This window comes from Tenacibaculum retecalamus, assembly GCF_027941755.1.
Lineage (GTDB): Bacteria > Bacteroidota > Bacteroidia > Flavobacteriales > Flavobacteriaceae > Polaribacter > Polaribacter haliotis_B.
In genome coordinates, this window is the sequence record NZ_CP115916.1 from 1,247,331 (window position 1) to 1,478,016 (window position 230,686).

The window sequence follows — 230,686 nt, forward strand, 5'->3', positions numbered from 1 at the left end:
CAATTTTTATAGAAACATCTTTAATTGCTTTACCAACAGTGCCTATTTTAAATCCTTTATTTCGCATGTCGGTTACAGAAACGGCAGGAGAGGTTTCTGTCATTCCGTAGCCTTCAAAAACAGGAATTCCGGCTGCTGTAAAAATTTTAATTAGCCGAGGTTGCATAGGAGCGCTTCCTGCCAACATAAAATCTAATTTACCACCTAAAGCTTCTTTCCATTTAGAAAAAACGAGTTTTCGAGCTATTTTTAATTGAAATTCGTACCACCAACCATTTTCTTTATATGGTTTGTACTGTTCGGCTAACTGTAATGACCAGAAAAATAATCGTTTTTTTATGCCAGTTAAATCACTGCCTTTATCAACAATTTTATCAAAAACCTTTTCTAATAATCGAGGTACTATCGCCATGAAGTTTGGGCGTATTTCACGAAGATTATCTCCGATTTTATCTATGCTTTCTGCAAAGTGAATTTCAAAGCCCATATATTGACAATAGTAGGAAGCGGCTCTTTCGAAAATATGCGAAACGGGTAGGTAACTAATGGCCTTTTTTTTATGGTGATGTAAATCTAAAGAAGTACTAATAGCAAAAATATTATCCACAATGTTCTTATGAGAAAGCATTACTCCTTTTGGCGTTCCGGTTGTACCAGAAGTGTAAATAATAGTGGCTAAATCTGATGGGTTTACTAATGCTTTATTTTTTTCAACAAGAGATTGAGTTTCGGTATTATTTCCTAAAGATAAAAAAGAACTCCAGCTATAATCTGTTGCTATATCTTCAAATGTAAATACTTTTTTTAGTTGCGTTTGATGCTGAACAGTAAGCACTTTCTCATATAAATCATTGTCAGAAACAAAGCAATAAATACTGTCAGAATGATTTAAAACATATGCATAATCTTTTTCTGAAAAAGTAGGGTATAAAGGAACATTTATAGCACCTGTTTGTAGTACACCAATATCTAAAACATGCCATTTTGGTTGATTTGTAGAGGTAATAACTGCTATTTTGTCTCCAGGTTTTATACCAAGATTTAATAAGGCTCTACTTACAGTATTCGCATCATTAATATATGTTTGTGTTGATACATTAACCCAAGTATTCTTTTCTTTTGATACAAAGCATTTTTCTTGTGGATACTGGCTAAGTTGATAATAAGGAAAATCGAAAAGACGTGTAACTTGTGTTGATTTATGCATATTAGTTCGTTTGGCATAAATCTATTAAAAAAATAATAATTACAAGAATAAAATAAATTTAGTGATTAAAAAGTTCACTTACTCGACTCTTATAAGTTTGTCCAATAGGAACTTTGTGTTCTTTTATTAAAATACGATTGCCTTCAATAAATTTGATTTTATCAATAGCTACAATAAACGATTTATGAACTCGTAAAAAATTGCCATCTGTTAAAATAGTCTCATAATGTGATATCTTTTCATGACTAACAATCATTTCATCAATTAAGAATAGTTTAGTATAATTTCCGTAGGCTTCGATATATAATAAATCATTTAAGTCAATTTGATGATGTTTTTTATCACCTTTTACAAAAAAACGAGTTGTTGATGAAGTGTTATTAGTAACTTCTTTAATAACTGTTTTTGTTGATTGGTTTTCTGAAACTTTATTAACGGCCTTAACCAAACGATCAAAACTAAAAGGTTTTAAAATATAATCAACAACATTTAATTCAAAGCCTTCTAAAGCATGTTCTTTATACGCTGTAGTAATAATCGTTTTAGGAGGTTTTGTTAATGTTTTTAGAAAATCTAATCCTCTTAATTTAGGCATATTAATGTCTAAAAACATAAAATCAATTGTGTTTTCATTTAAAAACTGCATTGCTTCCATTGCGTTGTAACAATTCTTTTCTAATTGTACATGTGGCAACATACTACAAAATTCTTCAATAATTTCGTGTGCTAAAGGTTCGTCGTCTATGATGATATATTTAAGCATGTTTCGCAATTTTTAAAGTAGTTTTATAAATGTTGTTTTGATTATTTACTTGTAATTCATGATTGTTTTTATAGACTAAAGATAATCTTTTCTTCAAGTTTTTTAATCCGATGCCACTAGATTGGGTTTTTTCTTTAGAATCAAAATTGTTTTCTAATTCAAAATAAATAGCATGTTTATCTTCATATAAATTGATATGAATAAATGCGTTTTCAGCAAGACTTTCTACACCATGTTTAAATGCGTTTTCTAAAAGAATGATGTAGAGCAAAGGCGAAATTGTTAAACTTGTGTTTATTGTATGGGTAAAAGTGATTTCTACCGTTTTTTTATAGCGAATTTTATGTAATTGTATATAATTTTCTAGGTATTCAATTTCATCAGCAAGTTCTACTTTCTCTTTTTCTCCTTCATAAATGGTATAACGCATCATGTCAGATAATTTTAGAATAACTTCTGGCGCTTGTTTCGAATTCTTAATTGTTAAAGCGTATAAATTATTTAATGTGTTAAAGAAAAAATGAGGGTTTATTTGCGCTCTTAACAAAGATAGTTCAGTATTCGATTTTTCGGCTTTTAAGTTCTGTAGCCATTTCCATTGCTCAAAAATCCATAATGAAAATAATATAGGGATTGGTATGAAAAATACTGTAAAAGGAAACTCTTTTTTAATTTCTAAATACGTTTCTAATCCGCCAGTAAACAATCTCAAATACATGAAATATAGAAATATTGGAACATAAAAGAAAGCAATTAATTTCCAATATTTTTTAAAAAAACTAGGTGCTAATAAATAAGCGGTTCCAATCCAAAAACCTATTAATAAAATAAATGTAATTGGATTGTCTGGTAGTTGCATAAAAGTATCAATCGCTAATGCTACAAAAAATAAAACAAACAAAACAAGTACACTTAACGCAGTTTTCTTATTTCTTTTTAAATACTTATAATTATGCATTGGCAAAGCAATTACCAATCCCCAGATAAATGCGAAAATAAAGATCTGATAAGTTTTATCCTCAGGAAGAATAATTAAACCTAAATAGTCTAATAAATAGAAAATTGGAATTATAACCGTAAACCCAAAAATAAAGGCTTTGTACTTTTTAAAAAATTGAATCATACTTCAAAATTACTATTGTTATAGCGTCTTTGCAACAATATTGATATACACTGTTCATTTTATGTTCAACAAGACATTTTTTTAGACAAACACTTTTCAGCTAGTTTCTTGTTAAATATAACACAATAAAAAAGCAGTTTGTCATTTTAGTTTTAAAACTCTTTTTACCTGTAATATTTTTGCCCCAAGTTAATCTTAAATCGATAAAAATGAAAAATTTAAAAATATTACTACTTAGTTTATTAAGTATTTTTTGTGTGAGTGCACAAGAAAATAGTGAGCAACAAACAAAAATAGATGCCATTTTCTCTAAATGGAATAATCCAAATTCTCCTGGTGGAGCTGTAGGAGTTATTAAAGAAGGAAAATTAATTTTTGCAAAAGGATATGGAATGGCAAACTTAGATTACAACATTCCTAATGGCTAGAAACTGTATTTAAAATAGCTTCTACTTCTAAACAATTTACTGCAGCGAGTATTATTTTGTTATCACAACGAGGAAAACTTTCTTTAGATGATAAGTTGAGTACATTTTTTCCTAAATTTCCTTCGTATGCTAATGATATTACTATTCGACATTTATTAAATCATACAAGTGGTATTAGAGATTATATAATTCTTGCTAGACTTTCTGGCTTAGGCGTAAATGATTACTATACAGATAAAACGGTTGGTAAGCTATTAATGAGTCAACAAGAATTAAACTTTAACCCTGGAGAAGAATTTGTATATAGTAATTCGGGTTATTGGTTGTTGGGTCAAATTGTCGAAAAAGTTAGTGGTGAAAGTTTGGCCGTTTTTGCAAAGAAAAATATTTTTGATCCTTTGAAAATGAAAAACTCTCGTTTTCATGATAATTTTGTTGAGATTGTAAAAAACAGAGCAACTGGCTATAGATCAAATAGAAAAAATGGGTTTAACCAATACATGACCACACTTAATATGATTGGTGATGGTGGATTATTAACGACTATTAATGATCTTGCTAAATGGGACGCCTCATTTTATGATACTTCAGTTTTTAATAAAGATTTTTGGAACCAAATGTTACAATTAGGAACTTTAAATAATGGTAAAAAAACACCCTATGCTTCTGGTTTAGCATTTAGGAATTATAAAGGATTAGAAGTAATTCATCATAGTGGTTCTTTTGTAGGATATAGAACGCAGTTTATTCGTTTTCCAAAAGCAAAGTTTTCTGTTATTGCTTTAGCTAACAGAACTGATACTGATCCGTCAAAATTGGCTTATAAAATTGCTGATTTGTTTTTAAAGGATCAGTACAAATCAAATAATACGATTAAAACAGAAAAACCTGCATCAAAAAAGAGTAGCGAAAAAGCAGTATTTGTTACGTTATCAGAGAAAGAATTGAAGGTTTTTGAGGGAGACTATTGGGATAATAAAAGTAAATCTAGTCGTAAACTTGTTGTACGTGATGGTATGTTAAATTATGTAAGAAGCAATGGAAGAGCTACTAAAATGCGACCAATAGCAAAAAATAAATTCCAAATGATTGGACCACGTGTTCCAGTAATACTAACCGTTAATTCAAAAGCTAATAATTTTAGTATTAAACTTCCAAATGCAGCGCCAACATTTTTTGTTGCTTATCAACCAGAAACCACTTATAGTCAAGAAGATTTAAAGGAATATGCTGGCGAATATTATAGTGTTGAATTAGATGTTGTTTATTCCTTAAAAATGAAAAAAAATAGTATTGTTCTTTTTGTAAAAGGTGATTCAGTTGGAGAAGTAACACCAATTAAGAAGAATTTACTAAACATTAATGGAAGACAAATGTTTGAGTTTAATAAAGCAAGAAATGTATTTAGATTATCTATGCTAGGAAGGGTTAAAAATATAAAATTTGTTAAGAAATAGAAATTTTAAAATACAATCTAATCACTCAAAAGTCCCTTAATTGGGACTTTTGTTCTTTTATAAACATATTTAAAATAACGACATCATCTTTTAAAGGTTAAAACTATTCAAACAATACTAAATTTTATACAAACAACACGTTTTTTTAGTTGAACTTAAGATAGCTTAAAATTCAAGTTATCTGAATTGAAAAAAGCCTTGTTTATCATCTTTAATTTAAGGAGGAGTTAAAATATTTCATATTTGTGTATAATTTAAAACATCAGAAAATGAATACTTTAAAAATAAAAAACTTAACAAAAATATATCCAAACGGTGTAAAAGCATTAAACGGAATTAGCTTAGAAGTTACCAACGGAATGTTTGGTTTATTAGGTGCAAATGGAGCAGGAAAATCTTCTTTAATGCGAACGATTGCTACTTTGCAAGAACCCACTTCTGGAAGTGTTTCGTTTAATAATGTTGACATTATTGAAAAGCCAAATAACTTAAGAAAACATTTAGGGTACTTGCCACAAGAATTTGGTGTATATCCAAAAATATCAGCAGAAAAATTGCTAGATCATTTAGCTGTTTTAAAAGGAGTTTTAAATAAAAAAGAGCGTAAAGAACAAGTTACAGCTTTATTACAGCAAGTAAATTTATATCAGCATCGAAAAAAATCGGTATTTACTTTTTCTGGCGGAATGCGTCAACGTTTTGGTATTGCACAAGCATTATTAGGCGATCCACAAATTATAATAGTTGATGAACCTACTGCAGGTTTAGATCCAGAAGAAAGCAATCGTTTTTTAAATTTATTAAGTGAAATTGGTGAAAATGTAATTGTTATTCTTTCAACTCATATTGTTGAGGATGTTAAAAATTTATGTCCAAAAATGGCAATTATGTCTAATGGTGAAATTATATCACAAGGAAATCCAAAAGAATTAGTGGCAAGTATTGAAGGGAAGATTTGGTCAAAGATTATTCCCAAAGCAGATATTGCTATTTACAAAAAGACATTTCAAGTAATTTCTACAAAATTGGTTGCCGGTGAAACTCAAATTAGAGTTTTATCTGATGATAAACCCGAAAGTGGTTTTGAAATGATTACTCCAAACTTAGAAGACTTTTACTTCGCAACATTGTTTAATCAAACTTTAAAAGCCTAAATTATGTTTAAAAAATTAATCCAATTCGAAGTTTTTTATCAATTAAAACAAAGAGCATTTCCAATATTTGTAATTTTATTTTTAGCATTAGGTGTATTTATTGGAAGACAAGGTTTTGCACCTACAGGTGTTAATTTTAATGCTGTATATCAAGTTTATTTTTACACCAATATTATTACTTTAGGAAGTGTATTTATAACTATGTTTTTTGCAATAAGTGCTATGCTAAGAGATAAACAGCATAATATGGAAAGTTTAATTTACAGTTCTTCAATAACCAAAGCACAGTATTTTTGGAGTCGTTTTTTAGGAACTTTTATTTTTAGTGTGTTGGCTTTTTCTCCTTTTCTTTTAGGATATTTCTTAGGAGTAAACCTCTCAGATTTAGACCCCGAGCGTATCAGTGAATTTCATATAATGACTTATCTACAGCCGTTATTATATATGGTAATTCCGAATATTTTCATTTGTTCTACAATTATTTTTTCTGTAAGTACAATCACAAAAAATAGTACAGCAACCTATGTAAGTGCCGTATTTATTTACATGCTGTATTTTGTGAGTTCTATTTTTTTAAACTCACCGTTAATGGCGCAATCTGTACCTGCATCATCAGAAAGTATGGCGATGGCAGCGATTGCAGATCCATTTGGAATTGCAGCTTTTTTTGAGCAAACACAGTATTGGACACCTTTTCAGAAAAACACACAGTTACTTTCGTTATCAGGATTGTTTTTAAAGAACAGAATTTTTTGGGTTCTTGTTTCTCTTGGTTTTCTGTTGGCTACTTATAAAATGTTTTCTTTCAGAAAAATCACTAAAAAAGTAAAAAAAGAACCAAAAGTTAAAAATGTGAAACAAGAGTTATTGGCTTATAAACCAATAAAAGGATTGCATAATTTTAAAGCACAAAGACTAGCCTTTTTTGCATTGTTAAAAATAGAATTGAAAAGTGTTTTTAGGAGTTTACCTTTTATAGCAGTCTTATTGATGTGGATGTTTATAGTATTCTCAGAGTTATATTCGTCTGTTATTGGAGGTGGAGAATATGGCGTAAGTGTATATCCTTTTACCAATAAATTAACCGAATTAATTGTAGATCCGTTAACTATCTTTAGTTTGATATTGATCATTTTTTATAGCTCAGAAATTGTTTGGAAAGAACGAAGCCTACATTTTAATTTGATAATTGATGCGACACCTGTAAAAAACAGTACATTCTTTTTTTCAAAGTTTAGTGCTTTGATATTACTTCCAATAATTTTGATAACTGTTGGAGTAGTTCTTTGTATTGCATTTCAAATGGCTTTAGGATATTCTAATTTTGAATTCGGTTTATATGCTTCATTATATTACTATTACGGATTGCAATTAGTCGTTTTCTGTATGATTGCTTTATTTGTTAATAGTTTGGCAAAAACTAAATATATGGGAATGGGAATTTTTGGATTGATTGTATTATTAACACTTAAATCTGAAATGTTAGGATTAGAACATCCACTTACAAGTCTTGGTTTTTTACCTAGATTGGAATCTAATAATATGGATGGTTTCAACGGTGTTTCAAATTTATATAATCATTTAGCAATGTATTGGTTGGCTTTTGGATTGTTGTTAATTGTACTTTCTTTCAAAATTTGGAATCGTGGAATTATAGCTAGTTTTTCAGTAAAAGTGAAGCAGTTTTTTACAAATTGGATCAAGATTCAGAAATTGAGTTTCTCATTTTTAACGTTTATGTTTATTGGTTTTGGAAGCTTGGTTTTTTACAATATAAATATCGTTTCTGAGTATAATACTTCTAATGACAGATTAGATTTTAGCGAAAACTACGAAAGAAAATTCAAAAAATATCAAAAAGTAAAAAGATTGTATCCAACTTCAAAAAAGACAAAAGTTGATATTTATCCTAAAGAAAGAAGTTACTTGTTAACTGCAAATTATATGATGATGAATCGTAGCGAAAAACCTATGTCACATGTATTTGTTACTGAAAGAATGGCATTAGAATCTTTGCAAATAGAAGACGCTATATTAATAGAACACGATTCTGATTTTGGCACTTATCTTTTCGAATTTAATAGCGCATTGCAACCAAATGATTCTGTTGTATGCAACTTTAAATTAATAAATAAAGTAAAAGGTTATGAAAATAACAATTCTATTGTAAACAATGGAACTTATATCAATCGTTTTAGGAATTTTGAACCAATTTTGGGGTATACAACTAGTTTTGAAATCTCTAACACAAGGGAACGTCAAAAAAGGGGTTTGCCAAAACGTATAGAAGAAAATAATAATTCGGATGCACATATTGTAATGGAAGATGTTAAATATGAGAAAATAAATTTCGAAACTATTATTTCTACATCAAGTAACCAAACAGCCATTAGTTCTGGTCGATTGTTAAAAGAATGGACGGAAAATAATCGAAACTATTTTCATTATAAGTCTAGTAGAAAAATTTCACCAGAAGTAGGGTATTTTTCAGCAAAATATAAAACTAAGAAAACAAATTATAAAGGTGTTGCTATTGAACAATACTATGATCAAAACCACGATTTTAATATTGATGATATTGAAAAGAGCATCCAAGAGACGTTAGATTACTGTCAAGAAAATTTTGGTGCATATCAATTTGATCACATAAGAATTGCAGAAGTACCTGCACATTGGCCTTTTGGTGGATTTGCACATCCAGGAGTTATTAGTATGGTTGAAGATAGATTATATTTATCTGATGTTAGTAACGAAGATACTTTTAATGTAGTTGCAAAAAGAACCATTCACGAAGTTGCGCATCAATGGTGGGGACACACATTATCTTCTAAACCAGTTGCAGGAGGATCTTTTCTTGTTGAAGGACTTGCAAAATATACAGAAGCTGTTGTAATGGAAAAAATGTATGGAAAAAACGCTTTGTACACATTAGCGGAAGACACAAGAAGCAGGTATTTTTCTGGAAGATCTTTTGCTTCTGAAATAGAGCCGCCAGTTTATAAAGTAGACGGACAAAGTTTTATTTCTTACGGAAAAGCATTAAATGTACTATTAGCTTTGAGAGATTTAGTAGGCGAAAAACAAGTAAATTTAGTTTTAAAAGCGTTGACTGATACTTATAGAAATAGTAATAAGTTAGAAGTAACTACTTTAGATTTTTTAACTGAAGTTTATAACGTAACACCAACAGAACAACATGATTTAATTAATGATTGGTTTAAAAAAGTAATTACTTATGATTTAGGAATTGAAAATGCTACAACAAAAGCATTAGCAAACGGAACATTTGAAGTATCGATAAAAGTAAAAGCAAAACGTTTAGAAACTTTAAATTCTGGAGAAGTAAAAGAAATAGCAATAGACGAACCTATTAAAATTGGGTTGTTCTCTAAGCACCCATCAAATGTGAAAGATGATAACTCGATTTTATACTATGAGTCTAATCAAATCAACAAAGAAATAACTGAGATTAAAATCATCGTAAATGAAAAGCCAAGTTATATTGCAATTGATCCTTATGGAACAAGATCTGATGAGAACTTAGTAGATAATGTTTTTCAATTATAAGAATTAACTTTTCTTTATTATTTTATTAGTAGTTATTCCAAATAACTATTTACAGTTTTATTCTTGATTAATAAAAAGGGTTAGAAGAGTATGTAAAATATTCTATTCTAATCCTTTTTTTATGTACTTGTAGACGTTTAATGCCTATTTGTCTAAATTTTTAAAAGCAAATACAATTATTTAGTAATATTGAAACTTACAGAAATCATTTAAAATGAAAAAAAACATTTAATTCTAAGTTTATTTTTTTTAATTTTCTTAGTATCAATTAATGCACAAGTAAAAGAAATAGGAGATATTACTTTAGGGAAAAAATTTGCAGTAACATCTAAAGTATTAAATCAAACTAGAGAGATTCAAGTTTATTTACCAAAGAGATACAAAGATTCAATAAAAAAGAACTATCCAGTTATATATGTTTTAGATAGTCAAGATTATTTTAATTCGGTTGTTTCTTTTCAAGAAATGTTGATAAAGAGAGGGATATTTCCTGAATTTATAATGGTAGGTATAAAAACAGATATTGTTAAAAGAAGAATTTTATTTGATGAACATAAAGGAGCAACTAGCTTTATAAGTTTTTTAGAGCATGAATTGATTCCGTTTATAGATAGCAGTTATAGAACAAATAAAGAAAAAGAACGAATATTTTTTGGCTGGGAAATGGCAGGCGGAATTGGTGTTGAAATTATTGCTAAAAAACCAAATTTATTTAGTGGTTATATCATAGCAAGTGCTACTAATGTAAGAGGAACAAGAGTAAATTCATTAGAAAGATATCTTAAAGAATTTAAAAAACATGAAGCTCCATTTTTATTGATGACGGCAGCACCAGATGAAAGTTGGCTGAATAAAAATGAAAAATTACGTTCATTTTTTGATAAAAATAAATATGATGATTTGAATTGGAGGTATTCGATTTTTAATAGAGAGCAGCATCATACAACACCATTTAGAGCAATTAATGAAGGTATTATAGATTATTTTTTTAATTACAATCCAGTTACTTTTAGAACTCTAAAAGAGTATGAAGATTTTGGAGGATTAGATGGCTTAACATCATTCTATAAAAAAAGAGCAGAACGCTTTGGAGTATCGGCAACAATTGATGACAGTACTAAAATGTTTATTTTATACAATGCTGTTGTAGAAAATAATTACGAAAGATTTGTTTATTATGAAAATGCTTTCGAAGGACACCTTGAAAGTAATTCTGGAGCTAATTGGTTTCATAGATATGGCAGTTTCTATTTAAAGCATAGAAACTTAAAAGACGCTCTATATGTCTATAATTATGGACTAAAAAAATTGGGTGATTCTAAATTATTATATAGAGGTTTGGGTGATGTTTATTCTAAAATGAATAAAAAAAACAAAGCAAAAAAAGCATATAAAAAAGCTTTAAAAATTGACCCTGAATATAAACAAGCTTTAGAAGGTTTAAATAAAATTTAATATCATAAAATAATGAAAAATCAAGCATTTATAAGCTTATTCTTTTTAAGTTTTTTAGTTTCAGTAAACGCGCAAGTAAAAGAAATTGGAAATATTACTTTAGGTAAAAAGTTTGCAATAGCATCTAAAGTATTAAACCAAACTAATGAAATTCAGGTTTATTTGCCAAAGAGCTACAAAGACTCAATAAGACAAGAATATCCAGTTTTGTATCTTTTAGATGGTCAACGTTTTTTTACAAATGGTGTTGCTATTCAAAAATCTTTGAGAAGCCCAATAGCACTTCCAGAAATGATAGTTGTTGGTATTAACAGCAGTCAATCTACAAGACGTCCTTTATTTGGAGATGGAGACAAGTATACCTCTTTTTTGAAAGAGGATGTAATTCAGTTTATTGATTCTAGTTTTAGAACAAACAAAGAGCGTATAATTTTTGGTTGGGAAGCAGCTGCTTATTATATCAGTGAAATGATATTAAAAGAAAAAGGATTGTTTTCTGGAGTTATAGTTTCGGATGGAGGATTGGCTTCTGAGGAAACAATATCTGCGTTTAATTCTGATAAAGAGGTTTATCTATACATAGCAAATTCTAAGAAAGATATTTATTATGTGAAATCTACTGAAAGGTTTAACGAAAGGCTTAAAAAATATAATCCCAAAAATTTACGTTGGAAATACGAATTGTTTAACGAAGAAGTTCATCAATCATTACCTCAATTATCTCTTTATAAAGGACTTCAATATTACTACCACAATTATGATGCGTTGGTTTTTGAAAGTATTCCAGCTTATATTAAAGCTGGCGGGATTCCATATTTAAAATCTTTTTATAAAGAAAGAGCAAAGCGTTTTGGTGGTGACGGAAAAATTAATGATAGCACAAAGAATTCACTGATATGGTTAGCTAGAGATCACGATGATTTTAAATATTATAGCTTTTTTATGGAAGAGTTTAAGGATGTTTTAAAAACCAAAAGATATGATTCTGCATATTGGAAGCATAGATTAGCGCAATTTTATTTAAAACATAAAGACTATAAGAATGCCATAAAGTTTTTTGAATTAGGAATTAAAAAATACCCAAATTCACAGTTTGATGAAAGAATGAAGAAAGGTTTGAAAGCAGCAAATGAGGAAAAGAATTAATAAAACTAGTAAAAGAACTTGACACTAACGATGCTAAAAAATATAAAAAAATTTCATAATGCTGCAATGATTTTTCAACACGAAAAAGATTGATACATTAAAAATTTCTGATGCTGAGCCAATAGAATGTGGAGTAGAAACTCTGGCTGAATAAAGAGAAAGAATAAGAAAGAATGATTTTTTTTTAAAATTAAGAGTTAAAAGAGATTGATTAAATTTAAACAAAAAGAGAACTCGAATTTTATGTTTTAGGAATTGGGTTTAATACTTTTACGAACAACTGACTACTTTAATATTTTATTAAGATTGGCTTTATATAATTTACCAATCGGAATTATATGTTCATCAATATAAACTCGATTGCCTTCAATTTTTTTAATATACTTTGTTGCTATGGCAAAAGATTTGTGAACCTGTATAAAATCATTGCCTGGTAATGATTCTAATATATCAGATACTTTTTCTCGTATGGTAATAGTTTCTTCTTTAGTTACTACTTTTGTGTAATTTCCGGAAGCTTCAATAATTAAAATAACATCAATTTCTACTTGTAAATACGATTTATTCTGACGCAAAAAGATACGTTTTGGTGATAAATCTGTTTCTTTTAAAGTTGGTTTTTGTATAACATTTGTTGTGCTTTTAACTTTATTTACAGCTTTTAAAAAACGTTCAAAACTAAACGGTTTTAATAAATAATCAGAAACACTTAGTTCAAAACCTTCAAGAGCAAACTCACTATAAGCTGTAGTAACTATTACTTTTGGCGGAGACGATAAGGTTTTTAAAAAATCGAAGCCTTTAAGTTTTGGCATGTTTAAATCTAAAAAAATTAAATCTACCGTGTGCATATTCAAATATTCAAGAGCCTCTAAAGCATTGTAACAGTTTTTTTGTAACTTTAAATGAGGAAGCATTTCACAATATTCCATTATAATTTTGTGAGCTATATGTTCATCATCAATAATTAAATATCGCATTATTTTAACTTTATAGATAGTTTAACTTTATATATATTGGTGTCAACATCAAAAGAAAGTGTATGTTTTTTAGGATATACCAATGCCAATCTTCTTTTTAAATTTACCAAACCAATACCTTCATGATTGGAGTTTTGTACTGTTTCAAAATTATTTTCAATTTCAAAATTAACTTCGTGTTTACTTTCAGTTAAGTTCATGTGAATATAAGCGTTTTCTGCTAAATTCTCTAAACCGTGTTTATAAGCATTTTCTAAAAGAATTATAAAAAGTAAAGGCATAATTTTGGCTTGCGGATTGTTAATTTGATGGCTAAATTGAACATCCGATTTTTTATGATAACGAATTTCTTGCAACTCAATATAGTTTTGCAAATAATTCAATTCATCTTTTAAACTTACCCAATCTTTTTGACCTTCATAAATACTATAACGCATCATATCAGAAAGTTTTAAAACCATCTGCCGTTCTTTAGAATCTTTCTCCATCAATCCATATAAATTGTTTAAAGTATTAAAAAAAAAATGCGGATTTACCTGACTTTTTAAATGCAGTAATTCTGTTTTCGCTTTTTCATTCTTTAATCTGATGATCGACCTTATTTGTTTGAATAACCAGTATAAGATTGTGATAAATATAACAATAAAATAAAATGCAAGAAATTCTGTAAACCCTTCTAATTTACCAAAAACATCATTAAAAAAAACGATGATTACACCAATAAAAATAAGCACTATTTTATAAATACGCTTTATTATTTTCTTCTTTTTGTCAGATATTTTTAACTTCATAGGTCAATATTAATTAAATAAATTCCTTCTTGCAAATTAGTTGATAAACAATGTTCTGTTAGGGACAAAACCTTTTTGAAGAGGGATAAAGTGCGTTAATATCACTTAATAATATTTGTGAAGCGTTTACATTGCTGTACATCCCTATTTCTTTTTCATAAGAAGATTACCTTATAAGTTTGCTTTAAATTAATCATACTGAAATCAAATTCAGCACAAGAAAAACAAATAATATGGAACTCATTATTGACAATTTATCAAAAACCTATGCTAATGGTGTAAAAGCACTTCAAAATATTTCTTTAGAAATCCCTACTGGAATGTTTGGCTTATTAGGGCCAAATGGTGCTGGAAAATCTACTTTAATGAGAACTATTGCAACTTTACAAGAAGCAGATTCCGGATCTATTACTCTTGGCGATATTGATGTGTTAAAGCAAAAAAACGAATTAAGACAAGTGTTAGGGTATTTACCACAACAGTTTGGATTGTATCCAAAAATATCTGCAGAGTTTTTATTAAATCATTTTGCAGTATTAAAAGGTATTACTCATAAAGGAGAGCGAAACGATTTAGTAAATGCACTTTTACATAAAACCAATTTATATGAGGTAAGAAAGCAAAATTTAAAAGGTTTTTCTGGCGGAATGAAACAACGTTTTGGTATTGCTCAAGCTTTGCTTAGTAATCCTAAATTATTAATTGTAGATGAACCAACTGCTGGGTTAGACCCTTTAGAGCGCAACCGTTTTTACAACGTGTTAAGTGAGTTAGGAGAAAAAACTGTAGTTATTTTATCTACACATATTGTAGATGATGTTAAAGAGCTTTGTACAAATATGGCAATTATTAATAAAGGAGAAGTTTGTTTAAAAGGAAATCCGAAGAAAATACTTGAGGATATGAAAGGTAAAGTTTATAAAAAAACAATTAACAAGCAAGAGTTAAATAACTACAAACAAAATTACCAAGTAATTAGCGAAAAATTATTTTTAGGTAAACCAACCATTCATATTTTAAGTGATGTGAATCCTGGTGCCGGGTTTACGCTAATTAGTGCAGAATTAGAAGATGTGTATTTCTCTGAAATTTTTAATAATACAAACGCTAAATCTAATTAATTATGTGGTACGAAATTTTTAAATTCGAAATACAATATCGAATAAAACGACCAGACACGTATGTGTTTTTTCTATTTCTTTTTCTATTTTCTATTGTAGGCGTAGATTTTATTTTTCAAGATTTCGATTTTGGAATTATTAAAAAAAATTCACCATTTGTAATAGCAAAAACAATGGGAGCAATTACTGGTTTATTTATGATTTTAGCTTCTATGATTATGGGAGTTTCAGTTTTAAGAGATTTTGAATACAATATAGAATCTTTGATGTTTTCTACCCCAATCAGTAAAAAAGATTATTTATTAGGTCGGTTTTTAGGAGCTTTTACGGTATTATTATTTGCTTTTTCAGGGATTTTATTTGGTATGATGGTGGGCGAATTTATGCCTTGGCACAATCCTGATGATTTATTAGCTTTTAATGCATTTGTATATGTAAAAACTTTTTTAATGATCACCTTACCAACCTTATTTTTTGGAGCAGCTTTATTTTTTGTTACTGGTGCTTTAACTAGAAACCTAGTAGTTGTGTACACTCAGGGTATTTTTGTATTTGTTGTTTTTATGCTAACCAAAGCAATTACTAATGATTTTTGGCAAGCCATTTTAGATCCATTTTCGCTAACAACAACTAGTTTAGCTACAGCAACTTGGTCTATTATAGAAAAAAGCACACAAGCCATTCCTTTCTTTGGAATTGTTATGTATAATAAACTCTTTTGGGGTATTTTAGGAATTTTAGCACTTATTTATGGTTATAAAAAATTCAATTTTAATATTGTTAAAGAAAAAAAAGCTAAGAAAAATCAAAAATTGGTTATTAAAAAGACTAATAAAGTGATTGATGTTGTAATTCCTGAAGCTAAAAAAGAGTATGGTTTACTATCAAAATGGAATCAATTAAAACAGTTTTCTTGGTTTTATTTTGTAAGTATTTGCAAGCAATCATCCTTTTGGGGAATTGTAATTTGTGGCATGATTATCATCTTAATTAATTCTGTAAACCTAGGAACCGTATATGATGTAGATAGTTATCCTGCAACGTATTTTATTGTTGAAGAACTAAAAGAAACCTCTATGTTTTTCTTTATTGCCATTTTAGTTTTTTATTCAGGAGAATTGGTTTGGAAAGAACGTGGCGCAAAACTAGATTTAATTTATGACGCAACACCAATGTCTAGTTTTATAAAATTATTAGGTAAGTATATTGGATTGAACTTAATTTACACAGTGTTGATGTTTGCATTAATAATATCAGGAATTATATTTCAAACATTTAGCGGTTATTATAAATACGAGTTCCAGGTATATTTTTCTGGGTTCTTTCTTGAAATTTTACCATTTTTAGCTTTGTATACTTGTATTGCCTTTTTTATACAATCGGTTGTAAATAATAAGTTTGTAGGTATTATGCTGGTTATTGTATACTTTATTGCCAATATAGCAATGGGTTTATTGGGATATAACCACGATTTATATTTCTTTGGAGGTAGCTCTTTAGGAACGTATTCAGACATGAATGGTTATGGTCATTTATTAAAACCCTATTTATTTGTGAAATCATATTGGTTTCTTTTTGCAATATTATTATTAATCATTGGCTCTTTAGTAATTGTAAGAGGTACAGAAACTAATTTAATAAAACGAATAAAAACTAGTAAACAAAGACTAAGTAAACCACTTTTTAAATTAGCGAGTATCGTTTTAATTGCATTTTTAACTATTGGAAGTTTTATATTTTACAACACGAATATTTTAAATAAATACTGGACAAACACTGAAAAGGCTATATTTAAAGTTGACTATGAGAAAACATTAAAAAAGTTTGAATATGTACCACAGCCAAAAATAACAGCTGTTAATTTAAAAGTAGAGTTATATCCATCAACTAGAGATTATACTGCTGAAGGTTTTTATATACTTAAAAACACGTTTGATACTCCTATAAAAGAAATTCATGTTCAAAAAAGGTTAGAAGAGAATATAACGCTTGAGGCTGTTACTTTTGAAGGTGGAGCAACGGTTGATAATCAATATGAAAAATTTGATTATCATAAATACACATTAAAAAAACCTTTACAAGCTGGAGATTCTATAAAAATGAGTTTTAAACAAGCCTTTACAACGAAGGGCTTTAAAGAAGGAGGATCTAATTCTAGTATTGTTTATAATGGTACCTTTTTTAACGAAAAAGCATTTCCATCCTTAGGATATAATAGACGATACGAACTTAGAGATGATGATGAACGAGCAAATTTTGATTTATCAATTAGACAACCTAAGGCTAAAATAGAAGATTCTAAAGAGTTGTTTTACACTAGAGATGGAGGCGATTCTGCAGGTATTCAGTTCGAAATGGTCATTGGTACAAATAAGAATCAGACTGCTGTTGCTCCTGGGAATCTATTAAAAAGTTGGAAAAAAAACAACCGTAATTATTTTCATTATAAAATGGATACCCAAATGAATAACTTTTATTCTATAGTATCAGCAGAATATGAAGTTAAAAAGGATACTTGGTTTCAAACATCAGGAACAGATAAAACACCTGTAGATTTAGAGATTTATTATCATAAGGAACATGATTATAATCTAGACAGAATGATGAAATCGATGAAGGCTTCGTTTGATTATTACAGTACAAATTTTAGTCCTTATCAATTTAAACAAATGCGCATTCTAGAGTTTCCGCGTTATGTAGAATTTGCGCAATCATTCCCTGGAACGGTTCCTTTTTCTGAAGCTATTGGGTTTGTGTTAGCTATTGATGATGAAAAAGATGTAGATATGGCATTTTATGTTACTGCACACGAATTGGCACATCAATGGTTTTTAATGCAAGTAGAAGCCGCGAATGTTCAAGGGCAACATTTAATCTTAGAAACCTTATCGCAATATGCTGCAATAATGGTTTTAAAACAGCATTATTCTGATGAAAAAGTGCAACAGTTTTTAGATACTCAAAAAGATAGATATTTAGAAGGTAAAAATAGAGAGAGTGGAAAAGAACCATCTTTAGCTTTAGTTGAAAATCAAAAATATATCTATTATTCAAAAGGAGTAATTAATATGTATGAATTTCAGAAACAGATTGGTGAAGCAAATGTGAACCTTGCTATAAAACGCTTTATTAATGATTGGAATACTCAAGATGGTAAGCTAAAATTGCAAACAGATAGATATGCAACTTCTCAAGACTTATTAGGTTATTTTAGAGAAGTTACGCCAAACTCACTTCAGTATTTAATAACTGACTTGTTTGAAAAAGTAGAGCCTTTAGAATAAAAATCAACAAAAATGAAAACAATAAAAAATGCTTTTCTCACTCCAAACTTTACCTTATGGAAGAGCGTATTGGCGGTAGTCGATTCAATATGACCACATATATTACATTGTCTAGAAAAATCCCTTCGAACTTGGCTAGCAGTATGATTACACTTCAAACATGAATAACTGAATTTTGACTTCACTGAAGCTAAGTATTCCTTGCAATCTTCATCGGTTTTGAACCGATCAGAGAATTCTAGAAGATTTCGACCCTTAAAAATATCCATAAAACTATCATTTTGTTGATTTAAAGTTACGTATTTAAATACTGACCTCTATAATTCTAAAATAAGATATTTGTACTATAATGCTTTGCGTTATGTAACTTGAGCTTTGGCTAAAAGCGAAAGTTGTTATTACAGTTTCTTTTAAAAAAAAAATATTATAAAAGTTTCTTTTAATGTAATACTTTTTATGAGACGACGTAGGAGGGAAGTATAATGTGTGTTGAATGGAAATGGTTATAACTATTTAATAATTTTTATAAATAACATTTAAACCTCATATCTTACGTTCCTGTATTTTTGTTTTTTGATTTAAAAAGTATTTTGTTGCTTTGTTAAAATTATGAAAGCTAAAACAACTACATTTAATAAGAAACAGAATATAACTCTATATTGGAAATGTCAGCTCATTGGTTGGAGTTTGGTTTCTACATATTGGGCATATACTGTGTATACTAGAGATGATTATGGTGTTTTGTATACTTTTTTAAATTATGTTTTAGATGCCTCAATAGGAATATTTATAACTCATTTTTATAGAAAAATTTCCTTAAAAGAGAAGTGGAAGGAGTTATCAATAAAAAAACTCTTAATAAGGGTAATACCTTCAATACTTTTATTAGCCATAATTTACGTGTTAATAAACAACTTTAAGTGGTATGTATTCTGGACGTATTTAATTAAAAATGAAGTTGATTTTTTAACATCATTAGTTTATTGGGATCCAATATTCATTACAGGTTTACGATTAATGTCTATTTGGATATTGGCATATCACCTATACCATTATTATCAAAAAGAAGTAGTTACAGCAAAAGAAAACGCACAATTGTCTATCGTCGTAAAACAAGCGCAATTAGACAATTTATCAGCACAATTAAATCCACACTTTTTATTTAACTCCTTAAACTCTATTAAATCTTTAGTAATTGAAAACCCTGATACAGCAAGGAGATCGATTGATTTATTGTCTGATTTATTACGTTCATCATTGTATGAAAAAGACAAAGACTTAATTTCAATTAAAGAAGAACTATCTTTAGTAAAAGATTACATCGAGTTAGAAAAAATGCGTTTTGAAGAGCGTTTGCAATTAGAAATAACAATTGATAAAACATTGAATACATTTAAAATTCCTACGTTGAGTATTCAACTACTAATAGAGAATGCCATTAAACACGGAATCGATTTAATTGTTAAAGGAGGGATTATTAATCTTACGATACAAAAGCAACAAAATTTTGTTGAAATTATTGTTGTAAACCCAGGAAAAATAAATAATAAAAAAAGTACTGGATTAGGGCTAAAAAATTTGCAAAAACGACTAGAAATTCAATATAAAAACAAAGCAATTTTTAGTTTAGTAGCACTGAATACAAATGAAGTTGAAGCTAAAATAACCATACCAATTATTTCAGATGAAAATATTTAAAACTATAATTATTGATGATGAACGCTTGGCAAGAGAAGAAGTTAAGCGTGCGCTAAAAAGTTATCCTGAATTTGAAATTGTTGGAGAGGCAAATAATGTAGATGCAGCTTTAATTATTATAGAGCAGGAACAGCCAGATATTCTTTTTTTAGACATTCATATGCCAGAAAAATCTGGATTTGATTTGTTAGATGAACTTACAACTGTACCCGAAGTGGTGTTTACAACAGCTTACGATCAATATGCTGTAAAAGCTTTTGAGTTAAATGCTTTAGATTACTTAGTAAAACCTTTAAGAGAGGAACGTTTTTCTAAAACTATAGAAAAAGTAAAAGAAGAATTATCAAAAAAAGAAGAGTTAAAGACAGGTGTTTTACCAATGAATCGTAAAATATTTATTAAAGATGGCGAAAAATGCTTTTTTATTCCTTTATCAGAAATCTATTTTATAGAATCTATAGGCAACTATGTTCGTTTGTATTTTGGTGATCAAAAAGCAATGATAAAACGGTCTTTAAAATTATTAGAAGAAAAATTAGATGCCACTGTTTTTTTTAGAATAAACAGAAGTCAAATTATAAATACTCACTTTATTAAAGAAATTCACCCATATTTTAATAACAAACTTCAAATTAAATTAATAACAGGCGAAACTCTAGAAGCTTCAAGTAGACAGTCTATAAAGTTTAAAAATTGGAATAGCCTTTAAATTCAAAAAGATGACTAAAAAAAATTATGTAACAAAAATGCTTATTGTGTTTTTGATGTTCTTGCAATACACAGTAGTTTCACAAAATGCAACTTCTTATTCAATAGGAAAAACTTATAAAATTAAGTCTAAAGTTTTAAATGAAGAACGTACTTATATTCTTGAATTACCTAGTTCTTATAAAACAGGTGAAACAAAGTATCCTATTTTAGTTTTATTAGATGGTGAAATGAGCTATCACTCTCATTCGGGAATACTAAACCATATGACACAAGGACGTCAAATTCCTGAAATGATTATTGTTGCCATTACAAACGTAGATAGAAACAGAGATTATACACCAACAAAATATTTAACCAATTTAAATGGATCTAGTGCTGTAGAAAACCATAAAACGACAGGAGGAAGCGCATTTTTTTTACAATTTATTGAACAAGAATTATTACCTAAAGTTGAAAAAAAATATAGAACTAACGGATTTAAAACCTTAGTTGGTATTTCTCATGGCGGTTTGTTAGTAGGATCTGCTTTTTTATCAAAAGAAACAACATTTAATGGTTTTGTTTCAATGGATCCAAGTTTTTGGTGGGACAATCAACAAGTAGTGAAACAATTAGAGAAAACTGATTTAAATCAAATAAAAAACAAAAGGTTTTATTTATCTACTGCAGATAAATTTGAAAACTTTGATAGAATTCCGCATGTATTTACTGCCAACATAAACAGTCACGAAAACTTTAATACAACTTTAAAAAACAAGGGTTTTTCACCATCAAATATTGCTCTAGAATATTTTAAAGAAGAAAACCATTGGACAGTTGCACTAATGAGTTTGTATCATGGAATGCAATTTATTTACAAAGGTTTGAAAATGAAAAATATGAATAGTAGTTCTATTGATGAAATTGAACTTTATTATAAAAACAATTATAATGGAAGTTTTTTACCTCCAGAAAGTGATATAAATTCTTTAGGGTATAGCTTTTTAATTAATAAACCTAAGAAAGCATTAACGTACTTTAAATTAAATGCAAAGAATTATCCAAAATCATCTAATGCTTTTGATAGTTTAGGAGAAGTGTATTTTAATATAGGTGACAAGGTAAATGCTTTAAAGAATTATAAAAAGTCATTTGATTTAGATCCGGATAATAAAAACGCCTTAAAAATGATAAAGCAACTTAATTAGTTGTTTGTTTAAAAATAGAACTAAATATTTTAACGTTTGTAAGCGTATTTCTACGTTGCTGTACTTTCTTTTTTAAGCTATTCATATTAATTGGTTTTTTGTAGCAGAAATAAATAATCAAAGTAAAAAACATATTTAGAGGTTATTATGCAAGAAGCGATGAAGTTTGGCTATATACTCCAAAAGTTAAAACCCTTATTATATTTTTTATAGTAAATAACATTACTTCTTTTGGGCAAGAATTATGTCTTTATAAAAAAACAGATATCATGAAAAATATTTTTACTCTTTTACTTTTAATGATTACTGGAAATGCATTTTCTCAAATGCCAAACACTTTATCTAAATCAGAAAAAGTATATGGACTATCTAAGTTTTGGCAAGAAGTCAATTACAATTTTGTTTACTTGTATAAAGTTGATGAAGAAAAATGGAAAAATAAATACAAAAGTTTAATCGCTGAAGTTCAAGAAACAAAAAATGATTACGAATATTATCGTTTACTTCAAAAGTTTTGCGCTTCACTAAAAGACGGACACACCAACATCTTTATTCCAGAAGATATTAAAAGTAATCTACAAAATACAAATTTTGGTAATTACAGATTGTTTTTAACAAATGTTGATAATAAAGCGATTGTTACAAGAACTAATCTTAGTAAAAAAGACGAAATTCCTATTGGCTCAGAAATTATAAAAGTAAATGGAATGGACACAAAGAACTACTTAGAAAAAGAAGTTCTTCCATTCACATCTTCCTCAACAAATTATGTGCTTATGGATAGAGCTATTTGGAAAATGTTCGAAGCTCCTATAGGAACTAGTTTTGATGTAACTTTTAAATTGCCTAATGGAAAAATTAAAGAATTGAAATTAACACATAGTGTAACTACTGAACAAGAAGTTTATCCAAAGTTTGAAAACAGGCAATTATTTGAGTTCAGATGGATAGATAAAAATATTGCATACATTGCTCTAAACTCTTTCGAAGATTCGGAAATAAATAACTTGTTTATTAAAAAAATTCCTGAACTATACAAAGCTAAAAAACTTATAGTTGATCTTCGAAATAATGGAGGAGGAAGTGAAGGCATTGGTTTGAAAATTCTGCAATATTTTATAAAAGATTCCGTTGTATATGGTTCTAAATCTCAAAGTAGATTACATATTCCTACTTACAAAGCTTGGGGGAAATTTATCACAGCAAAAGATACTTTGTCTGATAAACCAGAATGGAATATGACAAAAGATGAGTTAGCAAAAAGCTTTTTAATAGCAAAAGGTGCTTTTACTTATAAATTTTCAATTGAACCAGATTTCATTGTATTAAATAAAAAGCGAATAATTATACCAACAGCTGTTTTAATTGGACATAATACTGCATCTGCAGCAGAAGATTTTTTAATTTATGCAGATGACCAAAAACATTTTAAAAAAATTGGCGAACCAACATTTGGAAGTACAGGACAACCATTATATTTTGAATTACCTGGTAGTGGTTCTGCAAGAATTTGTACCAAGAAAGATACCTATCCAAATGGAAAAGAATTTGTAGGATACGGGATTCAACCAGACATTGAAGTTAAAAAAAGTTGAAAGATTACTTAGAGGGTAAAGATCCTATATTAATGAAAGCAATTGAATATTTAAATGGAAAATAACAAGGCATAATACCGTATAAAATTAATTGCTGATTTTAGTCAATTTACGAAAATCCTCGCAGCCTACTACTTCTATCTATGTTTATTAGCGTTCATGTACTTTCTCTTTTAATCTCTTTATACAATTCATTTCTTTGTACCGTAAATGAATAAAACAAAATATTATGAAATATTATAAAAGTAAATTTCAATCTTCAAAATTATTATTTATCATCACAATAGTAATGATAAGTTCTTGTTTTAAACAGTATGAAAAGGTTACTAATCAACCTGAATTAAAGGATTACACAATTGGCGAAAGCTGGGTTTGGAAATATAAAGGTGTTACAGACAAAGGTGAAGTACGTTCTGATGGAGAAGATGCTAGAAGTATAGTTAGTATTGATGATGATTTATCAATCTTAATAGGAAAAGACACTGTTTCTGTTTCTGATTTAGTAAAACCAGAACTAAGTGAAACACCTAGATATAAATGGCCTTTAGAAGTTGGAAAAAAATGGAAGTATGAAAAAAACTGGACAAGTCAAGACGGAACAACAGGAAAACAAAGTCAAGATGCAGAAGTTTTATCTTATAAAGAGGAAAAAGTAGGAGCAGGAACATTTATGGCTTATACAATTCAATACAAAGGAAGAACTACAAACTCTCGAGGTTATGATGCAAGAACTGATGAAGTTTGGTTGTATGCTCCAAAAGTTAAAAACTTTATTAAAATGACTCAAAGTCAAGATGACTTTTTGTACACTGAAGAGTTAATCAAATACTCAAACCTCAATAAAAAGTAATAAAAATTGAAATAAATTCTTAAACAAAAAACAATGAAAAAATCACTTTTGTTATTATTTCTTATCGCAATTAATATTACTTTTTTCGCACAAGAAATACCCTTTAAAAAGGTTAAACTATCAAATTCAGTAGTACTTGCTAATCAAATGAAGCAGTTCGCTAGTATAATTGAAATTCAAAATTTATCTGAATTAGACTTATTTAAGTTTCAGTTAATTAAAGGTAATTATACCGATGCATTAGTAATTTTTCAAAAAAAAATTCAAGAAACACCTAAAGATCAAAGACAGTATTTAGATATATATATGCATTATCTAAAAGCAAAAACTTCTTTAAACTTTAAAGAGGCTTTTAAAAATTCTTATAGAAAATACCTAGATAATTCTGATGACATAGAGGTTATTAATTTAGATAAAGCATTAATTATTAGAGATCCTACAGATTATTATGTAAGTAATTTTAAAAATACATATAATGCTATTAAATCAGAAAAAATATCTCAATTAACAGCTAAAGATTTGGTAAAAAAATACTTTTTAAACATTGTATTTTCATCAACAAGAGCAATTTATTTTAAAGAAATAAAAGAAGATCATAAACGTAGATATGCTGTAAATGATAGTATTGTAATTCCGATGAAAGATGGCGCAGAAGTTTCAATTGTAATTGTAAAACGAAAAGGAAATTCTACAACTAAAAAATCTGCAATATTAGTTTCTTCTATATATACAGGAACGAATGTAGCTTCAGCAATGTTAACAGCTTCTAAAGGATATGTTGGCGTAATTGCAAATACAAGAGGTAAGCGATTAAGTAAAAGTGAAGTTAAACCGCTGGAATATGAGCAAACAGACGTGTATGAAGTAATTGATTGGATAAGTAAACAAACCTGGTCTAATAAAAAAGTTGCCATGTTTGGTGGTAGCTATAATGGGTTTACACAATGGGCTTCCATGAAACACAAAGTACATCCTGTATTAAAAACAATTGTTCCAATGGTAGCGATTGCTCCAGGAATTGATTACCCAATGGAAAATAACATTCTACATAATTATTCGTATTCTTGGAATTTTTATGTAACCAATAACAAATTTTTAGATTTTGAAGCTTCAAATGATTTTAATCGTTGGAATAACTTAAAAAATACTTGGTACAAAACCGGAGTTGCATTTAACAAGTTAGATAGTTTAGATGGACAGGTAAATAAATTATGGAATACCTATATGCAACATCCTAGTTATGATAATTTTTGGAAGAAAATGATTCCGTATAAACAAGAATTTGCAAAAATTGACATTCCAATTTTAACAATTACGGGGTATTATGATGATTCACAAAGAGGCGCAATGTATTATTACAATAAACACCATAAATATGCTAAAAACCCAAATCATTATTTATTGGTTGTAGCCTTATGATCATTGGACTGCGCAAACAAAACCACAAGGAAATTTAAGAAATTACAAGTTAGACAAAACGGCTTTAATAAATATTGATGAAGATCTTATTTTTCAATGGTTTGATTACGTTTTAAACGGAAAAGAAAAGCCAAGTATTTTAAAAGATAAAGTGAATTTTCAGGTTATGGATACTGACACTTGGATGCATAAACCGAGTTTAAGCGCCATGACAAATGACACATTGAAATTTCATTTAAGTGCTAAGAAAATTGGCGATTTTTATAAATTAAAATCGAAAACAAACAATTCTAAAGTTGATATGACTGTTGATTTTAAAGACAGAAACAGTATGAATAATACAGATTACTATCCTTGGCCTTTAGAAAAAGAAAACATCAACTTAAAAGATGGTTTAATTTTTAAATCTAATGTTTTAAAAGAAGATGTAATTATGAATGGTTCTTTTTTAGGGAATCTTGAATTTACAATCAATAAAAAAGATGTTGATTATTCAGTAGTTGTATATCAATTAACTCCAGAAAATAAGTACTTCCACTTAAGCTACTATATTGGTAGAGCAAGTTTTGCTAAAGATAGAGAACGTAGAAGTTTATTAAAACCAAATGAATTCACAAAAATTCCTTTTAATAATTCTAAATTAATCAGTAAAAAACTTAAAAAAGGAAGTCGAATTGTAGTTGTATTAAATGTAAATAAAAACAATACCGCGCAGTTAAATTACGGAACAGGGAAAGATGTAAATATTGAAAATATTAAAGATGCTAAATCGCCTTTAAAAATAACTTTTACAGGGAATAGTAGTATTTCGTTACCTATTTGGAATTCTAGAAAATAAAAGAAAGTAAGCTCCTATTTTAAAAATTTAATGAACAGTTGTGTGTCATTAACCCAAAACTTAAGTTAATAAAAAAATATACTTCAAATTGGGTTACAGATTTTATGCATCTGAAGCATGAAAATTGGTTTAACTGATCTTAAATGTAAGGCATAAGGTGTTGGAAATCATCTCATGATATTTTAGACACAATTCCGCATCATTTGTATGTTTGTATTAAAAATAGCGAACATACAAATGATGCGGAATTTTTTACGTAAAAATGATTGAGCTAGATTAAAATATCAAGAAAATAAATATGAATTAATTAAAAAAGCAAATCAGGATAAAAAATTATATGCTGAATTGATAGAATTAAATATCAATCATATAAGATAAAGCATAAAAGGAAAATATCGTTGGTAAACTGCTGTTAGTGTTCTATTTTTTTTGCAATAGGTTCATTAATAAATAATCTTTTTAGCAGAGAAGTAAAACAGTTAAATATAGCTTACATGAAAAATAAAAGAGAACTTAAAATGTAGGGAAAGTTTGAAAATTATCTAGTTTCTCTTTATCAAAATCTTGATAAAAAAGAAACAGTTATTGATTTATAATTCTCAATATTTCATGAAATTAAGCTTAAAATCATCTGTTTTTATTAGGATTACCTCAGATGTCATAATAATGTCATAAGCTTGGCGTAAGTGTCACTGTATATTGTATTTAATTTTGCATAGCAAATTTTAAACACAAATAAATGAAAAACTATTTTACATCAATTACTTTCTTTTTGATTACATTTTTAAGTTTTAGTCAAAACTATGAATCAAAAATTGACTCAATAATTTCTTTAAATTATAATGATAATGAACCTGGAATTTCTTTTTTGGTAGCTAAAGATGGAAAAACGATTTATCACAAAGCTTTAGGAAAAGCTAACTTAGAGCTAAATACTTCTTTACAAACGAAAAGTATTTTTCAAATAGGTTCAATTACTAAACAATTTACTGCGATTTCTATTTTATTACTAGCAGAGCAAGGTAAACTTAATTTAAAAGATAAAATTGAAAGATACATTCCACAGTATGCTGGTATTGGGCAAGGTATTACCATACATCATTTATTAAATCACACTTCAGGAATAAAAAATAAAACCCTTTTAAGTGATAAAAATTTTATTTCTAGAACTGATGTGTCTCCAACAGAACTCATAGCGTATTTTAAAAACGAACCCCTAGAATTTTTTCCTGGAGAGCAATTTAAATATAGTAATGCTGGCTATATTTTATTAGGAAAGATTATAGAAATAGTTTCTAAGAAATCGTATGGTGAATTTATAAAAGAGCATATTTTTGATAAAGTAGACATGAATTCTTCTTCCTATGGAAAAAAGAATCAAATTATACAAAAAAGTGTTTTAGGCTATAAGGTTGAAAGAAATAAAATCATAAAAGTAGATGATATGAACTTGTCGTTAGCGTATTCTGCAGGTGGAATTTTATCAACTACTAGCGATCTTTTGAAATGGCAAAACGCCTTGTTTTCTAACACTCTTTTAAAAGCGTCTAGTATAAAAAAAGCGATGACACCAACTCTTTTAAATAATGGTAAAAAAATACCTTACGGATACGGATTTAGATTTTCAAAATTAGGTAAATCTCCAGTAATTGCACATACAGGAAGCACAAAAGGATTTACATCTCTTTCTGTATTTTTACCGAAAGAAAAGGTATATATTACGGCTTTATCTAATTGTAATTGTAAAAAAATCAGTTCTTTAGCTAAAGAAGTAGCAAGCCAGTTTATTTTTATTCCAAAAGTAGATAAAAAGATTACCTCAGAAAGAAAATCAATTAAAGTCGATCTTAAAAAACTAAGAGAATATGTGGGTTCTTATGAAGTAAGATCAAATGTTTCTCTTACAATTGGTATTGATGAAACAAATCATTTGTATTTACTAGCACCGGGTCAAACAAAAAGAATTCCGTTATTTGCAGCAAAAGAAAATCACTTTTTTGTAAAAGAATTAAAAGTTGAAGTTATATTTAATAAAGAGGATAATCAGATGATAAGTTTAACCATGAATCAATCTGGTCGTAAAATTACAGCTAAAAAAAGATAATTATATGGTACATAATAAAAAAATAATATTACAACAAGCTGTTGATTATGCTAAAATTCCAATTATTATTTCATTATTTCTAACACCAGTTAGATATTGTTTGGAGTTGATTGGCTTACCAGAATATGCTATTTTTTTAATCGGATTACTTTGGTTAACCTTAGGTTTTGCAATCTATTTAGGGATGAAAGTTTATAAAGAGAAAAAGGCAATTGGAATTTTGTTGCTAAGTTTAGTTGTGTTCTCCCCATTTTCTAGAATTCCTGTTGCAATTCTTTGGTGGGTAGATACAAAATGGGAAATAGGTACTCATTATGGATTATACTATAATAGTTTTGAACAAGCTTTATTAAATCATGTAGTATATGGTTCTTTGGTTCAAATTATACCTGCTTTTATTTTAGGAATAATAACTATTACAATTATGAGACAAAAAAATGAATTAAAAATAAAAACACAATAAAATGGATAAAAACCATTTAGCAATTAGAGTTAAAGAATTAAGAAATCAAAAAGGAATATCTCAAGAATTTCTTGCTGAAGAATCAGGATTAAGTTTACGTACAATTCAGAGAATTGAAAAAGGGGAGTCTAACCCTACTGGTGAATCATTAAAACGTTTAGCAAATGCTTTAAATGTAAGTCCAGACGAATTGATTGATTGGTCAATAAAAGAAGATAAAAAATATTTGATATATCTTAATCTTTCTGCATTAACCTTTCTATTTTTTCCATTATTAGGAATATTAATTCCATTTATAATTTGGACTTCCAAAAAAGGGAAAATTAAGAAGATCAATAAACTTGGAGGAGATTTAATCAATTTTGAAATAACATGGACAATTATGTTATTTTTCATCCCAATATTAATGTTTTTTTTATCAAAAATTGGGCTTATAAAGAATATGAATTTAAATATATTTTTTATTGTTATAGGCATTTTATATTTCATCAATTTCATTTCAATATTGATAAATACATTACGAATTAGTAATGAAAGTGAGGTGTTTTATTTCCCAGGAATAAAGTTTTTAAAATAACCTAATAAAATTCGTTGTGCTTTATTCATAAATAATAAGTTAATTATAAAATAAACAGCTAATTGGATTACAAATTTTAATTTTATAAAAAGTGAATATTAAAATGATCTTAAATGTAAGGCATAAGATGTTGAAAGTAATCTATACCTAATTAAAATTTTAACCGATTATAGACATTACTATTATTTATAAAAATGAATCAGAATTTGAAAAATTAAATATAGTTTAATTAAAATAAAGCATCACTATGATGGTAATCAGGGAATTAATAAAAACGGGAGACTTTAAAAAAAAACAGTAGTTATTCCATTGTTTTTTAGACACAATTGCAGATTACTTACATCTAAAAATAATGAACCTTTGAATTGGAGTATTTAGATGAGATTTTTTTAAATAAATAATGATTGGGTAAGATTGAAATATCAAGTTTACTTTTATCAAGAATCAAAATATTTTAAGGACAGATTTAAGTTGTGTTAATAGGTAAAAGTAGTATTTCTTTACCTATTTGAAGAGATTGAGATTAAGGGCAGTTGTGTAAAATGAATAATTTGTAACTCCTTAATTTTAGTAAACCTAAATAGGATTTAAAAATATACTACTATTTAGACAGTAAAAAATATTTAAAAACCACCTTCAAAAACATTTTGCTTTTGGAGGTGGGTTTTTTAAGCATTCAAAAAAGATTTTAAATCATTATAAGAGCTAATTTTTATAGATTTTTTTTCTTTATCAATAACAGATTTAATCTGTTTAGGAATTGCAATTTTAACATTTAATGAATTTTCTACCACCTCTAAAAACTTAACAGGATGCGCGGTTTCTAAAAAGATACATACATCATTTGGATTTTCTTTTTGATACTCTTTAGCACCTAAGTACCCAACAGCACCGTGAGGATCAGCAATATAGTTGCTTTTTTTATAAATAATTTTCATCGCTTCTTGTGTTTCATCATCAGAAAAAGAATAAGATGAAAAAGTGTTTTTTAATGCCTTAATATCATTTTTAAATAATTCTTGAATACGGATAAAATTACTAGGGTTTCCTACATCCATCGCATTAGAAATTGTTGCTTTTGATGGTTTTGGTTTGTAAATTCCATTTGCCAAATAATTAGGCACGGTATCGTTTATGTTGGTTGCAGCAACAAAATGTTTAATAGGTAATCCTAATTTCTGAGCCATAATACCAGCACAAATATTCCCGAAATTACCACTTGGCACTGAAAAAACAATGTCTTTTTGTTGTTTGTAAACTTGTTTGTAAGCTAAGAAAAAGTAAAACATTTGCGGTAACCATCGAGCAACGTTAATTGAATTTGCTGAAGTTAATACACGGTTAATTTTAGCATCTAAAAAAGCAGTTTTAACCATATCCTGACAATCATCAAAAACACCATCAACCTCTAAAGCAGTAATGTTTTTACCTAAAGTAGTTAATTGTTTTTCTTGAATGTCACTTACTTTTCCGCTAGGATATAAAATAACAACATCTACACCTTTTACATCTAAAAATCCATCCGCAACTGCTCCGCCAGTATCCCCTGAAGTAGCAACCAGTACCGTAACTTTATTGTTATTATTTCTGTTAAAATACCCTAAACAACGTGCCATAAAACGAGCACCAACATCTTTAAAAGCCATGGTAGGACCATTAAAAAGCTCTAAAGTACTTGTGTTTTCATCTATTGGAATTACTGGAAAATCAAAAGATAAAGTTTCACTAATAATCTGTTTTAGTGTTTCAGTTGGAATTTCATCTCCTACAAACTGTTTAATAACTTCGTAAGCTATTTCGTTGTTAGAATAGGTATCAATATTTTTAATAAACTCTTTTGATAAAGGTGTAATGTTTTTAGGAAAATACAAACCTCTATCTGATGCTAATCCGTTTACTACAGCATCTTTAAAGTTAACGTTAGGTGATTTTTTATTAAGACTATAATAGTTCATTTTTGTGTTGTTTGTGTTGTTGCATTTAGCAGTAATTTATGAGTAAAAGTTGTTATTATTCTGATTCTAAAACCCGAATACCTTCTGTGTTTATTTTTGATGAAAAAAGTGTAAAATTAATGTTTTTATCTGCATAAGAGTTTTGGATAGCTTCTTGTACTTTTTTAGCAATTTCTTTGCCTTTACACAATGCAAAAATGGTAGAGCCAGATCCTGAAATTCCTGCACCAAGAGCACCTGCTTTGATAGCTTCACTTTTAACTAAATCGAAATGCGGAATTAAATGTTTACGAGCAGGTTCAACAATAACATCGATTAACGAATTGCTAATTAATTGATAATCGTTGGTGTATAAACCGCTTACTAATCCTCCAACATTTGCCCATTGGGTAATAGCACTTTTTAAAGGAACGTTTTTAGGTAAAACGTCTCGAGCATCTTTTGTTTTTACTTCTATTTGTGGATGTATTGCTACCAATTGTAATTCATTAGGAACCGGTAGTTTTATAATATCTAAAGGATCATAACTTCTAATAAGCACAAAACCTCCGTAAACAGCAGCAGCAACATTATCGGCAATTGGAGTGCCGCAAGCAGCTTCTTCTCCTAACATAGAGAATTTTGTTAATTCTAGGGCAGAAAAAGGTTTGTTTAATAATTCGTTTACACCAAAGGCAGCGCCAGCAGCACTAGCGGCACTACTGCCCAAACCGCTTCCTGGAGAAAAACCTTTGTGCATGGTTATTTCAATACCAAAATTAACAGGATGCTTTGCTAACATTGCTAAAGCAACGACTCCTGCTGCATTTTCTGTTGGATTAAAACTTAAGCCATCAGTACCTGTAATTTTTGATATTCGGACTCCTTTTTCTGTTGTTTTTCTAAAAGTCATTTCATCACCCATGGTGTCTACAGCAAATCCCATAGAATCGAATCCGCAAGAAACATTGGCAACGGTGGCTGGGGCAAATATTTTTATATATTTCATTTTTTATGTAATTAATAGCAAGTTGATAGCTGTATTTACAGTTTCTTCTTGATATATTTTTAACTCAAAATTTAATTATTTCCTACTCTAATAATATCGGCAAAAATTCCTGAAGCGGTAACATCTGCACCAGCACCAGCACCTTTTATTTGTAGTGGATTTATAGGATATCTATCAGTAAAAAATAACACGATGTTATCACTTCCTTCTAAGTTGTAAAAAGGATGGTTAGCCGGAATATGTTGTAGCCCAACTTTTGCTTTACCATCAGAAAATTCAGCAACATATTTTAAGCGACAATTTTTATCATTTGCTTCTTTAAAAATTTGTTGAAAATCCGCTTCAAATTCGGTTAAACTAGCATAAAAATCATCATTATTAGCGGTTTTTAAGCTTTTTTCTGATAAAAACGAGTTATTTTCAATGTCAGATAACTCTAAATTATATCCGCTTTCACGAGCAAGAATTAATATTTTTCTGGCAACATCAACACCACTTAAATCAATTTTAGGATCTGGTTCTGTATAACCTTCTTTTTGAGCTTCGGTAACAACATCATGAAATGTATTGGCAGCATTAAAATTATTAAAAACAAAATTTAAACTACCCGATAAAACGGCTTGTATTTTATGAACTCTATCACCTGAAGCAACTAAATTTTTTAACGTGTCGATAATAGGTAAACCTGCACCAACATTGGTTTCGAATAAAAAAGGTGCTTTGTATGTTTTTGATACTGTTTTTAATGTTTTGTAGTTGTTTAAATCAGAAGCACAGGCTATTTTATTACAAGTAACTACGGCAATATTATTGCGTAAGTATTTTTCGTAAATTTCTGAAACTTTTTGATTCGCAGTATTGTCTACAAAAACAGCATTACGAAGGTTGTAGCTTTTTGTTTTGGCAAAAAAATCATCAAGAGTTGCAGGTGTTCCGTTTGTTAATAATTCTTTCCAATTATTTAAATTGATACCATTTTCATCAAAAGCCATTTTTTTAGAATTGGCAATTCCAACAACTCTAAGGTTCAATTTTAAATGTTCCTTTAAATACTTTTCTTGTTGTTGTATTTGCGCTAATAAACGCTCACCAACATTACCAACACCTGTAACAAACAAGTTTAATTGTTTTATTTTTTCTTCAAAAAACTGTTCATGTAATATGTTTAATCCTTTTTTAGCATCTTTACTATCAATAACTGCGGATATGTTTTTTTGTGAAGCGCCTTGAGCAATGGCTCTAATATTTACATTGTTTTTACCCAAAGTACCAAACATTTGTCCGCTTAAACCTTGATGATTTTTCATGTTGTCACCTACTAAAGCTAAAATAGCTAAGCCTTGTTCTACAATCACAGGTTTTATTTTATGACGTTCTATCTCTATCTCAAAAGCATCGTTAATTGCTTTGGCTGCTTTTTGGGTATCCTCATCATAAATACCTACACAAATAGAATGTTCAGAAGAGGCTTGTGTAATTAAAACAACATTAACATCTTGAATAGAAAGCGTTTCAAATAATCGTTTAGATATACCTGATACTCCAACCATTCCACTACCTTCTAGTGTTAACAGCGTGATGTTTTCTATATGAGTAATTCCTTTTACAAGGTTTTTACTTTTAGCTTCTTTGCTAATTAACGTACCCACATTATCTGGTTCGAAAGTGTTTTTGATAACAATCGGAATTTCTTTTTCTAATACTGGCTGTATAGTAGGAGGGTAGATTACTTTTGCTCCAAAATGAGACAACTCCATCGCTTCTTGATATGAAATTTTCGATATAGGAAAAGCTTGTTTAACCACACTAGGATTTGCAGTAAACATTCCACTTACATCTGTCCATATTTGTAGTTCACTTACATTTAATGCAGCAGCGTAAATTGCTGCAGTATAATCAGAACCACCTCTTCCTAAAGTTGTTGTTAAACCACTTTCTGATTTTGCAATAAATCCCGGTAAAACTGTAACTTGGTGTGCGTTGTTATTAAAAAAATCTTGACAATTTTTATTTGTAACAATAAAATTTACCTGAGCTTTATCAAAAAAATTAGAAGTACTAATAAGTTCTCTACTATCTTTATAAGTAGCATTTAAGGTGTTTTTAGCAGCTTCAGAAATGATATATGAAGATAATAATTCGCCAAAACTACTAATAGTTGCCATTGTTTTTGGGGTTACTTCTTTTAAAAGAAAACAACCTTCTAGTAACGTTTGTAATTGGTTAAATAATGTACTAACTTTTTGCTGTACTTTATCTTGTGCAGTATTGTTTACTAAATCTGCAATAACTTGTACGTGTAGTTTTTTTACTTCATCAAAAAGTATGGTGTACGAAGCATTATTATTGGCAGCATTATTTGCAGCTGCAATTAATTTATTGGTAGTTTTACCAAATGCAGATACGACCACTGCAATTTTTTCTTTTGAAGCAGTATTTGTTACTATTTGAAGTACTTTATTAATGTTTTGACTATTGGCTACTGATGAACCTCCGAATTTTAAAACTTTCATTTTAAAAGATATAAATGTAATTAATGATGTATTTTTTTGATGCTATTTATCTGTTTTCAATTTTTTGAAAAAATAAATATATACAGGATGATATGTAGTAAATAAACCCTTAAAGGGTAATAATAATTGTAGTAGAAATAATGGTAGAGCCAACAAAAGAAGTCGTAAAGTTTACGATCTCTGAAAAATTGATATTTCTTTTGTTGTTTAACATTGGGTCAAATGTACTCTTTTTTTAAATAATTTTTATTTTTATTGCGTTTTTATCATTGAAATAACAAAAAGACTAATTATTGTGTAATTTTGCACATGGGTTAATTCGCTTTAAAATATACCCAATGTTTATTTTCTTTACAAAAAGAAGAGTTTTCATGAATTAGGTCAATAGCTCCGTTTTCTATAAAATAAGCTTTAAATTCAACGGTTCCGGTTATATCTGTAAATGTTCCTTTAGTTGTATTTGTAACTTCTAACTTTACCCATTCTACAGATTTTGTCCAACTTAAAATCTCTTTATTTTCTTTTTGTGTAGGTCGAGTAGTGGAGTGGTGGCTTTCGTGCAAGTAACTAATATTTGCCAATACAAATGCACTATATCGCGATCGCATTAATTGTTCCGCAGTTAAAACTGTTTCAATATTTTGATGCGCTTTTTGGCAACAAGCACTATATTTTTTTGATGGATTACAAGGACATTGCATAAAAAAAGCTAATTTAAAAGTTCGTTTTCTTTTATTCTAAAACAACGCTCTTCACCTAAGTATAACGGGTTTCCGTGTTTTTCAGACCAAAAACCATCTAAAATATCTTTAGAAATACATTGATAAACAACCACTCCTTTATAAATGTTTTTATCGGCGCCTTTGTAGTTAAAATTGATGACTAAAATATTATTTTTAAAAAAACCAGTACCAATTTGTTCTTGTTCATTATTAATAAGCCATGTAGCATTAATTCGCTTATTAGCATCTAAAACTAAAGAAAGCACACCTTTATAAGTGTGCTTTTCTGCATCTTGGTTATTACCAATAATGTTATATTTTCCTACTAAATCTTCAACTGTCATTTTGTAAATAAAAAGGTAAAACTACCATAAATTATAGCAATAACAAAAGAGTAGAGAAGTGTTGCCTTATTTTTTCTTGTACCTCAACTTACCAATTTCAATTTGAATTGCCGTTCTTGCCAATACCGTAAAAATAAGTGCGCCCATTGCCCAAATACCTAAAGTAACACCAATTTCAATTCCTGTAGGCGTATATTCAGCTATTTTTCCGTAAGGTCCAGGAATAAATCCAGGAACGATTAAACCGAAGCCTTTTTCAATCCAAATTGCAATAAATAAAATTGTACAGGCAAAAAATAATACTTTAAAATTATTACGAAGTTTATGAAACGTTAATAATACGGTTGCGATTACATTTAAGGTAATGGCTGTCCAAATCCAAGGCAACAACGCTGTTTTACCGTGCAATCCAAAAAATAAATAATAAGCACTTTCACTATGGTGTGTAGGCGCATAAAATTCTTTAAATAACTCAGAGATTAACATAATTAAGTTAATTTGAGCCGCAACAGTAACTACTAAAGCTAATTTTTTAATGGTTTTATTTTCTATTTTAAACTCGGTATAGGTTCTAATAATAGCCAATACCAAAATAATTAAAGCAGGACCCGCTGCAAAAGCCGAAGCTAAAAAACGAGGACCTAACAATGCTGTATTCCAAAAAGGTTTTGCTTGTAAACCTTGGTATAAAAAAGCGGTTACTAAGTGAATACCAACTGCCCAAAACACTGAAAGTATAGCTCCTGGTAAATACACATTTTTCTTAGATTCTTTACCTTGGTAATGTCTAAATAATATATAAAACGGAATACTAATATTAATAAACAGGTAACCGTTTAAAGCAATCACATCCCAAGTTAACATCGAATTAGGGAAATTAAAAACTCCTATAATAGGCATCATATGCCATAAAACCGATGATCCACCCATATCGGCAACCACAAAAGCTAAACACATTATTAATGCTGCAACAGCCAAACCTTCACCAATTAATACCGCTTGTTTAAAATCTACATCTTTTAAAACATAGGTTGGCATCACTAACATAACTGCTGCGGCAGCTACACCAACTAAAAAAGTAAAATTAGAAATATACAATCCCCAACTAACACGATCTGTCATTCCCGTAACACTCAATCCGTGTTCTAACTGAATGGAATAACAATACATACCAATTAGCATTATTAAAGTTAAAAAACCCATCCACAAATGATATCTTTTAGATCCTCGGGTAATAACATCTAAACTGTCTTTTATTAAACTTCCAAAAACTTTAAGTCTTCTCATTTTATTTTTTATTATAACTCTTAGTATTTTTTTAGGGCGTTCCCTAACGGTCGGGCTTTCCGTTAAATCTTTTATTTGACAACTTTTCCGCTCCGCTCAAAGAGTCAAATAAAAGGATATCACTGCAATCCCTAACGCAGTAGTAATTAATCCATAAAGTACCAGAACTTAGGCTCTGTACCCAAATCTTCTTTTAATCTAAATACTTTTTTATTTTCCAATACCCAACGAATCGTGCTTTCAGGATCTAGTAAATTACCGAAAATACGTGCACCGGTAGGACAAGCCTCAACACAAGCTGGATTTTTACCGGCTCTAGAACGTTGCACACAAAAAGTACATTTTTCCATCACGCCTTTTTTACGCATTCTATTTCCTAAATAATGCTGGTTTTTGTTTACTTCCTCTTCAGGAACTTCGGGTTTACTCCAGTTAAAACGACGTCCATCATAAGGACAAGCTGCCATACAATATCTACAACCTACACACCAATCGTAATCAACCACTACAATTCCGTCTTCTTCTCGCCAAGTAGCTTGTACTGGACAAACTTCTACACATGGCGGATTATCACAATGAAAACACTGAGTTCCCATATAAAAATGCCCTTCAGCAGGTACTTCGTGATAATAATTATCATCAGCTTCATTAAAATTAAAACCTTTTCCGTCTTTCATTTCATGAATACGGATATATTCCATTTGCGAGTTTCTATCTTGATTATTTTCTTCAACACAGGCACTCACACAATCCATATATCCCTGACATTTAGAGATGTTAAAAGCATAACCGAACAACACATCTTCTTCAGCATTTTTAGAAGACATACTTACATTTTTACCAGTACGTAATTGGTACGAACGCACTAATCGATCAACAGTTGCGTTTTTCTCTTTGTCGTCCATCAATTTATAGTTTCCTTTAAATTGCTCTTCCCAGTCTATTTGTGCTTTTTCTTTTGATTCTTTGCTCGAGGTAATACTTGTACACGAAGAAGCTGCACCTGCACCAATTAGTAAACTTGCAGTTAATTTTTTAAAGGCAGATCTACGATCCATTTTTACATCAAAAACCTGATCAAAACCATCTTTATGTCTTTCATCACCAATAGCAGCATCAACTGCGGCTTCAAAAAATTCTTCGTTACTTAATTCTTCTTTAGGTTTATGAGAATCACATCCGTTAGAAGTGCTACCACAACCACATCCTCCAGAAGATTCTTGCTTGGTGGTGCTATTTAAATTCAACCTAAAATATTTTCCAATTCCACTCATATATTATACTTTCTATAAAATTGTTAGCATCAAAAAATGATGTTAAACAAATGTTAGGTTTATTGTCGTTGTTTTTCTTTTTTTGTATTAAATCGCTCAGGCCATTTGGTGTCAAAACCTGGCGAATGCGGATTATGACAGTTTACACAAGTCATCGATGCTCTTGGAGGAGCCCAACTAGCTATCTTTTTTCCGTGTACGCCACCTGTCCAATCTTTATATTGTTTTTGATGACATTGACTACATAATTTATAACTATTATTAAAGTCGATTTTATGACCTGTTATACTTCTTAAATCATCCATATTACTTCCGTTATGGCAAGTAGTACAACTCATGGTATTGGCATCAGCATGATTTAATTTGATATTCCAATGTGCTTTTTTTAATCCTTTACGTTGCATTTGCTGTAAAGGTTTGCTATGACATTCGGTACAAGCGTATGATTTTATTTCGCCTTTTCGTTCGGGAATAGAAAAAGTAATACCATTTTCGGTTACTTCTACTAATTTTAGATTTCCAATATATTTTTCTGATGAAATAGAAGTGCCGTTATAATGTTTACTTTTCGCTTCAATTTTATCGGTAACACTATGATATTCATCTTCTTTATGTTTACAAGAAGTATTTATCAACAAAAAAGTGATACTTAAAATCCAAAAATGTTTTATGTAGTTTATATTTATCATTGTTTTCTTATAAAATCTTTAATGGCTGTAAGTTCTTTGGTATTTGGTACGTGACATTGCCTACAATTAACTCGCTCTGGATGTGAAACACGAATTTCTTTAGGAGCACTTGGTCCTGCATGACACGCCAAACAGTTTTCGCGTAATTGTGTTTGATGTGGTATTACGGGCGGACTTGTAACTAAAGCATTATTGTTACCAACTTTAGGAGCGTGTACCTTTGCAAAATTACCCGATTTAAATAGCGATTTTGATTTTTGAGGTACATGACATTGTTTACAATTTACCAATTCTGGATGCGGAGTTACAGGTGTATAAGCGTTAAACTTAGCTACAAAACCACCGTTTTCATGACATTTTAAACAAGTATTATCACCTATATTCTGGCGTTCTTCTATTGCATGCGGAATACTTGGCGGAGCACCATGATAGGCTCTATTATCATAATAATTATCTAAACTCCTTTGATGCTCAAAATCAACAGGCATATTGGTATAATCTAAAGCATGTTCGGCTCGTTTAAAAACACCAGCTTCGGTAGGAATTATAGGTGCTGTTTCGTTTTCTTTTACTGGGATATAAGCTTCTTCTTGCCCTTGGTAATAACTATAATTCCAAATAGTTATAAAAGCGATAAACAATACTACAAATAGCGATATGATACCTAATCGTTTTTTCATAATCTATGCTTTTTCTATTTTAACAGCACACTTTTTGTAATCAGGTTCTTTAGAAATCGGACAAAAAGCATCTAAAGTAACATCATTAATCATCATGTTTTCATCAAAAAACGGTACAAAAACCTGTCCTTTGGTAGGTAATCCTCTTTCGTTGATAGATGCAGGTAAAATACAAGAGCCTCTTCTTGAGGTTACTTTTATGTTTTCCCCATTTCTAATTTGCATTTTTTTAGCATCTTCTGGGTGTAATTCTACATAAGCATTTGGTACAGCTTTATGTAAAACGGGTATTCTTCGGGTCATAGAACCGGTATGCCAATGTTCAATAACACGACCTGTGTTTAACCAAAACGGATAAGCTTCGTCTGGCATTTCAGGAGCAGGTTCGTAAGGACGTTGCCAAATAACTGCTTTACCATCAGGTTTTCCATAAAAATGAAAATCTTCTCCGTTAGTACAAGCAGGATCGTATTTTGAATTGAACCTCCATTGGGTAGATTTTCCTTCAACATAAGGCCAAATTGCTCCTGATTCTTTCTTTAAAACCTCTAAAGGTGCCATTCCGTGTTTTGCGCCTTCATGGAACTGACGGTATTCGTTGTATATTTCTTCTACGTGATTTTCTTTACTGTACGGAAATAAATCTCCATACCCCATTCGTTTAGCTACTTCAATAAACATCCAAGCATCTGGAGTTGCATCACCTGGTGCTTCTACCATTTTATCCCAATGTTGAGTTCTTCTCTCAGAGTTACCGTACAATCCAGATTTTTCGATATGCCAACTTGCAGGTAAAATAACATCAGCAACATCCGAAGTAGGAGTAGGGAATACATCAGAAACCACTACAAAACAAGATTCTTTTTCCATCGCAGGGCGATAACGACTTGTTTTTGGTAAGGAAACTAATGGGTTCGTAGCTTGTGTCCAAATAAATTTAATTTCACCTCTATCTACAGCTCTAAACATTTCTGTTGCGTGATAGGTAGGTTTAGCGGGAATTCTATCTACAGGAACTTTCCAAATTCTTGCCGCCATTTCTCTATCTTTTTTATTCATTACAACTCCATGTGGTAACTTATGTGTAAAAGTTCCTACTTCACGAGCGGTACCACATGCAGACGGTTGTCCTGTTAAAGAGAAAGATCCGTTACCAGGTTGTGAAATTTTACCTGTTAATAAGTGAATGTTATATACTAAGTTATTCATCCAAGTTCCTCTGGTGTGTTGGTTCATTCCCATACACCAATAAGAAACTACTTTACTATTTGGGTTTCCATAAATAGCAGCTAAATATTTAATGTCTTTAACTGATACTTTAGAGTATTTTGCTACTTTTTCAGGTGTGTAATCTTCTAAAAAAGCTTTGTATTCTTCAAAGTTTATTTTTTCAGGCTTGTCTTTAAATTTAAAATTATCTTCTAAACCATAGCCTATATTTGTAGTTCCTTTATTAAAACTACAATGTTTTTCTACAAACGATTTATTTACCCATCCATTATGTATTATTTCATAACAAATTGCATTGGCAACCGCTAAATCTGTTTGAGGTTCAAATAAAATTGATTTATCAGAAGCCATGCTAGAACGGGTTGTTCGTGTAGCAAAATCGATAATTTTAGCACCTCTACTATTTTTTTGAGATAACATTCGTGAAAACAATACTGGGTGCATTTCTGCCATGTTATTTCCCCAAGTAATAAAGTAATCAGCATGGTCTATATCATCATAACAACCCATAGGTTCATCGGCACCAAAAGTGGTTAAAAATCCGGTAACAGCACTTGCCATACATAAACGAGCGTTACAATCTAAATTATTAGTACCAATAGCTCCTTTCATCAATTTAGAAGCGATATAACCTTCGGGAATTGTGGATTGTCCTGAAGTATACATTGCAACTGAATCTTTACCATGTTTGTCTATGGTAGTTTTCATTTTATCAGCCACAATATCTAAAGCATCGCTAATAGGCGTTTTTACGTACTTACCATTCTTTTTTACTAAAGCATGTGTTAGTCTGTCGCTAGATTGAATACACATGGTTTGGTGGTATCCTTTAACACATAAAAGACCTTTATTTACTGTGGAATTAGGGTCACCTTTTACAGCAACGGCTTTTCCGTTTTCTACACCAACTAAAATACCACAACCTACACCGCAAAAACGACAAGGCCTTTTTTCCAATCTAAACTTCCTTCAGGTATTCCTGCTAATTGCTCACTAGCAAAAACGATTCCAGGAAACATGGTTGCTGCAGCTGTCATTGCTGCTGTAGCAGCCATTTTTTTAATAAAACTTCGTCTACTTGATAAAGAGGCGCTCATATCTTACGTTATTTTTGTGGTGTATTAAATCCAGAAACCAAGGCTAGTAATTTTAAGCTTTTTATGGTTTCGATACTTTCTTTTAAACTTTTATCTTCTGCATCATCTTTTGTCTCTGTAATAACTACTAAAACATTCTCGTTTTCTGCAGGAATTATTTCACATCCTTTTAATAATGAAATAGCTTGTTGAAGCTCTTCTTTTTTACCTTCTAGTGGATGGGCTAGATAACTTTTTATGGGCATGAATTTATCAGTTTAATTATTTAACAAATTACGAAATAAAAGAATAGCATAAACATGATATTTGTCATAATCAACAATTAGTCAGGTCGTTATGTATTTGAAGATATAACGAAACCAGTGTAGTTACTTAGATGTAAGGGATTTGGTATTTTGTTGTGTGAGAGATGTTATATCTAATTTATTTTCATTTTAAATAAAAGTACTGTAAACGTGATATATATCATAGTTAAGGTATTTTAATGACTCTATTTTTGTACATATAATTTATTTATAATATATGAAGTACAAGATTAAAAGTAGAATTTGGATTGAGGTAGATGATAAAGTTTTTTTAGGTGAAGGTAGAGTTCAGTTATTAAAATCTTTGAATAGAACAGGGTCTTTATTAAAATCTGCTAAAGAACTTTCTATATCTTATAAAAAAGCTTGGAATTTAGTAGATTCTGTTAATAAGAATGCTCAGAACCCTTTAGTAATAAAGAGTGTGGGAGGAGCAAGCGGTGGTGGAACGAAACTGACACCTTATGGAATTAAAATGATTGAAGTATTTGATTCTATTAATTATAGTTGTTGGAAACATTTAGATAAACAACTTTGTAAACTTCTGTAAGTTTATCTCAATAAAAGACAAAAAAGTCTTTTAATATGATATTAATCATATTTTTAAATTACTAACTGCTTTAATTTTGTATAAAATAAAAAAAGCTACTAGATAATATACAGAAGGAAAGTAGCTGAGGTACATAAAAATCATTTAAAATGAAAAAACTACAAAAGGGATTCTTATTTATATTAGTGTCTATATTTATTAGTTGTGGAGGAAAAGAGAAAACAGCACCTTCATATAATTCATCAAAAGAAAAAAAAGAAGTTATTAAAACTGTACCAATTAAAACAATTGAAAAGAAAATTGAACAAACGGGTACGATAGATTTAAATAACAAGGGTATTGATCCTATTAAATCTATTACAATAACCACAAAAATTGATGAGATGATGGCTGATAAAGGAAAACTTTTGTTCAAAAAAATGCTCTTCTTGCCATAGAACAAACAGAAAGTTTATTGGACCAAATCCTACAGGTGTTTTAAAAAGACGTTCTCCAGAATGGGTAATGAATATGATTATGAATCCTGAAGAAATGGTTAAAAAAGATCCAATAGCTAAAGAATTATTAGTCAAATTTAAAGGTTCTCCAATGGCAAATCAAAATTTATCGAAAGAGGAAGCTAGACAGATTTTAGAATTCTTTAGAACATTATAACAACAATTAATTATGTTTTTATACTTAATGTTTTGAGAGTAGAAAATTAAAAAAATATCGAAATTGTAGAATTAAAAGAATTATAACAAAAATAGTATGATGAAATATTTAAAATTAAGCGCATTATTTTTCACGGTAACATTATTAGTTACAAGTTGTAGTAATGACAAGAAAGAAGGTAAGGATTCAGCAATGAAAAACGCTGCTGAAATAGTTGTTAAAGGTACTATAGAAGCTGAATTAACAGCACCACCGCATGTACCTGCTCCTGTAGGAAATAGAAGAGCGAAAAAATTATTGGTCAATATGGAAATTCTTGAAAAAGAAGGAACCATGACTGATGGAGTTAAGTACATGTATTGGACTTTTGGAGGTTCTGTACCTGGGAGTTTTATTAGAACAAGAGTTGGTGATGAGGTAGAATTTACCTTATCAAATCATCCAGATAATAAATTGCCGCATAATATAGATTTACATGCGGTTACCGATCCAGGAGGTGGAGCAACATCATCATTTGTAGCACCAGGTCATGAAAAAACATTCTCTTTTAAAACCTTAAACCCAGGTTTGTATGTATATCACTGTGCAACAGCTCCTGTAGGAATGCATATTGCTAACGGAATGTATGGTTTAATTTTAGTTGAACCAGAAGGAGGTTTACCTAAAGTTGATAAAGAATACTATATTATGCAAGGAGATTTTTATACCAAAGGAGAAAATGGAGCACCAGGCTTACAAGCTTTTGATATGAGAAAGGCGGTAGAAGAAGATGCAGATTATGTAGTGTTTAATGGTAAAGTTGGTGCGTTAACAGGTGATAATGCCATTACGGCAAATGTAGGTGAAACAGTACGTTTGTATGTGGGTAATGGAGGATCAAATTTAACGTCTTCATTTCACGTAATTGGTGAAATTTTTGACAGTGTTCATGTTGAAGGGGGAGATTTAATTAATACTAATGTGCAAACAACATCAATTCCGGCAGGTGGAGCAGCAATTGTAGATTTTAAAGTAGATGTTCCAGGTACTTTTATACTAGTAGATCATGCAATTTTTAGAGCTTTTAATAAAGGAGCCTTAGGGATGTTAAAAGTAAAAGGTGAAGAAAGTAAAAAATTGTATTCTGGTGTAAAACAAGAAGGAATATACAATCCAGAAGGAGGTACATTACAAGAAATGCCAGATGTTACTAAAAAAGAAGTTGCTAAAAGAAGTTCTGAAAAATCTTTAGCAGAAAAAATAGCTTCAGGTAAACAAATTTACACTAAAACATGTTTTGCATGTCACCAAGCAAGTGGAGAAGGGATTCCGAATGCATTTCCTCCTTTAGCAAAATCAGATTATTTAAATGCAGATGTAAAAAGAGCTATAGGTATTGTACTGCATGGTAAAACAGGTGAAATTACGGTAAATGGTAAAAAATACAATAGTGTTATGACTAAGCAAACATTAGCTGATGATGAAGTTGCAGATGTGTTAACGTATATTTATAACTCTTGGGATAATAATAAAACAAACGTAAAAGTAATTGATGTACAAGAAGTAAAAAGTACTCACTAAATTTTAAATTAATGAAAACTGTTTTAAGATTGATAATTTATTTGTTTCCTTTTTTTACAATTCAAATGAGTTGTCAATCTAAAATGGTTAATATAAAAGGGAGTACTTACATTCCTTTATACGGAAGAGATTCCATGAAAGTTACTATTTCAGGTTTTCTGATGGATGTTTATCCAGTTACAAATCAAGAATATGTAAAGTTTGTAAAAGAAAATCCAAAATGGAAAAGATCAAAAGTAAAAAAACTATTTGCAGATGGTGGTTATCTTAGAAATTGGAAATCAGATTCAGAATTTGGTAATAAGCAATCAGCTAAAGCACCAATAACAAGCATTAGTTGGTTTGCAGCAAATGCATATTGTGAATGTCAAGGAAAACGTTTGCCAACAATTGATGAATGGGAATATGTAGCAATGGCGAATAAAAAAATACCTGATGCTAGAAAGTTAAAAAATTACAATGCTTATATTTTAAGCTGGTACGAAAAGCCTAAAAGCTTTAATAATGATGTCGGGTCAACTTTTAAAAATTATTGGAAAGTGTATGATTTACACGGTTTAGTTTGGGAGTGGACAGCTGATTTTAATTCGGTTTTAGTATCTGGTGAATCTCGAAAAGATGTTGACAATGATAGTAATTTATTCTGTGGAAGTGCAGCTATTGGAGCAACAGATTTAATGAATTATGCTGCGTTTATGCGATATGCTATTAGAGGAAGTTTAAAAGCAAAATACACCATGAAAAATTTAGGATTTAGGTGCGTAAAAGATGTTAAAAAATGAAAAAATATAAAAGAATTGTAGTTGTATTAATGTTGTTAATAGCTTTTGTATCATGTAAAAAAGAAGTAACTACATCAACAAATAAAAACAACGTGGCATATCAATGTCCGATGAAATGCGAAGGAGAAAAAACATTTATAACTCAAGGTAGTTGCGTTGTTTGTAAAATGGATTTAAAACCATTGGCTAGCATTTCAAAAAAAGAAATCACTGATAAAATATCAGAGGAATCTATTTTTAATTTAGATTCAAAATGGAATACAGAAGAAGGAAATACCATTGAATTAAAAGATTTAAGAGGAAAAACGCTGGTAATGGTTATGATTTACACAACCTGTAAAGCAGCTTGCCCAAGGTTGGTTGCAGACATGCGAAATATAGAAAATCAGATTCCTAAAAAATGCAATAATAATTTAAGCTATGTATTGGTAAGCATAGACCCTGAAACAGATACGCCAACACGATTAAAAGCATTTGCAAAAGAAAACCTTATGGATGATGAGCATTGGATCTTTTTACAAGGAACAAAAACATCTGTTAGAGAGTTTGCTAATGTTTTGGCGGTAAAATATAAAGAAATTTCTCCGTTAGATTTTTCGCATTCAAATATTATAAGTGTTTTTAATCCAGCAGGAGAATTAGTACATCAACAAGAAGGGTTGGGAGTAGATAATAAGGAAACAATTTCAAAAATTATTGAAACAGTAAATAAATAGTACATGAACTTAGTTAAGACACTGTTTTATAAAATATGTAATAAGTTGTCTTAACTTAAAGTTTTACTTGACGCATTATTGTGTGAGGTACTTTAAAATTTAATTTTCAATTCTTGTTAGCTTTGTTTAGCATTAATTACCTAGCCATTTTTTTTGATAACCAGTTTGTAGAATAAAAAAGACACATTCTTTTAGGAAAGGTTGTGTTTTTTATTTCATTTTATAACCGTATTATTAATAATGGTTTAAGCATGATATTTATCATATAATAAAAAGTTGAGTACTAATAACTTGCTTGTTTAATTATTACAATAATAAATTATGTTAAAAACACATTCATTTCATATTCCTGTAATGGGAATAGGGTTTACAATAGATTCTCCTTTAAAAGTTTCGAGGTTCGGAATAGATTCTGTTATATCATTAGTAGATGATATTTTGTTAGAAAAGATAAGAAAAATGTATTCTTTAAAATTTAGAATTCCATATAATGAGATTACTGAAAAAATGGAAGATTTTAGAGCGAAAAGAATTACTTCGTATTTGAATTTAATGAAAACACTTTCTGAAGACAAATTTGAAGAATTTAAAAAGAATATCACCAAAACAAAAAAAGATATTTATGAGTTCTTTGAAACGCTTCCAGATACCTCTTCTTTAAAACAAGAGTTTAAAAAATTAACAGCAAACAGTTTCAATCTAACAACAATTGCAACGTGGTTAAAAGAAAATTTATCAATGGGTAAAATTGATGTAAATATCATGACCAAACTTGATAAAGAAAGTTACCACAAAGATGAGAAATTACCTATTGAATATAATGATGCACATGCTGCATTAAGAGGCTTTGCTAATAGTGATGTTAATTCGTCTGTAGTATTTTCTGCAGGAATGAATCCAAGATTGTATACGTATTTAGAACAGTTTAAAGGGTTTTATCCTGATAAAAAAGGACATATTAAAAAGAAAATCATTTTAAAAGTAAGCGATTATCGTTCTGCTTTAATCCAAGGTAAATTTTTAGCAAAAAAAGGAATTTGGGTTTCAGAATACAGAATAGAATCTGGCTTAAATTGTGGAGGGCATGCCTTTGCAACTGATGGTTATTTACTAGGACCTGTATTAGAAGAATTTAAAATTAAAAGAGAAGAATTACAACAATCAATACAAGAATTACTTTTTAATGCTTTAAAACAAAAAGGATATCCAATTCCGAAAACAAATTTGCAATTTAAAATTTCGGCTCAAGGAGGCGTTGGTACTGCTGATGAACATCAATTTTTATTAGATCATTATAAAATTGATTCTATTGGTTGGGGAACTCCTTTTTTACTGGTTCCAGAGGCGACAACGGTTGATAAAGAAACTTTAAATAAATTAATTGAAGCCAAAGAAGAAGATATTTATTTAAGTGACATTTCCCCTTTAGGTATTCCGTTTAATAACTTAAGAGGCAATACAAAAGATCTAGAAAAGTCATCAAACATAGATAAAGGAAGACCAGGAAGTGCCTGTCCTAAAAAATTTATAGCTTTAAATAAAGAATTTACTGAAAAAGGAATTTGTACAGCATCAAGGCAGTTTCAACATTTAAAAATAAAAGCATTAGATAATGAAAAGCTTACTAAAAATGAATATGAAATAGCGTATCATAAAATAACTGAAAAAACATGTACTTGTGTTGGTTTAGGAACTTCAGCTTTATTGGCATATGACTTAGATACAAAGATAGAAGGAAAAGGCGTTTCTGTGTGTCCGGGCCAAATATTGCTTACTTTTCTAAAATGATGAGTTTAAAAGAAATTACCGCAGTTATTTATGGGAAATCATTAAATAATACGAGTAACAATAGGCCAAATTTATTTGTTAAAGAGCTAAATATTTATGTTGATTTTTTAAAAAATAAATTAGAAAAAAACGTACTAAAAAACAGCACTAAAGAGCTTAAATACTTTAAAAATTTTGTTAGTAATTTAAAAGATGGTTTAGATTATTATAACCAACTTTTTCGTGAAGAATATTATAAAGCTATAGAAATTACGCCTTCAATTCTAGCTGATTTAAACTTAAGTAAAAATACTATAAGCACATTAAGTTTAGAAATAGAGGCATTAAAATAAGTATAATGCAAAACTTTCAATATTTAATTAAACTTCAAAGTCTTTTAAAGAAATATGGCTTCCTTTTAGTTTAATTTTTTCAGCAAACTCATGAATGTTTTTATCTTTAAAATCGTTCATGAGTTTCTTTTTAAAAGGAGCAACAGTAAAATGTATAGGGCAAGGATTTAAATCACTACAAGATGATAAACCCATAAAACAGTTATCAAACTTTGTAGTTCCGTCAATACATTTTATAATATCCCAAACGGTGTTTTTTAAGTTTTTTTTACTCAAATAAAACCCTCCAGTAGATCCTTTAGAAGAAGAAACTAATTTGTTTTTTGTAAGTTGCTGTAATAGTTTCGCTAAAAAAGGTTGCGGAACTTCTAATTCTTCTGCAATTTTTTTAACTCCTACTTTTTTATTGTCGTCAATTATTACCGACAAATAAAGTACAGAACGAATAGCGTATTTACAAGCGTTAGATAGCATCTCTATTTTTATATAAAAGTACTAAAAAAAGATGTTTAAGTCTTTAATTATTTTTTTTAAACTGATTCCGTAAAATCATAGATATTGCTAATAAAAATATGCAACTAGCCATCACCAAATACATAAAATAATTCTCAATTAAAATAAGATTACACCAAACAACAAGCCCTTTATAAAAAATGAAAATTTCAGTTAAAATAAAACCTATCAAGTAAAATAAGATGCTTTTTTTAGATAAACGAATCAAATTAAATTGATATAAAAAAAGTAGAAGAGAAATGCTTACAACCCCAAGAAAAATCCAATGTAAATAACCAATTATTAAATCTACATTTGAAGAGATTATAGTTGCAAAATATGGAGTTGATCCTATGAACTGAAATATCAATTTAAATAAAAAAAGCAAGGAAACTAATTTTAATAATTGAAGAAATAGGGTAGAGAATGTATTTCTAAAATTTTCTTGAAAAGAGAATAATTTCTTTGCTAAAATATAAAAAGAAATTAATTGTATTAAAGCGCCTAAACTCGAAAATAGATAACTTAAGATGTTTGGTTTCATCCATAATAAAGAAATTCCGAAGGTTAAAACCACTCCGATATTTAACAGCCAAAAGAAGAATTGAAATGTTTTTTTCGGAAGTAGAATTTTATGTTGTTCTAAAACATAAAAGAAAACACCGAAAAGAGCCAAAATAAACCATCCATTATATTGAAAATGAAGGTAAAAGTAGATTGCATTTCTGTATAAATCAGAGCTACTACCTGTAGTTTTTATAATAATTCCTAATGCCCAAGGCCCCATACTAGAAATAATCATGTACCACAACGCAATACGAATACATTTATAAGAATATGTTTTTTTTTGTAGTGTTGAAGTATATTTAAAAACTAAAAAAGTGAATACATAAGAGGTTATTAAAAAGAGGCTAGAAAATAAAATAGAAAAAAAAGCATACCCTGTAAAAGGAAACGTTATTAACATGCCTATAACGATAATTTGTGTGCACCAAAATAGTAGTTTATACTTAAATGTAATAGCAGCTTTACTTAGGTACATTTTAAAAATAAGCGTAGTTAAACCAGTATAAATCCATCCTAAAAAAGCAACATGTGAATGTGAATGTACAGTAAAACGATAATTTATAGGTAAATCTATTATCGAAAATAGCCGAAGTAAAACTCCGAGAAAAGCAATTAAAACAAAATATCCTAAAGCTATGTTACTGTGTTTTTGTAAGAGATTGAATGAAGAAATCATATTTGTAAAAATACAGGATAAAACGATTATTACTTATACCCTTAGGGCTTACTTTCTATTGATATAAACAAGGAGTATTCAATTGAATACTCCTTGTTTAAGTGTAAATAATAAAAATGAATTATAGTAATTGTTTTTCTAAGGCAATAGCTTTCGGATGTAGAATATTGTTTTCGAGATGTATATGTTGGTGCAAATCTTGCTCAAATTCGTTTAATTTAGCATACAATGCTTTAAAAGTATTACAAGCTTCTGCAGGAGGCGTATAATTATTAGTTAACAATGCTATTTCTTTAAAAATATCACCAGCACTTTCGTGCTCTTGCTCCATCATTCTAATAGGATTATTTACAGTTCCAAATGGAGCAGTAACGGCTTTATTTCCTGTCTTTTTTGTATTAACCAATTGTTTAATATAAGGAAATAAGACTTGTTCTTCTTTTTGCATGTGTGATAGTAACTCGTTGGCTACCTCATGAAAAAGTTGATTAATTTTTACAACTTCGGTATAATGATGCCCGTGAACTTTCGCTACTTTATTTGCGTATTCAGAAATTAAAGGCAAACTTTCTTTTACATAACCATGGTGTACGTTCTCAATATAAATCATTAAAAAATCTAACTCCCATTTATTATAATCTTCAATAACATCTTTTACTGCATCTACAGCTTCAAGTTCTTTTTCAAGTATTGCTACATCAACATTTTTTTTAGCACAAGCTTCGGCAACTGTAATGTTACCTCCACAGCAAAAATCGATTCCGTGTTTTTTAAAAACGTGTGCAGTTTTAATATTTTCAGCTACATAATTTGCTACTGTTTTTTCGTTTTCTAATACCATAATTTTATTTTTTAGAGGTAAATAAAGTAGGGTTAATGGTAACCATTACCCAGCCCCAGTTGTTTGTGTTATTGTCAGATATTCCTTTTAAAGCTTCCATTCCTTCTGAAGCAAACATTTGCGAATATCCTGCTTTAAAGCCTATGTTTTTGGTGTAATTGTATGCGTAAACTAAATCTAACTCAGTACCTAATTGTTTAGATACGGTTGCGTTTATATCTGCAGCAGCAGAAAAACTATGTACAAAAGCTGTTAAACTAGATTTTGTATTTAATTTAAAATTTGCTTTTGCATATATATCTAGTAAACCAACATTATTACCGTGATTACCTACGTAGAAATAATCCATAAAACCATTAAATTTGTGATTTGTTCCATAAAAAGGAGTAAAAGCATTGTTTTTTCCTGTAGTACTATTATAATCGTTACCACTTTGTAATTCTGTACCTAAACCAACTTTTGTTTTATCAGTTACCTTGTAATTTACTTCTAAACCTACTAAATAAGCACTTAAATCATTATTAGCAACATCGTTTCCAAATTGATAATATAAGTTTGCTACTAATTGTAAATTATTTTGTTTTGCTTTTAAATGCGTACCAATTGTTTGGCTGTATTTAAGTCCATCAGTAGATTGTAAACCGTTGTTTAAGAATAAAAAACTACCAGAAAAATTACTCCATTCATTATGAAGCCAAATATATTGTAAAGCTTTGTAAGTGTTTGGAGTTGTTAAATTTGTTCCTGTTAAGTTTTCTTTAGATTGATTAAAAGCTAATCCTAAATCGGCTTTAAAACTTCCTTTTTTGTACCTAAATAATGCCAAGTCATGGCTGCGAGCTTGTTGAGCCCAACCTACATTACCAAATATTCTACTATCATCATAAATAATTTCTTGACGCCCTAGTTTTAAAGAATAATTTGCATCTAAAAGTATTTCTGCCCAAGCTTGATGCAAACTTAATCCGTTATTATCTGCGCTATTTAATTGCGGAACATCTCCCCAAATTCTAACATCCTGAATACTCACATAAAAATTGAGTTTCTCAATTGATTGTGAGAAGTTTAAACGAGTTCTTTGTGAGGTAAATAAAGCGGCATTAGCATTGTTAGGAAACAATGTTTTATAACCATGCCTATATTCTACACGTGGGCGAATTTCTGCATCTATTTTTAACTGTGAGTATGTTAGTGTTGTTGTTATAATTAATATGAAACTAAGAAATTTGTTTGTTATCATAATCTTTTATTTTAGATTGTCTGAACAAATTTCAGTAGAAAGAGTGGTATAAAAAATGATAAAGATCATGTTCTATAAATCGATGTAATAAATAAGAAAGAGAGAAGGATTAAAATCCTTCTCTCTAAAAAAATCAACCGTTATTTAATATTATTTTAGTTAGTGATACCTATATTATAAGTATCCATACACTTACCATTAACAATCCGATTAGCTCTTAATTTACTATTGAGTAATTAAATTTATTATTATAATGAGTACCTAAAATTTTAGGTTAGAAAAAAACTTATTTTGAGTGCTTTGTAGAATTTGAAATAGATTAAATGAAAGGTAAAGTTAATCTACTTTCCGATACAATATGTGATTTTTCCATATTCTATTGGGCTTGTAGCAATTTAGGTGTACTAAAGCTGTACACTTTACTTTTCTTTTAGCTATTGTTTAGTGGATAAATTTACAACTATTTTTTTAGTTTTAATTTGTAACTCTATTTTTTTAATATATTTTCTGCTAAATAATTACATTTAAAGATGTATTAATGAAGGTGTTTCTTTTAAACCATAGTTAAGGATTATTCTTTCTTTTGTTTGATTTTTATTAAATATTTTATCAGATAAAAAAAATATTAAAAAAAAGTTTACATTTGAAATACTTATGAGTAGGTTAAATGTTAAGTTTTACTTATTTCGTTTCCAACTTTTTATGGAAGTTTAAAAGTTGTGAAGTGCTTCAGAAGCACAACGAAAAAATTACGATTACTTCCTTTTTGTTAAATACATTACAAAATCTTCGATTAAGGGGAGTTTACCTAGAATTACGAGTTTAGCTCATTATTTCTTTAGGATTATAAAAACCTAGCTATTAGATAGCGGACAGGTTTAAGTTTATAATTTTTATTGAAATAAAATGAATACTAAATACAAAGATTTAATAGAACAAACCTTTGATTTTCCTCAGGAGGAATTTCAGACTAAAGAGAACAACCTATTGTTTCATGATATAGACTTGATACAATTGGTTGAAAAATACGGTACACCCTTAAAATTTACTTATTTACCCAAAATTTCAGAAAATATTAATCGAGCTAAAGGTTGGTTTAATAAAGCTATTTCGAAATTCAATTATGAAGGAACATATCATTATTCATACTGTACAAAAAGCTCTCATTTTAAATATGTGCTTGAAGAAGCATTAAGAAATGATGTGCACATTGAAACTTCATCTGCATTTGATATTGATATTGTAAAATCATTAAAAAAAGAAGGTAAATTAAGTAATGAATCTTACGTGCTATGTAATGGCTTTAAACGAGACCAGTATATAGCAAATATTGTAAGTTTAATTGATGGAGGGCATACAAATTGCATTCCTATCATAGATAATTATGAGGAGCTTGATTTGATTTTAAGTGAGACTAAAAGTAAATTTAAAGTAGGAATACGGATAGCATCAGAAGAAGAACCAAAATTCGAGTTTTACACGAGTAGATTAGGTATTGGCTACAAAAACATCGTTTCTTTTTATGAACGTGAAATAGCAAACAATCCTCAGGTTGAACTTAAGATGTTACATTTTTTTATCAATACAGGTATTAAAGACAATGCTTATTATTGGAATGAACTTTTAAAATGTATAAGCGTATATATCAAATTAAAAAAGATATGCCCAATATTAGATAGCTTAAACATTGGAGGAGGTTTTCCAATTAAAAATTCATTAGCATTTGATTATGACTATAATTATATGGTTGAAGAAATAATCAGTCAAATAAAAACAGCATGCGATGAAGCAGAAGTAAATGTACCAAATATTTTTACAGAATTTGGGTCTTTTACTGTAGGTGAAGCGGGTGGGGCTATTTATGAGATTTTATATCAAAAAAAACAAAATGACCGTGAAAAATGGAATATGATAAATTCGTCTTTCATTACTACGCTTCCAGATTCTTGGGCTATTAATAAGCGATTTATAATGCTTCCCATTAATAAATGGGATAATGAGTATGAGAGGGTATTATTAGGTGGTTTAACTTGTGATAGTGATGATTATTATAATTCAGAACAGCATACTAACGCAATTTATTTACCCATATACGAAAAAGAAAAACCCTTATATGTTGGTTTTTTTAATACAGGAGCATATCAAGAAACTATAGGTGGGTTTGGAGGTTTACAGCATTGCCTCATACCAACACCCAAACATATTTTAATTGATAGAGACGATAATTGGGAAATAACAACACAATTATTTAAAGAACAACAAAAAAGCGAAGAATTACTTTCAATTTTAGGATATGAATAATAAAAGAACATACGCAGGAATCCCGGAACAATACGCAAAATTAGAAACTGCTAAAGTGGTATTAATTCCTGTGCCTTATGATGGTACGAGTACATGGCAAAAAGGTGCAGATAAAGGACCTAAAGCTTTTTTAGATGCTTCAGAAAATATGGAACTATATGATATAGAAACTGAAAGTGAAGTGTATAAAGAGGGGATTTATTTAGCTGATGCTGTTACAGAAAACACTTCTCCAGAAGCAATGGTTGATGCTGTGCATTCAATTACCAAAAAATATATCAATAAAAATAAGTTTGTAACACTTTTTGGAGGTGAGCACTCAATTTCTATAGGAACTATTAGAGCATTTGATGAATGCTTTAACAACTTAACTGTTTTACATATTGATGCACATGCAGATTTACGTAAAGAATATGAGGGTTCTATCTACAACCATGCTTGTGCCGTTTATGAAGCCAATGAAAACACCAATTTAGTACAAGTAGGTATTCGTAGTATGGATATTTCTGAAACTCGTGTAATGAATAAAGATAAAGTCTTTTTTGCGCACGATATGGCTGTAAATGAATACTGGATGGATGATGTGATTGATCAACTTACAGGTAATGTTTTTATAACTTTTGATTTAGATGCAATTGATCCGTCATTATTACCATCTACAGGTACACCAGAACCAGGAGGTTTGTTTTATTATGAAACGTTAGAATTCTTGAAAAAAGTATTTACAGAACGTAATGTTGTTGGTTTTGATATAGTTGAGTTGTGCCCAAATCCACAAGAAAAATCATCAGACTTTTTAGCAGCAAAACTGTATTACAAAATGTTAGGTTATAAATTTTCTTCTAAAATGGAAGATGAGGAAGACTATTCTGAGGATAAAAAATCACCGTTAAATAAGCTTTCAAAATTTAAAGAAAGCGATGATGATTATTAAGAAATGAATTTATTAGCAAAAGCATATCATCTTGAAATTAGAATTTTACTTAGTGAAATCCGAAAAGATTTTGAAAAGTATAAATTAATAAAAAGAGAACATTCTTTTTTATTATATAAAGTTAATGAACAATCATACATATATGTTAAAGAATATGGTAGTGTTGTTTTTATCAATGTAAATGAAAAACTAATTAATAGTACACTTAGTTTATTTTTAAATGAAAAAAAAGCGATTTCAAGCTTACCGTCTGAAGAGTATACTATAACATTTTTAAATGAAATAGAAGTTGATTTCGGAACTATTCAATTAAAAGAATTAAACGATGATGTAGCTCATATTATTATGCTAAATCTAGCACAGTCTGTGGCTTTAATGAATTATGTAAATAAAGTCTCTGAGTTGCATGATAAAACTATGGTGTATTCAAAACAACTAGAAAAAACAGGGAATTTTAAGCTGTCAAAAGTTCAAATGAGAAAATTTATTGGTAAAACAATGAACTTTAAAAACAATATAGCAGAGAACCTTTTTGTTTTTGATACGCCTGATGTAGCGTGGAATAATAAAGACTTGTCAGCACTAGATTATAAGTTAAAAGATGAATTAGATATTATAAAACGTCATCAAGGAATAGAAAATAGTTTAAATGTAATAAAAGAAAATTTAGATTTATTTAATGATATACTGCAACATAGGTATAGTAGTATGCTTGAATGGATTATAATAATATTAATCCTTTTTGAAATAATACAAGTTATAGTTGAAAAATTTATTTAAGAACAAAAATGATGAACACAAATAGAAAACCAATTTCTGAATTTATAGAAAAGTATTTTTTACACTTTAATGCAGCTTCATTAGTAGATGCAGCAAAAGGGTATGAAACGCAATTAGAACAAGGGGCTAAAATGTTAGTTTCATTAGCAGGAGCAATGAGTACGGCAGAAATAGGAAAGATTTTTGCAGGAATTATTCGTCAAGATAAAGTACATATTATATCATGTACAGGCGCAAATCTTGAAGAAGATATTATGAATTTAGTAGCGCATTCCCATTACAAACGTGTGCCAAACTACAGAGATTTAACCCCGCAAGACGAATGGGATTTATTGTTAAAAGGATTGAATCGTGTTACAGATACTTGTATTCCAGAAGAGGAAGCATTTAGGCGTCTTCAAAAACATATTTATAGAATATGGAAAGACGCAGAAGATGATGGAGAAAGATATTTTCCGCATGAATTTATGTATAAATTATTATTATCAGGAGTATTAGAAGAATATTATGAAATAGACATAAAAGATTCTTGGATGTATGCAGCTGCTGAAAAAAACTTACCAATGGTTGTTCCAGGATGGGAAGATAGTACAATGGGAAATATTTTCGCTTCCTATGTTTTGAAAGGAGATTTAAAAGCTTCAACAATGAAATCAGGAATAGAATACATGACTTTTCTAGCTGATTGGTATACAGATAATTCTGAAGATGGAATTGGTTTCTTTCAAATAGGTGGTGGGATTGCTGGCGATTTTCCAATATGTGTAGTGCCAATGCTATATCAAGATATGGAAAGAACAGATACTCCGTTTTGGAGTTATTTCTGTCAAATTTCAGACTCTACAACCAGTTATGGTTCTTATTCAGGAGCAGTTCCAAATGAAAAAATAACATGGGGGAAATTAGATATTGACACCCCAAAATATATTATAGAAAGTGATGCTACTATAGTTGTACCACTAATATTCGCTTATCTTTTAAACATGTAAATTATGAAAAGAGTAATTGTAGATTACAACAAGTTGACTACTGATATCTTGGATTTATTAGTAGAAAAGTTTCCTGACGGTTATGAATATGATGATATTGTTTCTTTCCAAAACTCAAATGGCAATAGTGTTAGTGCTGTTGAAGTAAGAACAGAAGACACTATTTATTTAGTTAAAATTAGTTTTAAACTAGAAAGAACAATGGAAGATTATTTTTTAGATGATGAAGATACTCTTGACATGATAAATGATTAAAAATAAATGGATAGGACATTTCATATTTCTTTGCCTTGTAAAAACTTGGAGAAAACAGTTTCTTATTATAAAAATGAATTAGGCTTAACTATTGGACGAAATACAGCTAATTGGGCAGATATAAATTTGTTTGGTAATCAAATCACTTTTGTTGTTGTAAACGAGTTTAAGTTTGATTTTCCAACCTATTTTTTAGAAAAAGAAAGTTTACCGTCATTTCACTTTGGTATTGTACTTAACAGTGATGAATGGGATGAAGTTTATGATAAAATTAATAAATGGTCTATAGAAACAGTTATCAAAAGAGTTTTTTTTAAAGATAAAAATGGAGAGCAGCACTCTTTTTTTGTCAAAGACCCTAATGGGTATTACATAGAGTTTAAAACCTTTAAAGAGCATGATGAAATTTTCATGTAGTTATTAATAAAAAAAATAGGATTATGAATTATTATAGTACTAAGCAGAACATTACTATTATTGGAACTTTTCTAGGTTTCATAAACGGTACATATACTTTTCATTTAGAAAATAATGATATTATTGATTTTGACGAAATCAACATGAAAATTTTTGAAGAATTCGATTTAAAGTCTGCATCATTAAAAAACAAAATTTTTGAAATTACTTATTCAGAAAATTTTGATGATATAGATGATGAGGATATTGTAGTATTAAAATTAGAGCAACTTAAATTCGTGTAATTATGATAACTAAATTTCATTTATCCCTTCCTTGTAAAGATATTGAAGTAACTAAGAAATTTTACTTAGAAGTTTTAGAAGCAAAATTAGGAAGGAATACCAATAATTGGATTGATATTAACTTATTTGAAAATCAAATAACATTTACCCAATCTGGAGAATTTAAGTTCGAGTTCAATAATTATAGATTAGGAGAGAGTATATTACCTTCTTTTCACTTTGGAGTTATTGTTAGTATTGAGCATTTTGGTGAATTATATAGTAGGTTATTAAAATTAAATATAGGCACTACAATTAAAACTACATTTATGAAAGATAAAATTGGAGAGCACTTGTCTTTTTTTGTCAAAGACCCGAATAACTATATGATAGAGTTTAAATGTTTTAAAGAAGTTAACGAGACCTTTAAGGATATAGAAAAATAACAGATAGGTAATTTTTATTAAAAAAATCATTTGAAATTAAACCCAATTATTTTGATTGGGTTTAATTATTTTAAAAATAGAAATACTTCTTCCTTTACTTGCCTTTTCTAGGCTAAAAGCAAACAAAGTACTATCAAAGGAAGCTAAAAGCAAACAAAATCTATTTGCCGATACAAAAGTTTCCAAAAATATGCCCAAGTATATCTTTATCTACATCATATTCACCTGTAATATTTCCTAGATGACGTAAACATTCTCGAATATCAATTGAAAATAAATCGGTAGAAATTTCTAAATCGATTCCTTGTTGCACAGAAGTGATAGCAGTTAAAGCATTATTTAAAGCCTCGAAATGACGAGAGTTGGTTACAATCGTTTCATTATTACTCAAAGCTCCTGTATTTACTAAAGAAGTTAGCTCGGTTTTTAACTCGTCGATTCCCGTTTTTTGTTTTGCAGAAAGTAAAATTAAATGATCAATTTCTGATTGTAAAATAGCAGAATCATGACAAGATAAGGTGTCAATTTTATTAGCAATAACTAATAAACGTTTGTTAGGAAAACGAGTTTGTATCGTTTTTATTTCTCGTAAAAATTCTTCACTAGAATGAGAAAATTTATTAGAATCGATTAAAAAAATAATCAATTGTGCATTTTCTGCTTTTTCATAGGCTTTTTTAATTCCGATATTCTCAACAACATCCTCAGTTTCTCTAATTCCTGCAGTATCTATAAAACGAAAAGCAACTCCGTCTATAATTAATTCGTCTTCAATAGCATCACGGGTAGTACCAGCAATATCCGATACAATTGCTTTTTCTTCGTTTAGAAGAGTGTTTAATAAAGTTGATTTTCCAACATTTGGTTCCCCAATAATGGCAACAGGAATTCCGTTTTTCATGGCATTTCCAAAAGCAAAAGAATCAATTAATCGCTTTAAAACAAAAGTGATTTTTGCAACTAATTCTTTAAACTTGGTTCTATCAGCAAACTCAACATCTTCACCAGAAAAATCTAATTCTAGTTCAATTAAAGCAGCAAAGTCTAATAGTTGAGTACGTAATTCTTTTAACTCGTTGGTAATTCCGCCACGCATTTGTTGAATAGCCATTTGATGACTTGCAGCAGAATTAGATGCAATTACATCGGCCACAGCTTCCGCTTGCGATAAATCCATTTTTCCGTTTAAAAAAGCACGCATGGTAAACTCACCATTATCAGCCATTCTACAGCCATTTTTTAAAAATAACTGAATGATTTCTTGTTGAATAAAAACAGAACCATGACACGAAATTTCTACCACATTTTCGCCAGTATAAGAACGTGGATTTTTAAAAACAGAGACTAAAACTTCATCTAAAATAGTTGTATTATCAACAATATGCCCTAAATGAATGGTGTGTGTGTTTTGATTCAATAATGATTTTTTATTGGTTACAGATTTAAAAAAACTATCGACAATAGTAATAGCATTTTCTCCTGAAAGTCTAATAACAGCAATAGCTCCAACACCAGATGGAGTTGCCATAGCAATAATTGTATCGTTTTGAATCATGCTACAAAATTACCGATAAACAATTAAAATATATCATTTTGATTACAGTTATTTTTTTCCTGTAAACCTTAGGGGAAAATACCCTTTTCTTTAAATCTTGTTTTTTAGAACTAAAAATATATCCTACATTTGATATATCCGTTTTAAAGATCTTAAAAATGGTAACCTCTTATAATTAATACTTCAACCCAATTAGTATTAATTTTTATCCTCCTTAAAATTAAAAAAAGAATACCCTAAGTGTTATATCATATTTTTTATGATACAAATAGTTTACCCTTACAACTATATTTCCCTTTTATCCCTGTTATTGATCCCTGCTTTATAGCTAAAGTTATAAAGGTTTACATCTTAAATAAATAAAATGCGTAAATATGGAACAGAAAATTACTCTAGCAATCAGTTTTCTTTTTTTTAATGTTTTTTTAATGAGTTCTCAGAGTCAAGTAGAAATTTCATTATTAAAATATAGTGAAGCACCGAATTCAAAAAAAGAACAAATACACAAAATTCAAATTAAGAATACCAGTAATGAAACAGCTTTATACAATATAGTTGTTTCTAATTCTTTGTGTAAAAATCAAAAAAACATAGAAACAGCATTAGAATATTCGCTATTTGATGAGAACATGCTATCTATTAAAAACGTTATTAGTATAGCCTCAAATAGTAAAAAAACACTTCACATAAAAATAACGAAACCTTATAACGCTAAATTAGATAGTTGGAATTGCTCTCAAATTGAGGTTTATAAAAACCAATCATCTTCCTTTAAAAATAGCTCAGCCAAGACTTCTTCTTCAGTTAAGTTAACTCTAAAAACATTTATACCAAATACCAAGAACTATAACTAAGCAATTACAAATGCTTATTAAACTCTTTTAATTATGAAAAAAATTACTCACTTAATTTTATTTTCTGTAGGCTTGGTGTTTCTTTTTAATATTGGAAATATTAGTGCTCAGGAAAAAGCAACTTTTAAACCTCGTTTTTCAGAAGCCGTAAACGGTAATGTAACGATGATTGCAAATAATGTACTATCAAGGCATAAATCAGATAGTTATAATGGATCAGCAGGAAATCACGATTTTACGAATAATGTTTTTGTTGATATTGATAATGAAAATACATTTAATTCTAGTAATGCAGAATTTATAAATCCAGAACCATCATTAGCTTGTTTAGGTATTAAAAAAGCCTATTTATATTGGGCTGCTGCTGATATGGAAGAAACGGATGTAAATGATGAACCAAATTGGAATTATAATCAAGTTAAAATAAAACTTCCAGGCGAAGTAAGTTATCAAACGATTACTGCGGATCAAGTTATTTACAGAGGAAGAACCGAACATTTTGTAAACGATCCTTATGTTTGTTTTAAAGATATAACGAATCAGGTAAGTTCATTAAATTCAGCATACGGAATCTATCAAGTAGCAAATGTTAAAGCTAAAAAAGGCGGTTTAACATCTCATGGAGGGGGTAATACAGGAACTTCAGGAGGATGGCAAATTGTTTTTATATATGAAAGCCCAGTGCTACCAGCTAAGAATATTTCATTATTTGATGGTTATGGTCATATGACAAAAGCCTTAGGTGAATTAACAATATCATTTACGGGTTTTACAACCTTACCAGGAAACCAACAAGTAAATGCAGATATTGTAATTGGGGCTTTAGAAGGTGATAGAGATTTGTCTGGTGATAAATTACAAATTCAAAAAGTTAATAACAGTTGGGAAAATTTATCTTATACTAATAGTTCAAACCAAGTAATAAGAAGTGTTGACAATTTTTTTAATAGTAAGATAACGAAAAACGGAAATAATTTTACAAACAGATATCCATCAAGTGAAAATACATTAGGTTTTGATGCTGATGTATTTCCTTTAAGTAACCCTAATAATAGTGTTATAGGTAACAATCAACAATCTGCTAAAATAAAACTAATATCAAATCAAGAAACTTATGGGTTATTTTTAATAGGACTTTCTGTTGATGTTTGGAAACCAGATTTAGCACCTTTAGTTTTATCAAGTACTCCTGCTAATGGAGCTTCTGTTAATGTAGGTAGTTTGGTAAACATGTCTTTTCAAATTAAAAATAATGGAAATGATAACGTTAAAGATTTAGTTACAACTGTTGATATTCCTGAAGAAGTAGATTTAATGGAACCTATAATAAATTTACCATCGGATGTTTCTTATAATTATAATTCAACAACAAGAAAATTAACGTTTACTTCTTTGAACGGAATTACAGATGTAGGAGATCAAGCATATACTATAAATTATCAAGTAAAAGTAAAAGAACAATGTTATTTTTTAGAAGCCAAATGTTCTGAGGAGTTTCAGTTGCAAATGCTAGCAACTTATAAGGGAATAAAGAATACAAATACACAAACAACAAAAAGTTCAAGCACTACGATTAACTGTGGAATTGGAGATGAAAAACCTGTAACTATTAAAATTAACCGTCCAGCAGAAGCAAATTGGGTTACAGTAGTAAATTCATTAGATAGAAAAATATCATGTGATGATACAGGCGAATTAGAAGCGGCTCAATTATTAAAACCAACGTTAAGTTGTGATTTAATAATGACTAAAGTCTCAGGAGACTTTATTGAATCTAATAATTGTCCTACTATTGGAACTTATACTAATACTTGGGTATTTACAGATATTTGTGGACGAAAAAGCAATGAGTTTGTTCAAGTGATTACCATTGAAGACAAGAAAGTACCAACAATTACTTGTCCTATAGTATCAACTAATTATAATGTAGATGAAAACTCATGTGCTTATGAAGGTACATTTATTGCGGCAGCGACTGATACTTGTAGTGAAGCAACAATAGTATATAAAGTTAATGGAGTCCCAATTAGTTTTCCATATAGTTTTCCAGTAGGAACAACAATTGTTACAGCAATAGCTAAAGATGATTGTAATAACACATCAGAAGCATGTAGTTTCGAAGTAGTTGTAATTGATAATATCAAACCAGAAATAACGTGTCCAACAGTAGCATTGAGTTATAATGTAGATGTAAACGAATGTGATTACACAGCAACTTTTGAAGCCACAGCGACAGATAATTGTACGACCATTTCAAGTTATGTATATAGTATTGATGGGAATGAGATTAGTTTTCCATATGATTTTCCAGTAGGAACAACAACAGTAAGTGTTGTGGCGATGGATAATAACAATAACACATCAGAAGCATGTAGTTTCGAAGTAGTTGTAATTGATAATATCAAACCAGAAATAACGTGTCCAATAGTAGCATCGAGTTATAATGTAGATGTAAACGAATGTGATTACACAGCAACTTTTGAAGCCACAGCGACAGATAACTGTACGACCATTTCAAGTTATGTATATAGTATTGATGGGAATGAGATTGGTTTTCCATATGATTTTCCAGTAGGAACAACAACAGTAAGTGTTGTAGCGATGGATAATAACAACAACACATCAGAAGCATGTAGTTTCGAAGTAGTTGTGATTGATAATATCAAACCAGAAATAACGTGTCCAACAGTAGCATCGAGTTATAATGTAGATGTAAACGAATGTGATTACACAGCAACTTTTGAAACCACAGCGACAGATAATTGTACGACCATTACAAGTTATGTATATAGTATTGATGGGAATGAGATTGGTTTTCCATATGATTTTCCAGTAGGAACAACAACAGTAGGTGTTGTAGCGATGGATAATAACAACAACACATCAGAAGCATGTAGTTTCGAAGTAGTTGTGATTGATAATGCACCTCCGGTAATAGATGAAACCACTAAAGAAAATTTAGATATTGAATGTGGAGTAGGAAATACTGTATTGACATTAGAAGCATGGTTAACAAATAATGCTGGTGCTACCGCCACAGACAATTGTGGATTGGTAACATGGGATAATAACTACGGAGAAGATACCTCAGTTAAATGTGATGGTAATTATATTATTGTAAGTTTTACAGCAACTGATATTAATGGATTAAGTTCAACAATAACAGCAGGTTATTTAATTAAAGATGAAACTGGATCAACAATAACAAATCAACCAATAAATGAAACAGTTGAATGTGATGGAGCAGGTAATATTGATGCATTAAATGCGTGGTTAGATAATAATGGAGGGGCAACAGCAACTGATGACTGTAGTGTTGTAACATGGAGTAATGACTATACTGAGTTAATTTATAGCTGTAGTTTTATAGGGGAAGTAGAAGTGATTTTTACAGCTACAGATGCTTGTGGAAATGAAACAGCTACTGAAGCAAGGAAATTTATAATAAAAGATACTGCAGCACCGGTTTTTGTAGGTACTTTACCAACAAACACTACCGTAAGCTGTGATGCGATTCCAGAAGCAGTTATTTTAACGGCAACGAATAATTGCAGTATTTCATCAGATTTAGAAGTAAACTATACAGAAGAAATCACAGGACAAGACGACGAATGTGTATCAGAATATATGATTACACGAACTTGGTCGGTATCAGATTGTGCAGGAAATAATGAAAGTTATGTTCAGCAAATTACTGTGGAAGATACCGCAGCACCGGTTTTCGTTGAGAGTTTACCAACAAATATTACCGTAAGCTGTGACGCGATACCAGAAGCAGTTATTTTAACGGCAACGAATAATTGCAGTATTTCATCAGATTTAGAAGTAAACTATACAGAAGAAATCACAGGACAAGACGACGAATGTGTATCAGAATATATGATTACACGAACTTGGTCGGTATCAGATTGTGCAGGAAATAATGAAAGTTATGTTCAGCAAATTACTGTGGAAGATAACGAGGCACCGGTTTTCGTTGAGAGCTTACCAATAAACACTACCGTAAGCTGTGACGCGATTCCAGAAGCAGTTATTTTAACGGCAACGGATAATTGCAGTATTTCATCAGATTTAGAAGTAAACTATACAGAAGAAATCACAGGACAAGACGACGAATGTGCATCAGAATATATGATTACACGAACTTGGTCGGTATCAGATTGTGCAGGAAATAATGAAAGTTATGTTCAGCAAATTACTGTGGAAGATAACGAGGCACCGGTTTTCGTTGAGAGCTTACCAATAAACACTACCGTAAGCTGTGACGCGATTCCAGAAGCAGTTATTTTAACGGCAACGGATAATTGCAGTATTTCATCAGATTTAGAAATAAATTATACGGAAGAAATTACAGGACAAGATGATGAATGTGCATCAGAATATATGATTACACGAACTTGGTCAGTATCAGATTGTGCAGGAAACAATGAAAGTTATGTTCAACAAATTACTGTGGAAGATAACGAGGCACCTGAGTTAGTTTCAGAATTAGAAGATATTGATATTGAATGTGACGCGATTCCTGAAATTCCAACTTTAGAGTTTACAGATAATTGCTCAACTACTGTAACACAAATAAATTTTGAAGAAGAAAATACTTTTGATGGAACAGATAATGATTATCAAATTATAAGAATATGGACAGTTAGTGATGATTGTGGAAATGTTGCTGATTTTACTCAAACTATAAGTGTAACAATAAAAACAAACGTAACTGAAGTTGCTGATTCAAAATGTATTGATGATGGTGAGGTTGATTTAAATGATTATTTAACTGATAATACTGAAGATGATGGTGTGTGGGAAGTTACTACAGGAAATGTATCCTTATCAACAGATGCCACATTCGATCCATCAAATATTGCCTTAGGTGATTATGTATTTACATATACTGTTTCTAGCCAAGGTTGTTTATCAGCAATAAAAGTAACGATAAACATTAACGATGATTGTATCGTTTTACCTTGTGGTTTAGAAGATGTTAAAATATCAAAAGCAGTAACACCAAACGGAGATTCATGGAACGAGTTTTTTGAAGTAACAGGAGTTGAATCTTGTGGATTTATAACAAATGTAAAAATATTTAACCGTTGGGGAGCCAGAGTTTTCAAGTCGAATAACTATGCTAATAATTGGAGTGGTATTTCAGATGGGTCAACATTTGGAGGCGCAAAAAGATTACCAGCAGGAACTTACTATTACATTGTAATATTAGAAAATAGTGGTTTAAAACCATTTACAGGAGCAATTTATTTAGGAACCAAATAATATATAAGCTATGAAACATAATTACAAACTGTATACAATTATTGTATTGTTTTTTATCTCGGTATTTAATGTTGAAGGACAACAATTACCTCAGTTTACTCAATATATGTATAATACAATTTCAGTAAACCCAGCGTATGCAGGAAGCAGACAAGTACTAAGTATGGTTGGAATACATAGAAGTCAATGGGCAGGTTTTGGAAAAGGTCCCGAAACACAAACATTATCCATTCATACCCCACTTAGAAATGATAAAATGGGGATAGGATTATCGTTTATAAATGATCAGCTAGGATATGAAAAATTCACTTATTTATATGGAGATTTTTCTTATACAATTCAACTTAATGATGAAATAAAATTAGCTTTTGGATTAAAGGCAGGTTTTACGCAATATAACTTAGACGATGAATTATTAGCAGCTGAAGGTTCTGATCCCGGAATTAGCGGAATTAAAAAGAGGTGGGAACCAAACATAGGTGCCGGAATGTTTTTACATACTGATAAATGGTATGTAGGGTTATCAGCACCAAGATTATTAAATATTGATCATAACGATTTATCCATAGGAGGAGTTGATTATGGTGTTATTGATAAAGTAAGTTACTATTTAACAGGAGGATATGTTTTTGATTTAAGTGATACGGTAAAATTTAAACCCGCAACTTTAATTAAAGGTACAAATGGAGCGCCTTTATCGTATGATATTACAGCAAATTTTCTTTTTAATGAAAAATTTTGGGTTGGTGGATCTTATAGAGTTAATGAATATACATCAGCTTTAGGAGCTTTGGTAGATTTTCAAGTTTCTAAACAGTTTCGTATCGGGTATGCTTATGAATATCCTTTATCGGATATTAATCAATTTTCTAGTGGAACCCATGAAATTTTATTAATGTATGAATTGATTAAAGCAAATAGAGTAAAATCTCCTAGATACTTTTAAAAACTATAGATATGAAGACAAAAATTACATTTTTAATATTAGTTTTTTCATTTTTTTACTCTTTCTCACAAAAAAGAGTTGCCGACAAATTCTTTAAAAAATATGCTTATGTAAAAGCAGCTGAATTTTATGAAACAGCAGTAAAAAAAGGAGATAGTACTACGTACACTTTAACACGACTGGCAGATTGTTATTATAATAATTCTAATTCAGATAAAGCAATTAAATGGTATAGTTTAGCAGCCAAAAGCAATGAAGGTTTAAGTAACGAAAGCATTTATAAATATGCCCAATCTTTACGAAGTTCAGAAGAATATGAAAAAGCAGATGAATGGTTAAGTAAGTTAACTAATAAAAGCAGGGCAATAAATGTTGATTATGAAAAATTAAAAACATTAAATAAAGACTCTATAAAAATAACAAATTTAAAAATTAATACTAAAAACTCTGATTTTGGATCTTATGTACATAATCAAAAATTTGTATTCGCTTCGGCGAAAAATAAAAAAGGGAAAATTTATGAATGGAACAACGAACCTTACCTAGATTTATATGAAGCAACAATTATAGATTATGGAGAGTCTAAAGAAATTGAAAACGTTATTCCACTAAGTTCATCAAAAATAAATACTAGTTTTCATGAATCAAGTATCGCAATTACTAATGATGGAAAAACAATGTACTTTACTCGAAATAATTTAAATAAAAGAGAAAAGTTAGATTACGATAGGGAGGGAACTTCTCATTTAAAAATATTTAAGGCAACTTTAGTTAATAATGAATGGAGCAATATTAAAGAACTTCCATTTAATGATGAGATTTATTCAAATGGTCATCCGGCTTTAAGTCCAGATAATAAAATATTATATTTTACATCTAATAGACCAGATGGTTATGGTTTAACTGATATTTATAAAGTAGCAATTCTATCCAATGAATCTTATGGAGAACCTATAAATATGGGAGAAAAGATTAATTCAGAAGGAAGGGAAATGTTTCCGTTTGTGTCAAAAGATTATACATTTTATTTTTCATCAGACGGACATGAAAATTTAGGGTTATTAGATATTTTTAAATCAGATTTATTAAAAAATAACTCATCAGAAGTAATAAATATGGGGGCTCCTTTTAATAGCGGTTATGATGACTTTTCTTTTTTTATGAATAAAGATACAAAAACAGGTTATTTTTCTTCAAATAGACCAGGAGGTAAAGGACATGATGATATTTATGGTTTTGAGGCTTATAAATGTAAACAATTTATAAAAGGTAAAACTTTTGATGCAAAAACCAATCAAATTTTAGTAACTACCTTAGTAGAGTTAATAAATGAAGAAGGAAAAGTTATAGAAACTAGTATTACCGAAACAGATGGAACGTATATTTTTGAAGTTGAATGTGATAAAAAGTATACGGTAAGAGGTTCTAAAAAAGATTATAAGGATGATTTTAAAGAAATAGAAACCACTAGTGTTAGAAAAAAGGAAATTGAACAAGATTTATATTTAACACCATTAATTATTGATAATGAAATAGTAATTAGCCCAATATTTTTTGATTTTGATAAATCTAATATAAGAATAGATGCTGCATTTGAATTAGAAAACATTGTTAGTGTGCTTAGAAATCACCCTAAAATGGAAATTAAAATTGAAGCCCATACAGATAGTAGAGGTGTAGATGCTTACAATGAAATTTTATCAGATAAGAGAGCGAAATCAACAAGAGATTATATTTTATCTAGAAATATTGATGCCTCAAGAATACAAAGTGCTATTGGTTTTGGAGAAAAGCAATTAGTTAATAAATGTACAAACGATATTCCTTGTACAGAAAAAGAACATCAAGAAAACAGACGATCAAAATTTATTATACTAAATGATTATAAATAAAAAAAGAGCGTGGAATTAACCTCGCTCTTTAATTTCTTCATACTATACTTCCCCCAAAGTCTAGCATAAAGCCAATATATAAATATTTTATAACTTAAAATTGTAAATAATCGTAATTTTTATTTATTCAAATATTCTTCTAAAAGAGGATAATCTTCTTTGAAGAATTTTTTAGGAGTTTGATTCATGAAAAATTTAAAGTCTTTAATGAAATGAGATTTATCATAATAATTAAACATATAAATAAGGTCTGTTAAGCCAATTTTTTTTGATTGATATTTTTGCATTAAATTCATAAAACGATATTGTCTTATAAATTTACCAGGAGTTAAACCTATAATTTTTTTAAATTTAATTTCTAATGATTTCTGACTAAAAGGTAAAGTATTAAGTAAATCAGTTACTTGTATTAAACCGTCTTTTTTAAATATTAAATCAATAGCTTTATCTATTTCCGTAACATCGTCATTGATTGTTATTTTTAAGGTATCAAAGAAATTTATTATTTTTTCTTCAAAAACAGGTAGGTCATTTTTATATTTCAAAAAGATAGCTTCTAATTCATTTGCTATTTCTGAATTAATGTTTTTCATTAAAAAATGCTCATTGGTTAATAAAGATATATCAATATTAAAAATTTTATATAAAGATGTTGGATGTAAAACAATGCCAATATTATGAGCTTTATCATTTGAAAAAAAATTATAAGTACCATAGTATTGAGCAGTAATTACAAGACCTCTAATAGGTGTTTTTTTGTTTTTAAATGTTATTTCTTGCGTTTTGCTAAGAATATTTGTGAATGCAGGAAAACCAAGAGGAAGAATAATAGATTCAAAAGGTAAAATATTTTCTGAAAGTTTCAAACTATATAGATGTGCTATTAAACCTCTATGATCTTTTTTATCGATAAAATTATAATCCATTTTCTTAGTTTAATTAATTTAATTGGAGATATCTTAGTTCTCTTTTTTGGAGGAAAGGTAAATTTTTAATTTAATATTTTTTTTCTAAAAGCTCTTTAATCAAGTTTTTTTCAAATATTATGGATGTTCCTGAGCATGATATTATATCTTAACCCAACAACAAATGATTTTATATAAAAGGGGTGGTAAATACAAGAGTTTTTAGTGTTTATGATGTCTTAGGAAGAATAATATTAGAAAACCAAAAAGTAAATACGAATCAATTTATGTAAGTAGTTAGTAGGTGTTTATTTTGTAAAATTTAATGTAAATAACGGTTCAAATATTAAAAAATTAGTAATTAAGTAACTATTATTTTTAATAAAAAAACCTCGTTTTAAATATTTAAAACGAGGCTTTTTTTATTATACATTCTTAACTATTTATTCTCAATCCAAAGTTTAGCATTAACAAAAGCTTCTAACCAAGGTGAAACTTCATCTTTTCTATTTGATGGATAATTAGCCCAATTCCACTGAAAAGTAGAACGCTCAATATGTGGCATAGTAACTAAATGTCTTCCTGATTTATCAGATAACATTGCTGTGTTAAAATCAGAACCATTTGGGTTATTAGGATATCCGTCATAACCATATTTGGCTACAATATTGTAATTTTCTTCAGATTCTGGTAAGTTGAACTTTCCTTCTCCATGAGAAATCCAAACACCCAATTCTGTTCCTGCTAAAGATGCTAGCATAACCGAATTGTTTTCTTGAATTTTAACTGATGTAAAAGAACTTTCGTGCTTTTTAGAATCGTTATGCACTAATTTACCGTGTACTTTATGATCTGGATTTATTAAATCTAATTCCATCCATAATTGTGCTCCATTACAAATTCCTACCGATAAAGTATCTTTACGTTTAAAGAAATTCTTTAAAGCAGTATTTGCTTTTTCGTTGTATTTAAAAGCTCCAGCCCAACCTTTAGCAGAACCTAAAACATCAGAATTAGAAAAACCACCAACGGCTCCAATAAACTGAATATCTTCCAACGTTTCACGACCTGAAATTAAATCGGTCATATGAACATCTTTCACATCAAAACCAGCTAAATACATGGCGTTTGCCATTTCGCGTTCAGAATTAGACCCTTTTTCACGGATAATAGCTGCTTTTGGACGAGAAGATTGCTTCGTTTTACAAGCAATGACATCTGCTAGTTTACCTGTAAAATGAGTAGGGAAGGAGTATTGTAAAGGTTGCTTTTTGTAGTTGTCAAAACGGTTTTTCGCTAAACCATTTGCAGTTTGTCTTTGATCTAATAAATAAGATGTTTTATACCAAACATCTCTCATTTTAGTAACATCAAAAGAGAAGTTGTCTTCATTATTTTTAATAGTTACTTTTCCTGAATTATTAGCAGTACCAATAGTAAAGAACTCAATGTTATTTTCTGATAAAATAGGTTCTACTGAAACATCAGCTTGAAAAATAATTCCGCTATTTTCAGAGAACAATACTTTAATAGAATCTTCTTCATTTAAAGCAGAAATATTAAAATCGGCACCCAAATTAACATCAGCAAAACACATTTCTAATAAAGTAGTAATCAATCCACCAGAAGCAACATCGTGACCTGCAGAAATTTTATCAGCTTTAATTAAATCTTGAATCGTATTAAAAGTATTTTTTACAAAAGCTGAATTTTTAACATCCGGAGCTTCATTACCAATCGTATTTAAAACTTGGTTGAAAGAGCTTCCTCCTAATTTAAATTTATCTTGAGAAATATTGATATAATAGATATTTTCTCCATTTTGTTGTAAAACAGGCTCAACAACTTTAGTTATTTCACTACAGTTACCGGCAGCAGAAATAATAACAGTTCCGGGAGAAATTACTTCTCCGTCTTTATACTTCTGTTTCATTGATAAAGAATCTTTTCCTGTAGGAACATTGATTCCTAAATCAATAGAAAACTCTGAAATTGCTTTAACGGCTTTATATAATCGTGCATCTTCACCTTCATTTTTACAAGGCCACATCCAATTTGCTGATAAAGAAACCGAAGCTAAATTATCTTTTAAAGGTGCCCAAATCAGATTGGTTAAAGATTCGGTAATAGAGTTTCTACTTCCTGCTTCTGGGTGAATTAAACCCGAAATAGGCGAGTGGCCAATAGAAGTTGCAACGCCTTCTTTTCCTTTATAATCTAGTGCCATAACACCTACATTATTTAACGGAATTTGTAACGGACCAACACATTGTTGTTTGGCTACTTTACCACCAACACAACGATCTACTTTGTTGGTTAGCCAATCTTTACAAGCTACGGCCTCAAGCTGTAAAACTTGTTCTAAATAGATTTGTAAATTTTTAGTTTTATATCTTGAATTCTTGTAATTTCTTACAATTGTTTTATCGGTTAAAACAGTTTTAGGAGAAGATCCAAACATATCTTCTAAAGCTAAATCCATTGGTTTTTCACCAGTAGTTTCAGACTCAAAAGTAAAACGATCGTTTCCTGTAACTTCTCCAACAGTATATATAGGAGAACGCTCACGTTCTGCAATTTTCTGTAAAGTATCTATATGTTTTTCAGCAATTACTAATCCCATACGTTCTTGAGATTCGTTTCCGATAATTTCTTTTGCTGATAAAGTAGGATCTCCAACTGGTAATTTATCTAGATTGATTTTACCACCAGTATCTTCTACTAATTCAGATAAACAATTTAAATGTCCACCTGCACCATGATCATGAATAGAAACAATAAAATTCTCTTCACTTTCTACCATTCCACGAACAGCATTTGCTGCACGTTTTTGCATTTCTGGATTAGATCGCTGTACTGCGTTTAATTCGATTCCTGAAGCAAATTCACCAGTATCAGCCGATGAAACCGCAGCTCCACCCATACCGATTCTGTAATTTTCACCACCAAGGATGACTATTTTATCACCTTCTTGTGGCGTATCTTTTATTGCTTGATCAGCTTTACCATAACCAATACCACCAGCTTGCATAATCACTTTATCAAAACCTAATTTTCTTGGTTTTGCATCACTAGAAGCAGCATTTTCTTCATGCTCGAAAGTTAATACAGAGCCTGTAATTAATGGTTGCCCGAATTTATTACCAAAATCAGATGCTCCATTAGAAGCTTTTATTAAAATATCCATCGGAGTTTGGTACAACCAATCTCTAGCTTCAAATTTATTTTCCCAATATCTATTTTCTTCCAATCTAGAATAAGAAGTCATATAAACTGCAGTACCCGCTAAAGGTAAAGAGCCTTTTCCTCCTGCCAATCTATCTCTAATTTCTCCTCCAGAACCTGTTGCAGCGCCATTAAAAGGCTCAACCGTTGTAGGAAAATTGTGTGTTTCTGCTTTTATTGAAATTACAGAATCAAATTCTTTTGTTTCGTAAAAATCTGGTTTGTCTGCTGTTTTTGGTGCAAACTGCTCAACTTTAGGACCTTTTACAAAAGCAACATTATCTTTATATGCCGAAACAATATCGTTAGGAAATTGTTTTGATGTTTCTTTTATTAATTTGAATAGGGAAGTAGGCATTTCTTCGCCATCTATAACAAAAGTTCCGTTAAATATTTTATGACGACAGTGTTCTGAGTTTACTTGAGAGAATCCAAAAACTTCAGAATCGGTTAATTTTCTACCTATTTTAGTAGCAACACTTTCTAAATATTCAACTTCTTCATTGCTTAAAGCTAAACCTTCTTGTTGATTATAAGCCGCAATGTCTTCAATATTTAAAATAGGTTCTGGCTGAATATCAATCGTAAAAATATCTTGATTTAAACCGTTATATTTTTGAGAAATCATTGGGTCGAAATCTGAAAAATCTTCTAAAATTACTTCAAATTCTTCTATTCTGATGATATCAGAAATACCCATGTTTTGTGTTATTTCTACAGCATTGGTACTCCATGGTGTAATCATAGCAGCACGTGCACCAACAAAAAAGACGTCGAGAGACGTCGTGTTTATTTTAGATTGGTTGCCAAATAACCAGGTAAGTTTTGAAATAGTTTCTGTAGATAATTCTTTTGTTGTTTGAACAGTAAATATTTTACTGTTTACGTTTCCGAAGAAATGAATCATTATGTTGCTGTGTTTGTGTGTTGTTTAAAGCTGTAAATTTACTTATTTTGGATGAAATAAAAGCATAAAAAAAGCAGCAATTTCTTGCTGCTTTTTTTTAGTTTCTCTTTGTAGGAATCCTGTCCAATTCAATTTTACCTTTCTTTCGAGTTTTGTAATTTTCATAACAGTTTAATACTGCTTCAATAATTTGAAGATCACTTGCTTTTTTGATGAAATATTCTGAATAATTACAGTCCGTTAATAATTTATTTAATTCTTGTCTATCCATTTCTAGATATTCCATCATCACTTCTCTATCAAATTTACCCGCTAGCATTTTACGTAAATCATCTTCCTTTTTTAACTTTTTAAGTTTTTTAAGCTGTTTAGGTTTGTTTCCGAAGAGGTTATAAACTAAATCAACAGGGTTTAACAATTTAGCTATCGGTGATGATATTTTTTGAGGTTTTCCAACTTCATAAGTTTGTGGTAATCCGTTAATATGAATTCTGGTAAAACGATCTTTAGGTACTTGTTTAACATCTACTTCTAAAACACCTATCAATTTTGTCGATTTAATAATAATTTCTTTAACATCTTCTGGTTTTTCTTTTAATGATATTATAACTTCATTTCCTTTTAAAAGATCATTTGTTACTTTTAATTTGATAGAAGAAAATCCTAAAAAAGAAACTAAAACAGTGTCATTAGCCTTAGATGTTAATTCAAAAACTCCTTTTTCGTTGGTAATAGTACCTGTAACTGTATTTAAATTTAATATATGTGCGGCACTTAAAGGTTTTTTAGTATCGGCATCAATAACTTGCCCTTTTAATTTTTGACTTTGAGAGTAACCAATACTTGATACAAGTAAAAGTAAGATAAGAGATAAATATATTTTTTGCATGCTGTAAAAATAGGAATTATTGAGTTGGAATTAGTTAATAAATTGTGAAATGAATAAAAAGAAAGAAATAGGTTAAAAAAAGAAAAACTATAAATATTTTTAAAATATTTATAGTTTTTATGAGTGCACGTAACAAGAGTCGAACTTGCACGTTCTTACGAACACAAGCCCCTCAAGCCTGCGCGTCTACCAATTCCGCCATACGTGCGTAAACTAAAAAAGTTAAGCAAATGCTTAACTTTTTTGTGACCGGGCTGGGGCTCGAACCCAGGACCCTCTCCTTAAAAGGGAGATGCTCTACCAACTGAGCTACCAGGTCATTAACTTCCTTCCGAAAGCGGTTGCAAATATACAACTGTTCTTTAAATTTAAAAAACTTTTTTATGATATTTTTTACTGATATTTGTAACAGCTTAATTATTAGTTTATGAAAATAGTATTGGTAGGGTATATGGCGTGTGGTAAATCTACAATTGGTAGGTTGTTGGCTGAAAAAAAGAAGTTTTCTTTTATAGATTTGGATAATTATATAGAAGAAAAAGAGAAAATGTCTGTGTCAGAAATTTTCAAAAAAAAGGTGAAATTTACTTTAGAAAGCAAGAGCATTTACATTTAAAAGAAATTCTAACCTTAAAAAATAATGTTATTTTAGCATTAGGTGGTGGTACGCCTTGTTATGCAGGTAATATGCATGTAATAAAGGATTCAATAAATACTGTTGCCGTTTATTTAAAAGCAAGTATCACAACAATTGCAACAAGGTTAACAACTGAGAAAAGCCAAAGGCCTTTAGTAGCTAGACTTAAAAACGAGGAGTTGGCAGAATTTATAGCGAAACACTTATTTGAAAGAAGTTATTTTTATAATCAATCAAATTACAAAGTAACTGTAGATGATAAAAAAATGGATATGATTGTTACAGAATTAAATACTTTATTACATTAAATAAACAAGTGTTTTGTTTTTATTAAATTCAACCACTACATGCTCTTTAATAGAGGTTGAGAGTGAAATACCTTTAAAATCTGCTTTTACAGGATATTTTTTATGATTTCTATTTACCAATACTGCTGTTTTAAAGCGTTTTAAAGGAACCTCTAAAAAATGTTTTACAGCATAAATTAATGTGGTACCTGAGTTTAAAACATCATCAACTAAAACTAATGATTTATTTTTATATTCATTAACTGTTAAAGAAGTTGTAATTGCGTTGATTGGATTTTTTTTGTCAATGTAAACTTTACACAATTCAACTTTTAAAGGAGAAATATTAGATAAGACTTCATGTACTTTTTCAGCGAATAAATAGCCATTTTCAGCAATGCCTGCAATTATAATTTCTTCTTCATTACTATTGCTTTCATAAATTTGAAAAGCAATGCGACGAATTTTTTGCTCTACCTGTAAATTGTCTAGTATAATATTATCGGCTATTGTCATCGGTTTATTTTAAATGCTAAAGATATTACAAATTACTATTATTTTCTTCAGAATCTACATTATAATCATCAATATCTCTACGATCTTTTTTGGTAGGTCTTCCAGCTCCTTTTTTACGATAATAATCCTTAGAATATTTTAATAAAGCTGTTTTATCAAACTCTTCTTTAGGAGTCAAATCTTTTCTATATAAATCAACCAATTTTGCGCCAACTCGACTTGACGGTATATCTAAAACCTTTATTTTATAGTTAATTTGATTTTTACGGATGGTTATTTCCTCGTTGCCGAATATTTCTTTTGAAGGTTTTAAATTAGTACCATTAATTTTAACATGCCCTTTTTTACAAGTATCTGTAGCGATACTACGTGTTTTAAAAAAGCGAATACACCACAAATATTTGTCAATTCTCATATAAAAAGTTAAAATTTATCTTTTAGTTTTTTACAAAGGTATAAAAATGGTAAATTGCGCGTTAAAAAATCAATATTAAATGATAAAATTTAAACATTTTTTTTACATAGCACTTTTAAGTGTTTTACTATATTCTTGTGATAGTGATAATAACACTGTTGTAAATTTTGATCATGAAGCGCAAGAAATTATAGATAATGATTCAATAGTTAAGTTTTTAATGAATAATTATTATGATGATGCAGTTTCAAAGGAAGTAAAGCCAATGGTTGCAGGAGAAACATCATTATATGATGACCCAAAACTTATCACAAAAGAAGTTAAAGAAGCAGACATTGATTATAAACTGTACTATTATTTGATTAATGAAGGAACACCTGCAGGATCAACACCTACTGGTAACCCTACAGTTATGGATTCTGTATATTCTAAATATAGAGGACAAAGAATTCTTGAAGAAAAAAAATTAAGTGATGAGTTTGATCGTGGCACAACATGGTTTTCTTTAAATAGAGTAATAAAAGGTTGGACTCACGCTTTTGTACATTTTAAAGGAGGTGAAAATACGACTCCAAATGGAGGACGTATTGAATATACTGGTGGTGGTAAAGGTATTTTATTTATTCCTTCAGGTTTAGCGTATAGAGAAAGAGGTACAACAGGTATTCCTCAAAATTCTAATTTGATATTTTATATTGAATTATGGGATTTTGTAGAAGATACAGACGATGATAATGACGGGGTACCTTCCTTTTTTGAAGGTTTAGATAGCAATGGCGATCTTATAAATGATGATATTGATGAAGATAGAGTCGTAAATTATCTTGATACAGATGATGATGGTGATGGTGTTTTAACTAAAGATGAAGATGCAAATGGAGATGGTGATCCTAGAAATGACTTTAGCGATCCTAATAAGCCTACAGTGCCAGATTATTTAAATAGAGATGTTAATTAAGGAGTATTCTAATTTTTCTATAAAAAAATCCCGAAGCTACTAGCTTCGGGATTTTTTTATAAATTATTTTTGTGTAGTTAAATTTTAAGTAGTTTAAATAAGTAGTTTAAAAAAAAGCATCATTTCTTTAAAAATGATGCTTTAATATTTTAGATAGAAAATAGTTTATTTTCTAGAAATTACTTTTTCTACCGCTTTAATTATAGCGGCATCGTTTAATCCGTATTTCTCCATTAATTCAGCTGGAGTAGCAGACTCACCAAAACTATCGTTTACAGCAACAAACTCTTGTGGAGTAGGAGTGTTGGTTGCTAAACAACGCGCCACGCTTTCACCTAATCCACCGTATTTATTATGTTCTTCCGCAGTTACAATACAACCTGTTTTTGCGACAGATTTTAAGATAATAGCTTCATCTAAAGGTTTAATTGTGTGAATGTTTATTACTTCTGCCGAAATACCTTTAGCTTCTAATTGTTCAGCAGCTTGTAAAGCTTCCCAAACTAAATGTCCTGTTGCTACAATTGTAACATCGTTTCCTTCAGTTAATTTTAAACCTTTTCCTATTTCAAAAGGCTCATCAGTCATAAAAACGGGTACTTTAGGTCTACCAAAACGTAAATATACAGAGCCATCATAATCAGCAATAGCTAGTGTTGCTGCTTTAGTTTGGCTATAGTCACAAGTGTTTATTACAGTCATACCTGGTAGCATTTTCATCAGTCCAATATCTTCTAATATTTGATGTGTAGCACCATCTTCACCTAAAGTTAACCCAGCATGTGAAGCACATATTTTTACATTTTTATCAGAATAGGCAACTGATTGACGAATTTGATCGTACACACGACCTGTAGAAAAGTTTGCAAAAGTTCCTGTAAACGGAATTTTACCTCCAATGGTTAAGCCAGCAGCAATACCAATCATATTTGCTTCAGCAATTCCTATTTGAAAGAAACGTTCGGGATGATTGTTTTTAAAATCTCCCATTTTTAAAGATCCTGTTAAATCTGCGCATAAAGCAACTACATTAGGATTTGTTTTCCCTAATTCAGTTAAACCATCACCAAACCCAGATCTGGTATCTTTTTTTTCGGTATAAGTATATTTTTTCATTAGTGTATGTTGTGTGTTGTACGCGTCAAAAATAATCTTTTATAAAAAAAGCAGCGTTACAAATTTGATAATTCTTTATAAAGTTTATGAACAGGAAAGCCCATAACATTAAAATAACTTCCTTCTATTTTAGTAATAGCTATTTTACCTATCCATTCCTGAATACCATAAGCACCAGCTTTATCAAATGGTTTATAAGTATTTATGTAATACGCTATTTCTTCGGATGATAAATTTTTAAAGGTAACTTTGGTAGTATCGTTAATTATTTTTTTGAAGTTTTTGTTTGAAATACATATCGATGTAATTACTTCGTGGGTGTTGTTAGATAATTCAGTAAGCATTTTAAAAGCTTCATTATAGTCTTTTGGTTTTCCGAGCGCTTTGTTGTTAGCCCAAACAATGGTATCCGAAGTTATTAATAATTCTTTATCAGTTAATTCATTTTCAAAAGGCTTCGATTTTAAATCGGAAAGAAAGTCTGTTATTTCTGATTTTCTTAAATGTCCTGGATATATTTCTGCTACTTCTTTTGTTTTGATTATAAAAGGTACATTTAAATCTTTTATTAATTCTTGTCTTCGTGGTGAATTTGAAGCTAAAATTATGGAATAATCGACTAATTTACTGGACAACATATTTAAAATAATAAGCGATTGATAGAATACCTATAATTCCGAAAACATGAAATATTTTCATTGTTTTAAGTAATTTTTTATACTCTTTATCTGTTGAAGTTTTAATTGAAAGGTATATAATATATATTTGAGGTATTAAGGTAGAAGTTAATATAGTTATAAAAAGATATTCTATTTTAAAGAAGCTAAAAGCTAAAAATAAGATTAAAAAAGCAGAAAAAACCATCATAGTTAGTGTAACGTTTTTTGCTCTTTTTCTTCCCAAAAGAATAGGTAGCGTTTTGTTTTTTTTAAAATTATCCTCATTTATATTGGTGATGCTTATTATTATTTCCTCAGTTAAGGTGCTTAAAAAAGATAATAATATATAAATCATAGTAATGAATTGAAGCTTAAAAAATAGATTCCATTGTGTTGTTGTTAGGTTAACAGGAGAATCAATCCACCAAACTGATAATATTGTAAATGGTAATAGGAAAGATTTAAATAAAAGACTTAAAAAAGATTTCTGTATAGAATATTTTGAGTAAATGTATGCAGAAATAGAGGAGAAGAGAAATAGTAATGAAAAATAAGGTCTATGTATTTTGAAAGATAAATAAATACCTAATAAAAGTCCTGCAAGAAGAAGTATGTAAGAACTAATTTTTAAACTAGGTAAAGATCTAGCTGTTTTTTTATTTTTATTAAGAAAATAATAGTTTAATACATAAATAGATATGTAAAAAAACATACATGAAGTTGTAAATAAGGTTATGTCTAGGAAAGATAAAGTTGTCTCAAAACCAAATCCATATAAAAAACAATATTTAGCTAAAAAAATTACAAAAGAAAAATATAGAATTCTTTTCCAATCAACAATATTAAAAAATACTTTTAGAGTATTCATTTAATTAAAATCTTTTTTAATTCTAGCTAAATCTCTCTTGTTATCTCTGTCTTTCATTGTTTGACGTTTGTCATGCGTTTTTTTACCTTTTGCTAAAGCAATGTCTAATTTAGCCCAACCATCATTATTAATAAAGAGTTTAAGAGGTACAATTGTACTCCCTTTAGCTTCAACTTCTCGTTCTAGTTTTTTTAATTCTTGTTTATTTAATAGTAAGCGGCGCTCACTTGTGGTTTTATGATTGTAGTGGTTTCCAAAAGCATATTCTTCAATATACATATTAATGATAAAAAGCTCTCCTTGCTCATTAAATTCACAAAAGCTTTCGGTTATACGTGCCTTACTAAGCCTTATCGATTTTATTTCGGTACCGGTAAGCTGAATACCCGCAGTATATTTATCAATAATCTCGTATTCAAAACGAGCTTTCTTATTCTGTATGTTAATTTTTTTCTGCATATCTCAATAGCAAATATAACTATTTGAGTAGTACCCTTAGTTAATTTATTATGCAATGATATTATTTTTTTATTTTTGGTAGGTAATAATGTGTATTTGGTTAAAAATGATAAGAAATTTACATTTTTTATTGACTTGTTAATTAACACAATTTTAAATATTATATAAAATAATTTCTTGTAATTTTGAGTTTTTAAAATGGGTTTTATTTAATAATTTTTTATGAGATATTTAATAGTATTGTTGTTCTTTGTAGTATCATGTAAGCCTATTGATAATGGGATTAATGCGCAAAAAGTGATAGATAATTCGATAAATAAATCGAACTTACAAGTTGTTGAAAACTCAAATTTATCTTTTTCGTTTAGAAAGAATAATTATATAGCAAAAAGGAATAATGGTAATTATGAGTTTCAGAAAATTTCAAAAAAAGATTCGGTAATTATAAAAGATGTTTTGTCGAACGAAGGGGTTAAGCGTTATGTAAATGATAGTTTAATTCAATTATCAGAAAAAGACAAAAAAGGTTTTGGAGACTCTGTAAATTCGGTGCATTATTTTGCTGTTTTACCTTACGGCTTAAATGATCCTGCAGCTCGTAAAAAAATGTTAGAACCTGTAATTATAAAAGGGAAAACGTACTATAAAGTTCAAGTAACTTTTTCTGAAGAAGGTGGCGGAACCGATTTTGATGATGTATTTATTTATTGGTTCGCTAAAGAGGATTTTAAATTAACTTACTTAGCTTATAAATACCATACAAACGGTGGTGGTGTTCGTTTTAGAGATGTGAAAAAAGAAAATTTTGTAAACGGAATTAGATTTGTGGATTATAATAATTATAAGCCCTTAGATAAAAATATTGATTTTTATACAATTGATAAATTATATGAAGATGGTAAGTTAAAAAAAATTTCTGAAATTGTGTTAAATAATATTGAAATTAAGTAGTTGATTGTTATTGACTTTCTCTTTTATTACTTTGTTTTTGTTATGTAATAAAAGAGAAAGGTCAATAATTTTTTTAAATATTATAATTAATCATTTTTAAGTAAAACACTTGTTTTAGAACCATTAACAGTTATAATGTAAAGATTTGCATTATTGTTATCATCTATTTGTTGATATTTATCTTTTCCTAAAATTTTATTAGCAAAAAAAGGTGTTGTATTACTATGACCGACAATTAAAACTGTTTTTCCTTTAGTTTCTTTTTGAAATTTTTTATCAAATAATTTTCTAGGACTATAAGATAAAACTTGTAATCCTTTACTTTCAACAGTTGGTTTTGCAGTTTGCATTGTTCTATTATAGTTTGTTGAATATACAGCATCTAAATTGATGTCTTTAAAATAAGTAGCCCATTTCTTGGCACGTTCTAACCCTTTGTCATTTAAGTTAGGATTTTTATTAGTTACATCAGTTCTATCTTTTTCTGCGTGACGAATTAAATAATAAGTAGTTGTTTTTTCTTGTGTACAAGAAATTAATGAACTAAAAACAACGACTAATACTAAAAGGTGTTTTTTCATGGTTATGATTTTAAGTAACGAATATAGTTAAAATAAAAAAAGCGATGCTTTTTTCAAACATCGCTTTTAATCAACTATAAAAACTAACTTCTAATTTTCTATTAAATCAGATTGATTTCTGAAAACTAGTTTGTTATCAAAAGCATCTAACAAAATAATGCTGTCTGTAGTTACCGTTCCTGCTAAAATTTCTTTAGACAATTGATTTAATACTTCTTTTTGAATTACACGTTTCACTGGTCTTGCACCAAACTCAGGCTGATATCCTTTAATAGCTAAATAAGCAATTGCTTCATCGGTAGCATCAAAAGTGATGTTTTGTTCAGCTATCATTTTTTTAACATTATTCAACTGAATTCTTACAATCTGCTTAATGCCGTCTTGTGACAATGGAGTGAACAAGGTAATATCATCAATTCTATTGATAAATTCTGGTCGAACAGTTTGTTTTAATAAACCTAAAACTTCTGTTTTTGCTAGTTCCATTGTGGTTTCGATATCACCTTTAAAATTCTCAAACTTCTCTTGAATAATATGGCTTCCCATATTAGAAGTCATAATTATAATAGTGTTTTTAAAATCTGCTACACGTCCTTTATTATCTGTAAGTCTTCCTTCATCTAAAACTTGTAAAAGCGTGTTAAAAGTATCAGGATGTGCTTTTTCAATTTCATCTAATAAAACAACAGAATATGGTTTTCTACGAACAGCTTCTGTTAATTGTCCGCCTTCATCATAGCCAACATAACCAGGAGGTGCGCCCACTAATCTACTAACCGAATGACGTTCTTGATATTCACTCATGTCTATTCTGGTCATAGCGTTTTCATCATCAAATAAATAGCTAGCTAAAGCTTTTGCGAGCTCTGTTTTACCAACTCCGGTGGTTCCTAAAAACAAGAAACTACCTATTGGTTTATTCGGATTTTGTAATCCAGCTCTAGAGCGACGAACGGCATCTGCAACAGCTTCAATAGCTTCTTCTTGTCCAACTACTCGTTTGTGTAACTCAGCTTCTAATTTTAAAAGTTTTTCGCGCTCGGACTGAATCATTTTTGTAACAGGAACGCCTGTCCATTTTGCAACAACTTCAGCTATATCATCGTAAGTAACTTCTTCTTTAATTAACGCGTTTTCACTTTGATTGGCTAAAATTACTTGTTGTTTTTCAAGCTCTTCTTGTGATTCTTTTATTTTACCATAACGCAATTCTGCCACTTTACCATAGTCTCCATTACGTTCAGCTTTGTCGGCTTCAATTTTATAGTTTTCAATATCAGTTTTTAATTGCTGAATTGCATCTACAACGGCTTTTTCTGATTGCCATTTGGCATTTATCTCGTTGCGTTCTTCCTTAAAATTAGCAATATCTGCATTGAGTGATTTTAGTTTAATCTCGTCATTTTCTCGTTTAATTGCTTCAATTTCAATTTCTAACTGCATTATTTTACGATCTAAAACATCTAATTCTTCTGGTTTAGAATTGATTTCCATTCGTAGTTTTGCAGCAGCTTCATCCATTAAATCAATCGCTTTATCTGGTAAAAACCGATTGGTAATATAACGTTGCGATAATTCTACCGCACCAATAATAGCTTCATCTTTAATGCGCACTTTATGATGCGTTTCGTACTTGTCTTTAATTCCACGTAAAATAGAAATAGCGCTTTCGGTATCTGGCTCATCAACCATAACTTTCTGAAAACGACGTTCTAATGCTTTGTCTTTTTCAAAGTATTTTTGATACTCATCTAAAGTAGTTGCTCCAATGGCACGTAATTCACCACGAGCCAAAGCAGGTTTTAAAATATTAGCAGCATCCATAGCACCTTGCCCGCCACCAGCACCAACTAAGGTGTGAATTTCATCAATAAATAAAACAATATCACCTTCGGATGTAGTTACTTCTTTTACTACAGATTTTAAGCGTTCTTCAAACTCACCTTTAAATTTTGCACCTGCAATTAAAGCCCCCATATCTAGCGAATAAATTACTTTATCTTTTAAATTTTCGGGAACATCACCTCTAATAATCCGATGCGCTAAACCTTCCGCAATAGCGGTTTTTCCTGTTCCAGGTTCACCTACTAAAATTGGGTTGTTTTTTGTTCGTCTTGATAAAATTTGTAATAATCTACGAATTTCTTCATCCCGACCAATTACAGGGTCTAGTTTTCCGTCTTGCGCCAATTTATTTAAGTTATTGGCATATTTATTTAAAGAATTGTAAGTTTCTTCCGCGCTTTGCGATGTAACCCGCTCTCCTTTTCGTAACTCATCAATAGTGGTTTTTAATCCTTTTTCGGTAACCCCTTGATCTTTTAATACTTGAGAAATCTGACTTTTCGACTTAAAGATTGCTAAAATTAAATACTCGATAGAAACATATTCATCGTTCATTTTTTTAGCGATAATACTTGCCTCATTTAAAGTTTTATTCGCCTCACGAGAAAGCATTAATTCTGCTCCTGTAACTTTAGAAAAACTTTCTAATTGCTTGTCTAATATTTGTTGAAGAACACTAATATTTATGCTTAGTTTCTTTAATATAAAAGGGAGTACATTTTCATCAACAACAAATAAAGCTTTAAAAATATGTTCATTTTCTATTTGTTGATTACCATTACTTTGTGCTAGCTGTTGCGCTTTTTGTATGGTTTCTTGCGATTTTATTGTATAATTGTTTAAATTCATAATTTGTAGGTTATTTATCTTTTCCAAATAGCTAAAGTCAAAAGTAATACCAATAATAAACGCTATAGTAAAGAAGACAAAAAGTCTTATTTTTATTATTTAAGCTGACTTTTTGGCTTACTGTAAGGTTTAGTTGTTTAGATCGACAAATTTTGAAAAATATATATAAATGGGAGTATTTAGCACAATATTTGGAGGGAAGAATGAAAAGGAAGTACAAGAAGAATCATTTATAAAATGGATTCCTTTAACATCTACAGCGCAATTAGAAGAAATTAAAAAACAATCAGAAAACGAAGCCGTTGCAGTATTTAAGCATTCTACTAGATGTGGTATAAGTAGTATGGTAATTAAGCGTTTTGCAAATAGTTTTGATGAGGATTTAAAAGATTTTAAAATATACTACCTCGATTTATTATCATATCGAGAAGTGTCTGATGAATTAGGGTATATATTTCAAGTTTTACATCAATCTCCTCAGTTATTGGTTGTTAAAAAAGGAGCCGTTGTAGCACATGCTTCTCATTATGATATTGCTCAAATTGATTTAAAGAAATTCTAAAAAAGTCACGGTTTTTAAAGGAGTTTACTTAAATACATCGTATTTTTGCTTATTACAAAAAAGTATAAAATTGAGCGACGACATCACAATAACACAAGAAACGAAAGGGAAAAATTTATACGATTACCAAAAAGAAGCGCTTTTTAAAATTTTTAAAAGTTTTGAAAATGCTCCTGAAAATTATCATTTATTATATCAATTACCAACAGGTGGAGGTAAAACTGTAATTTTCTCAGAAATTACTCGCCAGTTTATAAAACATTATAATAAAAAGGTGTTGATAATGACACACCGTATTGAATTATGCAAGCAAACAGCAAAAATGCTTGGAGAGTTTGGTGTAGATAATAAAATTATTGATAGTAAGGCCGATTTAGATGATCAAGATAATTATGGTTGTTTTGTAGCAATGGTTGAAACATTAAACAATCGTTTAAATGACGATATGTTAGATATTTCTGATGTAGGTTTGGTTATTATTGATGAAGCCCATTATAATTCTTTCACAAAATTATTTAAGTTTTTCGACAAGTCATTCGTACTAGGTGTTACAGCAACGCCTTTAAGTTCGAATATTAAACTACCAATGAAAGACAATTATGATGATTTAATTGCTGGTGAAAGTATTGGTACTTTAATTCAGAATGAATATTTAGCAAGAGCGAATGTATTTTCATATAATGTTGGTTTAACATCATTAGAAATAGGCGCAAACGGTGATTATACCGTAAAGTCTTCGGAAGATTTATATACAAATACCGACATGTTATCGAAGCTTTTACAAGCTTACGAAGAACGTGCTAAAGGTACAAAAACGTTAATCTTTAATAACGGAATTAATACATCACTTCACGTATACGATACTTTTAAAAAGGCAGGATATCCTATCGCGCATTTAGATAATACGAATACAAAGAAAGAACGTGATTTTATATTAAAATGGTTTCATGCAACACCAAATGCAATTATTACTTCGGTAAGTATTTTAACAACCGGATTTGATGAACCATCAGTCAAATCGATAATTTTAAATAGAGCTACTAAATCATTGACACTTTATTATCAAATGATTGGTAGAGGGTCTCGTATTTTTAAAGGAAAAAATGATTTTAATGTAATTGATTTAGGAAACAACTTTCATCGTTTCGGACCTTGGGGAGCTGATTTAGATTGGCATAAAATGTTTAGAGCGCCTAATTTTTATTTAGATAATTTATTATCTGATGAAGATATAGAAAATGAGTTTAAGTATGAGTTACCTGCTGATATTAAAAAAGAGTTCTCAAATTCAGAAGATTTATATTTTGATGTAAAGAAAATTTATATTGACACAATTCAAGCAGGACAATCATCTAAAAAAGTTTTAGAAAAATCAATAATACATCACGCAAAAATTTGTGTAGAGAATAGTGAAGATGTTTTTGACGCTTTAATTTTAGCAAAGAAATTAGGCGGAGAAATAGATGATAGAATTCATAGATATTCTAAATGTATTTGCAAGAGTACTCATAATTTTATTGATTGGTTACAAGATGACTATAGAAAAAAATTAAATTCTCATTTACGTTCTAATTTTGATGAAATATATGAAGATATTTTTGGACATCCACCACCAGAAGAAGAGTAGTTAATATAAATTATCAAGACTATTAATTATGTAGTCTGTCTGTAATATATAGTAAAATGACCGACTTTTTTATGTATCACTTGTGATACATAAAAAAGTCGGTCATTTTTGTTTAAATAAACAATATATATTGTTGTAAGATGTTACTTTGATGAATTATTTTTTCACAAAAATATTTGTAAAATACCATTTTCCATTACTATCTTTTTCGGCAGTCACTTCAAAGTGGGTATAATCACCTTCTATGTTTTTTCTGTGTCCTTCACTATTTATCCATGCGTTTACAACAGATGCTGCTGAAGAATATGCGTAAGCAACATTTTCACCTACACCTTTAGCATTGGCATTTTTATTTAAAAACTCTTTACGTTGGAAGAAAAGATCGTGAGAAACCTTGTCTTTATCAATCATATAATTAGTGTGATTATATGTTTGCGATTTAATTACTTGCAGTTTGTTTAATGTGGAATAGCCATTGGAAGCCCTATAGTCATTTATACGACTTAAAATCTCAGATTCGATTCCTTTTTCTGTAAAAGTGGTGGGTGTTTCTGTATTTTCTTGAGCTAAATCTAATTCATCGTTTGAAGAACATGATGTTAAAACTAGTGCGCATAACACTATTAATAACCTTAGGGGTTGGTTACTCATTTGTTGGGGGGTTTAGGGGTTTACTAAAAACTTTTCAAAAGTAGTCTAAATAACTAGAGTAAAAAAGTTAAATACTTGATTATTAGTAAAAAGGGTGTTTTTCCTGAGTTAAATAGCTTGTCTTATAAAATCTTCGTATTCGTAAAAAAATAATTCAAATTGCGCCATATTTTCTACATAAAACTCAAAACAATCTCTCCATGTATCTTTGTTATGAATACTAAATTTTTTATCAAAAGGGACATATATGCGGCGGATAATTTTTCGATTATCTAATTCAAAATTATCATGATAAATTACTTCTGGTAAATATTCGGTTTCTAAAATAGTTTTTAACGACAATAGTTGATCGTATAGTAATTCATTAGCAACTTCATCTAAATGTTCAAAATCTAAACAAACAGAAGCTTTTTTACGGTCTGCCTGAAATTTAAAAGCAAATCCTTTTATTTTAGTGTTATATAGTAACCATTTTCTTGGGAATGATTTTCCGAAGCTTGTCCAAAACTCTTTACGTAATTGTGCTGATTCTTCTTTGCTAAACATTATCCGTGTATTTTAGGGCTATTTCCTCGGTTCCTCATCATTTCGGCTTCAAAAGCAACTAAAGCTTCCCATTTTTCATCAACAATCTTTCTGTCTTGGTATTTACGAGCAAAACCTAAAAAAACGGTATAATGATTGGCTTCAGAAATCATTAAATCATTATAAAATTTAGACAATTCTTCATCTTCCATATTTTCAGAAAAAACTTTAAAACGCTCACAGCTTCTTGCTTCAATTAAAGCGGCAATTAATAAGCGTTGCACAAGTGCGTTGGTTCTGTCTTTTGTTTTGGTAAAGAATTTTTGTAGTTGAATCGCATAGTCGTTTTTTTGTTCTCTTCCTAAAACCATTCCGCGTTTTACCATAAAATCATGCACCATTTTAAAATGTTCCATTTCTTCAATGGCAATTTCACTCATACTTTGTACAAGTTCGGTTTCTTCAGAATAATTTATAATTATAGAAACAGCATTTGAAGCCGCTTTTTGTTCTAAAAAAGCATGATCTGTTAATATTTGCTGTAAGTTATCTTTAGCAATATCTGCCCAAGAGGTTTTAGTCTCGAATTGTAATCCTAACATATTCTAAATTCATTTTTTCGTTTGCAAAACTAAGGATTATTACATTTAAGAAAGTAATAGTGCTCTTTTTTTTACTTAAAATAAGTACTCTTCTCTTTTTTAGATATTTGATTACTAAAAAAGTAAGAAAAATATATAAAAATGTTAACTTTGAAGGACTTCAAAAAAAAAATATTTTGCTATGAAAAAAAATATAAAACTTATTGCTTTAGTTTTATTGGTATTTATTGGAAATGCTTGTAAAAATAGTATAGAAACAGAAAGAAATGTAAACGCATATAGCGAATATGTTACTGTTTTTCCTGAAAAATTGATTTCGGTTACGCCAAAACTCGATTTTATCTTAAAAAAGAAAATTACAGCTAATATTACTAATGATATAATTACGATGGTTCCTAATGTTAAAGGAACAGTAACATTAAATAATAATGAGATTTCTTTTGTGCCGAATGAAAAATTAGTAAGCAATAAAGAATACAAAATAACACTTCATTTATCAAAATTATACGAAGATATTGATGCTGCTTTAAAAGATTTTACAATTGAAGTAAAAACAAAAGAGTTGCTGTTTAATGTTGCTTTACAATCACCAAAAGTATATAATAAAGAATGGTATTTTGTAGAGGGAGTTTTAACAGCAAGTGATGTTCTTGAAAAAGAAAAATTATCAGAAATAGTAAAGATAAATTATAAAGGGAGTAAAGCAAAAGTAAAGTTTCAAACCTTCGAGAAGTTAGCCTCTAAAGTATATTTTAAAATAGATAGTTTACAACGATTTGTTGATGATGAGGCTTTAAAAATTTCTTGGAATGGTGATGCTATAAAATCTACTTCAAAAGGTGCCCGAGAATTAACAATTACAGGGAAAAATAATTTTAAGGTTTTAAATGTAGAAGTCACGAATACTGATAAGCAACATATTGAAATTAGTTTTTCAGATCCCATAAAAAAATCACAAGATTTAAAGGGATTAATTCAGTTTGCAAATACTCAAAAAAGAAAATTCACCTATAAAATCACCAATAATATAGTAACTATTTATCCGCAGTCATCTTTTAAGGATAAGGTAAATATCGAAATATTTAAAGGAATAAAAAATGCAGAAAACTATGCTTTAAAAAAATCGTTTAGTAAAACATTACATTTTCAGCAATTAAAGCCTTCGGTAAAATTTATAAAAAGTGGAACGATATTGCCAAATTCAAAAAATCTTAAAATTAATTTTAATGCAGTTAATTTAAAAGCTGTTGATGTAACGGTATTTAAAATTTATAAAGAAAATGTATTACAGTTTTTACAAAATAATAATTTAGGTAACCAAGGTAATTTACGTTATGTTGGGCGACCTGAAGCTAAATACACGGTAAATCTTACGAATCAGGGAGTAGATTTAACGAAAGAAAACGCTTTTGGGATAGATTTGACTGAAGTCTTAACGATTGAAGACGGAGCTATGTATCGAGTTGATTTTTCTTTCAATCAAAAATATTCTAATTATTCTTGCGATGAAACTACTAATAATAGTACCATAGTTTATGGTAAAAAAGAAATAGATACCAAACAATACGACAATCCTAATTATTATAATAATGACTATTATTATAGCTATCGTTGGAATGAAAGAGATAATCCGTGTTCAAATTCATACTATTACAATAAAAATAAGAGTACTAATATTTTAGCTACAAATTTAGGAGCAATCGTTAAAAAAGGTAATAACAACACAACTTTTATTGCGGTAACTAATTTATTAACAACCAAACCGGTTTCTGATGCTAACGTAACGCTATATAATTTACAACAACAACCTATTGTAAATGTAAAAACAGATAAAGAAGGAATTGTTAATTTCGATGGAATTAAAAATGCTTTTTTTGCTGTAGTTACCAAAGATAAAAACACCACTTACATTAGACTGAATGATGGAAATTCACTTTCTATGAGTAAGTTTGATGTTTCTGGAACAAAATTACAAAAAGGAATTAAAGGATATATTTATGGCGAACGTGGTGTTTGGCGTCCAGGAGATCAATTATTTTTGACTTTTGTGTTGAATGATAATGCGAATCCGATACCGGAAAATCATCCTATTAAATTTGAGTTATTAAATCCGCAGGGAAAAATAATAGAAAGAAAAGTACTTTTTAAAAACCTAAATAATGTGTATGCTTATGCGCCAAAAACAAACCAAGATGGTATTACCGGAAATTGGAAGTTAAGAGTAAGTGTTGGTGGAGCAGTTTTTAATAAAACACTTAAAATAGAAACCATAAAACCAAATCGTTTAAAAATAAAACTTAAAACCGAAGCAGATTTTATAAAAGCTGATACACCAATTGAAGGAGATGTGGATGTAAAATGGTTACATGGAGCAATTGCTAGAAATTTAAAATTAGATATTAACGGTAAGTTTACGCAATCGAAAACAGAATTTTCAAAATTCAAAAATTATAATTTTGATGATGTTACGCGTAGGTTTGGAACAGAAGAGTTTAAGGTGTTAGAAGGAACTTTAAATAGTGAAGGGAAAACAAGTTTTTCTGTAAAACCAAGGTTAGACAAAAAAGCTCCGGGAATGTTAAAAGCGAGTTTTATAACCAAGGTTTATGAAAATGGAGGTGATTTTAGTACGGATGTTTTTTCTAAAAAAGTATCTCCTTATAAAACCTATGTAGGTTTACTTAATGCAGCTGAACAACAATCTAAAAATTATTTATTTACGGATGAAAAATATACGTTTAATTTAGCAACAGTTACTGAAAATGGAGTAGGAGTTGCAAATGATTTAGAAGTAAAAGTTTATAAATTATCATGGCGTTGGTGGTGGAGTACTGCAGATAACGGGCTTTCTAATTACGATGGTACACGTCATCATCAAACATATAAAACACTACAAGTAAAAACAAATGCTAGTGGTAAAGGTTCGTTCGATTTAAAAATAAGTGAAAACGATTGGGGACGTTACCTTATAAAAGTAACCGATAAGAAAAGTAAACACATTACTTCGAATATAGCTTATTTCGATTGGCCATCTTGGTACGGAAAGAAAAAAGGAAGTCAAGATAAAACCAATGCCACGATGTTGGTTTTTACTACCGATAAAGAATCGTATGAAGTAAATGAAACAGCTACGGTAAAATTTCCTTCTTCTGAAGGAGGAAGAGCTTTAATTACGATTGAGAACGGAACCGAAGTACTAAATCACTTTTGGGTACAAACAGCAGCAAAACAAACGGAATTTAAATTCCCCGTATTGGCAAATTATACACCCAATGTATTTGTAAATATTTCGTTATTACAAAAACACAGTCAAACGGCCAACGATTTACCAATTCGTATGTACGGTTCTATACCAATGTTGGTAAACGATCCTGCAACGAAATTAGCGCCAGAAATTGACTTAGCAGATGAGTTAAGACCTGAGTCAATCGCTAAAATAAAGGTGAAAGAAAAAGGTGGAAAAGCAATGACCTATACAATTGCTTTGGTTGATGATGGATTGTTAGATTTAACACGTTTTAAAACTCCAAATCCTTGGAACACTTTTTACGCGCGTCAATCATTAGGCGTTAAAACTTGGGATGTTTTTGATGATGTAATTGGCGCCTATGGCGGAAAAGTAAATCAGATATTAAGTATTGGTGGTGATGAAGCCGAAGCTGGAAGTAAAAATAAAAAAGCCAATCGTTTTAAACCGATGGTAACCTATTTAGAGCCTTTTAACTTAGCAAAAGGAGCTACAAAAGAGCATCAAATTAAAATACCTAAATATGTTGGTTCTGTACGAGCGATGGTGGTAGCTACAAATGCTAAAAATGATGCCTATGGTAGTGATGAAAAAACTGCTTTTGTGCGTAAACCTGTAATGATTTTAGCATCATTACCACGTAAAATTACACCACAAGAAACCGTAACTTTACCAGTAACTGTTTTTGCAATGTTACCTTCAGTAAAAAAGGTGAAAATTACAGTACAACCAAATGAATCATTTACAATTGTAGGAGATAAGACTCAAACTTTATCATTTAATGAACCAGATGAAAAGATGGCTTATTTTACCTTAAAAGTAAATGATTTTAAAGGAATAGGAAAGGTAAAGATTGATGCCGTTTCTGGTCGTGAAAAAGCATCCTACGAAGTAGAAATAGATGTTTTAAATCCGAACCCTGTAACGACAGAGGTAAAAGATTTGGTATTAAAATCAAATGAGGCAAAGGAGCTTAATTTTACCACCTTTGGTACAAAAGGCACTAATACAGCAAGTATAGAATTGTCTACATTACCACCAATGAATTTTACCAAACGTATGGGATATTTAATTCAATATCCACATGGATGTGTAGAGCAAACAACTTCTAGTGCTTTTCCGCAGTTATATTTAGCAGAAATTTTTGAATTACCCGAAGGAAAAAAACAAGATATAGAGCGAAATATAAAAGCAACGATTCAGCGTTTATCTGATTTTCAAGTGTCAAATGGCGGATTGTCTTATTGGCAAGGAAACGGAAATGCAAATAGTTGGGGAACTTCATACGCAGGTCATTTTATGATTGAAGCTGCTAAAAAAGGGTACGCTTTACCAATTGGTTTTAAATCGAAATGGATAGGTTACCAAAAGCAACAAGCACGTAATTGGCGAAATAATTCAACCTATTATAACAATGCATTATCACAAGCATACAGGTTGTATACATTAAGTTTGGCAAACAGTGCAGATATTGCTTCGATGAATCGTTTACGAGAAACAAAAGGAATTTCTAACGAAGCAAAAATGCGATTGGCAAGTGCCTATGCGTTGATTGGTAAACAATCTATTGCAAAAGGAATTTTAGGTGGTTTAACAGCAAATGATTATAATAAAAGACGCTATTCTAATTACGGATCTGAAATTCGTAATAAAGCCATGGCATTAGCTACTTATACATTGTTAAAAGAGGAAACAAAAGCCATTAAGTTAGCGAAAGAAATCGCTGAAAGTTTATCTAGCAATAAATGGATGAGCACACAAACAACTGCTTATAGTTTATTAGCGATGAGTAAATATGCGCTTCAAAATGGTGGAAGTACAGGGATTAATGCGAGTTATACTTTAAATGAAAACTCAAAAAATATTGAAATATCAAAAGCATTGTATGCTGAAGATATTGAAGATATCACTAAAGAAAACACTTTTAAAATAGTAAATAAAAATAGTGGAGTGTTATATGTACGTGTTTTTAACAAAGGAATTTTACCAGTCGGAGAAGAGAAAGTATTTCAGAATAATTTAGAAACAACAATTATTTACAAAACAAAAGATGGCAATCGTATAATGCCTGATAATTTATCGCAAGGAACCAATTTTGTAGCAGAAGTTACCGTAAAAAATAGTACAAACGATACTGTAGAGAATGTAGCGTTAACACAGTTTATTCCTTCAGGTTGGGAAATTATAAATACTCGTTTTACTGATTTTGGAAATAACACAACATCATCTCAAGTAGATTTTACGGATATACGGGATGCTAGTATTAGTAACTATTTTACACTAAAAAAGTATGAAAGTAAAACGTTTAGAGTGTTATTAAATGCATCGTATTTAGGAACCTATTATTTACCAGGCGTGCAAGTAGAGGCGATGTATGATAATGATTATATAGCAAGAACAAAAGGAGAATGGATAAAAGTTGTAAAATAGAAACTAAATGGAATGCATATTTAATAAGAATAGCTAAATTGAAAGTATAAGCGTGTAAATTTCACTAAAAAAATAATTGAAAACAGCTAAAAAAACAACATCAAGTTTTACGGTTTGTAAAGAATGCCAAGGATTCGGTAAGAAAAACAAGAGAATACGTAAAAATGTAAAACTTCGTTACCAAACAGCATCAGCTGCTTATGAAAAATCAGACAAGCAACGAGCCGCTCCTGTTCGTCCTAAAGCAGTACAATATTCTTGTTTAGAATGTAATGGCTCAGGATTATTAGAGGCTGATAAGCATCCAATAGCAGATACAGAAAATTATCCGCAAGTAGCTATAATTGGTGGTGGTATTGGTGGTGTTGCACTTGCTGTGGCGTGTTTGCATCGTGGAATTCCGTTCACACTTTATGAACGTGATGATAGTTTTAATTCAAGATCACAAGGTTACGGACTTACGCTACAACAAGCGAGTAATGCTATTAAAGGATTGGGGATTTTTAAATTGAAAGAAGGCGTTGTTTCAACAAAGCATGTAGTTCATAATTCCGAAGGAAAAGTTATCGGAGAATGGGGCATGAGAAAGTGGATGGATTCTGGTGCTAAAACTTCTCCTAAACGAACAAATGTACATATAGCACGACAATCTTTACGATTCGAGTTATTAGAGCAATTAGGAAATCATAAATCTGTAAAATGGGGACATCAATTAATTAAATTTAATGAATCTGAAGATGAATTTATTGAATTGAGTTTTAAAGTTGATGGGAAAATTAAAAAAGCAAAGGCAGATTTAGTAGTTGGAGCAGACGGAATTCGAAGTTCGGTGCGTAAACTTTTAATTGGCGAAGCCATTACACCTTTACGTTATCTTGATTGTATTGTAATATTAGGTATTTGTCCTTTAAAAGATATTAAAAATGTTGATAGTTCTTTATTAGATTCCGCTACTGTATTTCAAACAGCAAATGGAAATGAACGTATTTATATGATGCCTTTTGCATCAGATGCTATTATGTGGCAACTCAGCTTTCCGATGTCAGAAGAAGCTGCAAAACAATTAAGCGAAAAAGTGCCTAAAGCTCTTAAAGAAGAAGCTTGTCGAAGAACTCCGTGGCACAATCCTATTCCACAAATTTTAGAAGCTACTGATGAAAGTAATATTTCAGGATATCCGGTGTATGATAGAGAATTATTAAAACCAGAGTTATTATCCGAAGAAAAAAAAGTAACACTAATTGGTGATGCAGCACATCCTATGAGTCCGTTTAAAGGGCAAGGAGCGAATCAGGCTTTATTAGATGCCTTGGCATTAGCTAGAGGAATATCTAAAGGATGTAGGCTTTTATCAGAATGGAGAAAAATTGGAATCAGAGAAAGTGTATTAAAAGGTTTTGAATTAGAAATGTTACAGCGTAGTGCATCAAAAGTAAAAGGATCTGCAGAAGCTGTAAAATTTTTACATTCGGATGCTGTACTTCAAGAAGCAAATGAACCAAGAGGTCGTCCTTTAAATAGAAAATAACACGAGTGTTATTGTAGTTAAAAAAGGTTTTAATTTTTGAATTAAAAAGTAATCTTCACTAAATAAAAGAAGAAGAGCGATAAGAGGTAATTCTATTCAACTATATTGCATTCATAAACTATTAATATGAAATTAAACTTATTGTCTTGTGATGCTCAAAGGCCAGATAAAAGAGCAATAGCTAATTGTATTGCTGAGGTATCATTTAATATTGATGCATCTTTAGCAAATGAACTTACAAGTATTCTTTTAGAAGGAGACGCAGTTGATATTGAAATTGAAGATAAAAATTCAGGTTCTGCTTTAAGAATTTTACGAAAACTAAATATCGATTACGAAATAATAGCATAACGATATTGATGCTATTTATTTAACATCAAAATTAAATTTCTTTTAAGAGATAGAGTTTATATATGTGATTGTTTTTTTATTGAATACAGTTGCTCGTTCTACATTAACTACATGCCCACACTTTTTTAAGACCACTAAAGAAGCATTTACATGTTTTTCAACCACATTTTTAATAGAAGGTAAAAACAAATGATCTTCATCACCCATAATATATAGGGTAGGTATTTTTAGATCTTTCATTCTAAATAATCGCAATAGCGGATTAATTTCTGATGTTAATTTAAACCAACGTAAAAACTCTTTTTGATATAGCTTCTTTGCTTCGTTAACGAATAATAAGCGAGAGTTTTTATGATTTTTTTTAGGCATTATTATAAAAGCAAAAAGCTTGTATAATAACATATAAGGTACAATTGATTTAAATAAATTACCTACAAAAATTAAAAAACGAGAGCGTAAATTAAATTTAATAATTGCGCCTCCCATAATCATACTACTCACTAAACTAGGTTTCTTTTCTGCTAAGTTTCGTATTAAAATTGTACCTAAAGAAATACCAACAAAATGCGATTTTTTTATTTTTAGATAATCAATAACTTCTAAAATATCTTCTGTAATAGCATCAAAAGTATATTTTTTATTAAAAGTAGATTTTATAACAGATTTACTATCTCCATGGCCACGTAAATCTAAAATTAAAACATTAAAATGTTTTTTAAAATCACGAAGTTGTTTGTACCAAATAGCACTACTTCCGCCAGCACCATGTACAAATGTTACCCATTGGTTAGAAACAGCATGCTCATAAGAATAGTAGTTTAACAAGTCTTGAAAATTTTTAAATCCGAGCAAAAATAATTTAATTTATCAACTTTCGTTGTTAAATTTTTTAAGTAATTTATTAAAATGAATAAAAAGATGTATAATTTTAAAATAGTAACAACTAATAAGTAGGGTTTTAGGGGTAAATAAATAAACACTACTTATCTTTGCAGTTGATAAAAACTTCATAGATATTTAAATATTATGGCAATGACAATGAAAACACAAGAAGATATTTTAGCAAAATTGAATATCTATGAGTTAAATGAAATGCAGCAAAAAGCTATTTCGGTAATTGATACAAATGCAAATACCGTTATACTTTCACCAACAGGAACAGGAAAAACCTTAGGTTTTTTATTGCCTGCGTTAAAATTAATAGATTTTGAAAATAAAGAAATTCAAACTTTAATTTTAGTACCTTCAAGAGAATTAGCGATTCAGATAGAACAGGTAATTCGAGAAATGGGAACCGGCTTAAAAGTAAATGCAGTGTATGGTGGTCGTTCGATGGCGAAAGATAAAACCGAATTAAAGCATACGCCAAGTATTTTAATTGGTACTCCAGGAAGAATTTTAGATCATTTTGCAAATGAACGTTTTTCTAAAGACAGCATAAAAACGTTAATTTTAGATGAGTTTGATAAATCGTTAGAAGTAGGTTTTGAATATGAAATGAGAGGTATTATCAATCAATTACCAAACCTAAAAAAGCGTATTTTAACATCAGCAACGCAAGAAACTGAAATTCCTGCATTTGTAGGTTTAAATAAACCTACAGTATTAAATTACTTAACAGGAAAAAAATCTAGACAATTAACCTTAAAAACAGTTGTTTCTCCTATAAAAAACAAAAACCAAACATTGGTTAATTTGTTACAACATATAGGAAATCATCAAGGAATTATTTTTTGTAATTTAAAGGAAAGTATCAATCACGTAAGTGAGTTCTTAACCAAAAATAAAATAGCGCATAGTTGTTTTTCTGGAGGGATGGAACAAAGAGATCGTGAACGTTCATTGATTAAATTCAGAAATGGTACTAGTCAGGTTTTAATTGCTACAGATTTAGCAGCAAGAGGAATTGATATTCCTGAAATGAAATATATTATTCATTACGAATTACCAGAAAGAATAGAGGAATTTACGCATAGAAATGGTAGAACGGCAAGAGTAAATGCAAAAGGAACGGCATATATTTTAAAATGGCAAAAAGAAAGTTTACCAGAATTTCTTGCGAATATTCCGAATACAGACATCTCTCAGAAAGAAAAATTAAAAACGCATTATTGGGAAACTTTATTTATATCTGGAGGAAGAAAAGATAAAATATCAAAAGGAGATATTGCAGGTTTATTCTTTAAAAAAGGAAACTTAACAAAAGAGCAATTAGGAGTTATAGAATTAAAACAAGATTGTGCTTTTATAGCAGTACCTGTAAGCGAAGCAAAAAAGTTGATAGAAGAACTAAATAATACTCGTTTAAAGAATAAAAAAGTGCGTATTACGTTGGCTTAGGTCTAAATAGATAAAATAAAAAAGGGAATTTACAAATTGTAAATACCCTTTTTTTTATTTTTCGCTACTCAATATTTCTTTCACAGCAGCTTCGTATTTCTTAGGATTCCCTGCTTTTTTAATCTTTTTATATGTTTTACGAGGATCAGAAAAAGATTTAGAAAAGTATTCCCAAAATCCTAGCATCTTCATTTTAATGGGAGTTGGTCCTGATAAAGCGAAATCATATTGATGATAAATTTCATCATGAAACTCCCCAAAACGTTGCCATCTATCTTTCGGGTATTCAGTTGTATTATCTTTAATCATTTGTGGTAAAAACGGATCCCCAATTAAACCACGACCAATCATAAAATGTGTAATACTCGGAAAACGTTCTTGCATCGCTTTAAAACCAGCCACAGAAGTAATATCTCCGTTATAATATAATTGATGTTTAGATACATCGATGCATTTTTGAAACGCCTCTAAATCAACGCCACCTTTGTATAGTTGTTTTCCTATTCGAGCATGGATAGCAATATTTTTAAGCGGATATTTCTCTAAAATAGGGAAAGAGTGTAATATTTCTTCGCTGTTTTCATAACCCATTCGCATTTTCATAGAAACCAAAATGTCGGTTTCGTTATGTGCTTTATGTAAAACTTCATCAATTCTTGCAGGATTACAAATCAATCCAGATCCCATTCCCGATTTTGTAACCATTGGGTACGGGCAACCTAAGTTCCAATTCAACTCCTTATAACCTAAACTTTGCACGTACTTTGCTACAAACAAAAATTCATCAGGATCGTTTGTAATTACTTGCGGAATTACGGTTAAAGTATCGTTGTTTTCAGGTAATAAATCACGTTCATAACTCGATTTAATCTTCATTTTTCCGTTTAAACGAATATATGGCGCGTAATAAGTATCAATACCACCAAAGTATTTATGCTGCGCATTTCTAAAGCGAAAATCGGTAAATCCTTGTAAAGGTGATGAAAGTAAGGTAAAACTCATAGTATGTAATAAGTTGCAAATATAACTCACTTATCTTTCATATTTTAAAGTTAAACTTTATACTTTTGAAATAGATAAATTGTAAATGAAAAGAGTTTTTAACTTCTTAAAAAAGCATAATATAAAAGCAATCATTATATTTTTTTTAATGATTGCATACTATTATTGTTTGCCTAAAAAATTGTTTGTAACACCAACAGCTACTGTGGTTACTGCAAAAAATAATGAATTGTTAGGTGCTGTAATTGCTAAGGATGGTCAATGGCGTTTTCCTGAATTAGATTCCGTTCCAATAAAATTCGAACAATGTATTTTACAGTTTGAGGATGCACATTTTTATAAACACTTCGGATTTAATCCAATATCCATAGGAAAAGCGTTTGTAGAAAATATAAAAGCTAAAAAGGTGATTCGTGGCGGAAGTACACTTACGCAACAAGTAATTCGATTATCAAGAAAAAATAAAGGACGCTCTTATCAAGAAAAAATAATAGAATTGATTTTGGCAACGCGATTAGAATTTCGATTATCAAAAAAATCAATTTTAAACTTATATGCTTCTCATGCTCCTTTTGGTGGTAATGTAGTAGGGTTAGAAATGGCATCATGGCGGTATTTCGGTTTGCAACCACACCAATTATCATGGGCAGAAACAGCTACTTTAGCAGTTTTACCAAACGCTCCGTCGTTGATTTATCCGGGCAAAAATCAACAAAAACTGAAAGAAAAGCGAAACCGATTACTTAAAAAATTATATAAAGAAACCATAATTGATACAGTTACTTATCAATTATCACTATTAGAAGAACTCCCACAAAAACCGTATCCTTTACCAACTTTAGCAACACATTTTATACAAGAAGTAGCAAATAAACATCCAGGAAAACACCTACAAAGTTCTATTGATATTCATTTACAAACACAAGTAAACAATTTAGTGAAACAGCATTACCTACGTCAAAAACAAAACGAAGTTTTTAACATGGCGGTTTTAGTTTTAGATGTTAAAACAAGAAAGGTACTAAGCTATGTAGGAAATTCGCCAACAGATAAAGCACATCAAAAAGATGTAAATAATGTGGTATCTGCAAGAAGTACAGGAAGTACTTTAAAACCATTTTTATATGCACAAATGTTACAATCGGGTGCAATTTTACCAACGCAATTAGTGGCAGATGTACCTACAGAAATAGCGGGATATACACCTAAAAATTTCGATTTAACTTTTGACGGAGCTGTACCAGCTAACCAAGCTTTAACACGGTCGTTAAATATTCCTGCGGTTCGAATGTTACAATCATACGGCTTAGAGAAATTTAGGGCAGATTTAAAAGAATATTCGATTCGTGATATTAATAAATCGGCCGATTATTACGGATTGTCATTAATTTTAGGTGGGGCAGAAGCTAGCTTGTGGGATTTATGTAAAACTTTTGCGAATTATGCCGGAGTTATAAATCATTATGAAGAAACAAAACACAATTACTATTCAAACGAATTCACGGAACCTAGTTATATAAAATCTGATAAAATATCTTTTGGTACTGTTCAGGAAAATGAAACTCATATAGATGCCGGCGTAGCTTTTACAACCTTAAATACGCTAACTGAAGTTAACAGGCCATTTACCGATCAGGCTTGGAAATATTTTGATTCTTCGCAAAAAATAGGCTGGAAAACAGGCACCAGTTTTGGTAATAAAGATGCTTGGGCAATTGGTGTTACTCCGAAATACATAGTTGGAGTTTGGGTTGGTAATTCAGACGGAGAAGGAAGACCAGATTTAACAGGTGTTGGTAGTGCTGCTCCGTTGCTATTTAACGTGTTTGATGTGTTACCAAAATCAGATTGGTTTTTAGAGCCTTATGAGGCTTTGGTAGAAGAAAGTATTTGTGAAAAAAGTGGCTATTTGGCATTGCCTATTTGTAAATCGGTTAAAAAAAGAATGCCTAAAAACGGAGTGAGAGCAAAGCCATGCCCGTATCACAAACAAATTACTGTTGACGCTTCAGAAAAGTTTCAGGTGAACTCAAATTGTGAGTCGATTACTAATATGAAAACGAAAACATGGTTTGTTTTACCTCCTTTAATGGCACATTATTATCAACAAAAAAATGCAGATTATAGTGTGTTGCCAAACTATCGAAATGATTGTAATAAGGAACAAAATAACACCATGGATTTTGTGTTTCCAACAAAATATCGATCTAAAATATCGTTAACAAAAGGGCTTAATAACAAAGTGAGTCCGGTAATCTTAAAAGTTACACATGCCAATACAGATGCTCTTTTGTATTGGTATTTAAATGATGTTTTTATAGGTAAAACTTCTCAATATCATGAACAAGCGATAACTCCGAAAATAGGAAACCACAAAATTATCGTGATTGATAATTTAGGAAACGTGAAAACCCGATTTTTAGAAATATTATAGATTAATTATCAGAAGCTATTTCCCGCTTTCCACACTCGCTCTCTGCGAGGAGCTCAAACAAATGCTACAATCGGGGCTAGGAGTTTTATTAGCTTTTAGAAAATTCAAGGTTTTTATCACAAACTGTTTTTTTCAATCGAACTCCAAAATCAGCCAGTGTCTTAATTTCTTTAATTCCAGCCAATCGTTCTCTACCAATAATTAATAAACCTTTTTTATTTCCTTCAATATGATAATATTTATTGCTTTCAAAAAATAGTACAAGTTCATCTGTAAAAAACTTCTTTATTTCAGCAGCGTTCTTTCCAGATAGATAAAAACGTTTAGAAAAATCTGGGTGATTCGCTATATTAATATCTTTAAAACCTGCAAAATGATATATATATTCAAAAATACCTTCTTTATCTAACGTAAATTCAGGTGTGTATTTTTCAATGTCAATATACATCATGGTTACTTTAATAATTTGCTTAGCAATTAACTCACCTTCTGAAAATTCAACATCAAATAAAGAACAATTTTCATTTGATAATATGTTTGATACTTTACTTATTTTTCGTGTTTTAAAATATCCAAAATGCGGAATTTTAGTAACCTCTTCTTTAGGTGTAGCTTCATAGCTCCAACCTAACTCATTACATATATTTTGTAAAGACTTTTGTCTTTTTGTTAACGTATTAGAATTTTCTTCTACCTGAATAGGCGTGTTTTTACGTAATGCAAACGGGTGTTCACTACCTGTTTTATATCCATCCAAGCCAATAACTTCAAAATAACCTCCTTTACGTTTAAAGCTTTCGGCATAATTATTAAGATTTTCCATAACTGAGTGATCTATAAAATCACATAAAGAAAAATCGATAATAGCTTCTTCATTTTCGGGTATTTGATCTAGTTTAGATTTTAGTTTGGTGAAGTTTAAAAAACTAGAAAAATTTTCAACAGAAACATAGTATTTGTCATCTTCCTTAAACATTAAAACGTTAGGTTTTAATACGTTTTTAATGAAAAACATTAAGTTTTTATTAATAATAACATGAATAACAAAAGTTATAAATATACCCGCTAAAATACCTGTAATTAAACTAGTAGTAATGGTGGTTAATAGTGTAACAAAAAATATAATTAGTTGTTCTTTACCTATTTTAAAAACTTTTTTAATGTTTTCGGGCGAAGCCAACTTGTAACCTGTATATACTAAAATAGCGGCTAATGCAGGCAAAGGAATTTTACGTAATTCTGTTGCAAAAAGTAAAATGAAAATAACCAAAAAAGCTGCATGAAAAAAGTTAGCAGAACGATTGCTTCCTTTATTATTTACATTTACCGAGCTACGAGCTATTACTGTAACAACATTTAATCCCCCTAAAAAACCACTAATTACAGTTGCTAAACCTAAGGCACGAATGTCTTTATTTACGTTAGAACGTCGTTTTAAAGTATCTAGTTTATCAACAGCTTTAATACTTAATAAACTCTCTATACTTGCAATTAAAGTTATTGCAATCACTGCATTTATAAATTCGAAACTATATGCTTTGCTAAAGTCAGGAAAAGCAAAATTAGATAAAACATCTTCAGGTAAATTAATTAATAGACTTTTATCTATTGGATATGCAGATGATGATACTAAATCATAGTAATAATACATGCCGACACTTAAAACAACAATCCACATTGGAGCCGGAATTAACTGAAAATATTTATTACGTATCTTACTATAAAAAATCATAATTAGTAAACTAATAATACCTACAGATCCTGCGTAAAAAACACTTGTACTATCTGTTTGAATTAAGTTTATGATTCCCTTAGGCATTTGTATCAGTAAGTCAACAATACTTCCTTTGGCATCTAAATTACCAAGCATTACATGTATTTGTTTGGCAAAAATACCAATACCAATAGCAGCTAACATCCCTTGAATTGCTGAAGAGGGGAAGAAGTCACCCAGTGATCCCATTCTAAGAAATCCAAGAATTACCATGATTACTCCCGAAATAACAATAGCAGCCAAGGTATATAAATATCCTTGTTGCATGTCACCAGCACCTAATGTTGTTATAGCAGCTAATACAACAACTACTAAACCATTACCAGGTCCAGTAATAGTTACATTTGCACCTCCTAAAACTGCTACAACAACTCCACCTACAATTGCAGCAATAGCACCAGAAATTGGTGGTGCACCAGAGGCTAGCGCTAATCCAAAACCTAATGGCAAGGCAATTAATGATACTACAAAACCTGCAAATATATTTTGCGGTATTTCACTTAAAAATGTTTTAAAACCTTTTCCCATTTACTTTTTACTTAACAATTAAAACATCGGTTGGTAATTCTGATAAAATATATTCTAAATCATGCGGAAAAATCCTGTCTAGAATCCCCGTTTTTTTAGGTGCGCTTATTACTAATACATCAGCTCTTTTTACTTTTGCATAATGACCAATAGAATATCCTCTTCGCCCAAAAATACTTTGCGTTTTTACAGTAATATCACTGGTGTCAATACATTGTAGCATTTTATTCACACGTTCATCTTCGCGCATTTGCATCTGCTCTTTTAAATTTGTTGATTTACGTAACGAAACATCATCATTTACTTTTACATTTAATTCAGCCTGACTAATTTCTTCAACAATTGTTACTCTTTTACATCCTAAATTTTTAGATAAATTAAAAGCAGCTTTAATTGTTTCTTCTGTTTTATAGTCCTGTAATCCACTAACAACAATATGTTTACAAGAAATTCTTTCGATTGATGGTTTTATTAGTAAGAATACCGAGCAGGGTGCTTTACGAGTTAACTCTCTAGCAATAGAACCTACATAATATTTGTACAGTTTTTCTTTTTGAAGCGCCCCTAAGATTAATAAATCAACACTTTCTTGTTTTGTTGTTTTTAAAATAACATCAACAGGTTTGCCTTCTTGCCAAATTACTTTTAGTGGAAAATTTAATTCTGGAGCTTCACTTAATAATTGTTGTAGCTGATTTTCTTTTTCGTCAGATTTCTTACCAACATGAACTCCAATTAATTGAGCATTAAACATGTTTGATAAACGAATCGTTTCAAATAAATTTGCTTTTAAATTAGGCGAAAAAGCAATACCAATAAGTATATTTTTTATCAAAGTATAAAATTTAAACGTTCGAAGATATAATTTTCTTGTTGTTTAAAAAAAAATTACTTTTACATAAAAACAGAATATTAGATGATAGAATTAGCAGGAATTGTAATACTAGGGATTTTAGCACAATGGGTTGCTTGGAAATTTAAAATTCCAGCTATATTACCTTTAATATTAATAGGGTTATTTGTAGGACCAATTGCTGCCGAATTTTTTAATGAAGATGGCAGTAAATGGATTGAACCTATTTGGAACGGAACAAAAGGATTGTTTCCGGGAGAGGGATTGTATTATTTTGTTTCGTTGGCGATAAGTATCATTCTTTTTGAAGGTGGTTTAACGCTACGTAGAGAAGAAATAAAAAATATTGGGCCAGTAATTACTAAACTGATAACTTTAGGATCTAGTATCACTTTTTTCGGAGCTGGTATCATAGCGCATTACCTTTTTAATTTAAGTTGGGAGCTGTCTTTTTTGTTTTCAGGATTAATAATTGTAACAGGATCTACGGTAATTACACCTATTTTAAGAAACATTCCGCTAAAAAAAGATGTATCTGCAGTTTTAAAATGGGAAGGTATTTTAATAGATCCTATTGGGGCTTTAGTTGCTGTACTGGTTTTTGAGTTTATAAGTGTAGGTGGAGGAGCAGGTTTTACACAAACGGCTTTGTTAGAATTTTTAAAAATTCTACTATTTGGTTCTACCTTCGGATTTACCTTTGCACACGCCTTAATATTTATCATCAACCAAAAATGGGTACCACATTATTTGCTAAATGTAGTTTCTTTATCAACAGTTCTTTTGGTTTTTGTAACTTCAGAGATATTTGCACATGAATCAGGTTTATTAGCTGTTGTTGTAATGGGAATGGTTTTAGGTAATAGTAAATTGAAAAATTTAAAAGAGATACTTTATTTTAAAGAATCATTAAGTGTATTGTTAATTTCAATATTATTTATCCTTTTGGCAGCAAATATGGATATTCAGCAATTAATGTTGTTGTATAGATGGGAAACATTACTTCTTTTTGTGTTAATAGTATTTATTATTAGACCTTTAGCTGTTTTTGTAAGTGCTTATAAATCAAATTTAAAATTCAATGAAAAATTATTTATAAGTTGGGTAGGACCAAGAGGTATTGTTGCAGCTGGTATTGCTTCGTTATTTGGAAGTAAATTACTGAAACAAGGTGTAGTAGGAGCAGAGTATATAACACCACTGGTTTTTATGATTGTTTTAGGAACAGTTTTATTAAATGCAACTACAGCGAGACTATTTGCTAAAATGATAGGTGTGTTCTTAAAAAAATCGAATGCAATTATGATTGTTGGTGCTTCTGATGTGGCACGACTTATAGGTGTATATTTAAATAATAACAACAGAAGAGTTGTTATTATTGACTCGAATAAAGATAATATTGGAAAAGCTAAGAATGAAGGTTTAGAATCTTTTCAAGTAAATATTTATGATGATAATTTAACAGATAATATTGAGTTTAACGATGTAGGTTATTTACTTTCAATAACAGGTAGTGACTCAATAAATAAATATGCAATTTCTAATTTTTCAGGTGTTTTTGGAGAGCAAGGGGCTTATCGTTTAGCAAGCTCTCAAGAAATTATTACACAAGAATATGAAAATAAAGATGAGCTGTTTACTATTAAAGATGATTTTTTAAATTTAATGGATACTGTAAGGGAATACCCTCAAATTCACGAAACACCTGTAAATTCGATCGAAGAATATAAAAAGAAAATAAATGAAATTTATGCAGAATTAAAGTCAATTCCGATTTTAATGAAAAATAAGAATAACGAAATTTTATTAATATCAGAGTTTGAAAAGAAAGTTACTACAATAGAAAACTGGCAACTAGTTTATCTTGGAAAAGAATTATAAATCTAATCCAAAGGTACTTTTTAATTTTTCTAGTATTGGATTTTTCTCTTTTAACTTCTCATATTTTTCTTGAGGAGTATAGGCAAATTTTTTCTCAACAGTTTCATTAACAATTACTTCTATTTGAATCCCGTAATTGTTTAATTTTTCACGTAAAAACCTTGTTAATTTAGATTTTCCACGTTCTAATTGCGATTTCATTAAATCGTTAGGTAATGAAAATATAATGGTAAAAGGTTTTCCTAATTGCGGCTCTCCAGAAGCTAGTATTGCTGCGATACTGCGCTCACCAAGTTCTTGTAGTTTAAAATAATATTTTTTCCAAGCATCTTTTAATTCTTCATGAGTAAAAGGTGTTCTTGGGTGGTTTTCATAACTTTCATCATCATCTGAAATCGCTTTAATATCTTTTTTCTGATGAATGCTTTTTAAAGACAAAGCCGAAGCACGACGTTTTATATTTTTTAAAAGAGGTTTTGTTGATTCAGTTACAACCTTGGCCAAAGGAGCCTTTATATGAAGTTTTTCTTCAGTTTTAACTTCAACTTTTCCGGAAGTTTTTATAGCTGTTTTTACTTGAGTTTTCTTAATTGATGGAGATAAAGAAGTAAAAAAAGTAGCCGGAATTATGTAGTTGTTAGATTTTTTTTTTGCTCCATCAAAATTGATAGAGGCTATTTGCATTAAGGTAAGTTCTACCAGTAATCGCTGGTTTTTACTACCTCGATATTTTAAATCGCAATCATTAGCTTTATCAATGGCAGGCATTAAAAACTGCATATCAGCTTTTTTAGATTGCTCTAAATATTTCTTTTTAGTAGTATCACCAACTTCTAATAAAGAAATAGTAGCAGTATCTTTTGCAACCAATAAATCTCTAAAATGTGATGCTAATCCGTTTATAAAATGATGTCCTTCAAAACCTTTTCCTAAAACCTCATTAAAAGCCATTAAGACTTGCGGAATTTTATTCTCAATTAATAAATCAGTGATGTTAAAATACACATCATAATCTAATACATTTAAGTTTTGGGTAACAGCTTCGCGCGTTAAATTACTACCTGAAAAACTAACAACTCTATCAAAAATAGATAAAGCATCACGCATAGCACCATCAGCTTTTTGAGCAATTACATGCAAAGCATCATCGTCTGCAGTAATATTTTCTTTTGCACAAATTGTTTTTAAATACTCTTTAGCATCTAAAACACCAATACGTTTAAAATCGAAAATCTGGCAACGAGATAATATCGTTGGTATAATTTTATGCTTCTCGGTGGTTGCTAAAATAAAAATAGCATGAGCAGGCGGTTCTTCTAATGTCTTTAAAAAAGCATTAAAGGCTGCTTGAGAAAGCATGTGAACTTCATCAATAATATAAACCTTGTATTTTCCTGTTTGAGGCGGAATACGTACTTGATCGGTTAAACTACGAATATCATCAACTGAGTTATTAGAAGCGGCATCTAATTCAAAAATATTAAATGCAAAATCTTCATCAGCATTAGTATCTGCATCCTCTTGATTTATACGTTTTGCTAAAATACGAGCGCATGAAGTTTTACCAACTCCACGAGGCACTGTAAAAAGTAAAGCTTGTGCTAAATGGTTGTTTTTTATAGCGTTCTCTAACGTATTTGTTATGGCTTGTTGCCCAACGACATCCTCAAAAACCTGAGGACGATATTTACGTGCCGATACTATAAAATGTTCCATTAATTTGTACTGTTTATGTAAACAAAAATAGAAAACCCCATGGCAATTCACAAACAATTTGTTGAAGGAAAGTTTAAAGTTGTAAACAATTGTATAATCTTATCTTTGCTTACGACTAATGCTTAAAATATTTAATATGAAACAATTTAAACTCGGTACACTTTTAGCTGTTTTCTCTTTTAGTTTATTGTTGATGAATTTTTCGACATCAAAAGAAGTATCTATAACTAAGGTTGATAAATTAATTTTACAAGAAACAAAAGTAGCCTATTTTGCGAGTGGCTGTTTTTGGTGTGTTGAAGCTGTTTTTGAAAGTGTAATAGGAGTAGAGGAGGCTGTTTCTGGTTATGCTGGCGGATTTACTAAAAACCCAACGTACGAAAGTAGTAATACAGGTAGCACAGGTCATGCAGAAGCCGTTGCGGTGTACTATAATCCTAAAGAAATAAGTTTTAAAACCTTGGTTGCTGTGTATTACGGTTCTCATGATCCGACAACAAAAAATGGACAGCATCCTGATTATGGTTCTCAATACCGTTCTATAGCCTTTTATAATAATCTGCAAGAAAAAACGATTATTGAAAACAAAATTAAACAACTAAACACCCAAGTTTATAAAGGACAAGTAGCTACCGAAGTTAAAAAGATTAATAAGTTTTACAAGGCAGAAGAATATCATCAAGATTATGAAAAGTTACATCCAGAGAATCCGTATATACAAAATGTTTCGATTCCGAGGTTAAACAGATTTAAAAAGAAATTCCCTCAATTACTTAAAAAGTAATTGAAGGAATTAAAAAATATTTTTAACCTTAATTGTTTATAAAAAGCAAATGATTTTATCTACCTGATATTGTAATAGGAAACACAACTTCTATATCAGTTTCTCCACCAGCATTTGTAATATCACCTTGTTTTACATTTACTCCTGATTTATTTGGTTCATGTTTTAAAGTAATAGTATAGCTTCCAGTACCACTAGCAGCTGTTTCTACAGTAAAATTAATTCCAATTGGATTATCATTTACATCATTATCTGAATAAGTAAATGTACTAGCTATGGTTGTAGCTTTATAAAAAAATTGGTGCTCTTCAGCTTCTGCAGCAACTTCATTAGTAATATTATCAACAGGATTTTCTGTTTCGTTTAACAAAGTAATTACAGCACTATAAGTAGTATTAGGAGTTAAAGTTCCTCCTGTAATTACAGGTGCATCAGATCCATCGCCATCTAAATCTTTACTTTCTAAAGTAATAGCAGATCCGGTAGTAGGTGTTAAAACAACTTTCATTGTAGTAATTACTTCTTCTTCATGGATGTGATCTGGATCGTCATCTGAACAAGAAGTTATTATAATTGAACTGATGAATAATAATGCTATAAGTTTAAAATTTTTCATTTTTTAGTTTTTTAGTAATTAATTTTAATTTGAATTTGAAAATTTCTTCCTAAATCATCTGCATATAAACGCAATCTGTTTAAGTAATTTCTGTATGATTGATTTAAAACATTGTCTATAGAAAAGTTAAGATTTACTTTTGTTTGAGATATGTTAAATTCAAATCCAGAAGAGAAATTTAATAAATGATATGCCTTTGGCGGAGTACTAATATCTACAAGTTCATGTGTGTTTGTATCTGGAATAAAAGCCATGAAATTGTTATTAGGATACTCGTTTTGTTTTGCGTTAAACTCACTTTCTAAAGATGCGTAGAAATTTTTCCAGTTCTCTTTTTTAAAGAATAATGTTGTAGTGGTTTTAAAAGCAGGTATATCTATTAAAGCTTTCTTGTTTGTTAAATCACGTCCTTTTATAAACGACGTCTTATTGTTAATATTAAAATTGGTATTTACATGGTACTTTATACTAGTATCTAAACCTAATAAATGTGCATTTGTTTGTTTGTATGACCAAACAGGAAATGCCCCACGTAAAGTGGTTTCTATCCCAGTAGGTTCAATGTAAATAAAATCGGTTACATAATTATAAAACCCTTCTAAAGCAACGTTAAATTTTTGATTATTATATTTATAGGTTGCTGAAAATCTGTTAGATGTTTCTGGTTGCATGCGTAAATCACCTAATTCTATTCTGGCAGCAGAGTGGTGCAAACCATCACTAAATAATTCAGATGCATTTGGTGCTCTGTTTGATAAACCATAATTTACTAAAAAAGTATTTTCATCATTAATTGAATAAGCTCCGCCTATTGAAGCAGAAATATTATGATAAGTAAATATTGGGTTTACTAAATAAGCTGAAGATAATTCGTTAATAATTAAATGTCCAAATTCTTGCTGATAGTTTAAGGAATTCCATCTTGTTTTTCCGTAATACTTTTTTGCGTTAATCTGTTCAAAATCATATCGAACACCAGCGTTTAAAACAATCTTATCAAACCTAAAATCGGTTATAGCATAGGCGTTTAAATTATACTTGTTATAATCTGGTATAATTCTTTTAACTCCTGAATTTGGGTTCGAGAAATTATTTTGAAACGCTCCGCTAACACCAAATTTATAAGTGTTTTCTTTATTAGCATCTAAATTTAAGTCACTTTTAAAAGAATGTGTTTTTAATAACAAATTTGTGGCAGCTATAAATTTCTTATCTCCTTTTCTAACATCAAACTCTAATCTTTCGTTTTGCTGATAGTCATATTGAAAAGATAATTTCCCCACTCCTTTTAAACGCTTATAAACTTTAGCTTTTAATAATTGATGTGTTACCTCTTGTTTAGGATTGTTAATAGTATAACTAAAATCATCTGTAACAAACGGAACATCACTATTTAAAGCACTAACTAAATCAGAAACATTACCTATGTGCGATGCACGAAGTATTCCTATTTTATTAGATGTATTGCTGTAAAATATTTCAAAACCTTTATTAAACTTCTTATAACCAGTATGTAAAGTAAAAGCTTTAGAATTTAATCCGGTATTGGTAAGGTTGTAACTAGGTGTTTCAAAATCTCCAGCTCTTTTAAAAGAGGCTTGTCCGTTAATAAACCAACCTTTTTTATAGCTTTTATGTAGGCTAGATGAGATAGAAAATAATTTACCATTGCTTTGTTGTGAGGCAATTGTTTTACCAAACAAGGTGTCTTTTAAAATTATTTTCGATGGATTAACAATAATTACTCCACCAATAGCATCACCACCGTATTGTAAAGCATTTGCTCCTTTTATAACAGAAATGCTTCCAGCAGCATTAATATCAATATTAGGCGCGTGTTCAATACCCCATTCTTGATCTTGTAAACGAACACCATTAAAGGTAGTTAACACTCTACTACTATGCAAACCATTAATTATTGGTTTAACAATAGTACTACCTGTATTTATTGAAGATACTCCTGAAATATTTTTAATAACATCACCTAACGATGCTGCACTAAATTTTTCTAAAGTATTGGTTTTTAATAATGTTTCTTGAGACGTTTTGGTTTTTAAACCTGTTGTTCCTTTAACATTAACTTCGTTTAACTCTTCTATATGATGTTCTAAATCTATAACTTTATAAATGTTTTTTGAAACATCTAATTCTAAGATTTTTTTATCACAAGATACATGAGAAATTTCGACAATAATTTTACCTGCACATACATTGTTTATAGTAAATTTTCCATCAAAATTAGTAGTGGTATACTTATTTTGGTTTTTAATAAAAACAGTAGCATTTACAATGACAGATTTGTCATGAAAATCTTCTACTAAACCAGAAAAAGTATAACTACAATTTTGAGCTTTTACTAAGGAAACAGCTGTAGTAAGTAAAAGTATAAATAAAATACTTTTAAGTTTCATCTAAAGTTTTAATTGTAATTTATAATTGTAATAATTTTAATTAAATTATTACAACAGGAGATCCTCTAGGTGATTTATTGGAAGAATAGTTAGCGTTTAATTGTTGAGATTTACGAATAGAATTTTTAGTATAAACCACTTCATTAAATAATGAATTTGGATTGCTAAAGTCGTAATGAAAAACAGTTAATTGTAAATGTAAATCGGCACAATCATTTTCTAACTCGTGTAAATGTTTTTCAGATTTTGAGATACAAACTACATGCTCATGCTCTTCAAAAGCATGTGCTACTTGTATTGCCGTTGGTAATAATAAGGCAAACAAGAAAAATGAAGTTATAAATCTCTTAAGTGAAAACATTTAGGACAAATGTATAAAAAAAACACACATATAAAGTTGCAATAGCAACTTTATATGTGTGTTTTAAATATTAAAATTTTCTTAATATTATTTTTTACTACTTCTCATTTTCATATTTAACATTTCTACTACTAAAGAAAAAGTGATAGCAAAGTATAAATATCCTTTAGGTACAGTACCAACTTCTTCTCCAAAAAGTTTTGCATGCGATAAATGAGCACCTTCGGCAATTAACATAAACCCGATTAATATTAAGAATGATAATCCTAACATTTGTATTGTTGGATGTTTGTTTACGAATTTACCCACAGGGTTTGCAAATAACATCATAATAATCATCGATAAAATTACCGAAGCAATCATAATAATCATTGCACCTTCAACACCGTTAGTCATACCAACAGCAGTTAAAATAGAATCAAATGAAAAAACAATATTTATTAACGTTATTTGAATAATAGCTTGACTTAAAGTATATCCTTTTTGCGGTTTACCATCCGTTTCGTCTTCGGCTAATCCTTCTACTTTATGGTGTATTTCTTTGGTACTTTTATAAAGTAGAAAAAGTCCACCAGCAAATAAAATTAAGGCTTGCCCAGTAAACCCTGCTTTAAACCAAGAAAAATCAACATGAAAAAGCGGTGCATTCATTGCAATAAGTAACGAAATACCAAAAAGTAAGGCAATACGTAAAAACATGGCTAATACTAAACCAATGTTAGTTGCTTTTTTTTGAAGTTTTTCAGGAAGTTTGTTTGCTGCAATTGATATAAATATGATATTATCAATACCTAAAACAATTTCTAAAAAAGTTAAGGTTATTAACGCACCCCAAGTGTCTGCTTGTAAGAAAATTTCCATCATTAGTTTACTTTATATACAGTTCCTTTTTGTTTAAAATTCGAATAGCCAATTTTTGCTGTAAAATTAAAAGAACTATCCGTTACTTTTGTAATTTGAACAAATATTGGGTCTTTGTCTAATTCAGTTTTCGGATGTTTCATTCGTAATGAATACGCGAAGTTATTTTTCCATTTGATAAAAAGTGTATCAATATGTTTAACTTCTTTTTCAGTAACTAAACTATCCGAAGAAATACTTACTATTTTAGAATATTCTTCTATTTGCAAACTGTCTTTTCGTACAATTGTAGTTTTACCATAACCGTTACCAGCAGGAATTTCGAAAGTTCCGTATTTAAAACGTTTATGATCTCCTTCTTTTTCTGGAGTACAAGAAAACACTAAAAAAACGACTAAAAAACTAAGTAAATACTTCATTAAATTCCGGTATAATTAGCAGGTGTAATTGCTTTTAATTCTTCTTTAATTTCAACAGAAACCTCTAAAGTATCAATAAAATTAGCAATTGATTTTTGATTAATTTTTTCGTTAGTACGTGTTAAACCTTTTAAAGCTTCATAAGGATTCGGATACGCTTCACGACGTAAAATTGTTTGAATAGCTTCTGCTACTACTGCCCAATTATTTTCTAAATCTTCAGCAAATTTAGTTTCGTTTAATAATAACTTATTCAAGCCTTTTAAAGTAGATGAAAAAGCAATTAGAGTATGACCAAAAGGAACACCTACGTTACGTAAAACAGTACTATCTGTTAAATCACGTTGTAATCTTGATATTGGTAGTTTTGCTGATAAATGCTCGAAAATAGCATTTGCTATTCCTAAATTCCCTTCAGAGTTTTCAAAATCAATCGGATTTACTTTGTGTGGCATGGCAGATGAACCAACTTCACCAGCTTTAATTTTTTGCTTGAAATAATCGTTAGAAACATAGGTCCAAACATCGCGATCTAAATCAATTAAAATATTATTTACACGCTTTAAACCGTCATATAAAGCCGCCATATGATCGTAATGCTCTATCTGAGTAGTTGGAAAAGAGTGATGTAAGCCTAAAATATCTTCTACAAAATGAGTTCCGAAATTTTTCCAGTCAATATCTTTATAGGCTACTTTATGTGCGTTAAAATTACCTGTTGCTCCACCAAATTTAGCGGCATGAGGTGTGTGTTGTATATGTATTGCTTGATTGTTAATACGCTCTACAAAAACAAAAAACTCTTTTCCTAAACGAGTAGGAGAGGCTGGTTGCCCATGTGTACGTGCTAACATTGGTATGTGATCCCATTCTTCTGCTAAATCAGCTAATTTAGAAACTAAACCATCTAAAGCAGGATAATACACTTCTTCCATTGCATCTTTTATAGATAGTGGAATTGCAGTGTTGTTAATATCTTGAGAAGTTAATCCGAAGTGAATAAATTCCTTGTACTTATTCAAACTTAGTTTGTCAAACTCTTCTTTGATAAAATATTCAACCGCTTTTACATCGTGATTAGTAATAGCTTCAATATCTTTAATTTTCTGAGCATTTTCGGTAGAGAAATCTTCATATATCTTACGTAAATCAACATATAAATCTTTATTGAAATCAGCCAATTGTGGTAAAGGAATTTCACATAAAGCAATAAAATACTCTATTTCTACTTTTACTCTGTATTTTATTAAAGCTTCTTCAGAAAAATAGTTGGCTAAATCAGCAACTTTATTACGGTATCTACCATCAATAGGAGAGATGGCGTTTAATTGTGTTAAGTTCATGTTTTGTTGTTGTGTTGTAAGCTGCAAAAATAGAAAATACTTGCTTTATTTAACTGATATAGGTAAGGAATTTTTAACGAAGCACTTTTCGCTTTAAAATTTTGAGAGCACCTTTTTTTTCTAACGATTTAATTACTCGTATTACGGTTTCTACGCGCAAGCCTAAAATATCCGCTATTTGCTGTCTGGTATAGTCTACTTTAAAGGTAAAATCACCGGTTACTTTATAAACATCGTTTTTTAAATAATCAATAAAGCGAAGTACTCGATGTGCGGGTTCTTGACTAGAAATCTCTGACGCTATAATTGCTTTATAGTACAGTCGTTTAGCTAAACTTTGCGTTATTTTTAAGTGAATTACAGGGTTTTCTTGTAGTAATTTAAATAATTGTTCTTTAGAAATAACTAAAATCTTACTTTCAGAAATAGTTTCGGCATTTGCTGGGTATTTTACGTCGATAAATAAAGGAGGTTCTCCAAAACTTTGATTCTTATAAAAAACACCTTGAATAAATTCTTTACCGTCGTCATTATAATTATTCATTTTTACTGCACCACTACAAATTTGATAATAATTATAGGCAGTATGATTTTCAGAAAATATAATTTCTCCTTTTTTAAAATCTTTATAATGTGCGTTAAATTTGAGTAAAAGTTCTTCTGGTATCATTATGATTTAAGTCATAAATTGCAATCGTATAAAGATATACTTTTACGGCAAATTAATATAATTTTTTAGATGGATAAAAAAGAAATAGAAAATAGAGAAGATGTGTATTTATTAGTATCAACTTTTTATGACAGCCTTAAAAAGGATGATTTTATAGGACCTATTTTTTTAAAAACTATTCCTGATGAAAAATGGGAATCACATTTACAAAAGTTGACTGATTTTTGGGAAACGAACCTTTTTTTTGTTAGAAAATTTAAAGGAAACCCGATGAAAGCACATAAGGATTTAGATAGTAATTTTAATCACACAATTTCTCAAGAGCATTTTGGGAGATGGTTGCAACTGTGGTTCGAAACTTTAGATGCTCTTTTTATAGGAACTAAAGCAAACGAAGCAAAAGAAAGAGCAAGGAATATTGCATCGATGCTCTTTTTTAGAATGTTTGACGCTAAACCTAAAGCATAAGCTGATAAATTATCAGCGCTATGTTTGCTAAAACAGCAAAAAAGAATGTCCAAACTACTGTTTTAAAACTACGCTGACTTATGGCTACTGCATTTGCGCCCATAGCAGAAATACAAGTAATTATTAGTGCGAATAAATTTACTTCTCCGTGAACAGCCAATGCTGCAGAAAAAGAAGCAATCATACTGCTAGCCATTAATAAAATTATTGAAATACCAAAAGCATTGCTTTCTTCTGCAGCTATTTTACTATTTATAGTCGCTAAAAAATTAAGTTTCGGAAAATTAATAGGTTCACTATTTACAATTAATTGTTCTGTTGTTACCATGCCTAATATATTTTATTACAAATTTACAAGTCAATGAGGTATTTGTTTTATGACCTAAATCATAAAGTAAAAAGAAGTTTGATTCATTTTATTTGATAGCTTTTTTTATCTTCACAATCTAAAATACTTTTATTGGAAACTAGAACCCTTATTTATATTATTGTAGCAGTTTTATTGAGTATTGCTGTTGCTTTTTTTCAATACTTTTATAAAACGAAAAATAATTCTAAAATTAATAGTTTACTTTTTGCTTTAAAAGTGTTGAGTATGTTTTTATTGATTTTATTATTTATAAATCCCCAAATAGAGACGATAGAAAAAGTAAATATTAAGCCTGTTTTATCTCTTATGGTTGATAACTCACTCTCAATAAAATATTTTAAAGAGGATAAAAAAGTAGCAGCTATTTTAAAAGAAATAAAAGAGCATAAAGAAATACAAGATAAATTTAATGTTCAGTTTTTTTCTTTTGGAACTAAAACTGCTGTTTTAGATAGTTTGTCTTTTGCAGAAACACAAACAGATATTTCTCAAGCAATAAAATCGGTTAACGAATTAAATAAAAACACTTTAAATGCAACGATTTTAATTAGTGACGGAAATCAAACTACGGGTAATGATTATGAATATATAAATGCTAAAAGTAAAATATTTCCAATCGTAGTTGGTGACACCACTTTGTATCAAGATTTACAAATATCACAGTTAAACGTTAATAAATATAGTTATATAAAAAATAAATTTCCTGTAGAAGCTTTACTTCATTATGAAGGAAAAGAAAAAGTAAGTGCAACTTTTTCAATTTCGAATGGCGGAAAAAAAGTGTTTTCAAAAAGACTTCAATTTTCTCCTTCAAACCCTGTGCAAACGGTTTTAACAAATTTAACTTCGGATAAAAAAGGAATTCAATATTATAGTAGCGCAATTAGTAAAATTGAAAACGAGAAAAACACCAAAAATAATTACCAAAACTTTTCGGTAGAAGTTATCGACGAGCAAACGAAAGTATTGGTTTTAAGCTCGTTTTTACACCCTGATTTAGGTGCTATAAAAAAAGCAATAGAAAGTAATAAGCAACGCAAAGTAACAATTGCTTTAATTAATGATAAAAAAATTAATTATGCTGATTATCAGTTTTTTGTTTTTTATCAACCTAATAATTATTTTAAAAAAGTATTTGAGAAAATACCTTCTAATTATTTGGTGGTTTCAGGAACGAAAACAGCTTGGAATTTTTTAAACACCCAAAAAATTGGAGTTACAAAAGAAGCAATCAATCAAACCGAAGATTATTTAGGGATTTATAATACAAACTTTTTAACTTTTTTACAGAAAGATATTGGTTTTAGTGAGTTTCCACCTTTACGAGATAAATTCGGAACTGTTCAGTTAACAGGTGATGCCCAAACTTTACTGTATCAAAAATTTGCGGGAGTAGAAACTACGCAACCATTATTAACCACGATAGAAAAAAACTCAAAAAAGCATGCTGTGCTATTTGGTGAAGGAATTTGGAAGTGGAGAGCTGCTAGTTTTTTAAAAGAACAAAATTTTGAAACGTTTGATATATTTCTAGGAAATTTAGTACAGTATTTGGCATCAAATAAAAAGAGAAAAAGACTAGATGTTAAGAGTGAGAACTTGTATGCTGCAAATTCACCAATTACGATGTCAGCTTTTTATGTTGATAAAAATTATCAGTTCGATAATAGAGCTTCGTTAGAATTAACGGTAACAAATAACAAAACAAAGAGTAAGAAGGTACTTCCGTTTTCGTTAATCAATAATTCGTATCAAGTATCGGTTGAGGGACTTTTAGCAGGTGAATATTCGTATAAAGTTTCGGTAACAAATCAAAAAATAAACAGCTATGGAAAGTTTAAAGTAACTGATTATCAAATAGAAGCCCAATTTACGAATGCAGATGATAAAAAAATGAATTCATTAGCTATAAAAACTAAGGGGAAATTATTTTATGCAAATGAAACCGAAGAATTATTACAAAGTTTAACTACGGATGGTTCTTATTATACGGTTCAAAAATCAATAACAAAAAAGCAAAATTTAATTGATTGGAAGTGGATTTTATTTTTAGTTGTTATTTTGTTCTCAACGGAATGGTTTATCAGAAAATATTATGGTAAAATTTAAAACACTGATAGTTTTAATCAATTAAATAGAAAATATTTATCGAAATTTGTGTAAAACGAAATATATGAAATTTAACACACGAAAATGGGTAAAACCAGAAGATTTAAATCCAAACGGAACTTTATTTGGAGGTAGATTATTACAATGGATTGATGAAGAATTAGGTATTTATGCTATTATTCAGTTAGAAATACCAAGAACTGTTACCAAGTTTATGTCTGAAATAGATTTTGTTAGTTCAGCAAAACAAGGTGATATTATTGAAATAGGAATTGAAGTTGTAAAGTTCGGATCAAGCTCAATTACATTAAACTGCGAAGTACGTAATAAACTAACACATAAAACTATTATTGAAATTGATAAAATAGTTATGGTTAGTTTGGGTGAAGACGGGAACCCAATAAGTCACGGAAAAACAGAAGTAGAATACGTTAAAGACAGGTTAAATAAATAAATCGTGCGGATTTTTTTATACTTTTGTATTTCCTTAAATTAATGAATTGAAAAATATTAGCATTATCATAATAACGTTATTGTTGTTTGTACCTCCGGTTCAAGCGCACTCTGATGCTATTATTTTTAATGATGGTAATATAATAGAAACTCATATTGATGAGATGGATACTGCGCATTCTGATACCCATCATCAAAATGATACAGAGGAAGAAAAAAAACGGAACACCATCATCACTGTATTTCTTTAGGAATATCGAATGCAATTATTACTTCAGAATTTAAATTTCAGTTTGAAAAATTTCTTCAAATTAAAAAGAAAATACACTTTCATAAAGTTCTAAATACGGCTAGTTTTTTAGATGAACTTTTTCAACCTCCAAGAGCATAATTAATTATAATTTTTTCAATTTCTTATTGAAAACGAATACATCTTTTTAGATAAAAAGATGTATAACTACACACTTACATTTATAATTAATTAAATCATTTAAAATGATGAAAAATATAGTCCTAACCATATTTCTATGGTTATTCGCAGTGAATTTAATCGCACAAAATTCAATTACAATTAAAGTAATTTCAGATGAAAAAGATCCGTTACCAGGAGCTTCAATATTTATAAAAAACACAAAAATAGGTAATGAAACCAATTTAGATGGATTAACTACTATGAACAATATTCCCTCTGGAAAACAAACACTTATAATATCTTTTATAGGTTTTACAACAGTAGAGAGAGTAATTCAATTTCCAACTTTAAAAAAACAACTAATTATTGAACTTCATGAAGATGAAGAATCATTAGAAGAGGTTGTAATTCAATCAACCAGAAGTAAAAGAAGTATAGCTGAAATACCAACACGTGTTGAAGTTATTTCGGCAGAAGAGCTCGGAGAAAAAGCAATTATGAATTCGGCAAATATAGCTATGGTATTGCGTGAGAGTACAGGAATACAAATGCAACAAACTTCGGCCAATTCAGCAAATCAATCTATAAGAATACAAGGGTTAGATGGACGTTTTACACAGTTACTAAAAGATGGGTTTCCGTTATTCGGAGGTTTTTCAAGCGGATTGAGTATTATGCAAATTCCACCTTTAGATTTAAAACAAGTTGAAATAATAAAAGGAAGTTCGTCAACATTATATGGCGGTGGCGCAATTGCAGGTTTGGTAAATTTAGTATCAAAAAAACCAAAGGAAACACCAGAAATTAGTTTAATGTTCGATCAGACTTCTCGTAATGGAAGTACTTTAAATGCTTTTTATAGCCAACGATTTGATAAAATTGGAGTTTCATTATATGGTTCTGCTAATCATCAAAATGCTACCGATGTAAATAATGATCATTTTACTGATATTCCTAAAGTAAGAAGTGTTAGTTTTAATCCATCTTTTTTTTATTATCCAAATGAAAAAGAACAATTACGATTAAGTTTAAACGCTTCTTTAGAAAATAGAATAGGAGGTGATATTGATGTTATAAATGATAATATGTCGCCAGAGCATAACTTTTTTGAAGAAAATAAAACGCAACGTTATGCTTCGCAATTAACATATAGCAATGATATTTCTGAAGATAAAACACTAACATTTAAAAATAGTGTAAGTTATTTTAAACGTAATTTAAGTTTACCTACATTTCAATTTAAAGGAAATCAAATAGCAACATTTACTGAGGCGACTTATAATTTATATAAAGATAATTCTGACTGGGTTTTTGGAGGGAATATTATCACAGAAAACTTTAAAGAAACTGAAACTACAAATTTAAATCGTAGTTATAATCAATTTACATTTGGTGGTTTTGCTCAAAATAATTGGAAATTTAATAAAAAAATGACTTTAGAAAGTGGTTTAAGAACTGATTATAATAATAACTACGGAACTTTTTTATTACCAAGATTGTCATTATTTATAAAATACAATGACGCTTTTTCAAGTAGAATAGGAGGTGGTTTAGGTTATAAAATACCAACTATTTTTACTGAAGATGCCGAACTGCGCTCGTACCAAAATGTATTACCCATAAATGTTACCAATTTTAAAGCAGAGACTTCTATTGGGGTTAATACAGATGTAAATTATAAAACTCGAATATTTAATGGTAAAATATCATTATCATTCAATCAATTAGTTTTTTATACGCAATTAAAAAACTCACTTATATTACAACAAAACGGTATTAATTATGAGTTTTCTAACGCTGAAAACACATTAAATAGTTACGGAGCAGAAACTAATTTAAAGTTTAAGTACAAGCACTTTATATTGTTTGCCAATTATGCTTATAATAATGTAACACTTAATACAACACAAAAAGCATTAACCCCGAAGCACAGTATTGGTAGTGTTTTAATGTATGAAGTACATGATAAATGGCGAATAGGTTATGAGGCATATTACAAGAGTTCTCAGCTAAGAAATGATTTAACAGCTACGCCCAATTATTGGACAATGGGTTTTATGGTAATGCGTACTTTCGGAAAGATTAGTTTGTATACAAATTTTGAAAACTTTACAGACACGAAACAACAAAATTATCAATCAATGATAAATGCACCACATAATGATCCAACTTTTACAGATATTTGGGCACCTACTGACGGGTTTGTTTTTAATACAGGAATTTTAATAAAATTATAAAAAATACAAATCACAATTATCATGTAGAGTTGTAAGACTATGTTAAGGTAATTGTGATTAATTCTGTACATTTGAATACACACAAATTATAAAGATGAATAATAATAAACAATTAGATTTACAATTGCCAAAAGGAGGAATTCTTTTAGGAGTTTTAGCAGTAATAGCAATTATTGCTTTTACAAAATCAACCGTAACTATAAAGTCAGGACAAGCAGGTGTTTTATATAAAACCTTTGGTGGCGGAGTCGTAACAGACGAACCAGCAATGGGTGAGGGGTTTCAGATAGTAGCACCTTGGAATAAAGTTTTTGTATACGAAGTACGTCAGCAAGAGATTTTTGAAAAAATGCAAGTTTTATCATCAAACGGATTAGAAATTCAATTGGAAGCTTCAGCTTGGTTTCAACCTCAATCTGAGAAAATAGGTTCATTACATCAAGAAAAAGGAGAGAACTATATTTCTAGAGTTATACAGCCTGCTATTCGTTCGGCAGCTCGTAGTGTTGTTGGTCGTTATACGCCTGAACAATTATATTCGAGTAAAAGAGATGTTATTCAAACAGAAATTTTTGAAGAAACCAAAAAGATTTTAGACAAACAGTATATTCAATTAAATGAAGTTTTGGTAAGAGACGTTACATTACCTCCAACAATTAAAACAGCTATTGAGCGTAAATTAAAGCAAGAACAAGAATCTTTAGAATACGAATTTAGATTAGTTACAGCACAAAAAGAAGCTGAAAAACAAATTATTGAAGCTAAGGGTAAAGCTGATGCGAATAAAATTTTAAGTGCTTCTTTAACTGATAAGATTTTACAAGATAAAGGTATTGAGGCTACATTAAAGCTGTCTGAATCACCAAACAGTAAGGTAGTATTGATTGGAGCTGGTAAAAGCGGAATGCCAATTATTTTAGGAGACCAATAAATTTCATTAAAATTTAAGCAAAAAAAAGCAACTCATTTATGAGTTGCTTTTTTAATATATAAGATTCTTTGCTTAGTCTCTTTTACGTTTTCTTCCAAAACCAGCAGAAGCATTACCATCACCACTACTTCTTCTAGAAGAAGATGAAGAACCACTGTCGTTACTACGTCTTCTAGAATCACTTCTGTTAGAAGATTCACCTCTACTAGAATCACTTCTTCTACCAGAACTTCTTGGCCTCTATCATTTCCACCGCTTCTTCTTCCGCTGAATCCACCACCGCCACCGCGAGGTTTTCTTCCGCCTCCACCGCCACCGCGATTAGATTTAGTAATTTCAATGTTTACAGAACGTCCGTTAAAGTCAGCATCATTAGATCCAAAAGCATCTAATGTTTCTTTTTCAAAGTTTTTATCAATTTCAAAGAAAGAAAAAGTATCTAAAATATCGATTGCACCGATTTCAATTTTATCTGCAATTTTTTGATCGTTTATTAAACCGATTAATGAAGCAGGATTCAATTTATCTTTTCTACCTAAGTTGATAAAGAAACGAGTCATGTTTTCATCATTAGATCTAGCTCTTGAACTATCTCTGTTTGATACATCGTTTAAATCGTCAGACTTGTTGTAGTAAGATAAAAATTTATTGAATTCTAAAGAAACGAATTTTTGAACTAATTCTTCTCTAGATAAGTCTTCTAATTTTTCATAGATACTAGGTAAGAATTCTTCAATTTGTTCAGTATTAACTTCAGTAGCTTTTACCTTTTCAATTAAATGCATTAATTGATTTTGGCAAATTTCTTTACCTGTAGGTACTTTTTTAGCTTCAAATTTCTTTTTGATGATACGCTCAATAGAACGTAATCTACCTTTCTCTTTATTATTTACTAATACAACAGAAATACCTTTGCTACCAGCTCTACCTGTTCTACCACTACGGTGATTGTAGTTTTCTATTTGGTCTGGTAATTTATGGTTGATAACGTGTGTTAAATCGTTTACATCAATTCCACGAGCAGCAACATCAGTTGCAACTAAGATTTGAATAGTTTTCTTACGAAATTTACCCATTACACTATCTCTTTGTTGTTGAGATAAATCTCCGTGTAAAGCATCAGCGCTATAACCGTCTTTTATTAGGTTGTTGGCTACTTCTTGTGTTTCTCTTCTTGTTCTACAGAAAATAATTGCGTAAATATCAGTATTTACATCTGCAATTCTTTTTAATGCTTGGTAACGTGTTCTTTCGTTTACAACATAGTATTCGTGAGTAACGTTATCTGATCCTTGATTTTTTTCTCCTGATGTAATTTCAACAGGATTATCCATATAATTTCTAGCAATAGCTTCTACTTCTCTAGGAAAAGTTGCTGAAAATAATAAAGTTTGTTTTGTTTCAGGAGTTGCATCTAATACTTTATCAAGTTCGTCTTTGAACCCCATGTTAAGCATTTCATCAGCTTCATCTAAAACTAGCCATTTTACGTTTCCTAATCTTAAAGCTCTACGATTTATTAAATCGACAGTTCTACCAGGAGTTCCTACAACTATTTGTGCACCTCTTTTTAAACCTCTAATTTGCTCTTCGATATTAGAACCACCATATACAGTTACCACTTTTAAGTCTGGTATGTATTTAGCGAATTCTTTAATGTTGTTTCCTATCTGAACTGCAAGTTCACGAGTAGGAGATAAGATAATAGCTTGTGTATTTTTATCTGAGTAGTCTATTTGCTCGATAATTGGTAAACTAAAAGCAGCAGTTTTTCCAGTACCTGTTTGGGCGAATGCTTTTAAATCTGCCGTAGATGAAATAATTTGTGGAATTGCTTTTTCTTGAATTACAGTAGGCTTTTCGTAACCTAAATCTGTTAATGCTTTGTTGATAGGCTCTTTTAAACCTAAATCTAAAAATGTTGACATATATACGTCTGTGTTCTTTTTAGATTCACAGACGCCAGTATCTGTAAACCTGATTCTTAATTTGGACAATAGATTATATGGCTAATAATCTGGTAGTTAATAATCTAAATTTCATTTTATTTCAAAAATAAAATCCCGCAAAGGTATGATAAATAATATAGATTATAGAGGATTATTTGTTTTTGTGTAAATTGCTTACTTCTAGATTAATTCCTTTAGAAGATAAACTAGTGTATCCGTTAGTTATAACACCTTTATTATCAATTAAAACTAAACGTGGAAACTTACTAGATGAAAAATTGTAAACAGTACTTTTTTTAGGTAAAGTATACTGGTGTTTTATATCAATTTTCTTAGTATATCTTTTAGAAGCTGTAGATAGATTAACAACCACAAAATTAACTTCAGGATTTTTTCTAATTAAATAATTAGTACGAGATGCAATCCATTCATCAGAAGCATGCTTATAATCTTTAAATAAAATAACAGTATTTTTCTTGCCTATTATTTCTGAAATATTTTTTTCTTCTCCTTTGGCATTCATTAAGTTAAAAGAAGGTAGTTTTTCTCCTGTGTGTAGTACTTTAAGATCGTTAATTAAACGTTGTATGTTTTTTTTATGTTCTATATCTGTATTCAACTTAAAAAAAGTAAAGAACATTTTATTTTTGTCTTTCTTATTAGGTTCTTTAAAGAAGTGGCGTACAACGGTGTTGTATAATAATTTATTTTTTATTTCTTCGGATGTTATATTTGAGTCTATATTATGTAATAAATCAACAGTAAAATTAGCTGACCTGTCTTTTTTAAGATATACGTCATTGTATAACTTATCAATCATAAAACTATAATACGGACTAAAGAAAATTAAAGAATCTTTCTTTGAATTGATGTCAGAACGATAATCAAAATAAGAGTCAACTAATTTTTCAGGGGTTTCTTTTTTGAAATTATGAATAGCATATTGTTCTAAATTCGCATAAATAGGATATAGTAAAGAAATATTTAGTATTTCTATAAAATCATTAGAAATTGTATTGTCACTATTTTTATAATTCTTAATAATATTATTCTTGATTTTTTTAAGAGAGTCAATTTTTTTTAGAAACGTATCTTGAGATAAGTTATAAAACTTCGAAAAATTTTTATTGTCTTGTTCCGTTTGTAAAAAAGATTCAATTAAAATATTGTTGCGTGCAGCATCTTTACCACTAAAAACCAAAGATTCATCAAAATCCCAAGTGTTTAGCCTAAAAAGTAAACTATCCTTAGGCTCTAAGTATACATATTGATGTTCTGATCCGTGCTCAAATAAATATAATCCTTTTTTAAAATTCTTATAAGAACCTAAAAAACTATTATCTTTCTTTAAATAAATAGTATCATTAAAGCTATAATTGTCTGAAAGCGTTACATAACTACATTTTGGATTGATGATTTTACCACCAAAATAAGTAGCTTTTGCAGCTTCAGGTTCATTACAACTAATGAGTGAAATTAATATAAAGGGTACTAAATATTTAGTCATGTTTTTGCGGTTCTCTTTTACAAAGATATAATGTTCAAAAATAAACATCTCTATATAATTTAGTTGTTAATTCATTGTTAAAAGAATTAAAAGCGTCAAATGTAAGATGTTAAATATTTCCTTGCAAATTCTTTTTAAGTCAGTATATTTTATACTTTTGCAGCCAATTTAAAAAGCTATAAATGTTATCAGTATCTAATTTATCAGTTCAGTTTGGTAAGCGTATTTTGTTTGATGAAGTAAATACAAAATTTACTCAAGGAAATTGCTACGGTATTATCGGGGCAAACGGAGCAGGAAAGTCTACTTTTTTAAAGATTATATCAGGGGTACAAGAACCAACATCTGGTCATGTTCATTTAGAACCTGGAAAAAGAATGTCTGTTTTAACTCAAGATCACTACGCTTTTGATGAGTATACTACGTTAGAAGCTGTTTTAATGGGGAATAAAGAATTGCATAAAATTAAATCAGAAATAGATGCTCTATATGCAGATTATACTGATGAAAATGCAGAGAAAATAGGGGAGTTGCAAGTTCGTTTTGAAGAAATGGATGGTTGGAATGCCGATGCTGCTGCCGCAACTTTATTATCTAATTTAGGTATTAAAGAAGAAGATCATTATACTCTATTGGCTGATTTAGAATCTAAAAAGAAAGTACGTATTTTATTAGCACAAGCTTTATTTGGGAATCCTGATGTATTAATTATGGATGAACCTACCAACGATTTAGATTTTGAAACTATTGCTTGGTTAGAAAACTTCTTAGCTAATTTTGATAACACCGTAATCGTTGTATCACATGACCGTCACTTTTTAGATGCCGTTTGTACACATATTTCTGATATTGATTTTGCTAAAATAAATCACTTTTCTGGAAATTATACTTTCTGGTATGAATCTAGTCAGTTAGCAGCAAAACAAAGAGCTCAACAAAATAAAAAGGCAGAAGACAAGAAGAAGGAATTAGAAGAATTTATTCGTCGTTTTTCTGCAAACATGGCAAAATCTAAACAAGCTACTTCTCGTAAGAAGATGATAGATAAGTTAAATGTTGATGAAATCAAACCTTCTAGTCGTCGTTACCCAGCAATTATTTTTGATAGAGATAGAGAGGCAGGAGATCAGATTTTAAACATAGAAGGGCTATCTAAAAACTTTGAAGGAAGTCCGTTATTTGCGAATATTGATATAAACTTAAATAAAGGAGACAAAGTAGCTATTATTTCAAAAAGCTCGAAAGCAGTATCTACATTTTATGAAATTATCGCTGGAAATGAAGAAGCTGATTCTGGAAAATACAATTGGGGAGTAACAACTACGCAATCTTATTTACCTGCAGATAATTCATCATTTTTTCAAGATGGAGAGTTAGATTTAGTAGATTGGTTACGTCAGTATGCACAAACCGAAGAAGAAAGAGAAGAAGTGTTTTTAAGAGGTTTTTTAGGGAAAATGATTTTTTCTGGTGAAGAAGCTTTAAAGAAAAGTAATGTGCTTTCTGGAGGAGAAAAAGTGCGTTGTATGCTATCTCGTATGATGATGACAAGAGCAAATATTGTTTTGTTAGATGAGCCAACCAATCACTTAGACTTAGAATCTATTCAGTCTTTAAACAACTCTTTAATTAACTTTAAAGGAACTGTATTGTTTTCTACTCATGATCACGAGTTTGCACAAACAGTAGCCAACAGAGTTATTGAAATAACACCAAAAGGAGTTATCGATAAGTATTCAACTTTCGATGAATATTTATCTGACCCTAAGGTAAAGGAATTAAGAAAAAAAATGTATTCATAATAAATACCTTATCACATAAAAAAAAGGAAGCTAATTAAATAGCTTCCTTTTTTTATGATTATTCTTCTGTAGTTGTTTCTATTTCGAAAAAACTAAAAACATTACCTCCATAACGTTTATCGTAACTATGGTTTGGATGTTTTGTTAAATCGGTGTGTTTAGAGTGCTCTATTATTAAAGTACCTTCTTCATTTAAAAGTTGACGCTCAAAAACAAGATCAGCAATTTTTAAAAACTGTTCTTCTTCAAAATCATACGGAGGATCTGCAAAAATAACATCCGACTTTATAGTTGTTTTTTCTAAGAATTTATATACATCACTTTTGTAGGTGTTAATATCAAAATCTAATTCTTTAGCAGTGTCATTTATGAATTTTACACATCCAAAATGTGCATCAACAGCATGTATTGTTAAGGTTCCGCGAGATGCAAATTCATAACTGATATTACCAGTACCTGCAAAAAGATCTAATACAGCAATACTATCAAAATAATAATCGTTGTTTAAAATATTAAATAACGATTCTTTGGCCATGTCGGTCGTAGGACGAACTGGTAATTTTTTCGGAGCAGAAAGTCGTCTGCTTTTATATTTTCCTGATATAATTCTCATTAATTTGCTAAGATAAAATTAGAATGATTTGAAAATTCTTCACTTTCTGTAAAGAAGTTTGAAATAGGTTTAAAAAAATGAATATTACGTACATAATTATAGGCAATATCATAAAGTTCAGACGTTTTTTCGATAGCCCCAATAAGTGTTAATTGAAACTCATTCGGATCCATCTGTAATTGTTCAGCAACAAATAAAATATAATAAATAAAATCTTCTTTTGTAGAAAATGAAAATGAATTGTATAAAATTAAGTTATTTTTTTGACAAACAACAATATCTATTTGATTATAAGATACTTGTACGAAAAATTGCTTTTCAGAATCTTCTTTAGAAAAATTTAATAATTTATCTATTAAAATAGTTGAATGATGTTTGTATTCAAATTCTCCAAAATTTTGAAACAAATAATTATTGATGTTTACATATGGTATGTATACTGTATTTGCTGCTATGGCTTCTAAAGAGTCATAAGTTATAAAATCTGTAGATAGAGTTTTAACAGTGTATTTTAAATAGGCTTCTAAGTTACTTCTATCAAAATATTCGTTAGGAACAAGCGTAGCTAAGTTGTTTTGATGAATTGCAAAAACGGTTATAAAATCTTGTTGTAAATCTTTATCAGTAGCAAAAATGGTAATAATTTTATCTAATAAAACTTCAGGAGAAGCTAAGGGATTTTTAAACGTGTATTCGGTAAATAAGAGTATTTCTTTGGTATCAGAATTAGCGATACAAAAAGAAAATCCATCCAAACTAAATTGGATGGATAGATTTTTATTTTGCGCAATTGCGCTACTTTTTTTAGTCTTCTTTAACAACCGCTTCACCTTTATCGTAAGAAGGAGGCCAGTTACCACCAGTAGTAACTTCTGCTAAAGAACCAACAGAAACATAAGCTCCTTTAATTTGATCGGTTTCTAAAGCTTCTAATTCTTGTTTTACTAAAGAAGTACTCATTCCTTTTAAAACAGAAGATTTGTCAGCTTTTACTTCAAAAACAGGTACAAATAAACCTGTAACTTTTTCAACAGTACCAGTTGCTATTTCAAATTGCTTGTCGGTTCCAGGAACGTTAAACATTCCTTTATAATCTTTTCCTTCAAAATATTTTGATACCGGTTCATAACCAATCGTATCAATTTTCTTTTTAGAAATAGTAATCATAATTCCACCACCTCTATCTACTTCTTCTTCAATATTGCTAGTTTCAATTAAAGCCAATTGCCCTTTCTCAATAAAGTTTATTAAAGAGTCTTTACTGTCGGTATACGTTCTGTAAACCTCTTTGTACTTAACTTCAGCATCACGAATTAACTTTAAATTCTTAATAACCTTAGCGTATCGTACTTCTTTTTCTTTAGCAAAATGAATAGGTTCCATAATACCTCCGTAAATAAGATATCCTAAATAAGCGGTGGCTGCTAAGAGTAATATAGAAACTAACCATCTCATTTTCAGTGGTACAAATTTAACTATAACTACAGCTAAAAGAATTGCAACGACAACGGCTGCTAAAATCATTAATAATAAATTCATTTTTTTTGTTTTAATAATATGATATACGCAAATCTACAATTTTTTTTCAATCATAAAAATATTTCTGTATAAATAGATATATCTTTGGCCATTATTTAAAATATGATAGAATCTGCCCCTAATTTTTATAAAGAAATACTTCAAAAATTTCCATATCAACCTACTCAAAAGCAAAATGAGTTATTAGATAAGTTAACGGATTTTATATTTGGAAAAAATACAGATGCCTTATTTTTATTAAAAGGATATGCCGGTACTGGTAAAACAACCATTATAAGTACTGTTGTTAATAATTTATGGAAAGCAGGTAAAAAAGCCGTTTTATTAGCGCCAACAGGTCGTGCAGCTAAAGTAATTTCTGGCTATTCTAAAAAGCAAGCCTTTACAATACATAAGAAAATTTATTTTCCGAAAAAAGAAGGGAATGGGGGCGTAAGCTTTGTAATGCAGCCAAATAAGCACATAAATACGATATTTATTATTGATGAAGCTTCAATGATATCCGATTCTCGGCAAAACTCAAAACTGTTTGAAAACGGTTCTTTATTAGATGATTTAATTTCGTATGTGTACTCTGGTAAAAATTGTAAAATTGTTTTTATAGGAGATACTGCGCAATTACCGCCTGTTAAATTAACGATAAGTCCCGCTTTAGAAGCTGATAGACTTTCTTTTGATTTTAATAAAGATGTTATTGAAATTGAATTGGATGAAGTAGTAAGGCAACAGCAAAATTCTGGAATCTTAGCAAATGCAACCGATTTACGTTTATTGATACAAAATAATATTATAGACTTTCAATTTGATGTAAATTATCCTGATATTATTCGATTAGAAGATAGTTACGACATTCAAGATGCTATTACAATGGCGTATGATGGAGATATTGGCGTAGAGGATACCGCATTTATAGTGCGATCAAACAAAAGAGCAAACCAGTATAATGATCAAATCAGAACAAAAATTCGCGGTCAAGAAAACGAAATTTCTACTGGAGATTATGTAATGGTTGTTAAGAATAATTATTTCTGGTTAAAAGATTCTTCTTCTGCAGGTTTTATAGCGAACGGAGATATTTGTGAAGTAATGCGAATTAATACTATTAAAGAATTATACGGATTTAAATTTGCTGAAGTAGAAGTTCGTATGATTGATTATCCTGATATGAATCCCTTTGAAACAGTATTGTTGTTAGACACACTTTCTAGTGAAAGTCCGTCTTTAACCTACGAAGAATCTAATAAGTTATACGAAGCTGTAAAAGAAGATTTTGCAGATGAAAAATCGAAGTATAAACAGTTTATGGGGGTAAAAAAGAATAAGTATTTTAATGCACTTCAAGTAAAATTCTCGTATGCAATGACTTGTCATAAATCACAAGGAGGACAATGGAATACCGTTTTTATTGAGCAACCATATTTACCCGACGAGCCAAGTGTTGAGTATTTACGATGGTTATATACTGCAATTACCAGAGCACAAGATAAATTGTATTTAATTGGCTTTAAAGACGATTATTTTTTAGATTAAAATTTTTATGTGACTTTTTATTTTTTTGTTGTCTTAAGGTATAGTATTTCTACTAAAAAGGTTTAAAAAATAGCATGAAAAGAATAACTCTAATTTTAATTATCTGCATATATCAACAAAATTTTGCACAATCAGTATGTGTTAGCGATGAAGCATCTAATTTCGAAGATTTAAATGAAATCGCTATAAAAAAGTGTGAAATTGAAAATTCGAAAGCAGAAAAAAATATTACTAAAAATCGTTTAAATGAAAGAGCTTTTAAGCGAAGACGAAACCTTAAAAAGTCGTTTAAAAGTAAAGATAAAATAGCGAATATAATTTCATCTATAAGTAAAACGAAAAGTATAATCTCCTTTCAAAAAGTTGAAAAAACACCTTTATTTCCTTTATCAAAAAGGAATGAAAATTCTTTTAATGAAAAGATGATTGATCATATTAAAAGTAATTTAATTTATCCTAAAAAAGCATTAATTAACAAATTAGAAGCTCTTGTATTTGTTAGTTTTGTAATAAATGTAAACGGAAATATTGAAAATATCGAAGTGTCATCTAAAAGCTTAAATAGCGATATCTTAAAAAAAGAAGCAATCCGAATTATATCTTTACTTCCTAAGTTTACCCCTGGGAAACAAGAAGGAAAAGAAGTGCGTGTTTCTTATAATTTTCAAATGGATTTTTCATTAAGTTAATCGCGAGTTTTTTGTTTTTTATAGAGTAAAAATATATGTTAGTGTTTTGTTAATTTAATAAAAGTTCTAACTAAAAAAAGTACATTTGTTTGTTATAATATTATAGGTTATTCCGAATTTATCTCAGAATTTCATAGTGTTTTATAATTAAGTTAGGAATCTGAAATAAATTCAGGTTCACCAAATTTCTTATCAACCAAACAATAAAAGATGTACAAAAAAACGCTTTTTAGCCTTTCTTTTTTATTGATATCTGTATCAATAATTGCACAAAAACCTCAAAAATTAAGTTCTAATCAGATTTATGAGAAAATTCAAAAATTAAACTTTTTGGGTTCTGCATTATACATTGCTGCGCATCCTGATGATGAAAACACACGTTTAATAGCCTATTTATCGAATCATGAAAAAGCAAGAACAGGTTATTTATCGTTAACTCGTGGTGATGGTGGTCAGAATTTAATTGGCTCAGAAATGAGAGAATTATTAGGTGTAATTCGTACACAAGAATTATTAGCTGCTCGTAGAGTAGACGGAGGAGAGCAACGTTTTTCGAGAGCAAACGATTTCGGTTATTCTAAGCATCCAGATGAAACTTTAAAAATTTGGAATAAAGATAAAGTATTATCAGATGTCGTTTGGGCTATTCGTACATTTAAACCTGATGTAATTATCAATCGATTTAATCATAGAACTCCAGGTACTACACACGGTCATCATACTTCATCAGCAATGTTAAGTATGGAAGCTTTCGATTTAGCAAACGATAAAACTAAATATTCAAATCAACTAGAAAATACAAGTATATGGCAGCCACAACGCTTGTTTTTTAATACTTCTTGGTGGTTTTACGGAAGTAGAGAAAAATTTAAAAAAGCAGATAAAAGTAAGATGCTAAGTTTTGATGTTGGCGCATATTATCCGTTAAAAGGATTATCGAACAATGAATTAGCTTCTATGGCGAGTAGCCAGCATTTATGCCAAGGTTTTGGTCGTTTAACAACTCGTGGAAGTCAAACAGAATGGGTTGAGTTTTTAAAAGGAGATTTCCCGAAGGATAAAAAAGACATTTTCTCAGGAATTAATACTACCTGGAATAGAGTAGAAGGTGGTGGCGAAATTGGCGACATTTTATACGAGGTTGAAAAGAATTTCGATTTTGTAAATCCGTCGAAGCATTTACCTGAATTAATGAAAGCTTATGAGTTGGTTCAGAATTTAAAAGATGAACATTGGAAAAATATAAAATCAAAAGAGCTTAAATTAATTATAAAGTCGTGTGCAGGTTTGTATTTAGAAGCATCAGCAAATAAATCGAGTGCAACACCTAATAGTACATTTAACGTTGATTTTGAAGTATTAAATAGAAGTAATCAATCAATTGAATTAGCATCTATTAAAATATTACCTAGTGAAAAAACGATTTTAAAAGAATTAGATTTATTGCCAAATTCGAAACAAAATTTTAAAGAAAATATTACAATTAAAAACGTTGGTTATTCATCTCCATATTGGTTAACAAAACCTTGGGATTTAGGGATGTACACTGTTGATGATAAGAAATTAATTGGAAACCCAGAAAGTTCACGACCTGTTCATATTGCTTATAATATGATTATTGAAGGAAAATCAATTGAATTCGTAATTCCGGTTGTTTACAGATATTCTAAAAGAGATAAAGGAGAAATTTATGAGCCTTTTGAAGTATTACCAAAAGTAACTACAAAATTAAAAAGTAAAATTATTATTTTTTCTGAAGATGTTGCTCAAAAAGTATCTTTAGAGGTTCGTTCAGGCGCTAAAAATGTAAGTGGGTCAGTTGCTTTACAAGTTCCAAACGGATGGGAAGTATCTCCTAAACAAGCAAGTTTTATCATCGAACAGAAAGGAGATAAACAAGTGGTTGATTTTAAGGTAACTCCGCCTAAAAATCAATCAGAAGGAGTTTTAAAAGTAATTGCAACGATTAATGATAAAACGTACGATAAAGAATTGGTAGAAATTAACTACGATCATATTCCGAAACAATCGATATTATTGCCATCACAAGCAAAATTAGTTCGTTTAAATATTAAGAAAAGAGGCGAAAAGGTTGCTTATATTCAAGGATCAGGTGATGCAATTCCAGAAAGTTTACGTCAAATAGGATATACTGTTATAGAAATTGACCCGAAAGATATCAACGATAAAAATTTACAAGATTTTGATGCTGTTGTAGTAGGAATTAGAGCTTATAATACTTTGCAAGAATTACAATTTAAACAAAAATATTTGTTAGAATTTGTAAAAAATGGTGGAAACATGATTGTGCAATACAATACCAATAGAAGAGTAGATGTAAAAGCACCGTTTGAGTTAAAATTATCGAGAGATAGGGTTACTGATGAAAATGCGAAGGTTACTTTGTTGGCTAAAAATCATTCGATATTAAATTATCCGAATAAAGTTACTGAAGCTGATTTTAAAGGTTGGGTTCAAGAACGTGGGTTGTATTTTCCGAATCAATGGAGTAAAGAATATACGCCAATTTTAGCTATGAATGATAAAGGAGAAACAACTAAAGAAGGTAGTTTGTTAATTGCTAAACATGGAAAAGGAAATTATATATATACTGGCTTAAGTTTCTTTAGAGAATTGCCAGCAGGTGTTTCCGGTGCTTATAAATTATTTGCGAATATGTTATCGGTTGGAAAAGAAACCAAACAAAAACAAAAAGAAGTAAAATTTTAGTAAATTACTACTAAAGTAAAAAGCTCGATAACAGTAATGTTATCGAGCTTTTTTGTGCTTATAATATGTAGGTTTATTTAAAATATGAAAAATCTTCTCCGTTTTCAATTTTTAATAAACTTTCATAAATCATTTTAATAACGTTTTCAACATCTTCACGATGCACCATTTCTACAGTAGTGTGCATGTAACGTAAAGGTAAAGAAATTAATGCAGCGGCAACACCACCATTGCTGTAAGCAAAAGCATCAGTATCTGTACCAGTAGCTCTTGATAACGCAGAACGTTGAAAAGGAATATTATTAGCCTCAGCAGCATCAATAATTAAATCACGTAATTTTTGTTGTACAGCGGGTGCGTATGCAATTACTGGACCTTTACCTAGCTCTAAATGACCTTCCTTTTTCATTTCAATCATCGGAGTAGTTGTGTCATGTGTTACATCGGTAACAATGGCTACATTCGGTTTTATAGTTTGTGCAATCATTTCGGCACCACGTAAACCAATTTCTTCTTGTACAGAGTTTGTAATGTACAATCCGAAAGGTAATTCCTTTTTATTTTCTTTTAACAAACGCGCAACTTCGGCAATCATAAACCCTCCCATTCTGTTGTCTAAAGCACGACACACAAATTTATCATCGTTTAAAATATGAAATTCATCTGGGTACGTAATTACACAACCAACATGTACTCCTAATTTCTCTACTTCTTCTTTGGTTGCACAACCAGTATCAATAAAAATATTATCAGGCTTTGGTGCTTCTTCTTTTCCTTTATTACGTGTATGAATTGCAGGCCATCCAAAAACACCTTTTACGATGCCGTTTTTAGTATGAATATTTACAATTTTACTTGGTGCGATTTGATGATCAGAACCTCCGTTACGAATCACATAAATTAATCCGTTGTCCGAAATATAGTTTACATACCACGAAATTTCATCAGCATGTCCTTCAATTACAACTTTATATTTAGCATCAGGATTAATTACTCCAACAGCCGAACCGTATGTATCAGTAATAAACTCATCAACATAAGGTTTTAGGTAATCCATCCAAATTTTTTGCCCTTCCCATTCGTATCCGGTAGGAGCAGCGTTATTTAAATATTTAGCTAAGAAATCTATTGACTTCTCGTTTAAAATTGAGTTATTTTTAGTCATAATATATGTAATGTTGTTTTATTATTCCTCTTCTTCTTTTTTAGAATCTGATCCCCAAAAACGTCGCTGTTCACGATATTCTTGTTCTTCTTTTAATTGTTTTGGAGTTAAAACTTTTAGAAATGATGGGTGCTGTTCGATAGCATATTCTATTTTTTCAACAATACTAGCTACATCCTCATTCTCATAATCAATATCTAAAGGTTCTTTAATAACCATTGATTGTAAAACATTTCGTTTTTTTATAAGCAATCCTTTTTTATCAAAGGAACGTCTAAAACCATCAATAACAATAGGTACTACAACAGGGTTATATGTTTTTATAATATGAGCAGTACCTCGACGAATAGGTTTAAATGGCGTGGTAGTTCCTTGCGGAAAAGTAATTACCCAACCATCATCTAATGCCTTACGGATGTTAGAAATATCAGACATTTTTACTTGTCTTTTTACTTCTTTTCCTTTACTTCTCCAGGTTCTTTCTACAGAAACAGAGCCTACATAGGCAAATATTTTAGGTAATAAACCAGCTCGCATAGTTTCGCCAGCTGCAATATAATAAAGGTTCAATTTTGGGTTCCATAGATAACCTACATTTCTAATATTATCATCACGACCTTTTAAAGCAGCGTTAAATACATGGAACATCGAAGCGACATCCGCAAAATAAGTTTGATGGTTAGAAATGAATAAGACATTTTTTTCAGGTAAATTACGAAGTATATCCATGCCTTCAATTTGTAAATTATTGAATTTACGATAACGACCGTGTGATATAACTCCCAATACTTGAATAAGGAAGCGTTTTATGAATAAAATATGACCGAATGGGTTCCTTTTAAATAAAGGCATTTGTAATTATATTTTTAGTGATAAGAGCTAAATTACAAAAGAAATAGAAAACATGACTACTTAAATAAATCTTTAATTTCTGAAAGCATCATAGCTGTTGCTCCCCAAACTATATAACCATTTAGTTTAAAGCAAGGTACCTTAATGTTTTTCATGTAAGATGTTTCCATTTCTGTAGAAGTTAAATTATTGTCGTTTAACAAATCACTAATAAACACTTCTATAATATTGGCAACTTCATAATTAGGTTTAAAAACAGGTTTTTTATTGATGACTCCTATAAACGGAGCTACTAAAAAGTTACTTGGCGGAATATAAGAATCTGAAAGTTGACGAATTATTTTAATATCTTCAGGTATAACTCCAACTTCTTCTAATGTTTCTCTTAACGCAGTTTCTTTAAGATTATTGTCTTTTTGATCTATTTTTCCTCCAGGGAAACTAACTTGGGCTGAATGACTTCCTTTGTAACTTGCTCTTTGTGTTAATAATAGACAAGTTTTATTGTTTTTATCAGGATAAAATAATGCTAAAACTGCAGCTTTTTTTGGGTTTTTACTGTCAATTAATTCCTGTGAAAATTGAGTTCTTAATTTAGGAGCCAATTTAAATTGAGAAATTAATCCGCCTAAAGGTTTGTGTTGTATTTCTTCAAGTTGATTTGTAAAATCAGAAAAAGTCATTCGTTTTTAGTATTTTAGAGCAAACATATTAATTTACAGAGTTAAATATAAAATAATTTGGCTTGAATTTTGATTTGTAATTAACAGAATTAATTTTAAATAAATGGATAAAGAAAATAAATATAAAAAATTAGCACTTAGTTTATTATTTGATGCAATAGGATTTGTGTCGTATGTAATACCTGGCGTGGGTGAGTTAATAGATGTAGTTTGGGCGCCAGCATCAGCTTATATAATGACTCGCATGTATAAAGGTAATAAAGGAAAAATTGCTGCTGGAGTTGCTTTTATTGAAGAAGCAATGCCTGGTTTAGATGTAATACCAACTTTTACACTAATGTGGCTATTTACGTATGTATTTAGCACTAAGGAATCAAAAAAAACAATTGAAATTTAATATTTTTTATTTTAAGTAAAAGGATAATCTCTAAATGATTGTCCTTTTTTTTTGATAAAACTTTTGCGTGATTATAATAGAAGAGGTTGATTTTTTATATAAGTAGTAACCTTATCAAGTTCTAATTATTTCAAAATGATGGTTATGTTAAATAACAAACAATTAAAAATCAATTTAATGAATACTCTTGGAAATGATTATCGTTTTTTCCTTTATTTTCTGTAAATTTGCAGGCTCAAATTAGAGATTGATTATGAAGATATCATACAATTGGTTAAGACAATTTTTACAAACCGACTGGGAAGCTGAAAAAACAGGAGAACTATTAACAGATTTAGGTCTAGAGGTAGAAGGAATAGATAAGGTAGAGAGCGTCAAAGGTAGCTTAAATGGTATCGTTGTTGGTGAAGTAAAAACATGTGTAAAACACCCAAACGCTGATAAACTAAAAATTACTACGGTAGATTTAGGTGATGGTAATCCGGTTCAAATAGTATGTGGAGCGCCAAATGTAGCTGCTGGTCAAAAAGTACCTGTTGCTACTGTAGGTACTACTTTATATGATGAAAAAGGAGAAGGATTTAAAATTAAAAAAGGGAAGATAAGAGGTGAAGAAAGCCACGGAATGATTTGTGCCGAAGACGAGTTAGGTTTAGGTAAAAGTCATGAAGGTATTATGGTTTTAGATGATGCTATTGCTCCAGGAACTTTTGGTGCCGATGTTTTTAATATCGAAACAGATTATGTTTTCGAAATAGGCTTAACGCCAAACCGTGCAGATGCAATGAGCCACTTTGGTGTTGCTCGTGATTTACGCGCAGGTTTAATGCATCAAGGAACAAATTTAGAGCTTATATCTCCTTCAGTATCAGATTTTCGTGTAGACGAACGTACACACAAGATTGATATTGAAATTGAAGATAAAAATTTAGTGCCTCGTTATTGCGGAATTACAATTACCGATATTGAAGTAAAAGAATCTCCAGAATGGATTCAGAATAGATTAAAAGCTATTGGTATTGTACCTAAAAACAATATTGTAGATATTACAAATTATGTTTTACATGAACTTGGGCAACCTTTACATGCTTTTGATGCTAATAAAATTAGAGGAAATAAAGTTGTTGTTAAAACATTAGCCGCAGGAACGAAGTTTAAAACGTTAGATGAAGTTGAAAGAACATTAGATGCAGATGATATTATGATTTGTGATGCAGATGATAATCCATTATGTTTAGGTGGAGTTTTCGGCGGATTAAAATCTGGAGTTACAGAACATACTACTGCAATTTTCTTAGAAAGTGCTTACTTTAATCCGGTTTCTGTTCGTAAAACAGCAAAACGTCACGCATTAAATACCGATGCTTCTTTCCGTTTTGAAAGAGGAATCGATATCAATTCAACAAAATACGCTTTAAAACGTGCTGCTTTATTAATTGAAGAATACGCAGGTGGAAAAATGTCTTCGGATGTTTTAGATTTTTATCCAGAGAAAATAGAAGATTTCGAAGTGTTTTTATCTTTCGAAAACACGTATAAATTAATAGGTCAAGAAATTCCTAAAGAAACTATTAAAAATATTTTAGCTTCTTTAGAAATTAAAATAAACAGTGTAACCGAAGGAGGTTTAGGTTTAACAATACCTTCTTACCGAGTAGATGTACAGCGTGAAGCTGATATTATTGAAGAAATTTTAAGAGTTTACGGATACAATAATATTGAGTTTTCTCACAAATTAAATACTTCAATTTCTTTTGATAGCGATAAAGAAGTTAAGATAGAAAACATTGTTGCAGATCAGTTAACTTCATTAGGATTTAACGAAACAATGGCTAACTCGTTAACAAAAGCATCTTATGTAGCGTTGTCTGAAAGTTTAAATGAAGCACATAATGTAGAGATGTTAAACCCGTTAAGTAACGACTTAAAAGTAATGAGACAATCATTATTGTTTAGCGGTTTAGAATCTGTTTCTTATAATATCAACAGAAAAAATAACGCTTTAAAACTTTATGAGTTTGGTAAAACATATCATAAATACGAAAGCGGATATCAGGAAGACAAGCACTTAACGTTGTTTGTTACAGGAAATAGAACGAAAGATAGTTGGAAAACGACTACTCAAGCTTCTGATTTCTTTTATTTAAAAGGAATTGTAACGAACTTATTAAATAGATTAGGACTTGATAATTTAAAAACTTCACCTATTAAAACAGATGTGTTTTCTGAAGGTGTAGTATTAAGTTTAGGAAAAACTAAACTAGTTGAATTCGGAGTTATAAAAAGGGCTGTTTTAAAAGAATTTTCTATTAAACAAGAAGTTTTATTTGCCGACTTTAATTGGGAAAACATTTTAAGCTTAGCAGGTAATAAGAAAATTAAAGTATCAGATTTAGCAAAGTTTCCATCAGTAAAGCGTGATTTAGCGTTGTTATTAGATGATAAAATTGAGTTTAAAGAAATTTACAATCTTGCTTTTCAATCAGAAAAGAAATTATTAAAAGAAGTAGAGTTGTTTGATGTTTATGAAGGTGATAAATTACCAGAAGGTAAAAAATCATATGCAGTAAGTTTTGTAATTCAAGATGAAAACAAAACATTGGCAGATAAACAGATTGATAAAATAATGCAAAAATTACAGCAAACATTCGAAAAGAATTTAGATGCTGTTTTAAGATAATTCAAAAGCTCCAATTTTTATTGGGGCTTTTTTTATGAAATTTTACGTCATTCTGAACTTGTTTCAGAATCACATCAATATAAGTTAATTATGAGATGCTGAAATAAATTCAGCATGACAAAAAAACAAACAGATGTATAAACTAATTATAAGACCGATTTTCTTTCTTTTTGATCCAGAAAAGATTCACTATTTTACTTTTTCATTAGTGAAATTCATGACAAAAATTCCTTTTGTAGCTTCAATATTCAGAGGTTTATATCAGGTAAATGATAAAAAACTAGAGCGTAATTTATTCGGGTTAACTTTTAAAAACCCTGTTGGTTTAGCTGCTGGATTTGATAAAAATGCGGTTTTATATAATGAATTAGCAAACTTCGGATTTGGTTTTGTAGAAATAGGAACCGTAACACCAAAAGGGCAAGCAGGAAATCCGAAGAAAAGACTATTTCGTTTAAAAGATGATCAAGGAATCATCAACCGAATGGGATTTAATAATGAAGGATTAGCTATTGCAATTGAACAATTAAAAAAGAATAAAGGTAAAATTATCATTGGAGGTAACATCGGTAAAAATACCGATACAGCTCCAGAAAACTATACGTCAGATTACTTAGAGTGTTTTAAAGGACTGCATCCGTATGTAGATTATTTTGTGTTGAATGTAAGTTGCCCTAATGTTGGGAGCCATGCAAAACTAGATGATGTTGAATACTTATATGAGTTAATTACTGAGGTTCAGAAATTAAATAAGGAGCTTTCAGTGTCAGGTCGAGCGAAGTCGAGACCTATTCTTTTAAAAATAGCTCCAGATTTAAATAACCAACAATTAGATGAAATAATTGAATTGGTTGCTAAAACTAAAATAGATGGAGTTATTGCCTCAAACACATCTGTAAATAGAGATAATTTAAAAGTTTCTAAAGAACGATTATCAGAAATTGGTAATGGTGGTGTTAGCGGACAACCGGTTAAAGAAAGAAGTACAAAAGTAATTAAATACCTAGCAGATAAATCTAACAAATCATTTCCTATAATCGGAGTAGGAGGTATTCATTCTGAAAAAGATGCTTTAGATAAAATAAATGCTGGTGCAGATTTAGTACAAATCTATACTGGGTTTATCTATGAAGGATCGAGTTTGGTAAAGCGAATCAATAAAGCTATTTTAGATCAATCTTAAATTAACTTTTTACTGAATTAATTTCAGTAGTTTTTATATTTATTTAATTAATGATTGAAACTCTTATTTCGTTTGTTTTAGCTACTGCAACTTTAGCTTTTTCACTAGTAGCCAGACAATATTTTTGTGTTAACACAAAGTATTGTGCACGGCAAAAAATATGGTTTAGCAACGGTTATTGGTTTAATGACGGGTTGTATTATTCATACTACTTTGGTTGCTTTTGGCGTTTCGGAAGTTATAAAGCAAAATCCGAATTTATTTTTTATTATCAAATTATTCGGAGCCTTGTATTTGCTGTATATTGCATACCAAGTTTATAAAAGTGATGCTAAAATTGCGTTTTCAACAGATAATGTAGTTAAGAAATCTACTTTCGAATTGTTTAAAAAGGGTTTTTGGATGAATGTTTTAAACCCGAAAGTTACTATTTTCTTTTTGGCATTTTTCCCTCAGTTTTTGTTTTCAAAAACGATTTCTACGGTAATTCAGTTTTATGTTTTAGGCGGCTTATTTATACTTACTTCTTTTGTAATATTTTCTACAATTGCTATTTTGGCAGGAACAATATCAACATCAATAAAAAAGAACGCCCAAATAGGAGTGTTCCTAAAATGGGCGCAAATTGTAGTTTTTATAGCTATTGCTATCTTAATTTTATTATAAGTTAATCTTCAGTAACGTATCCCCAATTTTCACCAGTTTTAATTCTATGTAATTGCATTTCTGAAACACCAAACTGTTTCGCAATCATTTTTAAACGAGTTCGTCTATTTGGGTCGTTTAATTTCCGTTTTAGCAATATAACCTTGGTTTCTGTAAGTTTTGTTGTTTTAGGTTTATACTTATGCACCTTATTAACGTATTCGGGGTTGGTGTATTGATGTACTTCCTTTTCTCTTTTTGTAGCCCACTTAAGGTTTTCTACTTTATTATCTTTTTTATCATAATTTAAATGAATTACATATAACTCATCTTCTTTACGATCTAAAAAACTTTCAGCTACGAGTTTATGAACATACCTACTGGTATTTTTTCCGTTTACTCGTTGTTTTAAGGGTAAGTTTTGGTAACCGTTTATAAAATATTCATTTACCAAAGTTTCTTCTTCCTTTTTACAGTTGATGATTCTACCGTAATTGGATATTTTAAATTTTTCTTTTTCAGAGATTTTATTATCAAATACTATTTCTTTCCACATTTCATTCCTGTAGTTTCGTATCATATTTTCAATATTTATCTGAACTTAAATAATAAATAGCACTTTATTATTTTGTGTAAAAATACACAATTTGTTTTATAACCACTTTTTTTTGATTAATAACTGATTTATATGTTCATAATGATGGTTACAATGCCATGCATAAATGCCTATATTTTCTTTTAAACCAACCTTTTCGTTACCGTCAGGATGAATAAAACACTTATTTAAATCATCATTAGTTAAACCTTTTAAAAGATATACCCATTTAGCATGCAAAGCTTTTAAAGCGTTTAAAGATAAAATTATAAGAGCAGACTTAGAATCAAATAATTCAGCCCAACGATCTTCATAATAAGCTTTAATTACTGGTTTATCTTCAGTTAAAGCCCATTTAAACCGCGTATATGAGTTGTGATGACTATCTGCACAATGATGTACCACTTGCTTTACAGACCAACCACCATCTCTATACGGTGTATTTAATTGTTCTTCGGATAAATTCTTAACAAGAAGTTCTAATTTAGCAGGAAACTCTTCTAAAACAGCAATCCATTCATTAATTTTTTCTGATGAAATTTCTGTAGGAATAATAGGTTTTCCTATCGGATATTTTAAATGTTCCATTAATTTTATTGTTCTTTAGTCAGCTTAGATAAAGTTCTTTTAGCACTTCTGTTTTCAGAGTTAATAGCCAATGCTTTTTTGTAGTAAATTATGGCGTTTACAGTATCTTTTGTTTTTAAGTAGGCATCGCCAGTACTATCGTAAGTGTTAGAACTTTTTGGATATAATTCTATATTGATTTTAAAAATTTCGATAGCTTTTTTATGTTGTTCATCTTTTAAATATTGATATCCCAAACTATTTAAAGAACTTTCTCTAATTACAGGGCTTAAGCTATCTTTTTCTTTAATCAATTTATAGCCCTTTAAAGCGGCAGTAAAATTGTTATTTAAAAGATATTCGCTAGGAGTTTTTTCACCTTCCTTTAATTTATTAAAAACAAAAACTTCATCTTTATGCTCTCTTTTTTTAGCGAGTTGAATCTTGTTTTCAGAAGTATTAAAAATTAATTTTTCGTTTAACTCTCTAACATAAAAAGTACTATCATTAATTTTTAAAGGTTCTAAATTTTGATTACGCCACGTTAAAAGTAGTTTTTCTTCATTAAATTTAACGGCTATAATTTCATCAGCATTAAAAAAATAACGTCCTGTAGCTTTTTTTATAAAATCATTAGAATTTTTACTTGTAGTACAACTTATTAAAAGTAATAAAACAGCAAGAAAAAGTAGTTTAGTTTTCATTTTCGGTGGCTTTTGGTAAAAATATGTAAATAAGACGACTTATGTAATAATTAGTTACAAAGTAATACGTTTTTTACTTGGCATAACAATTGACTTATAAAAACAAGTAAAATAATGTAAGTAGTACTAAGTTGCTGTTTATTAAATATTTAAAAAGAAAAAAGTGAGTTTTATAGTGTTTTAAACAACCGTTAAAATGTCACTATGACACATATATAAGATTATGAGTAAATCAAAAATAATGCATTTAGACAATTTGTCGCTTCAAGACGTTTTTAATGAAGATTCAGAATTGATTCCTTTATTAACGCCAGAAGATGAAGAAATAATTAATAAAGAAAAAGTTCCTGAAACGTTACCAATTTTACCGTTAAGAAACACCGTATTATTTCCTGGTGTTGTAATTCCTATTACTGCTGGTAGAGATAAATCTATTCAGTTAATAAAAGATGCAAACAAAGGTGATAAAGTAATTGGAGTTGTAGCTCAGAAAGACGGTAATGTAGAAGATCCTGGGTTAAATGATATTCATAAAACAGGAGTTGTAGCGCAAATTTTACGTGTTTTAAAAATGCCTGATGGTAACACAACTGTTATTATTCAAGGAAAAAAGCGTTTCGAAATTGACGAAATTACACAAGAAGAACCATATTTAAAAGCAAAGGTTCATGAAGCATTAGATGATAAAGAGGTTGATGACGAAAAAGAGTTTAATGCAATTATAGAGTCTATTAAAGAACTAGCATTAGAGGTTATTAAAGAAAATCCAATGTTACCTTCTGAAGCATCTTTTGCAATTAAAAATATTAAATCAAATTCGTTTTTGGTGAATTTTATTTCATCAAATATGGAGTTAAGTGTTGCTAAAAAACAAGTTTTACTCGAAAAAGACAACTTAAAAGAACGCGCTCTTTTAACCTTAAAAAACTTAGATAAAGAGCTTCAAAAACTACAATTACGTAACGATATTCAATCTAAAACACGTTCTGATTTAGATCAGCAACAACGCGAATATTATTTACATCAGCAATTAAAAACCATTCAAGATGAATTAGGTGGTGTTTCTCATGATCAGGAATTAGATGAGATGAGAATCAAAGCTAAAACTAAAAAATGGAATAAAGAGGTTGCCGAAACTTTTGAGAAAGAATTAAGTCGTTTAAAGCGAATGAATCCTCAAATGGCTGAATATGGTGTGCAACGTAATTATTTAGAGCTGATGTTAGAATTACCTTGGAATGAGTTTTCTGAGGATAAATTTGATTTAAAAAGAGCTCAGAAAATATTAGACAGAGATCATTTCGGATTAGAAAAAGTTAAAGAACGTATTATAGAACATTTAGCAGTTTTAAAATTACGTGGCGATATGAAATCTCCAATTCTTTGTTTATACGGACCTCCAGGTGTTGGTAAAACATCATTAGGTAAATCGGTTGCAGAAGCATTAGGGCGTAAATACGTGCGTATGTCGTTAGGTGGTTTACGTGATGAAGCTGAAATTCGCGGGCACCGTAAAACTTATATAGGAGCCATGCCAGGGCGTTTAATTCAGAATATTAAAAAATCAGGAACTTCAAACCCTGTATTTGTTTTAGATGAAATTGATAAATTAAGTCAAAGTAATCAAGGAGATCCTTCTTCAGCAATGTTAGAAGTGTTAGATCCTGAACAAAATACGGAGTTTTATGATAATTATTTAGAGGTTGGTTACGATCTTTCTAAAGTATTATTTATAGCTACGGCAAACAACTTAGGTCAAATTCCTTGGGCGTTACGTGATCGTATGGAAATTATAAACGTTACCGGATATACGATTGAAGAAAAAGTTGAAATAGCTAAAAAATACTTATTTCCAAAGCAATTAAAAGAACATGGCTTAACTCCTGAACATTTAACGGTTGCAAAAAAGCAATTAGAAAAAATTGTAGCAGGTTATACGCGTGAATCAGGTGTTCGTGGTTTAGAAAAGCAAGTAGCCAAAGTGGTACGTTTTGCTGCAAAATCAATCGCAATGGAAGAGGAGTACAACATTGCTTTAACTAACGAGGATATTGAAACTATTTTAGAGCCAGCACGTTTAGAGCGTGATAAATATGAAAATAACGATGTTGCTGGTGTAGTTACAGGTTTAGCTTGGACAAGCGTTGGTGGCGATATTCTATTTATAGAGTCAATTATATCAAAAGGAAAAGGAAACCTTTCTATTACAGGTAATTTAGGTAAAGTGATGAAAGAATCATCAACAATTGCCATGAAATACATCAAAGCAAATACCGAAGAATTTGGCATTAATCCACAAGTTTTAGAAAAATACGATGTACATATTCATGTACCAGAAGGTGCAACACCAAAAGACGAGCCAAGTGCAGGTATTACCATGTTAACCTCGTTGGTATCGGTATTTACACAACGTAAAGTAAAAAATAAATTAGCCATGACTGGTGAAATTACATTACGTGGAAAAGTATTGCCAGTAGGCGGAATTAAAGAAAAAATATTGGCAGCAAAACGTGCAAATATTAAAGAACTTATTTTGTGTGCAGAGAATAAAAAAGACATTGAAGAGATAAAAGAAAGTTACTTAAAAGGCTTAACATTCCATTACGTAACCGAAATGAAAGAGGTAATTGACCTTGCACTTACCAAGCAAAAAGTAAAAAATGCTAAGAAATTAGTATAATTACAAAAGGCTGTCTAAAAAGTATTTGAAATCGTCATTCTAAATTTATTTAAGAATCTCATCATACTGATTATCAATCATTATGAGAACCTAAAATGAATTTAGGTTGACAAATCGCTACTTTTTAGGCAGATTTTTTTTTGAAGCTATTTCCCGCTTTCCGCACTCGCTCTCTGCGAGGAGCTCAAACAAACGCTTCAATCGGGGCTAAGTTATTTTGCTAATTTTTCAGAAAACTAATTAAAAACCTGCTTTTTTATGAAAACTCATTTTTTGCTTCGTCGTAGGATGTGTAAATTCTAAAGTATCAGCATGTAAATACAACCTATTAGATTTCGTACCATATAAATCATCCCCAATAATAGGAGTATTTAAACCCAAATTATGAGAAGCATGCATTCGTAATTGATGTGTTCTACCAGAAATAGGGTAGAAGTGTACTTTTGTTTTTCCGTTTTTTCGTTCAAGTACCTCCCAAGTTGTCTTAGCAAGTTTACCATGTTCATAACAAACCAATTGCCGTGGCCTATCATCTAAATCAACTCTTAAAGGTAAATTTATAGTTCCTCTTTCATCAGTAATAATTCCGTCTAATAAAGCAGTATATCTTTTTTTAACAGTTTTATTTATAAACTGACTTTGAATATTTTTATGAGCTTCTTTATTTTTAGCTAACACCAATAAACCAGAAGTAGCCATATCTAATCTATGAATAATAATTGAGCCAGAAATATCTTTTACCTGTTGTTTTATGCGAGTAAATACCGAATCTTGAATATGAATTCCTGGAACCGATAAAAAGTCATTAGGTTTATAAATTACAATTAAGTCATCATCCTCAAAAATAGTTTCCAATTCTTTACCAACCGCAGGATTTATTAATAACGGATTCGTATCCATCTCAATACCGTCTAACATATGTGTTAAAATAGGTTTGCATTTTCCCTGGCAAGCCGGATAAAATTGTTGGTGTTTTCTTATTTCTTTATTTGGTGATTTCCCCCACCAAAACTCCGCCATGGCAATCGGTTTTAAATTATGTAAAAAAGCATATTGCAATAATTTAGGAGCAGCACATTCGCCAGTTCCGGCAGGAATATTTTGTACGGAAATGTTCGTAAATAATTCCCCTAAATTTTTAACCTCTTTTTTCGAATTTAAAAATTGATATTGTTCAGAAATGTATACTTGTAAAGCAGCCGATTTAGTTTTACGTGCTACTTTTAACAAAGCTATTTTATTGGTGAAAACCAATAATTCTTCTTTGATTGGTTTTAAAGTATGCTCCCAAAAACGAGTTACATTATTTAGGTAATGTTTGGCATCTAAACTTTCTTTACTTAAAGCACCTTTTAAGTTTTCATACGCTTCTGATGATAACTCGGTAAATGCTCTTTCTCTTTTTTGTTTACGAGCAGCTTTAGCTATTTTTAAAGCTTCTTTTTTTGTAACATCAGCAGTAGCCTTGTTTGTTTCTTGTTTGTAAAGAGTAAGTAGTTTTAAATATTCAGTAGTATTCTCCAAGCAATCTAACTCCATACTTATATTGTTTAAATTTTCTTTTTCTTTTAAGAAAAATGAATCTTTAACAAGCATATCGTAAACAGGCGGTACAAACTTTTTATGGTTGTTTTTTTCGCCTAACTTCCCAGAAACAGCAGTTATGTAGCCAATTTCATTTTGTTTATTTTGCACGACTAAAACTCCGAACATTTTTCCTGTAATAGCGCCTTCTTTAGAAGTATCTAATCCAAAATTATGCTCAAAATCCGTTTGTTCATTTAAATAATCCTGCACTTCTTTTGTAGCTAACTTACATAATGAATGCGGTTCATAATAAAACGGAAAAGTAAACTTTGTCGGAAGTTTTATTTCATTTATAGAAGTCGAAAAATATTGAAAAAAGGTTTGCAAAATGAGTCGAATAAAATTTTAAACAAAGATACTTTTTTTGCACTGTTTTTTTTAAAAAGCAAGATAATAAAGACACGTATAGTACTTCTAATAAAAAAGATTAAATGAAATTTATCGCTTTACAAGCTTAATCTGCCATTCACAAAGTCTTTTACCTAAAACAATAGTCTTTTGCTTATATTTATACTTATGAATACAATTAAGGCTATACTTATAGATGATGAACAAAGTGCAAGAAATGTACTTACTACTTTGTTAACAAGAGCGCATGCTAATGTAAATATTATTGCAACTTGTAAAGATTTAGAAGAAGGTGTTAAGTCTATAAAAGAATTGCAGCCCGATGTTGTCTTTTTAGATGTGCAAATGCCAAATTATGCAGGTTATGAGATTTCTAGTTTTTTTGATGATATAAATTTCGAAATTATTTTTGTTACAGCATACGATCAATATGCAATAAAAGCTTTTGAACTGAGTGCTATAGATTACTTAGTAAAGCCTATAGATAGAGAAAAGTTAAACGTAACAATTCAGAAATTAGAAAATAAATTAAAGCAAAAAGCTACGTTAGTAGATTATGAGGTTTTATTAACAACAATAAAAGAAAAAGAATATAAAAAAATAATCATACCAGAAATAGGGAATAGACGTATTGTTAACTTAAGTGATATTATTGCTATTGAAGCAGATGGTGGTTATAGTAAGATTTATTTAAAAAATAAATCGATAATTACTACAAGTAAAAATTTAAAATACTTCGAAGAGGTTTTGCCAAAAGAAGCTACTTTTTTTCGTTCACATAGAGCTTGGCTTATTAATATAATTTATATAGAATCTTTAAATAAAACTAATTTAAATATTACATTAGCAGAAGAAACTGTAAAAGCCAAACTTTCAAGATCTAAAATAGAGCATTTTGAGAGTGTTTTTCAGTTATAAGTTATTAGATACTCCTTGGTTAAAAGATATATTTTATTATTCCTTTTTTGTTGTGTTTACTTTAATGTTCAAGCACAAGAGCCTGTTTATGTGCATTTCTCAGATAAAGATGGTTTACGTGATAAAGAATTTTATGATATAATTGAAGACAGTAAAGGTTTTATTTGGTTGTGTGCCGATAAAGGTTTGTTTAGATATAACGGTATAAAGTATAAAAACTATAAACACAAAGAACAACGAGGCTTGTCTGTTTTTAATGGGCAAGAAGATTATTTAGGGCGTGTTTGGTGTAATAATATTTCTGGGCAATTTTTCTATATTGAAAATAATAAACTACAATTATTTATTGATTTAAGTGAAAATTTAAAAGGACAATTAGCTAATTTTATAATTAAAAAAGACTATTTATGGGTTTTTACGCATTATAAAATTTATAAAGTAAACTTATTTACAAAAAAAATAGAGTTTACTCATAATGCTAAAGATGTAAAAATTCTTGGGGCTCCTTTTAAATTAGATGACACTATTTATTTTGCAAATATAGATGCTGTTTTTAGTATTAATTCAAAAAATCAATTGAAATCAAAATTAGCCATTAATCTTCCTTTTAAGGATAAAAATGGAAATAATGTAGCTGTCGATAATCCTATTTTATTTAAAACAGCTACTGATATATTTTTCAGGCAACGAAGACATAATAAAAATACTATTATTAAGTTAAATTTTAAAGTAGGTTCCAAAAAAGTTGTAAATGATTTTAGAGCTATAGAAAAAGAACGTATTTACCATCAATTTGAAAACGACAATGAAATTTGGTTTGCAACAAGTTCCGGCGTTTGGATATATGAACGTATTTCACAATCTTATCTATTAAAAAAGAGACTTTTAAAAAATAACAACGTTACAAAAATAATAAAAGATGCAAATAATAATTATTGGTTAACGACACTTAATGATGGTATATATATAATTCCAAATATTAATATAGAAACACCATCTATTTCAATAGACAATAAAAATATTAGTAGTATAGATGTTGTAAATGATAGTACGTTAGTTTTTGGTAATATTAAAGGGCGTATAGGTTTTTATAATACTCTAAATGATTCAGAAAAAATTATAAACTTACCCACAAAAGATCGTGTTTCTGTATTAAAATACCATCCCATAAAAAACAAAGTTTACATCAGTAAAGATTTATCTGGGTATATTTATGATCCTGCTAATAAAAGTGTTAAAAACTTTAAGAGATTTACTACAGGAAAAAGCATAACAATATTACCCGGTAATGATTTACTTTTTACAAAACATAACAATGCAAATGTAATAAGTGATTCTGAATTTAGTACGGATGTAAATTATTTATTAAAGAAAGAAAAAACTAGAACTTATGCTTCTTATTATAACTCAATAGATAAATCGGTTTATATAGCCTATATGAAAGGGTTAATACGTTATGATAGTACATGGGATCCTAATGATATTCAGTATAAAAACAAGCCTATTTTTGCCAATTCAATAACCCAAACTAAAAATGGTATAATTTGGGTAGCTACTTTTAATGATGGTATTTTCGGAATTAAAAACAATACTGTTATACAACAGTACTCAAGCAAAAATGGATTAACATCAAATACTGTTGGAAAAATAAAAGCTGTTCAAAATAAATTATGGATTACTTTAGAAAATAGTATACAATTATTAGATGTTACTACCAATAAAATAGAAACATTAACAAAAAGAGACGGGATTGTATCTTATGATATTTCAGGTATTGAAATACTTAATGATAAAGTATATTTTTCATCTAATAAAGGTCTTTTTTCTATAAAAAGAAATCACTTTTTTAAAAAAGAAATTCCTAAATTATATTTTAATGAAGTAAAAATTAATGAAAAAGATACATTAATAACCTCTAATTATACTTTAAGTTATAATCGGAATTCTATAAAAATAGGATTTAATGTAAATGGTTATTTATACAATCATAAAAATAAATATTATTACAGATTAAAAGGCTTTAATAATGATTGGTTGTTAACAGATAAAGGAGTAAATTCAGTTAAATATAACAGTCTTCCAGCAGGTAAATATATATTTCAAGTGCAACCTATTTTAGATAAGGAACCTCTTGTAAATAAAATGAAATCAATTGAATTTATTATAAAAAAACCATTTTGGAAAACTTGGTGGTTTATATTGAGTATTTTAATTCTTCTTTTTGGAGGTACTGTATTCTATTATAAAAGAAAATTAATAGAAGAAGAAGAAGAACGGAAAGTACAATTAGAAAAGGTTTCATTAGAAAAAGAGTTAATATCTATTAATTTAACGGCATTAAGATCACAAATGAACCCACATTTTATTTTTAATGCATTAAACTCAATACAGGATTTAATATTAAAAGAAGAAACAAATGCTTCCTATGATTATGTTACTATGTTTGCTGAGTTAGTGCGAAATACATTAAATTATTCGAATCAAGATTTTATATCAATCGAGAAGGAATTAGATTTTTTAAAATTGTATTTAAAATTAGAAAAACTACGATTTGGCGATGCATTTAATTATACGATAAATTTTAATGAAAAAGATTCAATAGAAGTTCCATCTTTACTAATACAACCTTTTATTGAAAATGCTTTGGTACATGGTTTAATGCATAAAAAAGGAGCAAAAGAAATTGAAATTACTTTTAAACTTACTACTGATGTTTTACAGTGTATAATTACCGATAATGGTATTGGTAGAAAAGAAGCTGATAAAATTGCAAGCCGTCAAGGTAATCATCATGAGTCATTTGCACTTAGTGCAATAGAAAAAAGATTAAAAATATTTAAAAACCAATACTCGGAAAACATAGGCTATTTTATCGAGGATTTATATGAAAATAAAATGGCTATAGGAACCAGGGTAACTTTAACAATGCCTTATAAAAACAAATTTTAAACTTGTTTTAATTAAAGGTACTAAGTTTTAATAAAGAAGAAAAACTGCTAACAAATGTTAGTTTTTTTTTGCTTAAAATAAGAAATAAGCATCTTTTATTACCATTCACAAACTCAAATTGCCATTCATAAATTAGTTTGATATATAATGATTTTCATTTTGTATTCTTGTTTAAGTATTTAATTTAAAAAAAAATGAAAAAACTAATTTTAGGAGCACTATTGTTACTTACAACTGTAACAATTGCTCAAAACAGTTTATTTAATAATATTTCAGAAGAAACCCAATACCGTTGGTATTCGACGATATATGAATACAAACAAGGTTTCTTTAAATCAAGACTAGCCCCAGGTTTCGTTAAGTTTAAAAAAGAATCATTACCAACTGGTGAAACTACTAAATTAACGGCTATTCTAGATAGCGGTGATAATGCAGGACAACAATCTTTCACTAAAGATGCTGTAGATAAAGAGAATAATTGTGTAGGTTATCCTTACGAATCTATGTTAACGGTAAATTATGGTAAACGTGCATATATATCTGTTGATAAGTATGTTCTTGAGGTTGACGGAATTTCAAAAGACTTAACCTATTTTAAGTCTATTAAAAATGTATATATTAAAGTAGCAGAGTCTGCTAAGAAGGATAAGGTAAAAAAGAAAAAGAAGAGTGCTTATGAATTAAAAGTTGAAGCAGCAATGAAAGCAGGAGGTCTTGGTGCACTGTTAACAAGAAATACAGATGGTAGAGGATCTGCAACCAACAATCCTGAATATGATTCATTTATAGCTGAGAATATAAGAAAAATGGTAACGGATTATTTAGTATCAATGAAAGTAAAGCAAGATGCTAGAACTTCAAAAGAAAAGCAAGCTGATAAAAATATTTTAAAACTAAAAATAGCCGCAGAATTAGCAGCAAAGAAAGCAAAGAAAGCAGCGGCAGCGGAAAGGGAAGCTTCTTGGGCAGATTCTAAAAGATATAACGATTCTGTTAAAGTAACTCCAGAATACAAAGATTTACAACGAAGAAAAAGACAGAATGAAGCAAATTACCAAAGTGCTCAGAAAAGAGATGTGGTAACACTCCTTAACACTAGCGGAAGGGATATTTATGTAGGTCGTGGTTCAAGTAAAAATAGAGGGACAAAAATTAGTGCAGGAGGTTCAGCAAAATGGAATTGCGGTCAAAATGCCTATATACAAGTTAACGGAAGATCTACAAACCGAAAGGTGTATAGTAAAAATTCAGGTTGTGGTAAAACTGTAAGCGTAAATTAATTGATAATATAAAGTTAGATAATGTGTAAAATACTATCTAACTTTTTTTATATTATGAAAACATTTTTCACTTATTTTATCGTACTACTTACACCTTATTTACTTTTTTATCAAGGGGCAATACCTACTAAAGCCATTAATGGAACCTATCATTTGTTAGAAGCAGAAAGAGGTATTGGTAACAAATAAACTAAAACTAAATTTTTCAGTAGGGTATATTTGGAAAAGATAAAGTATTAGTAATTGCAGCTTGCGGAAAATGTATGCCTGCAATATATAAATATAAAAAGGAAGAGAGTGAAGCGTTAGGCTTTCCATTCTTTTACCATGATATCGAGCTTTTTAGGATAACGAAAATTTTGTAATGGTAATGCCTTCAAATAAAGAGAATGCAGATTGGTCTTATTTTTCATTCAGTAATTTTTACAGTAAAAATAAAACCAAAGTTGCTGCAATGACCCAACAAAAAATTAAAGAATATATTGATCAAATATCTGAATAGCTTAAAACTATTTTTTTAGACAAACTGAAATCCCCTATTTTAATATTCCCTTTTTTATAAAAAAACTCAGCTGTAATGGTTGAGTTTTTTTTATGAAAAAAAATATTTATTTAAGTTGTTTTTCTTCATTCACAAACTCAAATTGCCATTCACAAAGTGGTTTGTGATAACATTAATAGAATGTAGTACTGTTGTGGTAAAATTTAAATCTGATAATTATGAAAGTAAAATTACTTTATCTCTTCTTTTTATTTGCGTTTAGCATGTCCTATGCGCAAACATTCCCTATCAATGATATTCAGGGGTATTATAAATTTGACTCTGGTGCTGTTTTAGTCGATCAGGTAGGTGTAGCAAACTTAACCCAAAACGGAGCTTTAGCTACAGGCGCTACAGATAGGTTTAATAGTAGCAATGGTGATGCTATTCAGCTTAATGGTGATGATTTTTCTAGGGCGAACATTCCTACTACAAGATCTGTAACGCACGCTTTTTGGGTTAAAACAAGTACTAATAATAATAATAATGAAACTATAATTGGAGATTCAGATAGACCAGGAGCTGGTTTTAATAGTACAACTTATGGTTATGATATCCATCTAAGAAATGGAGGAATTATACTTTATACTAGGATTAAAGAAGAAAGAAATAATGGTGCTTTTAATGATATAGCTCGCGCTTTAACATCTAGTGTAATAGCTGATGATACATGGCATCATGTAGCTGTTGTGTTTTATACTAATGGTACTATTGATAGGTATCTTAACACTAAAATATATATAGATGGTGTTTTAGATGCTTCTGATACATATGATACTACAAGAGCAGTACGTACATTTCCTTTTAATTCAGGAACGCTTGCTATAGGTAATAATAGGGTTGGAAACCTAAGTAGTGTTAATAAATATAAAGATTATTTTGATGATTATTTTGTTTATTCTAGAGTTTTAGATGCTAGTGAAATACTAACGCTTGCAACACAAGATGGTTATTGTTTAGTACCGCAAAACAATATTATTTCGGCAACCGGAATAACAGAAAATTCAGCAACAATAAATGTATCTCTTAATTCAAATACTTACGATATAGCCTATGGCTTAAAATCAGAAAGTCTTGCAAATGCAACTATTTTAAGCAATGTAAATTCAACTGTTAACATAGCTAGTTTACAAGCTTCAACAGATTATAATGTTTATATACGTGAGCAATGCGCTTCGGGTTTAACGTCAAATTGGTCAAACCCAATTAGTTTTAGAACATTAGGTCCAATTTATGTGGATGATACTGCTACAGGACTTAATGACGGGTCTTCATGGCAAAATGCATTTACTAGTTTAATGAGTGCATTAGATATAGATAGTGACGGACAAGAAATTTGGGTTGCTGGAGGTACTTACAAAACACAAAGTTCAGGTATCAACGTACGTTTTAATATAGATAAACCTAATGTTAGCCTTTATGGTGGTTTCGCAGGTACAGAAACATTATTATCTCAAAGAGTTTTAGGTGCCAACGAATCTATTATTTCAGGTGATACTAATGGTGATGATGCTGCTGGTGTTCTTTATGATATAGATGCTACAAGATCAGATAATACAAGAGGACTTATAGATTTAACTACTATTAGCGATGGTTTTACTATAGATGGCTTTACAATTACCGCAGGAATGGCAACATATTCTAAAGATGGAGGTGGAATTAATAATGTTGGAGCAAATAATGTGATGGTTTCAAATTGTAAATTTTTCAGAAATGGAGGTCATAGAAATGGGGGAGCTATTTTTAACTTAGGAGATATGACAATAGAATCATGTGTTTTTGAGGAAAATTTCTCACTAAGTGGAGGTGCAGTATATCAGTATTTAGCAGGTGGAAATCCAGGTACAGTTACTATAAGTAAATCAACTTTTTTAAATAATAAAGCAACGAGTACTGGAGGAGCTGTATCTTCTTTGCTTTTTAGTAGTACAGGTACTAGCCTTAACATAGATGCGAGTGAGTTTGTAGGTAATAATTCTAGATCTGGTGGAGGTATTTATGTTGGTGTTCCAGCTAATTCTACATTTAATGTATCTATTACAAACACTTTATTTAATGGAAATATTGTTGAGGATAATGCAAGTAGCGTAGGTAATTCTGGTAGTGCAGCTTGGTTAAGAACTACAGGAACAAATTCAACTCTTACTACTTCTATTGTAAATAATACATTTGTAAATAATATAGATACAGGTACAGCTACTGGGTTAAATAATTTTACAAGAGCAACTTTAGCTTTAACTAAAAATAATGCAGCTGCAACCCATAATGCTAGCGTTAGTAATAATATTTTTTATAATAATAGAGGTGCAAGTAGTAGTACTGTTTCAAAATCTATAACAGGTTTAACAGAAACAATGGCTACTGTAACTGTTGAAAATAGTATAGATGAAAATAGTTTTTCTTCAATCGCTGCAGGGTCTAAAACAAATACAAGTAATGCAGATCCACTATTTACATCAAGTAGTGACTTTACATTATCAGCAGCTAGTTCACCAGCCGCTAATACAGGAAATAACAGTGCTGTAACAACAATTTTAGATTTATTAGGTAACCATCGTATTTTTAATACTACGGTAGATATGGGTGCTTATGAATTTGGTTCTTCAGCACCAATTTATAGAACATTAACAATAAACGCTACAAACGGAACAGTAGCAACAGATCCAAATCCAACAAATGGAACTTATACCGATGGACAAGTTGTTGAGTTAACAGCAACGCCAGATACAGGTTATCAATTTGATAATTGGAGTGGAGATGCTAGTGGAGTTTTAAATCCATTAAATATTACAATGGATGCCAATAAAACGGTAACAGCTAATTTTAGTTTAATACCGGCACCAACACCAACGTTTATAACACCGCCTACTAGTATTTCAGGTGCTTTTACAGCTACGATTCAGTTCGATATAGCAGTAACAGGTTTTGATGTTAGTGATATTCAAGTAACAGGGGCTAGTTTAAGTAACTTTACAGCAGTTAGTGGTACAGAATATACAGTATTAGTAACACCAACAAGTATTTGTGCTAGCTCTGTAACATTAAAAGTACCTGAGAATGTAGCACAAAATTCAAGTAATGTGAATAATGTAGCATCAAGTTTAATTACAATTGCTTCAGTAGATAATGTAGCACCAATAGTTATAACACAGGATATAACAGTACAATTAGATGCCAATGGAAATGCTGCATTTACCCCATCACAAATAGATAACGGAAGTAGTGATAATTGTGCGATAGCTTCAAGAAATTTAGATGTATCAAACTTTACTTGTTCAAATATTGGAACAAACACTGTAAGATTAACTGTTGAAGATACCACAGGAAACAGTGCTAATAATACAGCAACAGTAACCGTTGTAGATAATATTGCACCAATCGTTGTAACACAAAATGTTACAATTACGTTAGATGTAAATGGAAATACATCAATAACAGCTGCTGCAATTAACAATGGATCATCAGACAATTGTTCAATTTCTACCTATACATTAAGTAAAACAGCTTTTACTTGTTCAGATTTAGGAGCAAACAATGTAGTGTTAACAGTAACAGATGTAAATGGAAATAGCGATACAGCTACAGCAGTAGTAACGGTATCACAAAATCCAAATCAAACATTTACAGCACGTGCTCAAAATATTACGGTACAATTAGATGCTAGTGGAAATGTAACCATTACACCACAACAGGTAGATAATGGATCAGGAAGTGGATGTAATAATAATCCAACCTTAAGCTTAGATAAAACAGCTTTTACCTGTGCAGATTTAGGAAACAATGCAGTTACCTTAACAGCAACAGACGGATCAACAACAGATACCGCGCAAGCAATAGTAACGGTTGAAGATAATGTAGTACCAGTAGTTTTAACACAGAATGTTACAATTCAGTTAGATGCCAATGGAAATGCTTCAATAACAACAGCAGATATAAACAATGGAAGTAGTGATAATTGTGGTATTAAAGGAATAAGTTTAGATAAATCAAACTTTACATGTTCAGATATCGGAGCAAACAACGTAACATTAACAGTTGTAGATTCATCAGCAAACAGTGCAGATAATACAGCAACAGTAACCGTTGTAGATAATATTGCACCAATCGTTGTAACACAAAATGTTACAATTACGTTAGATGTAAATGGAAATGCATCAACAACAGCTGCTGCAATTAACAATGGAAGTACAGACAATTGTGGTATTGCATCAATGAGTTTAGATACAGCTGCTTTTACCTGTTCAGATTTAGGCGCAAACAATGTAGTGTTAACAGTAACAGATGTAAATGGAAATAGTGAAACAGCTACAGCAGTAGTAACGGTATCACAAAGTCCAAATCAAACATTTACAGCACGTGCTCAAAATATTACGGTACAATTAGATGTTAGTGGAAATGTAACCATTACACCACAACAGGTAGATAATGGATCAGGAAGTGGATGTAATAATAATCCAACCTTAAGCTTAGATAAAACTGATTTTACTTGTGCAGATTTAGGAAACAATGCAGTTACTTTAACAGCCACAGACGGATCAACAACAGATACAGCGCAAGCAACAGTAACGGTTGAAGATAATGTAGTACCAGTAGTTTTAACACAGAATGTTACAATTCAGTTAGATGCCAATGGAAATGCTTCAATATTACCAACACAAGTTAACAACGGGAGTACTGATAATTGTGGTATTGAAGGAATAAGTTTAGATAAATCAAACTTTACATGTTCAGATATCGGAGCAAACATCGTAACATTAACAGTTGTAGATTCATCAGCAAACAGTGCAGATAATACAGCAACAGTAACGGTTGTAGATAATGTAGCACCAACAGTTGTAACACAAAATGTTACAATTCAGTTAGATGTAAATGGAAATGCTTCAACAACAGCTGCTGCAATTAACAATGGAAGTACAGATAATTGTGGTATTGCATCAATGAGTTTAGATACAACTACATTTACTTGTTCAGATTTAGGCGCAAACAATGTAGTGTTAACAGTAACAGATGTAAATGGAAATAGTGATACAGCAACAGCAGTAGTAACGGTAGATCCAAATCCAAATCAAACATTTACAGCACGTACTCAAAATATTACGGTACAATTAGATGCTAATGGAAATGTAACCATTACACCACAACAGGTAGATAATGGATCAGGAAGTGGATGTAATAATAATCCAACCTTAAGCTTAGATAAAACAGCTTTTACTTGTGCAGATTTAGGAAACAATGCAGTTACTTTAACAGCCACAGACGGATCAACAACAGATACCGTGCAAGCAATAGTAACGGTTGAAGATAATGTAGCACCAGTAGTTTTAACACAGAATGTTACAATTCAGTTAGATGCCAATGGAAATGCTTCAATAACAACAGCAGATATAAACAATGGAAGTAGTGATAATTGTGGTATTGAAGGAATAAGTTTAGATAAATCAAACTTTACTTGTTCAGATATCGGAGTGAACACTGTAACATTAACAGTTGTAGATTCATCAGCAAACAGTGCAGGTAATACAGCAATAGTAACGGTTGAAGATAATGTAGCACCAGTAGTTTTAACACAAAATGTTACAATTCAGTTAGATGTAAACGGAAATGCATCAACAACAGCTGCTGCAATTAACAATGGATCATCAGACAATTGTTCAATTTCTACTTATACATTAAGTAAAACAGTTTTTACATGTTCAGATTTAGGCGCAAACAATGTAGTGTTAACAGTAACAGATGTAAATGGAAATAGCGATACAGCTACAGCAGTAGTAACAGTATCACAAAATCCAAATCAAACATTTACAGCACGTACTCAAAATATTACGGTACAATTAGATGCTAGTGGAAATGTAACCATTACACCACAACAGGTAGATAATGGATCAGGAAGTGGATGTAATAATAATCCAACCTTAAGTTTAGATAAAACAGCTTTTACTTGTGCAGATTTAGGAAACAATGCAGTTACTTTAACAGCAACAGACGGATCAACAACAGATACCGCGCAAGCAATAGTAACGGTTGAAGATAATGTAGTACCAGTAGTTTTAACACAGAATATTACAATTCAGTTAGATGCCAATGGAAATGCCTCAATAACAACAGCAGATATAAACAATGGAAGTAGTGATAATTGTGGTATTGAAGGAATAAGTTTAGATAAATCAAACTTTACTTGTTCAGATATCGGAGTGAACACCGTAACATTAACAGTTGTAGATTCATCAGCAAACAGTGCAGATAATACAGCAACAGTAACCGTTGTAGATAATGTAGCACCAACAGTTGTAACACAAAATGTTACAATTACGTTAGATGTAAATGGAAATGCTTCAACAACAGCTGCTGCAATTAACAATGGAAGTACAGATAATTGTGGTATTGCATCAATGAGTTTAGATACAACTGCATTTACATGTTCAGATTTAGGCGCAAACAATGTAGTGTTAACAGTAACAGATGTAAATGGAAATAGCGATACAGCTACAGCAGTAGTAACAGTAGATCCAAATCCAAACCAGACGTTAACAGTAATTGCTCAAAATATTACGGTACAATTAGATGCTAGTGGAAATGTAACTATTACACCACAACAGGTAGATAATGGATCAGGAAGTGGATGTAACAGTAATCCGACCTTAAGTTTAGATGTAACAGACTTTACATGTGCTAATATCGGAACAAATACAGTTACATTAACAGCCACAGAAGGGCAAACAACAGATACAGCGCAAGCAACAGTAACGGTTGAAGATAATGTAGCACCAGTAGTTTTAACACAGAATGTTACAATTCAGTTAGATGCCAATGGAAACGCTTCAATAGTAGTAGCTGATATAGACAATGGAAGTAGTGACAATTGTGGTATCGACTCAAGAAGTTTAGATATAACAGATTTTACATGTTCAGATATCGGAGCAAACAACGTAACATTAACTGTAGAAGATGTAAATGGAAACATTTCAACAAATACAGCAATTGTAACAGTTTCAGAATCGGTAGCACCCACAGTTGTAACACAAGATATTACAGTAGCATTAGATGCTAATGGAAGTGTATCAATTACAACAGGAGATATTGATAATGGAAGTAGTGATGGTTGTAGTGGAATAGCTTCAATGAGTTTAGATCAAAGTACTTTTGATTGTCCAACATTAGGAGATGTAACAGTAACATTAACAGTTACAGATACTAGCGGTAATTCAGCTACAGGTACAGCAATTGTAACAATTACAGGACCAGATGAAGATAATGACGGTATTTCGGATGCATGTGATAGTAAAGAAATTGTTTTTAATAAAGGATTTTCACCAAACGGAGATAACCAAAATGATACTTGGGTAATAGAGAATATAGATAATTATCCTAAAAACACTGTAGAGATCTTTAATCGTTGGGGAGAAAGAGTTTATAAAGCAAGTGATTATAAGAATGATTTTGATGGTAAAGCTAACCAAAGAGGAGGTAGTAGCGACAAATTACCAGTAGGTTCTTACTTATATATTATCAATTTAAATGAACCAGGATTTACGCCTATTAAAGGTTGGTTATATATCAATTACTAATAATAAATCTAATCATTCAAAATAAAAATAAAAATGAAATTATATAATATAAAATACATACTTACTTTAATCGTAGTAATGTTATGTGTACAAGTAAAAGGACAACAAGATCCTTCATTTACCATGTATCAACTAAACATGAATCTGATTAACCCTGCATACGCAGGGTCATCAGATGGTTTAGAGTTAACAACCATGATAAAGAGTCAGTTTACAGGAATAGAAAACTCACCAACTACTCAAACTTTATCATTATCATCACCAGTTGGTAGAAATTTAGGTTTAGGATTATCGATTGTAAATGATCAAGTTTTTGTAGCAAAAGAAACAGATGTTTATGTAGATTTTTCTTATAAATTACAATTATCAGAAAGCACTAATTTATTTTTAGGAGTAAAGGGAGGGGTTTCATTTTTTAGTGTTGATTTAACATCATTAGATATCAATGATCCACTTTTTGATCAAAATGTAAACCGTACGAATCCTAATTTTGGTGCAGGAGCTTATTTAAAAGGCGAGAATTACTACGCAAGTTTATCAGTGCCTGTATTATTAGAAAGCAAGCGTTATGAGAAAGAAGGGAATACGGTTACCAGAGCATCCGATAAACCACATATTTATTTAGGAGCAGGATATACATTTGATTTAAAAAATGACTATAAATTAAAAGTTACCCCCTCATTTATGACACGTTATGTGTCTGGAGTTCCATTATCATTAGATGTAACAGCTACTGTTGGTCTTTTGGATAAGGTAGAGTTTGGAGTATCTCATAGATTACAGGAATCATTTAGTGGATTGTTAATGTTTCAATTTATTAAAGAATTTAAGTTAGGGTATGCGTATCAGCATGCAACAAATGATATTTCTAAATATAGTAATGGTTCTCATGAAGTTATTTTTAAGTTTAATTTTTAGATTTATTAATTATTAAAAATCAACTTTTAAGAACAAAAGTCCTAACAACTGTTAGGGCTTTTTTTGTGCATAAAAAAGAAGAAAATACTTACATTTTTAATCGTTTACAAAGCCAAATTGCTACTCACAAAGTGATTGGTAATAATGTTGTTAAAAGCGAGTATTATTGTATATAATATAATTATTTAAAATTATGAAAGTAAAGTATTTAACAAGTATCTTTTTTTAACATTAATCAAATCTACTTTTAAAAAAAATATAATTCAATCCATTAAGCTCTTGGTATAGATTCAGCATAATTAATTATGATACGTTCATAGATTAGTTTTTATAAAGGAAATATAACATTATAGTCCCCTCCCCTTAATTTGTTTGTTTTAAAGGTTTCGCTAGACAACTTTTTTTAAATACTAAAAAATTTAAGTTGATTTCAAAAGTTTAGTAAAAATGACTTTAAACAAATAGAAAAAGTTCTAACAACCGTTAGGACTTTTTTGTTTTCAATTATATGGTAAAGATTCAGGTTGCAGTAAAATCGTTATGGTAAAATAATTTAGTATTATTCTTTTAATATAATTAAAGAGCCTATTCATTTTAAATAGACTCTTTAGTTATATTATATAGATGATGTAATTATTTAACGCTTAAAAAAGAAAAGTTATAGCTAACACCAAAGTTTAAATAAGTGCTACTTAAATTCCCTCCTCGTGCTTTAACGTACCCTAATCCACCACGTATATTTAATTTATTCGTTAGTTTGTAACTAAGTCCCATGCTCGGTTTTACAATTAAACCTTGTCCTGTACTAATTCCACCTCCACCAGCAGCACCACCTAATATTTGTCCGAATATTGAGGTTGTGTTATTAAAGAAAGTGTTTGACTGTATTCCTAAACCAACAATACCTTCAGCATAAGCGCCTGCATCACCAAAATTAGCAAATGATGTTTGTCCGGCTCCATAGATATACTTATTTAAGAAAAAGTTGATTTGCAATGAGATTTGGTGCATGTTTTGAGTAAATCCGCCGTTATTATCTCTTGCAGCATTTAAATATAAATCTTGTTTTATAATTGTTTCTAAGCCTTTAAACTTTCCTTTTGTATAGTTATCGTTCTCTGAAATAATTCCGTCTTTATCTATATAATACTTTAATCCAAAACCTAGTGTAGAAGAAGTAAAATGTGAATCAGGCGACATTAAATACCCTTTGTTAATTGAAGCATAGATATTATCAAACAATTTTTGTTCAATAGAAATATCAGGATATATTAAAAATCCACCTTTGGTATCAACACCACCGCCACCGCCAGCACCAACTCCGAATTTAGCTAGAATGTTTGTACGGTTTTTATTCATTGATAAATGATATCCACCGCCTAAAAGAATATCCATATATCCCGCTTTAATTCCGTGATAGGCACCGTCAGCTTTTACAAAAAAGAAAACATTTTTATTGATGTATGAATTTAACTCGAACCCAGCTAAGCGTATCGTTTTGTTTTTGTAAGAACCTTTTGTAACTGATAAGTTATTTAAGTGCACTAGCAAAGAAATTTTATTAGCAGGAGTGTTCCATAAACTATTTGTTAGTTGATTTAGCATGAAGGAGTGTTCGCGTTCTTTAAAGTTTGTAGTTTCAAAAAGTAAAGGTATTTGAACAGCTACATTAAATTGACTTCCATTAATTGTTCCTTTATCAAAAAAATTAACATAACTATACCCCGCAGTCGTAGCAAAGTGTTTAAAGTTATATCCTAAATTAAAATGAGGTAAAATAAAAGCACCGCCACCATCTGGAGCAGCAGCACCGCCACCACCTCCAAAATGAAAACCAGTATCTATAAATAACTTATCGGTAATTTTATGCTGAATACCAGCATTGATTCCTAAAGTAAAAAAACCACCCCGAATTCCACCAACTGCACCATAAAAACCTAAACCAACATAGCTCCAATTATTGGGTTTTATGTTGTAATGAATTCCTGTAAAATCCATATTAGTTTCACCTTCAGGCATTTTTATAGATAAAAAATCGAGTTGTCCGAAACCTTTTTGAGTTTCCTTTTTAGGAATATTGGTTTGAGCATATAAAAAATGAACACTCAAGGTAAAACATACCAAGAGTGCTCTTTTACTAATTTTAAATAGCATTTATATATTATTTTTAAGGGTGTATTTTTTGACGTTCGCCATTAATATATGAAGCTACAAAAGCATCTTTAAATCCTATTTTTATTAATTCTTCTCTTAATGATTTTGCTTCATCCAGAGATTCAAATAAACCAATAGAATATTTAAAATAACCATCTTTTATAGTTACAGTTGATGGTATCGTTGCTGTAGAAATTAATGAATGATTTTTTTCAGAAAAAACACCAATTTGAACAGAGTATATAGGTTTATCACTAATATTATCTGCAACAGCATCAATTGTTTTATTCAAGTCTTCAACAGCCATGCCTGCATCAACCTTTCTTTGAGTTCTAGCATTTGCTCTTTTAATACTGTCTAATATTCTTATGTTTTCGCTCTTTTTTATAGTTGCTATTTCTTCTGATGAAGGAAATGAAACACCACTATTATTAGCGTAAAAATAATAAGCAGCTCCTAAAGAAGCACCTAGTAATAAGCCCAACATAATAGGAAGCATCATAGATCCCTTTTTTAACGAAGTAATTTTCTCTTCTGCTTGGGTTAATTCATTTTCTGCGGCTTCTCTTTTTAACTTAGCATTATCTAAGTCTTCTTGCATTAATGTGAATTTTTCTTCTTCTATGAAAGGCATAATTATAGGTTGGTTTTTGTGGAAATATTTTACTAAAGTACAAATCTTTTTTTAGTCTTGTTTTTTAACAGTTATAATCACTGTTTTAGAAGCTGGTGTGTGGCTAATTCTAGCTTTACTTTTTAGCGGAACTAATACATTTGCTTCAGGAAAATAAGTAGCAGTACATTGTTTTGGTATGCTGTACGGAATTACTAAGAATCCGTTAGCTTTTCTTTCTTCCCCTTTAAAATGACTCGTTAAATCTACTTTGTCTAATTTTATTAACCCTTGATTTTTCATATCATCAGGATTCATGAAAATTACTCTTCGTTCATTTAAAATACCACGGTAACGATCATTTAAACCATAAATAGTAGTGTTGTATTGATCGTGTGTACGAATGGTCATCATCATAAATTGATTACTATCTAAAACAACATCCGAAGGTAAATTTGTTGAGAAGTTTGCTTTTCCAGTTAAAGTAGGAGTGAAGTCTTTTTCTCTCGCATTGTTTGGTAAATAAAAACCTCCTTTTACACGAACTCTTTCGTTGTAATTATCAAAACCGGCAATGGTGGCTTCTATTTTAGTGCGAATTAAATCGTAATTAGTAATTAATTTACTCCATTCAGTCTTAGTATTTTTCAATGTAGCTTCAGCAATACCAGCAACAATAGCAGGTTCGCTTAGTAAATGTTTAGAAGCGGGAGTTAAATGTCCGTTTGATTGATGCACTACACCCATCGAATTTTCTACGGTAATAAATTGTTCTCCGCTATCTTGCATATCTTTTTCTGAACGACCTAAACAAGGTAAAATTAATGCTTGTTTACCATGAATTAAGTGACTGCGGTTTAGTTTTGTTGATATTTGAATCGTTAAATCACAGTTTTTTAAAGCTTCTGCTGTATATGCAGTATCTGGTGTTGCTGAGATAAAATTACCTCCCATTCCAATAAAAACACTTGCTTTTTTTTGATGCATGGCTTCAATAGCCGCAACAACATCATAACCGTGTTTACGAGGAGCATTAAATTGAAATTCCTTTTCTAAATTATCTAAAAAATCATCCTTAGGCTTTTCCCATATTCCCATAGTTCGATCTCCTTGCACGTTCGAGTGACCTCTTACAGGGCAAGTACCAGCACCTTTTTTACCGATGCTTCCTTTTAATAATAATAAATTAACAACTTCTCGAATATTATCAACCGCATTTTTATGTTGCGTTAATCCCATTGCCCAACAAATAATAATTTTATCATTGCTGATAATCATATCTGTAGCTTCTTTAATTCTATCTAAAGATAAGCCTGTTTGAGGTAATAATTCTTCTATTGAATATTTATCTAAATCGACTAGAAATTGCTCTAAACCGTGTGTTTTTTCTTTTATAAATTGATGATTAAAAACATCACCTGATTTCTCTTCTTGTGCCTTCATCATTTTTAAAATGATTTTTAGTAAGGCAACATCTCCGTTAATTTTCACTTGTAAAAACAAATCGGTTAACTTATCACCAGCACCTAACCATTTTAACGGGTTTTGCGGATCTACATAATTCATTAATCCAACTTCGGGCAACGGATTTATAGTCATTATTTTTCCGCCATGCTTTTTAGTATCTTTTAATGCAGTAAGCATTCTAGGGTGATTTGTTCCCGGATTTTGACCTATAACAATAACTAAATCAGCATGATTAAAATCATCTAAAGTAACAGAACCTTTACCAATTCCGAGCGTTTCTGAAAGTCCGCTACCACTACTTTCATGACACATGTTAGAGCAGTCTGGTAAGTTGTTAGTTCCAAACTGACGTACAAATAGTTGATATAAAAAAGCAGCCTCATTACTGGTTCTTCCTGAAGTATAAAAGATTGCTTCATCAGGAGAATTTAATTTATTTAACTCTGTTCCGATTATATTAAAAGCGGCTTGCCATGATATTTCTTCATAATTATCTGATCCTTCTTTTAAGATCATCGGATGGGTGATTCGTCCACTTTTACCAATTTCGTAATCAGACCATTCAGACATTTCTTGCACAGAATGTGTTGCGAAAAATAGGGGAGATACTCTGTTAGTTGTAGCTTCTTCTGCAACTGCTTTTGCACCGTTTTCACAATATTCTGCTAAAAAAGCTCTTTTTTGATCTGGATCTGGCCAAGCACAACCCGGGCAATCAAAACCATTAATTTGATTGATGTTTTTAAGTAAACTGATTCCTTTAGCAACACCTGTCTCTGAAAAAACATGCTTTAAGGCTGATTGTATTGCTTTTGTACCCACAGCTTTTTTAGGAATATCAATTAATTTTATTCCTGTTAATTTTTCTGGTGGCTGTGCGTGTATTTTTTTATCACTCATGATTTATATATTGAGGATTTGAGTAAACTGTCATTCTATTATTTCTGCTAAAACCTATCAGGCAAATCCCGAATTCTTTCGCAAAATCAACGGCTAAAGAAGAACAAGCAGAAACGGCTATAATAATAGGAATTTTAGCAAAAAAAGCTTTCGAAACAATCTCGTACGAAACGCGTCCGCTTACAAGCATATAGCTTACTTTTTTTAAGTTTTTTTTATTGATTAAATCGCCAATACATTTATCAACTGCATTATGACGACCAATATCTTCTTTAATAGTTAAAAGTTCTTTATTTATATCGAATAAAGCACAAGCGTGACTTCCGCCAGTTGCCTTAAATAAAAACTGTAATTCATTCATTTTTAAAAACATATCAAATGTTATGTCAATTGATTGATTACTTTTTTTATTGAGTGAATTTCCACTTGCTTTTAAATCCTTTAATTCTTTTTTTCCGCAAATACCACAGGATGAAACCGATAAAAGGGTGCGTTTATTTAGGTAGCCTTTTCTTAGTTTTTCCTTTGGAATAACAACGTTTAAAACAGCAGAAAAATCACTATTAATTTCAATAATATCTATCTTTAATTCATCATTGCTTTTATAAATATCTTCTGCGTATAAAAGCCCTCTTATAAGTTCTTTATCGTCTCCGGGAGTTCTCATAACCACAGTGTAAGATTCACTGTTTATGTTTATTTGGAGCGGTGCTTCAATAACAAGTGTATCTTCTACTTTTAGAGAAGAATTTTCTGATAATTTAATAGATTGGTAGGTACTTGCTTGTTTCATCTTACAAACAAAAGTACTTAAAAGTAAATGAATTGAAAAGTTAAGCTTAAGAAGATATTTTATCAATAAATGCTATTGAAATATTCAGGTTATAGCATGTTTTATTAATAGTATAAATTTATTTACTAAATTTTTGAACAGCAAATTACAATCAGTTCATTATTACAATTTGTAGTAAAAAAAAGATAAGTATCACCACCGTCTTTCAGTTTCGTTTCAATTCTAATTTGGGCAACTGATTTAGGAAAGTTTCGCGTGGTAATATTTGCTTTTGAAATAGTTAATTGTTTCCTTAATTTCTTTTTATTGTAAGGATAAATCTCTTCTATTTTAAATGTTCTTCCAGGGAAATCAATAACTAATTTTTCAGAGGTGTATAAGTGTGAATGTTGATGTAGCTTATTTATTTTATACTGATTTGCTACTTCGTTAAATCCACCAGATTTTAAAATAGCGGCATTAGGTTCATATAAATAATTAATTGGTAAAGAGTATTTTGAATTTTGTTTATTATTGATATTAAAAATAAACTCTTGAGTATTGTTTTTCAGTAAATTAACTGTATTTACCTTAATTATTGATTTGTATTCTTTTTCTAATAAAAAAAGCAATTCTTTTACTTCGTTATTTACAGCTACAACATGAATTTCTTTTACATATTTTAACTCATTTAATGTTGAACTAATGTCTAACATTGGTGAGTTTTTAATCAGAATTGTTTCTGATTTTGTAAATAAAAAATCTATGTTTTCAGGCACATTAGGTAAGCAATCTTTTAATAAAAACACCTTTCCTTTTATGTCGCTTCTACGAGAAGGGTCAATATAAATACAATCAATTTTTTTGGAAGAATTTTTAAGAAACTCTAATCCGTCAGAAGCTATGGTTTGCACATTATCTATTTTTAATTGTTGATAATTATGTGCTACAATTTTAGATAATTCCTCATTGATTTCTGAATGAATTACGTTCTTAAATTTTTTAGAAAAATAAAAAACATCAACTCCAAATCCGCCTGTTATATCAATTAAGTTATTACCAGAAACTAAGCTTGCTTTGTATTTGGCAGTTATTTCAGAAGAGGTTTGCTCAATACTTATTTTTGGAGGATAATATATGTTTTTAACATTAAACCAACTTGGTAATTTATTTTTAGCTTTCTGTTTACTAACAATTTGACTCGATAATTCTTGTATAAACACCATCTCAAACGGACTTCCTTTTAAAATCAGTTTTGTGATATCAGAATTTAAATTCTTATCAATAAATTCTTGTACGTTTTTATCTAAAATACTGGTATTCAATAACCTTCGGTTTTTAAAAGCAAAGCTATAATAATTTACTGATATTATACAGTAAATGCAGGCTTGTGTTCTTGTTTTATTTATATTTTTGCCGCCTAAATTTTTAAAAAAGAATAAAAATGAATAAAATTATTTTATCTGTAATTATTGTTTTAACATCACTTTCTGTTAACGCACAATATTATGTTTCAGTTAGTGGAGGAGTACATAATAAGGCAGATATGAAGTTATTATCTACTTCAAATGGAGCTTTAAAAGGTAGTTAAGGTGAGGGAATTCAGACTCAAATAAGAGGTGGTTATTTTTTTAATGAAAAAATTGGTGTTGATTTAGGTATCGGTTATTTACACGGTGAAGACCAGCAAATAAGAAATGATTATTTAGATGTTAATGCAAGAGCGAGGGCTTTTGGAGCTTCGTTAGCTGCTATTTATAATTTATCTAACAATGTTTATATACGCGCAGGTTTAATTACTAAAATTGGAGGTAAAAGTATTGCAGAAGGAAGTTTAAATTTAGATATTCCTGGAGAATGGGTTAATCCTGCTTTAGCAGGGTCTGGTCAAACACTACCTTTAGAAGTTGAATTTGATAGAGATAATGCTGGGGAATTTCCTTTAGGTTTTGTTGGTGCGTTTGGTGTTAAGTTTGAAGTAACTAGTAATTGGAGTGTTTTTGCTGAAATGGAATACCAAGGGATAGATGTTGTTCCAAATAAATCTACCTTAACAAGATACTCAGGAACATTGGCAGGGCAACCTGTTGGAAGAGGTCAGTTAATTGCTTTAATTGAAAGTAATCCACAAGCAAGTGCTTTCTTTGAGGAAGACAAACTTTCTATTTTTGATGAGTTTACATATTCAAATAATCCATCTGATACTCAAAGAAAAAAGTTTGATGCTCCTTATTCTTCTTTTGGACTTAATTTTGGTGTAATTTATACTTTTAAGAAGTAAGACAATTACCCTTAAAGATTAACAAAAAAAAGGAATAACTGAAAAGTTGTTCCTTTTTTTGGTTAAATAATTGATCTATTTATTTAGAACCTTTAACGATTCCCATACTTAAAACACTGCCTTTTCCGAATGAATGATTTGTAGGTAAAAGTGTTCCGCTTTCAGTAGTAATCCAATCTTGCCAAGTAGCAGAAACTCCGTTCATTTTCATACTCGGAACGTACATTTTATAGCTTATAGGAATATTATTTTCATCTAAAGTCCATAAATAAGAATCTCCAGGGGTTGAGCCACCAGTAGTATATTTCACTAATAAAGCATCTTTACCATCTACTTTTTTTATAGTTCTAATAATTCCGTCTTCAAATAGTTTATGGGGTGCAACCAACCAAAAAGAATCATTATTAAAAATATTCCATGCTTTTTTCACTAAGGTAGTATCCACTTTTTCTTGTGGTTTTTTATTAAAGAAAACGGTACTTTTTTCTATGCTGTTTGGATGAAGGTTTACGAGGGTTGAATCCCAAGAAACTGCTACGATATGATTTTTTTTATCCCATTTAAAATGACGTTTTCCTCCAAAACTCCATTTTAAAGTATTTGTTTTTTTATACGCTTCATGGTTTATTGCTTTTAATATTTTATTAGCCAATGCATCAGCTTTTGGATTTGATGCTTTTACATTGCCCATATTTAATTCCACACCGAATAACGAAAGTTTGTGTTTAGTAGGTAATTTAAAACCAGCATTGGTTGTTTTCCAATCAGACCAAGTAGCCGAAACTCCGCCAATGGGAATAATTTTTGTCCACATTTTATAATCAGTAGGAAAACCATTTTCATTTAAAATCCATAGATAAGAATCGCCTGGAGTATCGCCACCAGAGGTATAGGTTATTAATAAAGCATCTTTGTTTTTGTAATTTACAATACGTCTTTCAACACCGTTGTCTAAAACTTTATGGGGTGCAATCAGCCAAAAACTATCATTATTAAAATAATTTGTAGCTGTTTTTAAAAGTGATGGATCCTTAACTATAATTCCGTCGACAGAAACGGTACTTTTTTCTGTTGATTTTGTGTATAAAACAACCTTATTTTTACCCCAAGAAACTTCCACTTTATCTTCTTGTTGATACCATTTATAAAAATGTTGATTTCTAAAAGACCATTCGATAAGTTCTGTATTTTTAAAAGCTTCATGGTTAATTGCTTTTAGCATTTTATTAGCCAGTAAATCGGCTTCATTACCTTGTTTTCCTTCTGGGATATTTTCATTATTAGCGAAATAGAATACACTAATAGCAATAATAAGAGTTAATACTATTGCACCTAAAAATTTTAATATTTTATTCTTCATTTTGATTGATTAATTGTTGGATACCTTTTGCTAATTCATCGGCAGCTTTCGGGTTTTTTCTAAACCATAATTCAGGTTCAATCAGCTCTAATTCTGCAAGTGCTAAATTATTGTTATTATCTGTAAAAACATCAACTCTGGCATAAATAGGAAGGTTGTCGCATGCTTTTACAGCTTTTTCTGCAAAACTGATTTCTAGTTGGGTAGGAGTGTAGTCGTAAACTGAGCCACCAAAATCATCTTGAACTCTAAAATCTCCTTTTTTAGCAATTTTTAAAACAGCGTGTGTAAATTTACCGTTTATAACGATTAACGAAATTTCACCTTTTTCTACAATATTATGTTGAAAGGGTTGTAATATTAAAGCTTCTTTAGGAATCAATTGCTTAAAAACAGCTTCATGATCAGAAATGTTTTGAGTATTTATTCGGTAAGTATGTCTTCCGCCACCAGAAATACAAGGTTTTAGTACAAACTCGTTAAGTTGATGTTTTGTGGCTAATTCTTGTAAACTTCTTTTTTCAGTAGTTTCTATAAAGTAAGATTCGCAAATATGAACTTCTTTTTTCTGTAAATCTTGTAAATAGTGTTTATCAATATTCCAACGAATTATAGCTTCTGAATTTAGTAAAACAGTTTGTTTAGAAACGTTATTTAGCCATTTAGAAAATTCGTCATATCTATCAAAATAATCCCAAGTAGTTCTGAATAAAATATATTTAGTTGTAGCCCAATTAAAAGTAGCATCATCCCAAGAAAGACGACCAACTTTTAAGCCTATTTTTTCTAAAGCGACTTTTACATAATTGTCTTCGTCTAAGACATTTTTTGAGTATATATCAACTTTTGTTGGATTTAGATACCTGCTTTCTGTAAGAATTATAACATCGTAAATTTTCATGCACGAAATTTACAATAATTTACGATGTTATAAAATGACTATTTATGTTGATTATAATAGTTTAACACATGTTTAGGAATTTCAACACCTTCTTTTAATTTATCATCAGAGATAGGAAATTCAGCTACTTGTTTTATAGGTACAATACCCGCCCAAATAGGTAAATCATAATCTTCAGGTTCGTCAGCTACGCCAGTATCTCGTACTTTTGCAGAAGCAGTTTCAATAGTAAATTCTAAAACTAAAGTTCTATCTAATTCTTTTTGATACATAGGTCTTAAAGAATCCCATTGGTTAGGAACCATTTGATCTACAATCCATTTTAAAATTTCCGTCTTGTCAGTATCTTTTTCAACTTTATTTAAGTTACCAAAAAGAGTTACCGAACGATAATTTACAGAATGATGTAAGCCAGAACGCGCTAAAACCAATCCATCTAAATGCATAACCGTTATCGAGGTTTTACCGCTCTCTAAAATCGATAATAGCATTCTGTTCGCAGTTGAACCATGAATATAAATCTTATCATCTCTTCTGGTATATGCCATCGGAATTGTGATAGGATTACCGTCATAAATATAGCCAACATAACATAAAAAACCTGCATCTAAAATGGTGTTAATCTTTGCTACATCATAAGTAGCTCTGTTTGCTCCGCGCTTTATTCTATTTAATTTTGATTGTTCGTATTCCATGTTAAATTTCTTTTAATAAAACGTAATTGTCGTACTCTTTTCCGTTTACATTAAAGTTTAAATCACCAATACTTTTAAACTCATTTCTGTGGTAAAAACGAATACCTCTTTCGTTTTTAATATATACAGAAAGCCATATTGCAGTGGCCTTTTTTTCTTTGATTTTATCAATAATAAAATCTAAAAAAGGTTGCCCGATTTTCATTGGTAAAAACTGATTTAAAATGTAAATTCTTTCTAATCTTGCGCTACTATTTGCTGTTTTGTCTTCAAATGGTTGGTTTAATACAATTTTAGAAAAACCAACAGGTAAATCATTTACATAAGCGATATGAAACAGATTGTTTTTATCTTCTAATTCTTCTGTTATTTTTTTGATAGAGAAAGCATTCGTGCAATAAGCTAATAAATCATTTTTATCATCAATAAAATGACCATGAGATTCTGTATAAGTAATTCTACCTAATAAAGCTATGACTTCTGTATCTGAAGTTGTTGCTATTTTAAAAGTAATCATCAATTATCTATTTTTAGGTTTTATTCCTCTAAATTTATCAGAATTAAATTTCGCTTTTTCTAAATTTTTCGGAGCATATACTCTTTTTGTTGACGCAGGATATTTTACTATCATTTCTGATGTTCTTATAGGGCGTTCTACAAAATTACCAGCACAACTAGGACATACATTTTCGAATATTTCTATAGCGCATGTTTTACAGTAAGTGCACTCGAAAGAGCAAATCATGGCATCAGTAGAATTACTAGGTAAATCTTTATTGCAATGCTCGCAATTGGTAGCCTTAATTCTAACATTATAGGTAGCGTTCTTTAATAATATCAATATGCCAAACGCTATGTCCTAATAAAATAAAAGCACATGCTCTTGCAGATACTGGAGAGTTACTAGCGGTTCCTAAATTGATTAAATTATCATCAGAAATACTATTAATTAAATTCACTGAATACATACGTGAAATAGTAAATTCCTCTAATAATTCATCGATAGATTTATCGTTTGCTCCTGATGGATCTATATAAATATCTTGATCGAAACCAGCCATAGCAGTAGTATCTTTTCTTGCTATTCGTAAAAAGCGATACATAAAAATACGTTCGGTATCAATAATGTGTTGTAAAAGCTCTTTGATTGTCCATTTTTCAGGTTGATAACGGTATTCTAATTTATCTTTAGGTACAGATGAAAAGAAATCGATGACCATTTTTTTATCCTCTTCATAACCTATCTTTAAATCTACCGAATCTGCTACTTTATCTAAATATCTTTTGTAATACGCATCATGTTCGTTGGGTTGTACGTTTTGTTTTGTCATTTTTAATGTTTTTTTGTTCAAAAATAATATATTTATGGATTGTTATAATCATCCAGAAGAGATATAATAAGTAGTCCAGATGTTTCCATATAAAACCAGTTTAAAATTAGATAGAAAAGGTTCTCAATCTTTGTACTTACAATTGTCTAATCAGTTTATTCAATTGATAAAAGAACAAAAATTAAAACCTAAAACCAAACTTCCAGGAAGTAGAAGTTTAGCAGAGTTGTTAAATGTGCATAGAAAAACGGTTGTTGCTTGTTATGATGAGTTAATGTTACAAGGTTGGGTAGAAAGTATTGCTAAAAAAGGGACTTTTGTCCATCGTAATTTACCTTTATTAGAACAAACTGAATTTTCTAAATCTGATTTTAATACTGAAGAAGCACAAACGGGTTTTTCTTTCTATAAAAATAGCAAACATCAAAATAATTCTAAAAAGATAGATAATACTATTACCTATTTAAATGACGGTGTTTCTGACGGAAGATTAACACCAATGGATGAAATTATAAGAACTTACAGAAGAATTACAGTTAAAAAAAATGTATATAAACACTTGGGCTATAACTCGGTTTATGGGAGTGATAAATTAAGAGAAGTTTTAGTTAATTATTTAAATGAAACAAGAGGATTACAAATAACCAAAGAAAATGTTTTAATAACTCGCGGAAGTCAAATGGGTATTTGGTTATCTTCACAGTTATTATTAAAAGAGCATGATATTATTGTAATTGGTGAAACAAATTATGCTTCGGCTAATGCAACTTTTTCGGGTCAAAAAGCAATATTGAAAACTGTTTTAGTTGATGAAAATGGAATTATGATTGATGAGATTGAAGCTATTTGTAAAAAACAACAAATCAAAGCTGTATATGTAACTTCTCACCATCATCACCCAACAACGGTAACCTTATCAGCAGAAAGAAGAATTCATTTATTAAACCTCTCAAAACAATATAATTTTGCAATTATTGAAGATGATTACGACTATGATTTTAACTACAATCATGCACCAATTTTGCCTTTAAAAAGTCACGATGTAAATAAAAACGTAATTTATATTGGTTCGGTTTGTAAAACGGTGGCACCTGTTTTTAGAGTTGGATATTTAATAGCGTCTAAGGAGTTTGTAGATGAAGCTGCAAATCGTAGAAAAATAGTGGATAGGCAAGGAGATGAGTTGTTAGAATTAACATTTGCAGATTTTATAAAATCGGGTGATTTAGACAGGCATATTAGAAAAGTAATGAAGGTTTACAAGCAACGAAGAGATTTGTTTTGCTACTTGTTAGATAAAGAATTAGGTAATTTTTTTAAGTTTGAGAAACCAAAAGGAGGAATGGCTGTTTGGACGATTTTAAATCAGAAATATTCGTGGAAACAAGTTGCAGAAGAGGCTTTAAAAAGCCAATTAGGAATTGGTGATTATTCTCGCTATGAAGCTGTAAATACAAACCACAATGCGATTAGAATTGGTTTTGCAAGTTATAACGAAGAAGAGATTTACGAATTAATTACTAAATTAAAAACAACAATGTTAGCGCTTAAAAACTAGCTTTTATCATTCGGTCGTTACCAGAAAAATCCTTTTTTAGTTCAATGTTTTTAAAACCTTTATCTTCTAACATTTTTACGGTTTCTTTTCCTAAATATTGATTGATTTCAAAAAATAATAGTCCGTTTTTTGATAAATGAAGTTTTGCTAAATCGGCTATTTTATCATAGAATATTAACGGATTATTGTCATCAACAAATAAAGCTAAATGTGGTTCGTTTTCTAAAACATTACTTTTAATCTCTACTTTTTCAAGCTCTCGAACATATGGCGGATTGGAAATAATAATATCTAACTTCACGTCATTTTGACCCTGTTTCAGAATCTCCTCCAAATTAATTGCTTTTAAAATATCAGCTTCAAAAAAATCAATTTTAACTGAATTTAGTTTCGCATTTTCTTTGGCAGTAATTAAAGCATCCGAAGAAACATCAATAGCTGAAATTGTTGCATTTGGTAACTGCTGTTTTAATGAAATAGGAATACAACCAGTTCCGGTTCCTATATCTAATATAGAAATTTTTTCATCTTGTATATTTTGCAGAACAGCAACTTCTTCTAAAACCCATTCTACCAATTCTTCGGTTTCTGGTCTTGGAATTAACGTGTTTTTATTCACTAAAAAAGGTAATCCATAAAACTCGGTATTTCCTAATATATACTGAATAGGTTCTTCCTTTTGAAGCCTTTTTATGGTGAGACTAAAAAACTCTATAACATCCGAAGGAATATTAAAATCAGCTTTTAAAACGGAATCAATTCGTTGAAAACCTAATTTTTCCTCAATCAATAAAAAGAAAAAAGAAGTTATTTCTGTTTCCGGATATATTGCTGATAATTCTTCTGTAAAATATGTTTTGAATTCTTTTAAAATCATTTTTAAGCCTTTATTAAATCTTTTAACATCCAAACGTTACAAGAAAAATGACCTGTATTTCCCATAGGTGCCTCTAAATTAACAAATCCATTTTTGGCATACAAAGCTCTAGCCGCATCCATATAAGGCATGGTTTCTAAATAACATTGTTTGTATCCCTGGGCTTTTGCTTTAGATAAACAATAATTAATTAGCTTACTTCCTAAACCTTTTCCTCTTGCTATTGGCAAAAAATACATTTTTTGTAGTTCACAAATAGTCTCTTCAAAATCAGGTAAACCCGCAAAACCAACACCACCAACTATTTTATTTTGATGCTCTATTACAAAATAGGCTGTTTTTTCTTTTTGATACGTTTCAAACATCTCGTCAGTTGCTTTATCTTCATAAGCGGTACCAACTTTAGGCGCGCCAAATTCAGTTAAAACGGTTCTAATAACGCTCGCTATTTGTTGATTGTCACTAGGTTTAATTTCTCGGATAATAAAATCAGAAGGAGTCATAGGAATACCTTATTTTTGCTTTGCAAATTACCTAAAAAAATAAGAATCGAGATGAAGAAATGGGGGTTTTTTATAGTTGTTTTATTTATTGTGAGTTGTTCTGTAAAAAAGAAACCAATACTTATAAAGGTTGATGACATTAAAATTATGTCAATAGCATCAGATACGATTCGATTAAAAGCAACAGCATTTTTTAAAAACCCGAATGATATTGGAGGTAAATTAGCAACAGACGAAATTAAAGTAATCGTAAACGGAGAAGAAGTTGCTCAGGTTTCTTCTGATGAGTTTGAAGTTCCAGCACGGAAAGAATTTAATATTCCGTTAAAAGTGGTAATTCCTGCTAAAAAGATATTCGGAGATACTAAAAACGGAATTTTAGGAGGTTTGATTAATTCGATTTTAACCAAAAGTATAAAAGTACAGTTTAAAGGAGATTTAAAATATCGCGTTTTAGGTTTTTCTGATGTATATCCGATTGATAAAACGGAAGATATTAAAAATAAAATTCTAGTTGTTTTTGAAGCACGAAAATTACATACAACGTTGTTTACAATTAGCCAAAAATGGTATTGGTACTGCGCGTCCAAATCCGTCAGTTGGAGCTGTTATTGTTTATAATGATAAAATTATAGGTGAAGGATATACAAGTGCTTATGGTGGTAATCATGCAGAAGTAAATGCCGTAAATTCGGTTGTAAATAAAGAGTTATTAAAAGAAGCAACGATTTACGTAACATTAGAGCCGTGTGCGCATTTTGGGAAAACACCGCCTTGTGCCGATTTAATCGTAAAACATAAAATACCCAATGTTGTAATTGGTTGTGTTGACACGAATAGTTTGGTTGCAGGTAAAGGAATTGAGCGTTTAGAAAAAGCAGGAATCAATGTAATTGTTGGTGTTTTAGAAGCAGAATGCAAACAACATCATAAACGTTTTTTTACTGTTCAGAATAAAAAGCGTCCGTATATAATATTAAAATGGCCGAAACTTCGGATGGTTTTGTAGCACCGTTATCAAAAAATGAACAAAAACCTGTTTGGATTTCTAATGAATACTCAAAACAGTTAGTTCATAAATGGCGAAGTGAAGAACATGCTATTTTAGTGGGTACAAATACTGTAATTGCAGACAATCCGTCATTAACAGTACGCAGTTGGTCGGGAAATAATCCGATTAGAATTGTAATAGATAAAAACTTACGAATCCCTGAAAATGCCACAGTATTCGATGAGAAAGTAAAAACGATTGTTTTAACGGATAAAGAATATATTCGTCATTGCGAACATGGTGAAGCAATCTCGTACGAGCAATTAGATTTTTCATCCCGCGTAGCGGAACAAATATGTGATGTATTGCAAAACCACAATATTCAATCTGTAATTATTGAAGGAGGAACGCAAACATTGCAAACTTTTATAAATGCTAATCTTTGGGATGAAGCAAAAGTTTTTATAGGAAAGGCATCGTTTAAAAGTGGGGTAGTAGATCCGGTTACAAAAGGAAGTTTAGAAAAAGAAGAAAACATCGAAGGCGATGTATTAAAGACATATATAAATGATTAAAAACATTGTTTTCGATTTTGGTGATATCTTCATCAATTTAGATAAAGAAGCAACTTATAAAGAGTTAGCAAAACTGGGCATAACCAATATTTCTGAAGATATGATAACAACCTATCATCAATATGAAATGGGTTTAATTTCTACGGATGAGTTTGTGAATTTTTATAAAACCAAATTTCCGCAATTAAGTCGTGAAAGTTTAGTGAATGCTTGGAATGCTATTTTTTTAGATTTTCCAAAACGCAGATTAGCTTTTTTAAAAGAGTTAGTAGCGTCAAATAAATACAGATTATTTTTATTAAGCAATACAAACGATTTACATATTTCTTGGATTCAGAATAATTGGGGAGCTGATTTATACAGTGAGTTTAAAAACTGCTTCGAACAATTTTATTTATCGCATGAAATAAACTTCAGAAAACCAAATGCAAATATTTACGAATTTGTATTAAATGAAAACGCTTTAAAAGCATCAGAAACTATTTTTGTTGATGATTTAAAAGAAAATACCGAGGCAGCTAAAGAATTAGGAATGCAAGTTTGGAATTTAATTCCAGGAAAAGAAGATGTAGTTGATTTATTAAAAAGAAAAGAATTTTTAGTTTGATTTATTTAGTATTAAGTGTATTAGTTTCTAGTTTATTATTTGTAATTTTTAAATTGTTTGATGTTTTTAAAATAAACACATCACAAGCCATTGTTGTAAATTATGTTATCGCATTGTCTTTTGGTTTATTTACTTCAAATGTACCTTTATCAATTACGCAAATACCACAACAACCTTGGTTTTTAGGTGCTTTCTGTTTAGGTTTTTTGTTTATAGCGGTGTTTAATATAATGGGGCTAACAGCACAAAAAAACGGATTATCAGTTGCTTCTGTAGCAGGTAAAATGTCGGTAGTTATACCTGTTGTAGCTGGAGTATTTATGTATAATGAAAGTGTTGGTGCTTTAAAGTTAATAGGTATTTTAATGGCATTAGTTGCTGTTTATTTATCTTCTGCTAAAAGCGATATTTCTCCTGTAAAATTTAAAAATTTAATATACCCATTATTGTTGTTTATTGGTTCAGGATGTATCGATGCAGGGTTAAAATACACTGAAACAACCTATGTGTCAGACAGAGCAGTACCTATGTTTTTAGCTACTATTTTTGGTTGTGCCTTTATACTGGGTTGTATCTTTATAATTACACAACTAATAAAAGGTAATTTTAAATTTCAATGGAAAAATATTTTAGGAGGAATTGCTTTAGGAATTCCGAATTATTACTCGATGGAATTTTTATTAAAAGCATTACAAACCGAAGGATTAGAAAGTTCAACTTTATTCACGATTAATAATGTATCTGTTGTTATTTTAACCACTGTTTTTGCTTTAGTTTTCTTTAAAGAAAAATTGATTAAAAAAAATTGGATAGGAATAGGATTAGCTGTAATTAGTATTTTATTAGTAGCTTCGGCGTAATGAATGAAATAAAAGATACATATAAAACGATTGATGTTGCTTCTGAAGAAACATTATTTAAAGACAGAAATAGTAAGTTTTTTGGCTATGCTTTTCCTATTTTTACTGAAGATGATGTTAAAGAAGCTATTGATGGTTTAAAGAAAAAACACCATTCGGCACGTCATTTTTGCTACGCTTGGCAATTAGGAACTCTAAAAACACGTTTTAGAGCAAATGATGATGGCGAACCAAGTAATTCGGCAGGAATGCCAATATATGGTCAAATTCAAGCCTTTGAGGTAACCAATATTTTAATAGTTTCTGTTCGTTATTTTGGTGGCACAAAATTAGGTGTAGGAGGTTTGATAAATGCTTATAGAACTTCGGCTCAATTAGCTTTAGAAATATCAGAAATAAAAGAAAAAACAGTTGATATTGATTATCAATTAACTTTTGGATATGATATGATGAATAAAGTACAACGTATCATTAAAGAGAGAAATTTAAATATAACCAATCAAAAATTAGAAATGGATTGCCAATATATTATTTCTGTGCGTAAAAAAGATGCACAAATGATTTTTGATATTTTTGATAACCTATTTAAGGTTGAAATAAAAGAAGTTGAGTAAAATGCAAATAACCAAACTTACCTCTAAAAGTATATTACCACTTACTTGTTCAAGATCTGGAACTTGTTGTTTTGGTAAAGATGTGATGCTTAACCCATGGGAATTATTTCATTTTAGTAAAGAAAAAAAGGTTTCAGTAACGGAGTTTCGTAATTTGTATACCGAACATGGGGGAATTCAATTATTGTTTGATGGAAAAACCGATAAAAAAGGACAAAAAGCATGTAGCCAATATGTAGATAACGCAGGTTGTAGTGTGCATTTAGGTCGCCCATTGGCTTGTCGTTTGTATCCACTAGGTCGTCAAGTACAATACGATAAGGTAGATTTTATTTATGAAGGAAAGCAATTTCCTTGTTTAACGGATTGTGCTGAAGTTTTAGATTTACCAAAACTAAGTGTTGGCGAGTATCTTAAAGGACAAAAAGCAAGCGAGTTTGAAAAAGCATTGGATGAATATTTAATTGTGATGCAAAATATCGCTGATATTGGTTTCGAATTATTGTTAGATTCAGGATTAGCTGCTTCTGAAAATACTAAAACATTAGCATTATGGAGAGCATCAGGAAGTGAATCACACGAATTATCAGCCAAAAGAATAGGGCAAGAGTGGTTAGATTGCTTAATGATTCCTAAAATTACTATTGATGCTGAAAATCCTATATCATTTGCAAAAAAACACAACGATTTATTGCTTCAAAAATCACAAGAATCATTTGGAAGTATTCAAACTTTAGAAGAACTTCAAGAAGCATCTGCTTTAATAATTGCAGTAGCATTGCATTTATCTAGAGGTTTAGGAGCTGATACCAAAGGAATTTCCGAACACTGGATAGAAATTGCAAAAACGCACGGAGCCAAAGAATAATTTCATTTTTTTTATCAAAAAAAGCATAAAAAATACTGAACAGATCTGTAAAAATTAAATTGTTATTATTAGACTTAATTTTTAATGCTTACTTTTAAAGCAACATAACCAAATCTTATAATTTCATGCGATTTTTACTTTCCGTTTTATGTATCCTTTCTATTGGGATAACAGCATCAATCAACGCTCAAAATTTAACTGAAGCTGATTACGACGTTTTAAATTACCGACTTATCGAGCCTTTTAGAGGTGGAAGAAGTGCGGCTGTAACTGGTGTACCCAATAAACCTAATTTATATTATTTTGGATCAACTGGTGGTGGAATTTGGAAAACGACAAACGGCGGTAGACAATGGAAAAACATTTCAGATGGTTTTTTTGGAGGAAGTATCGGAGCTATTTCTGTATCAAAATCCGACCCTAATGTCATGTATGTTGGTGGCGGTGAAAAAACGGTTAGAGGTAATGTATCCTCTGGTTATGGTATTTGGAAAACTGTTGACGCAGGTAAAACTTGGACAAATGCAGGTTTAAAAAAATCAAGGCACGTTCCTAGAATTGCTATTCATCCAACAAATTCGAATATTGTTTATGCTGGAGTTATGGGAAACCTATACAAACCAACCCAAGAGCGTGGTGTTTATAAAAGTATTGATGGCGGTAAAACATGGAAAAAAACCTTGTTCTCTAACGAACATGCGGGAGTTGTTGATTTACAAATGGATCCTACAAATCCAAGAATTTTATACGCATCTACATGGCGAATTAATAGAACTCCGTACAGTTTAAACTCAGGAGGTGAAGGTTCTGCTTTATGGAAAAGTACAGATAGTGGAGAAACTTGGACGGAGATTTCAACTAAAAAAGGATTTGCAACAGGTACTTTAGGTATTATTGGAGTAACCGTATCACCAGTAAATAACCAACGTGTTTGGGCAATTGTAGAAAATAAAGACAAAGGTGGATTGTATCAAAGTAATGATGGTGGAGAAACCTGGAAACAAGTAAATAGCGAGCGTAAAATTCGCCAGCGAGCTTGGTATTACACACGTGTTTATGCAGATACTAAAGATGTTGATAAAGTATATGTTTTAAATGTGCGTTATCATAAAAGTGTAGATGGCGGAAAAACATTTAGCACACACAATGCACCACATGGTGATCATCATGATTTATGGATTGCACCAGAAAACCCAGATCGAATGATTATTGGTGATGATGGTGGTGCACAAGTTACTTATGATGGTGGCGAAACTTGGAGTACTTATCATAATCAACCAACATCACAATTTTATAGAGTAACTACTGATAATCATTTTCCGTACCGCATTTATGCAGCACAACAAGATAATTCAACCATCAGAATTCCGCATAGAACAGCCGGAAGAAATATTACTGAAGATGATTGGGAATCTACCGCAGGTGGAGAATCAGCTCATATTGCTGTTGATCCTAAAAATAATGATATCGTTTACGGAGGAAGTTATGATGGTTATTTAACACGTTTAAATCATAAAACAGGAACCGTTCGTGCAATTAATGTTTGGCCAGATAATCCAATGGGACATGGAGCTGAAGGTATGAAATATCGTTTTCAATGGAACTTTCCTATTTTGTTTTCAAAACACAATCCAAATAAATTATATACATTTTCGCAACATGTTCATGTTACTGAAAACGAAGGACAATCATGGAAAATTATTAGTGATGATTTAACAAGAAACGATCCTGAAAAATTAAAATCATCAGGAGGACCAATTACGCAAGATAATACATCAGTAGAATATTATTGTACCATTTTTGCTGCGCAAGAATCACCTTTAAAAGAAGGATTGCTTTGGGTTGGTAGTGATGATGGATTAATTCATATCACAAAAAATGGAGGTGAAACTTGGCAAAATGTAACGCCAAAAGGAATGCCAGAATGGATGATGATAAATAGTATTGAGCCAAGTGCTTTTGATGAAGGTACTTGTTATGTAGCCGGAACCAAATATAAAACGGGGGATTTTACTCCATATTTATACAAAACAACAGATTACGGGAAATCTTGGACTAAAATTACAAACGGAATTAATCCTGAACATTTTACACGTGTTGTTCGTGAAGATCCTAAACACAAAAGTTTATTGTATTCAGGTACAGAAACAGGAATGTATATTTCTTTTGATGCTGGTAAAAACTGGAAACCTTTTCAGTTAAACTTACCAATTGTACCAATTACTGATTTAACCATTAAAGATAATAGTTTAATTGTAGCAACTCAAGGTAGAAGTTTATGGATGATTGATGATTTAACGGTTATTCATCAATTATTAAAAGATAAAGTATCAGATACTAAATTATTTCAACCAAAAGATACTTACAGAATGCGTGGAAGCGGTTTTAAAGGAAGTAAAACTGCCGGAACAAATTTACATAGTGGTGTTTATACTTATTTTAATTTAAAAAATTATGATAAAAAGAAAGATACTATTGTATTAAGTTATTTAGATAGCAAAGGCGATACCATAAAAACGGTAAGTACTGCAAATAAAAAGAAAAACGTGTTGGTTGCTAAAAAAGGAGGGAACCAATATGTTTGGAATATGACTTATAAAGGTGCGGAAAAGCTAAAAGGAATGATTTTATGGTGGGCAAGTTTAAAGGGCCGAAAGCCGTACCTGGAGTTTATAAAGTTAGTTTAAGTGTAAACGGAAAAACTCAAGAACAGCCGTTTAATATATTAGCTGATCCTAGAGCAGAAAGTACACAAGCTGATATGGAAAAACAATTTACTTTTATTAAAGATGTGAATAAAACGATGGATAATGCTCATAAATCTATCAAAAAAATAAGAAATATCAATGCTCAATTATCAGCTTTTCAAAAACAATATAAAAATAATCCGTTGGTAGAAGGTTTGATTGAAAAATCAAAAAATTTAAAAAAGCAGTTTACAAAAATAGAGGAAGCTTTATATCAAACAAAAAACAGAAGCGGACAAGATCCGTTAAATTTTCCTATTCGATTAACCAATAAATTAGGACATTTAAATAGTTTGGTAAGTATGGGAGATTTTGCACCAACCGAACAAGATATTGCTGTAAAAAACGAATTAACTCAAAAAATAAATATACAATTAAAGGCTTTTAACGCTTTATTGAATAATGAAATAAAAGTATTTAATACCGCTTTTAATAGTAAAAAACTGAACTATTTATTTGTTGAAAAAGAATAGTAAATTACCTTTAATTATTAATAATTTAAAAATAGATTTTTGAGTTTAAAAAAAGAATACGATTACGTAATTGTTGGTAGTGGTTTTGGTGGTTCGGTAAGTGCATTGCGATTATCAGAAAAAGGCTATAAAGTTTTGGTTGTGGAAAAAGGAAAATGGTATAAAGCCAAGGACTTTCCTAAAACAAATTGGAATTTTAAAAAATGGCTTTGGATGCCGAAATTACGCTTTTTTGGAATCATGAAGTTAACCATTTTTCGGCACGTTGCTATTGTTTCGGGTACAGGTGTTGGTGGCGGATCTTTAGTGTATGCCAATACGTTGCCTATTCCTAAAGCTACTTTTTTTAACACAGGTAGCTGGAGCAATCTTTTAGATTGGGAAAATGAGTTAAAACCGTATTATAAAGAAGCTTTAAGAATGCTTGGAGCTACTAGAAATCCGAAGTTATTTGATGGAGATAATGGTTTAAAGGATGTTGCATCAGAATTAAATATCAAAAATAAATTCAATGCAACCAATGTAGCTGTTTATTTTGGTGAAGAAAATGTGACTAAAAAAGATCCATTTTTTAATGGAGAAGGCTCTGAAAGAACTGGTTGTAATTTTTGTGGAGCTTGTATGACTGGTTGTAGAAATAACTCTAAAAATACTTTAGATAAAAACTACCTATACTTAGCACAAAAAAAGGGAGCTAAAATACTTGCCGAAAACGAAGTTTACGACGTAAAACCTTCTGTTGATGGTTATGAAATATTTATAGAAACTAGTACAAAACTTTTAAAAAAACGTCAAAAGATTAAAACAAAAGCGGTCGTTTTTTCTGGTGGAGTTTTAGGAACAATCAAACTATTACTAAAATTAAAAAAAGATTCACTTCCAAATATTTCAAACAGATTAGGATTGGATATTAGAACCAATAACGAAACTTTAGTAAGTGTATCTACTTTAGATAAAGATAAAAACTTTTCAAAAGGTGTGGCAATCGGAAGTATTTTAGATACAGATGAAAATAGTCATTTGGAAATTGTACGATACGGAAAAGGTTCAAACGCTTGGAAGTTTTTACATTTACCCTATGTAACCAATAAAAACGTGTTTGCTCGTTTAATGATGATGTTTGTTTCGTTATTAAAATCACCTATAAAATATTTTAAAGTCTATTTTACTAATAATTGGGCAGAAAAAACGGTGGTATTATTATTTATGCAAACTTTAGATAGTACGCTGAAATTTAAACGTAATATCTTCGGATTTATGACTTCAACAGTTAATTCAGGTAAAAAACCAACGCCTTTTATTAAAGAATCTAAAAAATTAGTAAACGAATATAGTAAGGCCGTAAACGGAGTAAGTACGTCTTTTGCGTTGGAAACACTTGTAGGGATTCCATCAACAGCACATGTATTAGGTGGCGCTGTAATGGCAGAAAATAAATCAGAAGGAGTTATTGATAAAAATAATAAAATCTTCGGATATGATAATTTATATGTTATTGATGGTGCTATGATTTCTGCAAATCCGGGAGTAAATCCTTCGTTATCAATCACAGCAATTGCAGAAAGAGCCATGAGTCAAATTCCTTTAAAAAAGGATGTAAACTAATTTGTCAATTCTAGTAAATATCTTGGATTACAATCCAGAACATTTTTATCGAGAATCAAATTCTCTAGCTAAAAAACTGTTCTCGATACAATTTTCTTTGATATCAACCAACTATACTCGCTACCTTTAATCTAAATACATTTTGATTGAAGGCAATGCTCAATCTAACAGAAAATTACTCGAACTGACATTTTCGTTATAATAAAATTTATTAATGCATAACAGATATAAACTAAAATATTTATCAATGAAAAAGATTGTAAAAGTAACCTTATTAATCATCGCTTTGGTTTTTACAAGCATTGTCGTTTTTTATGGATACCAAGATATTCCGGTTGAAAAATTAAAAGAAAAATATGCGAATAAAGCATCTTCTTTTGTTGCTATTAACGGGATGGATGTTCATTATCGTGATGAAGGAGTAAAATTAGATAGTATTCCGATCGTATTAATTCACGGAACAGGAGCAAGTTTACACACTTTTGATGCTTGGACGGATGAATTAAAGAAAACTAAAAGAGTAATTAGAATGGATTTACCTGCCTACGGATTAACGGGACCATTTCCTGATAGAAATTATTCAATGGACAATTACGTGAAGTTTATACATGATTTTTTATCATCATTAAAAATTAAAGAATGTATATTAGGAGGGAACTCATTAGGCGGACAAATAGCATGGAATTTTACTGTAAACGAACCTAAAATGGTTGAAAAACTAATTTTAATTGATGCAGCTGGTTATCCGATGAAATCGAAAAGTGTTCCGATGGCTTTTAAAGTCGCCCAAACTCCATTATTAAATAAATTATTACTGTATGTAACTCCGCGTTTTATGGTAAGAGCAAGTGTAGAAAATGTGTACCATGATAAATCTAAAGTAACCGATTTAATGGTTGAAAGGTATTTTGAATTAACCTTAAGAGAAGGAAATCGTCAGGCTTTTGTAGATCGTTTTAGTATGAAATCACCTGCAAATTCGTCTGCTAAAATTAAAACAATCAAGCAACCAACATTGATACTATGGGGAGCAGAAGATTTTTTAATTCCCTTAAAAAATGCGTATCAATTTCAAAAAGACTTACCTAATAATAGTTTAGTAATTTTAAAAGAAGTAGGGCATACCCCAATGGAAGAGAGCCCTACAGAAAGTTTAAAATCGGTACTTAAATTTATAAAAAACGAATAATTAATATTTAACTATATTGTCGATTATTTAAAAAATAAAAAACATTATGAAAAAGCTACTTTTTGGCGCCCTTGCCATTACTATTATTTCGTGTAACAACTCAAAACCTGTTGATTATACGTTATTTACAGGAACCATTAAAAACGCAAACAGTGAAAGCATAGCAATTATTAATAGTTCAAATGAAACTGTTAGAGAAATTAAGGTTTCTGATTCAGGAGTTTTTTCCGATACTATTTTTAACACAAATGGTTATTATAGTTTTGATGATGGAAAAGAAAGTTCATCAATATATTTAAAGAATGGATATACCATTAATTTAAATTTAGACGCTAAAGAGTTTGATGAAAGTATTGTTTACTCTGGTAACGGTAGTGATGTAAATAATTTTTTAGCACAAAAATATTTAATAAAAGAAAGAGCAGGTACAACATCAGCGCTTTATTCTTTAGAAGAAACAGCTTATTTAAAAAAAATGAATGCGCAAAAAGAAACGCTAGAAAAATCATTAGAAGGTTTAGATGCTGATTTTATAAAAGAAGAAAAAGTAAGTTTAAATTATGACCATATTAGTCATTTATTAAGTTACGAACCTGCTCATCGTTATTTTGCAAAAAAGAAAGATTTTAAAATTTCTGACTCTTTTCCTGATGTTTTAAAAGGTTTTGATTTTAATAATGAAGAGCATTATAAATCTTCTGCTGCTTATAAAGGTATTGTAGGATCTAATTTTAATACCGTAGCTAGAGAAAATTCTAAAAAAGAAAAAATCTCTTTCGAAACAGCTGCTTTAAAATTGGTTAAAGAAAATAAAAGCGAAATAATAAGGGATAACATACTTCGTGGTCTTTCTCGTCAAGTATCGGCACGTAATCCTAATTCAGAGGAGTTGTACAATGGTATTATGGAGCTTTCTTCAGATGAAATTTTGAAAAAACAATTAACAGCACAATTTAATCTTGTTAAAAAATTAGCAAAAGGAAAAACCTCTCCAGTATTTGAGAATTATGAAAATAATGCAGGAGGAACAACATCTTTAGCCGATTTAAAAGGAAAATATGTGTATATAGATGTATGGGCAACTTGGTGTGAATCATGTAAAGCTGAAATTCCGTCATTAAAGAAAATTGAAAAAAAATATCACGATAAAAATATCGAATTTGTAAGTCTTTCAATTGATGTTAAAAAAGATCATGGTATTTGGAAGCAAATGATTATTGATAAAGAGTTAGGTGGAATTCAGTTAATGTCAGATAATGATTGGAAATCGAAATTTGTAACTGATTATGGTATTCAAGGAATACCTCGTTTTATTTTAATTGATCCAGCTGGTAATATTGTAAGTTCTGATGCTCCAAGACCTTCTGACACGAAACTTGTTGATTTATTTAATGAGCTTAAAATTTAAGTATACCCTTAAAAGGTTTTAAAATTAAGTAATATTCATAGCATTATAAATGTTAGGAATATTACTTTTTTTGTTTTAGAAATCAATAGAAACTTAAAAACATAAGACATTTGAACCATTTCCTGATGTCAAATTCACAAAACGAAAAAGATATAACATAATAAGAATAATTATTTTGCTATAAAAAGAGATTGTCTCAACTCACTTAAAATCAAAAGCTTTATAGGTTTTTTAAATAAAACTTCGTAAATTTGCACTCCTTTTTACAATAACAGATTTATAAAAGGAACGAGAAAATAAAATTTATATAAATTTCTCTTGGCGTTAGTGTTGTTAAGAATCTGGCTAACAAAAAGATACAAAGTATTATTCAGAATGTCTGAAGAAACAAAAACAACTGCAGAAGCAGTTACAGTAAATCCAGCAGAATTTTTAGCAACATTTAACTGGCATAAATACGAAGAAGGTATTGATGAAGTTGATGAATCTAAATTACAAGAATTTGAAAAAGCCTTAGAAGGTACAGTAGGTTTTGTAAACGAACGTGATGTAATTGAAGGTAAAGTTACAAGAATTACTGATAGAGATGCAATTATCGATATCAACTCTAAGTCAGAGGGAGTAATTTCTTTAAACGAATTCCGTTACAACCCAAGTTTAGCAGTTGGTGATGCTGTAGAGGTATTAGTTGACAAAAGAGAAGATGCTTCTGGTCAATTAGTGTTATCTCACAAAAAAGCACGTGTAATTAAAGCATGGGAACGTGTTAATAATGCACATGAAACTGGTGAAATCGTTAACGGTTTTGTTAAGTGTAGAACTCGTGGAGGTATGATCGTTGATGTATTTGGTATTGAAGCATTCTTACCAGGTTCTCAAATTGATGTGAAACCTATTAGAGATTACGATCAGTATGTAGAGAAAACTATGGAATTCAAAGTTGTGAAAATCAACCACGAATTTAAGAACGTAGTAGTATCTCATAAAGCGTTAATCGAAGCAGATTTAGAAGATCAGAAAAAAGAAATCATCGGTCAATTAGAAAAAGGACAAGTATTAGAAGGTGTTGTTAAAAACATTACTTCTTATGGTGTCTTTGTTGATTTAGGTGGTGTTGACGGATTAGTACATATTACTGATTTATCTTGGTCTCGTATCAACCACCCGAATGAGGTTGTTGAATTAGATCAGAAATTAAATGTTGTAATTTTAGACTTTGATGATAACAAATCTAGAATCCAATTAGGTTTAAAACAATTATCTGCTCACCCTTGGGAAGCTTTAAATACTGAATTAGCAGTAGGTGATAAAGTAAAAGGTAAAGTTGTTGTTTTAGCTGATTATGGTGCATTCGTAGAGGTTGAAGAAGGTGTTGAAGGATTAATTCACGTTTCTGAAATGTCTTGGTCTACACACTTACGTTCTGCGCAAGATTTCGTAAAAGTTGGTGATGAAGTAGAAGCTCAAATCTTAACATTAGATCGTGAAGATCGTAAGATGTCTTTAGGTATGAAGCAATTACACCCAGATCCATGGACAGATATTACAACTAAATACCCTGTAGGTTCAACTCATACTGGTACTGTACGTAACTACACTAACTTTGGTGTATTCGTAGAATTAGAAGAGGGAATTGACGGATTAGTGTATATCTCTGATTTATCTTGGACTAAGAAAATTAAGCACCCATCAGATTTTGTAACTGTTGGTGATAAATTAGAGGTTCAAGTATTAGAATTAGATGTTGAAAACCGTAAGTTAAACTTAGGTCACAAGCAAACTCAAGATAACCCTTGGGATGCTCATGAAGCTACGTATGCAATCGGATCTACTCACGAAGGTTCTATTAAAGAGAAGAATGATAAAGGTGCAACTGTAGTATTTGCAGATGGTATCGAAGCATTCGCTCCAACTCGTTTCTTAGAAAAAGAAGACGGTTCTAAATTAGAAAAAGGTGATGCTGTAAAGTTCATCGTTACTGAATTTAGTAAAGAATACCGTAGAATTGTTGTTTCTCATACTTCTCTTTTTAAAGAAGAAGAAAAGAAAAACATCAAGGCTGCTGCTAAAAAAGCTGCTGACGTAGAAAAAACTACTTTAGGAGATATTGGTGGATTAGCTGAATTAAAAAGAAAAATGGAAGGAAAATAAGCTCCTGAAATCATAAATTTTAAAACCGCTACGTAAGTAGCGGTTTTTTTATGTCTTAAAAAACCAGTTGTATTATTATATTGCAAATTAAACCCCAAGAATATTATGAAATTATTTAAAAGAGTTACAAGTGTTTTGTTAGTGTTTATTTTTGCTATAACTTTAAATAGTTGTTCAGGATGTGATAATCAAAATCCTTCAGCAAAAGTTGTTAATAACGGAACAGAAGATGTAAGTGTACAAATTAAAACTTCTGGAGGAAATACTGAAAATATAAATAAAATAGAACCAGGAATGTCTTCTAATTCTGTAAGTTATGCATCTGGTGAAGTAGAATTCACTATTGTATTAAAAAGTGGAGCGGAAGTAGTTAAAACAGTTACTATGGAGTTTTGTAGAACTTATAAAATAACTATAGATGAAAATAATACTATTACTACAACATCTAATGTGGTAGATTAATAAAATTACCATCATATTTAATATAAAACTCCTTAAATTCAGTTTAAGGAGTTTTTATTTGTTTTATATCCTATTTCTCAAACTTAATGTAAAAAAACAATTAGTACTATATGTAACTATTGTTACAGTTAAAGCCATTATGAAGTGTTCGTATATTCTTAAATACTACTATATTTGTAATAAATAAAAAGAAACGATGACACTTATAAAATCTATATCAGGAATTAGGGGAACAATAGGAGGTAGCACAGGTGAAAACCTTACTCCGGTTGATGCCGTTAAATTTGCTGCTGCTTACGGAGCATTTATCATAAAGAGAAATCCGGAAGCAAAGAAAATAAATATTGTTATAGGTAGAGATGCTCGTATTTCTGGTAAAATGATAAGCAATTTAGTAGCCAACACATTGGTTGGTTTAGGAATTAATGTAATAGATTTAGGCTTATCTACCACACCAACAGTTGAAGTTGCTGTTCCGTTAGAGAAAGCTGAAGGAGGAATTATTTTAACTGCTTCTCACAATCCGAAACAATGGAACGCTTTAAAATTGTTGAATGAAAAAGGAGAGTTTTTAAATGGTGCTGATGGAGAAGAAATTTTGAAATTAGCAGATAGTGAAGATTTTACTTTTGCTGAAGTTGATGATTTAGGAACTTACAAAAAGAATAAAAAATACTTAAAAAAACATATAAAAGAGGTTTTAAAACTAGATTTAGTTGATGTAAAAGCAATTAAAAAAGCCAAGTTTAAAGTAGTTGTTGACGGTGTTAACTCTACCGGAGGAATTTTTATTCCTGCTTTGTTAAAAGAATTAGGTGTTAAATGTATAGAATTATACTGTGAGCCAAACGGTCAGTTTCCTCACAATCCAGAACCCTTAAAAGAAAACTTAGCAGATATTTCTAAATTAGTAGTTAAGAAAAAAGCCGATTTAGGTATTGTAGTTGACCCTGATGTTGATCGTTTAGCGTTGATATCTGAAGATGGATCTATGTTTGGTGAAGAATACACCTTAGTAGCTTGTGCAGATTATGTATTAGGAAGATTAGGGGGTGGAAACACGGTTTCTAACTTATCATCATCAAGAGCATTGCGCGATGTTACAGAAAAGCATGGTGGAACTTATACTGCATCTGCAGTTGGTGAAGTTAATGTGGTGCAAATGATGAAAGATACCAATACGGTTATTGGTGGTGAAGGAAATGGAGGAATCATTTATCCAGCTTCTCATTATGGTCGTGATTCATTAGTAGGTGTCGCTTTATTTTTATCGCACTTGGCACATAAAAAAATGTCTTGTAAAGCATTAAGAGATTCGTACCCAAGTTATTTTATGAGTAAAAATAAAATACAGCTAACTCCACAAATCGATGTTGATAAAATTTTAGAAACAATGGCTTCTAAATACAAAGACGAAGACGTTAACACGATTGATGGTGTGAAAATTGATTTTGAAAACGAGTGGGTACACTTACGTAAATCTAATACTGAACCTATTATTAGAATTTACACTGAAAGTACCAATCAAGAAAGTGCAGATACACTTGCAGAACGATTTATAGCAGAAATAGCACAAATTATAAAATAAAATTATCTAGTTGTTTACTGATTCGGAAACTATTCATAATAGCAAATTCAGTGAACAATCATTAGATCATTTTTAATATTACAAAAATATTTTTTTTAATAGGAGGAATGTTCATTGTATAATAAACAAAAGTTACAAATAAGTTAAAAGTATCATCTTTTTAGGCTAGCTCTTAAGATACTCTTAATTTTATATCATAAATACAGTATCAGATTATGAATTTAGAGCAATATTTTGCTAAGTTTAAAAAGAACATTGTTGGTATCAACCAAACATATCAATCTCCTTACGGAGAACAAAAAATGATATATACTGACTGGATCGCAAGTGGTAGATTATACAGACCTATAGAAGAACAATTATTAAATAAATTTGGTGCCATTTGTAGCAAATACACATACCGAAACATCAACTTCAGGTGCTGCTATGACTTTAGCCTATCACGAAGCACGAAATATTATTAAACGTCATGTAAATGCATCAAAAGATGATGTACTAATTACAGAAGGCTCTGGAATGACAGGTGTTGTAAATAAGTTTCAACGAATTTTAGGTTTAAAAGTTTCAGAAAACCTAAAAGAGCATACACAAATTCCTGAAGAAAAGCGTCCAATTGTTTTTGTTAGTCATATGGAGCATCATTCTAATCAAACATCTTGGGTAGAAACGATTGCTGATGTAGCAGTTATTCCTTGTAATAGTGAAGGTAATATATGCTTAGATATGTTTGAAGAAATCATAAAAGAGTATATAGATAGACCAATAAAAATTGCCTCGATTATTGCTGGTTCTAACGTAACAGGTATTAAAACCGACTATCATAAAGTAGCTTCATTAATTCATAAGTATGGCGGTTTGTGTTTTGTAGATTTTGCTTGTTCGGCACCGTATGTTGATATAAACATGCACCCAGAAAATGAAAATGAATATTTAGATGCAATTTTCTTTTCTCCTCATAAATTTTTAGGAGGCCAGGAAGTTCTGGAGTTTTAATTTTTAATAAGAAATTATATAAAAATATGATTCCTGATAACCCAGGTGGAGGTACTGTAAGTTATACAAACCCTTGGGGAGAGCATGATTATTTTGATGATATTGAGGCTCGTGAAGATGGCGGAACACCTGCTTTTTTACAAACAATGAAAATAGCATTGTCTATTCAGCTAAAAAATCAGATGGGAACTGATAAAATGAAGCAACGTGAAGATGAAATAAATCCTATTATTTTTAAGTGTTTAGAAAATTTAGAAGGCGTAAAAATATTAGCACCAAACAATAAAGATCGATTGAGTATTTTTTCTTTCTATTATGAAAAGTATCACTTTAACTTAGTAGTTAAGCTGTTAAACGATCGTTTCGGAATTCAAACAAGAGGAGGTTGTTCTTGTGCAGGTACTTACGGACATTTTTTATTAAATGTAGATTTAAATACATCACATAAAATTAAAGATCAAATTTCTGAAGGATGTAATACTGATAAACCAGGTTGGGTGCGTTTATCTGTACACCCTACAATAACAGATAAGGAAATAGCGTTTATTTGCAATTCATTAAATACCTTAACTCAGAATATAGCAGAATGGTCGAAAGATTATAAATATGATATGGCTAAAAATGATTATGTTCATAAACTTACTGAACCAATAGAAAAAGAAATAATTGCTGACTGGTTTACCTTATAATATGAATTTATTAACGCCCTCTTTTTTAGAAGAAACCTACGCTAAAATAAAAGAAGAAAAAATAGGAGGTAGGTATATTACTTTAAAAGATATAAAACCTCTTTATAATGATTTACATACAATTATTCAGTCAGCTATAATTGGTCAATCAGAACAAGGAAGAGATATTTATCAACTTAAATTAGGTTCAGGAGCAAAAAAAATACTTGTTTGGAGCCAAATGCATGGTAATGAAAGTACTGGAACCAAAGCTGTTTTTGATTTTTTAAACTTTATTAAATTATATGCCAATAATAAAATTGTAGCTTCAATTTTAAATAATTGTAGCATTACTATTATACCGATGTTAAATCCTGATGGAGCAGAAGTTTATACACGTGTTAATGCAAAAGAAGTAGATTTAAATAGAGATGCAGTTGCTTTAGCGGCAAAAGAAAGTAAATTATTACGAAAAATATTAGATGAATTTAAACCTGACTTTTGTTTTAATCTTCACGACCAAAGAACAATATTTGGAGTGGAAGGAAGCAACAAGCCAGCTACAATTTCTTTTTTAGCTCCGTCTGAAGAAATAAATAGAGAAATTACACAAGGTCGTAAAGAAACCATGAATGTAATTATTTCGATGAACAACTTGTTACAAAAATTAATACCCAATCATATTGGTCGTTATACTGATGAGTTTTATCCAACGGCAACAGGTGATAATTTTCAGAAATTAGGACATAATACAATTCTAATTGAAGCAGGCCATTATCCGAATGATTATGAACGAGAAATTGTAAGAAAATATAATTTTTATGCGCTTTTACAAGGGATTTATCATATTTCAACAACTGAAAATTTCACAAATTATTTAGATTATTTATCTATCCCTAACAATATCAAGAACTTCTATGATGTTATTTATAGGGATAAAAATAATAAAAAAGATGTCGCTTATCAGTATGTAGAGAAATTAGAAAACGGTAAATTTGCCAAGACTTTAATTAAAGAGAATGAAGGTGATTTATCTTCATATATAGCACATGAGGAATTTAATAAAGAATGTTAATAATTAAATATTTCTCAACAAAAGTGTTTTTAAATTAGAAAAAAATTATATTTTAGCAGTATTACTTGAAGAAAACAGAAATAATGAAAAAGTTTGTATTAGATGAAATTGATCATCAAATTTTAGATATTTTAATTGAAAATGCACGTACTCCTTTTACTGACATTGCAAAAAAATTATTAGTATCAGCAGGAACAATTCACGTACGTGTTAAAAAAATGGAAGATGAAGGAATCATTCAGGGTTCGACATTAACGTTGAATTATGATAAAATGGGTTATACCTTTATTGCCCATGTTGGTGTGTATTTAGAAAAAACATCAATGACACAACACGTTTTAGACAGCTTTCGTTTAATTCCTAATATAACTGTTGCTTATGTAACAGCAGGAAAATACAATATTTTCTGTAAGGTGAGAGCTAAGAGTACAAACGATGCAAAGGATGTTATTTACAAAATAGATGATATTAATGGAGTTAATCGTACAGAAACGATGATTTCTTTAGAAGAAAGTATTAATGATAAGAAGCGTTTAATGCACGCTATTTTTCAAGAAATTTAAGAATAAATCACATTAAAAAGGGTTGTATATTTAAATATACAACCCTTTTTTTATTAACTTTAAATACTAGTTTTTATAATCCACAGATAGCTTTTATTTATTTAAATATCCCAATTAAAACGTTTAAAAACAATATTCCAGTCATTTGGTAAATCAGCCTTTATTAGTTGTTTTTCGTTAGAAAAAGGATGTACAAACTCTAGTGAATATGCGTGTAAAAAAAGGTTTTCACAATTAAAATTATCAATAAACATTACATTGTGATTTTTGTCACCATATTTAGGATCACCAATAAGTGGATGACTGATTTTATTCATATGAATACGCAGTTGATGTAATCTTCCTGTAGTAGGTTTCATTTCTACTAAACTATATCGAGAACTATCATAAGGTTTTACAGGAATATCAACAATAACATTAGCAACTGTTTTTAAATGTGTTTCAGCCTCTTTATAAACATCCGAATCTCTTCCTTTTACAGGAGAATCAATTACTTTACTTTCAGGAGAATGCCCTCTTACAATTCCGTAATATGTTTTTTGAATCTCATTATTTGTAAATAATTCCTGAAATTTAGACACATGTTTGGTTTCTTTTGCTAACAAAATAACTCCAGAAGTTTTTCTGTCTAACCGATGTATCGGATAAAATTTATGTCCGAATTGATTGAACAACAACTGCAATAAAGAATCTTCATCAGAAACATTTCGTGAATGATGCGCATGATGAACAACTACATTATTTGGTTTAGAAACACAAAGTATATAGTCGTCTTCAAAAAGAATAGTAAGGCTCATAAATTTAATTATTTGTGATTTTAAGCTTGGTGAAATTTAATAAAACTAATGAGAATATTCCGCAAATTAAAAAACCTAGAAATAAAGGCAGGGTAGTGGTTTTAACATAAGTTCCTATAAATGTAGCAATAGGAACTGCCATAATTGTAGAAACAAAACCATTTATAGCTGCACCAACTCCGGCAATATGACCTACTGGTTGCATAGCTAATGCTCTGATATTACCAAATAGAAAACCGAGAGAGAAAAACTGCAAAGCAAAAAAGGCTAACAATACGTTTATATCCGGATTTTCTTTCCCGTAAAACAGGACGATATATAATACAGGAATCAGTGTAAAAATTACTAAGAAAGTAGTAATCAGTTTAAACATCCCGAATTTCATAACAAAAGTTCCGTTTAAAAAAGTAGCAAATCCAACCGAAATTGCTAATCCAGCAAAAATATAGGGGAATTCTTCTACTAAGTCATACTGTACCTGAAAAATTTGTTGTGAAGCGCTTAAATACACCATAAATGAACCTGTTATAAAACCAGATATTAAAGTAAATACAACGGCTTGTTTATGTTTTAAAAATTCTTTTGTTCCTTCAATAAAAAGACTGATAGATAGTTTTGTTCTGTTTTCTTTTTTTAATGTTTCTGGTTGACGTTTCCATAACCAAATCATAACAATAAACCCATATATTAATTGACTATAGAATATAAATTTCCAATCATAAGCATCTAACATTAATTTACCAATAGCAGGTGCTACAACAGGAACTAGAATAAATATCACTACAATAAATGACATTATTTTAGCCATGTAATTGCCTTCAAAACTATCTCTTACCATAGCAATACTAATTGTTCTTGGGGCAGATAAACCAATACCTTGTAAAATTCTTCCAAAAACCATCATTTCGATGCTTGTTGCACTGATACAAATAAAACTAGCAATTACAAAAACACTAAATCCGAAATAGATAACGGGTTTTCTTCCTAAACTATCGGATATAGGTCCCGAAATTAATTGTCCAAACCCCAATCCTAAAAATATCATTGTTATTAATAGTTGATTATCATTTGAGTTTTGTTGTATGTTTATACTAATTCCTATTTGTTCTAAAGCAGGTAATAATGCATCTATAGATAATGCAACTAACGACATTAAGGCTGCCATTAAACCTATAAACTCTAATTTTGACTTGTTTTTTTGCATTCGGCAAAAATAGGTGTTTATTTTGAGTAGGATTGTTTATATACTCTTTATTATAAAATAAACTATTTAACATAATATTAATTATAGTACAAATGTATTGTTTAGTCAATAACAGTGGTTTATCCATATGATAGCTATAATGTAGTATTATGTAAAATATCCCAGAAGCATTCGTTTTCATAAGAATAATTGGAACTTGGGTCATTAAACTAATAAGCGGTTTGCTTCGCAGCAGAGTTTATAAAACATTTGTATCTATAATTAGCCGTTATGTAAAATAGCCGCTACCAAGCGCTCGATTGTTTTATAAAATCAAATTGCTCTGGCAATTTATTTTACACACAATTATCCAACGCTTGCCAACGCCAAAATAAAAGCTAAACTTTTTGCTCTTATTAAAAATCGCGTATTCGATAAAATGTACGTAATAAAAAATTTTAGACGATTCTCGTAGATTGCCACAAGAGCATAAATTTTAAGAAATCGCTTTTTAGGCGATTCACGAACACATTTAAAGTTTTATCTAATTAAGTAAATATGTGAGTAAAAATAAAATTCTATGCACTTGTTATATTTAGAATTTCAATTAATCTTTTTTTTCGTGTTTCATTATCTTTTGTTTTGAAACAAAAGAAACAAAAATTCAAGGCTGCATATAATTTTGGAAACAATTTACAGTTCATTCGCTATATTTTAGGAAACATTGGAACTGACTAACATTGCGTTGAAATCCCTTGTATAATTGAAATGCTTAAGAAACTGTATTACTAAACCCCTAAAATGTGGACGCTCATTTCACCTTATTGTTTTACCAAAATTTTATGAGGCCGAGTTAAAATCGAGTTTCTATTTTACATAATTATCTAAAAGAAACTCCTTTTACCAATGGCTTAAATCTGAAAATGTAAAACGGTTTTGTTGACTGATCTTTACCATTATTAAAAACTGCACCTTTGTTTACTTGTGCTGCAGAAACATACATATAACCATCTACATGGTTGTAACTTACACCATCTGGCCATACCATGTTTTTATCTTTAGTCATGGTTTTTACACTTCTATCTTTTTCCAAAACTACAGCTACACTTTTAGTCTCTAAAGCAGTGAGATAAAGGTTTCCTGCTGTATCAATGCTCATTCCGCCATTGTTTGGTTTTTCTGAATAGGTTTCAATTTTGCCATCTAATTCTGTTTCAGTAAAACTTTCATTTACTAAATCTAAAGTCTTAATTCTGTAGATTTTTGTTCCACTCAATGATTCATAATAAATGTATTCAAAATCTTTATCTGTTGTAATTCCGTCGTTTCCAACTAACAGATCATTTCCGTTAACAGCTAAATGTTTTCCATTTATAACAGTTGGTGTGTTTTCTGGAATTGTTGTTCGAGTTCCTTCTAATATACGACGTGTTTTACCTGTTCTCATATCCACAATAATGAAAGCCCCTTTACTGCCATCACCTCCATTTCCAATGCCTTCATCTGCAATAATGAAAAATCCATGTTTAGTATCAACAACCATATCATTTGGCTGTGATTCTTTTGGAACTGAAGATTTTGGTAAGTAATATATACGCTCTAATTGGTTAGTTTTAGTGTTCCAACCCACAATTTTTGGTGTTACATTATCACGTTGTGCCATATCTAACATCCATACAATGCCATTTTTATCATTTCTTATTCCGAGGACATTACTTAAAAAATTATCGTCTGTGTCTCTTGGTGTATTCCATGCTTTATTAGGAAACGGGTTGCTTTCCTTGGTTTTAGCATCCATAATCATGACTCTGTTATCTGGCGCAAAAAAAGGATGATGACTATACACTAAATCTCCGGAGTTTGTAAATGTAATATTACCAACTGCCTGGTCTGTAGTTGCAAAAACTTCAGATTCTGTTATTGCTGTTTGTCCATGTGTTACCATAACTGTTATTATTAGACTTAAAGTGATTATATGTTTTTTCATTTTACTTGCTTTTTTTAAATAATCTGGTAATTCTTTAGTTAACCAATCTTGACGAACAGGAACATGTACATCTAAATCAACCGTTTTTTCTAAAGCCCAAAATTCATGTGGTACATTCTCAGGGAACACGATAACTTCTCCTGCCCCAACTTCTACAAATTGTTCTTTACCATCGATAATAGTCTTGATTTTAACCTTGCCAGACATGATGTAGGTAATTTGTTCATTTGGGTGTTTATGCCACGGAATATGGGATCCTTTCTCTAAATTAAAAATGGTCATTTGTCCTTTTTCTCCATGAAACCATTTACGTTTAATTCCTTTACCAATAGTTTCAGATTGCATATCGTCAAAATTGAAATGTTGGATTTTTGATGTTGCTACAGAATCTATAGTTGTTACCTGTGCTTTTGTGTTATTTGTAAAAAATAACACAAAGCTTAACGCTAGGACTAATCTTTGAATACTCATTTTATATACTTATTTTGATTAAAATAAAATAACTGTTTTTCCAATAGATTTACTTGATTCTTGTACTTCATGTGCCTTCTTTAAGTTCGCTACTGTAAACCCTTCAAGTGTGGTTGTTAAAGTTGATTTTAAAGTGCCATTGCCTAATAAGTCTGCAACATGATTTAAAATTTCGTGTTGTCTATCCATATCTTCTGTGTTAAACATAGAGCGTGTGTACATTAATTCCCAAGAAAAAGTAACACTCTTAGATTTCATAATGTTTAAATTTAACGGCTTACTACTTTCTGTAATTGAAACAATATGTCCTTGTGGTTTTATAATTTCTGCAGCTGTTTCCCAATAGCCTTCTAAGTCCACAAAATCCAAAATATAGTTCACTTGAGAATGCCCGATTTTTTCTAATTCTTCTTTTAAGTTGTGATGATTTACCACAAAATCAGCGCCTAAATCTTTACACCAAGCAATTGAATCTGGTCTTGAAGCTGTGGCAATTACGGTTAAATTTCCTAGTTTTTTAGCCAATTGAATAGCAATAGAACCAACTCCACCAGCACCTGCTAAAACTAAAACAGTTTTGCCTTGGTCTTTTTCTGGATTAATTTTAATTCTATCAAATATTGCTTCATAAGCAGTTAAACTTGTTAAAGGCATTGCTGCAGCTTCGGCAATTGTTAGGTTTTGTGGTTTACGACCTACAATACGCTCGTCGACTAATTGAAATTCAGCATTACTACCGCTTCTGGTAATATCTCCAGCATAAAAAACTTCATCTCCAATTTTGAATTTAGAAGTCTTCTCTCCTACTGCTTCCACAATACCAACAGCATCCCAGCCGATTACTTTTGGGACCTCAAGTATTTTGCCTTTAACAGCACTTTCTCTTACTTTATAATCAACAGGGTTTACGGAATTTGCTAAAACTTTAACTAGTAAATCAAATCCGCTAGGAGTTGGCTTTTCTGTTTCGAATTCGATAAAACTATTTTCTTCTGTTAAGGGTAATGATTGTTTAAATCCTATTGCTTTCATTTTTTATGTTTTTTTGATTATCTAATTTTTTTTGACCCACCTAAAGGTTAGGTTAATTCTTGGGGGAATTTTCTTCGTAGTCTTCGGTATCTTGTGCTTCCAATTTTCTTGTGTAGCACCTTGCATTACTAATAAGCTTCCGTGAGTTAAGGGAATATCTACGCGTTTTAAATCTTTTTGGGTAGCGTGTTTTAACTGAAAAGGCCGTGTTGTTCCAAAAGTTACAGAACCTATAACCGTATTTTTACGTTGTGCGCCTCTATAGTCTTGATGCCAATCTACACTATCATTCCCATTTCGATAAAAATTAAGTAAGCACCGTGTAAATTTTATATTTACTTCTTGCTCTATGCGCTCTTTGATTAGTGCTAAATCTACGTTCCAAGAATGCATTTTGCGTTTGCTTCCTGCATAAAATAGCGTCTTATCTACATTGCCATACCAAGCGGTTAATCTTGGTAAATTAACTTTCTTACCATAAATAGTCATTTGGTCTTGTTCCCAAATGGTATTCTCTAACAGGCTATTGTACAAGATATTACTTTCTTTTATACTGAAAAAACTCTCGAATAAAACAACCTCTGCTCCTTGTAAATCAAATTCCGTTTTACGTATTTCAGTTGTTGAAAACAGATTTGTTTGACTAAATAAATCCATCTCGTTGTCTTTTATTTTTTATTTTAAATGCGAGCGTAAAAACCAAGCCGTTTTCTCGTGTTCTTCTAATAAGCCCGTAATAAAATCGCTTGTTCCTAAATCTTTATAAGTATCAGCAAACGGAATAATATTTTCACGTAAATGAACACATATTGTTTCGTGATCTGCTAACAGTTCTTTTATAAAACCAATAGCGCTATTGTCATTCTCATTTTTCTCAGTTAAATGTGTTAGTGCTAAAAAATCTTTTAAGGTTGCTGGTGCATAATGCCCTAAACTACGTATGCGTTCTGCGACACTATCCACGGTTTCTGCTAACTGTTCAAACTGTGCTTCAAAAAGTTTATGTTTATTGTAAAAATCTTCTCCTTCTACATTCCAATGTGCATTTCTTGTTTTGGTATACAGTACATATTCGTCTGCTAACAATTTAACAAGTTCATTAACTATTGCCTGTCTGTTTTCTTCGGAAATTCCAATATTTGTGTTCATCTTTTATATTTTTAAACTTATTTATTAGAATTTAACCACTCTTGCGTTACTTTGTCAATGTCTTTCCCTTCGCGACTTACTTTATAATCTAAAGCTGCAATAATTTCATTATCAAAATGTAAAGCATCTAAAGTTGCTAGTTGTTCTTCTGTAAACAACGGTTTTTTATCTTCTCTTAAAAGCAATACTGCTTTGTCTACAATACCTAGCAATCCTTTAGGTTCTTTTAACTCTCGAATCGCATATTTATAATGTAAAAAATGAGGTTTCCATAACGGTACAACCACCCATTCTTTATCTTTTACTGCGTTTTCAAAAGTACTAAAACAAGCTTCTTCTGTTCCTGTATGAAATTGGTAGTCAGCATCATTCAATCCGTACTCGTCCATCATTTTGATAGAGAAACGTGTAATTCCTGCTCCAGCATTGATACCTTGAATATCAAATTTCATTTTTTCTAACACTTCGGGTTTCAATAAATCTACCACTTCTGAAACTGCTTCTGCAGGAACATAGTCTGGCACACCCCAAAGTGCATACGGCTCATAATGCACTCCTAAATCTATTAGAGGAACTGTTTTCTGTACTTCGGCCTTATAACCTCCGTGACTAGATGGCAACCAAGCGGAAGCCAACATATCTGTCTTCCCTTCTTTTAAATTCTCGAAGTTTTTTTCGTGGTGGGCATAAATGCGTTCCACTTTAAATCCCATTTCTTTTAATGTGTTTGCAACTAATGAAGCTGCAATACGATGAAATGATAAATCGGTTACTCCTATTCTAATTATCTGTGACATATTATTATTATTTGAATGAAAAACGTACTTTATAAAATTTTATAAAATGCGTTTAGATTAGTACTAACCAATTACTGTCATTTCATGTAAAATGAATTCTTCAACAGCACCATCAGTAACTTTTATATATTCAGCTAAATGAGTATTATTCATGTGGACTTGCCATAATTCACGGCTTTCCCAATTTTCGTGAAATAAGAATAAATTTGGATTCTCATTGTCTTGATCCAAATCATAATTTATACATCCCTTTTCAGCTCTAGTTATTGGGATTAATTTTAAAAGTTCTGCTTGTACAAAATCTCTCTTTTCTTCTTTAACTAAAATTCTAGCTACAATTGTTAATTGACTCATAATGAGTATTTTTCTGTTTTATTATTTTACTAATTTTATTTTTACAACTAAGTAAGATCCTGTACTAATGTCATTCCCTTTGTTAAGTGCTGCGGTTCTGTTCAATTGGTCAACTGTACCATAGATATATCCATCATTAGCAACATATAAGCCATCAGGCCATGATTGTCCTTCTGGTAACATTGCCAAGTTTTTAAATCCATCTTTTTTAGTAGTAATACCAATAGCAGATTCTTCTATGTTTGTAATGTAAATGTTATTATTTGCATCTATAGCCATACCATCGCAATATGATTTTGGTGCATATTTTTCAATCGTACTTAATAATTTTTCATCACTTTCAAAACTACTAGTTGGTACTCTATAAACAGTTTTTCCGTGTAATGCTCCATAGTATAACCACTCAAAAGTTGGGTCAATAGCTATAGGATTTAAAGCAAATCCACCTTCCAAAGAAGGCATCATTGATGGATGACTTTTAGCCATTCTTCTTGCTTTTCCAGTTTCAGTATTAATTACAATAAATGCAGGTATTGGTGCACTTGTTAAATCTGCTTGTGTCATATCTGCAATAATCACATTATTGTGTTTTTCATCAATAATAAAATCTTGTAAAAAACTAGTTGAGACTACTGCATCAGCAGGAACTTTAATGATTTTTTCCAATTTTTCATCAATAGTATTCCAAACAATAAACTGTTTTGTTGTAATGTCTAATAGCCAAAGATTATCCTTACTATCTACTCTTACACCAACCATTCCTTTAAAAATTGAATTGTCTCCAGTTGCATATTCTGCATTTGGATACGCTTTAGCCGTACCGTCTTTACTTATTTCAAAAACTTTTGTTGTAGGTGAAACAAATGGACTCATTGTTACAAATAATCTTCCATTACTCGTTAATGCCAAATTACCTGGTCTAACATCTTGACTGGAAAAAATAGTTTCTACTTCTTTTATTTGATTTGTTTTTGTTCTTACTTCTGTTTCATTTTTTGAAACTTCAGTATTCTCCTTCTTATTTGGAGATTTACACATTGTAAATAATAGACCTAAGCTTGCTAATACAATTACTTTTTTCATAACCCTGTATTTTAAATTTTATTAAAACTATAACACAAAGATATATTCAATCATAACCAAAGTGATTGTACAGTAAATGGGTATTTATGTATTTTTAAAGGTTTAATATGATGAATTAGTCATTTGTAGGATAATTTTAAGTAGTTTTACTTTTAAAACCCAATAATATGCAAGTTTTAGAAGCTTATAAACCTTTTGAAATACAAGAAGTTGATTTAAAGGAATGGAAACAACGACATGTTAAAAACAACTTTTTTGAATTAGTTTTAATAATAGAAGGAGAAGGTACGCAATGCATAAATTATAATGATTATGTGTATTCTAAAAGAAGTGTTTTTTTGCTTCCACCATTAAAATGCCATTCATTTAATATTGGCTCACCAACAAAGTTTGTTTTTTTAAGGTTTACATCAGATTTTTTTAAAAACAATGATAGAGTTTCTATCGATAGAAATGATTGGTTTAAAGAAGCCGCGTATATCCTTTCTAATTACAACCAATTACCAGGAGATATTATTAAAGATAATGCAGACAAGTTACATGTTGAAAAATTATTTTCTATAATTTTAGAAGAGTCAAAAAATCATAATAGCTCTTCAATTATGCTCATAAAAAGTTTGATGACAAGTATTCTTGAAATTCTTCTAAGAAACATAAAGAAAGGTGGTTTTTTTGAATTACCTGAGGATCATACTGACGATAGAATTACTAAAATGCTAACCTATATTAATGAACATATAGACCAGCCCAGTCATTTAAAAGTTGTGCATTTAGCTGAAGTGTTTTCTATGTCTTCCACATATGTTAGCGAGTTTTTTAGAAAACAGGTTAAAGTATCATTAAGAGAGTATATAATTAAGGCAAAACTAAAACTGGTAGAAATACGTTTATTAAATTCTGATTACAACTTAACAGAAATAGCAGACGATTTAGGATTTACAGATGTTAGTCATCTTTCAAAAACATTTAAAAAGTATGTAGGTATTTCTATTCGTGAGTTCAAAAATAATGGTGAGTATATGCTTTTAAAGCGAAATGTATGTACGAGTTAGTTTAAATCTCTATAAATATTCCATTTCACACACATTCCACTACTCTCCTATCGTCGCTTCGTAAAAAGAGTGTTCCATTAACATCGTATAAGAAACTTTTAGAATAAATTTTTTCAAGAAAATGTAGTAACAACTTTCGCTTTTAACCAAAGCTCAAGTTACATAACGCAGAACATTATAGTACATTTTACAACAATTAGCGTAATAGCGCTTTTGGGCGATATTTGACATAATTACAGATATAATGGCTGCCAGACTTATATCGATAGTAATTATGTCAAGCTAATTGTGGCTTCGTAGTTGTATTTATTAATGTGTAGCTATAATTCTCTATTATGTAAAATATCCCAGAAAGTTTTTAGATTTAGAAGAATACTCAAATACTTGGGTCATTAAACTTTATCGTTTCGCTTATCGTATAATTTTAATATTCTGTACAATCCTTAATCATTTTTTAAATAAGCGATTCTCAAGAAGCATCTTAATTCTATTTCTGTACTATAATTTGCCGTTATGTAAAATTGCCGCTGCCAAACGCTCGATTGCTTTTTTAAAATAATTATGCTATCGCATTAATTTTTTAAAACACAATTTCCAACCGCATTGCCAGCGCCAAAAAAAAGCTAACTTTTATATTTTATTAAAATTTTCGTTTAGTAGTATGTTTCCGTTATAATTTTTTTTCATGAGCTTTTCGGTGTATATTCACAAGAGTATAAAATTTCCCCTTGCTCAAATCCTAGCTTTAAAATTTCTATACACTTGTTCTATTTATAGCTCTGATTGAACTTCTTTTATGTAGTACTCCTAACATTATGTCAAATAGAAATTAATCTTTTGTACTTTTAAATGTTTTCTTTTATCTTTTTTTCCTTGATGAAAAAAGAAACAAAAAAATCAAGACTTCATATTATTTTGGAAACAATTACGGTTCGTTGCACTATATTTCAGGAAACATTGGAACTCTTAAGGTTGCTTTGATGTTATAGTTTAATCACAACTATTAAGATACTTTATTGCTTCAACCCTAAAATATTACGTTCCTCTCTCCTATTTTTTAGCCAAAATTATCTGAGGTCGCTATGCCATTACTTTATCTGGTTTTCACAAAATCAACACCAACTCTAGCTGGATGTCCAAATGCATGATTAGCTAATCTTTGAGTATAATCATTTCTTAAAGTAATCACGTATTCTACTTCAACATGGTTTAAATCTTGATTTAATACTTCCTTTTTTATATTATTTGTAATGTCCCAAATATTAATTTTATTATCAATTAATTTGTTATTTGTTACATTAAAAACTTTAGGCTTTATATAAAATGGTTTATACAAAAACTGATGTAATATAGATTGATTTACATCATAGTTTACAATTTTCTGCTTAAGTGTTTCTATATCTTTCTTCATTTTCTGAGTATCATCTAATACTCCTAATAAATTTGCGGGTTTTGTGTTTTTAAATTTTGGTTTTTCCAAATCTCCCCAATAGATAGCTTTACCATCAGGTAAAAAACTCAAAAAAGCAGTATCTCCTAATGCCAATGCCAATTCTTTATCTTTAAATTCAGTTCCTTCAACAAAATAATAGTTAAAATTAATTTTATTTGGATAATAACAATCACATAATGCTGTAATACACAAATAATATTAACAAAAATATAATAGCATCCATTTAATTGTATATTTGCATTTCTTACTAAAAATAGTATACTAAACAGTTATCCTTTTTATTTTTATGCCTTTTAAAAAATTACATTCCGATATAAAAGAGAAATTAGAATCTCTTGAAATAACAACACCTACTCCTTTTCAGAAAGCGAGTATTCCTGTAATAAAAAGCGGTGCTAATATTTATTGTACTGCTCCAGAAGGTAGCGGAAAAACAACCACACTAATACTAACTACTTTACAAAAATTAAAATTTGAAGCTGTTGGTAATGCACCAAGAGCCATTGTTTTAGTAGGAGATAATGAAAAAGCTACTGAACTTCATAATGCTTTTTTAAAATACACTAGATATCACGCGTTACGTGTATATTTAGGTGATGAAAAATTGCATATTGATGTGTTAAAATCAGAAATATTTGAAGGTGTTGATGTTCTAATAGCGACTCCTAAAATTGTAAACAAGTTACTTTTGTTAGAAGGTTTAAGTATTTCTCAGTTAAAGATATTTAGTATACATGATGCTGATTTTTTAGTTAATAATGCTTCATATACTGCTCTTATGTCAATTACTCAGAGTCTTAATAAATGTCAGTTTGTATTATATTCAGAAAAAATGCACCCAATTCTAAAGCGTTTAGAATCTTATTTTATGCAATATGCCAAGATAGTTACTGTTTAAGTAGCTAAACTAGATTTGAAATAAATTCTATAAAATTCTTTATTCAGGAAGTTAAGCTTACTCAGTACTATTTAATAAGTGTTGTTTGTTATATATAAATTATAGCGCTCTTTAATTTTATTTGAAAACATCAATAAATAAAAAAGCCTGTACAATTTATAATTGTACAGGCTTTAAATAATCTAAAAAAACTAATTTTTAGATCCCCCCTTCTTGTTCAATGTTTGTTAAGCTTATATAAAAAGTAAAGAAGCTACAATCATCCAACCACCAACGATAAGACCAAAAACACCTAACTTCCCTAATTTTGGCGCTAATTTTTCTCTTAATGCTGCTGCTTTTTGTAGTGCTGCTTCGTTTTTACTCAGTAATATTTTATTAATCATCCCAAAACCTAACATAAAACCTAGTACTGCCTGAACTAAACTTCCTGCTAAAAGAGTAATCCACCAAATAGGTAATGATGTAATCCATCCCATATTTAAAAAAGCAGAGATAACTCCCCAAACACCTGCTAAACAAAAAACTAAACCTATCCAACCTTGGTATGGTTCAATTTTATCTAATAACTCTTGTGCATTTGGTTTTTTTGCTAAAATCAAAGATGGTACTGCGATAATGCTTAAAAGGATTAATGTAATTCCGTAAATCATAATTTTTAGTTTTTAATAGATTAGTGTAATTGTATGTTGCAAAGTTGCATGAATCACTAAATATATTTAAGACCAAATACCGTGAAATTTACCTCCCTATTTTCAGGGATATAATTAAATGTAAGCTACTATAAAATCCCGTGTTCCATTGCATAACGTGTTAATCCAGCAATATTACGTACACTTAATTTTGAAATTAAATTTTTACGATAACTCTCTATAGTATGTGTACTTAAAAATAATTGAGCAGCAATTTCTTTTGTTGTAAATTCTTTAGCGATAAGTTTTAACACTTCTTTTTCTCTTTTAGTTAAAGAAATTTCAGGTTTAGATTTGGCAACAAACATTGCTTCCATCAATATGTTTTTTATTCTTGGTGAAAAATAATTATCTCCTTTTAAAATCGTTTTAATAGCTTTTAATAGCTCTGTTTTTTCAGCATTTTTAGATAAATAGCCATTCACATTAGCGGTTATTAATTGCTGAATTTTTACAGGATCTTCTAACATACTTACTACTAACGTTTTTGTTGTAGGAAACTGCGTTTTAATAGCATCATTTAATGTGATACCGTCCATTTCTGGCATGTTAATGTCAGTAATTACTAAATCTATTTTTTTAGTCGTATTAATTTGTAAATATTTAAGCGCCTGCGTTCCTTTAGTAGCGGTTAATACTATCGTTATGTTTTTTTCTTCAGAAAGAATGCTACGTAAACCATCTAAAAACATGCTATGATCATCTGCTATAATTATAGAGTATTGTGTTGTCATAATTTTTATTCTTCTAAGAGAACCACTTATAGTTATTAGACTAGCTTTATTTAATGTAGCGTTAAATTAAAATTCGTCTTTAAATATCTTTATTCTGTCTTAAAAATAAATAGCGTACTAACTTTAAATATGTAATTAATAAATTGATAAAACAAAAGTATACTAAAACTAGCTTAGTAAATAATAATTTTATAGTAGTTTCAATAACTATTTTAAAGGTTCTTTAAATTTATTATTGGAACCAAAATATTTTAAGAAACAGATAATTATTTTTAAATTTCATAATAGCAGAACTTAAAAAACTAATTACATTTGCTATTAATTATGAAAAATAAGCTTAGCCAAAAACAAAAAGAACTCATTGAGAGTTTTGGAGTCGTTCAAGAAGGAATGGGATTGTCACCTGCCTCTGCTCGTGTTGATGCACTACTTATTGTAGCTGATACTCCTGAACTAACATTTGATGAGATTCGTAAAAATTTAGAGTTGAGTAAAAGTGCAACTAGCAATGCTATTAATAATTTATTAATGCTAAAACGTATTGGTTACAAAACAAAACCAGGAGATCGAAAAAGATATTTTCATACCAAACTAGGTCAATGGAGAAACTCCTTTAAAGATAGCATTAATGCACTTACAAGCTATAACGAAGTTGTACTTCAGATACTTAATAACAGAACTAACGAAACACCCGAATTTAATTCACAACTAAAAGACTTTACGCAATTTATAGAGTATTATCAAAAAGAGAGTATTAAATTGATTGAAAATTGGAAAAATAAATAAGTTTTTTTTACAAAAAATAGTTCTTTTAATTCAGAACTAATCAATTAACACAAAACTAAAAAACATCAAAAAGTAAAATGATTAAATTTTGGACTGCAAATAAACAAGCAATCATATATGCACTTATAGTTATCTGTGTCGTTTTAGTCTTTCGTTTTTTCACCAAATTATTTCATAATTTATTAGAAAAGCAATCACGAAAGAAACGTCCAAATGAAATACCTAAAACAATTCATCTAACACAAAAAATATTAAATTCTTTGTGGATTGTATTAGGTATTATGGCACTTGCTTTTATATTTATTGATAAAGAAAGCTACAAAACTGCTACCGAAAATTTTTGCCTTGTTTTTTATTTAGGCATCGTAGCTGTACTAACAATAACCACAGCATCATTAACAAAAACATGGTTTACGCGTACTATTGACAAAAAAACAAAGAACAACGAAGATCCAACGAGCTATAAATTTTTAAGCTATATCACTTTTATTAGTATTTATTTTATTGGCGCCATATTAGCCATACTTGCTTTCCCTTCTTTACGTGGTATTGCCCAAACCGCTTTAGGTGGTGCTGGTGTACTTGCCGTTATTGCAGGTGTAGCTTCTCAGGAAGCTTTGGCGAATGTAGTTGGCGGAGTTTTTATCATCTCATTTAAGCCTTTTAAAATTGGCGATATCATTAAACTAGATGAAACAATGGTAGGTCGTGTTACAGATATTACCTTACGCCATACGATTATAAGAAATTATGAAAACAAAATGATTGTTATTCCTAACTCAGTAATTAACAAAGAAAAGTTGATTAATTATGATTTAGGTGAACGTATGTGTTGCCAGTGGATAGAAGTCGGTATTTCATACAATTGTAATATTGATTTAGCTAAACATGTTCTTAGAGAAGAGTGTGAAAATCATCCTAATATACTAGATCATCGTAGTGAATTAGATAAATATAACAATGTAAAAAAGGTTGTTATTCGAGTTATAAATCTAGGAGATTCAGCAGTAACATTACGTGCTTGGTATGGCCGAAAATTTTGACAAAGCCTTTGTTATGAAATGTGATTTATATGAAAGTATTAAAAAACGTTTTGATAAAGAAGGTATTCAAATTCCTTTTCCACACAGAACAATGGTTTTTCAAGATCAACAAATAGATAAATTTAATAGAAAATAAGAACTCCTAAAAATGAATAAGTTTAAAATAATTATAATGCTTCTTTTTATCGTATCAATTGCAAATGCACAAGAAAAATCAGCATCGTTACAAAAAAGAACAGCTATTAGTGTAAAAGAAAAATTTCCGAATGCTCGTTTACTTAATTTTGAATACGGACAGTCATTAGCGCGTAATTTTGATTCTGAGTTATTAGGAGTTAATTTTAATGACGCTAAAATAAAGACTCAACATACTTTTAAAGCATCTGCAAATATTTCTTTGCATAGATCAAAAAACAGAAAATGGGCTGTTACTGGTTCTTTAAATTATCTATTAAATTCCTTTGAATTTGAGAATGTAAATGAAACTAATCAACCTAATATTCGAACAAAACGGAACTGTAAATTTTCATAATTTTTCTACAGCAATAAGCTCAACCTATTTCTCATCACTATTTAAAAAACCTGTAATTTATAATGCTTCATTTTTTGTTGATGGAAATAATAAAGGCTTAGAACGTGTTAAAGGTTTAGTTGGTTTATCTTTTATTTTAAAAAGAACGCAACGTACCATGATGACTTTAGGTGCCATTGTTTTTGTTGATCCAACATCTCAAATACCTTTTTTTCCTACTTTTTCATGCAGTCACAAATTTAAAAACTCTAAATGGGAATTAGATTTTATACTACCACAACGTTTATTATTTAGAAGATTCGTTGGTGAAAATGGTAGATTTTCAATTGGTAGTAGTTTTGGCGGTAATGGTTTTTATGTAAATATAAAAGACAACCCTGCTTATACCGAAACATTTGAATACAGTCAATTAGAAATTAAATCGGGTGTTATGTATGAATACCGATTTAATAATTTTTTGATTGGTACTTTTCAAGGAGGTTTGCAAAATTTTATCAGCAATCGTTTAACAGAAAAAGGAGCTTCATCTAAAGATTACATCTATGAAAATACTCAAAAAGCTACCGGATACTTTCAAATAGGTATTTCCATAGATCCTTTTGCAAAGAAAAAAACTAAAAAATAATAGTAAGAGTCCCCCGCTCTATTTTATAGATATTAATTGCTATAAAAACTGCGTTCGTTTAAGTCTATAATTTAGATTTTTACGAACGTTTATTTTTTATTTCAATATAAAAAAAGAATGAACATTCATTTTTTATCGTATCTTTGTACTCTAAAAGAACTTTATGAAACTATTCTGGAATATTTTACGGATACTATTAGCACTATTTATACTAAATGCTGGAGTTCAACATTTTATTAAACCTGATTTTTTTAGTCCATTCGTACCCAACTTCTTGGTATATAAAACTTTTATTGTTTATGCTTCAGGAATTATTGAGATCGCCTTGGCAATAATGTTACTAATTCCTAAATACAAATATATAGCTGCAAGTGGAATCTTAATTTTAATGTTAATTTTTCTACCAATACATATATGGGATGTCTTTTCTGATGTTCCCGCAATTGGCAGCCATAAAGCAGCTCTAATACGATTACCAATGCAGTTTGTTTTAATTGCTTTGGCTTATAAACTAAGAAAAGAAGCAAATAATGGCTAAACTTCAAAAAAGTATTAATAAAAGAAATGCACTTGTAAAAGCAACCATCGAGTTGGTTAATAATAATGGTTTTCATGCTACACCAATGAGTAAAATTGCGAAAATGGCGAATGTTTCACCTGCGACCATTTATTTATATTTTGAAAACAAACAAGATTTAGTAAACCAAACGTTTTTAGAGGTTAAAGCAAAATATACTGATTATGCTTTTGCAACTTTTGATAAAAAAATGACTGTAAAAGAAGGGTTTAAATTAATATGGTATCGTATTGCAGACTTTAAATTAAAAGAATGTGAAAACGCCATGTTTTTAGCGCAATGTGATAATACACCAATGATTGATGAACAAAGTAGACAAGAAGGTATAAAACACCTACAACCCCTACTCGACCTTTAGCTCGTGGTAAACAAGAAGGAATTATTAAATCGATGTCTGATTATTTATTATATGCTTACGCTATAAATCCGTTGTCTTTTTTAATGATTTCTCAAAAACGTGGTGCATTTATATTAAATAAAACTCATCTAGAAGAAGCTTATCAATCGGCTTGGAATAGTATAAAAGTTTGTAATTAATATGAAAAAAACAGCCATTATATTAGGAGCAACAGGATTAACAGGGTCACTTGTACTGCATAAATTAATTGAAGATGATAACTACAATAATATCAAATTATTCTCACGAGCTAAAATTGAAGGGTTACCTAATAAAGTAACTCAGTTTATAGGAGACATTTTAAAGTTAGCTGATTTTAAAAATGATTTTACTGCGGATGAAGTGTTTTGTTGTATTGGCACAACAGCAAAAAAAACGCCAGACAAAAACACTTATAAACAAATAGATTACGGTATTCCGGTAACAGCAGCTAAGTTATCAAAAGAAAATAATATAGCTACTTTTTTAGTGGTTTCTGCAATGGGAGCAAATAAAAAAAGTAATGTATTTTATAATAAAACAAAAGGAGAAATGGAATACGCTGTCTTATCTCTAAACATAAAAAACACGTTTATTTTAAGACCTTCATTAATTGGTGGTAATCGTAAAGAACGTAGAATTTTAGAAAAAATAGGGTTGCTAGTATTTAAAGTTGTTCAACCATTATTTATCGGAAAATTAAAACAGTACAAAATCATAAATCCTGAAATTATTGCACAAGCAATGCTAAACTTAGCAAATAAAACAAACAATACTGAAGTCATTATTACTTCAAACGAAATAAAAAAAATAGCATCAATATAAATTATTAATTATGGAATTATTAGATAAGTTAAACTGGAGATACGCTGCTAAAGCGATGAATGGCGAAAAAGTAGCTGAGGATAAAATAACACGTATTTTAGAAGCTGCACGATTGGCTGCAACATCAAGCGGATTACAACCTTTTGAAATATTTGTAGTTAAAAATCAAGAAATAAAAGAACAGATAAAACCAATTGCATGGAATCAATCTGTAATTACCGATTGCTCACATTTACTCGTTTTTGCTGCCTGGGACACGTATACTGTAGAAAGAATTAACTATATGTTCGATTTAACGAATGAAATTCGTGGTTTTAAAAACGAAGGTTGGGAGAACTACCGTCAAATGTTATTAAGCATGTACCCTCAAAAAAATGCTGAGGAAAATTTTATTCACGCAGCTAAACAAGCATATATTGCTTTTTCTCATGCCATTATAGCTGCTGCTTATGAAGGTGTAGATGCAACACCTTTAGAGGGTTTTGAACCAGACGCTGTGGATAAAATTTTAGGATTACGCGAAAAAGGGTTACGTAGTGCTGTTTTATTACCGTTAGGATATAGAAAAGAAGCTGAAGATTGGTTAGTTAACTTGGTAAAGGTTAGAAAACCTATGAAAGATTTAGTTACTGTAATAGCATAATTTTTGTAAAAAGTTTATTGAAAAAGGAAAAGGGGTTCTTTTTTAAATGTTAACAAAATTTATTTTCAGAAAAAGAACAACAAATAATTAAAATTGCTCATAAACTTAGAAAAACAAATGGAATTTAATTTTTATGATAAAAAAGATAGTAGAGGGCTTATAAATAATTTTTTTAGCATAGCTCTTACGCAAGATGACTTACCATTTGCAGCAACGATTATACCTACAACTTTACCAGCTTTAGCATATTTTTTTTGGAGGGGAACAAATAATCGTTCATAAAAAAAAGACAATCCCTTTTAAAGGTTTAACTATCGTTGGTCAGTTTTCATGTAACTATGAATACTTTTTAAATAATGAGAGTTTTAATTTAGGAATAAATTTACATCCTACTGCCTTATATAAAATTTTAGGAAAAAACGTTTCAATGTTCACAAATAATCATGTTTCTTTAGAGAAAGTCAATGATGAATCATTTAAAAAATTAAACCCTATTTTTTTAAAGCATGAAAAAAATGTCTATGATTTTATAAAAGAGATAATAGAGTTTATTGATAATTTAGAATTAATTGTTGATAAAGATGTTGTGTTTATTGATAAAGCTATTGCATATATTTCTGAAAATGACGGAATGATTCAGATGGCAGATCTTCTAAAAATCATTCCTTTTTCTCAAAAATCTATAGAAACAAAGTTTAAAAAAATTATTGGTTTAACACCTGGTAAATATATTAGATTGATTCGTTTTACAAGACTAATGCGAAAATATGAAAATAATGAAATAGATTTAAATGATCTTATTTATATGTATAATTATCACGATCATTCTCACTTTATAAAAGACTTTAAGTTGTTTATGTTAAAAACTCCTAAAGAATATTTTAAAAAAGAATATCCTTTGATAAAAGCATATTCCAAAGATTTATAATTACGATTATTTACAGTTACTATTTTTAATAGATGATTATATTTGGATAACGTTTAGAATTTAACATCTTTTAAATAAAAGGTATTAAACAAAGAATAGTTAGTGGTAAAAAGTGCGGAAATTAGTTTTTTCGCACTTTTTTTGCATTCTAAAATTTCCTCTTTTCTAGTTAAAAAAAGAATAAGGATTTCTCTTTTTACAAGAGCTTAAATAAAATTAGTTATTATATTTTTACAACATGATTTTATCACATAATTTCAACCTTTAAATCATTATAATCATAATTAATATGTTAAAAAAATAAACATATACGATTATTTACATTTATAAGCACTATAAAGTTTTTACATTTGTATAACACACAAGTATAATATGTTTATAAGGGGAAAACATATTAAAAAATTAGGGGATAAAAAGGGCAATTTAATTTGCCCTTTTTTATGCATTAAATAATCAATATTACTATTCGAATTTTAAATATTTAATTAAATCTATTTTTGTTGCGTTATACGCTTTTAAACCAACGACCACAAAAACTAAAATAGTTAGTATTATTGGTGTTATAATGAATGGATATATTGGCATATCAATTCTGTATACAAAATTTTCTAACCAACCTTCTATTATATAATAAGCTATCGGAATTAAAATGACTGAAGCTATTAAAGTAATCTTTAAAAAACTTTTTATCAGTTCAACCATAATTTCTTTAATAGAAGCACCTAATGTTTTTCTTATAGCAACTTCTTTTAAACGCTGCTGAATGGTTAGTGTTGCTAAAGCAAATAAGCCTAATAAAGATACTAAAATCACAACTAAAGTTAATATAAAGAACAGTATTTGCTGATTTTTATATTCTTTATAAGTTTTAGCAAAAGCATCATTTATAAAAGTCGATTTAAAAGGGTAACCTTGTTCTACATTCTCTTGCCAATATACTTCTATATAACTTAAGGTTTCTTCTATATTATTAGGTTTAATTTTTATTTGAATGGTTTCAAAATTGTTTTTTACCCAATTAACAGTATTCCAATGTAAAAAAAATGTTGGCGGAATTTTACTGTCTAAACCTAATGTATGATAATCTTTTACCATCCCTATAACTTCTACATTATCAGTGCCATCTAGCCATCCTAATTTTAATTTTTTACCAATAGGATCCTCGTAAATATTAAAAGATTTTGCTAACGTTTCATTAATCAATATGCTATTAATTGTGTCTGAAGCTCTATTTTCTTTTAAGTTTCTTCCTTTTAAAATTTGAACATTCATTAGATCTAAATAATTAAAATCTATAGCATTACTATTTGATTGTATGTCATTGCCTTTATAACCTAAATTGGTAGAGTTCTGAATTCCCTCTCCACCGATAGCAAATGAATTACTAGTCACTGCATTAATATTTGGGTGCTTTATAAGTTCTTTCTTTGTTAGTTGATATTTTTTATAACGATCATTTCTACTATGCATCCTTATTACTACAATTTGATCAGCTTTAAACCCTAATTCTTTTTCCATCATATAACCTACCTGTTCATTTATAATGATTGATCCAGTAAGAAAAAACCCTGATATTAAAAATTGCATTCCTAACATTATGTTTCTAGATAGTACACCTTTTTTACTTTTTGAAACATTTCCTTTTAAAACTTCTACCGCTTTAAAATTAGAAAGATAAATTGCTGGAATGTTTCCAATAATTATAGATACAATAATAGCTAATAAGCCAATTTTTGTTAAAACTTCTAGATTAAATATAGAAATATCTTTATCCATAAAATTATTAAAAGAAGGAAGAGTAATTTCTACTAATAACAATGAAAATACAAAAGCAATAATACCTTGCAAAACAATTTCTAAAGTATACTGCCTTGTTAATGTTAACTTAGACAAGCCTAAAGTTTTCTTTACACCTACTTCTTTAGCTCTTTGTGTTGCTGATGCAATTGAGAGGTTGATAAAATTTACACAAGAAATTATAATTAATAGTATTGATAAAGAAAGCATAATTAAAATCAATTGATAATTCCCTTTTCCTTCTGGATCAGAACTACTTGCTTTAGATTGTAATCTAATATCTTTTAAGGGATCTAAAATAATTTCTATTCCGTATTTTTCTTCATACTCTTCAATAGTCATACTACTTCTTTTTGCCCTTGGTAATGTTCTATCTTTATACAAAACATCATTTACTTTTTTAGTAACACTTTCAATATCAATACCTTTTATAGTCTTAACAAATATATTGTCATTAAAATCTCCCCAATTCCCTTTAGGCTGTTTTTTATTTTGTATAACAACATTTGGCATATAATAATGGTTCCCTATTATTTTATATACTGTTGTTACTATAAATGCTCTATTATAAATTTCTAACGTTTTACCAATAGCAGATGTATCTCCAAAAAGAACTTTAGCTTTTTCTTCAGATAAAGCTAAATGATTTCTTGCTTCTTTAAATTTATGAGTAGTTCCTTCTATTATTTTAAATGAAAAGAAATCAAAAAAATTAGGTTCTCCTGATAATATACCCGTTGTAAAAACTTGTTTTTCATTTATTTTTATTACTGTACTACGGTAATTTTGATTAGATTGGTAATAATCTACTATTTCTGGGACCTCTTCTTTATATTTGGGACCTTCAATTGAAGTACTTGAATTCCATATAGCACCATCTGACATCTTATGAAGCACTCTATAAATCTCATTTACATTTGAATTGTTTACATTGTAACTTTCCTCTTCTTTTAAAAATAACAAAACAATTAATAAACCAGCAAAACCTAAAGTTAAGCCAAGGATATTAACTAAAATGTTTAGCCAATTCTTTTTACTATTCCTAAAAAATATTTTAAACCATGTTTGAATCATAATTTCTTTCTTTTATTAATTATTGAACTAAAACATCAACTTTATGCTCATTCTTTTTCTCAGAAATTACTTCCCCGTCTTTTAAAGTAATAATTCTTGAAGAAAATTTAGCATCGTAAGATGAGTGTGTAACCATAACAATTGTAGCTCCAGAAGCATGCAACTCTGTTAATAATTCCATTACATCATTACCACTTTTACTATCTAAATTACCTGTTGGTTCATCGGCTAAAATTAATTTAGGATTCGTTACTAAAGCTCTAGCTACAGCTACTCTTTGTTGCTGACCACCAGACAATTGTAAAGGAAAATGTTTTGCTCTATGCGCAATACCAATTCGTTCTAAAATTTCTGTAACTCTAACTTTTCTTTCGGATGCTTTTACTTTATTATAAATTAAAGGAAGTTCTACATTTTCGTATACAGTTAACTCATCAATTAAATTAAAATTCTGAAAAACAAAACCAATATTTGCTTTACGAAGGCTTGATCTTTCTTTTTCATTAAACTTTGCCACTTCTGTTTCATCAAATAAATAGCTCCCTTCGTTTGGCGCATCTAACAAACCAATAATGTTTAATAAAGTTGATTTACCACAACCTGATGCTCCCATAATTGAAACAAACTCTCCTTTTTTAACTTCTAAACTCAACTTATTTAAAGCTGTTGTTTCTACTTCTTCTGTTCTATAAACCTTTACTAAATCTGTTATTTTTATCATTTTAATATGTTTTTAATTTTTTATTTAACAGTTCTCGACTCCGCTCGAACTGACATTAACTTTATTACTTTACAACTTTTAAACTCTAATTTATATTTACCTCTTCCATCTTTTCAAAATCATCATAGCTAGAGGTAATTACTTTATCTCCTTCCTTTAAACCTTCAATAATTTCGTAATAAAAAGGATTTTCTCTACCAATTTTAATGTTTCTTTTTACTGCTTTATTATCCGAATCTAAAACAAAAACCCATTTACCATTTGTACTTTGATAAAACAATCCTTTAGGTATTAATAAAGCTTTTGTTTTACCAGATAAAAACACTTTACTATTTAAAGACATACCTCTTTTTATGTTGTTTGATAAAGTATCCTTCTCAAACAATAATTCGACTTTAAATTGTCCACTTTTTACTTCAGGATAAATTTTTGATAAGGCTATTTTATAATTTTTAGCATTTACAGAAACAATTCCTTTAATTCCTTTTTTAAGTTTAGAAATATAATATTCATCAACATTTGCTACTAATTTATAACCATCTAAAACATCCATTTTCCCGATTGGTTGTCCTTGATTGTAGTTTTCTCCTAATATTGGATTAAAAGAAGATAACAAACCATCTACTGGCGCTTTTACTGTAAAATTTTCTTTGTTTTTACGTAATAACTCTAAGCTTTTCTCCATATTATTTAACGATGAATTTATACTTATTAATTGTAAATCTCTACTTCTTTTTTCTTCTGAAACACTTTTTTTAATTACGCCATTTCTTTCTTTTTGATATGAGTGTTCTTGAGCAGTTTTTTCATAATCATTTTTAGCTACAACTCCTTTCTCAAATAATTTCTTATCTAAATCGTATTGACGTTTTGCATTTCTAAAATCATTATTAATACTTAATAATTGTTGATCTAAACTTAATTGCTGATTTTTAATACTTACTCGTAGATTTCTTAAATTATTAATCTGCTCGATCATTGCTGTCTCTTGCGTTAAATAATTTAATTCAGCGTTCGGATTGTAGACTTTTAATAAAGGCGTTCCTTTTTTAATCATTTGTCCGCTTTCTACAAAAATTTCAGAAACAGAACCACCCTGAATAACATTTACCAAAACAGAGGTTTTTGGTTCAACCGTGCTATTAAATAAAATAACATCTTCAAAGTCTCCTTTAGTAACTTCTCTAATACTTAAACTATCTTTTTTAATGTTAACTTGTTTTTTACGTGTTAAATTCATTAAAATAACACTCATTAATAAGACGATTGGAATTCCCCATAATAGCATCTTCTTAGTTGTTTTGTTTTTAGTTTGTATCTGCTTATCCATTATAATTTGTCTTCGTTTGGCATAGTTAATTCCATAAATATGCCATTAGAGAACATGCAAATAAAATACTCATTGCTAGGTGTTTATGTTTTTACTTGATTTTATAGGTGTTCAAAATCGAACATTTTTTTGTTCATATTCAAACAATTGACTAACTATGTAATATGAGAAAAAAAGAAGCAACCATATTGATAGTAGATGATGATGATGATATCTTATTTTCTGCCAGAATAAGTTTAAAGAAATATTTCACCGAAATTATCACGGCTAATAATCCGAAGAAAATAAGTAATCATTTAACTTCTTCAACCCATATAGATGTTGTTTTGTTAGATATGAATTACCGTATTGGTTATGAAGATGGTAAAGAAGGTTTGTATTGGTTAAAGCATATTAAAGAAGTTAGTCCGGAAACTACCGTGCTTTTAATGACAGCTTTTGGTAGTGTAAATTTAGCTGTTGATGCTATTAAAAAAGGAGCTACTGATTTTATATTAAAACCTTGGAATACTGAGAGGTTATACGGAATTGTAAATTCAGGAATAGAATTATCGCGTTCTAAACGAAAAACAACACAATTAGAAACCGTACAAAAATTAAACGATAAAGATTTTCATCAACAAACTGAACATATTATTGGTACTTCGCCAGCAATGAAATCGGCTGTTGGCTTGGCGCAAAAAGTAGCGCCTACAGATGCTACTATTTTAATTTTAGGTGAAAACGGAACTGGTAAATACGTATTTGCAAAAGAAATACATTTAAAATCCGAAAGAAAAAACCATCCTTTTATTCATGTCGATTTAGGTTCTTTAAATGAAAACTTATTTGAAAGTGAGTTATTTGGTTATGTCAAAGGAGCTTTTACTGATGCTCATAAAGATACTATTGGTAGATTTGAATTGGCAAAAGGCGGTACTATTTTTTTAGATGAAATAGGTAACCTTCCACTCCATTTACAATCTAAATTATTAACTGTTGTTCAGAACAGAAAAATAACACGTTTAGGTGAAGGTAAAGAACGAGCTATTGATGTGCGCATTATTTGTGCTACAAATGCAAATGTTCATAAAATGGTAGCAGAGCAATTGTTTCGTCAAGATTTGTTATTTAGAATAAATACTATCGAATTAAACTTACCGCCGCTTCGAGATCGTATTGGTGATATTGAGTTACTAGCAAATCACTTTTTGAAGAAACTGAACCAAAAATACAGAAAGAAAATAAACGGATTTAATACACAAGCTATTAGTGGATTAAAAAAATATCATTGGCCTGGAAATATTAGAGAAATAGAACATATTGTAGAACGTGCAGTAATTATAACGGATAATACTGAAATTCAATTAGAAGATTTACATTTTTCAACTAAAAAACTAGAAGCTACATTGGCTAATAGTTTAAACTTAGAAGAAACTGAAAAGTTGTTAATAGAACAAGCGTTGCAAAAGCATCAAGGTAATATTTCTCGTGCCGCAAAAGATTTAGGTTTAACCCGAGCTGCACTATATAGACGCTTAGAAAAACATCAATTATAAAATGGGAAAACCTCAATTTATTCAGATACTTATTAGAGTTTTGCTATTGATAATAAACGGAATTCTAGTTTTTTTTGCCTATTTAAACGGATACTCAATTAACGCTATTGGATTTTCTTTTTTGTTTATTTTTCAACTATTCTTATTTTTTGATTATCTAAAAAAACTGTTTGCTGATATCGAAAAATCGATAGATTGTTTATTGCATGATGATTATTCGAATACTTTTTCATCTAAAAAAAGAGAAAATCCGTTACACAACAAAACTGCTTTATTATTAGAAAAAAACCGAAAAAAAAGTCTTTTAAAAACTTCTGAAGCATTAATTCTTACCAATATTATAGAAAGTTTAAGTACAGGTATTCTTATTTTAAGAAAAGATACGAATCTACAAATTGAAGTATTTCAAATTAATAAAGCGTTTACCGAATTTTTAAAAATACCAAAATTTTATAATTGGAATTTATTAAAAGGTAAACTAGGTAACCTAGCTAACTTCATATCTAAATGGGAAGAAGTTAAGCATACTATTAGTATTGATGTAAATGATATAAAAGAAAGTTTTTTCTTAAAAACCTCGGTTACACAAACCAATCAATATGAATATTTAATTATTTCTTTAGAAACGATTCAGCAATTAATTGATAAGAAAGAAAAAGAAGCTTGGTATAAATTAATGAATGTAATGTCGCACGAAATAATTAATACCATTACTCCTATTAGTAGTTTAGCCGAAAATTTGGATTCTCTTTTACAAGAAGATCAAACTGATGAAGAAACAATACAAGAGTTATCGCAAGGATTGCAAATAATTAAACGTCGTTCATATCATTTAACATCTTTTGTAGATACTTATAGAAAGTTAGCTGAATTACCTTTGCCACAAAAAGTAGAAGTAGATCTTACTATAATTATTAAAAATACTTTAACACTTTTTCAACAAGAGTTTTCTTCTAAAAACATAAAAATAGAATTCGATGTTTCTCAACAGATAATTATTAATGCTGATAAGCAACAAATAGAACAAGTACTTATAAATTTACTATCTAATTGTTTGTATGCTTTAGTGGCTATTAAAAATCCGAAAATCACAATTAAATTGCATCAAGAGAGTAACCGAATAAACTTATCTGTTATAGATAATGGTATTGGTATTTCTAATGATATTAAAGACAACATCTTTATTCCATATTTTACAACCCGAAAAGACGGTTCTGGAATTGGGTTAACTTTAAGTAAAAGTATTATGGAAGCTCATAACGGAACAATTCGGTTTGTATCACATACAAATGAGACTTGTTTTAAATTAACTTTTATAAACAATAAGTAATTTACAATTGTAAACCAACTATTTATTGATATTTAATTATATATAATCCAATTTGTATTTATATGTATATTAATATATATTAGTGATGTTTACAATTGTAATTATGAGAGAAAGCCTTATTATCACGCTACTTTAGGTATATACATCTTAAATGCGGTGGTTTATCTCTTAATTGACGTATAACACTTGTATATATAGCATAACTCTTCTTTAAACCTCTTAAAATCTGCATACTTATCGATTTATAAGAGCTATAATTCTATTTATAGGTTATTACACATCCATCTTTTACATGAATAATTAAATTATTTACACATGTAAACAAGTGTTTAAATAAAGTTACGTATTTACAAATGTGCTTAATGGATTCTTTAGTAATAGCTACCCAATCCATGGAAACTATTGAAAAACTCTATTAAACAGACTTAAGTAACTGTTTTTTAATGGTTTAATACCTTTTACCTAGAGTTTTAATGAAGTGTAACAGAGTATATTAACTTGTTCTGTTAAATTTTTATATCAATTTACAATTGTGTATCTTTACAATTCATATATGTAATTTACAATTGTAACCTATTTATGGATTTACTTACTCGATTAAAAGAAATAATTGCTCATTACGATTTAACATCGTCAACTTTTGCGGATACTATAGAAGTGCCACGCTCTAGCATATCTCACCTATTGTCGGGCAGAAACAAACCTAGTTTAGATTTTGTTATGAAAGTGGTTGATAAATTCCCAGAAGTAGATTTGTACTGGTTGTTATATAATGAAGGATCTTTTCCTAAAAAAGAAATCGCTATTAAAAAATCAACAGTAAACATTAAAAAAGAAAAAGAAGCTCCTTCTCTATTTTCTGAAAATTCGATATCCGAAGAAGAACCTGTAATTAATTCAAATATGCAATTCTCAGGAAACACAAAAAAACTACGAAAAGTTGTTCTTTTATATACTGACGGAAGTTTTGAAGAGTTTAACCAATAAATCAGTCCTTTTATTAAATACCACTTTAAAAGAAAATAATTTAGATTTTAAATGAGCTTTTATATCTAATAAAAAATATCCCGTAGTAATTTTAAAATTACTACGGGATATTTTTAAATGGTATTATTTTATTAGCTCAGGTAGATATTACCAATCAATAGGAAAATAATCTTTTAAAAATTTTCCACACCAATGTTTACCAGTATTAATTCCGTCAATTAAAGGATCCATAACTCTTGCAGCACCATCAACAATATCTAACGGTGGTTGAAAATCATGAACTTCAACTTTCTTTTTAGATAATTCAGCAGGATCTTCATCTGTAACCCAACCTGTATCTACCGCATTCATATAAATACCTGATTTTGCAAATGTAGAAGCAGAAGTATGTGTTAACATATTTAAAGCAGCTTTTGCCATATTAGTATGTGGATGCCTATCTACTTTTTTAAAGCGATGGAATTTTCCTTCCATAGCAGTTACGTTAATAATATGCTTCTTACCAGTGTTTTCTTTCATCATTAGGTTAGACAAGCGATTACATAAAACAAAAGGGGCAACAGCATTTACCAATTGTACTTCTACCATTTCTGTAGTTTCTATTTCACCTAATCGTAAACGCCAACTATTGGTTTTTCTTAAATCTACTTGTTGTAAATCAGCATCTAATTGTCCCTCAGGAAATACTTCTGATGTTTGTAAAGAGTTATCAAAACTATACGGAATTTGAGATAACTCTGCTGAATTACGTAACCCTATTCCTGGTTCTGGTCCGTGCCAAGTAACAGGCAATACGTTATTTTTATCTGTTTTAGAAGGATCTATACTTAAACTCGATAATTCTTCTAAACAACTTTCATGATCTTTTAGTAATCTTTGCGCTAACTTCGGAAGCTTATCAACAGGTAATTTTTCATTTTCCATTAAGTGGAAATAAAATCCTGATGGTCTCCTTACTGTTTGAGCAGCATTATTAATTAAAATATCTAATCGATCGTATTTTTGCTCTATATAATTACAAAAAATTTCTACACTAGGTATGTGTCTTAAATCAAGACCATGAATATGCAAGCGGTCGCTCCAATCTTTATAATCTTCTTCTTTAGAAAAACGGATAGCAGAATCTGCCGGAAAACGTGTAGTAGCTACAACTGTTGCACCTGAACGCAATAACATTAAGGTGATATGATAACCAATTTTTAAACGCGAACCTGTAATTACAGCTACTTGATCTTTTAAATCAGTAGTTTGAAAACGTTTAGCATAATTTAAATCACCACAATCTTTACACATCGTATCGTAAAAATGATGGAGTTTTGTAAACATGGTTTTACAAACGTAACAGTTTCTAGCAGATTCTAACTCTAAAGTATCTTCATCAATGGCAGCTGCTCCTAATAATTTAGGTGCCACAAATAATGCTGCTTCACGAGCAGAACGAATTCCTGTAGTTTTTCTTGCGTGTGTATCTTTCGCAATCATTTTACGCTTCGCTGCCTTTTTAGCATCTTTTCTTCGGCGTTCAAACTCAGTACGATTTGGCCTAGTTAATTCACCTGCAGCCTTAAATAATGCTACTCTTTGGGCTTCTGGTAATTCAAAAAGCTGGTTTGTATCTTCCAATAATTGTTGTAAAGTCGTAATACAAGATGCAATGTCTATATTCGATTTTTCTTCACTCATAAACAAATTATTTATTTTTATTTTAGAAGTTTTAATATCCTTTTACTATACAAATTATTCTGAAATAGCTTCAGAATACTC

191 protein-coding genes, 2 tRNA genes and 7 pseudogenes (1 of these 200 running past the window's edge) are annotated in these 230,686 nt (G+C 29.9%); 107 read left to right on the plus strand and 93 right to left on the minus strand.

The features are described 5' to 3' along the window. The 3 genes in view from PG912_RS06050 to PG912_RS06060 are tightly spaced (at most 58 nt apart) and all read right to left on the minus strand, a layout consistent with a single transcriptional unit that may run on beyond the window. Positions 1–1,207 carry the 5' portion of an AMP-dependent synthetase/ligase gene (locus tag PG912_RS06050; RefSeq protein WP_275688863.1) on the minus strand. 566 nt of this gene lie to the left of the window's left edge, so 1,207 of the gene's 1,773 nt are visible here — the first part of the coding sequence; the start codon lies at positions 1,205–1,207; its stop codon lies beyond the left edge, outside the window. Positions 1,208–1,265: 58 nt separating this feature from the next. Further along, entirely contained in the window at positions 1,266–1,970 is a 705-nt protein-coding gene (locus PG912_RS06055) for a LytR/AlgR family response regulator transcription factor (RefSeq protein ID WP_275688864.1), read from the minus strand. Beyond that, the gene (locus PG912_RS06060; RefSeq protein WP_275688865.1) at positions 1,963–3,093 is read right to left on the minus strand and encodes a sensor histidine kinase; all 1,131 of its coding nucleotides are present in this window, start codon (positions 3,091–3,093) and stop codon (positions 1,963–1,965) included. The genes PG912_RS06055 and PG912_RS06060 overlap by 8 nt, the downstream gene beginning before the upstream one ends. Before the next feature lie 209 nt (positions 3,094–3,302). Here PG912_RS06060 and PG912_RS06065 point away from each other — a divergent pair, with 209 nt between their 5' ends. The 6 genes and pseudogenes from PG912_RS06065 (at position 3,303) to PG912_RS06090 (ending at position 12,300) form a co-directional block, all read left to right on the plus strand. Continuing rightward, the gene (locus tag PG912_RS06065; RefSeq protein WP_275688866.1) at positions 3,303–3,521 is read left to right on the plus strand and encodes a hypothetical protein; all 219 of its coding nucleotides are present in this window, start codon (positions 3,303–3,305) and stop codon (positions 3,519–3,521) included. Positions 3,522–3,532: 11 nt separating this feature from the next. Then, positions 3,533–4,978, plus strand: a pseudogene (locus tag PG912_RS06070) (serine hydrolase domain-containing protein); the annotation flags it as partial. A 269-nt stretch (positions 4,979–5,247) separates the two neighbouring features. Further along, positions 5,248–6,132 carry an ABC transporter ATP-binding protein gene (locus tag PG912_RS06075; protein WP_275688867.1) on the plus strand — a complete coding sequence of 295 codons (885 nt, stop codon included), beginning with the start codon at positions 5,248–5,250 and terminating at the stop codon, positions 6,130–6,132. Between the two features lie 3 nt (positions 6,133–6,135). Further along, positions 6,136–9,699 (plus strand): ABC transporter permease/M1 family aminopeptidase, encoded by a 3,564-nt coding sequence (locus tag PG912_RS06080; RefSeq protein ID WP_275688868.1) that lies wholly within the window; start codon positions 6,136–6,138, stop codon positions 9,697–9,699. 297 nt (positions 9,700–9,996) lie between these two features. After that, on the plus strand, positions 9,997–11,154 hold the full coding sequence (locus PG912_RS06085) for an alpha/beta hydrolase (RefSeq protein ID WP_275689021.1): 1,158 nt from the start codon (positions 9,997–9,999) through the stop codon (positions 11,152–11,154). A gap of 12 nt (positions 11,155–11,166) precedes the next feature. Further along, entirely contained in the window at positions 11,167–12,300 is a 1,134-nt protein-coding gene (locus tag PG912_RS06090) for an alpha/beta hydrolase-fold protein (protein WP_275688869.1), read from the plus strand. A 284-nt stretch (positions 12,301–12,584) separates the two neighbouring features. Here the strand turns inward: PG912_RS06090 and PG912_RS06095 are convergent, their stop codons facing one another. Beyond that, complete coding sequence (locus PG912_RS06095; RefSeq protein WP_333780690.1) at positions 12,585–13,280, minus strand: LytR/AlgR family response regulator transcription factor; 696 nt, start codon at positions 13,278–13,280, stop codon at positions 12,585–12,587. Further along, complete coding sequence (locus PG912_RS06100) at positions 13,280–14,071, minus strand: sensor histidine kinase (protein WP_275688870.1); 792 nt, start codon at positions 14,069–14,071, stop codon at positions 13,280–13,282. Before PG912_RS06100 ends, PG912_RS06095 begins: the two co-directional genes overlap by 1 nt. 233 nt (positions 14,072–14,304) lie before the next feature. Between PG912_RS06100 and PG912_RS06105 the strand changes: the two genes are divergently transcribed. After that, positions 14,305–15,192 carry an ABC transporter ATP-binding protein gene (locus tag PG912_RS06105; RefSeq protein ID WP_275688871.1) on the plus strand — a complete coding sequence of 296 codons (888 nt, stop codon included), beginning with the start codon at positions 14,305–14,307 and terminating at the stop codon, positions 15,190–15,192. 2 nt (positions 15,193–15,194) lie between these two features. Next, the gene (locus PG912_RS06110) at positions 15,195–18,476 is read left to right on the plus strand and encodes an ABC transporter permease/M1 family aminopeptidase (RefSeq protein ID WP_275688872.1); all 3,282 of its coding nucleotides are present in this window, start codon (positions 15,195–15,197) and stop codon (positions 18,474–18,476) included. Between the two features lie 14 nt (positions 18,477–18,490). Here the strand turns inward: PG912_RS06110 and PG912_RS06115 are convergent. Then, positions 18,491–18,745, minus strand: a pseudogene (locus PG912_RS06115) (IS1595 family transposase); the annotation flags it as partial. Between the two features lie 340 nt (positions 18,746–19,085). On the opposite strand from PG912_RS06115, the gene PG912_RS06120 reads away from it, so the two are divergent. From PG912_RS06120 to PG912_RS06165, 10 genes are all read left to right on the plus strand, one after another. Further along, the gene (locus PG912_RS06120) at positions 19,086–20,174 is read left to right on the plus strand and encodes a sensor histidine kinase (protein WP_275688873.1); all 1,089 of its coding nucleotides are present in this window, start codon (positions 19,086–19,088) and stop codon (positions 20,172–20,174) included. Next, positions 20,161–20,883 carry a LytR/AlgR family response regulator transcription factor gene (locus PG912_RS06125; RefSeq protein WP_260585718.1) on the plus strand — a complete coding sequence of 241 codons (723 nt, stop codon included), beginning with the start codon at positions 20,161–20,163 and terminating at the stop codon, positions 20,881–20,883. The genes PG912_RS06120 and PG912_RS06125 overlap by 14 nt, the downstream gene beginning before the upstream one ends. 10 nt (positions 20,884–20,893) lie before the next feature. Beyond that, positions 20,894–22,072 (plus strand): alpha/beta hydrolase-fold protein, encoded by a 1,179-nt coding sequence (locus PG912_RS06130; RefSeq protein WP_275688874.1) that lies wholly within the window; start codon positions 20,894–20,896, stop codon positions 22,070–22,072. Positions 22,073–22,341: 269 nt separating this feature from the next. Beyond that, positions 22,342–23,667: a S41 family peptidase gene (locus PG912_RS06135; RefSeq protein ID WP_275688875.1), complete on the plus strand. Its 1,326-nt coding sequence runs from the start codon at positions 22,342–22,344 to the stop codon at positions 23,665–23,667. A gap of 229 nt (positions 23,668–23,896) precedes the next feature. Next, positions 23,897–24,517, plus strand: a complete 621-nt coding sequence (locus tag PG912_RS06140) for a hypothetical protein (protein ID WP_275688876.1) — start codon at positions 23,897–23,899, stop codon at positions 24,515–24,517. A gap of 33 nt (positions 24,518–24,550) precedes the next feature. Beyond that, the gene (locus PG912_RS06145; RefSeq protein ID WP_275688877.1) at positions 24,551–25,936 is read left to right on the plus strand and encodes a CocE/NonD family hydrolase; all 1,386 of its coding nucleotides are present in this window, start codon (positions 24,551–24,553) and stop codon (positions 25,934–25,936) included. Between the two features lie 151 nt (positions 25,937–26,087). Further along, the gene (locus PG912_RS06150; protein WP_275688878.1) at positions 26,088–26,774 is read left to right on the plus strand and encodes a CocE/NonD family hydrolase C-terminal non-catalytic domain-containing protein; all 687 of its coding nucleotides are present in this window, start codon (positions 26,088–26,090) and stop codon (positions 26,772–26,774) included. 739 nt (positions 26,775–27,513) lie between these two features. Further along, entirely contained in the window at positions 27,514–28,878 is a 1,365-nt protein-coding gene (locus PG912_RS06155) for a serine hydrolase domain-containing protein (RefSeq protein WP_275688879.1), read from the plus strand. Positions 28,879–28,882: 4 nt separating this feature from the next. After that, positions 28,883–29,341, plus strand: coding sequence for a hypothetical protein (locus PG912_RS06160; RefSeq protein ID WP_275688880.1), 459 nt, complete (start codon positions 28,883–28,885; stop codon positions 29,339–29,341). A gap of 1 nt (position 29,342) precedes the next feature. Further along, positions 29,343–29,918: a helix-turn-helix domain-containing protein gene (locus PG912_RS06165; RefSeq protein ID WP_275688881.1), complete on the plus strand. Its 576-nt coding sequence runs from the start codon at positions 29,343–29,345 to the stop codon at positions 29,916–29,918. 668 nt (positions 29,919–30,586) lie between these two features. Here PG912_RS06165 and thrC read toward each other — a convergent pair. The 12 genes from thrC to PG912_RS06225 form a co-directional block, all read right to left on the minus strand. Next, positions 30,587–31,873, minus strand: a complete 1,287-nt coding sequence (gene thrC, locus PG912_RS06170; protein WP_275688882.1) for a threonine synthase — start codon at positions 31,871–31,873, stop codon at positions 30,587–30,589. A 55-nt stretch (positions 31,874–31,928) separates the two neighbouring features. Continuing rightward, positions 31,929–32,861: a homoserine kinase gene (locus PG912_RS06175; protein ID WP_275688883.1), complete on the minus strand. Its 933-nt coding sequence runs from the start codon at positions 32,859–32,861 to the stop codon at positions 31,929–31,931. A gap of 71 nt (positions 32,862–32,932) precedes the next feature. Continuing rightward, a complete protein-coding gene (gene thrA, locus PG912_RS06180) occupies positions 32,933–35,374 on the minus strand; it encodes a bifunctional aspartate kinase/homoserine dehydrogenase I (protein WP_275688884.1) in 2,442 nt (813 codons plus the stop codon). A gap of 314 nt (positions 35,375–35,688) precedes the next feature. Further along, positions 35,689–36,075 carry a YchJ family protein gene (locus tag PG912_RS06185; RefSeq protein ID WP_275688885.1) on the minus strand — a complete coding sequence of 129 codons (387 nt, stop codon included), beginning with the start codon at positions 36,073–36,075 and terminating at the stop codon, positions 35,689–35,691. A gap of 8 nt (positions 36,076–36,083) precedes the next feature. Next, positions 36,084–36,440: a hypothetical protein gene (locus PG912_RS06190; RefSeq protein WP_275688886.1), complete on the minus strand. Its 357-nt coding sequence runs from the start codon at positions 36,438–36,440 to the stop codon at positions 36,084–36,086. Between the two features lie 66 nt (positions 36,441–36,506). Then, the gene (gene dsrP, locus PG912_RS06195; RefSeq protein WP_275688887.1) at positions 36,507–37,727 is read right to left on the minus strand and encodes a sulfate reduction electron transfer complex DsrMKJOP subunit DsrP; all 1,221 of its coding nucleotides are present in this window, start codon (positions 37,725–37,727) and stop codon (positions 36,507–36,509) included. 146 nt (positions 37,728–37,873) lie between these two features. Then, positions 37,874–39,001: a 4Fe-4S dicluster domain-containing protein gene (locus PG912_RS06200; RefSeq protein ID WP_275688888.1), complete on the minus strand. Its 1,128-nt coding sequence runs from the start codon at positions 38,999–39,001 to the stop codon at positions 37,874–37,876. 59 nt (positions 39,002–39,060) lie between these two features. Beyond that, the gene (locus tag PG912_RS06205; protein ID WP_275688889.1) at positions 39,061–39,690 is read right to left on the minus strand and encodes a cytochrome c3 family protein; all 630 of its coding nucleotides are present in this window, start codon (positions 39,688–39,690) and stop codon (positions 39,061–39,063) included. Then, positions 39,687–40,370 (minus strand): nitrate reductase cytochrome c-type subunit, encoded by a 684-nt coding sequence (locus PG912_RS06210; RefSeq protein ID WP_275688890.1) that lies wholly within the window; start codon positions 40,368–40,370, stop codon positions 39,687–39,689. Before PG912_RS06210 ends, PG912_RS06205 begins: the two co-directional genes overlap by 4 nt. A gap of 3 nt (positions 40,371–40,373) precedes the next feature. Then, positions 40,374–42,557: a molybdopterin-dependent oxidoreductase gene (locus PG912_RS06215; protein ID WP_275688891.1), complete on the minus strand. Its 2,184-nt coding sequence runs from the start codon at positions 42,555–42,557 to the stop codon at positions 40,374–40,376. Beyond that, positions 42,524–42,697, minus strand: coding sequence for a twin-arginine translocation signal domain-containing protein (locus PG912_RS06220; protein ID WP_275688892.1), 174 nt, complete (start codon positions 42,695–42,697; stop codon positions 42,524–42,526). The genes PG912_RS06215 and PG912_RS06220 overlap by 34 nt, the downstream gene beginning before the upstream one ends. 8 nt (positions 42,698–42,705) lie before the next feature. Continuing rightward, on the minus strand, positions 42,706–42,942 hold the full coding sequence (locus PG912_RS06225) for a hypothetical protein (protein WP_275688893.1): 237 nt from the start codon (positions 42,940–42,942) through the stop codon (positions 42,706–42,708). A gap of 277 nt (positions 42,943–43,219) precedes the next feature. Here PG912_RS06225 and PG912_RS06230 point away from each other — a divergent pair, with 277 nt between their 5' ends. The 8 genes from PG912_RS06230 to PG912_RS13670 all read left to right on the plus strand — a co-directional run bounded on the left by PG912_RS06230 (position 43,220) and on the right by PG912_RS13670 (position 49,384). Beyond that, entirely contained in the window at positions 43,220–43,552 is a 333-nt protein-coding gene (locus PG912_RS06230) for a winged helix-turn-helix domain-containing protein (protein ID WP_275688894.1), read from the plus strand. Positions 43,553–43,701: 149 nt separating this feature from the next. Continuing rightward, positions 43,702–43,989, plus strand: a complete 288-nt coding sequence (locus tag PG912_RS13660; RefSeq protein ID WP_333780691.1) for a hypothetical protein — start codon at positions 43,702–43,704, stop codon at positions 43,987–43,989. A 16-nt stretch (positions 43,990–44,005) separates the two neighbouring features. Then, a complete protein-coding gene (locus PG912_RS13665) occupies positions 44,006–44,206 on the plus strand; it encodes a hypothetical protein (protein WP_333780701.1) in 201 nt (66 codons plus the stop codon). Between the two features lie 99 nt (positions 44,207–44,305). Beyond that, positions 44,306–45,766, plus strand: coding sequence for a copper-containing nitrite reductase (gene nirK / locus PG912_RS06240; protein WP_275689023.1), 1,461 nt, complete (start codon positions 44,306–44,308; stop codon positions 45,764–45,766). An 11-nt stretch (positions 45,767–45,777) separates the two neighbouring features. After that, entirely contained in the window at positions 45,778–46,548 is a 771-nt protein-coding gene (locus PG912_RS06245) for a formylglycine-generating enzyme family protein (protein ID WP_275688895.1), read from the plus strand. Continuing rightward, positions 46,545–47,264 (plus strand): SCO family protein, encoded by a 720-nt coding sequence (locus PG912_RS06250; protein ID WP_275688896.1) that lies wholly within the window; start codon positions 46,545–46,547, stop codon positions 47,262–47,264. The genes PG912_RS06245 and PG912_RS06250 overlap by 4 nt, the downstream gene beginning before the upstream one ends. Positions 47,265–47,585: 321 nt before the next feature. After that, positions 47,586–49,052 carry a hypothetical protein gene (locus PG912_RS06255; protein WP_333780692.1) on the plus strand — a complete coding sequence of 489 codons (1,467 nt, stop codon included), beginning with the start codon at positions 47,586–47,588 and terminating at the stop codon, positions 49,050–49,052. Further along, positions 49,052–49,384 carry a hypothetical protein gene (locus PG912_RS13670; RefSeq protein ID WP_333780693.1) on the plus strand — a complete coding sequence of 111 codons (333 nt, stop codon included), beginning with the start codon at positions 49,052–49,054 and terminating at the stop codon, positions 49,382–49,384. The genes PG912_RS06255 and PG912_RS13670 overlap by 1 nt, the downstream gene beginning before the upstream one ends. A 27-nt stretch (positions 49,385–49,411) precedes the next feature. Here the strand turns inward: PG912_RS13670 and PG912_RS06260 are convergent, their stop codons facing one another. The 4 genes from PG912_RS06260 to PG912_RS06275 all read right to left on the minus strand — a co-directional run bounded on the left by PG912_RS06260 (position 49,412) and on the right by PG912_RS06275 (position 53,200). Then, the gene (locus tag PG912_RS06260) at positions 49,412–49,858 is read right to left on the minus strand and encodes an RrF2 family transcriptional regulator (RefSeq protein ID WP_275688897.1); all 447 of its coding nucleotides are present in this window, start codon (positions 49,856–49,858) and stop codon (positions 49,412–49,414) included. 43 nt (positions 49,859–49,901) lie between these two features. Continuing rightward, positions 49,902–51,119: a hypothetical protein gene (locus tag PG912_RS06265; protein WP_275688898.1), complete on the minus strand. Its 1,218-nt coding sequence runs from the start codon at positions 51,117–51,119 to the stop codon at positions 49,902–49,904. 121 nt (positions 51,120–51,240) lie between these two features. Further along, positions 51,241–51,960: an iron-sulfur cluster repair di-iron protein gene (ric, locus tag PG912_RS06270; protein ID WP_275688899.1), complete on the minus strand. Its 720-nt coding sequence runs from the start codon at positions 51,958–51,960 to the stop codon at positions 51,241–51,243. Between the two features lie 4 nt (positions 51,961–51,964). Beyond that, positions 51,965–53,200, minus strand: a complete 1,236-nt coding sequence (locus PG912_RS06275; RefSeq protein ID WP_275688900.1) for an alginate export family protein — start codon at positions 53,198–53,200, stop codon at positions 51,965–51,967. A gap of 906 nt (positions 53,201–54,106) precedes the next feature. On the opposite strand from PG912_RS06275, the gene PG912_RS06280 reads away from it, so the two are divergent. The 8 genes from PG912_RS06280 to PG912_RS06315 are packed head-to-tail and all read left to right on the plus strand — an operon-like array spanning position 54,107 to position 59,585. Continuing rightward, positions 54,107–55,501, plus strand: a complete 1,395-nt coding sequence (locus PG912_RS06280; protein ID WP_275688901.1) for an arginine decarboxylase — start codon at positions 54,107–54,109, stop codon at positions 55,499–55,501. Next, entirely contained in the window at positions 55,494–56,435 is a 942-nt protein-coding gene (gene speB, locus PG912_RS06285; protein WP_275688902.1) for an agmatinase, read from the plus strand. Before PG912_RS06280 ends, speB begins: the two co-directional genes overlap by 8 nt. 3 nt (positions 56,436–56,438) lie before the next feature. Beyond that, positions 56,439–57,215 carry an RMD1 family protein gene (locus PG912_RS06290; RefSeq protein WP_275688903.1) on the plus strand — a complete coding sequence of 259 codons (777 nt, stop codon included), beginning with the start codon at positions 56,439–56,441 and terminating at the stop codon, positions 57,213–57,215. A gap of 11 nt (positions 57,216–57,226) precedes the next feature. Continuing rightward, positions 57,227–58,204 carry a deoxyhypusine synthase family protein gene (locus PG912_RS06295; protein WP_275688904.1) on the plus strand — a complete coding sequence of 326 codons (978 nt, stop codon included), beginning with the start codon at positions 57,227–57,229 and terminating at the stop codon, positions 58,202–58,204. Positions 58,205–58,207: 3 nt separating this feature from the next. Further along, the gene (locus tag PG912_RS06300; protein ID WP_275688905.1) at positions 58,208–58,459 is read left to right on the plus strand and encodes a hypothetical protein; all 252 of its coding nucleotides are present in this window, start codon (positions 58,208–58,210) and stop codon (positions 58,457–58,459) included. Between the two features lie 6 nt (positions 58,460–58,465). Further along, a complete protein-coding gene (locus PG912_RS06305; protein WP_275688906.1) occupies positions 58,466–58,876 on the plus strand; it encodes a VOC family protein in 411 nt (136 codons plus the stop codon). A 23-nt stretch (positions 58,877–58,899) separates the two neighbouring features. Further along, positions 58,900–59,160, plus strand: coding sequence for a hypothetical protein (locus PG912_RS06310; RefSeq protein ID WP_275688907.1), 261 nt, complete (start codon positions 58,900–58,902; stop codon positions 59,158–59,160). Between the two features lie 2 nt (positions 59,161–59,162). Beyond that, positions 59,163–59,585 (plus strand): VOC family protein, encoded by a 423-nt coding sequence (locus PG912_RS06315; RefSeq protein WP_275688908.1) that lies wholly within the window; start codon positions 59,163–59,165, stop codon positions 59,583–59,585. A 160-nt stretch (positions 59,586–59,745) separates the two neighbouring features. Here the strand turns inward: PG912_RS06315 and mnmE are convergent, their stop codons facing one another. Beyond that, entirely contained in the window at positions 59,746–61,140 is a 1,395-nt protein-coding gene (gene mnmE / locus PG912_RS06320) for a tRNA uridine-5-carboxymethylaminomethyl(34) synthesis GTPase MnmE (RefSeq protein WP_275688909.1), read from the minus strand. A gap of 374 nt (positions 61,141–61,514) precedes the next feature. Here mnmE and PG912_RS06325 point away from each other — a divergent pair, with 374 nt between their 5' ends. From PG912_RS06325 to PG912_RS06340, 4 genes are read left to right on the plus strand one after another with little or no spacing between them, the layout of a single operon-like run. Next, on the plus strand, positions 61,515–61,994 hold the full coding sequence (locus PG912_RS06325) for a hypothetical protein (protein ID WP_275688910.1): 480 nt from the start codon (positions 61,515–61,517) through the stop codon (positions 61,992–61,994). 33 nt (positions 61,995–62,027) lie between these two features. Further along, positions 62,028–67,262: a gliding motility-associated C-terminal domain-containing protein gene (locus tag PG912_RS06330; protein ID WP_275688911.1), complete on the plus strand. Its 5,235-nt coding sequence runs from the start codon at positions 62,028–62,030 to the stop codon at positions 67,260–67,262. Positions 67,263–67,272: 10 nt separating this feature from the next. Beyond that, positions 67,273–68,208, plus strand: a complete 936-nt coding sequence (locus PG912_RS06335; RefSeq protein ID WP_275688912.1) for a PorP/SprF family type IX secretion system membrane protein — start codon at positions 67,273–67,275, stop codon at positions 68,206–68,208. Positions 68,209–68,219: 11 nt separating this feature from the next. Continuing rightward, the gene (locus PG912_RS06340; protein ID WP_275688913.1) at positions 68,220–70,100 is read left to right on the plus strand and encodes an OmpA family protein; all 1,881 of its coding nucleotides are present in this window, start codon (positions 68,220–68,222) and stop codon (positions 70,098–70,100) included. A 119-nt stretch (positions 70,101–70,219) separates the two neighbouring features. On the opposite strand, the gene PG912_RS06345 is transcribed toward PG912_RS06340, so the two are convergent. From PG912_RS06345 to PG912_RS06365, 5 genes are all read right to left on the minus strand, one after another. Continuing rightward, a complete protein-coding gene (locus tag PG912_RS06345) occupies positions 70,220–71,026 on the minus strand; it encodes a helix-turn-helix domain-containing protein (RefSeq protein WP_275688914.1) in 807 nt (268 codons plus the stop codon). 418 nt (positions 71,027–71,444) lie between these two features. Beyond that, on the minus strand, positions 71,445–75,137 hold the full coding sequence (gene purL, locus PG912_RS06350) for a phosphoribosylformylglycinamidine synthase (RefSeq protein WP_275688915.1): 3,693 nt from the start codon (positions 75,135–75,137) through the stop codon (positions 71,445–71,447). A 97-nt stretch (positions 75,138–75,234) separates the two neighbouring features. Then, positions 75,235–76,026, minus strand: coding sequence for a carboxypeptidase-like regulatory domain-containing protein (locus PG912_RS06355; protein WP_275688916.1), 792 nt, complete (start codon positions 76,024–76,026; stop codon positions 75,235–75,237). A 124-nt stretch (positions 76,027–76,150) separates the two neighbouring features. Then, a tRNA-Leu gene (locus PG912_RS06360) sits at positions 76,151–76,234 on the minus strand. A gap of 38 nt (positions 76,235–76,272) precedes the next feature. Continuing rightward, positions 76,273–76,345 (minus strand) — tRNA-Lys (locus PG912_RS06365). A 132-nt stretch (positions 76,346–76,477) separates the two neighbouring features. Here PG912_RS06365 and PG912_RS06370 point away from each other — a divergent pair. Further along, positions 76,478–76,971, plus strand: a pseudogene (locus PG912_RS06370) (shikimate kinase). On the opposite strand, the gene PG912_RS06375 reads toward PG912_RS06370, so the two are convergent. Then, positions 76,963–77,466, minus strand: coding sequence for a phosphoribosyltransferase domain-containing protein (locus tag PG912_RS06375; protein ID WP_275688917.1), 504 nt, complete (start codon positions 77,464–77,466; stop codon positions 76,963–76,965). The pseudogene PG912_RS06370 and the gene PG912_RS06375 overlap by 9 nt on opposite strands. 25 nt (positions 77,467–77,491) lie before the next feature. Next, positions 77,492–77,881, minus strand: coding sequence for an RNA-binding S4 domain-containing protein (locus PG912_RS06380; RefSeq protein ID WP_275688918.1), 390 nt, complete (start codon positions 77,879–77,881; stop codon positions 77,492–77,494). Between the two features lie 79 nt (positions 77,882–77,960). Between PG912_RS06380 and PG912_RS06385 the strand changes: the two genes are divergently transcribed. Further along, positions 77,961–78,839 carry an FKBP-type peptidyl-prolyl cis-trans isomerase gene (locus PG912_RS06385; RefSeq protein WP_275688919.1) on the plus strand — a complete coding sequence of 293 codons (879 nt, stop codon included), beginning with the start codon at positions 77,961–77,963 and terminating at the stop codon, positions 78,837–78,839. 165 nt (positions 78,840–79,004) lie between these two features. Here PG912_RS06385 and PG912_RS06390 read toward each other — a convergent pair whose 3' ends face one another. Genes PG912_RS06390 through smpB form a run of 4 tightly spaced genes read right to left on the minus strand, consistent with a single transcriptional unit; the run spans position 79,005 to position 81,941 of the window. After that, complete coding sequence (locus PG912_RS06390; RefSeq protein WP_275688920.1) at positions 79,005–79,955, minus strand: transketolase family protein; 951 nt, start codon at positions 79,953–79,955, stop codon at positions 79,005–79,007. A 56-nt stretch (positions 79,956–80,011) separates the two neighbouring features. Next, positions 80,012–80,593: a Maf family nucleotide pyrophosphatase gene (locus PG912_RS06395; protein ID WP_275688921.1), complete on the minus strand. Its 582-nt coding sequence runs from the start codon at positions 80,591–80,593 to the stop codon at positions 80,012–80,014. After that, positions 80,580–81,482, minus strand: a complete 903-nt coding sequence (locus tag PG912_RS06400; RefSeq protein WP_275688922.1) for a UbiA prenyltransferase family protein — start codon at positions 81,480–81,482, stop codon at positions 80,580–80,582. Before PG912_RS06400 ends, PG912_RS06395 begins: the two co-directional genes overlap by 14 nt. Beyond that, positions 81,483–81,941 carry an SsrA-binding protein SmpB gene (gene smpB, locus PG912_RS06405; RefSeq protein ID WP_260585851.1) on the minus strand — a complete coding sequence of 153 codons (459 nt, stop codon included), beginning with the start codon at positions 81,939–81,941 and terminating at the stop codon, positions 81,483–81,485. It abuts the gene before it with no gap. Between the two features lie 222 nt (positions 81,942–82,163). Here smpB and PG912_RS06410 point away from each other — a divergent pair, with 222 nt between their 5' ends. Next, positions 82,164–82,892 (plus strand): DUF6503 family protein, encoded by a 729-nt coding sequence (locus tag PG912_RS06410; protein WP_275688923.1) that lies wholly within the window; start codon positions 82,164–82,166, stop codon positions 82,890–82,892. 86 nt (positions 82,893–82,978) lie between these two features. On the opposite strand, the gene PG912_RS06415 is transcribed toward PG912_RS06410, so the two are convergent. Both PG912_RS06415 and clpB read right to left on the minus strand, forming a co-directional pair. Beyond that, the gene (locus PG912_RS06415; protein WP_275688924.1) at positions 82,979–83,473 is read right to left on the minus strand and encodes a SixA phosphatase family protein; all 495 of its coding nucleotides are present in this window, start codon (positions 83,471–83,473) and stop codon (positions 82,979–82,981) included. A gap of 90 nt (positions 83,474–83,563) precedes the next feature. Beyond that, complete coding sequence (gene clpB / locus PG912_RS06420) at positions 83,564–86,167, minus strand: ATP-dependent chaperone ClpB (RefSeq protein WP_275688925.1); 2,604 nt, start codon at positions 86,165–86,167, stop codon at positions 83,564–83,566. A gap of 169 nt (positions 86,168–86,336) precedes the next feature. On the opposite strand from clpB, the gene ytxJ reads away from it, so the two are divergent. Beyond that, positions 86,337–86,729: a bacillithiol system redox-active protein YtxJ gene (gene ytxJ, locus PG912_RS06425; RefSeq protein ID WP_275688926.1), complete on the plus strand. Its 393-nt coding sequence runs from the start codon at positions 86,337–86,339 to the stop codon at positions 86,727–86,729. Between the two features lie 70 nt (positions 86,730–86,799). Continuing rightward, positions 86,800–88,356: a DEAD/DEAH box helicase gene (locus PG912_RS06430; protein ID WP_275688927.1), complete on the plus strand. Its 1,557-nt coding sequence runs from the start codon at positions 86,800–86,802 to the stop codon at positions 88,354–88,356. Positions 88,357–88,512: 156 nt separating this feature from the next. On the opposite strand, the gene PG912_RS06435 is transcribed toward PG912_RS06430, so the two are convergent. The 3 genes from PG912_RS06435 to miaE form a co-directional block, all read right to left on the minus strand. Beyond that, the gene (locus PG912_RS06435; protein ID WP_275688928.1) at positions 88,513–89,007 is read right to left on the minus strand and encodes a CAP domain-containing protein; all 495 of its coding nucleotides are present in this window, start codon (positions 89,005–89,007) and stop codon (positions 88,513–88,515) included. 108 nt (positions 89,008–89,115) lie between these two features. After that, the gene (locus PG912_RS06440) at positions 89,116–89,553 is read right to left on the minus strand and encodes a DUF4268 domain-containing protein (RefSeq protein ID WP_260585860.1); all 438 of its coding nucleotides are present in this window, start codon (positions 89,551–89,553) and stop codon (positions 89,116–89,118) included. Further along, a complete protein-coding gene (gene miaE, locus PG912_RS06445) occupies positions 89,553–90,134 on the minus strand; it encodes a tRNA-(ms[2]io[6]A)-hydroxylase (protein ID WP_260585861.1) in 582 nt (193 codons plus the stop codon). The genes PG912_RS06440 and miaE overlap by 1 nt, the downstream gene beginning before the upstream one ends. A 181-nt stretch (positions 90,135–90,315) precedes the next feature. On the opposite strand from miaE, the gene PG912_RS06450 reads away from it, so the two are divergent. From PG912_RS06450 to PG912_RS06460, 3 genes are all read left to right on the plus strand, one after another. Further along, entirely contained in the window at positions 90,316–95,811 is a 5,496-nt protein-coding gene (locus PG912_RS06450) for an alpha-2-macroglobulin family protein (RefSeq protein WP_275688929.1), read from the plus strand. Positions 95,812–95,887: 76 nt separating this feature from the next. Next, the gene (locus PG912_RS06455) at positions 95,888–97,339 is read left to right on the plus strand and encodes an FAD-dependent monooxygenase (protein WP_275688930.1); all 1,452 of its coding nucleotides are present in this window, start codon (positions 95,888–95,890) and stop codon (positions 97,337–97,339) included. 126 nt (positions 97,340–97,465) lie between these two features. Beyond that, positions 97,466–97,690, plus strand: a complete 225-nt coding sequence (locus tag PG912_RS06460) for a hypothetical protein (protein ID WP_275688931.1) — start codon at positions 97,466–97,468, stop codon at positions 97,688–97,690. Between the two features lie 42 nt (positions 97,691–97,732). On the opposite strand, the gene PG912_RS06465 is transcribed toward PG912_RS06460, so the two are convergent. Next, positions 97,733–98,515: an alpha/beta fold hydrolase gene (locus PG912_RS06465; RefSeq protein WP_260585865.1), complete on the minus strand. Its 783-nt coding sequence runs from the start codon at positions 98,513–98,515 to the stop codon at positions 97,733–97,735. A 201-nt stretch (positions 98,516–98,716) separates the two neighbouring features. On the opposite strand from PG912_RS06465, the gene PG912_RS06470 reads away from it, so the two are divergent. Then, positions 98,717–100,030, plus strand: a complete 1,314-nt coding sequence (locus tag PG912_RS06470; protein ID WP_275688932.1) for a DEAD/DEAH box helicase — start codon at positions 98,717–98,719, stop codon at positions 100,028–100,030. Between the two features lie 54 nt (positions 100,031–100,084). Here the strand turns inward: PG912_RS06470 and PG912_RS06475 are convergent, their stop codons facing one another. After that, positions 100,085–101,032, minus strand: coding sequence for a tRNA dihydrouridine synthase (locus tag PG912_RS06475; RefSeq protein WP_275689024.1), 948 nt, complete (start codon positions 101,030–101,032; stop codon positions 100,085–100,087). A 148-nt stretch (positions 101,033–101,180) separates the two neighbouring features. On the opposite strand from PG912_RS06475, the gene pbpC reads away from it, so the two are divergent. Continuing rightward, positions 101,181–103,466, plus strand: a complete 2,286-nt coding sequence (pbpC, locus tag PG912_RS06480; protein WP_333780694.1) for a penicillin-binding protein 1C — start codon at positions 101,181–101,183, stop codon at positions 103,464–103,466. Positions 103,467–103,554: 88 nt separating this feature from the next. Here pbpC and PG912_RS06485 read toward each other — a convergent pair whose 3' ends face one another. Both PG912_RS06485 and PG912_RS06490 read right to left on the minus strand, forming a co-directional pair. Then, positions 103,555–105,768, minus strand: a complete 2,214-nt coding sequence (locus tag PG912_RS06485; RefSeq protein WP_275688934.1) for a SulP family inorganic anion transporter — start codon at positions 105,766–105,768, stop codon at positions 103,555–103,557. Positions 105,769–105,775: 7 nt separating this feature from the next. Then, positions 105,776–106,603, minus strand: a complete 828-nt coding sequence (locus tag PG912_RS06490; protein ID WP_275688935.1) for a universal stress protein — start codon at positions 106,601–106,603, stop codon at positions 105,776–105,778. An 81-nt stretch (positions 106,604–106,684) separates the two neighbouring features. Between PG912_RS06490 and PG912_RS06495 the strand changes: the two genes are divergently transcribed. Then, entirely contained in the window at positions 106,685–108,502 is a 1,818-nt protein-coding gene (locus PG912_RS06495; protein WP_275688936.1) for a cation:proton antiporter, read from the plus strand. Here the strand turns inward: PG912_RS06495 and dnaX are convergent. Next, positions 108,497–110,218 (minus strand): DNA polymerase III subunit gamma/tau, encoded by a 1,722-nt coding sequence (gene dnaX / locus PG912_RS06500; RefSeq protein ID WP_275688937.1) that lies wholly within the window; start codon positions 110,216–110,218, stop codon positions 108,497–108,499. The two genes, PG912_RS06495 and dnaX, sit on opposite strands and share 6 nt — an antisense overlap. Before the next feature lie 136 nt (positions 110,219–110,354). Between dnaX and msrA the strand changes: the two genes are divergently transcribed. Then, entirely contained in the window at positions 110,355–111,002 is a 648-nt protein-coding gene (msrA, locus tag PG912_RS06505; RefSeq protein ID WP_275688938.1) for a peptide-methionine (S)-S-oxide reductase MsrA, read from the plus strand. Positions 111,003–111,057: 55 nt separating this feature from the next. Here msrA and PG912_RS06510 read toward each other — a convergent pair whose 3' ends face one another. From PG912_RS06510 to PG912_RS06540, 7 genes are all read right to left on the minus strand, one after another. Then, positions 111,058–111,618, minus strand: a complete 561-nt coding sequence (locus PG912_RS06510; protein WP_275688939.1) for a type 1 periplasmic binding fold superfamily protein — start codon at positions 111,616–111,618, stop codon at positions 111,058–111,060. An 11-nt stretch (positions 111,619–111,629) separates the two neighbouring features. Continuing rightward, positions 111,630–114,029 (minus strand): TonB-dependent receptor, encoded by a 2,400-nt coding sequence (locus PG912_RS06515; RefSeq protein WP_275688940.1) that lies wholly within the window; start codon positions 114,027–114,029, stop codon positions 111,630–111,632. A gap of 40 nt (positions 114,030–114,069) precedes the next feature. Next, positions 114,070–114,390, minus strand: a complete 321-nt coding sequence (locus PG912_RS06520; protein ID WP_275688941.1) for a hypothetical protein — start codon at positions 114,388–114,390, stop codon at positions 114,070–114,072. A gap of 87 nt (positions 114,391–114,477) precedes the next feature. Further along, positions 114,478–115,251 (minus strand): TerC family protein, encoded by a 774-nt coding sequence (locus PG912_RS06525; protein ID WP_260586160.1) that lies wholly within the window; start codon positions 115,249–115,251, stop codon positions 114,478–114,480. Positions 115,252–115,253: 2 nt separating this feature from the next. Continuing rightward, entirely contained in the window at positions 115,254–115,670 is a 417-nt protein-coding gene (locus PG912_RS06530) for a hypothetical protein (protein WP_275688942.1), read from the minus strand. After that, a complete protein-coding gene (gene purB, locus PG912_RS06535) occupies positions 115,670–117,013 on the minus strand; it encodes an adenylosuccinate lyase (RefSeq protein ID WP_275688943.1) in 1,344 nt (447 codons plus the stop codon). Before purB ends, PG912_RS06530 begins: the two co-directional genes overlap by 1 nt. 73 nt (positions 117,014–117,086) lie before the next feature. Further along, positions 117,087–117,683, minus strand: coding sequence for a Crp/Fnr family transcriptional regulator (locus tag PG912_RS06540; protein WP_275688944.1), 597 nt, complete (start codon positions 117,681–117,683; stop codon positions 117,087–117,089). Between the two features lie 69 nt (positions 117,684–117,752). Between PG912_RS06540 and PG912_RS06545 the strand changes: the two genes are divergently transcribed. Then, the gene (locus PG912_RS06545) at positions 117,753–118,151 is read left to right on the plus strand and encodes a group III truncated hemoglobin (RefSeq protein ID WP_260585897.1); all 399 of its coding nucleotides are present in this window, start codon (positions 117,753–117,755) and stop codon (positions 118,149–118,151) included. Here PG912_RS06545 and PG912_RS06550 read toward each other — a convergent pair. Continuing rightward, on the minus strand, positions 118,141–118,479 hold the full coding sequence (locus PG912_RS06550) for a hypothetical protein (RefSeq protein ID WP_275688945.1): 339 nt from the start codon (positions 118,477–118,479) through the stop codon (positions 118,141–118,143). The genes PG912_RS06545 and PG912_RS06550 overlap by 11 nt on opposite strands. A 132-nt stretch (positions 118,480–118,611) precedes the next feature. Between PG912_RS06550 and PG912_RS06555 the strand changes: the two genes are divergently transcribed. From PG912_RS06555 to PG912_RS06575, 5 genes are all read left to right on the plus strand, one after another. Continuing rightward, complete coding sequence (locus PG912_RS06555; protein ID WP_275688946.1) at positions 118,612–120,630, plus strand: VWA domain-containing protein; 2,019 nt, start codon at positions 118,612–118,614, stop codon at positions 120,628–120,630. A 64-nt stretch (positions 120,631–120,694) separates the two neighbouring features. After that, positions 120,695–121,084, plus strand: a complete 390-nt coding sequence (locus tag PG912_RS06560; protein ID WP_260585900.1) for an acyl-CoA thioesterase — start codon at positions 120,695–120,697, stop codon at positions 121,082–121,084. An 82-nt stretch (positions 121,085–121,166) separates the two neighbouring features. Further along, positions 121,167–121,334: a hypothetical protein gene (locus PG912_RS06565; protein WP_275688947.1), complete on the plus strand. Its 168-nt coding sequence runs from the start codon at positions 121,167–121,169 to the stop codon at positions 121,332–121,334. A gap of 247 nt (positions 121,335–121,581) precedes the next feature. After that, positions 121,582–123,732, plus strand: a complete 2,151-nt coding sequence (locus tag PG912_RS06570) for a TonB-dependent receptor (protein ID WP_275688948.1) — start codon at positions 121,582–121,584, stop codon at positions 123,730–123,732. A gap of 94 nt (positions 123,733–123,826) precedes the next feature. Continuing rightward, positions 123,827–124,663 (plus strand): prohibitin family protein, encoded by an 837-nt coding sequence (locus PG912_RS06575; RefSeq protein ID WP_275688949.1) that lies wholly within the window; start codon positions 123,827–123,829, stop codon positions 124,661–124,663. A gap of 32 nt (positions 124,664–124,695) precedes the next feature. Here the strand turns inward: PG912_RS06575 and PG912_RS06580 are convergent, their stop codons facing one another. Next, on the minus strand, positions 124,696–126,591 hold the full coding sequence (locus PG912_RS06580) for a DEAD/DEAH box helicase (protein ID WP_275688950.1): 1,896 nt from the start codon (positions 126,589–126,591) through the stop codon (positions 124,696–124,698). Positions 126,592–126,763: 172 nt separating this feature from the next. Continuing rightward, positions 126,764–128,119, minus strand: coding sequence for a hypothetical protein (locus PG912_RS06585; protein WP_275688951.1), 1,356 nt, complete (start codon positions 128,117–128,119; stop codon positions 126,764–126,766). A gap of 182 nt (positions 128,120–128,301) precedes the next feature. Between PG912_RS06585 and PG912_RS06590 the strand changes: the two genes are divergently transcribed. Beyond that, a complete protein-coding gene (locus PG912_RS06590) occupies positions 128,302–129,921 on the plus strand; it encodes an ABC-F family ATP-binding cassette domain-containing protein (RefSeq protein WP_275688952.1) in 1,620 nt (539 codons plus the stop codon). Between the two features lie 58 nt (positions 129,922–129,979). On the opposite strand, the gene PG912_RS06595 is transcribed toward PG912_RS06590, so the two are convergent. The 3 genes from PG912_RS06595 to PG912_RS06605 are packed head-to-tail and all read right to left on the minus strand — an operon-like array spanning position 129,980 to position 132,073. Continuing rightward, positions 129,980–130,534 carry an RsmD family RNA methyltransferase gene (locus PG912_RS06595; RefSeq protein ID WP_260585907.1) on the minus strand — a complete coding sequence of 185 codons (555 nt, stop codon included), beginning with the start codon at positions 130,532–130,534 and terminating at the stop codon, positions 129,980–129,982. Further along, complete coding sequence (locus PG912_RS06600) at positions 130,534–131,364, minus strand: DUF3822 family protein (protein ID WP_275688953.1); 831 nt, start codon at positions 131,362–131,364, stop codon at positions 130,534–130,536. Before PG912_RS06600 ends, PG912_RS06595 begins: the two co-directional genes overlap by 1 nt. Then, complete coding sequence (locus PG912_RS06605; RefSeq protein WP_260585909.1) at positions 131,339–132,073, minus strand: hypothetical protein; 735 nt, start codon at positions 132,071–132,073, stop codon at positions 131,339–131,341. The genes PG912_RS06600 and PG912_RS06605 overlap by 26 nt, the downstream gene beginning before the upstream one ends. Before the next feature lie 102 nt (positions 132,074–132,175). On the opposite strand from PG912_RS06605, the gene PG912_RS06610 reads away from it, so the two are divergent. From PG912_RS06610 to PG912_RS06620, 3 genes are all read left to right on the plus strand, one after another. Then, entirely contained in the window at positions 132,176–133,603 is a 1,428-nt protein-coding gene (locus PG912_RS06610; RefSeq protein ID WP_275688954.1) for an ATP-dependent DNA helicase, read from the plus strand. Between the two features lie 74 nt (positions 133,604–133,677). After that, positions 133,678–134,292, plus strand: coding sequence for an energy transducer TonB (locus PG912_RS06615; RefSeq protein ID WP_275688955.1), 615 nt, complete (start codon positions 133,678–133,680; stop codon positions 134,290–134,292). Positions 134,293–134,502: 210 nt separating this feature from the next. Beyond that, the gene (locus PG912_RS06620) at positions 134,503–137,022 is read left to right on the plus strand and encodes a PIG-L family deacetylase (protein WP_275688956.1); all 2,520 of its coding nucleotides are present in this window, start codon (positions 134,503–134,505) and stop codon (positions 137,020–137,022) included. A 73-nt stretch (positions 137,023–137,095) separates the two neighbouring features. Here PG912_RS06620 and PG912_RS06625 read toward each other — a convergent pair whose 3' ends face one another. From PG912_RS06625 to PG912_RS06635, 3 genes are read right to left on the minus strand one after another with little or no spacing between them, the layout of a single operon-like run. Beyond that, entirely contained in the window at positions 137,096–138,187 is a 1,092-nt protein-coding gene (locus PG912_RS06625) for a M42 family metallopeptidase (RefSeq protein ID WP_275688957.1), read from the minus strand. Positions 138,188–138,208: 21 nt separating this feature from the next. Then, positions 138,209–139,039, minus strand: coding sequence for a lysophospholipid acyltransferase family protein (locus tag PG912_RS06630; RefSeq protein WP_275688958.1), 831 nt, complete (start codon positions 139,037–139,039; stop codon positions 138,209–138,211). A 56-nt stretch (positions 139,040–139,095) separates the two neighbouring features. Next, positions 139,096–139,722, minus strand: a complete 627-nt coding sequence (locus PG912_RS06635) for an NUDIX hydrolase (protein WP_260585915.1) — start codon at positions 139,720–139,722, stop codon at positions 139,096–139,098. Between the two features lie 103 nt (positions 139,723–139,825). Between PG912_RS06635 and PG912_RS06640 the strand changes: the two genes are divergently transcribed. The 4 genes from PG912_RS06640 (at position 139,826) to PG912_RS06655 (ending at position 144,648) form a co-directional block, all read left to right on the plus strand. Next, positions 139,826–140,119, plus strand: coding sequence for a hypothetical protein (locus PG912_RS06640; RefSeq protein WP_260585916.1), 294 nt, complete (start codon positions 139,826–139,828; stop codon positions 140,117–140,119). 253 nt (positions 140,120–140,372) lie between these two features. Then, entirely contained in the window at positions 140,373–142,799 is a 2,427-nt protein-coding gene (pheT, locus tag PG912_RS06645) for a phenylalanine--tRNA ligase subunit beta (protein ID WP_275688959.1), read from the plus strand. A 133-nt stretch (positions 142,800–142,932) separates the two neighbouring features. Continuing rightward, positions 142,933–143,982 (plus strand): quinone-dependent dihydroorotate dehydrogenase, encoded by a 1,050-nt coding sequence (locus PG912_RS06650; protein WP_275688960.1) that lies wholly within the window; start codon positions 142,933–142,935, stop codon positions 143,980–143,982. A gap of 144 nt (positions 143,983–144,126) precedes the next feature. Then, positions 144,127–144,648 (plus strand): LysE family translocator, encoded by a 522-nt coding sequence (locus PG912_RS06655; RefSeq protein ID WP_333780695.1) that lies wholly within the window; start codon positions 144,127–144,129, stop codon positions 144,646–144,648. A 1-nt stretch (position 144,649) separates the two neighbouring features. On the opposite strand, the gene PG912_RS06660 is transcribed toward PG912_RS06655, so the two are convergent. The 3 genes from PG912_RS06660 to PG912_RS06670 all read right to left on the minus strand — a co-directional run bounded on the left by PG912_RS06660 (position 144,650) and on the right by PG912_RS06670 (position 146,493). Then, the gene (locus tag PG912_RS06660; protein WP_275688961.1) at positions 144,650–145,207 is read right to left on the minus strand and encodes an HNH endonuclease; all 558 of its coding nucleotides are present in this window, start codon (positions 145,205–145,207) and stop codon (positions 144,650–144,652) included. Positions 145,208–145,279: 72 nt separating this feature from the next. Next, a complete protein-coding gene (locus tag PG912_RS06665; protein WP_275688962.1) occupies positions 145,280–145,810 on the minus strand; it encodes a YfiT family bacillithiol transferase in 531 nt (176 codons plus the stop codon). Between the two features lie 5 nt (positions 145,811–145,815). Next, positions 145,816–146,493: a tetratricopeptide repeat protein gene (locus PG912_RS06670; protein WP_275688963.1), complete on the minus strand. Its 678-nt coding sequence runs from the start codon at positions 146,491–146,493 to the stop codon at positions 145,816–145,818. A gap of 223 nt (positions 146,494–146,716) precedes the next feature. Between PG912_RS06670 and lon the strand changes: the two genes are divergently transcribed. Further along, the gene (gene lon, locus PG912_RS06675) at positions 146,717–149,173 is read left to right on the plus strand and encodes an endopeptidase La (protein WP_275688964.1); all 2,457 of its coding nucleotides are present in this window, start codon (positions 146,717–146,719) and stop codon (positions 149,171–149,173) included. A 240-nt stretch (positions 149,174–149,413) separates the two neighbouring features. Here lon and PG912_RS06680 read toward each other — a convergent pair whose 3' ends face one another. Then, positions 149,414–150,970 carry an RluA family pseudouridine synthase gene (locus PG912_RS06680; protein WP_333780696.1) on the minus strand — a complete coding sequence of 519 codons (1,557 nt, stop codon included), beginning with the start codon at positions 150,968–150,970 and terminating at the stop codon, positions 149,414–149,416. A gap of 306 nt (positions 150,971–151,276) precedes the next feature. Here PG912_RS06680 and PG912_RS06685 point away from each other — a divergent pair, with 306 nt between their 5' ends. From PG912_RS06685 to PG912_RS06715, 7 genes are all read left to right on the plus strand, one after another. Continuing rightward, complete coding sequence (locus PG912_RS06685; protein ID WP_275688966.1) at positions 151,277–152,026, plus strand: LytR/AlgR family response regulator transcription factor; 750 nt, start codon at positions 151,277–151,279, stop codon at positions 152,024–152,026. Between the two features lie 90 nt (positions 152,027–152,116). Next, entirely contained in the window at positions 152,117–154,975 is a 2,859-nt protein-coding gene (locus PG912_RS06690; RefSeq protein ID WP_275688967.1) for a sensor histidine kinase, read from the plus strand. Positions 154,976–155,169: 194 nt separating this feature from the next. Then, positions 155,170–156,255 carry a hypothetical protein gene (locus PG912_RS06695; RefSeq protein WP_275688968.1) on the plus strand — a complete coding sequence of 362 codons (1,086 nt, stop codon included), beginning with the start codon at positions 155,170–155,172 and terminating at the stop codon, positions 156,253–156,255. A 54-nt stretch (positions 156,256–156,309) separates the two neighbouring features. Then, positions 156,310–156,444, plus strand: coding sequence for a hypothetical protein (locus PG912_RS06700; RefSeq protein ID WP_260585931.1), 135 nt, complete (start codon positions 156,310–156,312; stop codon positions 156,442–156,444). Between the two features lie 181 nt (positions 156,445–156,625). Then, positions 156,626–156,757: a hypothetical protein gene (locus PG912_RS06705; protein WP_275688969.1), complete on the plus strand. Its 132-nt coding sequence runs from the start codon at positions 156,626–156,628 to the stop codon at positions 156,755–156,757. A gap of 218 nt (positions 156,758–156,975) precedes the next feature. Next, positions 156,976–164,361: a T9SS type B sorting domain-containing protein gene (locus PG912_RS06710; protein ID WP_275688970.1), complete on the plus strand. Its 7,386-nt coding sequence runs from the start codon at positions 156,976–156,978 to the stop codon at positions 164,359–164,361. 33 nt (positions 164,362–164,394) lie between these two features. After that, a complete protein-coding gene (locus PG912_RS06715) occupies positions 164,395–165,279 on the plus strand; it encodes a PorP/SprF family type IX secretion system membrane protein (protein ID WP_275688971.1) in 885 nt (294 codons plus the stop codon). Positions 165,280–165,912: 633 nt separating this feature from the next. Here the strand turns inward: PG912_RS06715 and PG912_RS06720 are convergent. From PG912_RS06720 to PG912_RS06740, 5 genes are all read right to left on the minus strand, one after another. Further along, complete coding sequence (locus tag PG912_RS06720; RefSeq protein WP_275688972.1) at positions 165,913–167,388, minus strand: hypothetical protein; 1,476 nt, start codon at positions 167,386–167,388, stop codon at positions 165,913–165,915. A gap of 58 nt (positions 167,389–167,446) precedes the next feature. After that, the gene (locus PG912_RS06725; protein WP_275688973.1) at positions 167,447–168,067 is read right to left on the minus strand and encodes an SPOR domain-containing protein; all 621 of its coding nucleotides are present in this window, start codon (positions 168,065–168,067) and stop codon (positions 167,447–167,449) included. Between the two features lie 51 nt (positions 168,068–168,118). Beyond that, positions 168,119–170,413 (minus strand): FdhF/YdeP family oxidoreductase, encoded by a 2,295-nt coding sequence (locus PG912_RS06730; protein WP_275688974.1) that lies wholly within the window; start codon positions 170,411–170,413, stop codon positions 168,119–168,121. Next, a complete protein-coding gene (fdhD, locus tag PG912_RS06735) occupies positions 170,406–171,206 on the minus strand; it encodes a formate dehydrogenase accessory sulfurtransferase FdhD (RefSeq protein WP_275688975.1) in 801 nt (266 codons plus the stop codon). The genes PG912_RS06730 and fdhD overlap by 8 nt, the downstream gene beginning before the upstream one ends. 125 nt (positions 171,207–171,331) lie before the next feature. Further along, positions 171,332–172,510 (minus strand): class I SAM-dependent methyltransferase, encoded by a 1,179-nt coding sequence (locus tag PG912_RS06740; protein WP_275688976.1) that lies wholly within the window; start codon positions 172,508–172,510, stop codon positions 171,332–171,334. A gap of 119 nt (positions 172,511–172,629) precedes the next feature. On the opposite strand from PG912_RS06740, the gene PG912_RS06745 reads away from it, so the two are divergent. Both PG912_RS06745 and PG912_RS06750 read left to right on the plus strand, forming a co-directional pair. Then, positions 172,630–172,776: a hypothetical protein gene (locus tag PG912_RS06745; RefSeq protein WP_275688977.1), complete on the plus strand. Its 147-nt coding sequence runs from the start codon at positions 172,630–172,632 to the stop codon at positions 172,774–172,776. A gap of 21 nt (positions 172,777–172,797) precedes the next feature. Continuing rightward, positions 172,798–173,466, plus strand: coding sequence for an outer membrane beta-barrel protein (locus PG912_RS06750; protein WP_275689025.1), 669 nt, complete (start codon positions 172,798–172,800; stop codon positions 173,464–173,466). Positions 173,467–173,545: 79 nt separating this feature from the next. Here PG912_RS06750 and PG912_RS06755 read toward each other — a convergent pair whose 3' ends face one another. From PG912_RS06755 to PG912_RS06780, 6 genes are read right to left on the minus strand one after another with little or no spacing between them, the layout of a single operon-like run. Then, on the minus strand, positions 173,546–174,826 hold the full coding sequence (locus PG912_RS06755) for a hypothetical protein (protein ID WP_275688978.1): 1,281 nt from the start codon (positions 174,824–174,826) through the stop codon (positions 173,546–173,548). Further along, positions 174,816–175,727 (minus strand): ATP-grasp domain-containing protein, encoded by a 912-nt coding sequence (locus tag PG912_RS06760; protein WP_275688979.1) that lies wholly within the window; start codon positions 175,725–175,727, stop codon positions 174,816–174,818. The genes PG912_RS06755 and PG912_RS06760 overlap by 11 nt, the downstream gene beginning before the upstream one ends. Before the next feature lie 38 nt (positions 175,728–175,765). Continuing rightward, a complete protein-coding gene (locus PG912_RS06765) occupies positions 175,766–176,422 on the minus strand; it encodes a pyridoxamine 5'-phosphate oxidase family protein (protein ID WP_275688980.1) in 657 nt (218 codons plus the stop codon). A 1-nt stretch (position 176,423) separates the two neighbouring features. Then, entirely contained in the window at positions 176,424–176,939 is a 516-nt protein-coding gene (locus PG912_RS06770) for a GNAT family N-acetyltransferase (protein WP_275688981.1), read from the minus strand. A gap of 3 nt (positions 176,940–176,942) precedes the next feature. Beyond that, positions 176,943–177,263, minus strand: coding sequence for a DUF1272 domain-containing protein (locus PG912_RS06775; protein ID WP_275688982.1), 321 nt, complete (start codon positions 177,261–177,263; stop codon positions 176,943–176,945). Next, positions 177,235–177,753: a DinB family protein gene (locus tag PG912_RS06780; protein WP_275688983.1), complete on the minus strand. Its 519-nt coding sequence runs from the start codon at positions 177,751–177,753 to the stop codon at positions 177,235–177,237. Before PG912_RS06780 ends, PG912_RS06775 begins: the two co-directional genes overlap by 29 nt. A 79-nt stretch (positions 177,754–177,832) precedes the next feature. On the opposite strand from PG912_RS06780, the gene pdxR reads away from it, so the two are divergent. Then, a complete protein-coding gene (gene pdxR, locus PG912_RS06785) occupies positions 177,833–179,311 on the plus strand; it encodes a MocR-like pyridoxine biosynthesis transcription factor PdxR (protein ID WP_275688984.1) in 1,479 nt (492 codons plus the stop codon). Here the strand turns inward: pdxR and prmC are convergent. Both prmC and PG912_RS06795 read right to left on the minus strand, forming a co-directional pair. Beyond that, a complete protein-coding gene (gene prmC, locus PG912_RS06790) occupies positions 179,301–180,188 on the minus strand; it encodes a peptide chain release factor N(5)-glutamine methyltransferase (RefSeq protein ID WP_275688985.1) in 888 nt (295 codons plus the stop codon). The genes pdxR and prmC overlap by 11 nt on opposite strands. 2 nt (positions 180,189–180,190) lie before the next feature. Next, positions 180,191–180,691, minus strand: coding sequence for a GNAT family N-acetyltransferase (locus PG912_RS06795; protein ID WP_275688986.1), 501 nt, complete (start codon positions 180,689–180,691; stop codon positions 180,191–180,193). Between the two features lie 147 nt (positions 180,692–180,838). Between PG912_RS06795 and PG912_RS06800 the strand changes: the two genes are divergently transcribed. The 16 genes and pseudogenes from PG912_RS06800 (at position 180,839) to PG912_RS06875 (ending at position 200,128) form a co-directional block, all read left to right on the plus strand. Further along, positions 180,839–181,312 carry an NDR1/HIN1-like protein gene (locus tag PG912_RS06800; RefSeq protein ID WP_275688987.1) on the plus strand — a complete coding sequence of 158 codons (474 nt, stop codon included), beginning with the start codon at positions 180,839–180,841 and terminating at the stop codon, positions 181,310–181,312. Next, positions 181,230–182,257 (plus strand): annotated as a pseudogene (gene ribD / locus PG912_RS06805) (bifunctional diaminohydroxyphosphoribosylaminopyrimidine deaminase/5-amino-6-(5-phosphoribosylamino)uracil reductase RibD). The gene PG912_RS06800 and the pseudogene ribD overlap by 83 nt, the downstream one beginning before the upstream one ends. Beyond that, the gene (locus PG912_RS06810; protein ID WP_275688988.1) at positions 182,250–182,864 is read left to right on the plus strand and encodes an HAD-IA family hydrolase; all 615 of its coding nucleotides are present in this window, start codon (positions 182,250–182,252) and stop codon (positions 182,862–182,864) included. The pseudogene ribD and the gene PG912_RS06810 overlap by 8 nt, the downstream one beginning before the upstream one ends. After that, the gene (locus PG912_RS06815; protein ID WP_275688989.1) at positions 182,861–183,724 is read left to right on the plus strand and encodes an EamA family transporter; all 864 of its coding nucleotides are present in this window, start codon (positions 182,861–182,863) and stop codon (positions 183,722–183,724) included. The genes PG912_RS06810 and PG912_RS06815 overlap by 4 nt, the downstream gene beginning before the upstream one ends. Next, the gene (locus tag PG912_RS06820) at positions 183,724–184,338 is read left to right on the plus strand and encodes an IMPACT family protein (protein WP_275688990.1); all 615 of its coding nucleotides are present in this window, start codon (positions 183,724–183,726) and stop codon (positions 184,336–184,338) included. The genes PG912_RS06815 and PG912_RS06820 overlap by 1 nt, the downstream gene beginning before the upstream one ends. Before the next feature lies 1 nt (position 184,339). After that, on the plus strand, positions 184,340–185,206 hold the full coding sequence (locus PG912_RS06825) for a YkgJ family cysteine cluster protein (RefSeq protein ID WP_275688991.1): 867 nt from the start codon (positions 184,340–184,342) through the stop codon (positions 185,204–185,206). A gap of 125 nt (positions 185,207–185,331) precedes the next feature. Beyond that, positions 185,332–188,426 (plus strand): annotated as a pseudogene (locus tag PG912_RS06830) (WD40/YVTN/BNR-like repeat-containing protein). Positions 188,427–188,465: 39 nt separating this feature from the next. Further along, on the plus strand, positions 188,466–190,031 hold the full coding sequence (locus PG912_RS06835; protein ID WP_275688992.1) for a GMC oxidoreductase: 1,566 nt from the start codon (positions 188,466–188,468) through the stop codon (positions 190,029–190,031). A gap of 247 nt (positions 190,032–190,278) precedes the next feature. After that, positions 190,279–191,220, plus strand: a complete 942-nt coding sequence (locus PG912_RS06840; protein ID WP_275688993.1) for an alpha/beta fold hydrolase — start codon at positions 190,279–190,281, stop codon at positions 191,218–191,220. A 46-nt stretch (positions 191,221–191,266) separates the two neighbouring features. Then, on the plus strand, positions 191,267–192,628 hold the full coding sequence (locus PG912_RS06845; protein WP_275688994.1) for a TlpA family protein disulfide reductase: 1,362 nt from the start codon (positions 191,267–191,269) through the stop codon (positions 192,626–192,628). Positions 192,629–193,003: 375 nt separating this feature from the next. Continuing rightward, positions 193,004–194,779, plus strand: a complete 1,776-nt coding sequence (rpsA, locus tag PG912_RS06850) for a 30S ribosomal protein S1 (protein ID WP_260585965.1) — start codon at positions 193,004–193,006, stop codon at positions 194,777–194,779. 105 nt (positions 194,780–194,884) lie between these two features. Continuing rightward, complete coding sequence (locus PG912_RS06855; RefSeq protein WP_260585966.1) at positions 194,885–195,241, plus strand: hypothetical protein; 357 nt, start codon at positions 194,885–194,887, stop codon at positions 195,239–195,241. Between the two features lie 196 nt (positions 195,242–195,437). Further along, positions 195,438–196,829, plus strand: coding sequence for a phosphoglucosamine mutase (gene glmM, locus PG912_RS06860; RefSeq protein WP_275688995.1), 1,392 nt, complete (start codon positions 195,438–195,440; stop codon positions 196,827–196,829). A gap of 215 nt (positions 196,830–197,044) precedes the next feature. Continuing rightward, positions 197,045–198,511 (plus strand): annotated as a pseudogene (locus PG912_RS06865) (aminotransferase class V-fold PLP-dependent enzyme). A 1-nt stretch (position 198,512) separates the two neighbouring features. Beyond that, positions 198,513–199,565: a M14 family zinc carboxypeptidase gene (locus PG912_RS06870; RefSeq protein ID WP_275686931.1), complete on the plus strand. Its 1,053-nt coding sequence runs from the start codon at positions 198,513–198,515 to the stop codon at positions 199,563–199,565. An 80-nt stretch (positions 199,566–199,645) separates the two neighbouring features. Beyond that, entirely contained in the window at positions 199,646–200,128 is a 483-nt protein-coding gene (locus PG912_RS06875; protein WP_333780702.1) for an Lrp/AsnC family transcriptional regulator, read from the plus strand. A 101-nt stretch (positions 200,129–200,229) separates the two neighbouring features. Here the strand turns inward: PG912_RS06875 and PG912_RS06880 are convergent, their stop codons facing one another. From PG912_RS06880 to PG912_RS06920, 9 genes are all read right to left on the minus strand, one after another. Beyond that, the gene (locus PG912_RS06880) at positions 200,230–200,925 is read right to left on the minus strand and encodes a pseudouridine synthase (protein WP_275686933.1); all 696 of its coding nucleotides are present in this window, start codon (positions 200,923–200,925) and stop codon (positions 200,230–200,232) included. Between the two features lie 4 nt (positions 200,926–200,929). Further along, complete coding sequence (locus PG912_RS06885; protein ID WP_275686934.1) at positions 200,930–202,129, minus strand: multidrug effflux MFS transporter; 1,200 nt, start codon at positions 202,127–202,129, stop codon at positions 200,930–200,932. Between the two features lie 859 nt (positions 202,130–202,988). Continuing rightward, the gene (locus tag PG912_RS06890) at positions 202,989–204,566 is read right to left on the minus strand and encodes an L-dopachrome tautomerase-related protein (protein WP_275686935.1); all 1,578 of its coding nucleotides are present in this window, start codon (positions 204,564–204,566) and stop codon (positions 202,989–202,991) included. Positions 204,567–204,584: 18 nt separating this feature from the next. Continuing rightward, a complete protein-coding gene (locus tag PG912_RS06895) occupies positions 204,585–205,598 on the minus strand; it encodes a zinc-binding alcohol dehydrogenase family protein (protein WP_275686936.1) in 1,014 nt (337 codons plus the stop codon). A gap of 21 nt (positions 205,599–205,619) precedes the next feature. Continuing rightward, positions 205,620–206,255, minus strand: a complete 636-nt coding sequence (locus PG912_RS06900; protein WP_275686937.1) for an alpha-ketoglutarate-dependent dioxygenase AlkB family protein — start codon at positions 206,253–206,255, stop codon at positions 205,620–205,622. 18 nt (positions 206,256–206,273) lie between these two features. Continuing rightward, positions 206,274–206,747 carry a Dps family protein gene (locus PG912_RS06905; protein ID WP_275686938.1) on the minus strand — a complete coding sequence of 158 codons (474 nt, stop codon included), beginning with the start codon at positions 206,745–206,747 and terminating at the stop codon, positions 206,274–206,276. A gap of 17 nt (positions 206,748–206,764) precedes the next feature. Further along, the gene (locus tag PG912_RS06910) at positions 206,765–207,544 is read right to left on the minus strand and encodes a glycine betaine ABC transporter substrate-binding protein (protein ID WP_275686939.1); all 780 of its coding nucleotides are present in this window, start codon (positions 207,542–207,544) and stop codon (positions 206,765–206,767) included. Between the two features lie 63 nt (positions 207,545–207,607). Continuing rightward, on the minus strand, positions 207,608–207,898 hold the full coding sequence (locus tag PG912_RS06915) for a putative quinol monooxygenase (RefSeq protein WP_275686940.1): 291 nt from the start codon (positions 207,896–207,898) through the stop codon (positions 207,608–207,610). Between the two features lie 21 nt (positions 207,899–207,919). Next, positions 207,920–208,981: an L-dopachrome tautomerase-related protein gene (locus PG912_RS06920; RefSeq protein ID WP_275686941.1), complete on the minus strand. Its 1,062-nt coding sequence runs from the start codon at positions 208,979–208,981 to the stop codon at positions 207,920–207,922. A 167-nt stretch (positions 208,982–209,148) separates the two neighbouring features. Between PG912_RS06920 and PG912_RS06925 the strand changes: the two genes are divergently transcribed. Further along, positions 209,149–210,033, plus strand: coding sequence for an AraC family transcriptional regulator (locus tag PG912_RS06925; RefSeq protein ID WP_275686942.1), 885 nt, complete (start codon positions 209,149–209,151; stop codon positions 210,031–210,033). 1,093 nt (positions 210,034–211,126) lie between these two features. Here the strand turns inward: PG912_RS06925 and PG912_RS06930 are convergent. Next, entirely contained in the window at positions 211,127–211,678 is a 552-nt protein-coding gene (locus tag PG912_RS06930; protein WP_275686943.1) for a hypothetical protein, read from the minus strand. Positions 211,679–211,772: 94 nt separating this feature from the next. Here PG912_RS06930 and PG912_RS06935 point away from each other — a divergent pair, with 94 nt between their 5' ends. Next, positions 211,773–212,384 (plus strand): DEAD/DEAH box helicase, encoded by a 612-nt coding sequence (locus PG912_RS06935; RefSeq protein ID WP_275686944.1) that lies wholly within the window; start codon positions 211,773–211,775, stop codon positions 212,382–212,384. A 233-nt stretch (positions 212,385–212,617) separates the two neighbouring features. Here PG912_RS06935 and PG912_RS06940 read toward each other — a convergent pair whose 3' ends face one another. Together PG912_RS06940 and PG912_RS06945 are read right to left on the minus strand one after the other, a co-directional pair. Continuing rightward, positions 212,618–213,037: a hypothetical protein gene (locus tag PG912_RS06940; RefSeq protein WP_260585979.1), complete on the minus strand. Its 420-nt coding sequence runs from the start codon at positions 213,035–213,037 to the stop codon at positions 212,618–212,620. Positions 213,038–213,165: 128 nt separating this feature from the next. Further along, entirely contained in the window at positions 213,166–213,810 is a 645-nt protein-coding gene (locus tag PG912_RS06945) for a response regulator (protein WP_260585980.1), read from the minus strand. Between the two features lie 324 nt (positions 213,811–214,134). Between PG912_RS06945 and PG912_RS06950 the strand changes: the two genes are divergently transcribed. From PG912_RS06950 to PG912_RS06995, 11 genes and pseudogenes are all read left to right on the plus strand, one after another. Further along, positions 214,135–214,596, plus strand: coding sequence for a GbsR/MarR family transcriptional regulator (locus tag PG912_RS06950; protein WP_260585981.1), 462 nt, complete (start codon positions 214,135–214,137; stop codon positions 214,594–214,596). A gap of 77 nt (positions 214,597–214,673) precedes the next feature. Next, on the plus strand, positions 214,674–215,639 hold the full coding sequence (locus PG912_RS06955; RefSeq protein ID WP_333780639.1) for a mechanosensitive ion channel family protein: 966 nt from the start codon (positions 214,674–214,676) through the stop codon (positions 215,637–215,639). 13 nt (positions 215,640–215,652) lie between these two features. Then, on the plus strand, positions 215,653–215,775 hold the full coding sequence (locus tag PG912_RS13675) for a mechanosensitive ion channel family protein (protein ID WP_333780640.1): 123 nt from the start codon (positions 215,653–215,655) through the stop codon (positions 215,773–215,775). Positions 215,776–215,787: 12 nt separating this feature from the next. Next, entirely contained in the window at positions 215,788–216,171 is a 384-nt protein-coding gene (locus tag PG912_RS06960; RefSeq protein ID WP_275686945.1) for a hypothetical protein, read from the plus strand. Beyond that, positions 216,119–216,796, plus strand: a complete 678-nt coding sequence (locus PG912_RS06965) for a hypothetical protein (protein WP_275686946.1) — start codon at positions 216,119–216,121, stop codon at positions 216,794–216,796. The genes PG912_RS06960 and PG912_RS06965 overlap by 53 nt, the downstream gene beginning before the upstream one ends. 163 nt (positions 216,797–216,959) lie before the next feature. Next, positions 216,960–217,334: a DoxX family protein gene (locus tag PG912_RS06970; RefSeq protein WP_275686947.1), complete on the plus strand. Its 375-nt coding sequence runs from the start codon at positions 216,960–216,962 to the stop codon at positions 217,332–217,334. Continuing rightward, a pseudogene (locus PG912_RS06975) lies at positions 217,327–217,910 on the plus strand (TetR/AcrR family transcriptional regulator). Before PG912_RS06970 ends, PG912_RS06975 begins: the two are co-directional and overlap by 8 nt. 1 nt (position 217,911) lies before the next feature. Continuing rightward, entirely contained in the window at positions 217,912–218,574 is a 663-nt protein-coding gene (locus PG912_RS06980) for an NAD(P)H-binding protein (protein ID WP_275686948.1), read from the plus strand. A gap of 10 nt (positions 218,575–218,584) precedes the next feature. Then, on the plus strand, positions 218,585–219,217 hold the full coding sequence (locus tag PG912_RS06985; RefSeq protein WP_275686949.1) for a nitroreductase family protein: 633 nt from the start codon (positions 218,585–218,587) through the stop codon (positions 219,215–219,217). A gap of 117 nt (positions 219,218–219,334) precedes the next feature. Beyond that, positions 219,335–219,499, plus strand: a complete 165-nt coding sequence (locus PG912_RS06990; RefSeq protein ID WP_275686950.1) for a hypothetical protein — start codon at positions 219,335–219,337, stop codon at positions 219,497–219,499. A gap of 145 nt (positions 219,500–219,644) precedes the next feature. Next, complete coding sequence (locus tag PG912_RS06995; RefSeq protein WP_275686951.1) at positions 219,645–220,145, plus strand: helix-turn-helix domain-containing protein; 501 nt, start codon at positions 219,645–219,647, stop codon at positions 220,143–220,145. Positions 220,146–220,607: 462 nt separating this feature from the next. Here PG912_RS06995 and PG912_RS07000 read toward each other — a convergent pair whose 3' ends face one another. The 3 genes from PG912_RS07000 to PG912_RS07010 form a co-directional block, all read right to left on the minus strand. Next, positions 220,608–223,016 carry an ABC transporter permease gene (locus PG912_RS07000; RefSeq protein WP_275686952.1) on the minus strand — a complete coding sequence of 803 codons (2,409 nt, stop codon included), beginning with the start codon at positions 223,014–223,016 and terminating at the stop codon, positions 220,608–220,610. A 19-nt stretch (positions 223,017–223,035) separates the two neighbouring features. Further along, positions 223,036–223,737, minus strand: a complete 702-nt coding sequence (locus PG912_RS07005) for an ABC transporter ATP-binding protein (protein ID WP_275686953.1) — start codon at positions 223,735–223,737, stop codon at positions 223,036–223,038. Between the two features lie 85 nt (positions 223,738–223,822). Next, entirely contained in the window at positions 223,823–225,067 is a 1,245-nt protein-coding gene (locus tag PG912_RS07010) for an efflux RND transporter periplasmic adaptor subunit (protein ID WP_275686954.1), read from the minus strand. 164 nt (positions 225,068–225,231) lie between these two features. Here PG912_RS07010 and PG912_RS07015 point away from each other — a divergent pair, with 164 nt between their 5' ends. The 3 genes from PG912_RS07015 (at position 225,232) to PG912_RS07025 (ending at position 228,922) form a co-directional block, all read left to right on the plus strand. Further along, positions 225,232–226,605, plus strand: a complete 1,374-nt coding sequence (locus PG912_RS07015) for a sigma-54-dependent transcriptional regulator (RefSeq protein ID WP_275686955.1) — start codon at positions 225,232–225,234, stop codon at positions 226,603–226,605. 1 nt (position 226,606) lies between these two features. Next, positions 226,607–227,935: a sensor histidine kinase gene (locus PG912_RS07020; protein WP_275686956.1), complete on the plus strand. Its 1,329-nt coding sequence runs from the start codon at positions 226,607–226,609 to the stop codon at positions 227,933–227,935. A 579-nt stretch (positions 227,936–228,514) separates the two neighbouring features. After that, a complete protein-coding gene (locus PG912_RS07025) occupies positions 228,515–228,922 on the plus strand; it encodes a helix-turn-helix transcriptional regulator (protein ID WP_275686957.1) in 408 nt (135 codons plus the stop codon). 147 nt (positions 228,923–229,069) lie between these two features. Here the strand turns inward: PG912_RS07025 and PG912_RS07030 are convergent, their stop codons facing one another. Then, a complete protein-coding gene (locus PG912_RS07030) occupies positions 229,070–230,605 on the minus strand; it encodes an SDR family NAD(P)-dependent oxidoreductase (protein ID WP_275686958.1) in 1,536 nt (511 codons plus the stop codon). Between the last annotated feature and the right edge of the window lie 81 nt (positions 230,606–230,686).

Excerpts from the sequence above, each read along its gene's own strand:
- PG912_RS06055 (WP_275688864.1), bottom strand. The coding sequence starts at position 1,970 with ATGCTTAAATATATCATCATAGACGACGAACCTTTAGCACACGAAATT.
- PG912_RS06060 (WP_275688865.1), bottom strand. The coding sequence starts at position 3,093 with ATGATTCAATTTTTTAAAAAGTACAAAGCCTTTATTTTTGGGTTTACG.
- PG912_RS06065 (WP_275688866.1), top strand. The coding sequence starts at position 3,303 with ATGAAAAATTTAAAAATATTACTACTTAGTTTATTAAGTATTTTTTGT.
- PG912_RS06075 (WP_275688867.1), top strand. The coding sequence starts at position 5,248 with ATGAATACTTTAAAAATAAAAAACTTAACAAAAATATATCCAAACGGT.
- PG912_RS06080 (WP_275688868.1), top strand. The coding sequence starts at position 6,136 with ATGTTTAAAAAATTAATCCAATTCGAAGTTTTTTATCAATTAAAACAA.
- PG912_RS06090 (WP_275688869.1), top strand. The coding sequence starts at position 11,167 with ATGAAAAATCAAGCATTTATAAGCTTATTCTTTTTAAGTTTTTTAGTT.
- PG912_RS06095 (WP_333780690.1), bottom strand. The coding sequence starts at position 13,280 with ATGCGATATTTAATTATTGATGATGAACATATAGCTCACAAAATTATA.
- PG912_RS06100 (WP_275688870.1), bottom strand. The coding sequence starts at position 14,071 with ATGAAGTTAAAAATATCTGACAAAAAGAAGAAAATAATAAAGCGTATT.
- PG912_RS06105 (WP_275688871.1), top strand. The coding sequence starts at position 14,305 with ATGGAACTCATTATTGACAATTTATCAAAAACCTATGCTAATGGTGTA.
- PG912_RS06110 (WP_275688872.1), top strand. The coding sequence starts at position 15,195 with ATGTGGTACGAAATTTTTAAATTCGAAATACAATATCGAATAAAACGA.
- PG912_RS06120 (WP_275688873.1), top strand. The coding sequence starts at position 19,086 with ATGAAAGCTAAAACAACTACATTTAATAAGAAACAGAATATAACTCTA.
- PG912_RS06125 (WP_260585718.1), top strand. The coding sequence starts at position 20,161 with ATGAAAATATTTAAAACTATAATTATTGATGATGAACGCTTGGCAAGA.
- PG912_RS06130 (WP_275688874.1), top strand. The coding sequence starts at position 20,894 with ATGACTAAAAAAAATTATGTAACAAAAATGCTTATTGTGTTTTTGATG.
- PG912_RS06135 (WP_275688875.1), top strand. The coding sequence starts at position 22,342 with ATGAAAAATATTTTTACTCTTTTACTTTTAATGATTACTGGAAATGCA.
- PG912_RS06140 (WP_275688876.1), top strand. The coding sequence starts at position 23,897 with ATGAAATATTATAAAAGTAAATTTCAATCTTCAAAATTATTATTTATC.
- PG912_RS06145 (WP_275688877.1), top strand. The coding sequence starts at position 24,551 with ATGAAAAAATCACTTTTGTTATTATTTCTTATCGCAATTAATATTACT.
- PG912_RS06155 (WP_275688879.1), top strand. The coding sequence starts at position 27,514 with ATGAAAAACTATTTTACATCAATTACTTTCTTTTTGATTACATTTTTA.
- PG912_RS06160 (WP_275688880.1), top strand. The coding sequence starts at position 28,883 with ATGGTACATAATAAAAAAATAATATTACAACAAGCTGTTGATTATGCT.
- PG912_RS06165 (WP_275688881.1), top strand. The coding sequence starts at position 29,343 with ATGGATAAAAACCATTTAGCAATTAGAGTTAAAGAATTAAGAAATCAA.
- thrC (WP_275688882.1), bottom strand. The coding sequence starts at position 31,873 with ATGAACTATTATAGTCTTAATAAAAAATCACCTAACGTTAACTTTAAA.
- PG912_RS06175 (WP_275688883.1), bottom strand. The coding sequence starts at position 32,861 with ATGAAATATATAAAAATATTTGCCCCAGCCACCGTTGCCAATGTTTCT.
- thrA (WP_275688884.1), bottom strand. The coding sequence starts at position 35,374 with ATGAAAGTTTTAAAATTCGGAGGTTCATCAGTAGCCAATAGTCAAAAC.
- PG912_RS06185 (WP_275688885.1), bottom strand. The coding sequence starts at position 36,075 with ATGCAATGTCCTTGTAATCCATCAAAAAAATATAGTGCTTGTTGCCAA.
- PG912_RS06190 (WP_275688886.1), bottom strand. The coding sequence starts at position 36,440 with ATGACAGTTGAAGATTTAGTAGGAAAATATAACATTATTGGTAATAAC.
- dsrP (WP_275688887.1), bottom strand. The coding sequence starts at position 37,727 with ATGAGAAGACTTAAAGTTTTTGGAAGTTTAATAAAAGACAGTTTAGAT.
- PG912_RS06200 (WP_275688888.1), bottom strand. The coding sequence starts at position 39,001 with ATGAGTGGAATTGGAAAATATTTTAGGTTGAATTTAAATAGCACCACC.
- PG912_RS06205 (WP_275688889.1), bottom strand. The coding sequence starts at position 39,690 with ATGATAAATATAAACTACATAAAACATTTTTGGATTTTAAGTATCACT.
- PG912_RS06210 (WP_275688890.1), bottom strand. The coding sequence starts at position 40,370 with ATGAAAAAACGATTAGGTATCATATCGCTATTTGTAGTATTGTTTATC.
- PG912_RS06220 (WP_275688892.1), bottom strand. The coding sequence starts at position 42,697 with ATGAGCGCCTCTTTATCAAGTAGACGAAGTTTTATTAAAAAAATGGCT.
- PG912_RS06225 (WP_275688893.1), bottom strand. The coding sequence starts at position 42,942 with ATGCCCATAAAAAGTTATCTAGCCCATCCACTAGAAGGTAAAAAAGAA.
- PG912_RS06230 (WP_275688894.1), top strand. The coding sequence starts at position 43,220 with ATGAAGTACAAGATTAAAAGTAGAATTTGGATTGAGGTAGATGATAAA.
- PG912_RS13660 (WP_333780691.1), top strand. The coding sequence starts at position 43,702 with ATGAAAAAACTACAAAAGGGATTCTTATTTATATTAGTGTCTATATTT.
- nirK (WP_275689023.1), top strand. The coding sequence starts at position 44,306 with ATGAAATATTTAAAATTAAGCGCATTATTTTTCACGGTAACATTATTA.
- PG912_RS06245 (WP_275688895.1), top strand. The coding sequence starts at position 45,778 with ATGAAAACTGTTTTAAGATTGATAATTTATTTGTTTCCTTTTTTTACA.
- PG912_RS06250 (WP_275688896.1), top strand. The coding sequence starts at position 46,545 with ATGAAAAAATATAAAAGAATTGTAGTTGTATTAATGTTGTTAATAGCT.
- PG912_RS06255 (WP_333780692.1), top strand. The coding sequence starts at position 47,586 with ATGTTAAAAACACATTCATTTCATATTCCTGTAATGGGAATAGGGTTT.
- PG912_RS13670 (WP_333780693.1), top strand. The coding sequence starts at position 49,052 with ATGAGTTTAAAAGAAATTACCGCAGTTATTTATGGGAAATCATTAAAT.
- PG912_RS06260 (WP_275688897.1), bottom strand. The coding sequence starts at position 49,858 with ATGCTATCTAACGCTTGTAAATACGCTATTCGTTCTGTACTTTATTTG.
- PG912_RS06265 (WP_275688898.1), bottom strand. The coding sequence starts at position 51,119 with ATGATTTCTTCATTCAATCTCTTACAAAAACACAGTAACATAGCTTTA.
- ric (WP_275688899.1), bottom strand. The coding sequence starts at position 51,960 with ATGGTATTAGAAAACGAAAAAACAGTAGCAAATTATGTAGCTGAAAAT.
- PG912_RS06275 (WP_275688900.1), bottom strand. The coding sequence starts at position 53,200 with ATGATAACAAACAAATTTCTTAGTTTCATATTAATTATAACAACAACA.
- PG912_RS06280 (WP_275688901.1), top strand. The coding sequence starts at position 54,107 with ATGAATACTAAATACAAAGATTTAATAGAACAAACCTTTGATTTTCCT.
- speB (WP_275688902.1), top strand. The coding sequence starts at position 55,494 with ATGAATAATAAAAGAACATACGCAGGAATCCCGGAACAATACGCAAAA.
- PG912_RS06290 (WP_275688903.1), top strand. The coding sequence starts at position 56,439 with ATGAATTTATTAGCAAAAGCATATCATCTTGAAATTAGAATTTTACTT.
- PG912_RS06295 (WP_275688904.1), top strand. The coding sequence starts at position 57,227 with ATGAACACAAATAGAAAACCAATTTCTGAATTTATAGAAAAGTATTTT.
- PG912_RS06300 (WP_275688905.1), top strand. The coding sequence starts at position 58,208 with ATGAAAAGAGTAATTGTAGATTACAACAAGTTGACTACTGATATCTTG.
- PG912_RS06305 (WP_275688906.1), top strand. The coding sequence starts at position 58,466 with ATGGATAGGACATTTCATATTTCTTTGCCTTGTAAAAACTTGGAGAAA.
- PG912_RS06310 (WP_275688907.1), top strand. The coding sequence starts at position 58,900 with ATGAATTATTATAGTACTAAGCAGAACATTACTATTATTGGAACTTTT.
- PG912_RS06315 (WP_275688908.1), top strand. The coding sequence starts at position 59,163 with ATGATAACTAAATTTCATTTATCCCTTCCTTGTAAAGATATTGAAGTA.
- mnmE (WP_275688909.1), bottom strand. The coding sequence starts at position 61,140 with ATGATTCAAAACGATACAATTATTGCTATGGCAACTCCATCTGGTGTT.
- PG912_RS06325 (WP_275688910.1), top strand. The coding sequence starts at position 61,515 with ATGGAACAGAAAATTACTCTAGCAATCAGTTTTCTTTTTTTTAATGTT.
- PG912_RS06330 (WP_275688911.1), top strand. The coding sequence starts at position 62,028 with ATGAAAAAAATTACTCACTTAATTTTATTTTCTGTAGGCTTGGTGTTT.
- PG912_RS06335 (WP_275688912.1), top strand. The coding sequence starts at position 67,273 with ATGAAACATAATTACAAACTGTATACAATTATTGTATTGTTTTTTATC.
- PG912_RS06340 (WP_275688913.1), top strand. The coding sequence starts at position 68,220 with ATGAAGACAAAAATTACATTTTTAATATTAGTTTTTTCATTTTTTTAC.
- PG912_RS06345 (WP_275688914.1), bottom strand. The coding sequence starts at position 71,026 with ATGGATTATAATTTTATCGATAAAAAAGATCATAGAGGTTTAATAGCA.
- purL (WP_275688915.1), bottom strand. The coding sequence starts at position 75,137 with ATGATTCATTTCTTCGGAAACGTAAACAGTAAAATATTTACTGTTCAA.
- PG912_RS06355 (WP_275688916.1), bottom strand. The coding sequence starts at position 76,026 with ATGCAAAAAATATATTTATCTCTTATCTTACTTTTACTTGTATCAAGT.
- PG912_RS06375 (WP_275688917.1), bottom strand. The coding sequence starts at position 77,466 with ATGACAATAGCCGATAATATTATACTAGACAATTTACAGGTAGAGCAA.
- PG912_RS06380 (WP_275688918.1), bottom strand. The coding sequence starts at position 77,881 with ATGAGAATTGACAAATATTTGTGGTGTATTCGCTTTTTTAAAACACGT.
- PG912_RS06385 (WP_275688919.1), top strand. The coding sequence starts at position 77,961 with ATGATAAAATTTAAACATTTTTTTTACATAGCACTTTTAAGTGTTTTA.
- PG912_RS06390 (WP_275688920.1), bottom strand. The coding sequence starts at position 79,955 with ATGAAAAAATATACTTATACCGAAAAAAAAGATACCAGATCTGGGTTT.
- PG912_RS06395 (WP_275688921.1), bottom strand. The coding sequence starts at position 80,593 with ATGTTGTCCAGTAAATTAGTCGATTATTCCATAATTTTAGCTTCAAAT.
- PG912_RS06400 (WP_275688922.1), bottom strand. The coding sequence starts at position 81,482 with ATGAATACTCTAAAAGTATTTTTTAATATTGTTGATTGGAAAAGAATT.
- smpB (WP_260585851.1), bottom strand. The coding sequence starts at position 81,941 with ATGCAGAAAAAAATTAACATACAGAATAAGAAAGCTCGTTTTGAATAC.
- PG912_RS06410 (WP_275688923.1), top strand. The coding sequence starts at position 82,164 with ATGAGATATTTAATAGTATTGTTGTTCTTTGTAGTATCATGTAAGCCT.
- PG912_RS06415 (WP_275688924.1), bottom strand. The coding sequence starts at position 83,473 with ATGAAAAAACACCTTTTAGTATTAGTCGTTGTTTTTAGTTCATTAATT.
- clpB (WP_275688925.1), bottom strand. The coding sequence starts at position 86,167 with ATGAATTTAAACAATTATACAATAAAATCGCAAGAAACCATACAAAAA.
- ytxJ (WP_275688926.1), top strand. The coding sequence starts at position 86,337 with ATGGGAGTATTTAGCACAATATTTGGAGGGAAGAATGAAAAGGAAGTA.
- PG912_RS06435 (WP_275688928.1), bottom strand. The coding sequence starts at position 89,007 with ATGAGTAACCAACCCCTAAGGTTATTAATAGTGTTATGCGCACTAGTT.
- PG912_RS06440 (WP_260585860.1), bottom strand. The coding sequence starts at position 89,553 with ATGTTTAGCAAAGAAGAATCAGCACAATTACGTAAAGAGTTTTGGACA.
- miaE (WP_260585861.1), bottom strand. The coding sequence starts at position 90,134 with ATGTTAGGATTACAATTCGAGACTAAAACCTCTTGGGCAGATATTGCT.
- PG912_RS06450 (WP_275688929.1), top strand. The coding sequence starts at position 90,316 with ATGAAAAAAAATATAAAACTTATTGCTTTAGTTTTATTGGTATTTATT.
- PG912_RS06460 (WP_275688931.1), top strand. The coding sequence starts at position 97,466 with ATGAAATTAAACTTATTGTCTTGTGATGCTCAAAGGCCAGATAAAAGA.
- PG912_RS06470 (WP_275688932.1), top strand. The coding sequence starts at position 98,717 with ATGGCAATGACAATGAAAACACAAGAAGATATTTTAGCAAAATTGAAT.
- PG912_RS06475 (WP_275689024.1), bottom strand. The coding sequence starts at position 101,032 with ATGAGTTTTACCTTACTTTCATCACCTTTACAAGGATTTACCGATTTT.
- pbpC (WP_333780694.1), top strand. The coding sequence starts at position 101,181 with ATGATTGCATACTATTATTGTTTGCCTAAAAAATTGTTTGTAACACCA.
- PG912_RS06485 (WP_275688934.1), bottom strand. The coding sequence starts at position 105,768 with ATGGGAAAAGGTTTTAAAACATTTTTAAGTGAAATACCGCAAAATATA.
- PG912_RS06495 (WP_275688936.1), top strand. The coding sequence starts at position 106,685 with ATGATAGAATTAGCAGGAATTGTAATACTAGGGATTTTAGCACAATGG.
- dnaX (WP_275688937.1), bottom strand. The coding sequence starts at position 110,218 with ATGGAACATTTTATAGTATCGGCACGTAAATATCGTCCTCAGGTTTTT.
- msrA (WP_275688938.1), top strand. The coding sequence starts at position 110,355 with ATGAAACAATTTAAACTCGGTACACTTTTAGCTGTTTTCTCTTTTAGT.
- PG912_RS06510 (WP_275688939.1), bottom strand. The coding sequence starts at position 111,618 with ATGAAAAATTTTAAACTTATAGCATTATTATTCATCAGTTCAATTATA.
- PG912_RS06515 (WP_275688940.1), bottom strand. The coding sequence starts at position 114,029 with ATGAAACTTAAAAGTATTTTATTTATACTTTTACTTACTACAGCTGTT.
- PG912_RS06520 (WP_275688941.1), bottom strand. The coding sequence starts at position 114,390 with ATGTTTTCACTTAAGAGATTTATAACTTCATTTTTCTTGTTTGCCTTA.
- PG912_RS06525 (WP_260586160.1), bottom strand. The coding sequence starts at position 115,251 with ATGGAAATTTTCTTACAAGCAGACACTTGGGGTGCGTTAATAACCTTA.
- PG912_RS06530 (WP_275688942.1), bottom strand. The coding sequence starts at position 115,670 with ATGAAGTATTTACTTAGTTTTTTAGTCGTTTTTTTAGTGTTTTCTTGT.
- purB (WP_275688943.1), bottom strand. The coding sequence starts at position 117,013 with ATGAACTTAACACAATTAAACGCCATCTCTCCTATTGATGGTAGATAC.
- PG912_RS06540 (WP_275688944.1), bottom strand. The coding sequence starts at position 117,683 with ATGATACCAGAAGAACTTTTACTCAAATTTAACGCACATTATAAAGAT.
- PG912_RS06545 (WP_260585897.1), top strand. The coding sequence starts at position 117,753 with ATGGATAAAAAAGAAATAGAAAATAGAGAAGATGTGTATTTATTAGTA.
- PG912_RS06550 (WP_275688945.1), bottom strand. The coding sequence starts at position 118,479 with ATGGTAACAACAGAACAATTAATTGTAAATAGTGAACCTATTAATTTT.
- PG912_RS06560 (WP_260585900.1), top strand. The coding sequence starts at position 120,695 with ATGAAATTTAACACACGAAAATGGGTAAAACCAGAAGATTTAAATCCA.
- PG912_RS06570 (WP_275688948.1), top strand. The coding sequence starts at position 121,582 with ATGAAAAATATAGTCCTAACCATATTTCTATGGTTATTCGCAGTGAAT.
- PG912_RS06575 (WP_275688949.1), top strand. The coding sequence starts at position 123,827 with ATGAATAATAATAAACAATTAGATTTACAATTGCCAAAAGGAGGAATT.
- PG912_RS06580 (WP_275688950.1), bottom strand. The coding sequence starts at position 126,591 with ATGTCAACATTTTTAGATTTAGGTTTAAAAGAGCCTATCAACAAAGCA.
- PG912_RS06585 (WP_275688951.1), bottom strand. The coding sequence starts at position 128,119 with ATGACTAAATATTTAGTACCCTTTATATTAATTTCACTCATTAGTTGT.
- PG912_RS06590 (WP_275688952.1), top strand. The coding sequence starts at position 128,302 with ATGTTATCAGTATCTAATTTATCAGTTCAGTTTGGTAAGCGTATTTTG.
- PG912_RS06595 (WP_260585907.1), bottom strand. The coding sequence starts at position 130,534 with ATGAGAATTATATCAGGAAAATATAAAAGCAGACGACTTTCTGCTCCG.
- PG912_RS06605 (WP_260585909.1), bottom strand. The coding sequence starts at position 132,073 with ATGAATTTATTATTAATGATTTTAGCAGCCGTTGTCGTTGCAATTCTT.
- PG912_RS06610 (WP_275688954.1), top strand. The coding sequence starts at position 132,176 with ATGATAGAATCTGCCCCTAATTTTTATAAAGAAATACTTCAAAAATTT.
- PG912_RS06615 (WP_275688955.1), top strand. The coding sequence starts at position 133,678 with ATGAAAAGAATAACTCTAATTTTAATTATCTGCATATATCAACAAAAT.
- PG912_RS06620 (WP_275688956.1), top strand. The coding sequence starts at position 134,503 with ATGTACAAAAAAACGCTTTTTAGCCTTTCTTTTTTATTGATATCTGTA.
- PG912_RS06625 (WP_275688957.1), bottom strand. The coding sequence starts at position 138,187 with ATGACTAAAAATAACTCAATTTTAAACGAGAAGTCAATAGATTTCTTA.
- PG912_RS06630 (WP_275688958.1), bottom strand. The coding sequence starts at position 139,039 with ATGCCTTTATTTAAAAGGAACCCATTCGGTCATATTTTATTCATAAAA.
- PG912_RS06635 (WP_260585915.1), bottom strand. The coding sequence starts at position 139,722 with ATGACTTTTTCTGATTTTACAAATCAACTTGAAGAAATACAACACAAA.
- PG912_RS06640 (WP_260585916.1), top strand. The coding sequence starts at position 139,826 with ATGGATAAAGAAAATAAATATAAAAAATTAGCACTTAGTTTATTATTT.
- pheT (WP_275688959.1), top strand. The coding sequence starts at position 140,373 with ATGAAGATATCATACAATTGGTTAAGACAATTTTTACAAACCGACTGG.
- PG912_RS06650 (WP_275688960.1), top strand. The coding sequence starts at position 142,933 with ATGTATAAACTAATTATAAGACCGATTTTCTTTCTTTTTGATCCAGAA.
- PG912_RS06660 (WP_275688961.1), bottom strand. The coding sequence starts at position 145,207 with ATGATACGAAACTACAGGAATGAAATGTGGAAAGAAATAGTATTTGAT.
- PG912_RS06665 (WP_275688962.1), bottom strand. The coding sequence starts at position 145,810 with ATGGAACATTTAAAATATCCGATAGGAAAACCTATTATTCCTACAGAA.
- PG912_RS06670 (WP_275688963.1), bottom strand. The coding sequence starts at position 146,493 with ATGAAAACTAAACTACTTTTTCTTGCTGTTTTATTACTTTTAATAAGT.
- lon (WP_275688964.1), top strand. The coding sequence starts at position 146,717 with ATGAGTAAATCAAAAATAATGCATTTAGACAATTTGTCGCTTCAAGAC.
- PG912_RS06685 (WP_275688966.1), top strand. The coding sequence starts at position 151,277 with ATGAATACAATTAAGGCTATACTTATAGATGATGAACAAAGTGCAAGA.
- PG912_RS06695 (WP_275688968.1), top strand. The coding sequence starts at position 155,170 with ATGAAAAAACTAATTTTAGGAGCACTATTGTTACTTACAACTGTAACA.
- PG912_RS06700 (WP_260585931.1), top strand. The coding sequence starts at position 156,310 with ATGAAAACATTTTTCACTTATTTTATCGTACTACTTACACCTTATTTA.
- PG912_RS06705 (WP_275688969.1), top strand. The coding sequence starts at position 156,626 with ATGCCTTCAAATAAAGAGAATGCAGATTGGTCTTATTTTTCATTCAGT.
- PG912_RS06710 (WP_275688970.1), top strand. The coding sequence starts at position 156,976 with ATGAAAGTAAAATTACTTTATCTCTTCTTTTTATTTGCGTTTAGCATG.
- PG912_RS06715 (WP_275688971.1), top strand. The coding sequence starts at position 164,395 with ATGAAATTATATAATATAAAATACATACTTACTTTAATCGTAGTAATG.
- PG912_RS06725 (WP_275688973.1), bottom strand. The coding sequence starts at position 168,067 with ATGCCTTTCATAGAAGAAGAAAAATTCACATTAATGCAAGAAGACTTA.
- PG912_RS06730 (WP_275688974.1), bottom strand. The coding sequence starts at position 170,413 with ATGAGTGATAAAAAAATACACGCACAGCCACCAGAAAAATTAACAGGA.
- fdhD (WP_275688975.1), bottom strand. The coding sequence starts at position 171,206 with ATGAAACAAGCAAGTACCTACCAATCTATTAAATTATCAGAAAATTCT.
- PG912_RS06745 (WP_275688977.1), top strand. The coding sequence starts at position 172,630 with ATGAATAAAATTATTTTATCTGTAATTATTGTTTTAACATCACTTTCT.
- PG912_RS06755 (WP_275688978.1), bottom strand. The coding sequence starts at position 174,826 with ATGAAGAATAAAATATTAAAATTTTTAGGTGCAATAGTATTAACTCTT.
- PG912_RS06760 (WP_275688979.1), bottom strand. The coding sequence starts at position 175,727 with ATGAAAATTTACGATGTTATAATTCTTACAGAAAGCAGGTATCTAAAT.
- PG912_RS06765 (WP_275688980.1), bottom strand. The coding sequence starts at position 176,422 with ATGGAATACGAACAATCAAAATTAAATAGAATAAAGCGCGGAGCAAAC.
- PG912_RS06770 (WP_275688981.1), bottom strand. The coding sequence starts at position 176,939 with ATGATTACTTTTAAAATAGCAACAACTTCAGATACAGAAGTCATAGCT.
- PG912_RS06780 (WP_275688983.1), bottom strand. The coding sequence starts at position 177,753 with ATGACAAAACAAAACGTACAACCCAACGAACATGATGCGTATTACAAA.
- pdxR (WP_275688984.1), top strand. The coding sequence starts at position 177,833 with ATGTTTCCATATAAAACCAGTTTAAAATTAGATAGAAAAGGTTCTCAA.
- prmC (WP_275688985.1), bottom strand. The coding sequence starts at position 180,188 with ATGATTTTAAAAGAATTCAAAACATATTTTACAGAAGAATTATCAGCA.
- PG912_RS06795 (WP_275688986.1), bottom strand. The coding sequence starts at position 180,691 with ATGACTCCTTCTGATTTTATTATCCGAGAAATTAAACCTAGTGACAAT.
- PG912_RS06800 (WP_275688987.1), top strand. The coding sequence starts at position 180,839 with ATGTCAATAGCATCAGATACGATTCGATTAAAAGCAACAGCATTTTTT.
- PG912_RS06810 (WP_275688988.1), top strand. The coding sequence starts at position 182,250 with ATGATTAAAAACATTGTTTTCGATTTTGGTGATATCTTCATCAATTTA.
- PG912_RS06820 (WP_275688990.1), top strand. The coding sequence starts at position 183,724 with ATGAATGAAATAAAAGATACATATAAAACGATTGATGTTGCTTCTGAA.
- PG912_RS06825 (WP_275688991.1), top strand. The coding sequence starts at position 184,340 with ATGCAAATAACCAAACTTACCTCTAAAAGTATATTACCACTTACTTGT.
- PG912_RS06840 (WP_275688993.1), top strand. The coding sequence starts at position 190,279 with ATGAAAAAGATTGTAAAAGTAACCTTATTAATCATCGCTTTGGTTTTT.
- PG912_RS06845 (WP_275688994.1), top strand. The coding sequence starts at position 191,267 with ATGAAAAAGCTACTTTTTGGCGCCCTTGCCATTACTATTATTTCGTGT.
- rpsA (WP_260585965.1), top strand. The coding sequence starts at position 193,004 with ATGTCTGAAGAAACAAAAACAACTGCAGAAGCAGTTACAGTAAATCCA.
- PG912_RS06855 (WP_260585966.1), top strand. The coding sequence starts at position 194,885 with ATGAAATTATTTAAAAGAGTTACAAGTGTTTTGTTAGTGTTTATTTTT.
- glmM (WP_275688995.1), top strand. The coding sequence starts at position 195,438 with ATGACACTTATAAAATCTATATCAGGAATTAGGGGAACAATAGGAGGT.
- PG912_RS06870 (WP_275686931.1), top strand. The coding sequence starts at position 198,513 with ATGAATTTATTAACGCCCTCTTTTTTAGAAGAAACCTACGCTAAAATA.
- PG912_RS06880 (WP_275686933.1), bottom strand. The coding sequence starts at position 200,925 with ATGAGCCTTACTATTCTTTTTGAAGACGACTATATACTTTGTGTTTCT.
- PG912_RS06885 (WP_275686934.1), bottom strand. The coding sequence starts at position 202,129 with ATGCAAAAAAACAAGTCAAAATTAGAGTTTATAGGTTTAATGGCAGCC.
- PG912_RS06890 (WP_275686935.1), bottom strand. The coding sequence starts at position 204,566 with ATGAGTATTCAAAGATTAGTCCTAGCGTTAAGCTTTGTGTTATTTTTT.
- PG912_RS06895 (WP_275686936.1), bottom strand. The coding sequence starts at position 205,598 with ATGAAAGCAATAGGATTTAAACAATCATTACCCTTAACAGAAGAAAAT.
- PG912_RS06900 (WP_275686937.1), bottom strand. The coding sequence starts at position 206,255 with ATGGATTTATTTAGTCAAACAAATCTGTTTTCAACAACTGAAATACGT.
- PG912_RS06905 (WP_275686938.1), bottom strand. The coding sequence starts at position 206,747 with ATGAACACAAATATTGGAATTTCCGAAGAAAACAGACAGGCAATAGTT.
- PG912_RS06910 (WP_275686939.1), bottom strand. The coding sequence starts at position 207,544 with ATGTCACAGATAATTAGAATAGGAGTAACCGATTTATCATTTCATCGT.
- PG912_RS06915 (WP_275686940.1), bottom strand. The coding sequence starts at position 207,898 with ATGAGTCAATTAACAATTGTAGCTAGAATTTTAGTTAAAGAAGAAAAG.
- PG912_RS06920 (WP_275686941.1), bottom strand. The coding sequence starts at position 208,981 with ATGAAAAAAGTAATTGTATTAGCAAGCTTAGGTCTATTATTTACAATG.
- PG912_RS06925 (WP_275686942.1), top strand. The coding sequence starts at position 209,149 with ATGCAAGTTTTAGAAGCTTATAAACCTTTTGAAATACAAGAAGTTGAT.
- PG912_RS06935 (WP_275686944.1), top strand. The coding sequence starts at position 211,773 with ATGCCTTTTAAAAAATTACATTCCGATATAAAAGAGAAATTAGAATCT.
- PG912_RS06940 (WP_260585979.1), bottom strand. The coding sequence starts at position 213,037 with ATGATTTACGGAATTACATTAATCCTTTTAAGCATTATCGCAGTACCA.
- PG912_RS06945 (WP_260585980.1), bottom strand. The coding sequence starts at position 213,810 with ATGACAACACAATACTCTATAATTATAGCAGATGATCATAGCATGTTT.
- PG912_RS06950 (WP_260585981.1), top strand. The coding sequence starts at position 214,135 with ATGAAAAATAAGCTTAGCCAAAAACAAAAAGAACTCATTGAGAGTTTT.
- PG912_RS06955 (WP_333780639.1), top strand. The coding sequence starts at position 214,674 with ATGATTAAATTTTGGACTGCAAATAAACAAGCAATCATATATGCACTT.
- PG912_RS13675 (WP_333780640.1), top strand. The coding sequence starts at position 215,653 with ATGAAATGTGATTTATATGAAAGTATTAAAAAACGTTTTGATAAAGAA.
- PG912_RS06960 (WP_275686945.1), top strand. The coding sequence starts at position 215,788 with ATGAATAAGTTTAAAATAATTATAATGCTTCTTTTTATCGTATCAATT.
- PG912_RS06965 (WP_275686946.1), top strand. The coding sequence starts at position 216,119 with ATGAAACTAATCAACCTAATATTCGAACAAAACGGAACTGTAAATTTT.
- PG912_RS06970 (WP_275686947.1), top strand. The coding sequence starts at position 216,960 with ATGAAACTATTCTGGAATATTTTACGGATACTATTAGCACTATTTATA.
- PG912_RS06980 (WP_275686948.1), top strand. The coding sequence starts at position 217,912 with ATGAAAAAAACAGCCATTATATTAGGAGCAACAGGATTAACAGGGTCA.
- PG912_RS06985 (WP_275686949.1), top strand. The coding sequence starts at position 218,585 with ATGGAATTATTAGATAAGTTAAACTGGAGATACGCTGCTAAAGCGATG.
- PG912_RS06990 (WP_275686950.1), top strand. The coding sequence starts at position 219,335 with ATGGAATTTAATTTTTATGATAAAAAAGATAGTAGAGGGCTTATAAAT.
- PG912_RS06995 (WP_275686951.1), top strand. The coding sequence starts at position 219,645 with ATGTTCACAAATAATCATGTTTCTTTAGAGAAAGTCAATGATGAATCA.
- PG912_RS07000 (WP_275686952.1), bottom strand. The coding sequence starts at position 223,016 with ATGATTCAAACATGGTTTAAAATATTTTTTAGGAATAGTAAAAAGAAT.
- PG912_RS07005 (WP_275686953.1), bottom strand. The coding sequence starts at position 223,737 with ATGATAAAAATAACAGATTTAGTAAAGGTTTATAGAACAGAAGAAGTA.
- PG912_RS07010 (WP_275686954.1), bottom strand. The coding sequence starts at position 225,067 with ATGGATAAGCAGATACAAACTAAAAACAAAACAACTAAGAAGATGCTA.
- PG912_RS07015 (WP_275686955.1), top strand. The coding sequence starts at position 225,232 with ATGAGAAAAAAAGAAGCAACCATATTGATAGTAGATGATGATGATGAT.
- PG912_RS07020 (WP_275686956.1), top strand. The coding sequence starts at position 226,607 with ATGGGAAAACCTCAATTTATTCAGATACTTATTAGAGTTTTGCTATTG.
- PG912_RS07025 (WP_275686957.1), top strand. The coding sequence starts at position 228,515 with ATGGATTTACTTACTCGATTAAAAGAAATAATTGCTCATTACGATTTA.
- PG912_RS07030 (WP_275686958.1), bottom strand. The coding sequence starts at position 230,605 with ATGAGTGAAGAAAAATCGAATATAGACATTGCATCTTGTATTACGACT.